The 181,721-nt window shown below is 71.3% G+C and carries 166 protein-coding genes, 5 tRNA genes and 1 pseudogene; 108 read left to right on the forward strand and 64 right to left on the reverse strand.

Going from position 1 to position 181,721, the window contains the following annotated elements:
* On the forward strand, window positions 1-600 hold a 600-nt coding region (locus BIU95_RS16305), incomplete at its 5' end, for a hypothetical protein (RefSeq protein WP_254783403.1).
* Window positions 601-620: 20 nt separating this feature from the next.
* Here the strand turns inward: BIU95_RS16305 and BIU95_RS16310 are convergent.
* Window positions 621-2,063 (reverse strand): MFS transporter, encoded by a 1,443-nt coding sequence (locus tag BIU95_RS16310; protein ID WP_083389424.1) that lies wholly within the window; start codon window positions 2,061-2,063, stop codon window positions 621-623.
* A gap of 102 nt (window positions 2,064-2,165) precedes the next feature.
* Here BIU95_RS16310 and BIU95_RS16315 point away from each other — a divergent pair, with 102 nt between their 5' ends.
* The gene (locus BIU95_RS16315) at window positions 2,166-3,587 is read left to right on the forward strand and encodes an LLM class flavin-dependent oxidoreductase (RefSeq protein ID WP_071252231.1); all 1,422 of its coding nucleotides are present in this window, start codon (window positions 2,166-2,168) and stop codon (window positions 3,585-3,587) included.
* The gene (locus tag BIU95_RS16320; RefSeq protein ID WP_071252234.1) at window positions 3,584-4,852 is read left to right on the forward strand and encodes an acyl-CoA dehydrogenase family protein; all 1,269 of its coding nucleotides are present in this window, start codon (window positions 3,584-3,586) and stop codon (window positions 4,850-4,852) included. The genes BIU95_RS16315 and BIU95_RS16320 overlap by 4 nt, the downstream gene beginning before the upstream one ends.
* A gap of 52 nt (window positions 4,853-4,904) precedes the next feature.
* Here the strand turns inward: BIU95_RS16320 and BIU95_RS16325 are convergent, their stop codons facing one another.
* From BIU95_RS16325 to BIU95_RS17985, 6 genes are all read right to left on the reverse strand, one after another.
* Window positions 4,905-5,249 (reverse strand): metallopeptidase family protein, encoded by a 345-nt coding sequence (locus tag BIU95_RS16325; RefSeq protein ID WP_017886056.1) that lies wholly within the window; start codon window positions 5,247-5,249, stop codon window positions 4,905-4,907.
* Window positions 5,249-7,405: an acyltransferase family protein gene (locus BIU95_RS18855; RefSeq protein ID WP_175470787.1), complete on the reverse strand. Its 2,157-nt coding sequence runs from the start codon at window positions 7,403-7,405 to the stop codon at window positions 5,249-5,251. The genes BIU95_RS16325 and BIU95_RS18855 overlap by 1 nt, the downstream gene beginning before the upstream one ends.
* Window positions 7,406-7,513: 108 nt before the next feature.
* Window positions 7,514-7,589: transfer RNA gene (locus BIU95_RS16335), tRNA-His, on the reverse strand.
* Window positions 7,590-7,664: 75 nt separating this feature from the next.
* Window positions 7,665-8,303 carry an oligoribonuclease gene (orn, locus tag BIU95_RS16340; protein ID WP_017886054.1) on the reverse strand — a complete coding sequence of 213 codons (639 nt, stop codon included), beginning with the start codon at window positions 8,301-8,303 and terminating at the stop codon, window positions 7,665-7,667.
* A gap of 749 nt (window positions 8,304-9,052) precedes the next feature.
* Window positions 9,053-10,294: an MFS transporter gene (locus BIU95_RS16345; RefSeq protein WP_017886053.1), complete on the reverse strand. Its 1,242-nt coding sequence runs from the start codon at window positions 10,292-10,294 to the stop codon at window positions 9,053-9,055.
* Window positions 10,291-10,740, reverse strand: coding sequence for a MarR family winged helix-turn-helix transcriptional regulator (locus tag BIU95_RS17985; protein ID WP_017886052.1), 450 nt, complete (start codon window positions 10,738-10,740; stop codon window positions 10,291-10,293). Before BIU95_RS17985 ends, BIU95_RS16345 begins: the two co-directional genes overlap by 4 nt.
* Window positions 10,741-10,906: 166 nt before the next feature.
* On the opposite strand from BIU95_RS17985, the gene BIU95_RS18450 reads away from it, so the two are divergent.
* Entirely contained in the window at window positions 10,907-11,197 is a 291-nt protein-coding gene (locus BIU95_RS18450) for a hypothetical protein (protein WP_017886051.1), read from the forward strand.
* 29 nt (window positions 11,198-11,226) lie between these two features.
* The gene (locus BIU95_RS16360; RefSeq protein ID WP_017886050.1) at window positions 11,227-11,487 is read left to right on the forward strand and encodes a thioredoxin family protein; all 261 of its coding nucleotides are present in this window, start codon (window positions 11,227-11,229) and stop codon (window positions 11,485-11,487) included.
* Here the strand turns inward: BIU95_RS16360 and BIU95_RS16365 are convergent.
* The 3 genes from BIU95_RS16365 to BIU95_RS16375 all read right to left on the reverse strand — a co-directional run bounded on the left by BIU95_RS16365 (window position 11,431) and on the right by BIU95_RS16375 (window position 14,783).
* The gene (locus BIU95_RS16365) at window positions 11,431-12,984 is read right to left on the reverse strand and encodes a DUF6716 putative glycosyltransferase (RefSeq protein ID WP_175470788.1); all 1,554 of its coding nucleotides are present in this window, start codon (window positions 12,982-12,984) and stop codon (window positions 11,431-11,433) included. The two genes, BIU95_RS16360 and BIU95_RS16365, sit on opposite strands and share 57 nt — an antisense overlap.
* A gap of 138 nt (window positions 12,985-13,122) precedes the next feature.
* Complete coding sequence (locus BIU95_RS16370; protein ID WP_017886049.1) at window positions 13,123-13,995, reverse strand: N-acetylneuraminate synthase family protein; 873 nt, start codon at window positions 13,993-13,995, stop codon at window positions 13,123-13,125.
* Complete coding sequence (locus BIU95_RS16375; RefSeq protein WP_071252240.1) at window positions 13,992-14,783, reverse strand: NTP transferase domain-containing protein; 792 nt, start codon at window positions 14,781-14,783, stop codon at window positions 13,992-13,994. The genes BIU95_RS16370 and BIU95_RS16375 overlap by 4 nt, the downstream gene beginning before the upstream one ends.
* Before the next feature lie 110 nt (window positions 14,784-14,893).
* On the opposite strand from BIU95_RS16375, the gene BIU95_RS16380 reads away from it, so the two are divergent.
* Window positions 14,894-14,966, forward strand: a tRNA-Arg gene (locus tag BIU95_RS16380).
* Between the two features lie 73 nt (window positions 14,967-15,039).
* On the opposite strand, the gene BIU95_RS16385 is transcribed toward BIU95_RS16380, so the two are convergent.
* Both BIU95_RS16385 and BIU95_RS16390 read right to left on the reverse strand, forming a co-directional pair.
* Entirely contained in the window at window positions 15,040-16,344 is a 1,305-nt protein-coding gene (locus tag BIU95_RS16385; protein ID WP_071252242.1) for a hypothetical protein, read from the reverse strand.
* Between the two features lie 89 nt (window positions 16,345-16,433).
* Complete coding sequence (locus BIU95_RS16390) at window positions 16,434-16,700, reverse strand: hypothetical protein (protein ID WP_017886047.1); 267 nt, start codon at window positions 16,698-16,700, stop codon at window positions 16,434-16,436.
* A 150-nt stretch (window positions 16,701-16,850) separates the two neighbouring features.
* Here BIU95_RS16390 and msrA point away from each other — a divergent pair, with 150 nt between their 5' ends.
* The 3 genes from msrA (at window position 16,851) to BIU95_RS16405 (ending at window position 18,422) form a co-directional block, all read left to right on the forward strand.
* On the forward strand, window positions 16,851-17,378 hold the full coding sequence (gene msrA / locus BIU95_RS16395; protein WP_042538560.1) for a peptide-methionine (S)-S-oxide reductase MsrA: 528 nt from the start codon (window positions 16,851-16,853) through the stop codon (window positions 17,376-17,378).
* 37 nt (window positions 17,379-17,415) lie between these two features.
* On the forward strand, window positions 17,416-17,619 hold the full coding sequence (locus BIU95_RS16400) for a hypothetical protein (RefSeq protein ID WP_017886045.1): 204 nt from the start codon (window positions 17,416-17,418) through the stop codon (window positions 17,617-17,619).
* Window positions 17,620-17,738: 119 nt separating this feature from the next.
* The gene (locus tag BIU95_RS16405) at window positions 17,739-18,422 is read left to right on the forward strand and encodes a single-stranded DNA-binding protein (protein ID WP_071252245.1); all 684 of its coding nucleotides are present in this window, start codon (window positions 17,739-17,741) and stop codon (window positions 18,420-18,422) included.
* 73 nt (window positions 18,423-18,495) lie between these two features.
* Here the strand turns inward: BIU95_RS16405 and BIU95_RS16410 are convergent, their stop codons facing one another.
* Window positions 18,496-19,230: a hypothetical protein gene (locus BIU95_RS16410; protein ID WP_017886043.1), complete on the reverse strand. Its 735-nt coding sequence runs from the start codon at window positions 19,228-19,230 to the stop codon at window positions 18,496-18,498.
* Between the two features lie 189 nt (window positions 19,231-19,419).
* Between BIU95_RS16410 and ettA the strand changes: the two genes are divergently transcribed.
* Together ettA and BIU95_RS16420 are read left to right on the forward strand one after the other, a co-directional pair.
* Complete coding sequence (gene ettA, locus BIU95_RS16415) at window positions 19,420-21,105, forward strand: energy-dependent translational throttle protein EttA (protein ID WP_017886042.1); 1,686 nt, start codon at window positions 19,420-19,422, stop codon at window positions 21,103-21,105.
* A gap of 32 nt (window positions 21,106-21,137) precedes the next feature.
* Window positions 21,138-21,590 carry a thioesterase family protein gene (locus BIU95_RS16420; protein ID WP_071252247.1) on the forward strand — a complete coding sequence of 151 codons (453 nt, stop codon included), beginning with the start codon at window positions 21,138-21,140 and terminating at the stop codon, window positions 21,588-21,590.
* Here BIU95_RS16420 and BIU95_RS16425 read toward each other — a convergent pair.
* Window positions 21,577-22,440 (reverse strand): acyl-CoA thioesterase II, encoded by an 864-nt coding sequence (locus BIU95_RS16425; RefSeq protein ID WP_042538556.1) that lies wholly within the window; start codon window positions 22,438-22,440, stop codon window positions 21,577-21,579. The two genes, BIU95_RS16420 and BIU95_RS16425, sit on opposite strands and share 14 nt — an antisense overlap.
* Before the next feature lie 92 nt (window positions 22,441-22,532).
* Between BIU95_RS16425 and BIU95_RS16430 the strand changes: the two genes are divergently transcribed.
* Both BIU95_RS16430 and BIU95_RS16435 read left to right on the forward strand, forming a co-directional pair.
* On the forward strand, window positions 22,533-23,234 hold the full coding sequence (locus BIU95_RS16430) for a hypothetical protein (RefSeq protein WP_031259242.1): 702 nt from the start codon (window positions 22,533-22,535) through the stop codon (window positions 23,232-23,234).
* 77 nt (window positions 23,235-23,311) lie between these two features.
* Complete coding sequence (locus BIU95_RS16435; RefSeq protein ID WP_071252450.1) at window positions 23,312-24,154, forward strand: NAD(P)H-binding protein; 843 nt, start codon at window positions 23,312-23,314, stop codon at window positions 24,152-24,154.
* A gap of 310 nt (window positions 24,155-24,464) precedes the next feature.
* Here the strand turns inward: BIU95_RS16435 and BIU95_RS16440 are convergent, their stop codons facing one another.
* From BIU95_RS16440 to pepN, 3 genes are all read right to left on the reverse strand, one after another.
* Window positions 24,465-24,899, reverse strand: coding sequence for a globin (locus BIU95_RS16440; RefSeq protein ID WP_228499471.1), 435 nt, complete (start codon window positions 24,897-24,899; stop codon window positions 24,465-24,467).
* A 56-nt stretch (window positions 24,900-24,955) separates the two neighbouring features.
* Complete coding sequence (locus tag BIU95_RS16445; RefSeq protein ID WP_017886036.1) at window positions 24,956-26,026, reverse strand: mechanosensitive ion channel family protein; 1,071 nt, start codon at window positions 26,024-26,026, stop codon at window positions 24,956-24,958.
* Between the two features lie 75 nt (window positions 26,027-26,101).
* Window positions 26,102-28,681: an aminopeptidase N gene (pepN, locus tag BIU95_RS16450; protein WP_056071444.1), complete on the reverse strand. Its 2,580-nt coding sequence runs from the start codon at window positions 28,679-28,681 to the stop codon at window positions 26,102-26,104.
* A 120-nt stretch (window positions 28,682-28,801) separates the two neighbouring features.
* Between pepN and BIU95_RS16455 the strand changes: the two genes are divergently transcribed.
* The gene (locus BIU95_RS16455) at window positions 28,802-29,455 is read left to right on the forward strand and encodes a DsbA family protein (RefSeq protein WP_259496435.1); all 654 of its coding nucleotides are present in this window, start codon (window positions 28,802-28,804) and stop codon (window positions 29,453-29,455) included.
* 66 nt (window positions 29,456-29,521) lie between these two features.
* Here BIU95_RS16455 and BIU95_RS16460 read toward each other — a convergent pair whose 3' ends face one another.
* On the reverse strand, window positions 29,522-30,040 hold the full coding sequence (locus BIU95_RS16460; RefSeq protein WP_071252249.1) for a GNAT family N-acetyltransferase: 519 nt from the start codon (window positions 30,038-30,040) through the stop codon (window positions 29,522-29,524).
* Here BIU95_RS16460 and BIU95_RS16465 point away from each other — a divergent pair.
* From BIU95_RS16465 to BIU95_RS16475, 3 genes are read left to right on the forward strand one after another with little or no spacing between them, the layout of a single operon-like run.
* Window positions 30,039-30,680: a helix-turn-helix domain-containing protein gene (locus BIU95_RS16465; RefSeq protein ID WP_083389427.1), complete on the forward strand. Its 642-nt coding sequence runs from the start codon at window positions 30,039-30,041 to the stop codon at window positions 30,678-30,680. The genes BIU95_RS16460 and BIU95_RS16465 overlap by 2 nt on opposite strands.
* Window positions 30,681-30,726: 46 nt before the next feature.
* Window positions 30,727-31,215 (forward strand): ribose-5-phosphate isomerase, encoded by a 489-nt coding sequence (locus BIU95_RS16470; RefSeq protein WP_017886031.1) that lies wholly within the window; start codon window positions 30,727-30,729, stop codon window positions 31,213-31,215.
* A gap of 52 nt (window positions 31,216-31,267) precedes the next feature.
* Complete coding sequence (locus tag BIU95_RS16475) at window positions 31,268-32,197, forward strand: Fpg/Nei family DNA glycosylase (protein ID WP_017886030.1); 930 nt, start codon at window positions 31,268-31,270, stop codon at window positions 32,195-32,197.
* Between the two features lie 36 nt (window positions 32,198-32,233).
* Here the strand turns inward: BIU95_RS16475 and BIU95_RS16480 are convergent, their stop codons facing one another.
* Both BIU95_RS16480 and BIU95_RS16485 read right to left on the reverse strand, forming a co-directional pair.
* Window positions 32,234-33,703, reverse strand: a complete 1,470-nt coding sequence (locus BIU95_RS16480; protein ID WP_056071439.1) for an amidohydrolase — start codon at window positions 33,701-33,703, stop codon at window positions 32,234-32,236.
* Window positions 33,700-34,353, reverse strand: coding sequence for an FMN-binding negative transcriptional regulator (locus BIU95_RS16485; protein WP_071252251.1), 654 nt, complete (start codon window positions 34,351-34,353; stop codon window positions 33,700-33,702). Before BIU95_RS16485 ends, BIU95_RS16480 begins: the two co-directional genes overlap by 4 nt.
* Before the next feature lie 179 nt (window positions 34,354-34,532).
* Here BIU95_RS16485 and BIU95_RS16490 point away from each other — a divergent pair, with 179 nt between their 5' ends.
* The 7 genes from BIU95_RS16490 (at window position 34,533) to BIU95_RS16520 (ending at window position 43,069) form a co-directional block, all read left to right on the forward strand.
* Entirely contained in the window at window positions 34,533-36,119 is a 1,587-nt protein-coding gene (locus BIU95_RS16490; RefSeq protein WP_071252253.1) for an ABC transporter substrate-binding protein, read from the forward strand.
* An 8-nt stretch (window positions 36,120-36,127) separates the two neighbouring features.
* Complete coding sequence (locus BIU95_RS16495) at window positions 36,128-37,522, forward strand: M14 family zinc carboxypeptidase (protein ID WP_071252255.1); 1,395 nt, start codon at window positions 36,128-36,130, stop codon at window positions 37,520-37,522.
* A complete protein-coding gene (locus BIU95_RS16500) occupies window positions 37,522-38,463 on the forward strand; it encodes an ABC transporter permease (protein ID WP_056071426.1) in 942 nt (313 codons plus the stop codon). The genes BIU95_RS16495 and BIU95_RS16500 overlap by 1 nt, the downstream gene beginning before the upstream one ends.
* Entirely contained in the window at window positions 38,460-39,350 is an 891-nt protein-coding gene (locus tag BIU95_RS16505; RefSeq protein WP_042538539.1) for an ABC transporter permease, read from the forward strand. Before BIU95_RS16500 ends, BIU95_RS16505 begins: the two co-directional genes overlap by 4 nt.
* A gap of 70 nt (window positions 39,351-39,420) precedes the next feature.
* Window positions 39,421-40,830 carry a serine hydrolase gene (locus tag BIU95_RS16510; RefSeq protein WP_071252257.1) on the forward strand — a complete coding sequence of 470 codons (1,410 nt, stop codon included), beginning with the start codon at window positions 39,421-39,423 and terminating at the stop codon, window positions 40,828-40,830.
* Window positions 40,827-41,411, forward strand: a complete 585-nt coding sequence (locus BIU95_RS16515; RefSeq protein ID WP_071252260.1) for a GbsR/MarR family transcriptional regulator — start codon at window positions 40,827-40,829, stop codon at window positions 41,409-41,411. Before BIU95_RS16510 ends, BIU95_RS16515 begins: the two co-directional genes overlap by 4 nt.
* The gene (locus BIU95_RS16520; RefSeq protein WP_071252262.1) at window positions 41,408-43,069 is read left to right on the forward strand and encodes an ABC transporter ATP-binding protein; all 1,662 of its coding nucleotides are present in this window, start codon (window positions 41,408-41,410) and stop codon (window positions 43,067-43,069) included. The genes BIU95_RS16515 and BIU95_RS16520 overlap by 4 nt, the downstream gene beginning before the upstream one ends.
* An 18-nt stretch (window positions 43,070-43,087) precedes the next feature.
* Here the strand turns inward: BIU95_RS16520 and BIU95_RS16525 are convergent, their stop codons facing one another.
* Window positions 43,088-43,669 (reverse strand): hypothetical protein, encoded by a 582-nt coding sequence (locus tag BIU95_RS16525; RefSeq protein ID WP_139179879.1) that lies wholly within the window; start codon window positions 43,667-43,669, stop codon window positions 43,088-43,090.
* A gap of 147 nt (window positions 43,670-43,816) precedes the next feature.
* Between BIU95_RS16525 and BIU95_RS16530 the strand changes: the two genes are divergently transcribed.
* Window positions 43,817-44,146, forward strand: coding sequence for a hypothetical protein (locus tag BIU95_RS16530; protein WP_017886019.1), 330 nt, complete (start codon window positions 43,817-43,819; stop codon window positions 44,144-44,146).
* A 101-nt stretch (window positions 44,147-44,247) separates the two neighbouring features.
* Complete coding sequence (locus BIU95_RS18860; RefSeq protein WP_017886018.1) at window positions 44,248-44,400, forward strand: hypothetical protein; 153 nt, start codon at window positions 44,248-44,250, stop codon at window positions 44,398-44,400.
* A gap of 67 nt (window positions 44,401-44,467) precedes the next feature.
* On the opposite strand, the gene BIU95_RS16535 is transcribed toward BIU95_RS18860, so the two are convergent.
* From BIU95_RS16535 to BIU95_RS16545, 3 genes are read right to left on the reverse strand one after another with little or no spacing between them, the layout of a single operon-like run.
* Window positions 44,468-45,325 (reverse strand): DMT family transporter, encoded by an 858-nt coding sequence (locus tag BIU95_RS16535; RefSeq protein WP_071252263.1) that lies wholly within the window; start codon window positions 45,323-45,325, stop codon window positions 44,468-44,470.
* Window positions 45,326-45,338: 13 nt separating this feature from the next.
* Complete coding sequence (locus BIU95_RS16540; protein ID WP_042538529.1) at window positions 45,339-46,001, reverse strand: response regulator transcription factor; 663 nt, start codon at window positions 45,999-46,001, stop codon at window positions 45,339-45,341.
* A gap of 39 nt (window positions 46,002-46,040) precedes the next feature.
* Window positions 46,041-47,624: a sensor histidine kinase gene (locus BIU95_RS16545; protein ID WP_017886015.1), complete on the reverse strand. Its 1,584-nt coding sequence runs from the start codon at window positions 47,622-47,624 to the stop codon at window positions 46,041-46,043.
* A gap of 132 nt (window positions 47,625-47,756) precedes the next feature.
* Between BIU95_RS16545 and BIU95_RS16550 the strand changes: the two genes are divergently transcribed.
* Entirely contained in the window at window positions 47,757-48,587 is an 831-nt protein-coding gene (locus tag BIU95_RS16550) for an AraC family transcriptional regulator (RefSeq protein WP_071252265.1), read from the forward strand.
* 263 nt (window positions 48,588-48,850) lie between these two features.
* Here BIU95_RS16550 and BIU95_RS16555 read toward each other — a convergent pair whose 3' ends face one another.
* Window positions 48,851-49,882, reverse strand: coding sequence for a LacI family DNA-binding transcriptional regulator (locus tag BIU95_RS16555; protein WP_083389429.1), 1,032 nt, complete (start codon window positions 49,880-49,882; stop codon window positions 48,851-48,853).
* Between the two features lie 118 nt (window positions 49,883-50,000).
* Between BIU95_RS16555 and BIU95_RS16560 the strand changes: the two genes are divergently transcribed.
* From BIU95_RS16560 to BIU95_RS16585, 6 genes are all read left to right on the forward strand, one after another.
* Window positions 50,001-51,275 carry a sugar ABC transporter substrate-binding protein gene (locus BIU95_RS16560; RefSeq protein WP_071252269.1) on the forward strand — a complete coding sequence of 425 codons (1,275 nt, stop codon included), beginning with the start codon at window positions 50,001-50,003 and terminating at the stop codon, window positions 51,273-51,275.
* Window positions 51,276-51,308: 33 nt separating this feature from the next.
* On the forward strand, window positions 51,309-52,187 hold the full coding sequence (locus tag BIU95_RS16565; RefSeq protein ID WP_017886011.1) for a carbohydrate ABC transporter permease: 879 nt from the start codon (window positions 51,309-51,311) through the stop codon (window positions 52,185-52,187).
* Window positions 52,184-53,170: a carbohydrate ABC transporter permease gene (locus BIU95_RS16570; RefSeq protein WP_217639457.1), complete on the forward strand. Its 987-nt coding sequence runs from the start codon at window positions 52,184-52,186 to the stop codon at window positions 53,168-53,170. Before BIU95_RS16565 ends, BIU95_RS16570 begins: the two co-directional genes overlap by 4 nt.
* Window positions 53,170-54,531, forward strand: coding sequence for a cellulase family glycosylhydrolase (locus BIU95_RS16575; RefSeq protein WP_071252271.1), 1,362 nt, complete (start codon window positions 53,170-53,172; stop codon window positions 54,529-54,531). The genes BIU95_RS16570 and BIU95_RS16575 overlap by 1 nt, the downstream gene beginning before the upstream one ends.
* Before the next feature lie 14 nt (window positions 54,532-54,545).
* The gene (locus BIU95_RS16580; RefSeq protein WP_071252273.1) at window positions 54,546-57,572 is read left to right on the forward strand and encodes a glycoside hydrolase family 38 C-terminal domain-containing protein; all 3,027 of its coding nucleotides are present in this window, start codon (window positions 54,546-54,548) and stop codon (window positions 57,570-57,572) included.
* Between the two features lie 85 nt (window positions 57,573-57,657).
* Window positions 57,658-58,629 (forward strand): endo-beta-N-acetylglucosaminidase H, encoded by a 972-nt coding sequence (locus BIU95_RS16585; RefSeq protein WP_071252275.1) that lies wholly within the window; start codon window positions 57,658-57,660, stop codon window positions 58,627-58,629.
* 408 nt (window positions 58,630-59,037) lie between these two features.
* Here the strand turns inward: BIU95_RS16585 and BIU95_RS16590 are convergent.
* Window positions 59,038-59,108 (reverse strand) — tRNA-Gly (locus BIU95_RS16590).
* 54 nt (window positions 59,109-59,162) lie between these two features.
* Between BIU95_RS16590 and BIU95_RS16595 the strand changes: the two genes are divergently transcribed.
* From BIU95_RS16595 to BIU95_RS16615, 5 genes are all read left to right on the forward strand, one after another.
* Window positions 59,163-59,438: a hypothetical protein gene (locus BIU95_RS16595; protein ID WP_071252277.1), complete on the forward strand. Its 276-nt coding sequence runs from the start codon at window positions 59,163-59,165 to the stop codon at window positions 59,436-59,438.
* 94 nt (window positions 59,439-59,532) lie between these two features.
* A tRNA-Pro gene (locus tag BIU95_RS16600) sits at window positions 59,533-59,609 on the forward strand.
* Between the two features lie 53 nt (window positions 59,610-59,662).
* Window positions 59,663-60,970, forward strand: coding sequence for a trigger factor (gene tig / locus BIU95_RS16605; protein WP_017886005.1), 1,308 nt, complete (start codon window positions 59,663-59,665; stop codon window positions 60,968-60,970).
* Between the two features lie 167 nt (window positions 60,971-61,137).
* Complete coding sequence (locus tag BIU95_RS16610; RefSeq protein WP_035807635.1) at window positions 61,138-61,767, forward strand: ATP-dependent Clp protease proteolytic subunit; 630 nt, start codon at window positions 61,138-61,140, stop codon at window positions 61,765-61,767.
* Window positions 61,768-61,793: 26 nt separating this feature from the next.
* Complete coding sequence (locus tag BIU95_RS16615) at window positions 61,794-62,453, forward strand: ATP-dependent Clp protease proteolytic subunit (protein ID WP_031259232.1); 660 nt, start codon at window positions 61,794-61,796, stop codon at window positions 62,451-62,453.
* An 80-nt stretch (window positions 62,454-62,533) separates the two neighbouring features.
* On the opposite strand, the gene BIU95_RS18865 is transcribed toward BIU95_RS16615, so the two are convergent.
* Together BIU95_RS18865 and BIU95_RS16625 are read right to left on the reverse strand one after the other, a co-directional pair.
* Window positions 62,534-63,142, reverse strand: coding sequence for a copper resistance CopC family protein (locus BIU95_RS18865; RefSeq protein WP_071252279.1), 609 nt, complete (start codon window positions 63,140-63,142; stop codon window positions 62,534-62,536).
* 50 nt (window positions 63,143-63,192) lie between these two features.
* Window positions 63,193-63,927: a YcnI family protein gene (locus BIU95_RS16625; RefSeq protein WP_071252281.1), complete on the reverse strand. Its 735-nt coding sequence runs from the start codon at window positions 63,925-63,927 to the stop codon at window positions 63,193-63,195.
* Between the two features lie 236 nt (window positions 63,928-64,163).
* On the opposite strand from BIU95_RS16625, the gene clpX reads away from it, so the two are divergent.
* Window positions 64,164-65,444, forward strand: a complete 1,281-nt coding sequence (gene clpX, locus BIU95_RS16630; RefSeq protein ID WP_017886000.1) for an ATP-dependent Clp protease ATP-binding subunit ClpX — start codon at window positions 64,164-64,166, stop codon at window positions 65,442-65,444.
* A gap of 204 nt (window positions 65,445-65,648) precedes the next feature.
* Here clpX and BIU95_RS16635 read toward each other — a convergent pair whose 3' ends face one another.
* Both BIU95_RS16635 and BIU95_RS16640 read right to left on the reverse strand, forming a co-directional pair.
* Window positions 65,649-67,673, reverse strand: a complete 2,025-nt coding sequence (locus tag BIU95_RS16635; protein WP_071252282.1) for a M3 family metallopeptidase — start codon at window positions 67,671-67,673, stop codon at window positions 65,649-65,651.
* Window positions 67,674-67,773: 100 nt separating this feature from the next.
* Window positions 67,774-68,355, reverse strand: coding sequence for a TetR/AcrR family transcriptional regulator (locus BIU95_RS16640; protein ID WP_071252285.1), 582 nt, complete (start codon window positions 68,353-68,355; stop codon window positions 67,774-67,776).
* A 120-nt stretch (window positions 68,356-68,475) separates the two neighbouring features.
* On the opposite strand from BIU95_RS16640, the gene BIU95_RS16645 reads away from it, so the two are divergent.
* Window positions 68,476-69,315 carry an alpha/beta fold hydrolase gene (locus BIU95_RS16645; RefSeq protein ID WP_071252287.1) on the forward strand — a complete coding sequence of 280 codons (840 nt, stop codon included), beginning with the start codon at window positions 68,476-68,478 and terminating at the stop codon, window positions 69,313-69,315.
* A gap of 132 nt (window positions 69,316-69,447) precedes the next feature.
* Here the strand turns inward: BIU95_RS16645 and BIU95_RS16650 are convergent, their stop codons facing one another.
* Both BIU95_RS16650 and valS read right to left on the reverse strand, forming a co-directional pair.
* Window positions 69,448-69,699, reverse strand: a complete 252-nt coding sequence (locus tag BIU95_RS16650; protein ID WP_042538506.1) for a hypothetical protein — start codon at window positions 69,697-69,699, stop codon at window positions 69,448-69,450.
* A 64-nt stretch (window positions 69,700-69,763) separates the two neighbouring features.
* Entirely contained in the window at window positions 69,764-72,358 is a 2,595-nt protein-coding gene (valS, locus tag BIU95_RS16655; RefSeq protein WP_071252289.1) for a valine--tRNA ligase, read from the reverse strand.
* Window positions 72,359-72,705: 347 nt separating this feature from the next.
* Here valS and proP point away from each other — a divergent pair, with 347 nt between their 5' ends.
* Window positions 72,706-74,211, forward strand: a complete 1,506-nt coding sequence (gene proP, locus BIU95_RS16660) for a glycine betaine/L-proline transporter ProP (protein ID WP_254783406.1) — start codon at window positions 72,706-72,708, stop codon at window positions 74,209-74,211.
* A gap of 149 nt (window positions 74,212-74,360) precedes the next feature.
* Here the strand turns inward: proP and BIU95_RS16665 are convergent, their stop codons facing one another.
* From BIU95_RS16665 to BIU95_RS16680, 4 genes are read right to left on the reverse strand one after another with little or no spacing between them, the layout of a single operon-like run.
* Window positions 74,361-76,118: an ABC transporter ATP-binding protein gene (locus tag BIU95_RS16665; RefSeq protein WP_071252292.1), complete on the reverse strand. Its 1,758-nt coding sequence runs from the start codon at window positions 76,116-76,118 to the stop codon at window positions 74,361-74,363.
* A complete protein-coding gene (locus tag BIU95_RS19200) occupies window positions 76,115-77,014 on the reverse strand; it encodes an ABC transporter permease (protein ID WP_083389432.1) in 900 nt (299 codons plus the stop codon). Before BIU95_RS19200 ends, BIU95_RS16665 begins: the two co-directional genes overlap by 4 nt.
* Entirely contained in the window at window positions 77,011-78,006 is a 996-nt protein-coding gene (locus BIU95_RS16675) for an ABC transporter permease (protein WP_071252294.1), read from the reverse strand. The genes BIU95_RS19200 and BIU95_RS16675 overlap by 4 nt, the downstream gene beginning before the upstream one ends.
* Before the next feature lie 5 nt (window positions 78,007-78,011).
* Complete coding sequence (locus BIU95_RS16680; protein WP_071252296.1) at window positions 78,012-79,631, reverse strand: ABC transporter substrate-binding protein; 1,620 nt, start codon at window positions 79,629-79,631, stop codon at window positions 78,012-78,014.
* A gap of 32 nt (window positions 79,632-79,663) precedes the next feature.
* Between BIU95_RS16680 and BIU95_RS16685 the strand changes: the two genes are divergently transcribed.
* Window positions 79,664-80,263 (forward strand): TetR family transcriptional regulator, encoded by a 600-nt coding sequence (locus tag BIU95_RS16685; protein WP_017885989.1) that lies wholly within the window; start codon window positions 79,664-79,666, stop codon window positions 80,261-80,263.
* A gap of 375 nt (window positions 80,264-80,638) precedes the next feature.
* Here BIU95_RS16685 and BIU95_RS16690 read toward each other — a convergent pair whose 3' ends face one another.
* Window positions 80,639-81,661: a cation diffusion facilitator family transporter gene (locus tag BIU95_RS16690; RefSeq protein ID WP_071252298.1), complete on the reverse strand. Its 1,023-nt coding sequence runs from the start codon at window positions 81,659-81,661 to the stop codon at window positions 80,639-80,641.
* 244 nt (window positions 81,662-81,905) lie between these two features.
* Here BIU95_RS16690 and ileS point away from each other — a divergent pair, with 244 nt between their 5' ends.
* The 5 genes from ileS to BIU95_RS16715 are packed head-to-tail and all read left to right on the forward strand — an operon-like array spanning window position 81,906 to window position 88,444.
* A complete protein-coding gene (gene ileS, locus BIU95_RS16695; protein WP_071252299.1) occupies window positions 81,906-85,163 on the forward strand; it encodes an isoleucine--tRNA ligase in 3,258 nt (1,085 codons plus the stop codon).
* Window positions 85,160-86,713: a folylpolyglutamate synthase/dihydrofolate synthase family protein gene (locus BIU95_RS16700; RefSeq protein WP_175470790.1), complete on the forward strand. Its 1,554-nt coding sequence runs from the start codon at window positions 85,160-85,162 to the stop codon at window positions 86,711-86,713. The genes ileS and BIU95_RS16700 overlap by 4 nt, the downstream gene beginning before the upstream one ends.
* Window positions 86,710-87,126, forward strand: coding sequence for a DUF4233 domain-containing protein (locus tag BIU95_RS16705; RefSeq protein ID WP_042538495.1), 417 nt, complete (start codon window positions 86,710-86,712; stop codon window positions 87,124-87,126). Before BIU95_RS16700 ends, BIU95_RS16705 begins: the two co-directional genes overlap by 4 nt.
* Before the next feature lie 35 nt (window positions 87,127-87,161).
* The gene (ndk, locus tag BIU95_RS16710) at window positions 87,162-87,581 is read left to right on the forward strand and encodes a nucleoside-diphosphate kinase (protein WP_017885984.1); all 420 of its coding nucleotides are present in this window, start codon (window positions 87,162-87,164) and stop codon (window positions 87,579-87,581) included.
* Between the two features lie 14 nt (window positions 87,582-87,595).
* A complete protein-coding gene (locus BIU95_RS16715; protein WP_017885983.1) occupies window positions 87,596-88,444 on the forward strand; it encodes a thioredoxin domain-containing protein in 849 nt (282 codons plus the stop codon).
* A gap of 203 nt (window positions 88,445-88,647) precedes the next feature.
* On the opposite strand, the pseudogene BIU95_RS19250 reads toward BIU95_RS16715, so the two are convergent.
* Together BIU95_RS19250 and BIU95_RS16725 are read right to left on the reverse strand one after the other, a co-directional pair.
* Window positions 88,648-89,376 (reverse strand): annotated as a pseudogene (locus BIU95_RS19250) (DsbA family protein); the annotation flags it as partial.
* Between the two features lie 31 nt (window positions 89,377-89,407).
* The gene (locus BIU95_RS16725; protein WP_042538492.1) at window positions 89,408-90,010 is read right to left on the reverse strand and encodes a vitamin K epoxide reductase family protein; all 603 of its coding nucleotides are present in this window, start codon (window positions 90,008-90,010) and stop codon (window positions 89,408-89,410) included.
* Between the two features lie 347 nt (window positions 90,011-90,357).
* Here BIU95_RS16725 and BIU95_RS16730 point away from each other — a divergent pair, with 347 nt between their 5' ends.
* Together BIU95_RS16730 and BIU95_RS18875 are read left to right on the forward strand one after the other, a co-directional pair.
* Window positions 90,358-93,330 (forward strand): Rne/Rng family ribonuclease, encoded by a 2,973-nt coding sequence (locus tag BIU95_RS16730; protein WP_071252302.1) that lies wholly within the window; start codon window positions 90,358-90,360, stop codon window positions 93,328-93,330.
* A gap of 1 nt (window position 93,331) precedes the next feature.
* A complete protein-coding gene (locus BIU95_RS18875; protein WP_071252305.1) occupies window positions 93,332-94,243 on the forward strand; it encodes a hypothetical protein in 912 nt (303 codons plus the stop codon).
* 84 nt (window positions 94,244-94,327) lie between these two features.
* On the opposite strand, the gene BIU95_RS16740 is transcribed toward BIU95_RS18875, so the two are convergent.
* A complete protein-coding gene (locus BIU95_RS16740) occupies window positions 94,328-94,600 on the reverse strand; it encodes a DUF4031 domain-containing protein (RefSeq protein ID WP_017885978.1) in 273 nt (90 codons plus the stop codon).
* A 179-nt stretch (window positions 94,601-94,779) separates the two neighbouring features.
* Between BIU95_RS16740 and rplU the strand changes: the two genes are divergently transcribed.
* The 15 genes from rplU to BIU95_RS16815 all read left to right on the forward strand — a co-directional run bounded on the left by rplU (window position 94,780) and on the right by BIU95_RS16815 (window position 111,465).
* Window positions 94,780-95,088, forward strand: a complete 309-nt coding sequence (gene rplU / locus BIU95_RS16745) for a 50S ribosomal protein L21 (protein WP_027464715.1) — start codon at window positions 94,780-94,782, stop codon at window positions 95,086-95,088.
* Between the two features lie 12 nt (window positions 95,089-95,100).
* Window positions 95,101-95,352, forward strand: coding sequence for a 50S ribosomal protein L27 (rpmA, locus tag BIU95_RS16750; protein WP_017885976.1), 252 nt, complete (start codon window positions 95,101-95,103; stop codon window positions 95,350-95,352).
* Between the two features lie 104 nt (window positions 95,353-95,456).
* Window positions 95,457-97,034: a GTPase ObgE gene (obgE, locus tag BIU95_RS16755; RefSeq protein ID WP_071252307.1), complete on the forward strand. Its 1,578-nt coding sequence runs from the start codon at window positions 95,457-95,459 to the stop codon at window positions 97,032-97,034.
* Between the two features lie 7 nt (window positions 97,035-97,041).
* Window positions 97,042-97,860, forward strand: a complete 819-nt coding sequence (gene proB, locus BIU95_RS16760; protein ID WP_082046875.1) for a glutamate 5-kinase — start codon at window positions 97,042-97,044, stop codon at window positions 97,858-97,860.
* 797 nt (window positions 97,861-98,657) lie between these two features.
* Window positions 98,658-99,923 (forward strand): glutamate-5-semialdehyde dehydrogenase, encoded by a 1,266-nt coding sequence (locus BIU95_RS16765; RefSeq protein WP_071252308.1) that lies wholly within the window; start codon window positions 98,658-98,660, stop codon window positions 99,921-99,923.
* Between the two features lie 40 nt (window positions 99,924-99,963).
* Entirely contained in the window at window positions 99,964-100,164 is a 201-nt protein-coding gene (locus BIU95_RS16770; RefSeq protein WP_017885971.1) for a hypothetical protein, read from the forward strand.
* A gap of 11 nt (window positions 100,165-100,175) precedes the next feature.
* Complete coding sequence (nadD, locus tag BIU95_RS16775) at window positions 100,176-100,775, forward strand: nicotinate-nucleotide adenylyltransferase (protein WP_082046874.1); 600 nt, start codon at window positions 100,176-100,178, stop codon at window positions 100,773-100,775.
* The gene (locus tag BIU95_RS16780; RefSeq protein ID WP_139179882.1) at window positions 100,772-102,289 is read left to right on the forward strand and encodes a hypothetical protein; all 1,518 of its coding nucleotides are present in this window, start codon (window positions 100,772-100,774) and stop codon (window positions 102,287-102,289) included. The genes nadD and BIU95_RS16780 overlap by 4 nt, the downstream gene beginning before the upstream one ends.
* A 132-nt stretch (window positions 102,290-102,421) precedes the next feature.
* The gene (rsfS, locus tag BIU95_RS16785; RefSeq protein ID WP_017885969.1) at window positions 102,422-102,796 is read left to right on the forward strand and encodes a ribosome silencing factor; all 375 of its coding nucleotides are present in this window, start codon (window positions 102,422-102,424) and stop codon (window positions 102,794-102,796) included.
* Window positions 102,797-102,904: 108 nt separating this feature from the next.
* A tRNA-Ala gene (locus BIU95_RS16790) sits at window positions 102,905-102,977 on the forward strand.
* Between the two features lie 82 nt (window positions 102,978-103,059).
* Window positions 103,060-103,983 carry an aldose 1-epimerase family protein gene (locus BIU95_RS16795; RefSeq protein WP_071252312.1) on the forward strand — a complete coding sequence of 308 codons (924 nt, stop codon included), beginning with the start codon at window positions 103,060-103,062 and terminating at the stop codon, window positions 103,981-103,983.
* Window positions 103,962-105,479, forward strand: a complete 1,518-nt coding sequence (locus tag BIU95_RS16800; RefSeq protein ID WP_071252314.1) for an anthranilate synthase component I family protein — start codon at window positions 103,962-103,964, stop codon at window positions 105,477-105,479. The genes BIU95_RS16795 and BIU95_RS16800 overlap by 22 nt, the downstream gene beginning before the upstream one ends.
* 73 nt (window positions 105,480-105,552) lie before the next feature.
* Window positions 105,553-106,392 (forward strand): hypothetical protein, encoded by an 840-nt coding sequence (locus BIU95_RS16805; protein WP_231564060.1) that lies wholly within the window; start codon window positions 105,553-105,555, stop codon window positions 106,390-106,392.
* Window positions 106,389-108,017, forward strand: a complete 1,629-nt coding sequence (locus BIU95_RS16810) for a DNA polymerase Y family protein (protein WP_082509671.1) — start codon at window positions 106,389-106,391, stop codon at window positions 108,015-108,017. Before BIU95_RS16805 ends, BIU95_RS16810 begins: the two co-directional genes overlap by 4 nt.
* Before the next feature lie 37 nt (window positions 108,018-108,054).
* Window positions 108,055-111,465: an error-prone DNA polymerase gene (locus BIU95_RS16815; protein WP_042538478.1), complete on the forward strand. Its 3,411-nt coding sequence runs from the start codon at window positions 108,055-108,057 to the stop codon at window positions 111,463-111,465.
* 82 nt (window positions 111,466-111,547) lie between these two features.
* Here BIU95_RS16815 and BIU95_RS16820 read toward each other — a convergent pair whose 3' ends face one another.
* Window positions 111,548-113,059, reverse strand: a complete 1,512-nt coding sequence (locus tag BIU95_RS16820) for a cell wall metabolism sensor histidine kinase WalK (protein ID WP_017885963.1) — start codon at window positions 113,057-113,059, stop codon at window positions 111,548-111,550.
* Entirely contained in the window at window positions 113,056-113,733 is a 678-nt protein-coding gene (locus BIU95_RS16825; RefSeq protein WP_017885962.1) for a response regulator transcription factor, read from the reverse strand. The genes BIU95_RS16820 and BIU95_RS16825 overlap by 4 nt, the downstream gene beginning before the upstream one ends.
* Before the next feature lie 170 nt (window positions 113,734-113,903).
* Between BIU95_RS16825 and BIU95_RS16830 the strand changes: the two genes are divergently transcribed.
* Window positions 113,904-114,236 (forward strand): hypothetical protein, encoded by a 333-nt coding sequence (locus BIU95_RS16830; RefSeq protein ID WP_071252316.1) that lies wholly within the window; start codon window positions 113,904-113,906, stop codon window positions 114,234-114,236.
* A 67-nt stretch (window positions 114,237-114,303) separates the two neighbouring features.
* Here the strand turns inward: BIU95_RS16830 and BIU95_RS16835 are convergent, their stop codons facing one another.
* On the reverse strand, window positions 114,304-115,398 hold the full coding sequence (locus tag BIU95_RS16835; protein WP_083389450.1) for an aromatic acid exporter family protein: 1,095 nt from the start codon (window positions 115,396-115,398) through the stop codon (window positions 114,304-114,306).
* Between the two features lie 80 nt (window positions 115,399-115,478).
* On the opposite strand from BIU95_RS16835, the gene BIU95_RS16840 reads away from it, so the two are divergent.
* Window positions 115,479-116,723: an aminoglycoside phosphotransferase family protein gene (locus BIU95_RS16840; protein WP_071252320.1), complete on the forward strand. Its 1,245-nt coding sequence runs from the start codon at window positions 115,479-115,481 to the stop codon at window positions 116,721-116,723.
* A gap of 531 nt (window positions 116,724-117,254) precedes the next feature.
* Window positions 117,255-119,381 carry a DEAD/DEAH box helicase gene (locus tag BIU95_RS16845; protein ID WP_042538474.1) on the forward strand — a complete coding sequence of 709 codons (2,127 nt, stop codon included), beginning with the start codon at window positions 117,255-117,257 and terminating at the stop codon, window positions 119,379-119,381.
* Between the two features lie 101 nt (window positions 119,382-119,482).
* Here the strand turns inward: BIU95_RS16845 and BIU95_RS16850 are convergent, their stop codons facing one another.
* On the reverse strand, window positions 119,483-119,755 hold the full coding sequence (locus BIU95_RS16850) for a mycoredoxin (protein ID WP_027464730.1): 273 nt from the start codon (window positions 119,753-119,755) through the stop codon (window positions 119,483-119,485).
* Window positions 119,756-119,813: 58 nt separating this feature from the next.
* On the opposite strand from BIU95_RS16850, the gene BIU95_RS16855 reads away from it, so the two are divergent.
* A complete protein-coding gene (locus BIU95_RS16855; protein ID WP_071252323.1) occupies window positions 119,814-121,343 on the forward strand; it encodes a CYTH domain-containing protein in 1,530 nt (509 codons plus the stop codon).
* A gap of 105 nt (window positions 121,344-121,448) precedes the next feature.
* Here the strand turns inward: BIU95_RS16855 and BIU95_RS16860 are convergent, their stop codons facing one another.
* Both BIU95_RS16860 and BIU95_RS16865 read right to left on the reverse strand, forming a co-directional pair.
* Window positions 121,449-123,620 carry a S9 family peptidase gene (locus BIU95_RS16860; RefSeq protein ID WP_071252326.1) on the reverse strand — a complete coding sequence of 724 codons (2,172 nt, stop codon included), beginning with the start codon at window positions 123,618-123,620 and terminating at the stop codon, window positions 121,449-121,451.
* A gap of 29 nt (window positions 123,621-123,649) precedes the next feature.
* Window positions 123,650-124,759 carry a Fic family protein gene (locus BIU95_RS16865; protein WP_175470791.1) on the reverse strand — a complete coding sequence of 370 codons (1,110 nt, stop codon included), beginning with the start codon at window positions 124,757-124,759 and terminating at the stop codon, window positions 123,650-123,652.
* Between the two features lie 170 nt (window positions 124,760-124,929).
* Here BIU95_RS16865 and BIU95_RS16870 point away from each other — a divergent pair, with 170 nt between their 5' ends.
* Complete coding sequence (locus BIU95_RS16870) at window positions 124,930-126,129, forward strand: amidohydrolase (protein ID WP_071252331.1); 1,200 nt, start codon at window positions 124,930-124,932, stop codon at window positions 126,127-126,129.
* Between the two features lie 219 nt (window positions 126,130-126,348).
* On the opposite strand, the gene BIU95_RS16875 is transcribed toward BIU95_RS16870, so the two are convergent.
* The gene (locus tag BIU95_RS16875; protein ID WP_071252333.1) at window positions 126,349-127,239 is read right to left on the reverse strand and encodes an aminodeoxychorismate lyase; all 891 of its coding nucleotides are present in this window, start codon (window positions 127,237-127,239) and stop codon (window positions 126,349-126,351) included.
* A 19-nt stretch (window positions 127,240-127,258) separates the two neighbouring features.
* Complete coding sequence (locus tag BIU95_RS16880; protein WP_071252335.1) at window positions 127,259-127,609, reverse strand: tryptophan synthase subunit alpha; 351 nt, start codon at window positions 127,607-127,609, stop codon at window positions 127,259-127,261.
* A gap of 64 nt (window positions 127,610-127,673) precedes the next feature.
* Between BIU95_RS16880 and BIU95_RS16885 the strand changes: the two genes are divergently transcribed.
* A complete protein-coding gene (locus BIU95_RS16885) occupies window positions 127,674-128,183 on the forward strand; it encodes an 8-oxo-dGTP diphosphatase (RefSeq protein WP_159557739.1) in 510 nt (169 codons plus the stop codon).
* Between the two features lie 52 nt (window positions 128,184-128,235).
* Here BIU95_RS16885 and BIU95_RS16890 read toward each other — a convergent pair whose 3' ends face one another.
* From BIU95_RS16890 to BIU95_RS16900, 3 genes are read right to left on the reverse strand one after another with little or no spacing between them, the layout of a single operon-like run.
* The gene (locus BIU95_RS16890) at window positions 128,236-128,523 is read right to left on the reverse strand and encodes a hypothetical protein (protein WP_071252337.1); all 288 of its coding nucleotides are present in this window, start codon (window positions 128,521-128,523) and stop codon (window positions 128,236-128,238) included.
* 17 nt (window positions 128,524-128,540) lie between these two features.
* Window positions 128,541-130,022 (reverse strand): ABC transporter permease, encoded by a 1,482-nt coding sequence (locus tag BIU95_RS16895; RefSeq protein WP_071252339.1) that lies wholly within the window; start codon window positions 130,020-130,022, stop codon window positions 128,541-128,543.
* Window positions 130,023-130,074: 52 nt separating this feature from the next.
* A complete protein-coding gene (locus BIU95_RS16900; RefSeq protein ID WP_017885948.1) occupies window positions 130,075-131,763 on the reverse strand; it encodes a sodium:proton antiporter in 1,689 nt (562 codons plus the stop codon).
* A gap of 115 nt (window positions 131,764-131,878) precedes the next feature.
* On the opposite strand from BIU95_RS16900, the gene BIU95_RS16905 reads away from it, so the two are divergent.
* The 3 genes from BIU95_RS16905 to BIU95_RS16915 all read left to right on the forward strand — a co-directional run bounded on the left by BIU95_RS16905 (window position 131,879) and on the right by BIU95_RS16915 (window position 135,191).
* The gene (locus tag BIU95_RS16905) at window positions 131,879-133,135 is read left to right on the forward strand and encodes an inorganic phosphate transporter (protein ID WP_071252340.1); all 1,257 of its coding nucleotides are present in this window, start codon (window positions 131,879-131,881) and stop codon (window positions 133,133-133,135) included.
* The gene (locus BIU95_RS16910) at window positions 133,135-133,431 is read left to right on the forward strand and encodes a hypothetical protein (protein WP_017885946.1); all 297 of its coding nucleotides are present in this window, start codon (window positions 133,135-133,137) and stop codon (window positions 133,429-133,431) included. Before BIU95_RS16905 ends, BIU95_RS16910 begins: the two co-directional genes overlap by 1 nt.
* Window positions 133,432-133,709: 278 nt before the next feature.
* Complete coding sequence (locus tag BIU95_RS16915) at window positions 133,710-135,191, forward strand: aspartate ammonia-lyase (protein ID WP_071252342.1); 1,482 nt, start codon at window positions 133,710-133,712, stop codon at window positions 135,189-135,191.
* A 38-nt stretch (window positions 135,192-135,229) separates the two neighbouring features.
* Here the strand turns inward: BIU95_RS16915 and BIU95_RS16920 are convergent, their stop codons facing one another.
* Both BIU95_RS16920 and BIU95_RS16925 read right to left on the reverse strand, forming a co-directional pair.
* On the reverse strand, window positions 135,230-136,321 hold the full coding sequence (locus BIU95_RS16920) for a YihY/virulence factor BrkB family protein (RefSeq protein WP_071252344.1): 1,092 nt from the start codon (window positions 136,319-136,321) through the stop codon (window positions 135,230-135,232).
* A gap of 180 nt (window positions 136,322-136,501) precedes the next feature.
* Window positions 136,502-137,821, reverse strand: coding sequence for an MFS transporter (locus BIU95_RS16925; RefSeq protein WP_083389438.1), 1,320 nt, complete (start codon window positions 137,819-137,821; stop codon window positions 136,502-136,504).
* A gap of 69 nt (window positions 137,822-137,890) precedes the next feature.
* On the opposite strand from BIU95_RS16925, the gene BIU95_RS16930 reads away from it, so the two are divergent.
* From BIU95_RS16930 to BIU95_RS16940, 3 genes are all read left to right on the forward strand, one after another.
* Window positions 137,891-138,262 carry an FKBP-type peptidyl-prolyl cis-trans isomerase gene (locus BIU95_RS16930; RefSeq protein ID WP_017885942.1) on the forward strand — a complete coding sequence of 124 codons (372 nt, stop codon included), beginning with the start codon at window positions 137,891-137,893 and terminating at the stop codon, window positions 138,260-138,262.
* Complete coding sequence (locus tag BIU95_RS16935; RefSeq protein ID WP_071252346.1) at window positions 138,262-139,098, forward strand: aldo/keto reductase; 837 nt, start codon at window positions 138,262-138,264, stop codon at window positions 139,096-139,098. Before BIU95_RS16930 ends, BIU95_RS16935 begins: the two co-directional genes overlap by 1 nt.
* A gap of 155 nt (window positions 139,099-139,253) precedes the next feature.
* Window positions 139,254-141,497, forward strand: a complete 2,244-nt coding sequence (locus BIU95_RS16940) for an AAA family ATPase (protein WP_017885940.1) — start codon at window positions 139,254-139,256, stop codon at window positions 141,495-141,497.
* 67 nt (window positions 141,498-141,564) lie between these two features.
* Here BIU95_RS16940 and BIU95_RS16945 read toward each other — a convergent pair whose 3' ends face one another.
* From BIU95_RS16945 to BIU95_RS16955, 3 genes are read right to left on the reverse strand one after another with little or no spacing between them, the layout of a single operon-like run.
* Window positions 141,565-141,834, reverse strand: a complete 270-nt coding sequence (locus BIU95_RS16945; RefSeq protein WP_071252348.1) for a protealysin inhibitor emfourin — start codon at window positions 141,832-141,834, stop codon at window positions 141,565-141,567.
* A gap of 29 nt (window positions 141,835-141,863) precedes the next feature.
* Window positions 141,864-142,913, reverse strand: coding sequence for a M4 family metallopeptidase (locus BIU95_RS16950; RefSeq protein WP_071252350.1), 1,050 nt, complete (start codon window positions 142,911-142,913; stop codon window positions 141,864-141,866).
* Window positions 142,914-142,973: 60 nt separating this feature from the next.
* On the reverse strand, window positions 142,974-144,050 hold the full coding sequence (locus tag BIU95_RS16955; RefSeq protein ID WP_017885937.1) for a glycoside hydrolase family 6 protein: 1,077 nt from the start codon (window positions 144,048-144,050) through the stop codon (window positions 142,974-142,976).
* Window positions 144,051-144,233: 183 nt separating this feature from the next.
* On the opposite strand from BIU95_RS16955, the gene BIU95_RS16960 reads away from it, so the two are divergent.
* The 3 genes from BIU95_RS16960 (at window position 144,234) to BIU95_RS16970 (ending at window position 145,993) form a co-directional block, all read left to right on the forward strand.
* The gene (locus BIU95_RS16960) at window positions 144,234-144,683 is read left to right on the forward strand and encodes a VanZ family protein (RefSeq protein WP_017885936.1); all 450 of its coding nucleotides are present in this window, start codon (window positions 144,234-144,236) and stop codon (window positions 144,681-144,683) included.
* A 100-nt stretch (window positions 144,684-144,783) separates the two neighbouring features.
* A complete protein-coding gene (gene rpsO / locus BIU95_RS16965) occupies window positions 144,784-145,053 on the forward strand; it encodes a 30S ribosomal protein S15 (RefSeq protein WP_017885935.1) in 270 nt (89 codons plus the stop codon).
* Between the two features lie 322 nt (window positions 145,054-145,375).
* A complete protein-coding gene (locus BIU95_RS16970) occupies window positions 145,376-145,993 on the forward strand; it encodes a CE1759 family FMN reductase (RefSeq protein ID WP_017885934.1) in 618 nt (205 codons plus the stop codon).
* 179 nt (window positions 145,994-146,172) lie between these two features.
* Here the strand turns inward: BIU95_RS16970 and BIU95_RS16975 are convergent, their stop codons facing one another.
* The gene (locus BIU95_RS16975; protein WP_031259200.1) at window positions 146,173-147,375 is read right to left on the reverse strand and encodes a hypothetical protein; all 1,203 of its coding nucleotides are present in this window, start codon (window positions 147,373-147,375) and stop codon (window positions 146,173-146,175) included.
* 281 nt (window positions 147,376-147,656) lie between these two features.
* Here BIU95_RS16975 and BIU95_RS16980 point away from each other — a divergent pair, with 281 nt between their 5' ends.
* The gene (locus BIU95_RS16980) at window positions 147,657-149,936 is read left to right on the forward strand and encodes a polyribonucleotide nucleotidyltransferase (RefSeq protein WP_071252352.1); all 2,280 of its coding nucleotides are present in this window, start codon (window positions 147,657-147,659) and stop codon (window positions 149,934-149,936) included.
* A 125-nt stretch (window positions 149,937-150,061) separates the two neighbouring features.
* Here BIU95_RS16980 and BIU95_RS16985 read toward each other — a convergent pair whose 3' ends face one another.
* Complete coding sequence (locus BIU95_RS16985) at window positions 150,062-150,589, reverse strand: YbhB/YbcL family Raf kinase inhibitor-like protein (protein WP_042538454.1); 528 nt, start codon at window positions 150,587-150,589, stop codon at window positions 150,062-150,064.
* A 280-nt stretch (window positions 150,590-150,869) separates the two neighbouring features.
* A complete protein-coding gene (locus tag BIU95_RS16990; protein ID WP_042538453.1) occupies window positions 150,870-151,517 on the reverse strand; it encodes a TetR/AcrR family transcriptional regulator in 648 nt (215 codons plus the stop codon).
* 251 nt (window positions 151,518-151,768) lie between these two features.
* Here BIU95_RS16990 and BIU95_RS16995 point away from each other — a divergent pair, with 251 nt between their 5' ends.
* Both BIU95_RS16995 and BIU95_RS17000 read left to right on the forward strand, forming a co-directional pair.
* Window positions 151,769-153,103 carry a pitrilysin family protein gene (locus tag BIU95_RS16995; protein ID WP_071252354.1) on the forward strand — a complete coding sequence of 445 codons (1,335 nt, stop codon included), beginning with the start codon at window positions 151,769-151,771 and terminating at the stop codon, window positions 153,101-153,103.
* Window positions 153,104-153,111: 8 nt separating this feature from the next.
* On the forward strand, window positions 153,112-153,714 hold the full coding sequence (locus BIU95_RS17000) for a histidine phosphatase family protein (protein ID WP_017885928.1): 603 nt from the start codon (window positions 153,112-153,114) through the stop codon (window positions 153,712-153,714).
* Window positions 153,715-153,763: 49 nt separating this feature from the next.
* On the opposite strand, the gene BIU95_RS17005 is transcribed toward BIU95_RS17000, so the two are convergent.
* On the reverse strand, window positions 153,764-154,285 hold the full coding sequence (locus BIU95_RS17005; RefSeq protein ID WP_042538451.1) for a GNAT family N-acetyltransferase: 522 nt from the start codon (window positions 154,283-154,285) through the stop codon (window positions 153,764-153,766).
* Between the two features lie 23 nt (window positions 154,286-154,308).
* Here BIU95_RS17005 and BIU95_RS17010 point away from each other — a divergent pair, with 23 nt between their 5' ends.
* Both BIU95_RS17010 and BIU95_RS17015 read left to right on the forward strand, forming a co-directional pair.
* Entirely contained in the window at window positions 154,309-155,055 is a 747-nt protein-coding gene (locus tag BIU95_RS17010) for a 4-hydroxy-tetrahydrodipicolinate reductase (protein ID WP_071252462.1), read from the forward strand.
* Window positions 155,056-155,069: 14 nt separating this feature from the next.
* On the forward strand, window positions 155,070-155,534 hold the full coding sequence (locus tag BIU95_RS17015) for a tetratricopeptide repeat protein (RefSeq protein ID WP_017885925.1): 465 nt from the start codon (window positions 155,070-155,072) through the stop codon (window positions 155,532-155,534).
* 19 nt (window positions 155,535-155,553) lie between these two features.
* Here BIU95_RS17015 and BIU95_RS17020 read toward each other — a convergent pair whose 3' ends face one another.
* Entirely contained in the window at window positions 155,554-156,468 is a 915-nt protein-coding gene (locus BIU95_RS17020) for a TIGR01777 family oxidoreductase (protein ID WP_042538449.1), read from the reverse strand.
* Between the two features lie 38 nt (window positions 156,469-156,506).
* Here BIU95_RS17020 and BIU95_RS17025 point away from each other — a divergent pair, with 38 nt between their 5' ends.
* From BIU95_RS17025 to dapF, 14 genes are all read left to right on the forward strand, one after another.
* Entirely contained in the window at window positions 156,507-157,337 is an 831-nt protein-coding gene (locus BIU95_RS17025; RefSeq protein WP_042538447.1) for a thymidylate synthase, read from the forward strand.
* Window positions 157,337-157,837, forward strand: a complete 501-nt coding sequence (locus tag BIU95_RS17030) for a dihydrofolate reductase (RefSeq protein WP_071252357.1) — start codon at window positions 157,337-157,339, stop codon at window positions 157,835-157,837. The genes BIU95_RS17025 and BIU95_RS17030 overlap by 1 nt, the downstream gene beginning before the upstream one ends.
* Before the next feature lie 125 nt (window positions 157,838-157,962).
* Window positions 157,963-158,940 carry a 4-hydroxy-tetrahydrodipicolinate synthase gene (dapA, locus tag BIU95_RS17035; protein ID WP_017885921.1) on the forward strand — a complete coding sequence of 326 codons (978 nt, stop codon included), beginning with the start codon at window positions 157,963-157,965 and terminating at the stop codon, window positions 158,938-158,940.
* Window positions 158,941-158,989: 49 nt separating this feature from the next.
* Window positions 158,990-160,666 carry a ribonuclease J gene (locus BIU95_RS17040; protein WP_017885920.1) on the forward strand — a complete coding sequence of 559 codons (1,677 nt, stop codon included), beginning with the start codon at window positions 158,990-158,992 and terminating at the stop codon, window positions 160,664-160,666.
* 96 nt (window positions 160,667-160,762) lie between these two features.
* Window positions 160,763-163,681, forward strand: coding sequence for a DNA translocase FtsK (locus tag BIU95_RS17045; RefSeq protein WP_071252359.1), 2,919 nt, complete (start codon window positions 160,763-160,765; stop codon window positions 163,679-163,681).
* Window positions 163,682-163,686: 5 nt separating this feature from the next.
* Window positions 163,687-164,331, forward strand: a complete 645-nt coding sequence (gene pgsA / locus BIU95_RS17050; protein ID WP_031259193.1) for a CDP-diacylglycerol--glycerol-3-phosphate 3-phosphatidyltransferase — start codon at window positions 163,687-163,689, stop codon at window positions 164,329-164,331.
* A complete protein-coding gene (locus BIU95_RS17055; protein ID WP_071252361.1) occupies window positions 164,328-164,855 on the forward strand; it encodes a CinA family protein in 528 nt (175 codons plus the stop codon). Before pgsA ends, BIU95_RS17055 begins: the two co-directional genes overlap by 4 nt.
* Before the next feature lie 154 nt (window positions 164,856-165,009).
* On the forward strand, window positions 165,010-165,318 hold the full coding sequence (locus BIU95_RS17060) for a helix-turn-helix domain-containing protein (protein WP_027464765.1): 309 nt from the start codon (window positions 165,010-165,012) through the stop codon (window positions 165,316-165,318).
* An 86-nt stretch (window positions 165,319-165,404) separates the two neighbouring features.
* Window positions 165,405-165,629, forward strand: coding sequence for a DUF3046 domain-containing protein (locus tag BIU95_RS17065; protein ID WP_017885915.1), 225 nt, complete (start codon window positions 165,405-165,407; stop codon window positions 165,627-165,629).
* Window positions 165,630-165,901: 272 nt separating this feature from the next.
* On the forward strand, window positions 165,902-166,963 hold the full coding sequence (recA, locus tag BIU95_RS17070) for a recombinase RecA (RefSeq protein ID WP_017885914.1): 1,062 nt from the start codon (window positions 165,902-165,904) through the stop codon (window positions 166,961-166,963).
* Entirely contained in the window at window positions 166,960-167,874 is a 915-nt protein-coding gene (locus tag BIU95_RS17075; protein ID WP_017885913.1) for a regulatory protein RecX, read from the forward strand. Before recA ends, BIU95_RS17075 begins: the two co-directional genes overlap by 4 nt.
* A 26-nt stretch (window positions 167,875-167,900) precedes the next feature.
* Window positions 167,901-169,397, forward strand: a complete 1,497-nt coding sequence (gene miaB, locus BIU95_RS17080) for a tRNA (N6-isopentenyl adenosine(37)-C2)-methylthiotransferase MiaB (protein WP_017885912.1) — start codon at window positions 167,901-167,903, stop codon at window positions 169,395-169,397.
* A complete protein-coding gene (miaA, locus tag BIU95_RS17085; RefSeq protein ID WP_254783408.1) occupies window positions 169,384-170,379 on the forward strand; it encodes a tRNA (adenosine(37)-N6)-dimethylallyltransferase MiaA in 996 nt (331 codons plus the stop codon). Before miaB ends, miaA begins: the two co-directional genes overlap by 14 nt.
* Window positions 170,376-171,266 carry a diaminopimelate epimerase gene (gene dapF / locus BIU95_RS17090; protein WP_042538440.1) on the forward strand — a complete coding sequence of 297 codons (891 nt, stop codon included), beginning with the start codon at window positions 170,376-170,378 and terminating at the stop codon, window positions 171,264-171,266. The genes miaA and dapF overlap by 4 nt, the downstream gene beginning before the upstream one ends.
* A 41-nt stretch (window positions 171,267-171,307) precedes the next feature.
* Here dapF and BIU95_RS17095 read toward each other — a convergent pair whose 3' ends face one another.
* Window positions 171,308-171,919 carry a class I SAM-dependent methyltransferase gene (locus tag BIU95_RS17095; protein WP_071252363.1) on the reverse strand — a complete coding sequence of 204 codons (612 nt, stop codon included), beginning with the start codon at window positions 171,917-171,919 and terminating at the stop codon, window positions 171,308-171,310.
* Between the two features lie 61 nt (window positions 171,920-171,980).
* Here BIU95_RS17095 and hflX point away from each other — a divergent pair, with 61 nt between their 5' ends.
* Window positions 171,981-173,522 carry a GTPase HflX gene (gene hflX / locus BIU95_RS17100; RefSeq protein WP_056071260.1) on the forward strand — a complete coding sequence of 514 codons (1,542 nt, stop codon included), beginning with the start codon at window positions 171,981-171,983 and terminating at the stop codon, window positions 173,520-173,522.
* Window positions 173,523-173,731: 209 nt separating this feature from the next.
* On the opposite strand, the gene lexA is transcribed toward hflX, so the two are convergent.
* Window positions 173,732-174,376, reverse strand: a complete 645-nt coding sequence (gene lexA / locus BIU95_RS17105) for a transcriptional repressor LexA (RefSeq protein WP_017885907.1) — start codon at window positions 174,374-174,376, stop codon at window positions 173,732-173,734.
* 236 nt (window positions 174,377-174,612) lie between these two features.
* Between lexA and BIU95_RS17110 the strand changes: the two genes are divergently transcribed.
* The 9 genes from BIU95_RS17110 to scpB all read left to right on the forward strand — a co-directional run bounded on the left by BIU95_RS17110 (window position 174,613) and on the right by scpB (window position 181,469).
* Window positions 174,613-174,990 carry a LysM peptidoglycan-binding domain-containing protein gene (locus tag BIU95_RS17110; RefSeq protein ID WP_017885906.1) on the forward strand — a complete coding sequence of 126 codons (378 nt, stop codon included), beginning with the start codon at window positions 174,613-174,615 and terminating at the stop codon, window positions 174,988-174,990.
* 64 nt (window positions 174,991-175,054) lie between these two features.
* A complete protein-coding gene (locus BIU95_RS17115) occupies window positions 175,055-176,161 on the forward strand; it encodes a histidinol-phosphate transaminase (RefSeq protein WP_071252365.1) in 1,107 nt (368 codons plus the stop codon).
* A complete protein-coding gene (hisB, locus tag BIU95_RS17120; protein WP_027464776.1) occupies window positions 176,158-176,760 on the forward strand; it encodes an imidazoleglycerol-phosphate dehydratase HisB in 603 nt (200 codons plus the stop codon). The genes BIU95_RS17115 and hisB overlap by 4 nt, the downstream gene beginning before the upstream one ends.
* The gene (gene hisH, locus BIU95_RS17125) at window positions 176,757-177,395 is read left to right on the forward strand and encodes an imidazole glycerol phosphate synthase subunit HisH (protein ID WP_042538434.1); all 639 of its coding nucleotides are present in this window, start codon (window positions 176,757-176,759) and stop codon (window positions 177,393-177,395) included. The genes hisB and hisH overlap by 4 nt, the downstream gene beginning before the upstream one ends.
* Before the next feature lie 97 nt (window positions 177,396-177,492).
* Window positions 177,493-178,239 carry a bifunctional 1-(5-phosphoribosyl)-5-((5-phosphoribosylamino)methylideneamino)imidazole-4-carboxamide isomerase/phosphoribosylanthranilate isomerase PriA gene (gene priA, locus BIU95_RS17130; RefSeq protein WP_042538431.1) on the forward strand — a complete coding sequence of 249 codons (747 nt, stop codon included), beginning with the start codon at window positions 177,493-177,495 and terminating at the stop codon, window positions 178,237-178,239.
* 4 nt (window positions 178,240-178,243) lie between these two features.
* A complete protein-coding gene (locus tag BIU95_RS17135) occupies window positions 178,244-179,059 on the forward strand; it encodes an SseB family protein (protein WP_017885901.1) in 816 nt (271 codons plus the stop codon).
* A 59-nt stretch (window positions 179,060-179,118) separates the two neighbouring features.
* Window positions 179,119-179,994 carry a ParA family protein gene (locus BIU95_RS17140; RefSeq protein ID WP_017885900.1) on the forward strand — a complete coding sequence of 292 codons (876 nt, stop codon included), beginning with the start codon at window positions 179,119-179,121 and terminating at the stop codon, window positions 179,992-179,994.
* A complete protein-coding gene (locus BIU95_RS17145; RefSeq protein ID WP_017885899.1) occupies window positions 179,978-180,781 on the forward strand; it encodes a ScpA family protein in 804 nt (267 codons plus the stop codon). The genes BIU95_RS17140 and BIU95_RS17145 overlap by 17 nt, the downstream gene beginning before the upstream one ends.
* A complete protein-coding gene (gene scpB / locus BIU95_RS17150; RefSeq protein ID WP_175470792.1) occupies window positions 180,771-181,469 on the forward strand; it encodes an SMC-Scp complex subunit ScpB in 699 nt (232 codons plus the stop codon). Before BIU95_RS17145 ends, scpB begins: the two co-directional genes overlap by 11 nt.
* 49 nt (window positions 181,470-181,518) lie before the next feature.
* Here scpB and BIU95_RS18995 read toward each other — a convergent pair.
* Window positions 181,519-181,721: hypothetical protein (locus BIU95_RS18995; RefSeq protein ID WP_217639458.1), on the reverse strand; the 203-nt coding region annotated here is incomplete at its 5' end.

The following is a 181,721-nucleotide window of genomic DNA, read 5'->3' on the forward strand; positions in this document are numbered from 1 at the left end:
ACGGGCGGGGCCGGCACGACCGGCACGACCGGCACGACGGGCGGGGCCGGCACGACCGGCGCGACCGGCGCGACCGCGGGGGACCTCGCCCCGGGCCTCGCTGCTGCTGCCGCCGGTGTCGCCGCCGCCACGGGCCACCGTGCCGTCGTGCTCATCGACGGCCGGTCCGGCACGGGCAAGACGACCCTCGGCGCGCAGGTCGCGGAACAGCTCGGAGCGCAGCTCGTGCACCTGGACGACCTCTACCCGGGCTGGGACGGCCTGCGAGCGGCTTCGGACGCCCTGGTGACCGACGTGCTCGGAGCGCCGAGCGGCTACCGACGGTGGGACTGGGACGCCGACGGACCCGCGGAGTGGACGTCGGTGGACCCCGACCTGCCGATCGTGGTGGAGGGCTGCGGGGCGTTGTCGCGGGCGTCGGCACCGCTGGCGTCGCTGCGTGTGTGGCTCGAGGCCGACGACGCCGTGCGCTGGGACCGGGCGATCGGACGCGACGGCGAGGTCTTCGCACGCGAGTGGGACCGCTGGGCCGCGCAGGAGCAGGCCTTCATCGCCGCCGAGGACCCGGCCGCCCTGGCCGACGTGGTCCTGCGGACGTAGCGCCCTGCGGCGGCCGCGAGTCACGCGTCCTCGGACAGTTCTCGGGCTACGGAAGGCGAGAACTGTCCGTCAAGCCGAGACTCGGCCCGCGCCGGCGCCGGCCCGCGCCCGCGCCGCCCCGCCTGCGCCGCCCGCCGCGCCGCCGCCGCCCGCGGATCCACCGCGAACACCGCCGCGACGATCGTCAGCACCGCGTACACCCCGAGGTACCCGCACAGGATCCACGGCGAGCCACCGCCCAACTGCACGAACACCGCGGCCAGCAGCGGCGTCAGCCCCACCGAGAAGATCGACCCGATCTGGTAGCCGAGCGACATCCCCGAGTACCGCCGCCCGGTCGGGAACTGCTCCGCGAACCACGCCGCCTGCGGGCCGTAGATGCTGTCGTGGAACACGCACATCCCGATCAGCGCCACGAGCGGCAGCAGCACGAGGGGCCCGGCGTCGAGGAACGCGAAGAACGGCCAGATGAGCACCGCGATGCCCACAGCCGACCAGATCGTGAGCACCCGCCGCCCGACCCGGTCGGACAGCCACCCCCAGAACGGCGTCGACACGAGCGACACCGCCGAGATCACGAGCACGGCCTGCAGCCCCGCGTCCGAACCCGACGGCCCCCGCACGTTGCCGAGGTAGGTCAGTGCGTACGTCGTCAGGATCGAGTACAGCGCCGGTTGCACGAGTCGCAGGCCCGCCGTCACCAGGATCGACCGCGGGTGCTGCCGGATCGCCTGCCACACCGGGAACCGTTCGACCCCACCCGAGGCACGCAGCTCCTGGAACACCGGGGCGTCCTGCACGCCGAGCCGGATGACGAGCCCGACCGCGACGATCACGGCGGAGAACAGGAACGGCAGCCGCCAGCCCCAGGCCAGGAACGCCTCGGTGCCGAGCAGCGACCGCACGAGCGTGAAGACCCCGGTCGCCAGGAGCATCCCACCGGCCGACCCCATCTGCGTGAACGCCCCGAACAGCCCGCGGTGCCGTTCGGGCGCGTGCTCGACGGACAGCAGCGCCGAGCCGCCCCACTCGGCTCCGGCAGCGACACCCTGCAGCAGCCGCAGGAACACGAGCGCCACGACGGCGCCGACCCCGATGGTCGCGGCGGACGGGATCACCCCGATCAGCGTGGACGCGATGCCCATCAGCACCAGCGATGCGACGAGCAGCTTCTTCCGCCCGATCCGGTCGCCCAGGTGCCCGGCGACCACCCCGCCGAGCGGCCGCGCCACGAACCCGACGCCGTAGGTCGCGAACGACGCGATCACCCCGACCGCGGGTGTGACGGACGGGAAGAACGTCGGTGCGAACACCAGCGCCGAGGCCGTCGCGTAGAGGTAGAAGTCGTAGTACTCGACGGTCGTCCCGATGAACGACGCGAGCGCGACCCGACGACGGGTCGCGCTGGTCGACGGTGCGGCGGGACGGCCGGGAGGCGCGGTGACGGTGGTCTGGCTCGGCATGCCTCAGGAGCATGGTCGCGTCCACTGCGCCGGGGAACACCACGCGTAACGTGAGGTCACGTCGCTGTCGGCGGGCGGTGCCCGCCGACCACGATGGGTCGCATGAGCGATGCACCGAACCGCCCGCTGCGCTTCGCGGCCTTCGTCATGAACACGACGTCGCACATCCAGCACGGCCTGTGGCGGCACCCCGACGCTCGGCAGGCCGACTTCGACGACGTGACGCTCTGGACCGACCTGGCGAGGACCCTCGAGCGCGGCAAGTTCGACGCGATGTTCTTCGCCGACGTCGTCGGCACCTACGGCCCCGGTCGCGGCGACTACTCGACCAACCTGCGCGAGGGGCTGCAGATCCCCTCGAACGACCCCTCGGTGCTGCTCTCCGCGCTCGCCGTGTCGACCGAGCACCTCGGGTTGGCGTTCACCTCGAGCGTCATCCAGGCGCACCCGTTCGACTTCGCCCGCAAGGTCTCCACGCTCGACCACATCACCCGGGGCCGGATCGGCTGGAACGTCGTCACGAGCGCCCTCGACAGCGCCGCCCGGAACTTCGGCGCCGACCGGCTCGAGGAGCACGACGAGCGCTACGTCTGGGCCGAGGAGTACCTCGAGGTCTGCGCGAAGCTCTGGGAGGGATCCTGGGACGACGGCGCCGTCCTGAAGGACCCCGTCCGCGGCTACGCCGACCCCGACAGGGTGCACCGCATCGACCACCACGGCGCCCGCTACGACGTGCAGGGTCCGCACCTGTCGGCACCGTCACCGCAGCGGACGCCGGTGCTGTTCCAGGCGGGGTCCTCGCCCGCCGGCCGAGCCTTCGCGGCCCGGAACGCCGAGGCCCAGTTCATCCTGACCTCGAATCGTGACGCCACCGAACAGCTCATCCGGGAGACCCGCGACCTGTCCGCGGCCGCCGGCCGGCGGCGCGACGACATCGCGTTCTTCCTCGGCCTGACCTTCGTCACCGGCTCGACCGAGGCCGAGGCGAAGGCCAAGGAAGCGGAGATCGACGAGTACCTGGCCGCCGACGGGTTCCTGGTGCACTCGAACCTCGGCTTCGACGCGGACACCGGCGAGCCCCTCGACCCGGACACGCCGCTGTCCGAGGTCCGCACCCACGCCGGGCAGTCGCACCTGCAGTGGCTCCGCGAGGCCGCCGGGGACCGCGAACCCACCATCGCGGACCTCGCCCGGTTGTCCGCGAAGCTCCGCGCCCGGGTCGTCGGGACGCCGGAGCAGATCGCCGACGAGCTCGCCGACTGGCAGCGGGTGGGCGTCGACGGCGTCAACGTCATCAACTGGACGCTGCCCGGCTCGTATGAAGAGTTCGTCGACCACATCGCGCCGACCCTGCAGGAGCGCGGACTGATGCAGTCCGAGTACCGCGAGGGGACCCTGCGCGAGAAGCTCTCCGGCCACGCACAGCTGCCGGACTCGCACCCGGCCCGGCAGTGGCGCGGGGCGTTCTCCGGTGGCGCGAGCGGCGTCGCGGACGCAGCCCGTGCGGTGGAGGTGCCCGCATGACGGACGCGACGACGACCGACGGGCGCACGCCGGGCCTCCCGGCCGACCGTCTGTCGACCCTGCGCGAACGCTTCGCGCCCGTGTTCGCGACGATCCGCGACGGCGCGGTCGAGCGTGAGCTGGCGTCCGGGACGCCGGGCGACCGGCCGCTGCCGCACGCCGAGGTCCGGGCGCTCGCCGACGCGGGGTTCGGGCGGTTGCGCGTGCCGGAGGACCGCGGTGGGTTCGGCGTGACGCTGGTGGAACTCGCGCACCTGGTGGCGGACCTGGCGGCGGCGGACTCGAACATCGCGCACCTGTGGCGGGGACACTTCGGGTACACCGAACTGGTGCTGTTGCGGCCGCACTCCGCGTCGCGCGACGAGTGGCTCCAGCGCATCGTCGGCGGCGCGATCATCGGGAACGCGACCTCGGAGCGGACCGGGACGACGCTGGCCGACATCTCGACCACGGTGACGCCGTCCGGGCCCGGGGCGGCGCGACTCGACGGCACGAAGTTCTACTCGACCGGCACGCTCTACGCGGACTGGATCTACCTGGCGGCGGACCGTGACGGGGAGCGCGTGACGTTCGCCGTCGACGCCTCCGCGCCGGGCGTGACGAGCATCGACGACTGGGACGGTTTCGGGCAGCGGTTGACCGCGTCCGGCACGACCGTGTTCGACGGGGTGTCGGTCGACCCGTCGGTGGTGTCGGCGTACCGGGACGCCCCGCTGTCGCACATCCAGGCCTTCTACCAGCTGTACCTGCTGGCGGTCCTCGCCGGGATCGGGCAGGCGGTGTCCGACGACGCCGTGGCCTTCGTGCGACCACGGACCCGCACGTACATCCACGCCAACGCGGCCGTGCCGGGCCAGGACCCGCAGGTGCTCGCGGTGCTCGGGCGACTGTCGGCCGGCGCGTTCACCGCCCGGTCGCTCGTCGCCGCCGCCGCCGGGCTGCTCGACGGGGTCGTCGCGACGAACGAACCCGGGGCCGGTGTCGACCGCGTGCTGCTCGACGCGGCCGAGAACGCCGTGTACCAGGCGCAGGTCGAGATCGGGCCGCGGGTGCTGCGGTCGGCGTCCGAGCTGTTCGAGGTCGGCGGGGCGTCAGCGACCGACCGGACGCGTGCGCTCGACCGGCACTGGCGGAACGCGCGGGTGGTGGCGTCGCACAACCCAGCTGTCTACAAGGAGCGGCTCGTGGGGGAGTACGCGCTGCACGGGCGGGGGCCGGTGGGGGCGTGGGAGAAGTACCACGAGGTGGGGCCGACGCGGTTCTGAGGCGCGGGTGCGGGTGCGGTGCGGGTGCGGTGCGCGGGCGCGTCGCTGGCCGCTACGCCCAGCCGAGCTCGTGCAGCCGCTCGTCGTCGATGCCGTAGAAGTGCCCGATCTCGTGCACGAGGGTGGTGTGCACCTCGTCCTTGAGCTCCTCGACGGTGTCGCACTCGGCCAGGTGCTGCTTCCGGAACACCACGATGCGGTCGGGCAGCTCGCCGAAGCCGTACTGCCCGCGCTCGGTGGCTGCGATGCCGTCGTAGACACCGAAGAGCTCTTCGCCGTTCTCCGGTTCGTCCTCGACGACGAACACCACGTTGTCGAGCCCGTCGACCATCTCGTCGGGGAGCAGGTCGAGTTCGTCGGTCACGAGTTGCTCGAAGGCCTCGGCGGACATCTCCATCACGGGGTCGATGGTCGCACACCCGGCAGGATGTCCTCCTTCCGGAGCAGGTCGAGCAGCGCCGGCGCCGATGCCTGTGAAGCCTCCGGTGTGACGTGGACCGGATCGAAGCGGGTGAGGACGTTCCCGATGAGCAGCGGGCAGGTACCGAACGAGCACCAGAGGGGGGTCGTGTCGAGCACCGTGGTCTCGTCGACGTCGTCGAGCAGGGTGGTCAGGGAACGCATCTGGGCGCGGGCTGTCGCATCGCCTTCTCGGCAGTCCTGTGGCCCCCGGGTGCCGGCGACACAGCCGGTCGGCGCGTACCCCGGCGGGGTGGCGGGTACGACGACGACGCGGCCGACGTGCGGTCGGGCAGCCTCGATGATCCCCTTGACGCCGGATTCGTAGGACTCTCGCGTGATCCCTTCGAGGCTCGGGTCTTCCTTGTCCCAGAACCGGTTCGTCACGACCAGGACGTCCGGGGTCGTCCGTTCGACCTCGGCGAGCACCTCCGCGTTGTGGGCGGCGCAGGTGTCGACGTCCGAGGTGAGCGCCGTCGTGGAGAAGGGGCAGCCGATCTGTGCGCCGTTCCGGACCTGCACATCGGCGTCGGGGGCTTCTGCGAGCGCTCTCCACCCCGGCGCCGAGAACGCACCGGTGGAGTCGCCAGTGAGCATCACGGACGTCCCCGGAGCGGCGCCCCACGTGCACGAGTCCGCGCGCCAATCGGCACCGATCACGGAGCACCCGAGGGTGGGCGCCCAACTCGAGGTCTTCGTCAGGGAGTCTGCGTAGCCAGGGGCGCTGATCGCCTCGGCACTCGGCGTCAGGTCGTCCGGCCACGATCGCGCGCCCAGCCCTGCTGCGATGGCGTCGGCGCGGGCTTGCAGCGCCGGGAACGAGTCGTCGGCGGCGAGGTCGGTGTCGTCCCCGGCGGCGGGCGCGGCAGCGGGAACCGGTGGGAGCGGCCGGAGCCGCTCGGCGGTTCCCGAGACGGTGACGAGGGTGAGCACGGTCAGCGCGGCCAGCGCGCCGACCTGCAGCCGCAGACGGTGTTCCTGCAGCGTGGCGCGGAGGCCGCGGTGCCGGAAGGCGGTCTCCACCGTTGCGTAGCTCGCGATCGACGTCAGCAGTGCGAGGACGACCGCGATGCCGACGGGGAGCGATGTGAAGAGGGGCAGCAGGACGATGAACGGCCAGTGCCAGAGGTAGAGCGAGTAGCTCACCGTCCCGAGTCCGACGAGGGGACGCCAGCGCAGCGGTGCCGCTGCCCAGGCCGTGCGGGTGGGTGCGGGACCAGAGCTGGAGCGGGAGCTGGCGCCGGCTCCGGTTCCGGCTTCGGCTCCGGCGACCAGGATGAGCGCGGTACCGAGCGTCGGGACGAGTGCGAGCGGTGCCGGCATGCCGAGGCTCTCCCGCCCGAGCAGGACGGACGCGGCGATCGCGCCGAGTCCGATGACGACCATGCACTCCGCGACCCACGGGCGGACCGACCGGGCACGGTGCACAGCGATCGCGGCGAGGACACCCACGCCGAGCTCCCATGCACGCGTCGCCGTCGAGAAGTACGCGGAGGCAGGGTCGACCGCAGCAGCGACGAAGGCCCACGCGAGAGAGCACACCGTGAGGCCGCCGATCACGACGGTTGCACGTGCCGAGCGCCCGACGGTTCGATCGTCTCGGCGTGCGCGACGCCCGAGCAGGAGCAGCAGGAGGACCGGGAGCACCAGGTAGAACTGTTCCTCGACCGCGAGGGACCAGAAGTGCTGGAACGGTGAGGCGGCTGCCGTCGCCGCGAAGTAGTCGGTGCCCGCTGCTGCCAACCGCCAGTTCTGCACGGCGAGCACGGAGGCGACGGCATCGGCGGCGACCGAAGCGAACCTGCTCGTCGGCAGGAGGACCCAGGCCGCAGCCGTGGTCACGAGGATCACGAGGAGGGATGCCGGCGCGAGCCTGCGCACGCGGCGGGCGGCGAAGGCCCGGAGGCGGATCCGTCCGGTCCGCCCGTGTTCACGCAGCAGCCCTGCGGTGATGACGAACCCGGAGATCACGAAGAAGACGTCGACGCCGAGGAACCCACCGCTCGGCCAACGGAACGCATGGTCGAGGACGACCACGGCGACGGCGATCCCACGGAGGCCCTGGATGTCTGGTCGAAAGGATCGGGTCTGCACTGATCTACAATATACAGAAGTACATATTTTACACAAGACCCGAACATGTTCGCGGAACGACGAAGGCCCCGGTCCAACGGACCGGGGCCTTCGTCTGTTCTTCAGTACTGGGGTGAATAACGGGTCTCGAACCCGCGACCTCCTAGACCACAACCAGGCGCTCTACCAACTGAGCTATATCCACCATGTTCGAACCGGCGGACCGGCGCGACCACTCAATAGTAGTACATGCGGGACGGGGTGCGGACCACCCGTGTCGCTACTCGGCCGTGGGCTGCGCCAGCCGCGACTCCCACTTCGCCACGACGTCGGCCTGCACGGCGCGCACGTCGTCGGTGCTCGGGCCGGGCTCGGCGACGAAGCCGGCGCGGCGGTAGTACTCGAGCTCGCGGATCGACTCGAGGATGTCCGCGAGGGCACGGTGCCCACCGTGCTTCTCCGGCGCGTTGAAGTACACGCGCGGGAACCAGCGGCGGCAGAGTTCCTTGATGCTGGACACGTCGACGCTGCGGTAGTGCAGGTGTCCGTCGACGCGCGGCATGTACTTCGACAGGAACGCCCGGTCGGTGCCGATCGTGTTGCCGGCCAGGGGCGCGGAGCCCTCGGCGGGGACGTGCTCGAGGATGTACTCGAGCACCTGGTACTCGGCGTCCGCCAGGCTCACGCCGTTCGGGATCTCCTCGATGAGGCCCGAGGTGACGTGCATGTTCGTCACGAACTCGTTCATGTTGTCGAGCGCCGACTGGTCCGGCTTGATGACGATGTCGAACCCGGGGTGCACGGGCTCGAGGTCGAAGTCGGTGATGACCACGGCCACCTCGACGAGTTCGTCGACCTCGAGGTCGAGGCCGGTCATCTCGCAGTCGATCCAGACGAGGCGGTCATTCGCGGTTGCCATGTCCTCGATCCTATTCCCGCCCTGCGTGCCTCCCGTACGGGCCGCGGGCGGGGGGGGGGCGTGCGTGCCCGTGCCCGTGCCCGCATCGGCCCGTTCCGTGGGTCGGATCCGCGAACGGGCGAAATGCCCGGGTCGCCCTCCGGACGCACCCGGGTATTTCGCCCGCTCGTCCGGGACACGAAGCGCAGGCGGTGCACGCGACCGGCTGGAGGACCGTCACGACCCCGGCAGGCCGCCCCGCGCCTCCAGTCAGCTCGTTCCACCCGTCTGCCGCGGCGTTCCCGCTCGGACTTGCGCCCCCACCGCGAGCGGGCGAAATGCCGGGCCCACTGGGCGGACGCACCCGGATGTTCCGCCCGCTCGGCCGCGACGCGAGCCGACAGCACTGCCGGCGACCGCCTGGAGGCCCGTGGCGACCCCGGCGGGCTGCGTCGCGCCTCCAGGCGGTTCGTTCCACCCCGCCTGCCGCGGCGTTCCCGCCGGCCGCTCGAGTCCTCCGCGAGTGGGCGAAATGCCCGGGTCGCCCTGCGGGCGAACCCGGGCATTTCGCCCGCTCAGGTGGAGAGGGGAGTGAGTGCACGGGTGTACGGGGGAGCGGGCACGCAGATGCACGAACGGGCGAAATGCCGGAGTGCCCACGGGGGACACCCGGGCATTTCGCCCGCTCGCGGAGAAGCGGGAGAAGCGGGGCAGGCGGGAGAATCGGGGCGAGCGGGGAGCGTCCGCGTGGCGGTGGACCCGCCCCGCCCCTAGACCATCTCGCCGGCGGTGATCGCCTCGGCCTCGACGCGCTCGGGCTCGGCACCGTCGTCGACGCGGCGCAGGACCTTGGTGGTGCAGAGGATCACGACGAAGGCGACCGCGACGGACGCACCCGCGAAGACGTACGCCGCCGAGGGGGAGTACGCGTCGGCGAGCAGGGTCGCGACGGGCGGGGCGATGGCACCGCCGATGAAGCGGACGGCGGAGTAGGCGCTCGAGGCGACCGAGCGGGGGAGGTCGGTGGCCTCCATGACGCACTCGGTCAACACGGTGTTCAGGACACCGAGCACGAGGCCGCCGATGACGACGCAGATGATCAGGCCCACCTGCGACCGGACGACGAGCGCGGCGGCGAACAGGTCGAGTGCGAGCAAGGGCAGCGCGATCTTCAGCACGGTCGTCCTGCGGAGCCGGGCGGTGAGCATCGGGGCGACCCACACCGACGTGATGGCGAGGCCGACACCCCAGCCGAAGAACGTGAACCCGATGCCGAGCGCGCCGAAGCCGAGCGGGAACGGCGTGTACGCCAGCAGGACGAAGAAGCCGATGTTGTAGAACAGCGCGGTCGCGGCGAGTGCGGCGAGCGCGGGACGACCGAGAGCGCGGAACGGTGCGGAGAGCTTGGTGGGTGTGGGCTTCTCGAGACTGCCGGTCTTGAGCAGGGCGACGATGGCGATGAACGCGACGGCCATCAAGGTGGTCACGCCGAAGAACGGGCCGCGCCAGCTCACCGAGCCGAGCAGGCCTCCGACGAGAGGGCCGACGGCGATGCCGAGGCCGAGCGCTGCCTCGTACAGGATGATCGCCGAGGCGGTGCCGCCCGACGCTGCCCCGACGATGGTCGCGAGCGCGGTGGAGATGAAGAGCGCGTTGCCGAGACCCCACCCGGCGCGGAAGTCGATGATGCTCCACACGCTGTTCGACGTCGCGGCGAGGACCGAGAAGACCACGATCAGGGCGAGTCCGATGAGCAGGGTGCGCTTCGCGCCGATGCGGCTCGAGACCCAGCTCGTGAAGAACATCGCGACACCGGTGACGGCGAGGTAGCTCGTGAAGAGCAGCTCGGTCTGCGCCGGGGTCGCCTTCAGGGACGCGGCGATCGCGGGGAGGATCGGGTCGACGAGGCCGATGCCCATGAACGCGACGACGCAGGCGAAGGCGATCGCCCAGACCGCGGACGACTGCTTGAGGATGGAGCCGGACCGGCCGGCGGGTGCGTGGGCGTTCACGCGGGGATCTCCGTTCCGTTGGGGGTTGTCCGGGTGCGCTGGGCGATCAGGTCCGCCGCGTGGTGCAGGACGTCCCAGTCGTCGTCGGTCAGGTCGGCGAACAACGGGCCGACCGTGCTGGTGAGGGTGGAACGCCAGGCCGCGAGCCGGTCGCGCCCGGCGTCGGTGAGTTCGACGAGCTGCCCGCGGGAGTCGCCGGGGTCGACGCTGCGGCTGACCAGACCGTCGGCGAGCATGCCAGCGACGAGCCGGGTCATCGTGGGCTGCGCCACGCGCGACGCGGTGGCCAGCTCGCCGAGCCGCAGGGGCTCGTCGGTCTCGAGGATGCCGAGTGTGCGCCAGACGGCGGTGGAGGACGTGTTGCCCGTCGACTGGACGGCGCGGCGGATCAGGCGGTTGACGGAGACGAGGAGGGTCTCGATCGTCTGCTCGCGCGGTGTTTCCATAGCGGAACTATATAGCGATGCTATGCATTCCGCAACGGCGGCGACCGGGGCGCAACCGGCGAAGACCGCCGTGCAACGTGCGAGGGCCGCCGCGCAACGGGCGAGGACCGCCGCGCAAGGACGGGCTGAACAGACTGCCCCAGCCGCCGCCTGGTAGAAGGGATGCATGAGCGACATCACCATCCACGAAGGCGACGAGTACACCGCGATCTTCCACGGCGGCCCCTTCGACGGCACGACCGACACCCGCACCGCCACGAGCGACGCGCTGGACGACGAGGTCACGGTGTTCGCCGACGTCGAGGGCCTGCAGACGGCCTTCACCTACCGCGCCACCAAGTCCCGCCAGGTGCTCGACCAGATCTCGGTCGAGTTCACCTACGAGCCGAGCGAGTCCGACCCCGTGGACGACCTGCAGGACCGCGGCGACCGCAGCGGTGAGTTCGACCGGGAGTAGAACCCCCACCCGCCGCGTTGCAGGACCACATGCAGCTCGATCTCTGGACGTCCGCCTTCTGTGCGCCGTGCGCCGCCGCCCGCCGGGTGTCGGCCGAGGCCTCGGCGCTCGTCCCCGGGCTCACCGTGACCGAACACGACGTGGCGGCGCACCCCGACGACGCGGAAGACCTCGGTGTCCGGTCCACGCCCACGATCATCGTGCGGCAGGACGACGGCACCGAGGTCTTCCGTTCACCCGGCGTCCCGACCCGGGACCAGCTCCTGCTCGCGGTGGCCAAGGCGCTCTGACCGAGCCGCTGCCGCGGCCGTCCCAGCGGCGGCCCCCGACGCGGGCGCAGCGACGCGCCCTCCTGCGCGCTGCGACGTCGGCGCCGAAACCACGACGGGCTCCGGCGGATCGATCAGTGCCCGCATGCGCCGCGCCAGGCGCTTCGCACTCCGGATCGGCGCCCCGATGCCCAGCGCGACCAGCCCGAGCGGGCTTCGATCGGCCCCACCGAGGGCGTTCTTCCGCTCCCACGCACGTCGCAGCGCCCCACCACGGCTCCGCCGAGCCGGTGCCCGGTCCACCAGCCTCCCGGCGTCCCGTCGGGCCATGAGGTCCACCAGTCGGCGCTGCCAGTCGTCCTCGGCGGCCGGGTGGAAGTAGTTGTCCCGCATCCACTCCGGCCGGACGGCCCCGAACCGGCCGTCGACCAGGTCGACGGCGTCCCCCTCGAGGCCACTCCCCACGAACACCTCGTTGATCAGGTGCCGCCCGATCCCGAAGTCGGTGAGCGTGAGCGCGGGGACACCCCGGGCCGCAGCCTCGAGGACGGCCGTCGAACTGATCGTCACGAGTGCCACCGCGCGGTCGAGGTGGTCGGCCATCGGGCCGCTCTCCACCACCAGGTTGGCCGGGGCGTCCGCCGGCACCAGGTCCGGGTACGGGTGCTCCTCGCGGTGCGTCTGGTGCTCGCCGGCCGCGGCGCGGGTCTTGATGACGACGCGCCACTCCGGGTGCGCGCGGGCCGTGTCGACGAGCCAGCGCACGACGAGGGCTCGGTCGGCCCGCTCGAGCGGCACACTCGGCTGCGCCGCGAAGACGACGGAGTCGCGGACGGGCGCGCCCGTCGCGCCCGTCGCGCCGGTCGCGCCGGCACCCCGGGCGAACGGCAGTGTGGCGAGTGCGAAGTGCGGCTCGACCCCGCCCTCGCGCGCCAGTTCCTCGTACGCGCGCACCTCGCGGTGGCTGTGCAGCACGAACAGGTCGGCCCGGGCGCGGAAGAAGATGCCCTTCCACTTCGCGGGGAACGAGATCCCCGGCAGCCCGGACACCAGCACCGGCCGGTCCGGGATCCGCCGGTGCACCTCGTCGATCACGAGTTCGGCCACGGGCCCGATCAAGGACACCAGGACGGCGTCCGGCGGGTCCTGTCGGAGCTCCTCGACGGCGGCGTCGACGTCCTTCGGTACGGGCGGTTCGCGGTGCAGGTGGGCGAGTCGTCGGTCCAACCCGCGGAACGCCGAACGCAGCTGCTTCGGACTGGCCGACCGCGGGGTCGCCACGGTGCGCAGCTCCAGGTCCCAGTCGGCGGGCGCGGTCGCCAGCAGGTGGGCGCCCCACTTCGCGAACGAGTCGGTGTCGACCAGGCCGACCACGCGTCGGACGCGTGGTGACGCGGCGGACGGGAGGCGCGCCTCCCGTCCGCCGGTCGACCCACCGCCGTCAGCCGGCACGTCCAGGGCGCGGGTCCCGTCGACCGGGCCGGTCACGTGCGCGGTGCTCACGTGCGCTCCGCTCACGCGCCGACGCGACGCAGCTTCGCGAGCGGTGCCTGCTCGCCGGCGCCCGGATGGGGACTGCATGCGCTCACGCGCCGACGCGACGCAGCTTCGCGAGCGGTGCCTGCTCGCCGGTGCCCGGATGGCGACTGCATGCGCTCACGCGCCGACACGACGCAGCTTCGCGAGCGGTGCCTGCTCGCCGGGGAAGATGCGCTTGACGCCGTCGCCGAGGGCGGTCTCGATGATGCGGATATCACGGGCGAGCGTCTTCAGACCGTGCGGCTCGAGGGACGCGGCGTGGTCGGAGCCCCACATCGTGCGGTCCAGCGTGATGTGCCGTTCGACGGCCGTGGCGCCGAGGGCGACCGCGGCGATCGAGATCTGCAGGCCGGGCTCGTGGCCGGAGTAGCCGACGGGGACGCCCGCGTACCGGTGGGCGAGCGTGTCGATCATGCGGAGGTTCGCCTCCTCGGCGGGCAGCGGGTAGGTCGACGTCGCGTGCATGAGGACGAGGCGGTCGGTGCCGAGGGTCTCGACGGCGGCGTCGATCTGCTCGAGCGTGGACATGCCGGTCGACAGGATGACGGGCTTGCCGGTCGCGGCGACCGCGGCGAGCATCCCGAGGTCCGTCACCGACGCCGACGCGATCTTGTAGGCGACGACGTTGAGGTCCTCGAGGAAGTCCACCGACGGCTCGTCCCACGGCGACGCGAACCAGTCGAGACCGCGGAGGGTCGCGTGGTCACCGATCTCGATGTACTGGTCGCGGTCGAACTCGACGCGGTAGCGGTACTCCAGGTAGGTCATGTCGCCCCACGGGGTGCTGCGCGGGGTGTTCTTCATGTGCTCCGGCGTGGAGATCGCGGGGGTGCGCTTCTGGAACTTGACGGCCTGCAGGCCGGCGTCGGCAGCGACGTCGATGAGCTGCTTCGCGATGTCGACGTCGCCGTTGTGGTTGAGGCCGATCTCGCCGATGAGGTAGGCGGGGTGGCCCGCGCCGATCGTGGACGTACCGATGGTGACGGTCATGGTGCTCCGTTCGGTGCGGGGGTGGCCCGCGTCGGGGATGGGTCTCGGGTCGTGGTGGGTGCGGGGGCAGGGGCGCCGACGCGTGCGTGGCCGTGGCCGGGGGCTTCGTTCCGCGCGCCGGCGAGGGCTTCGGCGAGGGCCAGGTCGGCCTCGTCGTCGATGTCGATCGCGCCGGCACCGTCGACGACGGCCAGCTCGACGCGGCCGTGGAACCGGTGCCGGTGCTCGAGGAACCCCGACGTCCGCATCACGTAGAACGCGCCGGTCTCGCGGAACTCCGGCTCACGGTCCTGGCGGCGCGGTCTGGTCGCAGCGTCGTGGTTGACCGCGACCGCGGTGCCGTCCGGCGCGGTCCGCCACAGGAACGCGTGCGACGCTGCGGCCGCGAACACCGCGTCGGCGTGCCCGTCGACCACGCGCGCGACGGCGGCGTCGAGGTCGGCCGGGTCGATGAACGGCGAGGTCGCCTGCAGGAAGACGAGGACCTCGGGCAGTGGCGTGCTGATCGCGTCGAGGACGTGCAGCAGCGCGGACTCGGACGATGCCTCGTCACCGGCGAGCTCGGCCGGACGGCGGACCACGGCGGCACCGGAGGCGACCGCCTCTGCGGCGATCGCGTCGCCGTCGGTCGTGACGACCACCTCGTCGATGCTCGCGGCCAGCCGAGCCGACTCGACCGCACGACGGACCAGCGAACGACCCGCGACGGTGCGGAGGTTCTTGCCGGGGATCCCCTTCGACCCGGCACGCGCGGGCACGACGGCGAGGACGGAACCGGTGGTGCGCATGCTCCGGACGCTACGAAGCGCGGGTGTCCCGGAGGGGAACGGAGAGCAGACGGCGGCCGACCGTTGGGCAACCGCCGGATCTGGTCACGGCGCTACAATCGACGCTGCTTGCCTCCGTAGCTCAGTGGATAGAGCAGGTGGTTTCTACCCACCGTGCCGCGGGTTCGATTCCTGCCGGGGGCACCGAAGACGAACAGGGCCGCCATCCTGTGCGGATGGCGGCCCTGTTCTCGTCGCTGTGGCGTCGTGGCGGCTGTTACTCGTCGTCGTCCGCGGCGCGGCGCCGGAGTTCGGCGGCGCTGATCGGCTGCGTGTACGGCGCTTCCGATGTCTCGTTCGCGTCGGCCGGTTCGGCGGGGGCCTGGCCCAGACGCGTCGGGACGGACGTGGTGTTCGTCGTTCCGGGGGTCTCGACCCGGGGAGCCGACGCCGGCGGGACGTCGTTCGCCGGTGTGCGGTTGACGTGCGCCTCGGCTGCCGTGGGCGTCGCGACGGCGCGGTCGGCAGAGGACGGGCGGTCGTTCCGCGGTGCGCGGTCGGTGTCGCCGAACGCACGGGTGGCGCTCGCGCCGCCGAAGGCACGGGTGGCGCTGGCGTCGTCCACGGCCTCGGTGTCGTCCGTGCCGCGACCCGGGGTGGAGCGTGCGGGTGAGGTCGGGGTGCCGAGCGCCGGGCGCACCGGCGGCGCAGCCTCGTCGTCGCCGTAGACACGGGTGGTGTTCTCGCCGAAGGAGCGCGTGGCGTTCGGGTCGGTGCTCCCGCGGTTCTGGTTCGCGCCGGCACCGCGGTTCACCGAGAACGACGGGGTCGTCCCACCGGTGGATCCGGCGGCTGCGGTTCCGGGCGCAGCCGCACCGGCAGCGGGCGAACCAGCAGCGGGTGCGGTGGCTGCCGGGACCGAAGGCGCTGATGCGGGGCGCTGCGCCGGACGCAGCGAGGTCGTCGTCGGGGTGGCGCGCTCGACCGGAGCAGCCGGGGCCGGGCCCTGCGCCTGGGTGCGCGGGGCCTCGCCCTGGTCGGCGTTCCAGTCCTGCTGGCGCTTGATCAGGTCGGCGTCGGGGTCCGGAGACTCGAACTTCCAGCGCTCGAGGTCGGCCTTGAAGAGCTTGCGCGCACGGCTCGGACGTGCCTGCCAGTCGAGCAGGCGGTCACGGAACTCGGCGAGGGACTGGTCCGCCTGGAAGCTGAACGTCGACGAGTTCTTCTTGATGTCGGCGATCTCGTGCTGGGCCCAGTTGGCGGCCAGCGGCGCACCCTGCACGGCGAGCAGGCGCAGCCGGATGTCGGCGTCCTCGGCCAGGTGGTCGGAATAGGCGCGCTCGTCGTGTCCGAGGGATCCCCACGCGGCAGCCTTGCGCGCAGCCGTCAGGATCGCGGCCACGGCCGCGTTCTTCGATTCCCGCTCCTGCAGCGCCACGACCCGCTTGGTCGCGCTGCGCCCGATGAGCGCCGCGATGACACCAGCCACGACGATCGCGACGAAGGGGATCACAGCGCCCGAGAGCACCCGCCACCCCGTGTCGGACGAAGTCCAGTCGGTCAGGTCGTTCCACCAGTCCATGTGCGCACCATACTCACGGGACGATCAGGCGTCGGGGAGGTCGGACGGCGTTCCGCGCATCCCAGCGCAGATGATTCCAATGTGGAACATCATGACCAGCGCAGGGTGTCCACGGCGTCGTCGGCGGACCAGACGCTCGGCAGCTCGACGAACCGGCGCTCGGTCGCGACGTACCGGCGCGCACGGTAGGCGGTGTCGCCGGCGACGTCGATGCGGTCGACGTAGCCGACGATCTCACCGTTGGCCCGGGTCACGCGGCTCAGGTCGTCGCGGACGTCGAGGATGCGGTAGTCGCCCCGGGCGCGGGCCAGCGGGACGGTGCGGATCCGCAGTGCGGGTTCGGTGATGGTCTGCATCGCTGGCCTCCTGGTCGGTGTGGTGCCGACGCTACGGGGGACCACCGACACGCCGAGGGGTGCCGTCCGATCTGGGGAACAGGGTCTCCGCGCACACTGTTGTGGAGGAACGAGTGGGCCGCACGCGTGGCCCGGAGAGAGGGTGTCGTCATGACCACGTTCGTGCTCGCAGGTGGATGTTTCTGGTGTCTCGACGCCGTGTACCGCACGCTCCAGGGTGTGCAGGACGTGGTGTCGGGCTACATCGGCGGACAGGTCGACGACCCGTCCTACGAACTGGTGTGCACCGGGACGACGGGGCACGCCGAGGCGGTCGCGGTGACGTTCGACGAGTCGGTGATCCCAGCCGAGGTGATCCTCGACGTCTTCTTCACGCTGCACGACCCCCGTCAGCTGAACCGGCAGGGCGCCGACGTCGGCACGCAGTACCGCTCGGCGATGTTCCCGGCCGACGACGCGCAGCGCGAGCTGTTCGAGCGCGCGATCGAGCGGGCGTCGGACATCTGGGACGGCGGGGTCGTCACCACCATCGAGCCGCTCTCGACGTTCTTCACGGCAGAGGAGTACCACCAGGACTTCTTCGCGAAGAACCCCGGGCAGGGTTACTGCCTCGCGGTCGCGCTGCCCAAGGTGAACAAGGTCCGGAAGGCCTACAGTCAGTACATCCTGGCGTCCTGACCCCGGGGCGGCAGGGCCACGAGGAGGTGGTTCGAACATGACGGACAACACGGGAACCTGGGTCGCCATCGGTCCGGCCGGAGCAGTGGGCAGCATCCACCGCGCGGCGGACGGCTTCGAGGTCGAGCTCTACGGACGCCGACGGGCGGGCGGGCCCTACCCGTCCCTCGAGTCCGCGAAGGGCGCGGTCCACGCCGCGCTCGGACCGTTGGCCGCCCGGCCCGAGTTCCGAGCGCACTGAGCGGGTCCGGACAGGAGGCCCGGGGGACTCGTCCTCCACAGGTCGCCTGATCGGGTCCACACGCCACAGATCCAGCCCGGGGCTGCTGAGGCAGCCCCGGGCTCCGTGACGATCGACCCATGAACGACATCATCACCGTCTGCGGAATCGTCGCCACCGAGCCCCGGCACCTCGTCACCGAGACCGGCATCGCCATCACGAGTCTCCGGCTCGCGTCACCCTCGCGTCGTTGGGACCGGGCCACCTCGGCCTGGGTCAACGGTGCGACCAACTGGTACACCGTCACCGCGTTCCGGTCGCTCGCGTCGAACGTGTTCAAGTCCCTGAAGAAGGGCGATCGGATCGTCGTCGCCGGCCGGGTTCGCATCCGCACGTGGGAACGCGACGGTCGTGGCGGGACCTCGGTCGAGATCGACGCCGACGGCATCGGCCACGACCTGGCGTGGGGGATCAGCAACTGGCTGCGGGTTCCGCGGCAGGTCGGCGACGCCGCATCGGGTCACGGTGGACTGCGTGGGGTGGACCCCCGCACCGGCGAGGTCCGTGACCCCGCTGTGGGTCACGGCGCCGCGGACGGACCCGACCGCGGGGAGCACACCGCAGAGCCCCACGAACACGCACCGTCGACCGACCCGGGGTCGGACGACGACGCCGATGCGCTGCACGGCGCACCGACCCTCGGGGACGGCACGGAGCCAGCGGGGCCGTCCGAACACGTCCTCGAGCAGGACGCCGCGCCCTGGGACCCTGCGCCACACCTCGACGACCACGCCGACCGCACCGACCACGACGAAGCGGCCTGACCCGGCAGCCGATCGGAGTCGGTGCGCCGGGTCAGGCCGCTTGTTCCGCGTGCGGTTCACCGCCTCGCGTCGGTCACCACTTCTGGGCGATCATCCCGATGCCGGAGACCTGGTCGGTGTCCCAGTTGCCACCGCGGGGCAGCCCGGTCACACGGCCGTCGATCTTGAAGCTCGCACCCTGCACCCGCGGGCTGTTGGTCTGCGTGGCCTTCAGGCCGTGGAACGAGAAGCCCGTGTTCCACTTGCCGTTCAGCCCGGTGTTCGACTTGCGGTCGCCGACCGTGATGCGGGTGTTCTGCACCGTCGAGTGCACGACGTCACCGTTCAGACGGGCGTTGGCCTCGGCGTTGAAGAACAGCCGTCCGTCCAGGTTGAGCTTCAGGTTGGCGACGGTCTTGTGGTTCACGATCATCGTCGCGACGTCGTTCTTGTACCAGCGCATGCCGATCGGGGTGAGCTTGTTCGTCGCCGGGCCGAGGTAGCCGTACGTGAACTTGCCGTTCTGTACGCGCTCCCAGATGTACCGCGGCTTGCCCTTGCTCACGGTGGAGCCCTTGTCCGACTGGATCCCGAAGGCGTAGGCGTTGTTGTGGGCGTCGTGCACGTTGATGTACGACGAGTAGCCGGTCCCCGAGCCGTTCGCGCTGATGCTCGCGGTGTACAGCAGGTACGGGGCGCCCTTCGGCAGGGCCACGGCGGATGCCGGCGACACCGGTGCGATGAGTCCGACGGTGAGTGCGATCGCTCCGACGAAGGGGAGCGCGAGGCGGCGGAGCCGCGACGGGGTCGTTGTCGTGTGCGTGGTCATGGTCCTCGTCCTGTCCGTGGTCCTGATCCTGGTCCTCGTCGTGGTGGGCGACGGGCCCCAGGTTGCTGGGTGAGGCAAAGCTACGTCGTCCGTGACGCGAACAACAGGCCGGTTCGTACAGGTGCGGGAAGCGGCGATCCGGCGTCGGGCGAGCGCTGCTCCGACGGTGTCACTACACTTGGGGCCGATATGGCTGAGTACATCTACCAGATGGTCCGCGCCCGCAAGGCGGTCGGCGACAAGCTGATCCTCGACGACGTCACGATGTCGTTCCTCCCCGGTGCCAAGATCGGCGTCGTCGGACCGAACGGTGCTGGCAAGTCGACGATCCTGAAGATCATGGCGGGTCTCGACCAGCCGTCCAACGGTGAAGCGAAGCTCACGCCCGGCTTCACGGTCGGCATCCTCATGCAGGAGCCGGAGCTCGACGAGACGAAGACCGTGCTCGAGAACGTGCAGGAAGGCGTGGGCGAGATCCACGGCAAGCTCGCGCGCTTCAACGAGATCTCGGCGCTCATGGCCGAGCCGGACGCCGACTTCGACGCGCTCCTGGCCGAGATGGGCACGCTGCAGGAAGACATCGACGCCGCCGACGCGTGGGACCTCGACTCCCAGCTCGACCAGGCGATGGCCGCGCTGCAGTGCCCCCCGGGGGACGAGCTCGTCACGCACCTGTCCGGTGGTGAGAAGCGCCGCGTCGCGCTCTGCAAGCTCCTGCTCCAGAAGCCCGACCTGCTCCTGCTCGACGAGCCCACCAACCACCTCGACGCCGAGAGCGTGCTCTGGCTCGAGCAGCACCTGCAGCAGTACCACGGTGCCGTCCTCGCCGTGACCCACGACCGGTACTTCCTCGACCACGTCGCCGAGTGGATCGCCGAGGTCGACCGCGGTCGCCTGTACCCGTACGAGGGCAACTACTCGACCTACCTCGAGAAGAAGCGCGCCCGCCTCGAGGTCCAGGGCAAGAAGGACGCCAAGCTCGCGAAGCGCCTGTCCTCGGAACTCGACTGGGTCCGGAGCAACACCAAGGGCCGCCAGGCGAAGTCCAAGGCCCGTCTCGCTCGCTACGAAGAGATGGTCACCGAGGCCGAGCGCACCCGCAAGCTCGACTTCGAGGAGATCGTGATCCCGGTCGGCCCGCGTCTGGGCTCGCAGGTCATCGACGCCGAGCACCTGCGCAAGCAGTTCGGTGAGCGCGTCATCATCGGCGACCTGTCGTTCACGCTGCCCCGCAACGGCATCGTCGGCGTCATCGGCCCGAACGGTGTCGGCAAGACCACGCTCTTCAAGACGATCGTCGGCCTCGAACCGCTCGACGGCGGCACGCTGAAGATCGGCGACACGGTCGACATCTCGTACGTCGACCAGAGCCGTGGTGGCATCGACCCGAACAAGAACCTGTGGGAGGTCGTGTCCGACGGACTCGACTACATCCAGGTCGGCAAGACCGAGATCCCGTCCCGCGCCTACGTGTCGCAGTTCGGCTTCAAGGGGCCGGACCAGCAGAAGCGCGCCGGCATCCTGTCCGGTGGTGAGCGCAACCGTCTGAACCTCGCGCTGACGCTCAAGCAGGGCGGCAACCTGCTGCTCCTCGACGAACCGACCAACGACCTGGACGTCGAGACGCTCGGCAGCCTCGAGAACGCCCTGCTCGAGTACCCCGGTTGCGCCGTGGTCATCACGCACGACCGGTGGTTCCTCGACCGCATCGCCACGCACATCCTGGCGTGGGAAGGCCTGAACGAGGACGGCACGCCGAACTGGTACTGGTTCGAAGGCAACTTCGAGGCGTACGAGGAGAACAAGATCGAGCGCCTCGGCGCCGATGCCGCGAAGCCCGGGCGCGCGACGTACCGCAAGCTCACCCGCGACTGACCCGCGTGGCGAGACTGCACGCTCCCATCCGCATGCGGTGGAGCGACATCGATGCCTACGGCCACGTCAACAACTCCGCGATGCTGCGCCTCCTCGAAGAGGCGCGCATCGTGGGGTTCTGGGGTGCCGACCCCGGTGAGGACCCCGACGGCGCCCTGCCCGAGCCGATCATCGACGGTCGGCCCGGTTCGGGCACCATGACGATCATCGCCGGGCAACGCCTCGAGTACCTGGCATCGATCCCGTACCTCCGTCAGCCGCTCGACATCCAGATGTGGATCGGGCGGGTGGGCGGTGCGAGCATCGACGTCTCGTACGAGGTCTGGTCGCCCGTGGGACGGGCCCCCGCGGTCCTGTACACCCGGGCCACGACCGCACTCGTGATGGTCGACGCGGCGACGAACCGTCCGCGTCGGCTGACCGACCCCGAGCGTGCCGCGTGCGAGCGCTACCTCGAAGACCCGGTGCAGTTCAGCCGCCCGTAGGCACCCGCATCATGCCCTCCTGGGCGACGGTGGCCAGCAGCTGACCGTCGCGGGAGAACATCCGCCCCAACGCGAGTCCCCGTCCGCCCTGCGCGCTCGGGGACTCCTGCGTGTACAGGATCCACTCGTCCGCGCGACCGTCGCGGTGCCACCACATCGCGTGGTCGAGGCTGGCGCTCTTCACACCGGGGGTGCCCCAGGCGACGCCGTGCCGCCGCATGATCGGCTCGAGGATGGACATGTCGCTGGCGTAGCCGAGCACCGCACGGTGCAGCGCCGGGTCCTCGGGCAGGTCGCCCTGCACCCGGAACCAGACCGCCTGGTGCGGCACGTGCTCGCCCTGCACGTCGACGAACACCGGACCCTCGACGTGCCGCAGGTCGATGGACCGTGCGGCCCACGCCCGTGCGACGGGGTGGTCGATGGCGGACAGGATCGACGCGGCCGACGGCAGGGACTCCGGGTCCGGGGTGTCCACCGGGTACGGGTCCTGGTGTTCGAGACCGGTGTCCGGCACCTGGAACGACGCGATCATCGAGAAGATCGGGACGCCGCGCTGGTACGCCTGCACGCGGCGGGTCGCGAACGAACGACCGTCGTGGATGCGCTCGACGGCGAAGGTGATCGGCACGTCGACGTCGCCCGGCCGCAGGAAGTACCCGTGCATCGAGTGGACGTCGCGACCGTCGATCGTGGTCTGCGCGGCGACGATGCACTGGGCCAGGACCTGCCCGCCGAACACCCGTCCGCCGGGGGACCAGTGGCTGGCACCGGTCAGGATCGTCTCGCCCGTGCTCGCGCCGGTGTCCTCGAGTCGCAGGGTCCGCAGGAAGTCGGGTTCGCCGTTCACGCTGTGCAGTCTACGAACGGCTGCCCGGCCTCGATGCAGGGTCACCACGCCCAGGCGGTGCGACGTCGACGGCCGGTAGGATCGTGGACGACATGGGCAACTCGTTCACGCTTCCCGACGCCGCCTCACTCGGTGACCTCCGCACGTACCTCGGACGTGCCGCTCGGATCGAGGACGGCTCGGTCCGGCTCATCGCCGACTCGGGCGTCCTGGCCGTCTACACGGCGATCCTCTACCCGCTCGGGTTGCTCGACGAACTGCCGACGGTGCTCGGCCTCCGCACGTTCTCGCTCACCGAGCCCGCCTCGATCGACACCGTGGTGCCGCTGCAGTCGCTGCTCGAGCGTCTCCGCCTGCTGGCAGAGACGCAGGACGCCGAGCACGCCGAGGGCGCGGACCCGACGCGGGCCACCCCGATCGAGGTCGAGCTGCCGCACGAGGTCCACACGGTCACGTGGGCGGCCATCTCGCCGCCCCGCGGGGGCTGGGTCCCGCTGCCGGACGTCTCGCCCGAACTCCTCCGCCGGGCCACCCGTGACGGCATCGCCGAGGTCGCGGACGCCGTGCCGTCCAACTCGGGCGAGGCCATCGTCCGGCGGATCCGTGCCGAGGTCTGGGGCAGACCGGTCCCCGGCGTCGAGCACCTGCCGGCTGGTGCGGGGTTCGCCGGCGAGAGCCTCGGCTTCCTCGGGCACGACCCGGTGCGCCTGTTCGAGACCGGTCCGTGGAGCCGTCTCACGACGTCGCGCGGCCACGTGCTCGTGAAGCGGCGCGCCTGGACCCTGAGCTCGTAACGACGACGACGAAGAAGACGGCGAGGACGATGACCGCCGCGGACCACGCCGCCCGGCCGCCGTGGTTGGCTGGCCGCATGCACGTCTTCCTCACCGGTGCGTCCGGCTACATCGGCTCCTCCGTCCTCCGCTCCCTGGTCGCCCGCGGCGACGAGGTCACCGCACTCGTCCGGTCCGACGAGAAGGCCCAGCACGTCCGTGACGCCGGTGGCCGAGCCCTGGTCGGTGACGTCACCGACACCGAGGTCGTCGAACGGCTGCTGCACGAGAGCGACGGCGTGGTCCACACGGCATCGGCCCCGGACGTCGACCCGGACTTCATCCGCACCGCGATCGCTGCACTGGCCGGCACCCCCAAGCCGTTCGTGCACACCGGCGGGATCTTCACCTTCGGCGACTCGACGGACATCTCGGAGCAGTCGCCGATCGACCCGCCGGCGCTGACCGCGTGGCGCGGTCCGAACGAGGCCCTGCTGCGCGCCAGCGACGTCCGGAGCACCATCGTCGCGCCCGGCATCGTGTACGGACGCGGCGCCGGCATCCCGGCGATGTTCGTCGGCGACGGCGAGCAGCCGGTGCGGCTGGTCGGGGATGGCTCCCAGCGGTGGACGACGGTGCACGTGGACGACCTCGGCGAGCTCTACGTCCTCGCGCTGCACCGCGGCGAGCTCGACGGGTACATCGTCGCGGCGACCGGGGACAACCCGACCGTGCGCGAGCTCGCCGAGGCCGGGGCCCACGGTGCACCGGTCGTCGCCGAGAGCGTCGATGCGAGCCGCGAACGGCTCGGGCAGGACTTCGCCGACGCGCTGCTGCTGCACCAGGAGGCGTCCGGCGCACACGCCCGGTCGGCCCACGGCTGGCGGCCGTCACGGCCGTCGCTGGTCGACGACCTCGCCTCCGGCTCGTACGTGCGCTGACCGCGCTGAGACACGCTGGCCGAAGACGCCGGCGTCCCGCGGGCACGCCGCCGGTTCCGCGAGACGCCGCCGTATTCGGAGGCGCGGAACGCACATGGCGGCGTCGGACGGACACGCCGGCGTCTCGCCAGCACGAGAACGCGGGAACCGCCGGACGGGAGGCCCGTGGCGACGCCGCCACGGGCCTCCCGTCCGGCGCTCGTGACGATCACTGCACGCCGGCGTCCGCGGAAGACGCCGCGGGAGCGTCGAGACGCCGCCGGATCCGGCGGCGTCTCGACGACACGACGGCGTCCGCGCCGGACGCGCGTCAGTCGAAGGTGTTCGTCATCGCGTGGGCAGCGCGGTCGAGGTAGCCCCAGAGCTCGGCTTCGTCCAGGGGAGCGAGCTCGAGCGACTCGACCGCCTCGTGCATGTGGTGGAGCCAGCGCTCCCGCGCCTCGGACGTGATGCGGAACGGGTTGTGGCGCATCCGCAGACGGGGGTGCCCGCGCTGCTCGCTGTACGTGCCCGGCCCGCCCCAGTACTGCTGCAGGAAGGCGGACAGGCGCCAGATCGCGCCCTCGAGGTCGTCGGCCGGGTACATCGGCCAGATGACCTCGTCCTGCTGCACGCCCTCGTAGAAGCGCCGGACGAGCCGGTCGAAGGTGGGGGCACCGCCGATCCGCTCGTACAGCGACCCGGTGGCCGAGGTGCCGTGCTCACCGACGCGCAGGGTGATCGGCTGCGCGGGGACGCCGGGCATGCCGAGCGAACCGCGTGCTCCTGGCCCACCCGGGCCGGTCGGGGGTGTGAGGTCGGTCATCGGGGGTCCTTCCCGCTGTCGGGCTCGTCGTCCGTGCGGATCGGCTGCCCGAGGATGTTGCGCTTGGTGCGCCGCGGCTTCGTGGGCGCAGCCATCGGCTGGGTGCGGACGGTGCGCAGCCCGTTGATCGAGGTGGCGTTCTCCCAGCCCTCGGGCATGATCATCGCCATCGCGGGCAGGGTGATGCCGAGTTCGTCGACGGCGTGCTTCAGTCGGGTGCGGAGCTCCCGGCCGACGACGTCGAGCTCGGAGGCGCGGGTCTTCACGACCAGGCGGAAGACCATCCCGGCGTCGGTGATCGACTGCAGGCCCCAGATCTCCGGCTTCTCGACGATCCGCTGGCGCCAGCGCGGCTCCTGCGACATCGTCACGGCGGCCTTGAGCAGGGCGTCCTGCACGGCGTCGATGTCGGTGTCGTACGGCACGGTGATGTCGACGAGCACCCGTGACCAGCCCTGGGAAAGGTTGCCGACGCGCAGGATCTGCCCGTTCGGGACGAACCAGAGGATGCCGTTCACGTCGCGGATCTGCATGACGCGCAGCCCGACGTTCTCGACGACGCCGGTGGCCTGCCCGGTGTCGACGACGTCACCGACGCCGGCCTGGTCCTCGAGGATCATGAAGATGCCGGACAACAGGTCCTTCACGATGGACTGGGCGCCGACGGCGAGGCCGGCCGCGACGAGGGACGCACCGCCGACGATGCCGACCGCGGCACCCTTCCACAACGCCGTGGCGATGACCACGAGCGCGATCACGACGACGACCACGGTGGCCAGGTTCTCGAGGACACTGCCGAGCGTCCGGGTCCGTTGCACGACACGCGCGGTCTGCACGGGGGAGGCGATGAGGGCCTGGGTGTCGGCCGCCCCCTGACGCTTCTTGACGCCGTTCACGATCCGGTCGACGACCTGCTTGATCATGCGACGGAGGATCAGCCGGAGGACGATCGCCGCGAGGATCGTGATGACGATCGTGATCGGTGCTTGCCAGGCGTCGACGAACTGGAGGAACGCGTTGGACGCCCACTTCGGGACGTCGGTGGTGTCTGCTGCAGCCAGGTTCATATCCGGTCGATGCTAAGCGGCGGGGCCTCGGCGTCCCTGGAGGAACACCAAGACCCCGCCGGATCAGCGCAGGGTTCAGGCGTCCGCGGCCTGGACCCGGAGCGCCCGCTCGGTGCCCGCGAGGCTCTCGGACACGATGCGGCGCAGCGCCGGCGTCTCCGGGTGCTCCGCGAGCCACGCGGCGGCGGCGTCACGGAGCTCGGCCGACGCGAGCGGCGCCGGGTAGAGGCCCGAGACGATGGTGTCCGCCATGTGGTAGCTGCGTTCGGCCCAGATGCGCGTGAGCACCTCGAAGTACTTCGGCACGAGGCCCTCGAGCAGGACCGGGCTGTTCACGTGCTGGAACCCGACCGTGGTCTGCCGCACGATCGCGTTCGGCAGCTCGGACGAGTCGACCAGCGACGAGAACGCCGCCAGCTTGCCCTCGGCCGTCGGGATCGTCGCCCGGGCGCGGGCCGCGGCCTGCTCGCCGGACGCGGTCTTGTCCGCAGCGAGCTCGGCGTCGATCTCGGTGCTGCCCGCGGCGCCCGCGAGCACGAGGCCCTCGAGCAGCTCCCAGCGCAGGTCGGTGTCGATCTCGAGGCCCTGCAGCGTGACCGAACCGTCGCGCAGTCCCTGCAGGGTCGCGACGTGCTCGGGCGTGGACGGGATCTGCGCGAAGAACTTCACGAACTGGAACTGCGCGTCCGAACCGGCTTCGGCCGAGGACGCGAGCTGCCAGAGCGTGTCGCCGACGGTGCGGACCGTGGCCTCGACCGAGCCCGGCGCCACGTAGTTGCGTGCGGTGAGCAGCAGCTGCGAGAGCGTCGTGCGGATGGTGGTCGACTCGGTCTCGGTCGCGATGTTGCCGAGCACCAGGCGGACGTAGTCGCTGGCGGGGGACTCGGCGTCGCGCGTGGCGTCCCACACGGAACCCCAGACGATCGAGCGGGCGAGCGGGTTCGCGATGGACGCGAGGTGCTCGATCGCGGTGCGCCGGGAGTGCTCGTCGAGACGGATCTTGGCGTAGGCCAGGTCGTCGTCGTTCAGGAGCACGAGGTCGCCGCGGTGCACGCCGACGAGCTCGGGCACGTCGGTGCGGGCGCCGTCGACGTCGATCTCGACGCGCTGGACCCGCTCGAGCTTGCCGCCGGCGGATGCCGTGTCCGCGCCGAACGGTGCGGACTCGTCGTTCCGGAACGCGTAGACGCCGATGGCCAGACGGTGCGGACGCAGCGTCGGGTAGTCGGCGGGGGCTTCCTGCAGGACCGTGAACGACGTGATGACGCCGGACTCGTCGGTCTCGATCTCGGGGCGCAGGGTGTTGACGCCCGCGGTCTCGAGCCAGAGCTTCGACCACTCGGTGAGTTCACGGCCGCTCGTCGCCTCGAGCTCGACGAGCAGGTCGCGCAGCTCGGTGTTCGAGTGGTGGTGCTTCTTGAAGTAGGCGGAGACACCGGCGAAGAACGCGTCGATGCCGACCCACGCGACGAGCTGCTTGAGGACCGAGCCGCCCTTCGCGTAGGTGATGCCGTCGAAGTTGACCTGGACGTCTTCGAGGTCGTTGATCGTCGCGACGATCGGGTGCGTCGAGGGGAGCTGGTCCTGGCGGTAGGCCCAGGACTTCTCCATCGCCTGGAACGTGGTCCAGGCCTCGGTCCACTCGGTGGCCTCTGCCGTGGCGATCGTCGACGCCCACTCGGCGAAGGACTCGTTGAGCCACAGGTCGTTCCACCACTTCATGGTGACCAGGTCGCCGAACCACATGTGGGCGAGCTCGTGCAGGATCGTGACGACCCGGCGCTCCTTGATGGCGTCGGTGACCTTCGACCGGAACACGTAGGTCTCGGTGAAGGTGACGGCCCCGGCGTTCTCCATCGCGCCGGCGTTGAACTCCGGCACGAACAGCTGGTCGTACTTGTCGAAGGGGTAGGCGACGTCGAACTTCTCCTCGAAGTACGCGAAGCCCTTCTTCGTGGTCTCGAACACGTACTCGGGGTCGAGGTACGCGGCGAGCGACTTGCGCGCGAACACGCCGAGCGGGATCGTCCGGCCGTCGCGGCTGGTCAGCTCGTCGCGCACGACCTCGTACGGGCCGGCGACGAGCGCGGTGATGTAGCTCGAGATGCGCGCGGTGGGCGGGAACGCCCACGTCGCGACGTCGCCGTCGACGTGCGGCTCCGGCGTGGGGGAGTTCGAGACGACCTGCCACCGCGACGGCGCCGTCACGGTGAAGGAGAACTCGGCCTTCAGGTCGGGCTGCTCGAACACCGCGAACATGCGGCGCGAGTCGGGGACCTCGAACTGGGAGTACAGGTACACCTCGTCGTCCACCGGGTCGACGAAGCGGTGCAGGCCTTCGCCGGTGTTCGTGTACAGCGCGTCGCTGACGACCACGAGCTCGTTCTGCTCCTGCAGGTCGTCGAGCTGGATGCGGACGCCGTCGTTCACCGCGGCGACGTCGAGCGCCGTGCCGTTCAGCGTGATCGAGTGCACGGTCTTCGTGATGGCGTCGATGAAGGTCGATGCGCCGGCGGTGGCGGTGAAGCGCACCCGCGTGGTGCTGCCGAAGCTCTCTGCACCGCGGGTCAGGTCGAGCTCGACGTCGTACGTCTGCACGGCGACGACGGCCGCGCGCTCCTGGGCTTCGATTCGGGTGAGGTTCTCTCCGGGCACGCAACGCTCCATCTTCGCTGGGGACGCGGACGATCGGTGTCCGCGTACGGGGCCCCGGACGGCGTCGTGCGCCGGCGGGACGATGGGCTCCAGCCTAGCGACGCCGCGTACGCTCGGATCGTGACCGAGACGACTGTGGACAACCCGACCGACCCCACCACCGAGCGCACCGCCGTGGAGTTCTGGTTCGACCCGAACTGCCCCTGGGCCTGGATGACGAGCCGCTGGGTGGGTGAGGTCGCCGAGCACCGCGACCTCGACGTGACGTGGAAGGTGATGAGCCTGTTCGTCCTCAACGAGGACCAGGACGTGCCGGACAGCTACAAGGAGCGCCTGCACGCCGGCCAGGTCTACCCGCGCATCGTCGCGGCGGCGAAGCTCCGGCTCGGCCAGGACGTCGTGAAGCCGCTGTACGACGCCCTCGGCGAGCACATCCACCACCGCCAGGAGTCCGACCCCGAGCAGGTCGTCCCCGCCGTGCTCGCGGAGCTCGGCCTGGACGCCGACCTGCTCGAGTACGCCTGGACCGACGAGGTCGACGCCGCCGTGCGCGCCAGCCACCAGGACGGCATCGACCGTGTCGGGCAGGACGTCGGCACGCCGGTCATCGCCGTCGAGGGCACCGCGTTCTTCGGACCGGTCATCTCCCCGGCCCCCAAGGGCCAGGAGGCGCTCGACCTGTGGGACGGCGTCGTCGCCGTCGCGAAGGTCCCCGCGTTCTTCGAGCTCAAGCGCTCGCGCACCGTCGGCCCGATCTTCGACACCACCGACTGATCCGGCGCTGACCGGCGGGGGACGGGTGGCCGGGAGGCCCGTGGTGCGCCCGCCCCGCCCGTCGCGTCAGATGAGCGGCAGCCGCATGAGCGTCAGGTCGAGCCAGCGGTCGAACTTGCGTCCCACCTCGGGCACGACCGCGACCGTGGCGAAGCCCAGGCGTTCGTGCAGGGCGATCGACCCCGTGTTGGTGCTGCAGATCCCGGCCATCATCACGTGTCGGCCCTCGGCGGTGGCCCGCGCGACCAACTCGGCCATCAACGTCGTCGCGATGCCCCGGCCGCGGAACGCCTCGACCACGTAGACGCTGTGCTCGACGGTCTGCCGGTACCCGTCCGGCTGCCGCCACTGCGAGTACGTCGCGTAGCCAGCCACGACCCCGTCGACCTCGGCCACGACCACCGGGTACCCGCCGCCCTGCCGCTCGGCGAGCCACCCGTCGAAGTACGGACGCGGGTGCGGGATGTCCTGCCAGATGGCGGTGGAGTGCAGGACGGCATCGACGTGCAGGGCGTGCACGACGTCGAGGTCGGCCGGGGTGCAGTCGCGGATCACGACCCCGTTCGTCGCATATGCTGTCGTCATGTCTCACATCGTAGACGACGCGCATGCCGATCCCGCAACCGGCGCCGACGACACCTCGGTCGCCGAGCAGCGGGCGCTCGGCGAACGGCTCCAGCGCCTCCGCAGCGAGCGCAGGTGGAGCCTCACCGAGCTCGCCGAGGAGTCCGGCGTCTCCCGCGCGATGATCAACCGCGTCGAGCGCGGGGTCTCCAGCCCCACCGCGACGATCCTCGGTCGCCTGTCCGGCGCCTTCGGCCTGACGATCTCGCAGCTCCTCGACGATGCCCTGGAGCACGAGGTGCCCAGGGCGACGGACCCCGACGAGGCGCGTGGGGTGCAACGCGGCGCGACCGCCGATTCCTGGACCGATCCCGACACCGGGTACCGCCGCCGTCCGGTCTCGAGCGCAGCGTTCCCCGCCGACGTCACCGAGGTGCGCCTCCCGGCCGGCCGCGAAGTGGCCTACCCGGCGTCCGCCTACGCGTTCCTGCGGCACTGCATCTGGGTCGTCGACGGCGTGCTCGAGGTCGTCGTCGGCGGTGAGCCGACGCGGCTGGCGGCGGGGGACCGGATCGAGCTCGGCGACCCCGCCGACGTCGTCTACCGCAACCCGGGCGAGGACCCCACCCGGTACCTCGTCGTGGTGGTCCGCGCACCGTAGTCCGTGGTGGTCCAGGCCCCGGAGCCGCAGGAATAGGATCGGTTCCATGCGCATCCACCTCGGAACGGACCACGCCGGCCTCGAGTTCAACAAGACCCTCGCAACCCATCTGACCGACGCCGGGCACGAGGTGGTGGACCACGGTCCGACCGAGTACGACGCGCTCGACGACTACCCCTCGTTCTGCATCAACGCCGCGCACGCCGTGGTGCAGGACCAGCGCGACGGTGTCCAGGCCCTCGGTGTCGTCTTCGGCGGTTCCGGCAACGGCGAGCAGATCGCCGCCAACAAGGTCGAGGGCATCCGGGCCGCGCTCGTCTGGAACGAGTCGACCGCGCTGCTCGCCCGTCAGCACAACGACGCCAACGTCATCTCCATCGGCGCGCGCCAGCACACCGAGGACGAGGCGATCCGGTTCGTCGACCTGTTCATCGCCGAGCCGTTCTCGGGCGAGGAGCGCCACGCCCGCCGCATCGCCCAGCTCGCCGAGTACGAGACCACCGGGCTGATCGCCGGTCGCCAGATCGACGCGTAGGGCTCGGACCCACGGTCCAGCAACACCGAGCAGCACCGAGTAGACAAGACCAATGCCCGAGGGTCACTCCGTCCACCGCATCGCCAACCAGTTCACCCGGCACTTCGTCGGCAAGCGCTGCGAGGTGTCGAGTCCCCAGGGCCGCTTCGCCGCCGGGGCCGCGCAGCTCGACGGCAAGCGCCTGATCGCCGCCCGGGCGGTCGCGAAGCAGATGTTCCTGGAGTTCGAGGACGACCTGTTCCTCCGCGTCCACCTCGGCCTGTACGGCGCGTGGGACTTCGCGGGCGTGATCTCCACCGCCGAGGCGCTGTCCGACGACGACGACCGCGAAGAGTCGCTCAGCTCGATCGGCGCACCGCGGCTCGCCCGCTACCGGATGGCCGAGCAGGAGAAGGCGGAGGACCCGATCGAGTCGTTCCCGCCGGACCCGGTCGGCCAGGTGCGCGTGCGGATCCTCACCGAGGACACCGTCGCCGACCTGCGCGGCCCGACCGCGTGCGTCGTGGAGACCCCGGCCGAGGTGCAGCGCGCGCTCGACAAGCTCGGCCCCGACCCGATGAACGACGACGGGCCCGAGGCCGAGAAGACCTTCGTCGACAACGTCCGGAAGCGCAACGTCGCGATCGGGCAGCTGCTCATGGACCAGTCCGTGGTGGCCGGCATCGGCAACATCTACCGCGCCGAACTGCTGTTCCGGCAGCGCATCGATCCGTACAAGCCGGGCAAGAAGATCACCGTCAAGCAGGCCAAGGCGCTCTGGGCGGACTGGTCGAAGCTGCTGCACGACGGCGTCCGCGACGGTCTGATGATGACGATGGACGACCTGTCCGAGGCTGACCACAAGAAGGCCCTGCGCTCCCGCAAGGACCGCCACTGGGTCTACCACCGTCAGGGCGAGCCCTGCCGGGTGTGCGGCACCGAGATCCGGATGGCCGACATGGCCGGCCGGAAGCTCTACTGGTGCCCGAAGGACCAGAAGTAGCCCACGGAACACGGACGCACCCGCCCGTCCTCCTGCTCACAGCTCCCGGTACGTGAACCGCCCGGCGACGGCCGTCCCGAGCACCCGCATGCCGCGCAGAGCGGCGGACGATGCCGCCAGCGGGTCGGACTCGACGAACACCAGGTCCGCCACGTCGCCGACGGACACCCCGACCCGCCCGTCGGTCGACCCCTGCCACGCGACGAGCGACGAGAGCCGTTCGGCCGGGTGCCACGGATCGCGGCCGTCGCGGTCCCGCCCGACGGCCGCCGCCATCGAGACCCACGGGTCGAGCGGCGCCACCGGGGCGTCCGACCCGAGCAGCAGGCGCGCTCCGGCCCGTGCGAGCGAGGCGAAGGCGAACGCCCGGTCGGTGTACCCGGCCCAGTGCCGGTCGGCGATGTCCCGGTCGTCCATGGCGTGTTCGGGCTGCACCGACGCGGCGACCCCGAGCCGGGCGAACCGGTCGACGTCGGTGTCGACGAGCAACTGCGCGTGCTCGATCGTGCCGCGGGTCCCGACGGTCTCGAAGACGTCGAGGGCCAGGGCGTTCGCCCGGTCGCCGATCGCGTGGATCGCGGGGACGAGTCCGGCGTCGACGGCACGCCGGGTGATCGCGACGAGGTCCTCGAACGGCCAGGCGAGCACGCCGGAGCCGTCGGTCATCGCGGCGGTCCGCGTGCCGAGCGACCCGTCCGTGACCACCTTGAACGGTCCCATCGTGAGCAGCCCACGGGTGCCCTCGACCACGTCGCCGGTGCGCAGCCCCCGGGCGATGGCCTCGTCGAGCTCGGCCGGGTACACCCCGGACGCGACCCGGATCGCGTCGGTGCCGGCGTGGATCCGGCGGCGCCAGCGGTCGAGCCCGAAGCGCATCTCGAGGTCGACCACGCCCGTCACCCCGCGGGCCGCCGCTGCTTCGGCAGCGTCCGCCACGGACGCGTCGAGCGCATCGTCCGGCACCTGCGACAACGCACCGGTCACGTCGAACGCGTCCTGCTCGCGCAGGACCCCGTCCTCGCCCGCCTCGAGCGGGCGGCCGACAGCGGCGGAGAAGTGCGCGAGCGCGAGGGCGTTGCACCACACCGCGTGCAGGTCCGCGCTGATGACGACGGTCGGGAGGCTCGGTGCGGCACGGTCGAGCAGCTCGCGTCGCGCAGGGCGCGGCCACGTCCCGTCGCGGTAGCCGTGTCCGACCAGGACGCGGTCCGTCACGCCCGCCCGCGCGACGGCGGCGAGCAGGTCGGCGGTCGCCTCGGCGGAGTCGCAGCCGGTGACGTCGACACGGCGGCGGACGAGCGCCCACTGGTCGAAGTGCGTGTGGTGGTCGCGCAGGCCCGGACCGAGCCAGGCGCCGCCGGCCTCGACCACGTCGGTGTCGACGCTCGAGGGGTCGAGCGTGCCGGTCGGGGCGATCTCGGTGACGCGACCGTCGACGATGCGGACGTCGGCAGGGGCCCCGGAGGTGCCCACACGCCGGACGGCGCGCAGCAGGATCTCGCTCATCGAGCCTCCCGGTCGTCAGCGCGCGCAGCGTGCGCTCGTGCCATCTCGTCGGCGAGCGCCGGCGACGCGTAGGGGCCGTCGCCCCGCAGGCCGGCGACGATGCGGTCGATCACCTCGGGGGCCTTGTTCTGCGACAGCTTGGCGCGGGCGTCGAACCGGGTGACGCGGATCCGGATGCCGACGGTGCCCTTCGCGATCCGGCGGGCGGTCTCCTCGTCGACCTGCAACGACACGGGCGAGGGCATGACGTGCTCGAAGTGGTCGACGAGTTCGCCGAGCACCCGGAAGTTCTCGTCGTCGGACAGGATCTCGGGGGTGCCCCAGACGTGGGCGGTGACGTGGTTCCAGGTGGGCACGAACTGTTCCGGCGGGTACCAGGCGGGGGAGACGTAGCCGTGCGGGCCCTGGAACACGACGAGGACCTCGTGCTGTCCGAGTCCGTGCGCGACCTCGTCGGGTCGGCCGACGTGGGACACCAGGACGAGGGCGTCCGGGTCGTCGTCGGGGCCGGGGGTCTCGAGCAGCACCGGGTAGTGCGAGGCGACCAGTCCGTCCGCGGTGTGCGACACGATCGTCGCCCACGGGTTCCCGGTGATGAGGCGTCGGACCTCGTCGACGTCGGTCAGCAGGAAGTGCGGTGTGTGGCGCATCCTCCGAGCGTGGCACAACGAGCCGGGTCCTGCGACGGGCGTGGTTTCGCTGGTGTTTCTGCGCGGTAAAACTCTCAGAGCGCATTGAAAGAAGTCTTGTGGTCGGGATTCGAACCGTCCTAGCTTTCCCACCACGACGACCGGGCAGGGATCCGGCCGCACCCGATCGAGGAGAGATCATGCGACGCAGGACGATCGCCGCGCTGGCCGCGGCGGCAACCTTGGCCCTGGTGGCGACCGGCTGCTCGGCGGGCGGCACGGCCGACGACGACGCTCCCTCGAGCCTGGTGTACGCGACCGGCGAGCCCGACCACCTGACCCCGGGCCGGCAGACCGTGGCCTTCGACCAGGTGATGAGCGTCTTCGCACCGCTGACCCAGACCGACGCCGACGGCGACCTGCACGACGTCGCGGCGAAGAGCGTCGAGAGCGACGACGCCACCACGTGGACGATCACGCTGCGGGACGGCTGGACGTTCCAGAACGGCGAGCCCGTCACGCCGGAGAGCTACGTGAAGGCCTGGAACCACGTCGCCTACGGCCCGAACGCGTGGGAGAACAGCGGCCAGCTCGCCGGGATCGTCGGGTACTCCGACCTCAACCCGGCGAAGGGCACCCCGAAGACCAAGGAGATGTCGGGGCTCAAGGTCACCGGCAAGGACACCTTCACGGTCACGCTCACCCACGCGGACAGCCAGTTCCCGCTGCAGCTCAGCCAGGCCCAGACCGCGTTCTACCCGATGCCCGAGGCCGCCTACGACGACCTGAAGGCGTACGACGAGAAGCCGATCGGCAACGGCCCGTACGAGATGACGAAGGCATGGAAGGCGGACCAGGAGTTCACCGTCACGGCCTGGAAGGACTACGAGGGCACGAAGCCCGCCACCGACGAGGTGACCTTCCGCAGCTACTCCGACATGAACACCGCGTACACCGACGTCCTTGCCGGCAACGCCGACGTGCTGTTCCTGCCGACGGACAAGATGACGAGCGCGAAGGCCGACTTCGGCGACCGCCTGCACTCCTTCGACGCCCCCGGCATCGACTACCTCGGCTTCCCGCTGTGGGACGACCGGTACTCCGACCCCGACGTGCGCCGCGCGATCTCGATGTCGATCGACCGTGACCAGGTGAACGACGCCATCTACGGCGGTCTGTACGAACCGGCCACCGCACTGACCCCGCCGTCGATGTCCGGCACCGAGGAGGGCATCTGCGGCGACGCCTGCGAGTTCGACCCGGCGGCGGCGAAGAAGCTCCTCGCCGGTGCCGGCGGGTTCGACGGCACCATGACGCTCGTCTACCCGGGCGGTTCCGGCCTCGACTCCCTGTACGAGGCGTACGCCAACCAGATCCGGCAGAACCTGGGCATCGACGCCGAGGCGAAGGCCACCACCGACTGGGCGTCGTACTACTCGGAGCTCACGGACAAGAAGGTCGCCGGCCCGCACTTCGGGCACTGGGGCGCGCTCTACATCAGCCAGCAGAACACGCTCCGCGCGCTGTTCACCACGGCCGGCGGGTGCTCCCCGTGCACCGGGTACTACCAGTCCGACGACGTCGACTCGCTGCTCGCGAAGGCCGACTCCGCCGGGTCCCAGGACGAGGCGAACGGGTACTACACGAAGACGCAGCAGGCCGTCCTCGAGGACTTCCCGATCGTCCCGACCTTCTTCGACAAGTACTCGTACGTCACGAGCGACAAGATCGCGAAGCTGCCGGCGGTGGCGGGCAGCCCCGTGATCGCGCAGATCGCCGTGAAGTAGGGCGGAGCATGGAGCAGCACACCGTCCTCGACCTGGTCCGCGACGTCCCCGACCACGACGGCTTCCCGCTCGTCGACGACCTGCACGCCCGGTTCGCCGCGCTCGCCGTGGCGCACCCCGACCGGGTCACGGTCACCCGGATCGGCACGAGCCGCCTCGGCGAACCCCTGCACAGCTACCGCATCGGCACCGGGTCGCACGCGGCCGTCGTGGTCGGCGGGGTGCACCCGAACGAGCCGATCGGTTCGTGGACGGCGCTGCACCTCGCCGAGACGGCCCTCGGTGACGAGCGGGTGCAGGCGCTCGACGTCACCTGGTACATCGTCCCGACGATCGACCCGGACGGCATGCGGCTCAACGAGGCGTGGTTCCACGACCCGCACGACCGGGTGTTCTACTCGCGCCACTTCTACCGGCCAGCCCCGGACAGCCAGGTCGAGTGGACGTTCCCGAACAGCTACAGGTCCGTGTACTTCGACCAGGTGCTGCCCGAGACGCTCGCGTTCATGCGGCTCATCGACGACACCGAGCCGGAGCTGCTCGTGAGCCTGCACAACGGCGAGATGGGCGGCGTCTACTACTACCTGTCCGAGGACCTGCCCGACGTCGTCGACACCCTGCACGCGGTGCCGGCCGCCCTCGGGCTGCCGCTCGACACCGGGGAGCCGGAGTCCCCGTACCTGCGGGAGCTCGCACCGGCGGTGTTCGCGATGGATGGCATCGAGACGGCGTACGCCTACCTCGAGGAGCTCGGTGTCGACCCGGGTGAGCACATCCACGGCGGGTCGAGCGCGGCGTGGGCGATGCGGCACGGGGCCCTCTGCATGGTGGCCGAGCTGCCGTACTGGAGCCACCCCGACGCCGACGACCAGACCGCGACCGACGAGTCGTACGCCGACCTGCTGCGCCGGTGCGCGGACGAGCTCGGCGCCTCGGGTGCGGAACTGCAGGCGTTCCTCGACGAGGCGTCGCCGATGCTCTCGATCCCGTCGCCGTTCGTCGAGGCCTCCCGGGCGTTCGTGCCGATGCTCGCCGGGATGGCGGACACCGACCGCCGCCGCGCCGAACGGGAACCGGCCGACCGGACGGCCACCGTCGCGGAGCGCTTCGGCTGCGAGGACCTGGTCCGCTGCTTCCGCCTGCGCTACGGCGGCATGCTCCTGCGCGCCGTCGAGGCGGAGACGACCGCCGGCACGGCGTCCGCGCCGCTCCGGCGGCTCCGCGACCGCCTGGCCGAGCGGTACGCGCACTGGCAGGCGGACGCGTCGACGGGTGCCGAGCCGATCCCGGTGGGGAAGCTCGTGGGCGTGCAGTACGGGGCGATCCTCGCCTGCGCGAGCCACGTGGCGGACCCGAGCCGTGCCTCCCGTCCGGTGTCGGCGGCCGTGTCGGGAGGCGCGTGATGCGTCCGACGCTCGCCGTCGGTCGCCGGCTCGGCGGCCTGGTCATCGTGTTCCTCGGGGTGACCTTCCTCATCTACGCGATGACGTTCGCGCTGCCCGGCGACCCGATCAAGGCCCTCGGCGGCGAGCGCCCCCTGACCGACTCGGTCGTGCGGGCGCTGCGGGCGGAGTACCACCTGGACCAGCCGCTGTGGCTGCAGTACGTGCAGTACCTGGGCGGCCTGTTCCGGGGTGACTTCGGCACCGACTTCAACGGGCAGTCCGTCGGCGAGCAGATGGCCTCGCGCTGGCCGGTGACGATCACGCTGGCGCTCAGCGCGTGGGCGCTCGAGATCGTCCTGGGCATCGGACTCGGCGTGGTCTCGGCGCTCAAGCGCGGCACGGTGCTCGACAAGACGGTGCTCGTCGGCACCATCGTCGTCGGGGCGGTCCCCGTGTTCGTGCTCGGCGTGGCCCTGCAGCTGGTGTTCTCGGTGCGGCTGGACTGGTTCCCGGTCGCGGGCGTCACCGCCGGGTGGCCGACCGCGTACGTCCTGCCGGCGTTCGTGATCGCCCTGTTCGGCCTGGCCGCGGTGTCCCGGCTCACCCGGACGTCGATGATCGAGACGCTCGACGCCGACTACGTGCGGACGGCCCGCGCGAAGGGGCTCGCGCCGGGCCGGATCGTCGGTGTGCACGTGCTGCGGAACTCGCTCATCCCCACCGCCACCTACCTGGCGACCGACCTCGGGTACCTGATGGGCGGCACCGTCATCATCGAGGGCATCTTCAACCTGCCGGGCGTCGGGAACCTGCTGTTCCAGGGCATCCGCTCGCACGAGGGCGCCGTCGTCGTCGGCATCTCGACCGCCCTCATCCTGGTGTTCCTCGTCACGAGCGTGCTCGTCGACCTGCTGCACGCCGCCCTCGACCCGCGCGTCCGGACAGGAGCCTCCCGATGACCACCGAAGCCCTCGGCGCCACCGTCGAACCCGTCGTCGGGGTCCGGCGTCGGCCACTGCTCGCCGCCGCACGGACGCCGGGGTTCTGGGTGCCCGCGTCGGTGCTCGTGGTGGTCCTGCTCATCGCGGCGTTCCCGCAGCTGTTCGCCGGACTGTTCGGCCACGGCGACCCGCGGGTGTGCGACCTCGGCCGGAGCGGGGCGTCAGCGACCGCCGGGCACCCGTTCGGCTTCGACCTGCAGGGCTGCGACGTGTACGCGAACGTCATCTGGGGCACCCGGTCGTCGATCGCCGTCGCGGTGCTCACGACCCTGCTCGCCGGCATGGTCGCGGTCGTCGTCGGGACCGTCGCGGGCATGGTCGGCGGGTGGGTCGACGCCGTCCTCGCCCGGCTCACCGACGTGTTCCTCGGGTTCCCGTTCCTGCTCGGCGCCGTCGTCGTGCTGAACAGCGTGGGGGAGCGGTCGGTGCTCACCGTGTCGCTCGTGCTCGCCCTGTTCGGGTGGCCGACGATGGCGCGGCTCGTGCGGTCGAGCGTCCGCAGCGTCCGGGGCGCCGAGTTCGTGCTCGCCGCCCGGACGATGGGGCTGTCGACGTGGCGGATCACCACCCGGTACGTGCTGCCGTCGTCGATCTCGCCGCTGCTCGTGCTCGCCACCATCACCGTCGGCGGGGTCATCGTGTCCGAGTCGTCGCTGACCTACCTCGGCATCGGGCTGGAGCGTCCGGCGATCTCGTGGGGGCTGCAGCTGTCCGCGGCGACGTCGCAGTTCCTCCGGGCCCCGCACATGCTCATCGCGCCGGCGGCGTTCCTCGCCGTGACCGTGCTCGCCGTCATCGCGCTCGGCGACACGCTGCGCGCCGCGCTCGACCCACGTCGGCGCTGACGTGCGTCGCGGCGGACGCCGCAGCGATCGACGCGCCAGACTCGAACCACCGCCCCTCGAAAGGACCACCGTGACCGACACCCTCTCCGCCTACCGGAAGACCCTGCCCTACATCCGTGAGTGGGTGTCGTACAAGGTGTGGCAGCTGCGGGTGCCCGGCGTGCAGGTCGCCGTCGGCTTCGGCGGCGAGGTCCTGTTCGACGAGGCCTGGGGCTACGCCGACGTCGAGGCCGGGCGCCGCCTGACCACCACCGACCTGTTCCGCATCGCCTCGCACTCGAAGACGTTCACCGCGACGGCCGTGCTGCAGCTCGCCGAGCGCGGGTCGCTCCGCCTCGACGACGCCGTCGGCACGTACGTCCCGGCGCTGGTCGACGGTGGCTCCCCGCTCGCCGACGCCACCCTGCGCGAGCTGATGGAGATGGGGGCCGGCGTCATCCGCGACGGACACGACGGCGACTACTGGTCCCTGCTCCGCCCGTTCCCCGACGGGCAGGAACTCCTGGCGCTCGTGCTCGACCGGGGCCAGAAGGTACCGACCGGCTCGTCGTTCAACTACTCGAACCTCGGCTACTCCCTGCTCGGCCTCGTCATCGCCGCGGTGTCCGGGCAGTCGTACAACGACTTCGTGCGCGAGTCGATCACCGAACCCCTGGGCCTGCGGAACACCGGCCCCGACTGGGACCCCGCACGCGCCGACGACTTCGTGGTCGGGTACACCGGGTTCCACACCGCGCGGCACCGGCAGCGCATCGACCACGTCGACACCCGCGCGATGGCCGCCGCCACCGGGTTCCACGGCACCGCGTCCGACCTGGTCCGCTACTTCTCGCAGCACGTGATCGGGCAGGGCACCCTGCTCGACGACCACTCCAAGCGCCTCGCACAGCGGAAGGCCTGGAGCGCCACCGACGACCCCGCGGCCCGCGGCTACGGCGCCGGGTTCATCGTCGACCGGATCGGCGGACGCGAGATCCGCGGCCACTCCGGCGGGTTCCCCGGCCACATCACCCAGTCGATGTTCGACCCGGCGTCCGGGCTCGTCGTGTCCGTGCTGACCAGCGCCGCCGCCGGACCCGCGACGGTCATCGCCACCGCGGTCATCGCCATGCTCGACGCCGCGGCCGACACCGACGCCCCGGGGACCCCGGTGCCCGACGACGTCGACACCACCACGTTCACCGGACGCTTCGCGAACCCGTGGGGCGTCACCGACGTCGCCCGGATCGGTGACCGGCTCGTCGAGGTCGACCCGTCCGGCCCGGAGCCGATGGACACACCCACCCGGCTCGAGGTCGTCGACGCCGACACCCTGCGGATGACCCACGGCAACCGCTTCGGCTCCGTCGACGAGGACATCACCTACACCCGCGACGAGGACGGCACCGTACGGGCGATCCGTGGCGGTGGCGGCATGTCCCAGGAGCCGTGGTCGATCCCGGACGAGCGACCCGAGGTGGCCGCCGGGCTGGCCTCGTGACCGACGACCGGGGCCAGCCCGGCGGCACCGACGGCGCCGGCACCGACGCCGACGACGACCGGCTGCTCGGACCGGAGCGCCAGGCCTTCGTCGAGGAGTTCGCCCTGATGCTCAACGACGGCGCGGGCATGCCCCTCACCGACGCCCGGGTGCTCGGCTACCTGATGATGACCCGCGCACCGCACTCGTCGTCGTCCGACCTGCAGGCAGCGCTCGGTGCCAGCTCGGGGTCGGTGTCGATGGCCACCCGACGGCTCGTCGACTCCGGCTTCGTGAAGCGCCACATCGTCCCCGGCGAGCGCAGCCACTACTTCCGTGCCGAGGCCGACGTCTGGGGCTCCTGGCTCGCCAGCGAACGGAAGTACCTCGACCGGCAGCGCGACATCATCGGCCGCGGGCTCGCCGTCGTCGAGGGGGCCGGCCGCACCGGCACGGGCGACGTGGACGCCGAGGTCCGCGAACGTCTGCTCAACGGCCGCGACTACATGCAGTGGCTGCAGGGCTACCACCGCAAGATGCTCGAGGAGTGGGAGGCCTTCAAGGCCGCCCGCGACGACACCGACCCCCCGGAGACCCCATGAGCGGCACCACCGACGTCCTGACCGTCGAGCACCTCACCGTCACCTTCGACGTCGACGGCGAGGTCGTCCGTGCCGTCGACGACGCCTCGTTCACCGTCGCCCGGGGCGAGGTCGTCGCCGTCGTGGGGGAGTCCGGCTCCGGCAAGAGCATGACGGCGATGACCGCGATGGGCATCGCCCCCGACGGCGCCCGTGCCTCGGGGAGCATCCGGCTCGGCGACCTCGAGGTCATCGGCGCCGACGAGCGCACCCTCCGGTCGGTCCGGGGCCGCAGCGTGTCGATGGTCTTCCAGGACCCGTCCGCGGCCCTGAACCCGGTGTTCACCATCGGGTTCCAGCTCGCCGAGGCGGTCCGACGCACCCACGGCCCGCACGACCGCGCCGCCGTCCGGGAACGCTCGCTCGAGCTGCTCCGCGCCGTGGAGGTCCCCGAACCCGAACGCCGCCTGGGCCAGTACCCGCACGAACTCTCCGGCGGGCAGGCCCAGCGCGTGATGATCGCGATGGCGCTCGCCGCGGGCCCGGACCTGCTCATCGCGGACGAGCCGACGACCGCCCTCGACGTCACCGTGCAGGCCGAGGTGCTCGACGTCCTCCGCGCGCTGCGTGAACGCACCGGCACCGCGATCCTGCTCATCACCCACGACATGGGTGTCGTCGCGGACCTCGCCGACCGCGTGGTCGTGATGCGCCGCGGCCGCGTCGTCGAGACCGGCACCGCCGAGGCGGTCTTCGCCGCACCGTCCGCCGAGTACACGCGGGAACTCCTCGCTGCGGTCCCGCGCATGGGCACCGGGTCCGGTCTGGAGGCCCGGCTCGGCTCCGCCACGGAGCCCCCGGCCGCCGTCCTGGACGTCCGGCACCTCGTGGTCGAGTACGGCGGCGCCCTGCGGGGCCGGTTCCGTGCCGTCGACGACGTGTCGTTCACCGTCGGCCGTGGCGAGATCGTCGGCCTGGTGGGGGAGTCCGGCAGCGGCAAGACCACCATCGGCCGGGCCGCGGTCGGCCTCGCGCCGATCACCTCGGGCTCGGTGGTCATCGAGGGCACCGACGTCGCCGGCGCACGACGAGCCGCCCGACGGCAGATGCGCCAGCACGTCGGCGTGGTGTTCCAGAACCCGCTCCGGTCGCTCAACCCCCGGTACACCGTCGGGCAGACCGTCGCCGAGCCGCTCCGCCAGATCCTCCGGCTGCCGGCGGTGCAGGTCGAGGAACGGGTCGAGCGGCTCCTCGCCGACGTCGGTCTCGACGGCGTGTACGCCGAGCGCTACCCGCACGAACTCTCCGGCGGCCAACGGCAACGCGTCGCGATCGCCCGCGCGGTGGCGCTCGACCCCGCGCTCCTGATCGCCGACGAGCCGACGAGCGCACTCGACGTGTCGGTGCAGGCCCGCGTGCTCGACGTGTTCCGCGAGCTGCAGGAGCGCCTCGGGTTCGCGTGCCTGTTCGTCACCCACGACCTGGCCGTGGTCGACACGCTGTGCGACCGGGTCGTCGTGCTGCACGGGGGCCGGGTCGCCGAACAGGGAACGCGCGACGCCGTCCTGCGCTCGCCGCAGGACCCGTACACACGACGGCTCATCCAGGCTGCCCCGGTGCCGGACCCCGGGGAGCAGGCACGACGGCGTTCCGAGCGTCTGGCTGCCCGCGTGGGCTGAGGCGGGCGGGAGTCCGGGTCAGCGCACCTCGGCCGAGGCCCACAGCACGCCGACGCCGCGGCCCACCGGGCGCAGCAGCGGCACGGCGACGAGCACCGCGGCGGCCAGGTACGCGACGGTCTGCAGCAGGCCCGGGACCGCGAAGGCCACGCCGAGGGACTCCTGCGGGAGTGCCGTGAGGAGCACGGTGTTCGACAGCAGCGCGGTGACGAACCACGCCGCGGCCGCCACCGTGACGATCCAGCCGAAGGCCCGCTGCGCACCCGGTTCGCTCCGGACCGTGACGACGCCGAAGGCCACGAGCGCCGCCTGCGCGACGACGAGGAACACGTCGATCAACAGTCCGGGAACCAGCGACACGAGCGCGAACGCGAGCACGGACACCGCGAACGTGAGCGCCCGGCGGTCCCGAGCACGCACCGCGGCGACGAGCACGACGACGCCGGCGATGCCCCCGACGACCGTGGCGCCGAGGAGCAGCCCGCGGGGCAGGTCCCAGGGCGCCAACCAGACCGTCCCGACCAGTCCGGCCGCTCCGAACACCAGCGCCGCCACCACCGCGGCCGCCGACACCACCCGTACCCCCGTGCTGCTCTGCATGCCCGCACCCTATGCCCCGGGGCGGCGCCAGCGGAACACGTTCCCCGCGGTTCGGCGCCCCTTGCGACACGCCCGTCGGGCACCGGGTCGTCGTCCAGACGGCGCGGTCGACTTGACGGCTGTTCGAACACACGTTCGAATACCGTCGTGGGACGGCGTCGCGAGAACCGGTGGCAGCCCCCGGAACACCCGGAGGTCGAGCGTCCGCGCGCCTACTCCCTGTCCGAGGACGCCCGCGGCGACGACGTCTGCCACGCCGTCACCCCGAAGCCGGTCTGGGCGTGGATCCAGTTCCCGACCTTCCACGTTCGGGTGAAGGCCTTCGCGAAGAGCTGGACCCGCGACGCCGTGCTCGTGGAGTGGGCGCAGTTCGGGCAGCAGGCCGAGGCGTGGGTGTGGCGTTCCGCGGTGAAGCACCGCACGCTCCGTGCCGACCGGGACAGCGCGAACCGGAGTCCGCAGAACGCACTGCGTTGACTTCCGCCCACACCCCGAGGATGGTTTAGCGAACACGGGTTCAGCAAGTAACTCACTGATCGAGGCATTCGGTCCGGACCCGTGCTCACGAAGGAGGCACCATGAAGAACGCAGCGGTGCCGTCCTGGGTCGCCCACGTGCTCACCCCGCCCGAGGTCATCAGCGCCTACGTCGAGCGTCGGATCAACGATCCGGCCCTGCTGTCGGGTGAGCAGTCGGAACCCACGTACGCAGACTTCCTGCGCGACGAGTAGACGGACTTCTCAGGAGGCCCGGATCACGCACCGCCGTCGGCGGACGTGATCCGGGCCTCCTCTTCGTTCACCCCACCGGTCCGCCACGTCGGCGACGCGCCGACAGCGTCACGCCGACGCTCGCGGCGGTGACGCACGCCAGGGCGACCGTCTCGAGCACCGACAGCCCCTCGGCCAGCACCACCAGGCCGGCCAGGGCGGCGATCGCCGGGCCGAGGCTCTGCAGCACCCCGAAGACCCGTGTCGGCATCCGGCGGAGCGCGAGCATCTCGAGGGCGTACGGCAGCACGCTGGACAGCACGGCGACGGCACCGAAGACGAGCAGGAGCGCCGGTTCGCGCACGACACCGTCGACCGCGGACCGGAGCCCGAACGGCAACGACACGAGCATCGCGACCACCATCGACACGACGAGCCCGTCGACGCCGGGGATCGCGGCGCCGACGTGCCGGTTCATCACGATGTAGCCCGCCCAGCAGCCGGCCGCGAGGACCGCCCAGACGACCCCGCCCACCTCGGTCGCCGCGGTCGGGCCGACGCCGAGCAGCACGACCCCCGCGAGCGCCAGCACGGCCCACAGGGCATCACGCCAGCGCCGGGTGTGCACGAGCGACAGGGCGAGCGGCCCGAGGAACTCGATCGTCACGGCGACACCGATCGGGATGCTCGCGAACGACAGGTAGATGAAGACGTTCATGCCGCCGAGCGCCAGGCCGAGGCCGACCGCACCGAGCCACTGCGCCCGCGTCCAGTGCCGGACGCGTGGACGGACCACCAGGGCGAGGACGACGGCACCGATGACGAGCCGGAGCGTGGCGGCCCCGACCGCACCGACCTCGTCGAAGTGGGTCTTCGCGATCGCGGCGCCGAGTTGGACGGACACCATCGCGGTGAGGGCCAGCAGGGGCGCGGGGACCCGGTTCATCACAGGGCTCGGCTCATCCGAGGTAGGCGAGGACGGCGAGGACACGGCGGTGGTCCTCTCCGGTGTCCTCGAGCGCGAGCTTGCCGAAGATGCTCGACACGTGCTTCTCGACGGCGCCGGTGCCGATCACCAGGGCGCGGGCGATCGCGGCGTTCGTGCGGCCCTCGGCCATCAGCCCGAGCACGTCACGCTCGCGCGGGGTGAGCGCGGCGAGCGGGTCGCGGCGGCGGCTCATCAGCTGCGTGACGACCTCGGGGTCGAGCACGGTGCCTCCGGCGGCGATGCGGCGGACGGCGTCGTCGATCTCCTCGAGCCGGGTGACACGGTCCTTGAGCAGGTAGCCGATGCCGGTCGCGCCGGCGGCCAGGACGTCCTCGGCGTAGGTGGCCTCGACGTACTGGGAGAGCAGGAGCACGCCCGTCCGTGGAGCGATCCGGCGGGTCTCGACGGCAGCGCGGACCCCTTCGTCGGTGAAGGTCGGCGGCATCCGCACGTCCATCACCACGACGTCCGGCGCACCGTCGGGCAGGGTCGCCAGGAAGGCCCGGGCGTCGGAGTACTGCCCGATGACGTCGATGCCGGCCTCGTCGAGCACGCGGGCCAGGCCCTCGCGCAGCAGGACGGCGTCGTCGACGACGACGGCCCGGATGCGTGCTGCATCCGGGCCGTCTGTCATGCCGACCAGCCTAGTGGGAGCGCGGGCGCCCCCGTGGGGTCACGACCGCTGGTTCGCCGCCGTCGGCACGCCGTTCAGGGCTCCGAGGGGGATCCGGGCGGTGGCCTCGGTCGGGCCGCCCTCGGGGCTCGAGACGACCAGGTCGCCGTCGAGGGCCCGCATGCGGCCGATCAGGCCCTCGATCCCGTGGCCCTGCTGCGGTCGTGCGCCACCCCGGCCGTCGTCGGTGACGCTGACCGTCAGGTACCAGAGACCCGAGGCGTCGACGACCAGGCCGAGGTACACCCCGGCGGTGGTGGCGCCGGCGTGCTTCATCGTGTTCGTCAGGAGTTCGCTCACCGTGAAGTACACGTTGCGCTGGATCTCCGTGGCGAGCTCCAGGCCCTCGGGCAGCCGGACGTCCAGGCCCACCGGGATCGGGGTGCGGGCGACCAGTGCCTCGAGCGCCGCGACGAGTCCGCGGTCGAGCAGGATCGGCGGGGCGAAGCCGCGGGACAGTGCGCGCAGTTCGTCGAGGGCGTCCTGGGCGTGCTCGGATGCCTCACCGATGAGCTGCTTGGCCTTCTCGGGGTCCTTCTCGAAGGCGCGCTCGGCGGCGGACAGGTCCATGCGGAGCCGCACCAGCCGCTGCTGTGGGCCGTCGTGCAGGTCGCGCTCGATCTGGCGGAGCGCCTGCCCCTCGGCGGTGACGGCACCGGCACGGGAGGCCTGCAGGCCGGCGACGCGCTGCTCGAGCTGCTCGGCCCGGAAGCCACCCAGCAGGCCGAAGTCGACCCAGTAGTGCGCGAGGACGGACCCGCGGGCCCAGAGCGGGAAGAGCACGACCGAAGCGGTCATCGACAGCAGGCCGAGGGCACCGACGCCGGTCACGAACCCGACGCTGTCCGTGAAGTAGCCGACCCGGACGTTGTTCGCGAAGTACAGTCCGCCCACGACGATCGGCCAGGCGAAGCCGACGAGCAGCAGTGCACCGGTCCCGACGGTCGCGACCGCGACGAGCGGGTAGACGACCGCGGCGTGCAGCAGGTAGAGCCAGTAGTGCGGGTTGGCCACTGCCGAGCCGGTGCGGGTCCACCAGTTCTGCTGCCAGCGGGGCGTCCAGTCCACCGGGCGGATCGGGCGTCGGTCGGCCCAGCTCATGCGGAGCTTCTCGAACTGTCCGAGCCACCGCGCCACGAACAGCGCGATGAAGAACATGAGCAGGACGAACGGGTTGAACAGGTCGCGGAAGCCGCCGCCGAAGACCGCCGCCGGGAACGCGAAGTACAGCGTGCAGAGCAGTACGGCGGTGAGTGCCATGTAGCCGAAGTCCCGCGGCAGGCGCCTCCACGCGTCGCGGTAGAACTGTCCAGCGGTCATGCCGGACCCACGACCCGAGCCGGGGTCGCCGACCGGGCCGGACCCGACGCGCGGGGTGGCGCTCCACGACGCCGGCGGGGACTGCCGGGCACCCTGAGTGTCCCCGGTGTCGTGCTGGTGCTGGCGCGGGTACTGGGGCATCGGCTTGGTGGCTCCAGGGGGCACGGACTCGCCCAGTGGGACGGTCTGGGCCTGGTCGGGCGAAGGCGTGACGTCGTCCAGCGGGACGGTTCGCGCCTGGTCGAGGCGGTCGGTGTCGGTCATGCATCCAGCCTCGCGATCGCGGAGCCGTTCCCCCATCCTGCCCTCTCCCCACCCCGGGTGGGGTTATCCCCCCTCTTCCACAGGTTGCCCGCTCCACGTCCGCGCGTCCTGCCCGTGGATCACGCTCGTCGGATGGGTGATGCGCTCCGAGCACTGATCGACGCCGTCGGGCTCCAGGTCGGGCCGGGCGCCGAGGTCCGCTCCGACGACGAGGCATGGACGCTCGACGTCGAACCGACGGGCACGCACGTCTGGGTGGCGACGCGGTCCCGCTCCGTCTGGATCCGGCGCGGAGACGACATCGCGATCGTCGACGCCAGCACCGCTGCCCTCGTCGAAGCGCACGCGACGATCACGATCAGCACGGGCCCTGAGCGCTCCGCCCCACCCCACGTCGCCGAGACGTCCGCGTTCCCGCACGAGGCGCTCTTCGCGCTCACCGGTGTCCTCGTCGGCACCGCAACGCTCGGCCCGCTCGCCGACGAGGTCCTCGCGCTCCCACCCGTCGCGACGACCGGCCCGCCCGGCGCTCCCTCGACCGACGTCGGCCTCGCGCTGCGCCACGTCGGGCACCTCGACGGCGGCAGGTGGCACGGCGCGCAGCAGCAGGCCCTCGCCCGGCTCGTCGTCACGACGGTGCTCCGCGACAACCCGCCCCCGATGCTCGGCGACAACGGTCTCGCGCGGATCCTCGACCGCCTGTTCGATCCGGCCGGTCCGTCATCTCCGCAGGCCCTCCTCGCCGACATCGACATGTCGGAGCGCACCCTCGAGCGCCGGTGCGTCGCAGCGACGGGATGCTCGCCCGCGCAGCTCGGCCGCTGGTACCGCAGTCTCGCCGTCCGGAGCGCACTCGCGCGGGGCGACCGCCCGTCCGACGTCGCGACCCGCTTCGGCTTCAGCACGACGTCGTCCATGCGGCGGGCACTCGAGCGGGTCCGGCCCCCGACGAACCGCCGGTGACCGTTGCCCGCGGGAGAAGGAGGTTCCGCTCCGCATCGATGTCGGTTCTGGTTCACGATCCTCGGGTTTCGTGAACCAGAACCGTCACGGCGCGGAGAAGACCACGTCGTCCCGCGTCGGCGCAGTGCAGTGCGGTGCGTGCGCGCCAGGTGCAGGCAGCCGCGCCGCGCTTCGGGAGCGGCGGCGGGCGCGGCGGCGGCGGGAGCGGGTCAGGTGGGGCGCGGCGGCGGGAGCGGGTCGTCGGCGCCGACGTCCGGTGCGGGTCAGGCGGGGGCGCGGCCGGTGGACTCGCGGACGCTCAGGGTGAGCGAGGGACCCGGGCGTGAGGGGAGCGGGGCGCTGGCGTCGATCTGCGCGCGCAGCAGGGTCGCCGCACGCTGTCCGAGCTCGACGGTGTCGCGGGTGAGCGAGGTGATCGCCGGGCGGACGAGCCGGATCATCGCCGAGTCGTCGAAGGACACGATCGAGACGTCCCCGGGCACCGCGACGCCCATCTCGCTCGCGACGCCCAGCCCGGCGACGGCGAGCACGTCGTTGTCGTAGACGATCGCGGTCGGTCGGACGCTCCGGGACAGCAGGGTGCGGGTGGCGCTCGCGCCGGCCTCGGCCGAGTAGTCGGTCGGTACGGACACCGTGTCGTCGAGCCCTTCGTCTGCGGCGAAGGCGCGCAGCCGGTCCATGCGCATCGCGGTGTGCTCGAACTCCGGCCGCCCGGCGACGTGGGCGATGCGCCGGTGCCCGAGCGCGTGCAGGTACCGCAGGACGGTGTCGGTGGCGTCCGAGTCGTCGATCCAGACCGTGGGGGCGGCGCCGTCGGGGGAAGGGTGCGAGCCGACGACGACGGTGGGCATGCCGAGGTCGGCGAGCAGGGCGAGCCGGGCATCGTCGCGACGGGGGTCGATCACGATCACGCCGTCGACACGGTGGCCCCGCCACCAGTCCCGGTAGGTCTCGAGTTCCTCCTCGGCGTCGCGCGCGACGAGCAGGTTCATGCCGACGTGGGTGCCGGCGAGGCCGAGTTGGATACCGGAGATCAGGTCGCCGAAGAACGACTCGGTGCCCAGGGTCCGGGCCGGGCGGTTCAGCACGAACCCGATGGAACCGGCCTTCGCGCCGCCGAGCGCCCGGGCCGCGGTGTGCGGTTGCCAGTCGAGCTCGCGGGCGATCTCGCGCACGCGGCGACGGGTCTCGTCGGAGACGCCGGGGCGGTCGTTCAACGCGAACGACACCGCGCTGATGGACACGCCGGCCCGCGCGGCGATGTCGGCGATCGTCGTTCGACGCTTGGTGGCCACGGGGTTGACTATAGCGCTTTAGTCATCCACAGTGGCTGCCACACACGGGTTCGGTGACTGCTGCTGAACCGGTTCAGTTATGACGAGGGAGTCAGACGCCATGAGGACCACCACACGCATGACGAGGGGCCGCGCCACCGCGCTGCTCGCGACGGCCGCCGCCACGGCGCTCGTCCTGACCGGCTGCTCGAGCGGCGGGAACGCGGCCGACAACGGCGGCGGCGAGATCAGCGGCACCATCACCCTGCAGACCTGGGCGCTCACGCCCACCTACACGGGGTACCTCAACGGGGTCATCAAGGACTTCGAGCAGGCTCACCCGGACGCGAAGGTCAAGCTGCAGGACCAGCCGGGCGACGGGTACGCCGACAAGGTGCTCAGCCAGGCCTCGTCGAACAGCCTGCCCGACGTGATCAACCTGCCGCCGGACATCGCCCTGCCGCTCGCGAAGCGCGGGTTCCTGCAGGACGTCGCGAAGGACGACTCGAAGCTCGCCAGCACGTACGTCGCCGGCGCGGTGGACTCGTACGAGTACAAGGGAGTGGACGGCACGTTCGGGTACCCCTGGTACCTCAACACCGACGTGAACTACTGGAACTCGACGATGTTCGCCAAGTGCGGCCTCGACGCGAAGAACCCGCCGAAGACCACCGACGAGCTGTTCACGCAGGCGAAGACCATGCACGACAACTGCCCGACCGACTACCTGATGAGCCGGAAGCCCGGCCTCGGCGACTTCACGCTCGCCGGCGTCAAGGTGCTCAACGCCGACGGCACGAAGTTCACCTTCGCCGACTCGTCGAAGGCCGCCGACCTGATCGACCGCTACAAGGACGCGTACCAGGACGGCTACATGCCCTCCAACGTGCTGAACAGCGACTACCTCGGCAACTCCACCCTGTTCACGCAGGCCAAGGTCGCCTGGACGACCGGTGGCGCCACCTCGCTCGCCGACTTCGAGAAGAACAATCCGTCGCTCAAGGGCAAGGTCACCGTCAGCCCCGCACTCGACACCCCGCCGCTCTACGTGCAGGGCCTGTCGGTGTCGAGCAAGTCGAAGCACCTCGCCACCGCCGAGGCCTTCGCGAAGTTCATGACGAACGCGAAGAACCAGGAGGCGTTCGCCCACAAGGTCAACATCTTCCCGTCCACCACGTCGTCGCAGTCCGACCCGTACTTCTCGAAGGACGACGGCACCGTGAACGGCGAGGCCCGGGTCCTGGCGAACGAGGCCCTGAAGTCGGCGAAGGTCATCAACCCGGTCGAGGCGAACTCCGCGATGACGGACTTCCTCGACCAGCAGATCGCGCTCGCGATGAAGGGGCAGGTGGCGCCGAAGCAGGCGCTCGAGACCGCCCAGACCAAGATGAACAGCCTGCTGGCCAACGGCTGATCCGGCCCCGACGAAGGAAGAGGGAGGATCGCCATGCGCGCCAACCGCTGGTACACACCCTGGTTGCTCGTCCTGCCGGCACTGATCTGGCTCGTCGCGTTCAGCCTGTGGCCATCGATCAACACGGTCCGGTTGTCGTTCACGAACGCCAGCCCGCTCGGCGGCGTCAGCCAGTGGGTGGGGGTCAAGAACTTCGAGACCCTGCTCGCCGACCCGCAGGTGTGGGAGGCGCTGCTCAACAGCGTCATCTACATGGCGGTGTGCCTGCCGCTGCTGACGGTCCTTCCGCTCCTCATCGCGGTGCTCGTGCAGCAGAAGCTGCCCGGGATCGCGTTCTTCCGCACCGCGTTCTACACGCCGGTCATCGCGTCCGCGGTGGTCGTCGGGCTCATCTGGACGTGGATCCTCGACGACCGCGGTGTCATCAACGAGATGGCGCAGGCCCTCGGCGTCGTGCAGGGCAGCGTCCCGTTCCTGACCGACCGGTGGCTGCTGCTCCTCAGCGCCATCAGCCTGACGGTGTGGAAGGGGCTCGGCTACTACATGATCATCTTCCTGGCTGCCCTCGGGAACGTCGGCAAGGACCTGCACGAGGCCGCCGCCCTCGACGGCGCCGGCGCGGTCCGACGTTTCTGGTCGGTCACGATGCCCGGGGTCCGCGGCACCATGACGCTCGTCGGGATCCTGGTGTGCGTCTCTGCGCTCCGGGTGTTCAGCGAGCTCTACATCCTCACCAACGGCACCGGCGGACCCGGCGGGCAGGACAACTCGCTCGTCATGCTCATCCAGCAGTACGCCCGCGGCTTCACCGGCAACCTCGGCTACGCGTCCGCACTGAGCCTCCTGCTCTTCGTCGTGACGCTCGTGCCGATGCTCGCCCTCGCCCGGATGAACAGCAAGGCGGACAAGTGACGAACACGACCAGCACGACCGAACCCGTCATCGGCGGCGCGCAGGGCGCCGCCAGCCCGACGCCGGACGTGACCGGCGCGACGGGCGCTGGACGGGCCTCCAGGCGGAACGGACGAGGCGGACGCGACGGACGCAAGCGGCGCCGCGCGGTCTGGGGCGTCATGTCCACCCGCGAGAAGGTCGTCCGCTACGTCCTGCTCATCGTGGTGCTCTTCATCACGATCGGCCCGTTCCTGTGGCAGCTGTCCACGTCGCTCAAGGGCGCCGGTGAGGACATCTACACGGCGAACCCGTCGTTCATCCCGTCCGAACCGACCATCGATAACTACCTGAAGGTCGCAGCCGCGATCCCGGTGTGGCGGTACATCGGCAACTCGCTGCTCGTCGCCGCGATCGACGTGCTCGGCAACATCGTGTTCGCGACCCTGGCCGGCTTCGCCCTCGCCCGTCTGCAGTGGCGGCACCGGAAGCTCGTGCTCGGCCTGTTCCTCGGCACCCTGGTGCTGCCCGGCGAAGCGACGATCATCTCGCAGTTCGTCACCGTGAAGGACCTCGGCCTCGCCGACAACCTGGTCGGCGTCGCCCTGCCCGGCATGATCGCGGCGCTCAACGTCCTGCTGATGTTCAACGCGTTCCGGCAGATCCCCGAGGAGATCGACCAGGCCGCGGTGATGGACGGTGCGAACGCCCTGCAGCGGCTGCGCTACATCTCGCTGCCCGCCGTGCAGGGGACGATCGCCGTCATCGCGATCTTCTCGTTCATCGGGGCGTGGGACGACTTCCTGTGGCCGCTCATCGTGCTGCAGTCGCCCGAGAACCTCACCCTGACCGTCGGGTTGCAGTACCTGCAGGGCACGTTCGCCACCGACCAGCGGATGATCGCGGCCGGCACCATGATCGCGTTCATCCCGATCGCCGTGATCTTCGCCGTCCTGCAGCGCTTCTTCTTCAAGGGCGTCGAAGAGGGCGGTGTGAAGGGCTGATGCGGTTCGGGGTCAACTACACGCCCGCGGTCGGCTGGTTCCACTCGTGGCTGGACTTCTCGCCGTCGGACACCGCCAGGGACCTCGAGGCCATCGCGTCGCTCGGCGCCGACCACGTGCGGATCTTCCCGCTCTGGCCGGTCGTCCAGCCCAACCGGACCCTCATCCGGCAGCAGGCCCTCGACGACGTCGCGACGGTCGTCGACCTCGCCGGCTCGTTCGGGCTCGACGTCAACGTGGACGCCCTGCAGGGGCACCTGTCGAGCTTCGACTTCGTGCCGTCGTGGCTGGACAGCTGGCACCGCCGCAACATGTTCACCGACCCGGACGTGGTCGCCTCGACCGCCGCGTACGTCCGGGCGCTCGCCGGAGCGGTCGCCGACAAGCCGAACCTGCTCGGCATCACCATCGGCAACGAGGTCAACCAGTTCGCGCACGCGCCGCACCCCGCCCCGCACGCCGTCACGGCGGAGCAGGGGCACGCGTGGGCGGCGGCGATGGTCGCGGCGGCGCGAGCGGGGCTGGCATCTGGTCTGGAGGCGCGGCTCGGCGCCGCCTCGTCGGTCCCGTCCGGCACCGGGTCGCGCCCTGGGCCGCTGGTCACCGTCGCGCAGTACGACGCGGCCTGGTACGACGACGCCCAGCCCTTCGGCCCCGAGCACGCGGCGGACCACGGCGACGCAACGGTCACGCACTCGTGGGTGTTCAACGGCTCGGCGGCCCTGCACGGCGCCCTCGGGCCCGGGTCGGTGCGGCACGGGGAGTACCTGCTCCAGCTCGCCGCGGCCTGGAACCGCGACGCCGCCCGGCCGAACTGGCTGCAGGAGGTCGGCGCCCCCACCAACGTCGTCGACCCCGCCGACGCCGCCGCGTTCACCGAGCAGACCATCCGGCACGTCCTCGACGCGCAGCACGTGCTCGGGGTGACGTGGTGGTGCTCCCACGACGTCGCGCGGTCCCTCGCCGACTTCCCCGAGCTCGAGTACGACCTCGGGCTGTTCACGAACGACGGACGCCTGAAGCCCGTCGGCGAGGCGTTCGCCGCCCTCGCCCGTGCCGAGCACACCCGCGACGCCCCCGCAGCACCGCCGGCCACCGCACTCGTCCTCGACGACGTGCTGACCGACGGCACCGACCACCACGGCACCCGCGCCGACTGCGCCCCCGGCGGGCGGTTCGCCGCCGCCTGGCTCGCGCTGGCCGAGGCCGCGCCGGACGGCCGCGGCCCCCAGGTCGTCCTGCGCTCCCGACTGTCCGACACGGCACTGCTGGCCGACCGTGGCATCGACCGCTGCGTCGACGTGCCGTCTGACCTCGACACCACCACCGTCCGCGTCGCCCACCCCGCGACCACGCCCTGACCCCGGAAGGCCCCATGCACGACGACATCCCCCTCACCACCGGACGAGCCCGACGGGTGCTCGACGAGCGGATCACCCCCGCGGTGCACGCCACGGCGACGCCGCTCGACGTCGCCTGGCACGAGCTCCCCGGTGAGCCGATCGCCCCCGCCGAGGGACCCGCGCTCACGTTCGAGCCCTACGAGGTCGGCACCCCGTGGGGCGCGGCCTGGGGCACGACGTGGTTCCGGCTGACCGGGACCGTGCCGACCGAGTGGGCCGGGCGCCGGGTGGAGGCCGTGATCGACCTCGGCTTCGACAAGAACATGCCCGGGTTCCAGTGCGAGGGGCTCGTGTACCTGGCCGACGGCACCCCCGTGAAGTCGATCAACCCGCGCAACCAGTGGGTCCTGGTCACCGAACGGGCCGAGGGTGGCGAGACCGTCGAACTGTTCGTCGAGGCCGCGTCGAACCCCGTCCTGCTCGACTACCACCCCTTCCTGCCGACGCAGGAGGGCGACGTGCAGACCTCGTCCTCGAAGCGCCTCTACGCCACCCGCCGGATCGAGCTCGCCGTCTTCGAGTCCGAGGTGCACGAACTCGCCCTCGACATCGACGTCCTGCTCGAACTGCAGGCCGAGCTGCCCGCCGGACCCCGACGCATGCGGATCCTGCAGGCCCTCGACGACGCCCTCGACGCGCTCGACCTGCAGCACATCCCGGAGACCGCGTCCGACGCCCGCGCGGCGCTCGCCGACGTGCTCGCCGCTCCCGCCGAGGCCTCGGCGCACACCATCTCCGCCGTCGGGCACGCCCACATCGACTCAGCCTGGCTCTGGCCCGTGCGCGAGACCATCCGCAAGGTCGCCCGCACCACGTCGACCATGACCGAGCTCATCGACCAGACCGACGACTTCCTGTACGGCATGTCGAGCGCGCAGCAGTACGCGTGGATCAAGGAGCACCGCCCCGAGGTCTACGCCCGCGTCAAGGCTGCGGTCGAGGCCGGCCGGTTCCTGCCGATCGGCGGCATGTGGGTCGAGTCCGACACCGTGATGCCGACCGGCGAGAGCATCGTCCGCCAGTTCTCGCAGGGCCAGCGGTTCTTCGAGCGCGAGTTCGGCATCCGACCCAAGGGCGTCTGGCTGCCGGACAGCTTCGGGTACTCGCCGGCGCTGCCGCAGCTCATGCGCCGCGCGGGCTTCGAGTGGTTCTTCACGCAGAAGATCTCGTGGAACCAGGTGAACAAGTTCCCGCACCACACGTTCCTGTGGGAGGGCATCGACGGGTCACGGGTGTTCTCGCACTTCCCGTCGATGGACACCTACAACTCGCGGCTGTCCGGCAGCGAGGTCGCGAAGGCCTCCCGCCAGTTCCGTGAGAACCGGCTCGCCACCGGCTCGATCGCCCCCGTCGGCTGGGGCGACGGCGGTGGTGGCACCACCCGCGAGATGACCGGCACCGCCGCACGGTTGGCCGACCTCGAGGGCAGCGCGAAGGTCCGCTGGGAGCACCCCGACACGTTCTTCGACCGGGCGAAGTCCGAGCTGCCCGACCCGCCCGTGTGGGTGGGGGAGTTGTACCTCGAGCTGCACCGCGCCACACTGACCAGCCAGCACGGCACGAAGCAGGGCAACCGCCGGTGCGAGCAGCTGCTCATCGAGGCCGAGCTCTGGGCCGCGACCGCAGCCGCCCGCACCGACTTCACCTACCCGTACGACGAACTCGATGCCCTGTGGCAGCAGGTCCTGCTCCAGCAGTTCCACGACATCCTGCCGGGCACCTCGATCGCATGGGTGCACCGCGAAGCGGTCGAGCGCTACGCCGAAACGGCCGCGGCGCTGACCGCGATCATCGACCGGGCGCTCTCGGCGCTCGCCGGCGCCGGGGACGCGGCCGTCGTCGTGAACCCGGCCCCGTTCCTCCAGGCCGGTGCGCCCGCGCAGGGCGCCGTCGTGGCGACCGACGTGGCGGCGGCGACCGCCGTGTCCCTGACCGAGCAGGACGGCGGGTACGTGCTGGTGAACGACCTGGTGCGGGTCGTCGTCGACGCGCAGGGGCTCGTGACGAGCGCCGTCGACCTGGCGAGCGGGCGCGAGGCGATCGCGGCCGGCCAGGCGGCGAACCTGCTGCAGCTGCACCAGGACTTCCCGAACATGTGGGACGCATGGGACGTCGACCGGTACTACCGCAACCGCGTCGAGGACCTCGTGTCGACCACCGGGCTGACCGCGTCGGTCGACGAGTCCGGGATCGCACGGGTCGTCGTGTCCCGGGCGTTCGGTGACTCGACGGTGACGCAGGAGATCGTCCTGGCGCCGGGGTCCCGCACCCTGGAGTTCGATCAGGTGACCGACTGGCACGAGACCGAGAAGTTCCTCAAGGTGGCGTTCCCGCTCGACGTCCGCGCCGAGCACACCGTCGCCGAGACGCAGTTCGGTGCGCAGAAGCGGGTGACGCACACGAACACCTCGTGGGAGGCCGCCAAGTTCGAGACCTCGATGCACCGCTACGTGCTCGTGTCCGAACCGGGCTTCGGGGTCGCGCTCGTGAACGACTCGATCCACGGCTTCGACACCACGCGCGACGCCGTCGACGGGCACGTCACCACCACCGTGCGGCTGTCGCTGCTGCGGGCACCCCGGTTCCCGGACCCCGAGACCGACCAGGGCGTGCAGACGCACCGCTACGGCATCGTCATCGGCACCGACCAGCTCGGCGCCACGTCGGCCGGCGTGCGGATGAACGCGGGCGCGCGGACGATCACCGGGGCGCACGGCTTCGACCCGCTGGTGCAGGTCTCCGGCGACGTCGTGCTGTCGAGCGTCAAGCTCGCCGACGACCGGTCCGGTGACCTGGTCGTGCGCGTCTACGAGCCGTCCGGGCAGCGGGGGACCGGGGGCATCGCGGTGTCCGAGGCCGACGGGGCTGCGTTCGGGCCGGCTGCCGAGGTGACGCTGCTCGAAGAGCCGCTTGCCTCGGGCGCGGCGGTCGACGCTTCCTCGTTCGCCGTCGACGCCTACGAGGTCCGCACCTTCCGGTTCCCGCGCACGCGCGCCTGAGACTCCGCCGCCGGGACTTCGGGTGTCCCGGCGGCGGCCCCCGGTCGGCGACCGCCGACCGGTTCGTCACTCGCTGAGGAGTGTCATGAAGCAGTCCACCAAGTTCAGCATCGCGACCGCACTGGTCGCCATGCTCGCGGCACCACTGGTGCCCGCCGCAGCATCCGCGGCGCCCTCCTCGTCCGGATCGAGCCACGGGCACGGCCACGGTGCGTCCCACGGCGGCGGCCACGGTCACGGTCACGGGCACCACACTGCGCCCACCAAGCCGGGGCCGACGAGCATCGCCTACGTCGAGGTGAACAACGACGAGCTCGCCAACGTCGGCCGGTACACGCTGGAGAACGGCGCGAACGCGTTCGACGTGGCGATCATCTTCGCCGCGAACATCAACTACGAGGACGGCAAGGCGGTCCTGTACAACAACGAGAACGTGCAGCGGACCCTCGACCAGGCCGCCACGCAGATCCGACCGCTGCAGGCCAAGGGCATCAAGGTCACGCTCTCGGTGCTCGGCAACCACCAGGGCGCCGGACTGGCGAACTTCCCGACGAAGGCCGCGGCACGGGACTTCGCAGCGCAGGTCTCGGCGACGGTGAAGAAGTACGGACTCGACGGCGTCGACCTGGACGACGAGTACTCGGACTACGGCGTGAACGGCACCCCGCAGCCGAACCAGCAGTCCATCGGCTGGCTCATCAGCGCCCTGCGTGCGGACATGCCGGGCAAGATCATCTCGTTCTACGACATCGGCCCGTCGTCCGACGCCCTGAAGACCGCGAGCCCGTCGATCGGCAAGCAGCTCGACTACGCCTGGAACCCGTACTACGGCACCTACACGGCGCCGACGATCCCGGGCCTGCCGAAGTCGAAGCTGTCCGCCGCCGCGGTCGACATCCAGAACACCCCGCAGGCCACCGCGGTGTCGCTCGCACAGCGCACGAAGGCCGACGGGTACGGCGTCTTCATGACGTACAACCTGCCGGGAGGCGACGAGTCCGCGTACGTCTCCTCCTTCACCAAGGTGCTCTACGGACAGGACGCGTCGTACCGCTGACGCGTCGTACCGCTGACGCGTCCGCCGTCCGGGTCCCGCTGTTCCGGGGGAGGCCCCAGTTCGTCCTCGCCCGTGACGGTTCCGGTTCGCTGACCTCGGGGATCGTGAACCGGAACCGTCATCCACCGAGAACGAACCCCGGCCCGGCGCGCTCGACGCCGCGGCCGTACGATGCTGTTCCCACGATGCCCACCCACGTGATGATCGGTACCCGACGACGGGTACGTGGCGCGCGCTGGCTTGTGGTCTGGCGGGTTCTGGATGGTGGCGAGATGCACGGTGCGCACGTGTCCACACCGTGCGGAGTTGATCGCTCGGTGCGCCGGAACGACATCGCACAGAACGACCCACCGCGCACGGGCCGAACAACACCGCACCGTGCGGCGACGGCAGGAAGGGGACGAAGAGAGGGGATGACGGGAATCGAACCCGCGTAGCCAGTTTGGAAGACTGGGGCTCTACCATTGAGCTACATCCCCGCGCCTGCGCACCAGGCGCAGCCCGACCATCGTAGCGGACGAACGAGCACCGACATGCCGACGCGCGTCATCCCGAAGCCGGACGCCGGCGCCGAACGCACGATCCGCCGGTCGCGGGTGGTCTCGTACGTGCTGGTGCTCCTCGCCGCCGCGGTCCTGTCCCTGCGCCCCGACCTGTTCGGCGACCCGCAGTCGCAGCCCGCGCACGCACTGCTGCACGTCTGGCGGATCGTCGTCGGGCTGCTGCTCGCGGTGGCCGCCCTGGGGGTCCAGGTGGTCGTCGGGATCCGGTGGCGGCGGGGTCTCCGACGCGCCGCGGAGGACGACTGAGCAACCCCCGGGAACAGTGCGCCGTCGGACCGCTAGACTCACCGGGGTCGCATGCGCCCCTCGGTGTGTGCGGCTGATCCCTGGCACGAACCAACGGGGCGTAGCTCAGCTTGGTAGAGCGCCCGCTTTGGGAGCGGGAGGTCGCAGGTTCAAATCCTGTCGCCCCGACCAGGTCCTCCGAGCACCACCGACCACACGAACGTCAACCAACAGGAGAACATCCCTTGGCCACCAGCACCGTCGACAAGGTGAGCGACACCCGCGTCAAGCTCACCGTGAACGTGACGCCGGACGATCTCAAGCCGAGCATCGACCACGCCTACAAGCACATCGCCGAGCAGATCAACATCCCCGGCTTCCGCAAGGGCAAGGTCCCGCCCGCGATCGTCGACCAGCGTGTCGGCCGCGGCGAGGTCCTGAACCACGCCGTCGGTGACGCCATCGACAACTTCTACCGCCAGGCGGTCGAAGAGCAGGAGCTGCGCATCCTCGGCCGTGCCGAGGCCGACGTCGCCGAGCTGCCGAACGTCGCGGACTTCACCGGCGACCTCGTCCTCACCTTCGAGGTCGACGTCCGCCCCGAGTTCGACCTGCCGGACTACTCCTCGTACGAGCTCACCGTCGACGCCGTCGAGGTGTCGGACGACGAGATCGAAGAGGAGCTGCAGAACCTGCGCACCCGCTTCGGCACGCTCGTGACGGTGGACCGTCCGGCGAAGACCGGCGACTTCGCGCAGATCGACCTCACCGCCAGCATCGGCGACGACGAGGTCGACTCGGCCACCGGCGTCTCCTACGAGATCGGCTCCGGCGACCTGCTCGAGGGCATCGACGAGGCGCTCGAGTCCCTGACCGCCGGCGAGTCGACGAACTTCGAGTCGAAGCTCGTCGGTGGCGACCGCGAGGGCGAGACCGCCCAGATCGCCGTCACCGTCACCGCCGTCAAGGAGCGCGAGCTCCCCGAGGCCGACGACGAGTTCGCCCAGATCGCCAGCCAGTTCGACACCATCGACGAGCTCAAGGCGGACCTGAAGGAGCAGATCGCGAAGTCCAAGACCTTCGGTCAGGGCGCCGCGGCTCGCGACAAGCTCGTCGAGAAGCTCACCGAGGACGTCAACATCCCGATCTCGGAGCAGCTCATCGCCGACGAGGTGCACCGTCACCTCGAGCAGGAGAACCGCCTCGAGGACGAGGAGCACCGCAAGGAGGTCTCCGAGTCCAGCGAGACCGCCTTCCGCTCGCAGATCCTCCTCGACGCGATCGCCGAGAAGGAAGAGATCCAGGTCTCGCAGGAGGAACTGACCCAGTACCTCATCCAGGCCGCCGCGCAGTACGGCATGGAGCCGGCCGAGTTCATCAAGGTCATCGACCAGAACGGCCAGATCCCCGGCATGGTCGGCGAGGTCGCCCGCTCGAAGGCGGTCGCGACCGTCCTGTCCAAGGTGACCGTCAAGGACACCAACGGCGACGCCGTCGACCTGTCCGCCTTCACGGCGGGCGTCGCGCAGGAGCCGGCAGGGGACGCCGAGTAACGATCTCGACGCCACCAGTACGACAGACGGGAGGCGCGGTGCCAGCTGGCACCGCGCCTCCCGTCCGTATTTCCGCACCACCGCATTGCTGTCGGCGAACAGACGAGAACTGGTGCGTTGCACCCGATAAGTTCGACAACAAGCGACAACTGAACGGGAGCTTTTCCATGGCCGAAGCAACACTGAACCCCAGTGTTTTTGACCGCCTTCTGAGAGACCGGATCGTGTGGCTCGGCTCCGAGGTCCGCGACGACAACTCGAACGAGATCGCAGCCAAGCTGCTGCTGCTCGCCGCCGAGGACCCTGAGAAGGACATCTACCTCTACATCAACTCGCCCGGTGGTTCGATCACCGCCGGCATGGCGATCTACGACACGATGCAGTTCGTCCCGAACGACATCGTCACCGTGGGCATCGGCCTCGCCGCGTCGATGGGACAGTTCCTGCTGTCCTCCGGCACGCCCGGCAAGCGCTACATCACGCCGAACGCGCGCGTGCTGCTCCACCAGCCGTCCGGCGGCTTCGGCGGCACCGCTGCCGACATCCAGACGCAGGCCAAGGTCATCCTCGACATGAAGCAGCGCATGGCGGAGCTCACGGCCGAGCAGACCGGCAAGTCGGTCGAGCAGATCCTCAAGGACAACGACCGCGACAACTGGTTCACGGCCCAGGAAGCGCTCGAGTACGGCTTCGTCGACCACCTCCGCGCCTCGAGCGCCGAGGTCATCGGCGGTGGTGGCACCGTCGGCGACGGCGAGACGCCCACCAGCGCAGCCGAGCCCGACGCCCAGTCCTGATCACCACCGAAGAAAAGGAAACGAGAATGCATCTCCCCATGCTCGGTGGCGCGCAGAACGTCCCGGCTCCGTCCAATCGGTACATCCTGCCGAGCTTCGAAGAGCGCACGGCCTACGGCTACAAGCGCCAGGACCCGTACGCCAAGCTCTTCGAGGACCGCATCGTGTTCCTCGGCGTGCAGGTCGACGACGCGTCGGCTGACGACGTCATGGCCCAGCTGCTCGTGCTCGAGTCGATGGACCCCGACCGCGACATCGTGATGTACATCAACTCGCCCGGTGGCTCGTTCACCGCGATGACGGCGATCTACGACACGATGCAGTACATCCGTCCGCAGATCCAGACGGTCTGCCTCGGCCAGGCTGCCTCGGCTGCGTCGGTGCTGCTCGCCGGTGGCACCCCCGGCAAGCGCCTCGCGCTGCCGAACGCCCGTGTGCTGATCCACCAGCCCGCGACCCAGCAGGGTGGCGGTCAGGCGTCCGACATCGAGATCCAGGCGGCGGAGATCCTCCGCATGCGCACCTGGCTCGAGGAGACGCTGTCGAAGCACTCCAACAAGACGCCGGCGGAGATCAACCACGACATCGAGCGCGACAAGATCATGTCCGCGCAGGAAGCCGTGGAGTACGGCCTGATCGACCAGGTCCTCACCAGCCGCAAGAACCTGCCGGCGCTCGTCAAGTAGCTCCAGCAGGAACGACGAAGGCCCCGCACCGATCGGAGCGGGGCCTTCGTCGTGCGACGGGGCTGGTCGTTGCGTCGTGTCTAGTCGTCGGTGTCGTCGGACTCCGGGGCCGGCTTGCGGCGCAGGAGCAGCAACACCGCGACGACCACGCCGACGAGCACGATGCCACCGGCGCCGATCCAGATCGCGTCGGACGCCGCCGAGTCGCTCGACCCCGAGGCCGTACCGGTCGTGGTGTCCGATCCGCCGTCGTCGTCACCCGCGGTGGCGCAGGTCGGGGGTTTCGCCGCGCCCGGTGCCGGGGTGAAGCCCGACGGTGCCTTCCACGTGAAGGGGTACTCGTCGGACACGGTGTGGCCGTCGGCGGAGACGATCTGCCACTCGACGGTGTACTTGCCGGAGTCGCCGAGTGCGGCGGCCGTGGTCATCGACGGCCCCTCGACGTCGACGCAGCCGTCCTCGTAGTACCGGCCGTCGGGCCCGACGATGCGGAACGCGAAGCCCGACCCCGATCCGCCGATGTCGAGCAGCTTGTCGTTCGTCGTGATGTCGAAGTCCTCGGGCAGCTCGGTGAGCGTGCCGCGGACCTCCGGGTCGGACGAGATCAGGTAGTTGTGCGCGCTGGCGGGACCGGCGAGCCCGAGGACCGCACCACCGGCGATCGCGACGGCCGCGGCGGTCCCGGCCACGAGCCTCCGGGCAGAGGACCGCTGGCGGGACCGACGCGGGCCGCGCTGCGTCACTTGGTGGAGCTCCGACGACGCGTGCCGGCGACGGCGACGACCAGGGCGACGGCGCCGAGCACCAGGCCGCCGAGGCCGAGGAAGCGACCGATCAGGTCGGGGTCGCTCGAGGCGGTCGTGCTGGCAGCCTCGGTCGTCGGGGTCGCGGCGATCGGGTCGCCGTCGTCGTCCGTCGGCTCGGCGGCGGTCAGGGTGATCGAGGGCGCCGGGTGCTCGGGCTCGGCTTCGCCGGCCTGCTGCTCCTGGTTCCACTCGACGCTGCCCTTCTCGCAGGTCTGGATCGCGGGGAACTCGACCAGGTCGCCGGCCTTGCCGTCCGGCAGCGAGAACGAGAGCGCGAAGGTGTCGCGCTCGTCGGCGGGCAGCGGGGTCTTCGCGGTGTACGTGACGCTCGTGACGCGCTCGGCGGCCGTCTCGGCGTGGTCCTCGTCGGAGGCCGAAGCCGAGGCCGACGGGTCGGTGTAGGGCTCGGTCGCCTTCGTGATCTTCCAGTTCGGGTTCACGGTGGGCGTGACCTCGATGACGGACTCCGGCACCTGGAACTCGATCTTCGTGGTGGGGGAGCCGTCGCAGCCGTGCGGGACCGAGAAGGTCGCCGTGGTGTACGAGTCCGCGGCGGTCGACGTCGCCGTCGCGGACACGTGCGCGCTGGCCGCCGTGGCACTGCCGAGGACGATGACGGCTGCGACGCCGAGGGTGACGGCGCCGCCGGCGGCGAGACGCTTCTGCATGGGGTTCCTTCCGGGGTGGTTCTGCGCGTGTTGTTCTACAAGTTGTAGAGAAGTCCGGATCACCGTAGCAGGCTCGCACGCCCTGGGCGAACGCGCTGCGCGATTGCGGAGGGGCATCGCGGTCGGTGTCACCGGTTGCGGTTAGGCTCGTGTCCACGACGAGGTGCCCACCAGCAGCGGTGCACCAGCGGTGGTGCGACAGCGCGGCCGGCATGTCCAATCAGGGAGGCACGGGAATGGCACGCATCGGAGAGAGCGGCGATCTCCTCAAGTGCTCGTTCTGCGGCAAGAGCCAGAAGCAGGTCCAGCAGCTCATCGCCGGACCGGGCGTCTACATCTGCGACGAGTGCGTCGAGCTCTGCAACGAGATCATCGAGGAACGTCTGGCCGAAGCCGGCGAGGACACCTCGAGCGGGGACTTCGAACTGCCCAAGCCGCGGGAGATCTTCGACTTCCTGCAGGAGTACGTCATCGGACAGGACCCGGCGAAGCGCGCCCTCGCCGTGGCCGTCTACAACCACTACAAGCGCATCCGCGCGCAGGGACAGATCACCGCCGCCGAAGACCGCGACGACATCGAGATCGCCAAGTCGAACATCCTGCTCATCGGCCCGACCGGCTGTGGCAAGACGTACCTGGCGCAGACCCTGGCCAAGCGCCTCAACGTGCCGTTCGCCGTCGCCGACGCCACCGCCCTGACCGAGGCCGGCTACGTCGGTGAAGACGTCGAGAACATCCTCCTCAAGCTGATCCAGGCCGCCGACTACGACGTGAAGCGTGCCGAGACCGGCATCATCTACATCGACGAGGTCGACAAGATCGCCCGCAAGGCCGAGAACCCGTCGATCACCCGCGACGTCTCCGGCGAAGGCGTGCAGCAGGCGCTGCTCAAGATCCTCGAGGGGACGGTCGCCTCGGTCCCGCCGCAGGGCGGTCGCAAGCACCCGCACCAGGAGTTCATCCAGATCGACACGACGAACGTGCTGTTCATCGTGGCCGGTGCCTTCGCCGGGCTCGAGGACATCGTGTCCTCGCGCGTCGGCAAGCGCGGGATCGGCTTCGGAGCGCCCCTGCACAGTGCGACCGACCACCAGGACCTGTACTCCGAGGTCCTGCCGGAAGACCTGCACAAGTTCGGCCTGATCCCCGAGTTCATCGGTCGTCTTCCCGTCGTCACCACGGTGTCGCAGCTCGACCAGGCGGCGCTCATGCAGATCCTGACCGAGCCGAAGAACGCGCTGGTCAAGCAGTACCAGCGGATGTTCCAGATCGACGGCGTCGAGCTCGAGTTCGACCAGGGCGCGCTCGAGGCCATCGCGGACCTCGCGGTGCTGCGCCAGACGGGTGCTCGCGGGCTCCGCGCGATCCTCGAAGAGGTCCTCGGCCCGGTGATGTTCGACGTCCCGTCCGACGACGACGTCGCCCGCGTGGTCATCACCCGCGAGTCCGTGCTCGAGAACGCCGCCCCGACGATCGTGCCGCGGCCCCGGGCCAAGCGCGTCGAGAAGTCGGCGTAGCGCTCCGTTCGCAACGAAGCCCCGCACCGGATCGGTGCGGGGCTTCGTCGTGGTCTGCCGGTCGGCGCGGCCCGCGGATCGACGTCTGGTGCTTCCCATGACGGCTGCGACGGAAAGCGAGATCGGGCGTACCTGGTCGGGAGTTCCGACCGGGTACGCCCGATTCGTCGCGGTACGCCCGGAAGCGCCCGGTCCCGCAGCGCCCTACTCGAGCCCGCGGCGCCGCAGCAGCGGGCCGACCTCGGCGTCGCGGCCGCGGAAGTCCCGGTACGCCTCGAGCGGGTCCTTCGCGCCGCCGACCCCGAGCAGTCGTTCCGCGAAGCGTCGACCGGCCGCACGGTCCAGCCCGCCGTTGTCGCGGAACCACTCCACCGTGTCGGCGTCGAGCACCTCGGACCAGATGTACCCGTAGTAGCCGGCGTCGTACCCACCCGAGAACGTGTGGGCGAAGTACGTCGAGGAGTACCGCGGTGGCACGGCCTCGACGGCGATGCCGGCGGCTGCCAAGGCGTCCCGCTCGAACGCCTCGACGTCCGTCACCGCGGCCGCCTCGGCAGCCGACAGTCGGTGCCACGCCTGGTCGAGCAGTGCGGCGGCCAGGTACTCGGTCGTGCCGAATCCCTCGTTGAACCCCTCGGACTCGCTGAGCCCCAGGACCAGCTCGGGCGGCAGGGGAGCCCCGGTCTCGTGGTGCTTCGCGTAGTTCGCCAGCACCGACGGCCACGACACCCACATCTCGTTCACCTGGCTCGGGAACTCGACGAAGTCCCGCTCGACGTTGGTGCCGGAGAACCGCGGGTAGGTGGTGCGGGCGATGAGGCCGTGCAGGGCGTGCCCGAACTCGTGGAAGAGCGTCTGCACCTCGTCCTGGATGAGCAGCGTGGGGGAGCCGGCAGCGGGCTTCGCGACGTTGAGGTTGTTCACCACGACGGGCAGGGTGCCGAGGAGCTCGGACTGCTCGACGACCGGGTTCATCCACGCGCCGCCGCGCTTGCCATCGCGTGTGTACAGGTCGAGCAGGTACAGGCCGACGGGCTCGTCGTCGTCGCCGGTGACCTCGAAGACCCGGACCTCGTCGTTGTAGCCGTGCAGGTCCGGGCGCTCCGTGAAGGTCAGGCCGTACAGGGCGCCGGCGGCGTGGAAGACGCCGTCGTGCAGGACCCGGTCCGCCTCGAAGTACGGGCGGAGTGCGGTGCTGTCCGCGGCGAACTGCTCCCCGCGCAGGATCTCGGTCGCGTACGCCCAGTCCCACGACTCGACGTCGAAGCCGACCGTGCGGGAACGGACGGCCCGTTCGTCGTCGGCGTTCCGGGCGGCGGCACCGACGAGCGAGGACAGCAGGCCGTCGACGGCCTCGGGGGTCTTGGCGGTCTCGTCGGCGGTGACGACGGCGGCGTGGTTCGGGAACCCGAGCAGCTCGGCGCGTTCGGCACGGAGCCGGACGATCCGGAGCAGCACGTCGCGGTTGTCGTACTGGTTGCCCCGACGACCGCGGGCGAGTGAGGCCCGCATGATCCGCTCGCGCAGGGCACGGTTCGCCAGCGACGACAGCCACGGGTGTCCGGTGTACAGCGGCAGCGTGATGAGCCAGCCGTCCAGGCCACGGTCGGCGGCGGCTCCGGCAGCGGCGGACTTCGCGCCGTCGTCGAGCCCCTCGAGCTCGTCCTCGCTCGTCACGTGCACGGCGGAGTCGTTGGTGTCCTCGAGCAGGTTCCGCTCGAAGGTCGTCGTGAGGGTTGAGAGTTCCTGGTTGATCGCGGTCAGACGCTCCTTGCCCGCGTCGTCGAGCCCGGCGCCCGCCAGGGTCATCTCGGCGTGGGTCCGCTCGACCAGGCGGAGCGCTTCGCCCTCCAGACCCGCGGCGGAAGCGCCGTCGAGCACCTCCTGCACCCGGGCGTACAGGCGTGCGTCGAGCGTGATCGCGTCGCGGTGGGCGGCGAGGAGCGGTGAGATCTCGGCCTCGAGGTCGTGCAGCTCCGGGGTCGAGTCGGCCGACGACAGCGTGAAGAACACGTGGCTGACGCGGGCCAGCAGCTGCCCGGACCGCTCGAGTGCGATCAGGGTGTTCTCGACCGTCGGGGCGTGGGGGTCGGTGGCGATGGCCTCGACCTCGGCGCGCTGCTCGGCCATGCCGGCTTCGAACGCCGGTCGGTAGTGCTCGAGTCGCACGTCGCCGAAGGGCGGCAGGGCGTAGGGGAGGGTGCTCGGGACGTCGAACGGGGTTGCCATGGCAACCACCCTACGGACGTCGCGCCGCAACGGGGCGGACGGGAGGCCCGTGGCGGGCTGGCCCCGTGCCTCCCGTCCGCCGTGTCGGTGCGGTCGCGTGTCAGCGCATCGCGGCGTCGATCAGGGTCACCGCGGCGCGGCGCGCGTGCGCGGCGGGCACCGTGGTGCCCGCGATGGCGGCGGTGGTCTGCGCGCCCTCGGCGAGCAGCGCGAGCTGGGCGGCGAGTTCCTCGGCGTGCTCGGGGTCGGCGACGACCTCGGTGGTGAGCTGCTGCACGAACCGCTGGAACGAGTCCTTGTGCTCGCGCGCGATCTCGGCGACCGCGGGCGAGGTCGCGCCGAGTTCACCGAAGGCGTTGATGAACCCGCAGCCGCGGAAGGTGTCGTCGCCGAACCACGACTCCAGGAAGTCGTAGACCGCGAGCAGCTTGTCGCGCGGGCTGGCGGCGGCCTCGACCGCACCGTGCACGCCCTGCTCCCACATGTCGTGCCGACCGGCGAGCACCGCGGCGATGAGCTGCTCCTTGCCGGGGAACGCCGCGTAGAGCTTCTTCAGCGAGACGCCTGCGCCCGTGCGGATCTCGTCCATCCCCACCGACTGGATCCCGCGCGTGTAGAACAGCTCGTCGGCGACCTCGACGATGTGCGCTCGGACGTCCGGTTCGACGGCGCTGGCGGCCATGTGTACCCCATTCCCTGAGTGTTCACCGTTCTCGAGTTGCGGCGGGAACGGGCGTTCTCTACTGTAGTCCACATCGGCAGAGAACGATCGTTCTCTGCGAAGTTCAGGGAAGGAACGACCATGGGTGCCATCACCGTCGGAACCGAGAACAGCGTCGACATCGAGCTCCACTACGAGGACAAGGGCCAGGGGCAGCCGATCGTGCTGATCCACGGCTTCCCCCTCGACGGCAACTCGTGGGAGGGGCAGGTCCCGATGCTCCTCGAGGCCGGCTACCGCGTCATCACGTACGACCGCCGTGGCTTCGGCCAGTCCTCGCAGCCGTCCACCGGCTACGACTACGACACCTTCGCCGACGACCTGCACACCGTCCTCGAGACCCTCGACCTGCGCGACGTGATCCTGGTCGGCTTCTCGATGGGCACCGGCGAGATCGCCCGCTACATCGGCCGACACGGTGAGGACCGGATCGCCAAGGTCGCGTTCCTCGCCTCGCTCGAGCCGTTCCTCGCCATCACCGACGACAACCCCGACGGCGCCGGCCCGATGTCGTTCTTCGAGGGCATCGCCGCCGACGTGACGAAGGACCGCTACGCCTACTTCACGAACTTCTACCAGGACTTCTTCAACCTGTCGGAGAACCTCGGCACCCGCATCTCCGAGGAGCAGGTGCGGAACGCCTGGAACGTCGCGGCCGGTTCCGGTTCGATCGCGTCCGCGGCGGCACCCCTGACCTGGCCGACCGACTTCCGCCAGGACATCCCGAAGGTCACCGTCCCCGCCCTGATCGTGCACGGCACGTCGGACAACATCCTCCCGATCGACGCCACCGGCCGACGCTTCACGAAGGCCCTGCCCGCTGCGGAGTACGTCGAGATCGAGGGCGCCCCGCACGGCCTGCTCACCACGCACACCGCCGAGGTGAACGAGGTCCTCGCCACCTGGCTCGCCGAGTCCTGATCCCTCGGCGATCACGCGGGCGCTCCCCGGTGGGGGCGCCCGCATCGTGAGCAGAAATGGTCGGGTCCCCGGTGGGGACCCGACCATTTCCGCTCACCAAGCGAACCGCGGGCCGCGCAGCACGCGGCCGCGCTAGTCCTCTTCGCCCGCGTCGTCGGGGTTCGTGACCTGGGCGTGCCCGGCGTCGTCGAGGTGGATCGAGGTGCCGTCGTCGAGCTCGACGATCGGCTTGCCCTCCAGGAACGTCAGGGTCCACCCCCACGTCGCCGTGTCGACGGACTCCGCCGCCAGCTCGTCCTCGACGCCCCGCACGGCGACGACCATCGCCTCGGGCAGTCGCGCAGGCGGCTCCCCACCCACGTTCCAGCGTGTGCCCAACTGCATCCGTGCTCCTGTCCGGTGGTGGACGGGCCGGGTCGCCGAGGCGACCCGACCCGGATGACCGACGTTACGCCTGCTGCTCCGCGAGCTCGATCTCGGTGACGGCGAGCTCGTCGCCGTCGACGAACGACAGGTTCTCGATGCGGCCGACGGCCGCCAGGTCGACCGCCGCGCGCTCGATGAGCATCCGCGTCTCGGCCGGTGCCGCGACGACGGCACGCGTCACGGGCGTCTTCTGGGACGCCTTCGCTGCCGTCTTCGCACCGCGGATCCCGATGAGCGCCTGTCCGACGGCCGCGAGCAGCCCGGTGGGGGCCGCGTCGGTGGGCAGGTCGGCAGCGGTCGGCCAGGAGGCCCGGTGCACGCTGGTGTCGTGGGTCCAGGCCCACACCTCTTCCGTCGCGTACGGCAGGAACGGTGCCAGCAGTCGGAGCAGCACGTCGATGGCGCCGCGCAGCGCCAGCACCGCGCTCGCCTGCGTCTCGTGCGTCGCGTCGGACGCGGTGCCGTAGGCGCGCTCCTTCACGAGCTCGAGGTAGTCGTCGCAGAACGTCCAGAAGAAGCGCTCGGTGATCTCGAGGGCACGGGCGTGGTCGAACCCGTCGAACGCGGCGGTGGCCTGCTCGACGACCGCGCCGAGCTCGGCGAGCATGTCGACGTCGAGGGCCTCGGTGACGCTCGTGGCGCCCTCGGGCAGCGGGAAGCCGTAGACGAACTTCGCCGCGTTGAGCACCTTGATCGCCAGACGACGACCGACCTTGATCTGCTTCGGGTTCTGCGGGTCGAACGCCGCGTCGGTGCCGAGCTTGGACGAGGCCGCCCAGTAGCGGACCGCGTCGGCACCGTGCTGCTCGAGGATGGACAGCGGCGTGACGACGTTGCCCTTCGACTTCGACATCTTCTTGCGGTCGGGGTCGACGATGAAGCCGGAGATGCTGGCGTGCTTCCACGGCACCACGTCGGCCTCGAGCTGGCTGCGGAGCACGGTCGTGAACAGCCACGTCCGGATGATGTCCTGCGCCTGCGGGCGGACGTCGTACGGGTACACCAGGTCGTAGAGCGCCGGGTCGGTCTCCCACTTGCCCGCGAGCTGCGGGGTCAGCGACGAGGTCGCCCAGGTGTCCATGACGTCGAGCTCACCCTGGAACCCGCCGGCGACGCCGCGCTGGTCCTCGGTGAAGCCGGGGGCGGGCTCGGAGGCCGGGTCGACGGGCAGCTGCGCCTCGGTCGGCACGATCGGCTGGTCGAACACCGGGTTCCCGTCGGCGTCGAGCGGGTACCAGACCGGCAGCGGCACGCCGAAGAAGCGCTGGCGCGAGATGAGCCAGTCACCGGACAGGCCACCGACCCAGTTGTCGTAGCGGACGCGCATGAAGTCCGGGTGGAACGCGATCTCCTCGCCGCGCTGGCGGAGCGTGCTCTTCAGCTGCTCGTCGCGCGCACCGTTGACGATGTACCACTGGCGGGTCGACACGATCTCGAGGGGCTTGTCGCCCTTCTCGAAGAACTTCACCGGGTGCTGGATGGTCTTGACGTCACCGATCAGCTCGCCCGACTCGGTGAGCGCGTCGACGACGACCTTCTTGGCCGAGAACACGGTCTTGCCGGCCATCTCGGCGTAGAGCTCCTGGCCCTTCGCGGACTCGATCCAGGCGGGCTCGTCGGAGCGCACGCGGCCGTCGAAGCCGATGATCGCGCGGTTCGGCAGCTGCAGCTCGCGCCACCACACGACGTCGGTGGTGTCACCGAAGGTGCAGACCATCGCGATGCCGGCGCCCTTGTCCTTCTGCGCCAGGTGGTGTGCGAGCACCGGGACCTCGACGTCGAACAGGGGGGAGCGGACCGTGGTGCCGAAGAGGTCCTGGAACCGCTCGTCGTCCGGGTGTGCCACCAGGGCGACGCAGGCCGGCAGGAGCTCCGGGCGGGTGGTCTGGATGACGACGTCGTCCCCACCGTCGGTGCGGTGGAAGGCGATGCCGTGGTACGCGCCGGGCATCTCCTTGTCCTCGAGCTCGGCCTGCGCGACCGCGGTGCGGAACGTGACGTCCCACAGGGTCGGGGCGTCGGCCTGGTAGGCCTCGCCGCGCTCGAGGTTGCGCAGGAAGGCGCGCTGGGCGCTCGCTCGTGAGGTGTCGTCGATGGTGCGGTACGACTGGGTCCAGTCGACCGACAGGCCGAGCGTGCGGAAGAGCTCCTCGAACTGCTGCTCGTCCTGCACGGTCAAGCGGTCGCACAGCTCGATGAAGTTGCGGCGCGACACGGGCAGCTGGTCGGCGGCCTTCGAGGACTTGCCGTCACCGCCCTCGAACGGCGGCGTGAAGTCGGGGTCGTACGGCAGGGTCGGGTCGCAGCGGACGCCGTAGTAGTTCTGCACGCGACGCTCGGTCGGCAGGCCGTTGTCGTCCCAGCCCATCGGGTAGAAGACGTGCTTGCCGCGCATCCGCTCGAACCGGGCCTTGAGGTCGGTGTGCGTGTACGAGAACACGTGCCCGATGTGCAGCGAACCGGAGGCGGTCGGCGGCGGGGTGTCGATCGACCAGACGGCGTCGCGGTGACCGGCGGCGTCGCGGTCGAAGCGGTACGTGCCGTCCTGCTCCCAGACGGGCCCCCAGACCTGCTCCAGTCCGTCGACGCTGGGCTTCTCGGGCATGGGTTTGGTCATGGTGCGCCTTCCGTCCGTGTGTGCGGCACCGAGTCCGTGATGAGGTGCCTGAGTGTTGCGCGCCTGACGCGCGGTGCCCCAATCGTAGCGGCCGCGCACGCGTCCTGAGCCGGGCAGCGGGGCGTCCGCGGCCCGCTGCCGACCGGGACTTACCACACCGACCTGTCGGACACGCCAAGAGCCTGCTAGTCTGTCGGAGTTTGTCCGGCGAACGCAGGGTTCGCAGGAGCTGCAACGTCGCCGTCCGCCGGACGCCCGAAGGAAGCACCGCACCCCGGAGGAACGACTTGGCACCGAACAACGCACCCCAACCGCACGGCGATCGGCCGTTGCGCACGAAGGGCGCCGTGAAGCGCGCTCGTCGCGATCTCACGAAGGACGACGTCACCGTCGTCGAGGAGTCGCTGCTCAAGCGTGCCGTCGCGGCTGCCGCGCTCGGCAACGCCATGGAGTGGTTCGACTTCGGCATCTTCGCGTACCTGACGGTCACCATCTCGCAGGTGTTCCTGCCGCAGGGCGACCCGGCCGCGAACATCGTCGCCACGTTCGGCTTCTTCGCCGCCGCGTTCATCGTGCGCCCGATCGGCGGTGCCGTGTTCGGCCCGATCGGCGACAAGATCGGCCGACAGAAGGTCCTCGCGCTGACGATGATCCTGATGGCCGCCGGCACGCTCATGATCGGCCTGATCCCGTCGTACGACACGATCGGCTTCTGGGCTCCCGTCCTGCTGCTCGTCGCCCGCTTCGTGCAGGGCTTCTCGACCGGTGGTGAGTACGGCGGCGCCGCGACCTTCATCGCCGAGTACTCGCCCGACAAGCGCCGCGGGTTCATGGGCTCGTGGCTCGAGTTCGGCACGCTCGCCGGCTACGTGCTCGGCGCCTCGATCGTCACCGGCCTGCAGTTCGGCCTGTCCGAGGACGCCCTGCTCAGCTGGGGCTGGCGCATCCCGTTCATCGTCGCGGGCCCGCTCGGCCTGATCGGTCTCTACCTGCGCCTCAAGCTGGAAGAGACCCCGGCGTTCCAGAAGCAGCAGGAGCAGGCCGCCGAGCGCGAGGGGCAGAAGACCCCGTTCCTCAAGCTCTTCGCCGAGAACTGGCGCTCGCTCATCATCTGCATCGGCCTGGTCCTGGTCTTCAACGTGACCGACTACATGCTGCTCTCGTACATGCCGACCTACCTCGAGCAGAACCTCGGCCAGAACGCCACGTTCGGCCTGATCCTCATCGTCATCGTCATGCTGCTCATGATGGTCGTCATCACCTTCGGCGGTCGCCTGTCCGACAAGTTCGGGCGCCGTCCGGTGCTCGCCGCCGGCTGCATCGGCTTCATCCTGCTGTCCTGGCCGGCCCTGAAACTCGTCCAGACCGGCACCGGCGTCGGCGTGTTCGCCGGCCTGCTGATCCTCGGCGTCGTGCTCGTCACGTTCACCTCGACCATGCCGTCGACGCTGCCCGCGCTGTTCCCGACGATCATCCGCTACGGCGCCCTGGCGATCGCGTTCAACGTGTCGGTGTCGCTCTTCGGTGGGACCACCCCGCTCGCGACCGCCGCGCTCATCAACGCCGCGAAGGACGCCGGGTACGGCTGGGCCGAGGACATCCCCGCGTTCTACCTGATGCTCGCCGCCGTCATCGGCCTGATCGCGGTGTACTTCACCAAGGAGACCGCCGCGAGCCCGCTGATGGGCTCCGGTCCGACGGTCGGGTCCGAGGACGAGGTCGCCGGCGTGATCGAGGACTACAACGACCCGACGTCGGAGCTCGCGCAGTCCGACTGGGCGAAGGAGTTCTCGACGAGCGAGATCCCGATCATCTCGGCCGAGGCCGCATCGAAGGAGCCCTCCGGCTCCTGAGGACCCAGCCGCCCCGCGGCAACCCGGCCAGGAGGCCCGGCGCACGTTCCGTCTCGGAACGCGCGCCGGGCCTCCTGGCCGTTCCGAGCCGTTGGCGACGTCACGCGCGCAGTGACAGTCCGCGGGCGCGGCACCGTGTGGACCGTCGCTCAGCCCGTGGAGTCGGCCGCGGTCCCCGTGGCTGGATCCGCGGCGGGACCCGCTGCCAGCCGCTCCGCGGCGTGCAGCAGCCGCGCGGTCACCGGGTGGGCGGGGCGCGCGAAGACCTCGGCGGCGGGGCCGTGCTCGACGACCGCGCCGGCGTGCACCACGAGCACGTCGTCCGCCATCCGCCGGACCGCCCGCAGGTCGTGCGACACGAACACCATCGCCACCCCGGTCTCGTCGCGGAGCCGTTCGAGCAACCGGAGCACGGCGTGCTGCACCGTGGCGTCGAGGGCGGTCACCGGCTCGTCGAGCACGATCACCTCGGGGCTGGTCGCCAGCGCGCGGGCGATCGCGAGCCGCTGCCGTTGCCCGCCGGACAGGGTGCGGGGGGAGCGGGACCGCAGCACGGGGTCGAGGTCGACCTGTCGCAGTGCTGCGTCGACCCGTTCGCCGAGCACTCCGCGCGCCCGCCGTTCGTCACCGCGTGAGAACGCGTCCGCGAGGACCCGTTCGACGTTCCACCGTTCGTCGAACGTCGCGCCGGGGTCCTGCACGACGGCCGCGAGCCGGTGCCGTCGGGGGCGTCGCTCTCGCTCGGGCAGCGGGACCCAGGGTTCGCCGTCGAGCGTGACCGTGCCGGCGTCGGGCGTCTCGAGGCCGAGGAGCATCCGCGCCAGCGTCGTCTTGCCCGAGCCCGAGGCGCCGATCACCCCGAGCACCCGGCCCCGCTCGAGCCCGAACGACACGTCATCCACCGCGAGCAGCCCGCCGTACCCCCGCGAGAGCCCCTGCGCCGCGAGCACGTCCCTCGCACCGTGCGAGGATTCGCGCTCGGTGTCGCGGTTGCCGATCGGCGCACGGTGCGGAGTCGTGCGGTCGGTGCGAGGTCGGCCGCTCGGTGCATCGTCAGAGGACTGCACGGAGCCATCGACCTCGCACCGCCCGGCAAGATCGGCACCGTGCGGTGGCGCCGGCTCCGCCGCGGCAGCACCGGCAGCACCGGCAGCGCGCACCAGCGCCCGTGTCGCGGGGTGCTGCGGCGCCGCGAAGACCCCGGTGACCGCACCCTGCTCGACGATCCGGCCCTCGTGCACGACGGCGACCCGGTCGGCCCACCCCGCGACGAGCCCCAGGTCGTGCGTGATGACGAGCAGTCCGGCGCCCCGCCTCTGCGCTGCCCGCAACTGCTCCATCACGGTGACGGCGACCCCGGCGTCGAGCGCCGTCGTCGGTTCGTCGGCGACCAGCAGCCCGGGGGACCCGACGGTGGCCGCGGCGATGAGGGCACGCTGTCGCATCCCACCGGACAGTGTCCCGGCGAGCCGGCCGTCGGTCGCGGTGTCCGGGTCGAGGCCCACCGCGGCCAGGGCAGCACGCACGGCGTCGACGCGCTCGGCCGCACGCATCTCGGTGTGCAGGCGGAGGCTGTCGGCGACCTCGCGCCCGACGGGACGCAGCGGGTCCAACGCGCCCAGCGCCTCCTGGCCGACGTAGCCGATGCGCGATCCCCGCAGCCGGCGCCACCGCCGGTCCGTGTACCCGCCGACGTCGACACCGTCGACCGTGAACGTTTCGGCGTGCACGGCGGCGCCGGGCGCGGACAGGCCGAGCACGGCGCGTGCGGTGACGGTCTTGCCCGAGCCGGAGGCGCCGACCAGGGCGACGCACTCACCGGCGTCGACGCGCAGGTCGACACCGTGCACGATCGGGGTGCCGCCGATCGCGACGGTGAGTCCGCGGACGTCGAGGACGGCGCTCACCGCGCGGCCCCGCTCCGTCGGATCGCCCGGCCGAGCACGGTGACGGCCGTCGCGAGCACGACGATCGCGAGTCCGGGGAAGGTGCTCATCCACGGCGCGGTCTGCAGGTAGGTGCGACCGTCGGCGAGCATCGCGCCCCACTCCGGCGCGGGTGGGGGCGTGCCGACACCGAGGTAGCTCAGCGCCGATGCCCACACGACCGCCTGCCCGACCCCGAGCGTGGCGACGGCGACGACGGGCCAGAGCGCCGTCGGCAGCACGTGCCGGACGACGGTGCGCGCGGGGGAGCGGCCGAGCAGCACGGCGGTCTCGACCACCTGCGAACCGCGGGCCGTCCGGACCAGGCCCCGCACGATCCGGGCGTAGCCCGGAGCGGTCGCGAACCCGACGGCGAGCACCGCCGGCACCGGACCCGGACCGGTCACGGCGATGACGACCAGCGCGACGAGCAGCAGCGGCAGGGCGAACGCGACCTCGGTGACACGGCCGATGACGGCGTCGAGCAGACGGCCGAGCCGTCCGGCCCCGGCGCCGAGCCCGGCGACGACACCGAGCAGGACGCCCGCTCCGCCGCCGATCAGGGTGGCGACGACGCCGACGACGAGCGAGGCGCGGGTCCCCGCGACCACCCGTGCCAGGACGTCGCGGCCGGACTCGTCGGTGCCGAACGGGTGTGCGCCGCTCGGGGCGGTCAGTGCCTGGGTCGGGTGCACCGCGAGCGGATCGCCGCCGCCCAGCAGCGCTGGCGAGGCCGCCGCGACGACGGCGACCAGGACGACCACCGCCGCGGCGGTGCCGCCGACGCCGAGCGTCCCCCCACGGACGCGCTCGGTGCCGACGGCGGTCTGGTGGGCGGACGCACCGGTCTGGAGGCCCGGGTCGGCGATCCCGCTCACCGCGCGCCCGCCGGACGGCCGGGCCCACGGCGTCGCGCGGTGCCGGGGCGCGCGGTCGCGTTTCGTGCGGTGCTGCGCGGGTCGACCACACGCTCGACCAGATCGGCGACGGCCAGCACGACCACGTACGCGGCCGCCGAGACCATCGCGATGCCGGCGACGAGGGGCATGTCCCGCTGGGTGACGGCGGTGACCAGCGCGCGGCCGATGCCGGGCAGGGCGAACACGGACTCGACGACCACGGCCCCGGAGACGAGCGATCCGAAGGCCCACGCGGACAGTGCGATCCCGGGCAGGGCGGCGTGCCGGAGCAGATGCCGTCCGAACAGTCCGAGGCGGGTCTCGCCCCGGCCCCGGGCGGCGAGCGCGAAGGCCGAGCGCTGCGCGTCCACCACGCCGTCGCGCACGGTCTCGGCCAGGTACCCGGCGACCGGCACGGCCACGGTCAGCACCGGCAGCACCCAGCCGCGTGCGGTGCCGTCACTGACCGCCGGCACCCACCCCAGGGACGAGGCGAACACCACGATGAGCACGCTGCCGAGCCAGAAGTGCGGCATCACGCTCGCGGTGACGCTGAGGGCGCTGGTGAGCCCGGCGGCGATGCGGCCGCGCTGCGTCGAGGCCCACGCGGCGGCGATCGCCAGCACCCAGGCGACGACGAGCCCGGCGACCGCGAGCGTCAGCGTGACGGGCAGCTGCTGGCCGAGGAGCGTCGCGACCGGGGTGCGGAACGCGTAGGAGTCACCGAGCTGCCCGGTCGCGAGGCGGCCGAGGAACACCGCGTACTGCACCAGGACCGGCTGGTCGAGGCCGTACTCGTGGCGGACCTGGGCGACGGCCTCGGCCGAGGCCTGCGATCCCGGGCCACCGAGGATCGCGAGCGCCGGGTCACCGGGGATGAGCCGGATCGCGACGAAGACGATCGTCGCGACGGCCCAGAGCACGCCGATGCCCCCGGCGAGCCGCCGGACGGCCCACCAGACCCACCGCATCCGTGTCAGCGGTCGATCCAGGCGGTGCCGAACCAGGGCGTCGAGACCGGGGTGGTCCGGATGCCGTGCACGGCCGAGCGCACCAGGAAGTGGTTCTGCTGGTCGTACAGGGGGAGCACGGTGTCGCTCGCCAGGATCGCCTTCTGCGCCTGCTCGTACAGGTCGGCGCGCTCGTCGGCGTCCGAGGTGCGGGCGGCCTGCTCGAGCAGCCGGTCGAGCGCGGGGTCGTCGAGCTGGGCCAGGTTCGCGAAGTAGCCCGACGGTGCCGGTTCGATGCTCGCGCTGTCGTACAGGATCCGCAGGACGTCGGGGCCGACCTTCGTGTACGGGGCGCTCACGACGTCGTACTCGTTCGCGGCCAGGGCGGCGTACCAGCTGGACAGGTCGAGCTCGTCGAGCACGACCTTGAACCCGACGGCCTTCTCGGACGCCTGGATCTGCTGGAACAGGCTGCGCTCGGCCGGCACCGACTGGTTCGTCGAGACGGGGAACGTCACGGTGAGCTGCTGGCCGTCCTTCTCGCGGATGCCGTCCGAGCCGACCTTCCACCCGGCGTCGTCGAGCAGCTGCTTCGCCTTCGACGGCGAGTAGTCGAAGCGGCTCTTGTCGGAGTACGCGAGCGGCTCAGCGCTCGAGAGCACCGAGTACGAGCGCTTCGCGGTGCCGAGGAACAGCGACTGCAGGCCCGGGTCGATCTCGGCGCCGGCGATGAAGGCCTGGCGGACTGCCTGGTCGCGGAACACGCCGTGCCCGGAGTTCAGTTCGAGCCGGTTCGAGGCGCCGGGGCGGGGGGCGTCGAGGTCGCGGATCGCGCCCTTCGCCGACGCGGCCTTGAGCTGGTCGGGCTGGGCGTTGTCGATCACGTCGACCTGGCCGGACTGCAGCGCGGCGTAGCGCGAGGTCGAGTCCGGCAGGAACCGCCACGTGATGCCCGACAGGCGCGGCTTCGTCTTGCCCCAGTAGTCGGTGTTCTTCGTCAGAGTGACGCGGTCGCCGTGCTTCCAGCCGGTGACCCGGAACGGGCCGGTGCCGACGGGGGACTCACAGTTCGTCGCCTGCTTCCGTTCGAGCGCCTTCGGGGACTCCATACCGACCCAGGGCTGCGAGAGGGACTCGAGCAGCGCACTGTCCGGCCGGCTCAGCGAGAGCGTCACGGTGTGGTCGTCGGTGGCGGTCGCCTTCGTGATGGACTGCAGCGCCAGGTACCCGGTGCTCGAGGCGGTGGCCGGGTCCTGCACGTGCTCGATGTTCGCCACGACGGCGGCGGCGTCGAACGGGGTGCCGTCGGTGAAGGTGACGTCGTCGCGCAGGGTGAGCGTCAGGGTCTTCCCGTCGTCACCCGTGGTCCACTTCGTCGCGAGTTCCGGCGTCGGCTTGCCGTCCTCGAGCCCGACGAGCTCCTCGATGTACTGCGTCGCCAGGAGCGCCTGCGGGTAGTTGCCGCCGACGTGCGGGTCGAGGCAGGTCGGTTCGGCGTCACCGGAGGCGTAGGTGAGCGTGCCGCCCGCGACCGGGGTGCTGCTCCCGGTGCTCGTGCCCGGTCCGCTGCAGGCAGCCAGGACGAGCAGGACCGCCGAGGCGCCCGCGACTGCGGTGAGGGTTTTCTGTACTGAGTCCAAGATCATGGCGGACCGAGTCTAACGGTTTACTGGGGCCCATGGACGAACCGATCCGCCGCGGTGGCCGCCCCCGACGCTCGAGCGCCGAGGTCCTCGCGGACGCCGCTGCCGAGCTGTTCCTCGAGCAGGGGTACGGGCGCACCACGGTCGACCAGATCGCCGCCCGCGCCGGGGTCAGCCGCGCGACGTTCTTCAACTACTTCCCGGCGAAGGCCGACGTGATGTGGCTCGAACTCGACGCCGCCGTCGCCGGGCTGCCCGGGTACCTCGCAGCGTCCACCGAGTCGAGTGCCGTACGGGCCGTCGAACAGGCGCTCCTCGACGCCGCTCGCGCCCACGACCCCGAGCGGGTGCCGTGGGCGGTCGCGCAGGCCGAGGTCATGGGCATCGGGCCCGAGCTGGTGGCCGGCGTCGCGGTCCGGGTGACGGCGCAGCACGAGGCCGTCGCCGCCTTCGTCGCGGGCCGCACGGGGGAGCAGCCGCGAGCGCTCTGGCCGCAGACGGTGTCCGGTGCGATGCTCGGGGCCGCCGCCGCCGCGTTCGGGGTGTGGGTCACCGACGGGGTCGGGCGACGAGCGCTCGTCGAGTACGTCGCGGCGGCGCTCACACCGGTGGTCGCGGGCCTCGACGCTCGCTGACACGCCGGCGTCTTCCGCCCCCGGACACGCCGTCGTCTTCGTGCGACGCCGCCTCGTCGCCGAGACGCCGCCGATTCCGGCGGCGTCTCGAGCACATGGCGGCGTCTTGCTGACACACCGGCGTCTTCCCCCCGCGTGTGCGGCGGTGCACGCGACGGCAAGACGGACGGGAGGCCCGTGGCGGCCCGGCACCGCGCCTCCCGTCCGCCGCGCGGTCGCTCACGGAACACGCCGTCGTCTTTCTACGACGCCGCCTCACCGGCGAGACGCCGCCGAATCCGGCGGCGTCTCGAGCACATGGCGGCGTCTTGCCGACACACCGGCGTCTCGCGACCCGAGCCCTGCCGCCACGCCGCCCCGCGACCGCGCTGACGCTCACTCCGTGCGCAGGGTCCCCGCGCCACCGGCCGCCACGTCCGACGCGGTGCCGTCCCGCACGACCTCGGGGACAGCGCCGTCGGTCGGCACCAGGGACTCGTCGCCCGGGTAGCTCAGGGTGAGGACGGCCTCCTCGATGTACTGGCTGTCCTCGAGTGACTGCTCGACGTCGCGCAACCGCACCGCGACGTGCTCCTCGGTCTCGTTGCCGGTCAGGTCGACGGCCGCGACGAGGTACACCCGCGACGGCCCCACGAACTCCAGGTGCAGGTAGGTGACGCGCTCGACCTGCGACCGGCCCAGCAGCTCGACGAGCACCGCGTTCTCGAGCTCCGGCGACGTGCTCTCGCCGAGCAGGAACCGGCGGTTGCGGTCGATCAGGACGATCGCCACGACACCGAGCAGCACACCGATCGCGATGGAGCCGAGTGCGTCGAAGACCGCCAGCCCGGTGACCTGGTGCAGGAACACCCCGAGGAACGCCACGACCAGGCCGATCAGCGCCGCCGCGTCCTCGGCGAACACCGCACGGAGCGTCGGGTTCGACGACTGCAGCACGTGCCGCAGCACCGGGACCTTCCGCTTCGTCGCGGCACCGTGCGCCTGTCGGTACGCCTGCAGGAAGCTCGTGCCCTCGAGCACGAACGCGAGCCCGAGCACGACGTAGTTGAGGACGACGTCCTCGGCCGGCCCGGTCTCCCCGAACTCCGAGATGCCGTGGTAGATCGAGACGATCGCACCGGCCGTGAACAGGCCGAACGCGGCGAACATCGACCAGATGTACGTCTCGCGTCCGTACCCGAGCGGGTGCGCGGTGTCCCGCTTCTTGCCGCCCCGGCGTTCGGCGACGAGCAGGAACACCTCGTTGCCGGTGTCCGCCCACGAGTGCGCCGCCTCGGCCACCATCGACGCCGAACCCGACACGAGCGAGGCGATCGTCTTCGCGATCGCGACGAGCAGGTTCGCCCCGAACGCGATCAGGACGGTGACGAGTGACTCGGGGCGATCTTCTGCGGGCATCGCTCAAGCATGCTCCCGTCCGGTAAAGTCGTGTTCCACGAGCATCGATCCGGCCATCACCGGGGAGCTTCCGGAAGAACACGGGGCGCACCAGCGCCTCCGTCAGTAGAACCGGGCGGGTTCGGGACCGTCACCATCCCCGACACAGAGTGGTCGCACAGCGGACGTTGGGCGGCAAACGAGGTGGTACCGCGGAGCCTGGCTCCGTCCTCGTGGAGATCGAGCGAACCCACAAGGAGTCCCGGTGCCGTACCCGTTGAACGCCGATGCCGATGGCGTCGTCCCCTCGCCGAGCTTCCCCGCCGTCGAGCGGGGCATCCTCGCCTTCTGGAAGCGTGACGACACGTTCCAGGCGTCCATCGACGCGCGCCAGGGCTGCCCGGAGTGGACCTTCTACGACGGCCCGCCCTTCGCCAACGGCCTGCCGCACTACGGGCACCTGCTGACCGGGTACGCCAAGGACGTCTTCCCGCGCTACCAGACCATGCGCGGCAAGCAGGTGCACCGCCGCTTCGGCTGGGACACCCACGGCCTGCCCGCCGAGCTCGAGGCGATGCGCCAGCTCGGCATCACCGAGAAGCACGAGATCGACGCCATGGGCATCGACGTCTTCAACGCCGCCGCCAAGAAGTCGGTGCTGCAGTACACCGACGAGTGGCAGGAGTACGTCACCCGCCAGGCGCGCTGGGTCGACTTCGAGGACGACTACAAGACCCTCGACGTCACCTTCATGGAGAGCGTGCTCTGGGCGTGGAAGCAGCTCTGGGACAAGGGCCTGGCGTACGAGGGCTTCCGGGTCCTGCCGTACTGCTGGAACGACCAGACGCCGCTGTCCAACCACGAGCTGCGCATGGACGACGACGTCTACAAGATGCGCCAGGACCAGTCCGTCACCGTCTCGTTCCCGCTGCACGGCGACCGCGCTTCCGCGCTCGACCTGACCGGTGTGCGGGCGCTCGCCTGGACGACGACCCCCTGGACCCTCCCGACGAACGCCGCCCTGGCGGTCGGTCCGGAGATCGCGTACGCGGTCGTCCCGGCCGGGCCTGGAGGCGCGGCTGACGGTGCCGACGCCGGTTCCGTCTCCTACCTGCTCGCGTCCGACACCGTGGCCGCGCACGCGAAGGAGCTCGGCTACGCCTCGGGTGACGAGGCGCTCGCCGCCGTCGCGCGCACGCTGACGGGCGCCGAGCTCGACGGCGTCGAGTACGAGCGGCTGTTCGACCACCTGGCCGATGCCGAGGGCTACGAGAACGCGTGGCGCATCCTGGTCGCCGAGTACGTCGAGACCGGTGAGGGCACCGGCATCGTGCACCAGGCACCGGCCTACGGTGCCGACGACCAAGAGGTCTGCGCCGCCGCCGGCATCCCCGTCGTGCTGTCCCTCGACGAGGGCGGCGTCTTCACGTCGCAGTTCGGCGAGGTCGCCGGCATGCTCTGGTCGGACGCGAACAAGCCGCTGACCAAGGCCGTCCGCGACGCCGGGCGACTGCTCCGCCAGGCGTCCTACGAGCACAGCTACCCGCACTGCTGGCGGTGCCGGAAGCCCCTCATCTACAAGGCCGTCTCGTCGTGGTTCGTCCGCGTCACCGAGCTCCGCGACCGCATGGGCCAGCTCAACCAGGACATCAACTGGGTGCCGGACAACGTCAAGGACGGCCAGTTCGGCAAGTGGGTCGGCAACGCCATCGACTGGTCGGTCTCGCGCAACCGCTACTTCGGCACGCCGATCCCGGTGTGGCAGTCCGACGACCCCGAGTACCCGCGCACCGACGTGTACGGCTCGCTCGCCGACATCGAGCGCGACTTCGGTCGCCTGCCGGTGAACGCCGAGGGCGAAGTCGACCTGCACCGCCCGTTCATCGACGACCTGACGCGGCCGAACCCCGACGACCCCACGGGCACCTCGACGATGCGCCGGATCACCGACGTGTTCGACGTGTGGTTCGACTCCGGGTCGATGCCGTACGCCCAGGTGCACTACCCGTTCGAGAACCGTGAGTGGTTCGAGTCGCACAGCCCGGCCGACTTCATCGTCGAGTACATCGGGCAGACGCGCGGCTGGTTCTACGTCATGCACGTGCTCTCCACCGCGCTGTTCGACCGACCCGCCTTCCAGAACGTCATCAGCCACGGCATCGTCCTCGGCTCGGACGGCCAGAAGATGTCGAAGTCGCTCCGGAACTACCCGGACGTCTCCGAGGTCTTCGACCGCGACGGCGCCGACGCCATGCGCTGGTTCCTGATGTCCTCGTCGGTGATCCGCGGCGGCAACCTCGTCGTCACCGAAGAGGGGATCCGGCAGGGCGTCCGCGAGTTCATGCTGCCGCTGTGGTCGACCTACTACTTCTTCACCCTGTACGCGAACGCCTCCGGGGAGTCGGGCTACCAGGCCACCCGGAGCACCGCGAGCACCGACGTGCTCGACCGGTACCTGCTCGCGAAGACCCGGGTGCTCGTCACCGACGTCACCGCGCACCTCGACGCGCTCGACACCCCGCTGGCGGCCCAGGCCGTCCGTGACTTCGCCGACGTGCTCACGAACTGGTACGTCCGTCGCTCGCGCGACAAGTTCTGGACCGGGGCCGACGCGGCCGCCGGCGCCGAGACCCGCGCGGCGTTCGACACGCTGTACACCGTGCTCGAGACCCTGACCCGGGTCGCCGCCCCGCTCGCGCCGCTCGTCACCGAGGAGATCTGGAAGGGCCTGACCGGCGGGCGCAGCGTCCACCTGACGGACTTCCCGGACCCCGACGAGTTCCCCGCCGACGACGCCCTGGTCGATGCGATGGACCGCGTGCGCGACGTCGCCTCGAAGGGCCTGGCGCTCCGCAAGGCCACGGGCAAGCGCGTCCGCCTGCCCCTCGCCACGCTGACCCTGGTGGTGCCGGACCCGGCTGCGGTCGAACCGTTCGCCGACATCCTGCGTGACGAGCTCAACGTCAAGCGCGTGGTGCTCGAGGCGCAGGCCGAGGAGTCCCTGGCACAGTACGGCATCGAGCGGAAGCTCACCGTGAACGCCCGCGTCGCCGGCCCCCGCATCGGCAAGCAGGTGCAGCAGGTCATCCCGGCCGCCAAGAAGGGCGACTGGACCGCCACCGACTCCGGCGTGACCGTCGGCGGCATCGACCTGATCGAGGGCGAGTACTCGCTCGACCTCACCGTCGCCGACACCTCGGTGGCCGTGGCGTTCCTCGACGAGGGTGGCTTCGTGGTGCTCGACACCGTGACCACGCCCGAGCTCGAGGCCGAGGGGCTCGCCCGCGACGTCGTCCGCGCCGTCCAGCAGGCCCGCCGCGACGCCGACTTCGACGTCAGCGACCGCATCGCCCTGACCCTGCGGGTGGACGACACCGCCGACGGCGCGGTCCGTGCACACCAGGACCTCATCGCCGGTGAGACCCTGGCGACGAGCGTCGAGATCGTGCCCCTCGGGGCGAGTGACACCACCACCGACGTCGGTGACGGTGCGAAGGTTTCCGTGGAGGTGGCACGCGCATGAGCGACGACGACCAGTACGACGACCACGAGGCGAACGAGGAGTTCGTCGGACACGACGAGTTCGACGGCCGCGACGAAGACGGCATCCGGATCCCGGTCGGCCCGGCCGGTGACGGCCCTGCCGACGCCGTGCCCTACGGGGGTGACGACGACGAGGTCCGCCGTGTCGAGGCCGCCCTGTACGCCCGGATCGGTGAACAGGCCCCCGAGCGACGGCTGACCGCAACGCGCCGTGCCGTCGAGCTGCTCGGCGACCCGCACCTGGCGTACCCCGTGATCCACGTGACCGGGACGAACGGCAAGACGTCGACGGCGCGCACCATCGAGAGCATCGTCCGTGCCCACGGTCTGCGCACCGGCCTGATGACGAGCCCGCACCTGGTGTCCATCCGGGAGCGCATCGTGATCGACGGCCAGCCGATCGCAGCGGACCGGTTCACCTCGAACTGGGACGACATCGCCCCGGTGCTCGAGATCACCGACCGGGAGCTCGCCGACAAGGGCGAACTCCCGCTGACCTTCTTCGAGGCGCTCACCGTGCTCGCCCTGGCGTGCTTCGCCGAGGCGCCGGTGGACGTCGCCGTGATCGAGGTCGGCATGGGCGGCGAGTGGGACTCCACCAACGTCGTGCAGAGCCAGGTGTCGGTGTTCACGCCGATCGCCATCGACCACGCGAAGCAGCTCGGCGCCACCGTCGCCGAGATCGCCCGCACCAAGTCGGGCATCGTCAAGCCGTCGTCCGCCGTGGTGTCGAGCCGGCAGGTCCCCGAGGCCCTCGCCGAACTCGAGCGCGCCGCCGAGCTCACCGAGTCCACCCTGGCCGTCGAGGGCACGGGCCCCTTCGAGCCGGTCACTGACCGTCGCGGAGCGGCGGGCAGTCCGAGCTTGCAGGGAGGGTTCCGCGTCGTCGACGTCACCCCGGCCGTGGGCGGACAGCTCATCACCGTGCAGGGCATCGCCGGTCGCTACGACGACCTGTTCCTGCCGCTGTTCGGCCGGCACCAGGCCGAGAACGCCGCCGTGGCGATCGCGGCGGTCGAGTCGTTCCTCGGCCGTGGGGCCCAGGCCCTCGACGAGGACGTCCTGTCCGAGGGCATCGCCGGCACGACCAGCCCCGGTCGACTGCAGCCGATCGCCACGGACCCGACCGTCGTCGTCGACGCCGCGCACAACCCGCACGGTGCGAAGGCCCTGGCCGAGGCACTGCCGGTCGCGTTCCCGTCGGAGCACGTCGTCGGCGTCGTCGGGATCCTCGGCGACAAGGACGCCCGCGGGTTCGTCCGCGCGCTCAAGGACACCGTCGCCACCTTCGTGGTCACGCAGCCGCCGGGGGAGCGTGCGCTCGACGCCGATGCCTTCGCCAAGGTGGTCGTGGACGAGATCGGCGCGGACCGCGTCGTCGTCGAGCCGTCCCTGGCGTCCGCCCTGCAGCAGGCACGCGACCTGGCCGACGAGGCGGACGCCGAGGACGCCCTCGTGCTCGTCGCGGGCTCCATCGTGATGGTGGGCGCGGTCATGGACCTCGTGCACCGCGAAGGCGAGACGAAGTGACGGACGCACCAGGGGCCTCCCGGCCGGGCCGCGCACCGCGCACCCGGAAGCCGCGCCGCGAACGCGGAGCGCAGGAGAGCCTGCTCTCGATCACGCTCCTGCTCGAGGCGATCATGTTCTTCTTCCCCACGCTCGTCGTGTTCGGCAAGGGCACGCTGCCGCCCGCAGCGGCCTTCGGCGGCGGCGTCGGCGCGATCATCGTCCTCGCAGCTGCCTCACGTCTGACGGGCAAGCGGGCCGGTGTATGGTTCGGGTGGCTGCTGCAGGCGGCCATCCTCGCCACCGGGTTCATCGAACCGTTCATGTTCGCGGTCGCCGTGGTGTTCCTGGCGCTGTGGGTCTTCTGCTTCGTCAAGGGCGGTCAGCTGGACCGTCAGAACGCCGCGCGCCGAGCGGCCATGGGCGAGGACTGACCACCACATTCGACCCCGAACACAGGGAGTACTGCGTGTCCGACTTCGAAGAGACCCTCGTCCTCGTCAAGCCCGACGGTGTGGCCCGCCAGCTCACCGGTGAGATCCTCCGCCGGATCGAGGCGAAGGGCTACGAGCTCGTCGACCTGAAGATGCTCACGGCGCCGCGCGACCTGCTCGACGCACACTACGAGGAGCACCAGGGCAAGCCGTTCTTCGAGCCGCTCGTCGAGTTCATGCAGTCTGGTCCGGTCGTCGCCGTGCGCGTCGCCGGCAACGGTGCGATCGCGGGCTTCCGCTCGCTCGCCGGCACCACCGACCCCACGTCGGCTGCGCCCGGCACCATCCGTGGTGACCTGGGCCGTGACTGGGGCCTCAAGGTGCAGCAGAACCTGGTCCACGGTTCGGACAGCCCCGAGTCGGCCGCGCGCGAGCTCGCGCTCTGGTTCGCCTGAGCGGCGGGGACGACATGACGAACAACGACCGACCCACCAAGAACGAGCGGCGTCAGCACGCGCGCGAGGTCGCACGCCAGCGTGCCGACGCCGAGAAGCGCCGCAAGCGCCGCAACAAGTGGTTCCTGCAGGGCGGCATCGGCCTGGGAATCGTGGCGATCGCCGCGATCATCACCATCGTCGTGGTGAACGTGAACAACGCACCGGTGCTGTCCGCCGCCGGGCCGAAGAACATGGCCACCGGCGCGATCCAGTTCACCGGCAAGGACGGCAAGGTCACCCCCGTGACCACGCCGGCCGTGGCCGCGACGGGTTCGGCGTCGCCGGCCCCCACGGCGAACAGTGACGGTGCCGTCGCGGTCACCGAGTACGTCGACTGGGCCTGCCCCGTCTGCAAGCAGTTCGAGGGCGCCTACGCCGACCAGATCCTCGACAAGGTGAAATCGGGCGACGCGACGCTGGCGATCCAGCCGGTGTCGATCCTCGACCGCAGCTACCCGGGCTCCCGGTACGCCAGCCGTGCTGCGAACGCCGCCATGTGCGTGGCGAACTACGACCCGGACAAGTTCCTCGACGTGCAGACGCAGTTCTTCGACAACCAGCCGGCCGAGGGCACGAAGGGCCTGACCAACTCCGAGATCGCGAAGCTCGTCAAGGCGGGCGGCGCGACGGGTTCGGACCTGTCCCAGTGCCTGTCGACCGAGCGGTTCAAGGGCTGGGTGACGAAGTCGACGCAGGCCGTCACCTCGAACGAGGCACTCGCGGGTCCGCAGGGGTTCGGCACGCCGACGGTCGTGGTCGACGGCAAGCGCCTCGACGACCTGAGCACGGTCATCACCGCGATCGACGCCGCGGCGAAGTAACACCTCGGCACGACGAACGGCCCCCGCTCCCGATGGGAAGCGGGGGCCGTTCCACGTTGCTCCTCGGGCTCGGACGCGCGGTCGTGCCGCCGGACGAACGACGCGAACGCCTCGGGGTCAGCGAGGGACGTCGAGCCGTCCGGGTCGTACTGCTCGCCGTCGACGAGGATCGTGGGCGTGCTCGTGATCCCGTCGAGCGTCGAGTTCGGCACCGGGTCCTGCACCGCCCGGTTCGTGGCGTCGGCGACCCACCCGGCGAAGCGCTGCCCGGTGATGCACGAGGCGACCTCGGGGGCCCTCGCCCCGGCTCCGCGGGCGAGGGACGCCAACTCGTCGTTGGTCAGCCCGCGGGTGTTCTCGGACGGCTGGTGCCCGGAGAGCGACGCGTTGTAGGCCAGGAACGCGTCCGGGTCGTGGTCGGCGACGCAGGCAGCAGCCGCCGCAGAGCGGGTGGAGTACCGCGAGCCGAGCGACAGCCGGTCGAGCAGCCCGAGCGGGTGCAGCTCGAGGGTGGCGGTCCCGTCCTCGACCCACTGCCGGATCTGGGGCATCTGGGCCGTCTCGAACTGGTTGCAGTACGGGCACATGTAGTCCGCGTAGACCACGATGGCGGTCTTCGAGCCGTCCTGGTCGGTCGGTGTCGGCGTCCCGCCGGCGGGGACCGCGCGCGTCTCGACGGGCACGATCCTGCCGTGCACACCGGTCAGCAGGACACCGTCGCTCGCCGCGTTGCGTGGGCCGGGACCCGCGGGCTGCACCGATCCCGCCACCAGGACGACGACCACCGCGACGACCGCGAGCCCACCGATGACGGCTCCGCTGATGCCCAGCGTGCGGAGGCGACGGCGGCGCGACTGCTCCTTCGCCCGTGTCGCCCGCGCGCGTTCCCGTACGGCGTCCCGACGCGCCCTGCTGGTCTCCTGCTCGCTCATCGATCCCGAGCGTAGAGGCAGTCCGGACGGCTCAGAAGACGGTCAGGACCGCCGGGAACATGATGATGATCGTGACGATGATGACCAGGTAGTTGGCCAGCGGGAACGTCCAGCAGAAGGGCAGGAGCGTGCGCCCGACGCGCTGTGCTCCGGCGCCGAAGCGTCCCTGCGCCATGTTCCAGATCGTGAAGACCCAGAACATCGGGATCGTCATCGACCAGACGAGCATGCACCACGGGCACAGGGCGCCGATGACGAAGACGGTCTGCGTGAACAGCCAGGTCACGAACACCCACGCCAGGAACACGCCGGCGTTGAACGCGATCCAGAACCAGCGCGAGCCGTTCCGGAACCCGGCCAGCATCAGCACCGCGACGGCGATCGGGGCGACGAACCCCATGACGCCGAGCAGCGGGTTCGGGAACCCGAACAGGTGGCCCTGCCAGCTGGCCATCACGTCGGAGCAGTTGATGAACGGATTGACGTCACAGCTCAGGACGGCCTTGGGGTTCTCGTACTTCGCGAACTCGTCGAGGACGAGCCGGAACGCTGCGTACAGGCCGACGAGCCCGGTCACGAGCAGGAAGACCGCCATCGCGATCGGACGACGGGGGGCAGGTGCAGACGCGGTCACGCGGTCATCATCGCACGCGGGTTCCGGTGCTTTCCGGGTGTGGCATGCGATAATGCCTGGAGGTCGTGCGGCCAACCGCACACCGAAGAGAGCTTTCCGAGCGACGCCCCACCGGGCAGACCTCGGACGATCAGGTGCGGTGAGAGCGCACTGTGGTCGGGCAGCGTCACTCCGACGACGAGCCGACCCGGGCCGGGTGCCCGGACCGGAACGGGCGCGGACGCAACGAGAAGTTGACGCGGACCGGTCACGAGACAGCGAGCGCGGGGGCGTCGACGCCGCCCGCCACGACACAGAATTCCCGCCACCCGAAAGGGTGCGAGTGGGGCCGAGGAGTGCACCAGTCCATGGTGGAGCAGAACAACGACAACACGACCAACGACGAGAACGCGCCGAAGCGCCGGAGCCGCCTGTTCGGCGGTCGCCGCGCCCGGTCGTCCGGCCAGGAGGCCCGTGGGAGCGCCGAGCAGGCACCCCACGCCGACGAGACCCTCGCGCTGACGGGCGGCGCTGACGCCCGTCCCGCGGCCAGCGTCGCGTCGCCCGGTTCGCCGGACTCTCCCGATTCGCCGGACTCGCCCGACTCCCCGGCATCGCCGGCGTCGCCCGTCGAGCCGACCGACACCGGGGCGGTCTCCGTCGCGGTCGAGGCCGTCGCCGACAGCGGTGCCGAGCCGCACGACGTGAGCACGCTGACCGGTGACCTGCCGGTCGTGACGGGCGACCAGTCGGGCACCGTGACCGACGGGGCGGACGCGGACCGCGCCTCCCGTCCGACCGAGGCCGAGGCGAGCGACGACGCGGCACCAGCCGACGAGCCGTTCGTGCCGAAGGCCACGAGCACGCTCAGCCTGATCTTCCACGCCCCGGTGCTGCCGGAACTGCCGCAGCGCGCGCCCCGGTTCGAGCGCGATCGTGACCGCGATCGCGATCGCGATCGTGACCGCGACCGCGACGAGGACGACCGCTACGACCGCGAAGACCGCTTCGACCGCGATCGCGACCGTGACGACCGCGACGACCAGGGCGGTTCCCGCCGTCGCTCGCGTCGCCGTGGCTCGAGCGCCGACCGCGAGGCCCGCGAGCCGCGCGACCACCAGGAGCCGCGCCGTCGTGAGCCGGAGCTCATCACCGAGCCGCAGCGCATCAAGGGTTCGACCCGTCTCGAGGCGAAGAAGCAGCGTCGTCGCGACGGTCGCGACGCCGGACGCCGCCGCCAGGTGGTCAGCGAGGACGAGTTCCTCGCCCGCCGCGAGAGCGTCGACCGCCAGATGATCGTCCGCTCCAGCTCGTCGACGATCGAGATCGGTGTGCTCGAGGACGGCATCCTCGCCGAGCACTACATCACCAAGTCCGAGAACGTGTCGCTCATCGGCAACGTCTACCTCGGCAAGGTGCAGAACGTCCTGCCCTCGATGGAGGCCGCGTTCGTCGACATCGGCCGCGGCCGGAACGCCGTGCTCTACGCCGGCGAGGTCGACTGGAACTCGGTCGACACCAGCCACGGTCGCCGCATCGAGGCAGCCCTCAAGCCGGGCGACAAGGTCCTGGTGCAGGTCACGAAGGACCCGGTCGGCCACAAGGGCGCCCGTCTGACCAGCCAGGTCTCGCTGCCCGGTCGCTACCTGGTCTACGTGCCGAACGGCTCGATGAACGGGATCTCACGCAAGCTGCCGGACACCGAGCGTGCCCGCCTGAAGAAGATCCTGAAGGAGGTCCTGCCGGAGCACGCGGGCGTCATCGTGCGCACCGCTGCCGAGGGAGCGACCGAGGAGCAGCTCACCCGCGACGTGCAGCGCCTGACCAGCCAGTGGGAGGCCATCCAGAAGAAGGTCGCCGGTGGCCAGGCCCCGGTGATGCTGCACTCGGAGCCCGACCTGCTCATCAAGATCGTCCGCGACGTCTTCAACGAGGACTTCACGAAGCTGATCATCGACGGCGAGGCCGCCGGCGGCACCATCGACGAGTACCTGACGGCCGTCGCCCCGGACCTGAAGGACCGCGTCGTCCGCTACGACGGCCCCGACTCCTTCGAGGAGTTCCGCCTCAACGAGCAGATCGACAAGGCGCTCGACCGCAAGGTCTGGCTGCCCTCCGGTGGTTCGCTCGTCATCGACCGCACCGAGGCCATGACGGTCGTCGACGTCAACACCGGCAAGTTCGTCGGTTCCGGCGGCAACCTCGAAGAGACGGTCACGAAGAACAACCTCGAGGCCGCCGAGGAGATCGTCCGGCAGCTGCGCCTGCGTGACATCGGCGGCATCATCGTCGTCGACTTCATCGACATGGTGCTCGAGGAGAACCGCGACCTCGTGCTCCGCCGTCTGGTCGAGTGCCTGAGCCGCGACCGCACGAAGCACCAGGTCGCCGAGATCACCTCGCTCGGCCTGGTGCAGATGACCCGCAAGAAGATCGGTGTCGGTCTGCGCGAGTCGCTCGACGAGGTCAACGCCAAGATCAACGACAACAACGCCGACCCGGGTCCGAGCAAGGGCCGTCGCAAGGGTCGTGGCGGGAACGGCAACGAGAACGGCCGCTCCGGCAACGGCGGCAACGGCACCGGGAACTCCGGTTCGTCGGGGTCCTCGTCGAACGGTGGGTCGAGCCAGGCGCACCAGATCACCGACGACGTGAAGAACGCGTTGTCCCGGATCGCCGCCTCGACCCTGTCGCACGACGAGCAGGAGGCCGCGGCCGCCGCGACCGAAGCCGAGGCGCCGTCCTCGGCGGACGCATCGACCAGCACGGACAGTGCGGGCGGCGAGCAGCCCACCGGTTCGAAGCGCCGTCGTCGGGGCCGTGGTGGGCGCGGGGGAGACCAGCAGACCGCTGCCGCCCCGGAGACCCCGGAGACCCCGGAGGCCCCCGAGGCCACCGAGGCGCCGGAGGCGCCCGCCGCCGAGCCCGTCGTCGAACCCGAGGCGCGCGCGCCGAAGGCCAGTGCGACGAAGGGCAGCGCCCCGAAGGCCGCCGCGCCGTCCGTCACCGAGCCCGAGGTCGCGAGCGCACCGAAGGCGAAGGCCCCGGCCCGTCGTCGCGTGAGCTCGAGTGCCACGGTGACCCCGACCGACAACTCGGTGGCGATCCTGGACATCCCGATCGCCGCAGCGCCCAAGCGCGAGCCCCGCGCGGTCGCCCCGGACGCCGAGTCCCTGCTCGACTCGGTGCTCCAGGCCCTCCCTGAGCCGAAGCAGCCCGGACAGGGGCGCTCGCGTTCCCGCCGGGTCTCGTCGCCGAGCATCAGTGCGCCGGCCACGCCGACGGAGGAGCCGGTCGACGACGCCGACGGCTCCGACGGCGCTGTGATCCTGGGGAGCTGACGTGACGAACCCGGGCGACCCGCAGCAGCAGCGTGGGTACTACGGTGCGGGCTGGTCCCAGCCCGCACCGCCCGGCCCGGGTGGTCAGCAGCCGGGTGGGCAGCAGCCGCGTGGTCCGGTGCCGCAGTACGGTCGCCAGCCCGGTGCGGGTGCGCCGTACGCCCCGCCGCGACCGCCCCGTGCCCCTGCCGACCCGCGGCGGGCCTTCGCGCCCGGTGCCTCGGTGACGAACACGGCCGGGGCGCTCATCGCGGTCGTCGCCCTGGTGCTCGTCGAGTTCGTGTCCGGGCTCTTCGGTCTGCTCGGCACCTCGCTCGTGGTCAGCCCGTTCCAGCACTACGGCGCGGGGACGAACCTGCTCGGCAGCTTCACGACCAGTGTGTTCGTGGCGCCGTTCCCGTACTACGCCGGGGCGTTCCTGGCCCTGGCCTTCCTGACGCCGATCGACCGCCGCAGCCCGCTGCCGAGGCTCCTGCTCCGCGTCGTGCTCGCCGGCGCCGCGGGCACGGTGGCCCTGATGCTGGTCGGCGTCTTCACCGGGTCCTTCGGCGCGGCCACCGCCGGCGGCTCCAAGCTCGTCATCGACGTGCTCACGCGTCCGCTGCAGAACGGGCTGCCGTTCACCGTGATGCTCCTGGCGACCGCCACGGCCGCCTGGCTCTGGCTCGGTCGCCCGCGCCGCGGCCCTGGCTCGTCGACGACCCCGGGCAGGCCGGGCACCGTCCGACCCGCCGACGCGGTCCCACCGTCGACGATCCAGCAGCAGCCACAGCAGCAGCCGCCCGCACCCTACGGGCAGGGACGCGTCCAGCCCGACCCGCACGGCCAGTACGGCGGGCAGTACGGCGCCGGACCGCGCTCCGACCAGCAGCAGCCCCCGGCGAACCCCTGGGGCGGCCCAGCGCCCCGCTGAGCCCGCTCGCGGGCCCTGTGAGCCGGCTGCGCACCGTGCGAGGTGCGGGCCGGGCAGACCCGCACCGCGCCTCCCGGCGGGCGCTCAGAGGCCGCGCTTGTCCCGCTGCGCCACGCGCAGCCCACTGCGGATCAACCGCAGCACGAGCTCGCGACCGGTGACGGCCGAGGCGCCGGCGGCCACCAGTTCGTCGTACCGCGAGAGCGGGACGTCGTAGTGGTCGTGGTCGAACGCGCGGGGCGGCACGCCGGCCCGCGCAGCGAACGCGTGGAGTTCCGCGTAGGATTCATCACTGACGAGGTGCGACCACAGTGTGTCGTGGGCGGGCCACGTCGGTGGGTCGATCAACACGGTCACCGTGCAATCGTACGGGTGTCGCCGTTTGACCGGACCCAGGGTGATCGAGTATTCTCGGTCCCTGGTGTCAGCGGGCCGTTCTGCCTGCGTCGCCGATCGGGCCCGGCCTTCCGGGAGCCGCTCGTGCAGAAGTGGGCACCCGAGACTTCCCTCAAGCAGAGTTACGTAAGGATTTCCACGTGGTTTACGCAGTAGTGCGCGCCGGCGGCCGTCAGGAGAAGGTCGAGGTCGGCACCATCCTGACCATCGACCGTGCCAAGGCGGACGACAAGGGCAACATCGACCTCGCCCCCGTGCTCCTCGTGGACGGTGACAAGATCACGTCGGCGGCTTCCGAGCTCGCGAACGTGACCGTCACCGCCGAGGTGCTCGACGACCTCCGTGGTCCCAAGGTCATCATCCAGAAGTTCAAGAACAAGACCGGGTACAAGAAGCGCCAGGGTTTCCGCGCTGAGCTGACCCGCGTCAAGATCACCAAGATCGCGTAAGGGAGTCAACTCATGGCACACAAGAAGGGTGCGAGTTCTACTCGCAACGGTCGTGACTCGAACGCACAGCGCCTCGGCGTGAAGCGCTTCGGTGGCGAGGTCGTCAACGCCGGCGAGATCATCGTCCGCCAGCGCGGCACCCACTTCCACCCCGGCGCCAACGTCGGCCGTGGTGGCGACGACACGCTGTTCGCCCTCTCGTCCGGTTCGGTCGAGTTCGGCACCAAGGGTGGCCGCAAGGTCATCAACATCGTCAACGCGTAGTCGTTCGAACGACTGCAGCTGGAGGGGCGGGCCGAGTGCCCGCCCCTCCTTCGCTTTTCCCGCCGACGATCCCGTCGGCACAACGAAACACCTGGAGTGGACCCATGGCGACCTTCGTCGACCGCGTGACCCTGCACCTCAGCGCGGGGCACGGCGGCAACGGCTGCGTGTCGGTCCGCCGTGAGAAGTTCAAGCCCCTGGCCGGGCCCGACGGCGGCAACGGCGGTGACGGCGGCGACATCGTGCTCGTGGCTGACCCGCAGGTGACGACGCTGCTCGGCTACCACCGTTCCCCGCACCGCTCGTCGAAGAACGGCCAGCCCGGCATGGGCGATCACCGCAGCGGTGTCAGCGGCGAGGTCCTCGAGCTCCCGATGCCCGTCGGCACCGTGGTGTACGACGAGTCCGGCGAAGTGATCGCCGACCTCACCGAGCCCGGCATGCGCGTCGTCGTGGCCCCCGGCGGGCAGGGTGGCCTCGGCAACGCGGCGCTCTCCACCACCAAGCGCAAGGCCCCCGGCTTCGCGCTGCTCGGCACCGAGGGCTGGGCGGGGGACATCAGCCTCGAGCTGAAGACCATCGCCGACGTCGCCCTCGTCGGGTTCCCGAGCGCCGGCAAGTCCTCGCTGATCGCGGCGGTCTCGGCCGCCAAGCCGAAGATCGCGGACTACCCGTTCACCACCCTCACCCCGAACCTGGGCGTCGTCGAATCCGGCGACACCCGCTTCACCGTCGCCGACGTCCCCGGTCTGATCGAGGGCGCGTCCGAGGGCAAAGGCCTCGGCCTGGAGTTCCTGCGGCACGTCGAGCGGTGCGAGGCGCTGCTCCACGTGATCGACTGCGCCACGCTCGACCCGGGCCGCGACCCGATCAGCGACCTCGACGTCATCCTCGGCGAACTCGAGCGCTACCCGGTCCCCGAGGGCCAGGTGCCGCTGCTCGAGCGCCCGCAGCTCATCGCCCTGAACAAGATCGACGTGCCCGAGGCGCAGGAGCTCGCCGAGTTCGTCACCGCCGAGCTCGAGGGCCGCGGCTACCGCGTCTTCCCGATCTCCACGGCGTCCCGCAAGGGCCTCCGCGAGCTGACGTTCGCCCTGGCAGACGTGGTCGAGCAGGCCCGCGCCGCCCGTGCGGCCGAGCCGGTGCCGGAGCGCATCGTCCTGCGCCCCCGCTCGGTCAACGAGAAGCCCTTCACCGTGCGCGCCGAGGGCGGCGAGGAGCACCGCTTCTACCGTGTCCGCGGCGCCAAGCCGGAGCGCTGGGTCCAGCAGACCGACTTCACCAACGAAGAGGCGATCGGCTACCTGGCCGACCGGCTCGCGAAGCTCGGCGTCGAGGACGGTCTGTTCAAGGCCGGAGCCGTCGCCGGGTCGACGGTCGTCATCGGTGGCGACGGCGGCATGGTGTTCGACTGGGAGCCCACGCTCACATCGACCGCGGAGCTCATCACGAGTGCCCGTGGCACCGACGCCCGCATCGGTGCGACCTCGCGTCCGACCCGCAACGAGCGGCGCGAGGAGTACTTCGAGCGGATGGACGCCAAGGCCGCCGCCCGTGCCGAGCTCGAGCAGGAGCGCGTCTCCGGGCTCTGGGTGGACGACGACGTCGTGACCAGTGACCAGCTCGGCACCGGCGACCACTTCGACGGCGACCAGGTCGAGACCAGCGACCAGAAGGACTGACCGCGGCATGACCGACACGACCGCCCGCACCGACCTCGGACCCGTCACCCGGCGCGAGGACATCCCGCGTGCGCGGCGGATCGTGGTCAAGGTCGGCTCGTCGTCGGTCAGCGGTGACGCCGCCGGGCAGATCGGCCCGCTGGTGGACGCCCTGGCGGCGGCCTACGGGCGGGGCACCGAGGTGGTGCTCGTGTCGTCCGGTGCGATCGCGACCGGGTTCCCGTTCCTCGGGCTCCAGGGGCGGCCGGACGACCTGGCCACGCAGCAGGCGGCGGCGGCCACCGGGCAGAACGTCCTGATGTTCCGGTACCAGAAGGAACTCGACCGGCACGGTGTCGTCGCGGCGCAGATCCTGCTCACGGCGGGCGACCTGCAGAACCCCACGCACCGGGTGAACGCCCAGCGCGCCATCGACCGGTTGCTCGCGCTGCGAGTGCTGCCGATCGTGAACGAGAACGACACCGTCGCTACCCACGAGATCCGCTTCGGCGACAACGACCGGCTCGCGGCCCTGGTGGCTCGGCTGCTCGGTGCCGATGCCCTGGTGCTGCTCTCCGATGTCGAGGCGCTCTACACGGCACCCCCGGAGCAGCCCGGTGCGACCCGCATCGACGAGGTGCCGTTCGGCGACGAGCTGGCCGGGGTCACCTTCGGGTCGATCGGCACGGCCGGCGTCGGTACCGGGGGAGCGGGGACCAAGGTCGCCGCTGCGCGGCTCGCGGCCGAGGCGGGCACCGCGGTGCTCGTGACCGACACAGCGCTGGTGGACCGCGCCCTCGCGGGCGAACACGTCGGCACCTGGTTCCACGCCGCGCCGCGCCCCTGAGGCCGGGCCGGGCCGCGCGACTGGCAGGGACTGGTCACGACTCCCCGTTGTGACGTCGTCGACTGGTCGGGGACCGTCGGCGCGGGCGTCGCGGAGCGACGGTCTGCGACCGCTCGGCGGGCGGGGGACGACGTGTCGTGACCGGCGGGTCCAGGCAGTCGACGGGGTGGACGCGACCGCCTGGAGGGCCGGTGCGGGTGTCGGGACCGGTGGCGGGCCTCCGGGCGGTCACGACTCCCCGTCGGGTCACCGGCGCGTGGTCGGGAGCCGTCGTTGCGGTCACCGCTGGGCGACGGTCTGTGACCACTCGGAGGGCGGGGGACGACGTGTCGTGACCGGTCGGCGGGGTGGACGCGACCGCCTGGAGGGCCGGTGCGGGTGTCGGGACCGGTGGCGGTCCTCCAGGCGGTCACGGCTCCCCGTCGGGACGGCGCCGACTGGTCGGGGACCGTCGGCGCGGGCGTCGCGGAGCGACGTTCTGCGACCGCTCGGCGGGCGGGGGACGACGTGTCGTGACCGGCGGGTCCAGGCAGTCGGCGGGGTGGACGCGACCGCCTGGAGGGCCGGTGCGGGTGTCGGGACCGGTGGCGGGCCTCCGGGCGGTCACGACTCCCCGTCGGGTCACCGGCGTGTGGTCGGGAACCGTCGTTGCGGTCGCCGCTGGGCGACGGTCTGCGACCGCTCGGCGAACGGGGGACGACGTGTCGTGACCGACCGGAACGGCGGACCGGGCCTGGAGGCGCGGTGAGCGTCCGGCAGGCCCGTCACGACCCCGGTGGCGGACCTACAATCGGTCCATGTCGTCGATCGCGCCCGCCCCGACCCTGACCGACAAGCTCGTGGCGGCACGCGCCGCCTCGTCGGCGCTCGCGACCGCCACGACCGCGGTCAAGGACGCGGCCCTCGCGGCGATCGCCTCGGCGGTGCGTGCAGCGACGGACGAGATCGTCGCCGCCAACCACGACGACCTCGTCGCGGGTGAGGACGGCGGCCTGTCGTCGGGGCTGCTCGACCGGCTGCGGCTCGACCCGGTCCGGATCGAGGCCCTGGCTGCCGCGGTCGAGCACGTCGTCGGGCTCACCGACCCCGTGGGGGAGCACGTGCGCGGGTCGCAGCTGCCGAACGGGCTCCAGCTCACCCAGGTGCGTGTGCCGTTCGGTGTCGTCGGGGCCATCTACGAGGCACGCCCGAACGTCACCGTCGACATCGCTTCGCTCGCACTCAAGTCGGGCAACGCCGTCGTGCTCCGCGGTGGATCGGCGGCCCAGCACACGAACGCCGTGCTCGTCGCCCGGATCCAGGACGCGGTCGAGTCGGTCGGACTGCCCCGCGACCTGGTGCAGACCATCGACGAGTTCGGCCGCGCCGGCGCCACCGAGCTCATGCGTGCCCGCGGGCTGGTCGACGTGCTGATCCCACGGGGGAGCGCCGCGCTCATCCAGACCGTCGTCACCGAGTCGCAGGTGCCCGTCATCGAGACCGGGGCAGGCGTCGTGCACGTGTTCCTCGACGCGTCCGCGCCGGAGCAGCGTGCGGTCGACATCGTGCTGAACAGCAAGGTGCAGCGACCGAGCGTGTGCAACGCCCTCGAGACCCTGCTGGTGCACGAGGCGGCGGCCGAGCGACTCCTGCCGGTGCTGGCCGACCGGCTGCGGGCATCCGGCGTCACGCTGCGCGGCGACGACGCCACCCGGGCGATCGTGCCCGGGGTGCTCCGAGCCACCGATGCCGACTGGGCGACCGAGTCGATGGACCTCGACCTGTCGATCCGCGTCGTGCCCCACGTCGACGCGGCGATGGCGCACATCGCCCGGTGGTCCACGCACCACACGGAGTCGATCGTCACGAACGACGTCGACACCGCCGAGCGGTTCCTGGCGAGCGTCGACTCGGCGGTGGTGATGGTGAACGCCTCCACTCGGTTCACCGACGGCGGTGCGTTCGGCTTCGGGGCCGAGGTCGGCATCTCGACGCAGAAGCTGCACGCGCGCGGTCCGATGGGGCTGCCGGAGCTCACGAGCACGAAGTGGATCGTGCGCGGCTCCGGGCAGATCCGCGGCTAGACTGAACGGCGTCTTTCCCCGACCGAACGGAGCACGAACGATGACCCTCCTCGCAGAAGCTGCTGAGCACGCCTCCGGGGCGCCCGCGTTCGTGTTCCCCATGGTCGGCGCCCTCTTCTTCATCTTCCTCGGCTTCGTGACCTGGAGCTTCCGCGACGTGGCGTACCGTCACTCCCAGAAGTTCGAGGCCACCCGCCACAACGAGTCGGGTGTCGACGAGTTCGGTCACACCAAGATCTGACCGACCACTCGATGCTCGAGACCACCGGACGGCCACGCATCGGCGTGATGGGTGGCACGTTCGACCCCATCCACCACGGGCACCTGGTCGCGGCGTCCGAGGTGGCGCGGGCGTTCGACCTCGACGAGGTCGTCTTCGTCCCCACCGGGCAGCCGTACATGAAGTCCGACGTCACCGACGCCGAGCACCGGTACCTGATGACCGTCATCGCCACCGCGTCGAACCCGATGTTCACCGTCAGCCGCGTGGACATCGACCGTCCGGGGCCGACGTACACCGTCGACACGCTGCAGGACCTGCACGAACAACGACCGGATGCCCAGCTCGTCTTCATCTCGGGCGCAGACGCCGTTCAGCAGATCGTCGACTGGAAAGACCATGATGGACTCTGGGACCTGGCACACTTCGTCGCCGTGACGCGTCCGGGACACGCCTTGAGCATCACCGGATTGCCCGAGCGGGACGTAAGCTTGCTCGAGGTCCCTGCACTGGCCATATCGTCGACGGATTGCCGTGACCGGGTTCGACGGGGTTCCCCCGTCTGGTACTTGGTTCCCGACGGTGTCGTCCAGTACATCTCCAAGCACCATCTGTATCGGAGCGTTGCATGAGTTCGTCCGACGCGCAGCCGCCCCTGTCGCGGCGCCAGGCGCGCGAGCGGGAGCGTGCCGCCGCGGCCGGTTCGCAGCCCGCGACGCCGCCCCCGACCGTCGCCACGCCCGCGGCCGAGACCCCCGAGTCCCGTCGTCGCCCCGGGTCGCACGTTGCCCCCGCACCAGGCGGCCCTGCCCAGTCGTCCACGCCGGGTTCGGCGCAGGATGCCCCGGGCTCCGCGCCGTCCGTCCCGGTGTCGGCGCCCGCGGCCGGTGTGCCGCCGTTCCCGCCGGCGTCCGCGACCGAGATCGTCCCCGGCAGCGGTGGACTCACCCGTCGGCAGATCCGGCAGCTCCGCGCCGCCGAGCGCCAGGCGGTCCTGCCGGTCCCGCTGCAGAACCCCACGCCGCAGTCCTCCGACCGCACCGTCGAGGACGTCATCGGCTCGGTCGACACGATCGACCCCGCCGCGGCGCAGCAGAGCACTCCGGATGCCGAGGCCGAGCGCGACGAGCAGTCCGTTGCGCCGACGGTCCTCGACCAGGCCGCGGTCGCGCAAGCCACCGAGGCCGACGGGTCCCCGGACGCGATCGAGGCCCTCGACGAGGCCGCTGCGCATGCCGAGGAGCCCCGCCGCCACCGCTCGACGTGGTCGCCGCCCGCCGACTCCGACTCGGACGGCACCCACTCGGACGGCACCGAATCGGACGCCACCGACTCGGACGCCACCGACCCGGACGCCACCGCACCCGAGGCGTCGGTCCTCGACGCCCCGGCGGACGACGCGACCGACGATGCCCAGGCCGACGAGACGCCCGCCGACGCTCCGGCCGGGTCGGCCGACACCGCGCCCGGGTCGCGGCCCGCCGTCACGCCCGTCCCGATCCCGACGAACGCCGCAGCAGCGACCCCCGCGGTGTTCCCGCTCTCGCTCGACGCCGAGGACGACGACACGAACGAGGTCCCGCTGCCCGGCGCCGTGACCGAGGCCCCGAAGGCCCCCGCCGCGTTCCAGCGGCCCACCGAGCCGAAGCCGGTGACCACGGCCTTCGCGCCGCCCGCCGGCCACTGGTCGCAGCAGGCGCACGACTCGAACGACTCCGAGGTGCACGACGCCGAGACCGGCACCCGCCGCGTCGCCGTGACGAACACCAACGCGATCATCCTGCCGAACTCGGCCCTGGCCGACCCGACGGGTGCCCTCAACGCGACGGGCGAGGTGATCCTCACCGGATCGATCGACCTGCCGGCGTCGCTGTCGTCGACCGGGTCGCACCGTCCGATCGACGGGGCCGAGGTCGACCGCCTGCTCGAGCAGCAGGACGAGCAGCCCGAGACCGACGCCAGTCCGGTGCGGGCGAGCCGTGCGGTGTCCAGTCACACCTCGACCCGTCAGGTCGTGCTCGCCGCCGCCAAGCCGAAGGAGTCGCGAACGCCGCTCATCCTCGGTGTCGCGCTCGGCTCGGTCGGCATCGCCGCAGCGGCGGTCATCGTCGTCGCCCTCGTCACCACCCATGCGTTCGGCGGCTGACCGCTGCCGTCCCCGACGACCGTTCTCCACCACCCCGCCGACCCCGGCCTGGCCGCTGTCGGCGGGGTGGCTTATGATCGTGACCCATCAAGCGAACCGGCTGTCCGTCGGTTCGACGACCGGAAGGAATCCGTGACCGCCTCCACTCGCGCACTGGAACTCGCGCAGGCCGCAGCACTCGCGGCTGACGCCAAGCAGGCCGAGGACCTCGTCGCTCTCGACGTGACCGGGCCGTTGCAGCTCACGGACGTGTTCCTGCTCGCAACCGGTCGGAACGAGCGCAACGTGCAGTCCATCGCCGATGCCGTCGAGGAGCGCCTCCTCGAGCTCGGTGCCAAGACGCTCCGCCGCGAAGGCCGTGCCGAGGGCCGCTGGGTCCTCATCGACTTCGGCGACGTCATCGTGCACGTCTTCCACGACGAAGACCGCCAGTACTACTCGCTCGAGCGTCTCTGGGCCGACTGCCCGACCATCCCGCTCGAGCTCCCGGTGGACCACACCGCCTGATCAGCGACGCGCCCGGGTGGCGGCTTCGATTTCGTTGCCCGGCGTTCGCATGGTGTACGCTTCTATGGTGCCTCCGGGGAACCGGTTGGTGCAGAAGCAACACGATCTGGGTCTGTGGCGCAGCTGGTAGCGCACCTGCATGGCATGCAGGGGGTCAGGGGTTCGAGTCCCCTCAGATCCACCCGAAACCCCCGTCGTTCCTCGGAACGGCGGGGGTTTTCTCGTGCGCCGATCGCCACCCGGTGGCCCGATACGCTGAGCGCATGAGCAACGACGCGCCGCTGTCCGGGTCCCCACTGACGATCGCCTCCGCCGGCTACACGGCCGACATCGCCACGGTCGGAGCGACGCTGCGGACCCTGCGGCACGAGGGTCGTGACCTGGTCGTGCCGTTCGACGCCGACCAGGTCCGTCCGGTCTTCCGCGGCGCCGTCCTGGCTCCGTGGCCGAACCGGATCGTCGACGGCGAGTACTCCTTCGGCGGCGTCGACCACGAGCTGGCCCTCACCGAGCCGGCACGGCACCACGCCCTGCACGGACTCGTCGCGTGGACCGACTTCCGGGTGCAGGAGCAGGCGGACGACCGGGTCGTGCTCGCCACGACCGTGCAGGCGCAGGAAGGCTACCCGTACCGCGTCGAGGTCACCGTGGAGTACCGGCTCGACGCCGAGGGGCTGCACACGACGATCACCGGGACGAACACCGGGGCCCAGGCCGCGCCGTGGGGCACCGGCCCGCACCCGTACCTCGTGGCGGGTGCCGGCACCGTCGACGACTGGACCCTGACGCTCCCCGCCGCCCAGGTGCTCGAGGTGACGCCGGACCGGCTCATCCCGACCGACCTGGTCCCCGTCCACGACGAGTTCGACCTGCGCACGCCCACGCTGATCGGCGACCGGTTCATCGACCACGCCTTCACCGGGTTCGACCGCGACGCCGGCGGACTCGCCACGATCGCCGTCACGGCGGCGGACGGTCACGGGGTCCGTGCGACCTTCGGGCCGGAGTGCGGATGGGCCCAGGTGCACACCGCTGACCACGTCGTGCCCGAGTACCACCGCGCGGGTCTCGCCGTCGAGCCGATGACGTGCGCGCCCGACGCCTTCAACGACGGCGAGGACCGCGGCCTCGTGGTGCTCGCCCCCGGTGCCTCGCACGCCGCCGCATGGACGATCGCCGCGGTCTGACCGACCCCGACCCCGGCGTCCGCGTCGAGGTCCGCCGACTCGACCCCGTCCCCGACCTGGCGGCCCTGGCGGCGCGGGTCTCGGGGGACCTGGTGTGGCTCGACTCCGGGCTGCCGGACGGTGCCCCCGCCACGGCCCGGCCCCGGGCGCGCTGGTCCGTGCTGGCCTGGACGGACGGGCCGTTCGCCGCTCGGTTCCGACACCAGGACCGCCGTGCGCACCTGACGGTCGCCGCGCCGGCCGAGGGGTGGTTCGGGCGGGTTCGTTCCGAGGGCCGTCCGGCCTTCGCGGTGCTCGCGGACCTGCTCGGCCGCACGCCCCGTCTGTCCGAGCCGCTCGACGGGTGCGGGTTCGCGCTCGGGTGGGTCGGGTTCCTCGGGTACGAGCTCGGCCGCGAGTCCGACGGCCCGGACCGCACCGCCGACGGGCACGCCGACGCTGACCTGCGGTTCGTCGACCGTGCCCTCGTCGTCGACCACACCGGTGACGCGTGGGCGCTGGCGCTCGTCGCCGACGCCGAACCGGAGGCCAGTGCGCACAACCGTGCGTGGCTCGAAGACGTGACCGCCCGCATGCCGTCGGCCGACGTCGGCGACGCGGCCACGGGCCTCCCGGCCGGGGTGTCCGCGGCGACCGGACGCGTGTCGCGCGCCGCCTACGAGCAAGCGGTCGACGTGTGCCGTGCGGAGATCCGCGAGGGGAACGCGTTCCAGGTCTGCCTCACCACCGCCTTCGCGGTCGGCCAGGAGGCCCGTGGCGGCCCCGGTACGGACCCGCACCTGGACGAGTACCTGCGGATGCGGGCGTCGGACCCCGTGCCGTTCGGCGCGTACCTGCGGCTCGGCCCGCTGCGCGTGGCGAGCCGGTCGCCGGAACGGTTCCTGCGGATCGACGCGGCCGGAGCGGTGCTCGCGGAGCCGATCAAGGGCACCCGACGGCGACTCGCCGACGCGGCGGCGGACGCGGCTGCGCGGGACGACCTGGCGACGAGCCCGAAGGACCGCGCCGAGAACGTGATGATCGTCGACCTGCTGCGGAACGACCTGCTGCGGACGGCGGTGCCCGGGTCGGTGCACGTCGAGCGGTTGTGCGAGGTCGAGACGTACGCCAGCGTGCACCAGCTGGTGTCGACGATCGGGGCGGTGCTGCCGCCGGGGGCGTCACGGGCCGACGTGGTGCACGCGGCGTTCCCACCGGGGTCGATGACGGGTGCGCCGAAGCGCAGCGCCACGGCGATCGCGGACCGGCTCGAGGGGGCTCCGCGCGGGGTGTACTCCGGCGCGATCGGGTACTTCTCGGCGAGCGGGGCGGTCGACCTGTCGGTGGCGATCCGTAGCCTCGTGACCGTGCTCGACGCGTCGGGGGCGGTGTGTTCCCGGACGCTGGGAGCCGGGGGAGCGGTGACGTGGTCCTCGGTGGCAGCGGACGAGGCGGACGAGGTCGAGACGAAGACGCGGTCGGTGCTCGGTGCAGTGGGGGCGGCCGTCGGCTGGTGACCTGCCGCGTTTCGAACACGTGTTCGACACGGACTGTCCACAGATGTCGGACGCGATTGACATCATCGAACACATGTTCGAATATGAGGGCATGCAGACGGCGGCGGCACTCCGGTCGCCCACCCCGGACCGGGGCGGGCGGAGCGGTGCTGCACGTGGCGGCAGCGGTGCGGCCGGTGGCGGTGTGCGTCGCGGGTCCGATCACCTGGGCGACGCGCGGGCCGCGCTCGACCGCATCACGTCCCTGCGGTCCCGGGTGGCCGACATGGAGTCCACCCGGGTCGACACCGCCGGGCTCCCCACCGCCCCGGCGCTCGAACCCCTGCTGCCCGGCGGCGCGATCCGGGTCGGTGGCACCTACGCCGTCCCCGAGTCGGTGCTGCTCGCGATCACGATGCTGCAGGCGGCCTCGGCGGCCGGCGCGTGGTGCGCGGTCGTCGGGGTGCCGTCCTTCGGGATCGAAGCCGCCGCAGCCGCGGGGATCGACCTGGAGCGGCTCGTGCTCGTCCCCGATCCGGGCGACCAGTGGCTCGCCGTGACGGCGGCGATGGCCGACGTCGCGCAGATCGTCCTCACCCGACCGCTCGGCCGGGTCGTGCCGGGCGACGTGGCACGGCTCTCGGCCCGACTGCGACAGCGTGGTGGGGCGCTCGTCGCGCTCGGGTCCTGGCCCGGAGCGGACGTCACGCTGCGGGTCACGTCGTCGACGTGGAGCGGCATCGGACAGGGCCACGGCCACCTGACGGAGCGCCGGGCCACCGTGACCGCGACCGGGCGTGCCGGTGCGGTGCGTCCGGCGACCGCAGAGCTCCTCCTGCCCGCGGCCGACGGCGCGGTCCGGGCCGCGACGCCCGTGCCGACGGTGGGCTCCGGGGACACCCGTGTGCTGCGGCCCGTGGCGGTGGCGTCGTGATCGCCCCGGGGCGCGTCCGGACCGACGCGATCACCCGTGGGGCAGCACTGCCCGAACCACCCCCGACCCGGACCATCGTGCTCTGGTGCCCGGACTGGCCGGTCATCGCGGCTGCTCGGGCCGGTGGGACCCCGCCGGAGCAGCCCCTCGCCCTGACCGCGAAGGGGCTCGTGTTCGCGAGTTCGGCGTCCGCGCGAGAACAGGGCGTCGTGCGGGGACTCCGCGTGCGGGAGGCGCAGGCGCGGTGCCCCGAGCTCCTCGTGCAGCCCTACGACGACGCCCTCGACCACCGCGCGTTCGAGCCCGTCATCCGTGCGGTCGAGGCAGCGGTCCCCGGGGTGGAGGTGCTGCGGCCGGGCACCCTCGCGCTCCGCGCCCGCGGGCCGGCCCGGTACTACGGCGGTGAGCGAGCGGCGGCGGCGACCCTGGCCGGCATCGCGGCCGACCACGGCGCCCCCGCGGTGCGGGCCGGGGTGGCCGACACCCCGTTCGCGGCGGACCAGGCAGCCCGGGCGCGCCCGGTGCGTCCCGGTGAACGCGTGCGGCTCGTGCCCGTCGGGGGATCGGCGGACTTCCTCGCGCACCTGCCGCTCGGCGTGCTCGGCGACCCCGACCTCGCGACGGTGCTCGACCGGCTCGGCATCACCACGCTCGGCGACTTCGCGGCACTCGGCGACGAGCAGGTCCGCGACCGCTTCGGTGTGGCCGGAGCGTTCCTGCACCGGTTGGCCGCGGGCCGAGACCCGCGCGAGATCGCGGCGCGGGAGATCCCACCGGAACTCCGGGTCGAGGCGTCGTTCGAACCCCCGCTTGACCGTGCCGACCAGATCGCGTTCGCGTTCCGACGCTCCGCCGACGACTTCGCCGAGCGACTCCGGGCCGCGGGGCTCGTGGCGACGACCATCCGGGTGGGGATCGTCGACGAGCGTGACATCCTGCTCGAACGGACCTGGGCACACCCGCGCTGGTTCGACGCCGCCGACGTGGTCGACCGGGTGCGGTGGCAGCTCGCCGGCGGGGTGGACCCCAGCGGGCTCGAGGCACCGGTCACCTCGGTCGTGCTCGAGCCGGTCGCCGTCGACGACATGGCGAACCACGAGCGCGGGCTGTGGGGCTCCGGCCCGGACGAACGCGTGCACCACGGCCTCGCCCGGATCCAGGGCATGGTCGGCCACGACGGTGTGGTGAGTCCGCGCGTCGGCGGTGGCCGCACCCTGTCCGAGCGCGTGGTGCTCGTGCCGTGGGGCGACGCACCCGCGGGTGGTGAGCGCGCCCTGGCGACCGTCCGCGACCGTCCGTGGCCCGGCAAGCTCCCCGGTCCGCCGCCCGCCACCGTGCTCGAGCGCCCCCGACCGGTCGACGTGGTCGCTGCCGGTGGTGCGAGCGTCGACGTCGACGAGCGCGGCGTGCTGTCCGGCGCTCCCGAACGGTTCCGTGCCGAGGGCGACCGGGGCGGCGGCTTCTCTGCCGTGACGGCCTGGGCGGGTCCGTGGCCACTCGTCGTCCGGTGGTGGGAGTCCGGCGGCCGACGCCTGCACCGGCTGCAGCTCGTCGACGCCGAGGGGCGTGCCTGGTACCTGGTGCTCGCGGACCACCGCTGGTGGGCGGAGGCGATCGCGACGTGACCCCGACCCCCACCACCACCAACAGGAGCGTGTCCTGATGGGCTACAGCAACCCACCCGTCCCGTGGTCGCAGTTCGAGCGCGCGCTGTCCGACAAACGGAGCCCGGGCACCGCGCACGACGGCGACGGCGGCGACAGCCCGGCGTGGTCGCGGAAGCGCGAGCCGTACGTCCCGTCGCCGATCGACACCGACGGCGGCCCGGTCGTGCCGTACGCCGAACTGCACGCGCACTCGGCCTTCAGCTTCCTCGACGGCGCCAGTCAGCCCGAGCACCTGTTCGAAGAAGCCGCCCGGCTCCGGCTGCACGCCCTCGCGCTCACCGACCACGACGGCTTCTACGGGGCAGCCCGGATGGCCGAGGTCGCCGAGTCCTACCCGCAGGTGGGCACCGTCTTCGGCACCGAGCTGTCCCTGGGGCTGACCGAACCGCAGAACGGTGTGCCCGACCCCGAGGGCTCGCACCTGCTCCTGCTCGCCGACGGGCAGGACGGCTACCACCGCTTGGCCGGCGCGGTCACGAGCGCGCACCTGGCCGCCGGATCCGAGAAGGGCAGCCCGCAGTACGACCTCGACGACCTCGCCGCACGCGCGGACGGCCATTGGCGTGTCCTGACCGGGTGCCGGAAGGGCACCGTGCGGCAGGCCCTCGAGCAGGGTGGGGAATCCGCCGCCGACACCGCGCTCCGGGTGCTGCTCGACCGGTTCGGCAGCCGCAACGTCGTGGTGGAGCTGCTCGACCACGGCGACCCGCTCGACAGCGCCCGCAACGACGCCCTGGCCGCCCTGGCCACGAAGCACGCACTGCCCCTGGTCGCCACCGGCAACGTGCACTACGCCACCCCGGACCGGTTCCCGGTGGCCACCGCGCTCGCGGCGGTCCGTGCTCGCCGCAGCCTCGACGAGATCGACGGCTGGCTGCCCGCAGCCGACACCGCCCACCTGCGCTCCGGCGCCGAGATGGCCAGACGGTTCGGGCGCTACCCCGGCGCGGTCGAACGGACCGTGGAGCTCGCCGACGAACTCGGGTTCCGGCTGAAGACGGTCAAGCCCGGGCTGCCCGACCTCGACGTCCCGGATGGACACACCGCGATGTCGTGGCTGCGCGAACTCACCTGGACCGGTGCCCGGCGGTTCTACCCGGGCAGCGCCGACGGCGTCGAGCCCCGCAAGCGGGAGCGCATCGAACGCGAACTGTCCGTGATCGAGGAGAAGAACTTCCCCGGGTACTTCCTGATCGTGCGCGACATGGTGCAGTACGCCCGCGGCCGGGGCATCCTCTGTCAGGGGCGGGGTTCGGCGGCGAACTCGGCGGTCTGCTACCTGCTCGAGATCACCGCGGTGGACTCGATCCGCTACGGGCTGCCGTTCGAGCGGTTCCTGTCGGCGATGCGCGACGAGGAGCCCGACATCGACGTCGACTTCGACTCGGACCGCCGCGAAGAGGTGATCCAGTACGTCTACGCCAAGTACGGCCGGCACAACGCCGCCCAGGTCGCGAACGTGATCACCTACCGGCCCAAGGGCGCGGTGCGCGACATGGCGAAGGCGCTCGGCCACAGCCCCGGACAGCAGGACGCCTGGTCGAAGCAGGTCGAACGGTGGGGTTCGGTGACCGAGAGCCAGGACCACGACATCCCACCGGCGGTCGTCGGACTCGCGAGCGACGTCCTCGGGTTCCCGCGGCACCTCGGCATCCACTCCGGCGGCATGGTGCTGACCGACCGCCCGGTGGGCGAGGTCGTGCCGATCGAACACGCCCGGATGGACGGCCGCACCGTGCTCCAGTGGGACAAGGACGACTGCGCCTACATGGGACTCGTGAAGTTCGACATGCTCGGGCTCGGCATGCTCGCCGCGTTGCAGTACTCGTTCGACCTGGCGGCAGAGCACTGCGGTGAGCGCTGGGAGATGCACTCCATCCCGAAGGAGGAACAGGGTGTCTACGACCAGCTCTGCCGCGCGGACACGATCGGGGTGTTCCAGGTGGAGTCCCGCGCGCAGATGGGCACCCTGCCCCGACTGCTCCCACGGCGGTTCTACGACCTGGTGATCGAGGTCGCACTCGTCCGCCCCGGGCCGATCCAGGGCGGCGCAGTGCACCCGTACATCCGACGGCGCACCGGCGAGGAACCGATCACCTACATGCACCCGGCGCTCGAACCCGTGCTCGAACGCACCCTCGGGGTCCCGCTGTTCCAGGAACAACTCATGCAGATGGCGATCGCGGTCGGCAACTGCTCCGGGGACGACGCCGACCTGCTGCGGCGGGCGATGGGGTCGAAGCGCGGACACGAGAAGATCGACCGGCTGCGGGACAAGCTCTACGCGGGGATGGCGGACAACGGCATCCACGGCGCCGACGCCGACGCGATCTACGCGAAGATCCAGGCCTTCGCGAACTTCGGCTTCGCGGAGAGCCACTCGATCAGCTTCGCCCTCATCGTCTACGCGAGCGCGTGGATGCGGCTGCACTACCCGGGGGCGTTCCTGGCAGCGCTGCTCCGGGCGCAGCCGATGGGGTTCTACTCACCGCAGACCCTGGTCGCCGACGCCCGGCGGCACGGTGTCCGCGTGCTGCGACCGGACATCCTGCGGTCCGGGGTGGACGCCACGCTCGAACCGCTGCCGGACGGGGACGCCCCGGTCGGTGCCGACGCCTGCCTGGCTGCCGAGCAGCCCCCGGTACTGCCGTTCGACAAGGCGCTCCCCGACGACACAGCGAGCCACCGTCGCGACGGTGCCTTCGCCGTGCGGCTCGGGCTCGCCGAGGTCGCGTCGCTCAGCCGGAAGAGCGCCGAGAAGATCGTCGCCGAGCGGGACACCAATGGCCCCTTCCGCGACATGTCGGACCTGGCCCGCCGGGTCGGACTCACGACGCCGCAGCTCGAGGCCCTCGCTGCCGCCGACGCCTTCGCCCCGTTCGACATCGACCGCCGCGGTGCGATGTGGTCGGCTGCGCAGGCCGCGGCCGAGCGTCCGGACCAGCTGCCGGACACGCAGGTGTTCGTGCAGCCGCCGTTGTTCGGTCAGATGACGAGCGGGGACGTGCTCATCGCGGACATGTGGTCGACGGGCATGACGACCGACGACCACCCCGTCCGGCACGTGCGCGACCGGCTCGCAGCCCGCCGGGTGCTCAGCGTGCAGGACACCGCGACCGCCGAGACCGGACGACGGGTCGAGGTCGGCGGGATCGTGACGCACCGGCAGCGTCCGGCGACCGCGTCCGGCATCACGTTCCTGAACGTCGAGGACGAGACCGGGCTGGTCAACGTCATCTGCAGCGTCGGGGTGTGGGGGCGCTACCGCCGGGTGGCGCGGGAGTCCCCGGCGGTGATCGTCCGGGGCATCCTCGAGCGGTCACCCGACGGCGTGGTCAACCTGGTGGCGGACCGCATCGAGCACCTGTCGCTGTCCGTCCGCACCCGGTCGCGCGACTTCCAGTGAGCGGTCCTGCGCCGGTGATCGGTCGTGCTCGGGTGAGCGGTCCTGCTCGGGTGAGCGGTACTGCTCGGGTGAGCGGTCGAGCTCAGCGCACCTCGGGCAGGGTGATCGTGACCTCGAGCCCACCGGCGGGCACGTTGCGGAGCGACGCCGTGCCCCCGGCGCGTTCCGCCACCGCGCGGACGATCGCGAGTCCCAGACCGGAGCCGCCCGGCAGGGCGCCGGCGCCCGTGGAGGGGTCGGGGTTCGGGCGGGACGTCCGTGCCTCGTCCGGACGCGTGAACCGGTCGAAGGCCACGGGGATGAACGACTCGGGTACACCGGGGCCGTCGTCGGTGATCTGCAGCACGCCCTGGCCGCCGGTGCTCCGCCAGGACACGAAGATGCCGCCACCGCGGGGGAGTGCGGCCACGGCGTTGCCCGCGATGTTCGTGACGAGCTGGGCCATCCCACCCGTGTCGATCCGGTAGCGCGGTTCCACGGTGCCGCCGCCGATGCCCGGGCCGGACCCGCCGACGGCGACCGGCGGCTCCAGGTCGAAGTCGACGGTGACGTCCTTCGCCGACGCGATGAGCCGGACGCGGTCGACCGCTGCCATCACCTCGTCGCCGAGGTCCGACCAGGCGGTCTCCGGCCGTCGGTCGCCGTCCTGTTCACGTTGCTCAGACTCCTCGATCCGCGACAGTGCGAGCAGGTCGTTGGCGAGCCGGGACAACCGCGCGACGCTGTGCTTGGCGCGTTCGATGTGGGCGGCGAGGGCGGCGGCGTCGTTGCCGTCGAGCGAGGCGAGGTCGAGCTGGGTCGTCAGGATGGCCAGGGGCGTCCGGAGCTCGTGGCTGGCGTCCGACACCATCTGGCGTTCACGCTCGGTCGCCTGCCGGGTCCGGGCCAGGAAGGCGTTAAGCGTCGTCGCCAGGGATGCCAGCTCGTCCCGGGCGGGGCCCACCGGCAGTTCGGCGCGCTCCGGGGCGACGGAGAGCCGTTCGGCCTCGCGGCGCATCCGGTTCACCGGACGCAACGCGGTGGTCGCGAGCACCCAGGACGCCACGCCGAAGGCGAGCAGGATCGCCAGGCCGGTCAACGACAGGGTCGTCGTGAGGTCGTCGACGACGATGGCCTCGGCCTGCGAGTTACGGGCGGCGACGACCGTCCACCGGCCGGCCTCGTTGACGGGGTGCTCCACGACGACGCGGTACTCCGAGCCGGATGCCGTGATGATCGAGGTGCCGGCAGGGGTGGACCGCAGACTGCCGAGCGCCTGCTCGACGCGGTCCGGCATCGTCGAGAGCACGATCTCGCCGGACGGGGACACGACGGCGACGAGCTGCGCGTTGCCCGGTGACGACAGGTCGGGATCGCTGTCGACCTCGAGCGTGGCGACGTAGGGGTCGGCATCGGCGTCGAGCAGCGTGCGGGTCGCACTCGCGACGACGCTCACCACCTGGAACCGCATCACCAGGACGAGCAGCAGGATCACGATCGCCGCGATCGCCGTCGAACCGATCGTGATCCGGGCACGCAGCGACAGCAGACGCAGCGGCCGGATCGGACCACCGCGTCGGTGGTCCGATCGTGGGGCGTCGTCGGCCCCGCTCACGCCCCGAGCAGATCCAGGCGGTACCCGCGACCGCGGACCGTGGCGATGGCGACGGTGGCCTCGTGCGCGGTGAGCTTCTTGCGGAGGTACGAGATGTACTGCTCGACCACGTTCGGGTCGACGTGCTGCGAACCGTCCCAGACCTCTTCGAGGATCTTCGGGCGGTCGACGACACTGCCGGCGGACCGGGCGAGCAGGCGGAGCAGGGCGAACTCCGTGGGGCTCACGGCGACGCGCTGGCCCTTGATCGAGATGCGGCGTGCCTCGGAGTCGATGGAGACGTCGCCGACCTCGATCGTGCGGGGAGCCCCGGCGGACTCACGACGGCCGAGCGCACGCAGCCGGGCGGTGAGCTCGGCGAAGGCGAAGGGCTTGGTGAGGTAGTCGTCCGCACCGGCGTCGAGCCCGAACACACGGTCGTCCACGGCGTCGCGCGCCGTCACGAGCAGGATCCGCACGGGGTCCTCGCGCTCACGGATCCGCCGGGCGAGCTCGAAGCCGGACATGCCGGGCATCATCACGTCCACGACCGCAAGGTCGAACGCCTGCTCGCCGAGCGCGATGAGCGCCTCGACACCGTTCTCGACCGCCGTCACGCGGTACCCCTCGGCCGCGAGTCCGCGCTCCATCAGGGCCCGCATCTCGTCGTCGTCCTCGACCACCAACAGCCGCATAGTGGACCTCCTCGGACCCATCGTGGCATCGAACCGTCGCCGAGGGCCGTTCTCAGGCCGAACTCGCTGAATCTCGTCACAGGACAGGGCGGAACGGTCTGTCCCACGTTCTAGGGACGTGAGCGTCGCTTGCTTCGTTGCTAGGCTCCGGCAGCGGACAGCGCGACCCGATGCGCCGCCCGCACTGGGGGATCATGAACGACTCGATCGACCACCCGGCAATCGTGCGCCTGCGCGCCGAACTGGACGCCGCGTGGAAGGGGATCGGCGCGCTCGCACAGCTGGAGGACGTACCGCGCGACCGCGTGGTCGCAGAGCTGCGGACGGCGGTGCCGGACGTGGCGAGCCGTGCCGCACGCGAGGTCGGCATCGAGGCCGTCGTCGCCGAGATCAACCGGTACGCCGACACCGGGGTCCCCGGTGCGACCGACGTCGTGCCGACCGAGGTGATCTGGTCCGACGTGGTGCGGACGGCGTCGGAGGCGGCTTGCGCGGCACGCTGAGGTGGACCCGGCACAACGCCTGCGCGGCACGCTGAGGTGGACCCAGCACCGCGCGAACGCGACGCGCCTAGTCGTCCTCGCCGAGCAGTTCCCCGCGCACCCGTCGGATGTCCTCGAGCAGCGCCCCGATGAGCACCCAGTGCCGGGAGTTCGGACGCACCACCTCGAGCGGCGCGGTGAGTGCCGGCTCCGAGGCCTCCGCCCACGGCTCGGCGTCCGGTCCGGGCGCAGCAGCGTCCGCCCCACCGGCCCCGGGTGCCGGGTCGAGCCGCGTCGACTCGACCCGCGCACTGAGCGCCCGCACGTCCGCCCCGATCCGCGCCACCTCGGTCGCGATGCCGTGCACCACCGGATCGTCCCGCAGGTCCGGGGCGGTGTTGTCGCGGATCGCCCGGGTCATGCCGGTGACCCGGGTCACCAGGATGCGCAGGTGGTCGGTGACCACCACGTCGCGGTCGAGGATCGTCCGGTGCCGGCCGCTGCGCGGGTTCATCGTCAGGGACTCGCGGGCCGACCCCAGGGACGCCTCGGCCTTGGCGTGCTGCTGCCGGAGGGCCCGGGCCGCGACGAGGGCCTCGTCCCAGCGTGCGCGGTCCCACCCCTCGGTCAGGCCGATCGCGATCCGCTCGAACGCCACCGCGGTGTCGCGGGCGAGCCGGGCGACGGCGAGGTGCGCCGGCTCGAGCAGGACGGGCGGCACGATGAGCGCGTTCACGACCAGGGCGACGATCGCACCGATCACGGTCTCGAGGATCCGGTCGGCGGAGTAGTTCGGCGTCACGACCCCGGCGGTGAGCACGAGCATCCCGCTGATCCCCACCTGGGTGGCCGACGTCGGGGTGAGCCGGAGCGCCCACGCGATCAGGATCGCGAGCACGATGACGAGCAGCACCACGAACACGCCGTCGCCGAGCAGCAGGTGGAACCCGGTGGCCAGCACGACGCCGATGACGACGCCCGCGCTCCGCTCGAGCCCCTTCACGAACGACTGGTTGATGCTCGGCTGCACCACGAGCAGGGCCGCGATGGCCGCGAAGGTGGGGAACGGCCCCTGGATCACCAGACGGCAGAGGAGCACGGCCGCCACCACCGCGACGGCGGTCTTCACGACCTGCAGGAACGGCGTGCGACTGGAGCTGCGGAGACGCGCGACCGGGTTCACACCGACCACGGTAGCCACCGGCCGCGCGCCGAGCCGTGCACGAACGCGACGAAACCCGTGCGACGCGGTTGACTGATGTCGTGTGGCCCAACCATGAGCGCGTCATCCCGCAGGCCTTCGCCGGCTCCGGGACCTCCGTGGTGGCCGCGCGGGCGCACTCCGTCGAACCGTCGGGCAACGGCTACCTGTACGGCTACGAGGTCGACACACTGGACCGCAACGGCCAACGCGCCACGGTCCTGACCTACGTCGACACCGGCGGCACCCACGACCAGAACAGCGCCATCGTCACGGACCCGGCGACGGGCGAACCGGTGTCGGTCTGGGCGTACCCGAACGATCCAGGCCTGCCGGTGCTGCCGCAGGTCACCTACCGCGACGCCGTCGCCGAGCTGCTGACCACCCTCGGCATGCCCGTCACCGACCCGGTGCTCACCGTCGCCGCGTACCGGCCCGGCAAACGTGCGGTGGTGCGCGTCGACGCCCCCGAGCGCACCCTGTTCCTGAAGATCGTCCGTCCGCACCGGGTCGCGCCGATCGTGCAGTCGCACGAGCAGTTCGTCGCGGCCGGCCTGCCGGTGCCGCGCGTGCTGTCCAGCCGTGGCGACGGCCTGCTCGTGCTCGAGCGCATCCGCGGCGTGCCGGCCGGCAGCCGCATCCGCGACATCGCCGACGACCCGCGCTTCGTGGCGTCGCTCGCGGCGTTGAGCGGCCGCGTCGCCACCGTGCCGATGACCCAGCAGGCCCGTGCCGACGCGATGGACCACGCCGACTGGCACCGTCGCACGCTCATCGCCGCCCTGCCGCGCGACGCCGAGGAGATCGACCACCTGTACGACGCCATCGGCCGCCGTTCCATCGGTTGGTCGAGCTCGACCAAGCAGGTCGTGCACGGCGACCTGCACCTGGAGCAGGTGTTCGTCGACGAGGACGAGCCGTGGCGCATCTCGGGCCTGCTCGACATCGACACCGCGGGCTGGGGGTTCCCGGTCCGTGACGTCGGAGCCGTCGTCGCCCACCTCGTGGTGACCGGGCTGTGGCACCGGTCCCGAGGCGACGCGGAGCGCGGCGCCGCCGCCGAGCGCCTCGCCGACGCGATCGCCCGCGACTGGGTCGCGCGCAACCCGCGCGAGACCGACCGCATCGGGCCCGCCATCGGCGCGCAGCTGCTCGCCCACGCCGGCGGCCAGGCAACCACCGGTTCCGCCAACGGGATCCAGACCGCCCAGCAGCTCCTCGCAGCGACGCAGGCCGCCCTGGCGGACGCGGCCCCGAGCCTCCCGACCGGCGCGTCGACCCGCCCGCGGTCCGCACCGCAGGCCTGACGGCTCGCGGCCCCGTCGCCAAAGCGACAGATCTGCGTGGAAGGTTGGCGGGAACTGTCGCTTTCGCGGGGTGGTCGGCGTGGGGGCCCGGGATCGGACGGGAGGCGCGGGTCGGGCCCGCAACGGGCCTCCCGTCCGCCGTCGCGACGCGCGCGGGCAACGCGGCGGTCGCCTCCGTCGGTGGTCCGGGAGTAAACTGAGCGCGCACGCACCGTGTTCCCGCGTGCCGCGTCGATTCCGGACGCAGCCGTCGATCACTTGATCGACGCGGGGACCGGGCCGTGAGCGCCCCGAGGGGGCACCACGTGCGTGTGACGACGCCGGATCCCGGCGCGGACCGTCCGAACCTGCTCCCGGCAGGTGCTCGTGTGGAACGGCTCGCGGGAGTCCACCGGACGTCCCGATGCGGGGACCGGCGATGCGGTGGGCCACGGTGGCCCGCGGCCGAACCGGAGCCGCGCCAGGCCCCGGTGCAGGACTTCCCGCCCCACGGGCGGATCGCCCCGACGTGTGGGCGGAACAGGAGGAGCGTTGGCTCGATCAGGCACCCGGCGTGCTGCCGGCGGGACGCGGACCGCGTCACGTCGCACCAGGCCGCTGGACAACGACGGCGTCATCCCCGTCCTCGCCCGCGCTGTGCGCGAGGTCGAGGCCGCGGCGCAGCGCGGACCACTCAAGGCGTCGAACCGGACGAAGTTCCAGGCGGTCGCCCTGCTGATGCGCGAAGAGCGCGCGCGGGTGAAGGCCGACACGGAGCTCACCGACGCGCAGCGCGCCGAACAGCTCAAGCGGCTCGACGGCGTGGCCACGATCCTGGCGAAGACGGCGGCGCGGGACACCAGCGTCATCCAGCTCCTCGCCGAAGAGGTGCAGGTGCCCGAGGCGACGCGCGCGGTCAAGCGCGACATGATGATCGCCGGTGGCGTCGAGCTGCAGCCGGAGGACCTCGTCATCGCGTCCGAGCCCGCCGCGGTGGTCGAGACCCCGGTGCGTGCCGTCGTGCCGCAGTCCGTCGTCCAGCGCCAGCTCGCGAACCCGTTCATGCCTCCGGACTTCGCCCTCGCCGACCAGCCCGTCGCGCACCCGCGCCGCCTGGCGAACTGGGAACTGTTCGGACCGCTGTTCAAGTCGTTCGAGTACGGCGCGGGCGGGGGAGCGGCGACGATGCCGCTGCCGGAGCCCCCGACGCTGCACTCGCGCTCGGGCACCACGCTCATGAAGCACCAGGCGGAGCTCATCACCGCCGCAGCGCAGGGGCACCGTACCTTCCTGCTCGCCGACGAGCCCGGCCTCGGCAAGACCGCGCAGTCGCTGCTCGCCGCCGACGCCGCGAACGCGTTCCCGCTGCTCGTCGTCGTGCCGAACGTCGTCAAGACGAACTGGGCACGTGAGGCTGAGCGCTGGGTGCCGAACCGCCGCGCCACGGTGATCCACGGGGACGGCAACGACCTCGACGGGTTCGCCGACATCGTCATCGTGAACTACGAGATCCTCGACCGGCACGCCGGGTGGCTCGGCAACTTCGGGTTCAAGGGGATGGTCGTCGACGAGGCGCACTTCATCAAGAACAAGGACTCGCAGCGCGCCCGGTTCGTGCTGCAGATCGCCGAGCGCATCCGGCAGCGCACCGCCACCCCGCTGCTCATGGCGCTGACCGGTACCCCGCTCATCAACTCGGTCGAGGACTTCCGTACCATCTGGGAGTACCTCGGCTGGATCGACGACAAGAAGCCGCGCGCCAAGCTCATGAACGAGCTCGAGGAGATCGGCCTGACCCCGGCCGACCCCGGGTTCTTCGTCGAGGCCCGCCGCGCCGTCATCGACCAGGGCATCGTCCGACGCCGCAAGGTCGACGTCGCCGCGGACATCCCCGCACGCCGGATCGCCGACATCCCCGTCGAGCTCGACGGCGACGAGGGCCGCTCCATCCGCGACGCCGAGCGCGAGCTCACCGCGAAGCTCGTCCGCCGGTACCACCAGGCGCTCGACGCCCGCACCGGGCAGGACCCGGTCGTCGGCATCGACCACAAGCTGGTCCGCCAGGTCGCGCGCTGGGAGCTCGAGGACCAGGACGCCTCGTCGACCGGCGAGAACGTGTTCTCGATGGTCCGCCGCATCGGCCGGGCCAAGGCCCAGCTCGCGGCCGACTACGCCGCGCAGCTCGCCTCGAACGTCGGCAAGGTCGTGTTCTTCGCGAAGCACCTCGACGTGATGGACCAGGCGGAAGAGGTGTTCGCCCGTCGTGGGCTGCGCACCGCCACGATCCGCGGCGACCAGACCCCCACGCAGCGCACGGCCGAGATCGACTCGTTCGTGAACGACCCCGACGTCGCCGTCATCGTCTGCTCGCTGACCGCGGCCGGCGTCGGCCTGAACCTGCAGGTGTCGTCGAACGTCGTGCTCGCCGAGCTGTCGTGGACGAGCGCCGAGCAGACCCAGGCGATCGACCGTGTGCACCGCATCGGGCAGGAAGAGCCCGTCACCGCGTGGCGCATCATCGCCGCGCAGACGATCGACACCAAGATCGCCGAGCTCATCGACTCGAAGGCGTCCCTGGCCGCCCGTGCGCTCGACGGTTCGGACGAAGCGGTCGTCGACTCCGGCGACATCCAGCTCGACGCGATGGCCGCGCTGCTGACCGAGGCGCTCGGCGGCTAGCGCAGGCGCGTCCGGACAGCAAAACACCGGTGTTTGCACTCTGAACCGCGTCATGCGCGTGTTCGGAGCGTGAACACCGGTGTTTTGCGAAGCGCCGCCGCTCAGATGCGGGACTGCACCTCGGCCAGGGACGGGTTCGTCGCCGTCGTCCCGTCGGGGAACACCAGCGTCGGCACCGTCTGGTTGCCGCCGTTGACCTCGGCGACGAGTTCCGCGGTACCGGGGGTCTGCTCGATGTCGACCTCGGTGAAGGGGACCCCGGCCTTCGACATCTGGTTCTTCAGCCGGGCGCAGTAGCCGCACCACGTGGTGGTGAACATCGTGACGCCGCCGGCTTCGGGCGTGAACTGCTCGCGGGTGATCGTGTCGCTCATCCCTGCAGGCTAACCCCGGGTGCGGGGAATCCGCGCAGTGCCTGGTAGACAAGACCGTGTGAGCCACACGCACCTCGAGATCGAGCGCACCTACGACCTGCCCGAGGGCGGTGCCCTGCCCGACCTCGTCGGCGCGGGCGGCATCCTCCGCACCGAGCACCAGGAGCCGTTCGAACTGGACGCGACCTACTGGGACACCGAGCGGTACGACCTGGTGGCCGCGCGGGTGACGGTCCGCCGTCGCACCGGTGGCCCCGACGCCGGTTGGCACATCAAGCGCTCCGAGTCGGACACGGTCCGCCACGAGCAGCAGTTCCCCCTGGCCGACGACGCCGACACGGTGCCCGACGAGGTCCTCGCCGCACTCTTCACCGAGCGTCGCGGCCGCGGGCTGCGTCCGGTCGTCCGGATCACCACCACCCGGACCGTCACTCGACTGCTCGACGAGGACGGCGACCAGATCGCCGAGCTCGCCGACGACCAGGTCACCGCCCAGCGCCTCGACGACGACGCCCCGGAGACCCCGCGCACCTGGCGTGAGGTCGAGGTCGAGACCGTCGACGGCGTCGACCCGCAGATCGCCCACGAGCTGTTCGCGGCCCTCGACGGACGCTTCGCGGCCGTCGGCGCCGGCCCCGCCGCAGTCGCGTCCAAGCTGGCACGCGGGCTGGCAGGAGCACCGGCACCGCGCCTCCAGACCGAGGAGAAGCCGGCCAAGGGCACGACCGCACGCATCCTGGCGAAGCGGGTGCGCAAGCTGCGCATCGCGCTGCTCGGCCAGGAGGCCCGGCTCCGCTCCGGCGACACGGCCGACCTCCGGCAAGCGGCCGACACCACCCTCGAGATCGCCGCGATCCTGGGCGCCTACCGCCCGGCGTTCCGCGACGGCGAGGCCGTCGACCGCGCCGCCGAGGCGGCGGACGGCCTGGCGGGCGTCACCGCCCGTGCGGCGCTGGCCGAGTACCTGATCGACCGGCTGCCGCGGGCGTCGTCGCCGGCGCAGGACGACCTGGTCGACGCGTTGACCCGTGAGCGGATCCTGGCCTCGACCCGTGAGCGTCGCGACCAGGCGGTGCGCGACGTCGTCGCGTTCCTGCACGGCGAGCCGTTCCTCGAGCTGCTCGACGCCCTCGACGACGCAGCCGAGCGTCCGGTGCCGACCGCGTGGTCGCTCCGCTCGCCGAAGCAGGTCGCCCAGGACGTCGGCGCCGACGTGAAGCCGCGCGTGCGCGAGCTCGTCCGGGCCGCCGTCGCCGACGACACCTCGGACACCGCCGCCGAGCGGGAGGCCGCCGACCGGAGCACCACCGAGGCCGCGTGGCAGGAGACGATGCGGGCCCGGATGGCGATGGACGTGCTCGGCGACGACGCGTTCCCACACGCGCTGTGGAAGCGGATCGGTACCGCCGCCGACGTGCTGACGGAGCGGGTGCGGTCGCTGCACGCCCTCGACATCCTGCGGGCGAACGCGGCGATCGCGGAGCGTGGCGGTGAGGGCACGTTCGGGTACGGGGTGCTCGCGGGGGACCGGGTGCGCCTGGCCGAGGAGTCCTACGACGAGGCGGTGCACGCGCTCAACCGCGTGTGAGCGGAGTGCGCGCGTTGCGTGCGCCGCTGTTCGCTTGGTGAGCAGAAGAGGTCGGGTCCCGCGTTCGGACCCGACCTCTTCTGCTCACGAAGTGCGCGGCGCTGCTCAGCCCGCGGCGATCGGGGTGGCGGTCGCCGCGGCGGGCGTCTCGTCGGCGAGCCCGAGCACGTCGAGCAGCCAGGCGAGTTCGAACGCCCGCTCCTTCCACGACGCGTACCGACCGCTGACACCACCGTGGCCGGCGGACATCTCGGTCTTCAGCAGCACGGGCGCGCCGACCTCGCGGAGCTTCGCGGTCCACTTCGCGGGCTCGACGTAGAGCACACGGGTGTCGTTGATCGAGGTCACGGCGAGGATCTGCGGGTACTGGACGTCGTCGCGGACGTTCTCGTACGGGGTGTACTCGCTCATGTAGCGGTAGACCTCGGCGTCGTGCAGCGGGTCGCCCCACTCGTCCCACTCGATGACGGTGAGGGGCAGGTCCGGGTCGAGGATGCTCGTCAGCGCGTCGACGAACGGCACGGCCGCCAGGATGCCGGCGAACCGTTCGGGTGCGAGGTTCGCGACCGCGCCCATCAGGAGCCCACCCGCACTGCCGCCCTCGGCCACGAGCCGGTCGGCGCTCGTCCGGCCGGACTCGATCAGGTGCTCGGCGACCGCGACGAAGTCGCTGAAGGTGTTCTTCTTCGTCAGGGTCTTGCCGTTCTCGTACCAGTGCCGGCCGAGTTCACCGCCACCACGGACGTGCGCGACCGCGAAGACGACACCGCGGTCGAGCATCGACAGGCGCATGACGCTGAAGCCGGGGTCGATCGAGTGTTCGTACGAGCCGTAGCCGTACAGGTGCAGCGGCGACGGCGAGTCCTGGTCGACGGCGTCACGGCGCCAGACGAGCGAGATCGGCACGCGGGTGCCGTCGGCCGCGGTGGCCCAGTCGCGTTCCTGCACGTAGTCGGCCGGGTCGTAGCCACCGAGCACGGGCTGGCGCTTCAGGACGGTGACCTCGCCGGTGGCCAGGTCGAGGTCGCTGACCTCGGAGGGGGTGACGAACGACGTGTACCCGATGCGGAGTGTCGGCTGCTCCCACTCCGGGTTGCCGCCGAGCCCCGCGGAGAACAGGGCTTCGTCGAAGGGGACCTCGTGCGCGTCGCCGTAGCCGTCGCCCTCGATCGGGATGATCGCGACGCGGGGGAGCGCCTCGGACCGGTACTCCAGCGCGAGGTGCCCGGCGAAGGCGTCGACCGACTCGATGCGGCGCTCGGTGTGGTGTGCCACGACGACGCGGCGGTCACGCTCGGACGTCGGGTCGTCGGCGGGGACGTCGACGAGCTCGAAGTTCTCGGCGCCGTCGTTGTGCAGCACCAGGAACCGGTCGCTGCCGCCGACGATGGCGTGCTCGATCTCGTACTCGACGCCCTCGCGGCGGGGCCAGACGACCTGGAACTCACCGGTCGGGTCCGCAGCATCGAGGACGTGCGCCTCGGACGTGATCTTCGAGCCGAGCTCGATGACGATGTACTGCGACGAGCGGGTGACGCCGACGCCGACCCAGTAGCGGTCGTCGGGTTCCTCGAACACCAGGACGTCCTCGGACGCCGCGGTGCCGACCGTGTGCCGCCAGATCTTGTCCGGACGCCAGGACTCGTCGACCGTGGGGTAGAAGACGTAGCGGCCCGCCGGGTCGAACGTGGCGCCGGCCCCGGTGTTCGGGATGGCGTCGCCGAGGTCGGTCCCCGAAGCCAGGTCGCGCACGTGCAGGGTGTACCGCTCGTCGCCCTCGACGTCGATGCCGTACACCAGGCGGGTGCCGTCGTCGCTGATGTCGTAGGTGCCGAGGGAGAAGAACTCGTGGCCGTCGGCCAGGGCGTTGCCGTCCAGCACCACCTGCTCACCGGGCAGGGTCGACTCGCCCTCGACCACGGCGGGCGGCGTCCAGTCGTCAGGGCCGGCGACGGGCACGCGGCAGTGCACGCCGTACTGGCTGCCCTCGGCGGTGCGGGTGAAGTACCACCAGTCGCCCATGCGCACCGGTACCGAGAGGTCGGTCTCCTGCACGCGGCTCTTCACCTCGGCGAAGATGCGGTCCCGCAGCGGCGCGAGGTGCGCGGTCGCGGCGTCGGTGTGGGCGTTCTCGGCTTCGAGGTACGCCAGGGTGTCGGGGGATTCCTTGTCCCGCAGCCACTCGTAGTCGTCGACGAAGTCGATGCCGTGGTGGGTCCGTGTCACGGGCCGCTTGGCGGCGCTGGGCGGGGTGGATGCGGTGTGCTCGTTGCTCACCGTCCCACCCTATTCGCCCGTACCCCCGGTCAGGCCGCGGTCCGCTCGTGGCCGCCCACAGCGGCGTGCACCCGCTGCTCGAACGCCTCGAGCTCGGCGACCACGGCGGGTGCCACCCAGGCGCGGTCAGGGCGGCGACGGGTGACCGGACGGAGCACGCCCGCCAGCACCAGGTCGAGCGTGACGCGCTCGACCTGGTCGGCGGTGAGCAGGGTTCCCAGGTGCGCTTCGGTCAGGACGGGGTCGTCGGCGAGCGCACGGCCGACGACGGCGTGCGGGCCCGTGGCGCAGGGACCGGCGGACCGGTCGGCGTCGTGCTCGGCGAGCAGCAGGGCGCCGAGCGTCGCCTCGTCGCGGACCGTCCCGATCGCCAGGGCCAGATCGGCCACGAACCCGGTGACCTGGCCGTCGCGGTACCGCTCCAGGTGCCGGAAGTACCGCGGTCGGTCCGCCGCGAGTGCGGTGGCCACGGGCGCGGTCACCGTCGTCGTGACCCCGCGGCGCCGCAGCACGGCCCCGATCAGCGCCCGCCCGGTCCGACCGTTGCCGTCGGTGAAGGGGTGGATCGACTCGAACTGCGCGTGCGCGATGGCCGCCTGGGCGATCGGGTGCAGGTCCACACGGTGCACGAACGCGAGCAGGTCGGCCATCAGCGGTGCCACGAGCTCCGGCGGCGGTGGGACGTACCGGGCGTCGCGGGGTGTGGCGCCGCCACCGATCCAGTTCTGCACGTCGCGGTACCGGCCTGCGGACCGTCCGTCGACCGGGTCGTCGCGCATCAGCAGACGGTGCGCCTCGAGCAGGGACGACTCCGTGACGATGCCCGAGTCCGCCGCGGAGACCAGGTGCTCGACGGCGCCGCCGGCCCGGACCACCGCGGTGGCACCCGGGTTCGCCCGGATGCCGACGAGCGCGCGCGCCAGGTCGTCGATCGAGGCGGGCTCGTCCTCGATCCGCGACGACGCCACGGCTTCGGTCCGGCCGAGCACGGACCCGAGCGGTGCGAGCCGGGAGCCGTGGTGGACGTCGAGGGTGCGCAGGGCCGTGGCGCTCCGGTCGAGCAGTGCGACGGTGTCGTCGTCGGGTGTCCACCGAGCCCTGGCGATGGACGGGGGCACCGACACCCGCACGGTGGTCACCAGCCGGTCGTCACGGCACCCGCGGACTGCGCTGCGCAAGGGTCGTTCGGCGCTGTGGTGCGTGGGCCAGGTCTCGCTCCGGTGTGCCATCCCGCGACGGTAGGGCCGCCGGGACGTCCGGCGCCAGGAATCGGTATTTCGCCCGCACGCCCCCGCGTACCGTTGGTGCCATGAGCAACTCCTTCGCGATCACCGGTGCCCACGTCGTCCCCGTCTCCGCCCCCGCCTTCGACGGCGGCGCGGTCATCGTCGAGGACGGCCGGATCACCGCGGTCGGGCCCGACGTCACCCCGCCCGACGGCATGACGGTCATCGACGCCGCGGGTTCGTGGCTCGTCCCCGGGTTCGTCGAGGCGCACGGCCACGTCGGCATCCACGAAGAAGCCAACGGCGAGGCCGGCAACGACACGAACGAGATGACCGCCCCGAACATGGCGGGCGTCCGCGCGATCGACGCGATCGACATCGACGACGAGGGCTTCCGGGACGCGCTCGCCGGCGGGATCACGAGCATCGTCGTCAAGCCCGGCTCGGGCAACCCGATCGGCGGCCAGAGCGTCGCCATCAAGACCTGGGGCGGCCGGACGATCGACGAGCAGCTCATCTCCGACTCGGTGAGCGTGAAGAGCGCCCTCGGTGAGAACCCGAAGCGGGTCTACGGCGGCAAGGGCCAGACCCCCTCCACCCGGCTCGGTGTCGCCAAGATCATCCGTGACGCCTTCGTCGACGCGCAGAACTACAAGGCCGCCCGCGATGCCGCCGCCGCGAAGGACGAGCCGTTCGCCCGCGACCTGACGAAGGAGACGCTCGTCCGGGTGCTCGACGGCGAACTCGTCTGGGACCAGCACACCCACCGCCACGACGACATCGCCACCGCCATCCGCCTGTCCGAGGAGTTCGGCTACCGGCTCGTCGTGAACCACGGCACCGAGGCGCACAAGATCGCCGACGTGCTGGCCGCGAAGGACATCCCGGTCATCTACGGCCCGCTCTTCACCAGCCGCTCGAAGGTCGAACTCCGCGACCGCGGCATCCCGAACCTCGCCACCATCGCGGCGGCCGGGGTCCGGGTCGCCATCACGACGGACGCGCCGGTCGTGCCGATCAACATGCTCGTCGACCAGGCGACCGCCGCCGTGAAGGAGGGCCTGCCTGCCCAGACCGCACTCGAGGCGCTCACGGTCAACCCGGCCGAGTTCCTGGGCTTCGGCGACCGTGTCGGTCGCCTGGCCGAGGGCTACGACGCCGACCTCGTGCTCTGGGACGGCGACCCGCTCGACGCGACCAGCCGCGCGACGCGCGTCTGGATCGACGGCGAGACCGTCTTCGCGTGGGCCAACGGGGCCGGCGTCACCACGCCGCGCTGGTAGCGGCCACGAGACGCCGGCGTCTCGCGTGACGCGGTGGGCTCAGCCACAGGCGGACGGGAGGCCCGTGGCGAGCCCGCCACGGGCCTCCCGTCCGTCAGGTGTCCGGTCGCGAGTCGCCGTCGTTTCGGCACGACGCCGTCACACCCGCGAGACGCCGCCCAATTCCGCGGCGCCTCGCGGACACGACGGCGTCTTCCGGGTCGAGCGGTCAGACCGTGCTCAGACCTCGCGCGCCAGCAGGAAGTCGTTGATGCGAGTCGTCAGGTCCGCGTCGATCGCGCGGGCGTCGCCGTTCACCGAACGGATCGGCGCCGCCTGCCGCACGCTCGACACGAGCCAGAGCGCGTCCGCGGCTGCCAGATCGGCGAGGGTGACGAGTTCGTAGGCGGTCTCGACGCCCTCCTGCTCAGCGAAGCGGAACACGTCGGCCTGCGTCGTGCCCGCCAGGATCCCGATGTCGGTGCGGGGCGTGACCAGCCGGTCGCCGACCTTCATGATCAGGTTCGCGCGCGTGCCCTCGAGCACGTAGCCGTCGCTCGAGACGAACAGGGCGTCGTCGGCGCCGCGGCGGACCGCCTCGCGCAGGGCGGCCATGTTGACGCCGTACGACAGCGTCTTCGCGCCCTGCAGCAGCCACGGCGAGGTGCGCTCGACGTCGTGCCGGTAGCCGCGGTCCAGGACGACGACGGAGATCCCCTCGATGCGGGCGGCCGTGGAGTCGCCAGACGGCGCGGCGTAGACCCAGCCGGTCGGACGGTCGGTGCCCTCGACGCCGCGGGTCAGGACGGTCTTGGCGAAGGCCTCGCGCACCGGGTCGAGGCGCGCGCAGACGGCCTCGATGGCCTGGCGCCACGCCTCGGGGTCGGGGGCGGGCAGGTCGAGCATCGCGGCGGAGCGACCGAAACGGGCGAGGTGCGCCTCGAGGGCCTGGGGCCGACCGTCGATCACCGTGATCGTCTCGAACACGCCGTCGCCGCGCGTGACGCCGAGGTCCTGCACCTGCACGTGCTCCTCGAGCGGCTTCGCCCAGGTGAAGGCGTCGGCCGCGGGGTCGTGCGGCGCGGCGTCGCGGGAGGGCTGGTTGAGGACGGCGAGCACGGTTTCGGTCATGCGTCCATCCAACCGCAGCTCAGCCCGCTTCGGGCAGGGCGCCGAGCAGCTTCCACACGGCGGGCGTCAGCTCGGGGTGCTGCAGCGCGATCCGGCGCAGCCGGTGGTACTCCTCACCCAGCCGGGTGCCCTGCCCGGACGCCGGGTGGCTCGACCACTGCGCGTGCCGCTTGCTGATCGCTTCGTCCAGGTCGACGGCGTCCGCGCGCAGGATCAGCACGACCTGCTCGTCGACGGTCGGGAGCGTCGGCATGAACTCCCACGGGTCCTCGCCCTGACGGCTCCGGTGCTCGACGAGCATCGAGATCTCCTCAGCGGCCTCGGCGCGCAGCACTTCGAGGCTGCGCCCGGTCCTGCGGGGCTCAGCCATGGTGCCCCCGCAGCACGCCTGCCATGGGAAGAGCGTACGACACTCCATCGGTCACACTGGACGCGTGACCCTTCGCGACGAGAGCAAGTCCCAGCATCCCCGGGTGGTGGTCGTGTACCTGCTGCGCGACGGCGAGGCAGGGCCCGAGGTGCTGCTGGGGGAGAAGCGCCGCGGCCTCGGCACCGGCCGTCTGGTCGGCCCCGGCGGCAAGCGCGAGTCCGGCGAGACGGCGGTCGAGACCGCCGTGCGCGAGGTGCGTGAAGAGGTCGGCCTGCGGCTCGACGCGGTCGACCTGGAGGCCCGTGGCACGTTGGACTACCGGTTCCCGTACCGACCGTCCTGGTCCCAGGTCTCGGACGTCTTCGTCTGCCGCCGCTGGCAGGGAGACCCGTCGGGCTCGGACGAACTGGAGCCGCGGTGGATCCCGGTCGACGCCGTGCCCTACGACGCGATGTGGGACGACGCCCGGTACTGGTTGCCGGGGGTGCTCGCTGGCGGCAACGTCCGGGCGCGGTTCACGTTCGCCGAGGACGACGCGACGGTGTCCGGGTTCACCGGCACGGGTGTGGCCTAGTTCTTCCGCTGGGGCGGGTCTCGCTCAGGGCGTCTGCTGGGTGCGCGTGCCGCTAGCGCGTCTGCTGCGTGCGGGTGCTGCCGGTCCGGGCCTCTTCGGCGGCGGCCATGACGTCGGCGTCGCCGCTCCGGCCGCCCAGAGGCCGCACGAAGAAGTCGATGACACCGACGACGATCGCACCGATCATCGAGAACATCGCCCACCCGACGAACAGCCCGGCGGTGCCGCGCCCGTCGGCTGGGGCGAGCAGGACGCTCGCGGCGTAGAAGCCCAGCGTCAGCACGAGGAACACGACGACGACGGTGACGAGGACGCGGTGCCAGGTGATTCGGGGGTTCATGCCCCTCAGGATACGCGTCAGCGGTCGGCGTGCTTGCCGTGCGGAGCCGCCGCCGGTCGCGGCTCCTTCCGGTTCGCGGGGCGCTGCACGGCGATGCGACCGGTCGGGGTCGCGCCCGGTTCGAGGCCGTCGCGCGCGCCGGTGAAGACGTCGCCAGCGGTGCGTTCGTCCTCCCAGTCGTCGTCCCGCAGCACGCTCAGGGTGCCGGTCTCGGTGGAGGTCAGCCCGTGGCGCTCCAGCTCGGCATCGCGCTGCCCGCCGAGGAACTCGCGGTTGGCCGTGTTCGCGTCCTGGAACATCGTCGTGCGGCCGGTGACGATCGCGCGGATCCGTTTGCGCTCCCACCACTGCTTGCCGAAGTACATGAGCACGAGGCCGGCCGCCGCGTAGCACGCCATCGTGATCAGGCCTCGGGCCGGACCGGGGCCGACGCCGTAGACCTGGTGCTTGATCATGTCGACCATGCTCGAGCCGACCACGACGTTGTTGAGCCAGGCGAACGGCTCGGGCATGAACCACTTCGGGTAGGCGCCGCCGGACGACGGCATGGACAGGAAGACGAAGCAGATCATCGCCGGGGCGGCGATGAAGCGGCCGACGAAGTAGCTCAGACCGTTCACCGCCAGGCCGATCGCCACGATCCAGCCCCAGGCGATGAGCACCAGCTGGATCCAGTGGCCGTGGATGGCACCGAGCACCGGGCCGGCGAGGGTGTTCGTGATGAGCGAGATGACCAGGCCGCCGACCGCGATGACCGTCATGCGGGTGCGGTGCCGGAGCGGGCCGCCCATGATGCCGATGAACATCGCGACCATGTAGCCGCCGATGCACCACGCGAGCATCACGTACATCGCCACGGTGCCGTACTCGTCCCACGCCGGCAGGGGCGCGAGCTCGGTCACCTTCGGCGTCGCGACGCCCAGGCCGGTGAGCACCGCGCTGAGGGTGGCCGGCACGAGGCTCGCGACCTGGAACTGGTGCGCGCTCGCCTTGAAGAACTCGTTCGCGGCCGGGTCGTACGCGACCGCCATCGAGCCGTCGACCACGTCGCGCTTCGCCTGGGCGAGCGAGTCGTAGGAGTGGAACACGAACTCGCCCGGCAACGCCCGCTGCACGGCCTGCACGAAGGACGGGTCGCTGCCGATCAGGGCGATCGGCACGTCGTGCGGGTGCGGGGCGTGGAACGCGAACACGTAGCACAGGCAGAACCCGACGATGAAGAACAGTGGCATCCACAGCTGCAGGCCGATGAGCTGGAGCGACGGGTGCAGTGTCGAGTACCAGCGGCGGTACGCGCTGTACTGCTGCGGGGCGGGGACGGGGGCCTGCCGCCGGGGTGCTGACCGGCTGGCGTGTCCCGCGACCTTGGCACCGCGACGCGGCTTCGTCCCCTGGGCGGACGGCCGGCTCCCGCGCGACTTCGAGGGCGTCGGACGCGAACCGCCGGGGCGCTCCGGTCCGTCGTCGTTCCTGGGGACGTCGTTCCGCGGCGTGCTCACTCGGCGCTCTGCTCCTGCTCTCGATCGGAGCGCCAGGATACGCCCGAGGTGCTCAGGAGCGACTGCGCGATGCCTGCGCCGAGTCCATCGCGAGCTCCTCGGCGTCGAGGGTCACGAGCACGCGGCGCATGACCTCCTCGTCGAGGTTCCCCTTCTCCCGCTCCTCGAGCACGATCTCGCGGCGGCGGTCGAGCAGCTCGCGCCGGATGTCCTGGATCTGCGAGCCGCGCAGGCGCAGCGCGACGTTCCGCTCCTCGTCCTCTTCTTCCTCGGCGTCCTGGCGGAAGGTCTCGGCCTGACGCTCGAGTCGTGCCTTCAGCCGGTTCACCACCGAGTCGACGGCGTCCGAGCCGTACTGCTTCGCCCACGCCGGACGTCGCTTCTCGAGCAGCTCGATCGCGGCCTCGGTGGTGCGCTGGTTGAGCCGCATCTCGCTGCGCACGTCCTCTTCGCCCTCGGCCGGGTCCTGCACCTTGAGCGCGCGGATGACGAAGGGCAGCGTGAGCCCCTGCAACAGCAGGGTGCCGACGGTGACGAAGAAGGCGATGATGAAGATCGTGTCCTGCGCCGGGATCTGCGTCGGGCTCGCGACGACGGAGACCGCAGCCGCCAGGGTCACCACGCCACGCATGCCCGTCCACGAGATGACGGTGAGCTCCCGCCAGTTGAGCTTCGGCTCCGCGGAACCGCGCATCCACCGCAGTGAGGGGTGCCCGCGGGACAGCTTGATCCGCAGCGGCCGGAGCCACTTCCCGTTGAACCGGTTGCGCACGTACGACTCGAACACGAACAGCGGCCGCACCAGGATCACCACCGCGAGCACGACGGCCGCCGCGGTGAGCGTCTGCCCGAGGCTGCGCTCGCTCTCGACCAGGTCCTGCACGACGGTGTTGAGCTGCAGGCCGATGAGCGCGAACACGAAGCCCTCGAGGATGACGTCGATGCTCGTCCAGAGCGGACGCTCCTGCAGGCGGGTGGCGTAGCCCTCCTTCGGCGAGTTGTAGCCGATGTACAGGCCGGCCGTGACGACCGCGATGACGCCGGAGCCGGACAGGTCCTCGGCGAGGATGTACGCGACGAACGGCAGCAGGATGCTCATGATCGTCTCGACCACGGGGTCGTTGATGCGCATCCGGATCCAGTGCACGACGACGCCGAGCACGATGCCGACGACCAGGCCGACGCCGATCGCGAGCCCGAAGATGCCGAGGTCCTGCCAGACCGTCAGCGACGTGCCGGCGATGATGAGCGTGAACACGCGCACCAGGGTCAGCGAGGCCGCGTCGTTGATGAGGCTCTCGCCGGACAGCACGGTCATGACACGCCGGGGGAGTCCGAGCTTCCGGCCGATCGCGGCGGCGGACACCGCGTCCGGCGGGGCGACGATCGCGCCGAGCAGGATCGCCGCAGGCAGCGTCATGTCCGGGATGAGCAGGTACGCCACTCCGCCGACGACCAGGGCCGTCACGATCACCAGGAAGATGCCGAGTCGTCGGATCTGCTTGATCGAGCCGCGGAAGCTCTGCCACGACACGTCGAGCGCGGCGGAGTAGAGCAGCGGCGGCAGGATCACCGTGAGGATGACCTCGGAGTCGATCTCCATCGGGGGCAGCCCGGGCAGGAACGACGCCGCCAGGGCGACCGCTGTGACGAGCAGGGGAGCGGGGAGCCCCTTGGCGCGGGCGAACCCGGTCACCGCGAGCGATCCGATCAACAGGATGAGGAGCTCAGCGGTGTCCATGGACCCATTCTTCCATCGGCATGGTTCCGAACCTGAACGAGTGTGAAGCGACGGTGAACAACAGGTTGCCGATCAGGTTTGCTCGAAGGGCCGACGCCTGGGACACTTGCCCGCGGTGGACATCACACTCATAGTCGTCCTGGTCATCGCGTTGGCCCTCTTCTTCGACTTCACAAACGGTTTTCACGACACCGCCAACGCGATGGCGACCCCGATCGCGACCGGCGCCATGAAGCCCAAGGTGGCGGTCACCGTCGCTGCGGTGCTCAACTTGGTCGGTGCGTTCCTCAGCACCGCCGTGGCGACGTCGATCTCGCACGGGCTGATCAACGAGGGCCCCGGTGGCGTCGCGATCAGCCCCGAGATGATCTTCGCGGGCTTGATCGGGGCAGTCGTCTGGAACATGATCACGTGGCTCCGCGGGCTGCCGTCGTCGTCGTCGCACGCGTTGTTCGGCGGGCTGATCGGTGCCGCGATCGTCGGTGCCGGGTTCCAGTCGGTCAACTACGTCGCGCTGCTGACGGTCGTGATCATCCCGGCGTTCGCCTCGCCCGTGATCGCGGCGCTCGTGTCGTTCCTGTCGACGCGCATCGCGTACCGGATCACCAAGCGGCCGGTGTTCCCGAACGAGCGCGGCGGGTTCCGGATCGGGCAGGTCTTCACCAGCTCGATGGTGTCCCTGGCGCACGGCACCAACGACGCGCAGAAGACGATGGGAGTCATCACGCTGACCCTCATCGCCTCGGGCGCGCAGTCGTCGAACCAGGGCGTGCAGTTCTGGGTCATCGTGGCCTGTGCCCTCGCCATCGCGCTCGGTACCTACACGGGTGGCTGGCGCATCATCCGCACGCTCGGCTCGGGCATCACCGAGATCCGGGCGACCCAGGGCTTCGCGGCCGAGGCCTCGACCGCGGCGACGATCCTCGCCTCCAGCCACCTCGGCTTCGCGCTGTCCACCACGCAGGTGTCCTCGGGTTCCATCATCGGTGCCGGTCTCGGCCGCCGGGGCTCGAAGATCCAGTGGTCGACCGCCGGCAAGATCGTCATCGCCTGGTTCATCACCCTGCCTGCCGCTGCTGCGGTCGGTGCCGTCGCCTCCGGGATCGCCCGTCTCGGCGTCATCGGGCTCGTGATCGACGCCGTGGTCGGTGCCGCCGTCATCCTCGGCCTGTACCTCTGGTCGCTCCGCAAGCCGCACGAGCAGGCCTCGGCCATCGAGGTCGACGTCGCCGCGAACGCGGTCCTGACCCGCAAGGAGCTGCGCGACATGCAGCGCAAGAAGCGCGCCGACGCGGTCGCCGAGCGTCGCGCCGAACTGAGCCGCGAGCGCACGCTCCGTCGCATGGCGGCCCGCAAGGGAGGCCGTCGCTGATGGGCATCGACTGGTTCGCGTTCCTCACCGTGGCGCTCGTCGCCGTGGTCTCGTCGTGCTTCGTCGTCGCCGTGTACTCGGTCGGCCTCCGTCTCTGGAGTGCCGCCGACACCCGCGCCGGCAAGTTCACCGTGAAGGACGACGGCACGATCGGTCCGGCCACCGCGGGCTTCCCGAACCCGGCCGGCGCCTCGACGGCTACACGTGCACTCCGTGCCGCTGCCGTCGCGTGCTTCGTCGTGTGCGGCGCCGTCGTGCTCTACGGCATCTACCTCATCGTTCCGCAGTTCCACTGACGGGCGCGCTCACCGAGTGAGCAGAAGACGCCGGGTCGCCCTTCGCGACCCGGCGTCTTCTGCTCACTCGTCGTGTGTTCGCCGCGACCGGGGGCCGGACGGGAGGCCCGTGGCGGCCTGGCGCCGCGCCTCCCGTCCGCCCCGGGCGAGCGGGCGGAATGCCGGCGTGCGATACCGAGGCGACCGCGGCATTCCGCCCGCTCGCGCAGGAACGCGCCGCTCTGCACCGTCCCGGCGCGTTCCCGGACCGGCTGGACGGACCGGACTAGCCTCGACGTGTGACCGGCAACGAGGAGGCACCTGTGACGACGACGCGGACCGAGAGCGACTCGCTGGGATCACGGGAGGTCCCGAACGACGCCTACTGGGGCATCAACACGTTGCGGGCGCTGGAGAACTTCCCGATCACCTCCGTGCCGATCGCCGTGTACCCGGACCTCATCGAGGCGCTCGTCACCGTGAAGCAGGCGGCGGCGCGGGCGAACCGGGCGATCGGTGTCCTCGACGAGGAGCACGCCGACGCGATCGACCGCGCGGCGCAGGAAGTGCGCGACGGGGCGCTCCGCGAGCAGTTCGTCGTCGACGTCGTGCAGGGCGGCGCGGGCACGAGCACGAACATGAACACGAACGAGGTGCTCGCCAACCGGGCACTCGAACTCCTGGGCCGTGCGCGGGGCGACTACGCGTACCTGCACCCGATCGACCACGTGAACCGCAGCCAGTCGACGAACGACACCTACCCGACGAGCATCAAGATCGCGATGATCTTCGGCGTCCGGCGGCTGATCGTGCAGCTCGAGGAACTCTCCGCCGCGTTCGCCGAGCGGGGCCGCGCCTTCGCCGACGTGCTCAAGGTCGGCCGGACGCAGCTGCAGGACGCCGTGCCGATGACCCTCGGGCAGGAGTTCACCGGCTTCTCGCACACCATCCAGGAGGACGCGGAGATGCTCCGCAAGGTGATGCCGTTGCTCGCCGAGATGAACCTCGGCGCGACGGCCATCGGCACGGGGATCACCGCGGACCCGCTCTACCGCGACGAGGTCCGCCGGCAGCTGCAGGAGGCGAGCGGGATCGACGTCGTCACCGCCCCCGACCTCATCGAGGCGACGAGCGACGCCGGCGCTTTCATGACCCTGTCCGGCACGGTCAAGCGCAGCGCCGCGAAGCTCTCGAAGATCTGCAACGACCTGCGGCTGCTGTCGTCCGGCCCGCAGGCGGGCCTCGGCGAGATCACCCTGCCCGCTCGCCAGGCCGGTTCGTCGATCATGCCGGGCAAGGTGAACCCGGTGATCCCCGAGGTCGTGAACCAGATCGCCTACGCGGTCGCCGGAGCCGACACCACGGTGACCATGGCGGCGGAGAGCGGCCAGCTCCAGCTCAACGCCTTCGAGCCGATCATCGCCCACTCGATCCTGCAGTCCCTGCAGTGGATGTCCCGTGGCTGTGCGACCCTCCGTGAGCACTGCGTCGTCGGCATCGAGGCGAACGAGGCGAAGCTCGCCGCCCAGGTCGACACGAACGTCGGCGTCGTCACCGCGCTGACGCCGTACATCGGGTACGCGGCCGCGGCGTCGATCGCGCACACGGCGTTGACCACTTCGACGCCGATCTCGACGCTCGTCGTGGCCGCGGGCCTGATGGACGAGGACCAGGTCATGCGGGTGCTCAGCCCGGCACGGCTGTCGGGGATCGAGCTGGCGACCGGCGCCATCCCGATCGTCACCGAGGAGATGCTGGACGCCGAGGCGCGCAAGCGCTGACGCGGGGCGTCCGCGGCAACAAGCGCGCACGCCACCCGTCAGGGCAGAGGCCGCTCGCCCACCCGCACCTGCTGCGCCATCGCCCGCAGCTGCTCCTCGCCCGGGGTCAGCTCGGCGTCCTCGTCCTCGGCCACCCGAGCGGCTTCGGCCTCGGCCCTGACGTGCTGCGCTGCAGCGATGTCCTGGTCCCGCCAGCGCGCGAGCGTGAAGTTCCGGGTGACGTCCCGCAGCGGCAGCCGGATCGACTCGTCCGCTTCGATGCCGGCCATCAGCTGCCGCATCCGGATCACCTCGGAGTCGAGCTCCCCGCCGACCACGAGCACGAAGTTCGAGATGTAGAGGTACACGAGCAGCAGGATCGCGCCGCCGAGCCACCCGTAGGCACGGTTCCCGCCGCCGAGGGTCTCCACGTAGAGCGCGAACCCGAGGGTGGCGATGGCCCAGGTCACGATCGCGAACGCGGCACCGGCCGACACCCACCGCAGCTGCGGGGTCTTCACGTTCGGCGTCGCGTAGTACAGCACCGCCACCATCACGACCAGGTCGACCGCGAGCACCGGCCACTTCGCCACGTTCCACACGTCGTCGATCCAGGGCGCCCACCCGAGCTGCCGGATGACGGCCTCGGAGATCGTCGGGGTGCCGAGCAGGATGACGATCGCGACGGCACCGCCGACCATGACGAGCAGCGTGACGAGGAGCATCATGCTGCGGAACTTCCAGATCCGCCGACCCTCCTCGACCTCGTACGCGGTGTTCATCGCCCGCCCGAACGCCGTCGCGTAGCCGGACAGCGACCAGAGCGTCAGCACGACGCCGATCGTGAACCCGAGCCACGGGTTGTCCAGGGTCAGCAGCTGCCGGAGCGGGCCCTCGAGGTGCGACGCGGTCTCGGGCCGGACGATGAACCCGAGGACCTCGACGATGTCGGTCAGGCTGTCGCCCTTGCGGTCCACGATGGACAGGGCCGACACCACCGCCAGCGCGGTCGGGAAGACGGTCAGCAGGGCGAAGAACGTCAGCGACGCGGCCGCGTCGACGACGCGGTGCCGGATGACGGAGTGGTAGGTGCGCCGGACGACGGCGCGGACTCCCGTCCGCTGGAGATCGCGCGATGCGCTGTCCGGCATGTGTCGTACGGTACCCGACACGTGACTGCCTGGAGGCCCGTGGCGGGCCCGCCCCGCGCCTCCCGACCGCCTGTTGGTCGCGCTGGTGCGCCTGCAAGACACCGGTGTTCACGCTCCGCACCGTGGAACGCGGGTGTTCGAAGTGCGAACACCGGTGTTATGCGCACCAGGACCGACCGGTCAGTTGGCGTGGGGCTGCAGGGCGTCGTAGCGGCGGAACGACGGGACCATGCGCAGGAGCAACGCGACGAGGCCGATGATCAGCACGCCGCCGAAGACCGGCGGGTACGCGATGCCGGCCGCGACGACCAGGCCGGCGTACAGGTCGCCGAGCCTCGGACCGCCCGTGACCACCACGATGAAGATGCCCTGCAGCCGACCACGCATGCCGTCCGGCGACGCTGCCTGCAGGATCGTGTTCCGGAACACCGAGCTGACGTTGTCTGCGCCGCCGGCCATCGCCAGGAACAGCGCCGCGAGCCCGAGCGCGGGCAGGATCTCGACCCCGAACGCCTCACCCGAGCGACCGCCCAGGACGTGCGCCAGCGCGATCACCACACCGAACGCCGCGATCGCCCCGCCGTACGCCGTGATGGCCCAGCCGACGGCCTCACCCTGGCGTCGGACGTGCCCGAGCGGCCCGGAGAACACGCTCGACAGCAGCGCTCCGATCGCGTACGCGGCGGTCAGGGTGCCGACCGTGATCGACCCGCCGCCGATGACGAGCGCGCCGATCGCGGGGAACAGCACGCGCGGCTGCCCGAACGTCATCGCGATGATGTCGAGCACGAAGGTCATCGTGATGTTGCGCGACCGCCGCAGGAACCTCGCACCCTCGATGAGCGAGCCGAGCCCCGGCCGCAGCGCGTCGTGGTCGGCAGCCATCCGCGGCAGCGTGAACACCCCGAGGAACGCGAACGTGAACAGCACGACGTCGATCGTGTACGTCGGCGCGAACCCGACGGTCGCGATGAGCACGCCGGCGATCGCCGGTCCCACGGTGACCTGGAACCCCGACGCGATCCCGCCCAGGGCGCTCGCCGCGGGCAGCAGGTCGGTGCCGACGAGCCGCGGGACGATGGCCGAGCGGGACGCGTTGCTGACGGTGGCGGCGACGGCGTTCACCGTGGCGAGCACGTAGAGCAAGAGGACGCTGTGCAGGTCGAGCCAGGCGTGGGTGGCGATCAGGGCGACCGCGACCCACGCGATGATCGAGGACACGAGCGCGACGAGGCGCCGGTCGAAGGCATCCGCGAGCATCCCGCCGTACAGACCCGCGACGATCATCGGTACGAGCGCGATGACACCCACCAGGGCCACGGCGAAGGTCGAGCGGGTGATCTCGTAGACCTCGAGCCCGACGGCCACGGTCGTCATCTGGGTGCCGATGCCGGCGATCGCGGTGCCCGCCCAGAGCCGGGCGAAGGCGGGGGAGCGGCGGAGCGGGGTCAGGTCGGCGAGCAGACGGCGGCGCGGCGGTGCGGGAGTCGATGGTGTCACGGTGGAACCATTCTGCGGGCTGGACGCTCGTTGCGCGTGCCCGGTGCGCCCTCTGGTTGACTGATCGGCATGACTGACCTGAACAGCAAGCCCGAGTTCGACGCCCCCGAGGGCCCCGCCCCCACCGAGCTCGTCGTCACCGACATCGTCGAGGGCTCCGGCGAGGAAGCGTCCGCCGGCTCGACCGTCAAGGTCCACTACGCCGGCGTCGAGTACGAGACCGGCGAGGAGTTCGACAGCTCCTGGAACCGCGGCGAGCCCATCGACTTCCCGCTCGCGGCGCTGGTGCGCGGCTGGCAGGAGGGCATCCCCGGCATGAAGGTCGGCGGCCGCCGCAAGCTCGTCGTCCCGCCGGAGCTCGCCTACGGCCCCGCCGGTGGGGGCCACTTCCTGTCCGGCAAGACCCTCATCTTCGTGATCGACCTGCTCGGGGTCCGCTGATGCAGGTCGGTGCCCCGACGATCGAGCTGAACGACGGCCACCGGTTCCCGGAGCTCGGCCTCGGCACCTACGGGCTGAACGGCGACGAGGGTGCGGCCGCGGTCGGCACCGCGATCGCGGGCGGTTACCGGCTGCTCGACACGGCGCTGAACTACGGCAACGAGGACGCCGTCGGCAAGGCCGTCCGCGAGTCCGAGGTGGCGCGCGAGGACCTCGTCGTCACATCGAAGCTCCCCGGCCGCCACCACGGCTACGACGAGGCGCACCGCTCGATCGACGAGACCCTCGGCAACCTGGGGCTCGACCACGTCGACCTGTACCTGATCCACTGGCCGAACCCGTCGGTGGACAAGTTCGTCGACACCTGGAAGGCGTTCGTCGACCTGCGCGACAGCGGCAAGGTGCGCTCGATCGGCGTCTCGAACTTCACGCCGGAGCACCTCCGCCGCATCGTCGACGCCACTGGGGTCGCCCCGGCCGTCAACCAGGTCGAGCTGCACCCGTACTTCCCCCAGGCGGAACTGCGGAAGGTGCACCAGGAGCTCGGCATCGTGACCGAGAGCTGGAGCCCGCTCGCGAAGCGGTCGGAACTGCTCACCGAGCAGCCGATCGTCGACGCTGCCGCCGCACACGGGGTGGCCCCCGGCCAGGTCGTCCTGCGCTGGCACGTCCAGCTCGGTGCCGTGCCGGTGCCGAAGTCGGGCGACGCCGCCCGCCAGAAGGAGAACCTCGACGTCTTCGGCTTCGAGCTGACCGACGACGAGGTGCAGGCGATCTCCGCGCTCGAGCGCGGCCGCCTGTGGGACGGTGACCCGGACACGCACGAAGAGATGTAGACGGGTCGCGGACGCGCGGACGCGCGGACGCGCGGACGCGCGGACGCGCGGACGTCCGGACCGGAGGCGCGGTGCCAGCTGGCACCGCGCCTCCAGTCATCCGTGTCGGTGCGCCGGGACTACACTGGACACCCCTCTTTCCCGAAGGGTTGTGTGTGTCCGAACCGACCGAGATCGACCGTGAGCGCGGCTACGTCGACGGCCTCTTCCGTCGTCTCGACGAGCTGACCGCCGAGGCCGAACAGCGCCTCGCCGAGACCCGCCGACAGGCGGTCGGCGGGAACCACCAGAGCCGCAGCGAGCGCGACGCGTACGCCCGGCTCTACGAGGACACCGTCGCGACGCTCGAGCGGGTGGGGGACCGTCTGGTCTTCGGCCGGCTCGAGGTCGCCGAGCCCGACAACCCGGACGACACCTTCCGGTACATCGGCCGCGTGGGGCTGCGCGACGCCGAGCACCGGCCGCTCCTGCTCGACTGGCGCGTCCCCGGTGCCAGTGCTTTCTACCAGGCCACCGCGGCGCACCCGATGGGAATGCGCTCCCGCCGGCACCTGTCCCTGCAGGGTCGTCGGGTGGTCGGCGTCGAGGACGAGGTGTTCGACGCCTCGCTCTACGACGACGAGCGCACCCACCTGCAGGGCGAGGGCGCGCTGCTCGCCGCGGTCACCGCCGAGCGCACGGGCCGGATGACCGACATCGTCGCGACGATCCAGGGCGAGCAGGACCGCATCATCCGCTCCCCGCTCGAGGGCGTGCTCATCGTGCAGGGCGGTCCCGGCACCGGCAAGACCGCCGTGGCGCTGCACCGCGCCGCCTACCTGCTCTACTCGTACCGCGAGCGGCTACGGGGCTCCGGTGTGCTCATGGTCGGACCGTCCCCGGCGTTCCTGACGTACATCGAGCAGGTGCTCCCGTCGCTCGGCGAGACCGGCGTCGTGATGGCCTCACTCGGCTCGCTCTACCCGGGCGTGCACGCGACGACGCACGACACCCGCGACGTCGCCGCCGTGAAGGGCGCCGCCCAGATGGCGTCGCTGCTGCGCCGGGCGGTGCGCTCGCGCCAGGTCGTACCGACCGAGTCGGTCACGCTCGACATCGAGGGCGAGCGGCTCGTCGTGTCGCCGCAGCTCGTCGCCGACGCCATGAAGCGCGCGCAGGACCGCGGCAAGCCGCACAACGCCGCCCGTGTCACGTTCAACAAGATCGCCCTCGACGCGATGACGCGCCTGCTCGCCGAGCAGCTGCGGGAGCGCGGCACCACGGTGGACGAAGCCGACGAGAAGGTCCTGCGCGAGGACATCCGGAGCTCGTACGACGCCCGTGTCCTGCTCAACACCGCGTGGCTGCCGCTGCCGCCGGAGAAGTTCCTCGAGGACCTCTACGCCCGGCCGAACTGGCTCGCCTCGCTCACCCCCGACTGGACCCCGGAGCGCCGGGCCCTGCTGCAGCGCGCCCGCGGGACGGCCTGGACCGTCGAGGACGTCCCCCTGCTCGACGAGGCCGCCGAACTGCTCGGCCCGTTCGACCCGACCGGCGGCGCCGCCAAGCGCGCCGCGAAGGCCAGCCGGAACCGCGACATCGAGAACGCCCGCCAGGCGATCGAGAACATGGGCGTCGAGGGCATCGTCAGTGCCGAGCAGGTCGCCGGCTCGTTCGCCGAGGGCGGCGACCCCCGCTCCACCGCGGAGCGCGCCGCGGACGACCGCGAGTGGACGTACGGCCACATCGTCGTCGACGAGGCGCAGGAGCTCTCGCCGATGCAGTGGCGCGTGCTCGCCCGCCGCAACCCGCTGCGCTCGTTCACGATCGTCGGCGACATGGCGCAGGGTTCCTCGCCGGGTGCCGCGCGCACGTGGGACGACGTCATCGGGGCGCTCGCGCGTCGCCGACGCGGCCGTGCGCCGCAGGTGCCGCTCGACCACCGCATCGAGCAGCTGACGGTCAACTACCGCACCCCGCGCTCCATCGTCGAGGCCGCCGGGGCCTTCGCGGACAGTGCCGGGCTGACGGTCACCCGCAACGAGGCCGTGCGCGACGGCGACCCCGTCGAGCGTGTCCGCGTCGCGCGGGCCGACCTGCTCGACACCGTCGTTGCCGTCGCCGACGCCGAGCGTGTCCGGATCGGGTCCGGCACCATCGGTGTCATCGTCCCCGAGTCCCAGGTCGACACCGTCCGGCAGCGGCTCGCCCGCACCGAGGCGGACGTCCGGGGGCTCGCCTCGCCGACCGCCGGGTCGCTCACGGTGCTGACCGGCGCGGACGCCAAGGGCCTGGAGTTCGACGGCGTGCTGCTCGTCGACCCGGACGGCGTGGGTGCCGACGCGGCCCGTGCCGCCGCAGCGGTCTACGTCGCGATGACGCGCCCGACGCGTCGCCTGACGGTCATCGACGTCGACTGACGCGGGCGGTGGCGTCCCCGCGGGGCGGACAGGAGGCGCGGTGCGGGTCCGCCACGCGCCTCCCGGCTCAGGTCGGGTCGCCCTCGGACCGCACCCGCTCGACCAGGTCGGCCCACGGTCCGTCCAGGCGGCGGCCGGGGATGGTCACAGTGGTGCGCTCGACGGTGATCGTCCAGCTGAAGTCGTCGGGGACGGGCGCAGCGGTCGGCGCCGGGGTGCGCCGCAGCGCGTCGACCACGTCGGACCACATCGCGGGGTCGCTGCTCGCGTCGGTGTCGACCCGCCAGCGCCGTGTGGTACCGGCGAAGCCCCCGGAGCGGCGGACCTCGATGCGCATGTCCCCGACGCTACGCCCGGGACGGGTGCTCAGTCGAGCACGCCCACCCGCTGCCAGGCCTGACGGACCGCGATGTGCTCGGTGGAGCCGTCCCCGAACCGTCGTACAGCAGCGTCGACGGTGACGGTGGCGAAGCCCGCGAAGTCGATCGAGGCGGTCACCTCGGGCGAGGTCAGGGCGTCCCACCAGACGGCGCCGGCTCCCTGCCACGCGGGCCCACCGATGGCGGTGGCCGCCAGGAAGAACGCGTGGTTCGGGATGCCCGAGTTGGTGTGCACCCCGCCGGCGTCGTCGGTGGTGACGACGAACCCGGCCATGGTCGCCGGTTGCGGGTCCTTGCCGAGCACCGGATCGTCGTAGGCGGTTCCTGGCGCCCGCATCGAGCGGAGCGCGTCGCCCTGCACGGCGTCGGTGAACAGCCCCTCGCCGATGAGCCAGCTGGCCTGCTCGGGCGTCTGACCCGCCGCGTACTGGGCGACGAGGGAACCGAACACGTCGCTGATCGACTCGTTCAGGGCCCCCGACTGCCCCTGGTAGGTCAGGTCGGCGGTGTACTGCGTGACACCGTGCGCGAGTTCGTGGCCGATGACGTCGAGGGCGATGGTGAAGCGGCGGAACACCTCGTCGTCGCCGTCGCCGAACACCATCCTGCTGCCGTCCCAGTAGGCGTTGTCGTAGTCCTGGCCGTAGTGCACGGTGGCGTCGAGGGGGAGCCCGGCGCCGTCGATGGACACCCGGTCGAACACCTCGAGCCAGAAGGCGTGCGTGGCGCCGAGGCCCGCGTACGCCTCGTCGACCGCGGTGTCGCCGGTGTCGGCGTCGCCCTCGTGCCGGACGAGGGTGCCGGGCAGCGTCGTGGTGCCGTGCGCGTCGGTGATGGTGCGCTGCGGGGAGCGGTCGATGGTGCCGCTGAGGCTGCGCGGCGCGACCAGGTGCTCGTGCTTCGGCGCCTGCACGGTGTCGAGCGAGGCCAGCGCGGTGCGTGCCGCCGAGGCCGCACGGGGGAACGCGTCGGCGTCGGCGACGGCGCGGAGCAGGTAGGGCGGGACGACGGAGCGGATGCGGTCGGTCGCGGTCATGCGCTCATGCAACCACCGGGCACCGACAGCCCTGCGCTGCCGGTTGCCGGGTGGTGGCCGTCAGTCGCGCTTGCGGTGCTCGACGAGGGCGAGCGCGTACGACTCCCACCACTGGCCGGCGGCGGGGCCACCGTTGCAGGTGCCGTCGCTGAGCCCCGGCGTCTTGACCCAGAGCAGCGCGTCGAGCCGGGTGCTCCCGCCGGTGACGTGCGGCTCCTGGCCGAGGCCCGCGCCCTCGGGGTTGCACCAGGTGCCCCGCCACCCCTGCCCGTTGCGGGAGACGTCGATGACGAAGTGCGGGTCGCCACCGACCGCGTCGGCGAGCTCGTCGGCGTACGCGCGCTCCTGGTCGACCCGGTAGAAGTTCGACACGTTCGTGAAGAAGCCCTGCACCTCGTCGATGCCGGCCTGCCGCAGCCAGTCCGCCATGGTCGCGGTCGGCACGCGGTTCTCGTTGCCGCCGTCCAGGTACACGGTGAGCCCGTGGCCGGTCAGTGCGTCGACGGCCTTCCGCAGCAGGGGCAGACGTTCGTCGCGCAGCCGTTCGCAGTTCTGGATCTGCGCGATCGAGTCGGGTTCGACGAGCACGACGGCGTGCGAGCCGGCCATCGCACGGACGGCGGACCGGACCCACGGCAGGTAGGCGTCGTCCTCGGTGCCGCCCTTCGAGTAGCTGCCGCAGTCGCGGTCGGGGATGCTGTACAGGACGAACACCGGGGTGCCGCCACGTTCCTTCGCGGTGGCGACCACGGACCGGATGGTCGACCGGGTCTCGGAGCGCGAGGTGTTCGTCAGCCAGGTCGCGATCGGCTGGTCGGCGATGACCGCGATCTGCTCGGCGGTCTGGGCGTCGCCCTCGGCCCGGGCCTGGCGCTCGCGGATGCCGGCCTGGTTCACCGCGGTCGGCTGGCGCGCGAGTCCGCCGGGGAACGCCTCGGCCGCGGACTTCCGCTCGGACACGGCTCGCCCGCTCGGGGTACGGTCGCCGTCCGGCGGGCCACCGTTCCAGGGGCCGACGACCACGAGCGTCGTCACGACCGCGGCGACGACGACGGCCGCCGCGGCGATCCACCCCCACTGCCGCAGTCCGCCGGTGCGGTTGCGGAGGGGGGTGCTGGGTGCCTCGTGCTCCGGCATGCTGCGGTGCTCCCTGATCTGCCCGTGCGGTGTCGGTGGTGCGGGCAGCGGTCGTGCCCGGACCCATGCTGACAGGTGCGGGGGAGTCCTGACCAGGGCCGAGCCGCGATCGCCCAGGAGTCGCACCGCCCGCTGACAGGAGCGCTCCAGCGACCGTGCAGGACCGTGCTCCACACTGTGCGGATGTTCCGTCGACTCCTCCTCCTCGCCCTGACCGCGGGCTACGCCTGGGTGATCTGGCGGATGACGCTGACCCCGCAGGTCTTCACCTCGGCCCAGAACTCGCTCGTGCTGCACGCGATCGCGTGGGTGCAGCAGCTGCCGCACGGTGCCTGGTTCACGTACGAGCGCACCGAGTTCCTCGCCAACATCGCGATGTTCGTGCCGGTCGGCATGCTCGCCGCGCTGTGGCTGCCCCGTCGCTGGTGGATCCTCGGCGCGCTCGTCGCGGTGGCACTGTCCACGGGCATCGAGTTCGCCCAGGCCACGTACCTGCCGTACCGCGTCGCGGACCCGCGCGACGTGCTGTCGAACGGCCTCGGCGGGCTGCTCGGCGCGACCCTGGTCGGACTCGTCCGCAGCCTGCTGCCGGACCGTCGGCGCCGACGTCGCCTGCAGCCCAGGACCGCGTAGGACTCTGGTAGTCTTGGGCGGTTGCCGTCGAACGGCCGCGGACAAAGAGCGCTCGTGCATCAGGCACGGGCACCGCGCAACGGACAGGAAGGGGATCACCATGGCACTTGACGCACAGGTCAAGCAGGAGATCATCGAAGAGTACGCGACCCACCCGGGCGACACCGGATCCCCCGAGGTCCAGGTCGCCGTTCTGACGCGTCGTATCAACGACCTGAACGAGCACCTCAAGGAGCACAAGCACGACCACCACTCGCGTCGTGGCCTGCTGCTCATGGTCGGTCAGCGTCGTCGTCTCCTCGGTTACCTCTCCGACGTCGACATCGCCCGCTACCGCACGCTCATCGAGCGCCTCGGCCTGCGTCGCTAGTCGACCGGACACACGCTTGACCGAACACCCCGGTCCTCTCCACGAGGACCGGGGTGTTCTTCGTTCCCGGGGCGGGCGTCGCGCGCCGGGGTTCGCTCCGTCGGCGCTCCCGCTCGGACCGGTCACGACACGTCGCACGCGCTCGTCCCGCGGTCACGACTCGTCGTATCCCGCGGTCTGACTCGACACTTCGTGACCGATCGGCGGTCAGCGCGCGGGCAGTCGTGACCGATCGGCCGCCGGTCGGACGACGGGAATGGTTGCGAGGGGAGCTCGGTTGGATGCTATGTTCATGCAAACGCATCGAAAGTCGGGAAGCATCATGACCACCATCGCCGTCGTCTCCGCCGGACTCTCCGAGCCCAGCTCCACCCGCCTGCTCGCCGACCGTCTGGGCGAGGCGGCCGTGTCCTCGCTCGTCGCCGAGGGCACCCCCGCACACGTCGTGCACGTGGAGCTCCGGCCGCTCGCGCACGAGATCACCGACGCGATGCTGACCGGGTTCGCCGCACCCGCACTCTCCGCCGCGATGGCCGCCGTGGTCGAGGCCGATGCCGTCGTGTTCGTCACGCCGATCTTCACCGCGGGCGTCAGCGGACTCGCCAAGTCCTTCCTCGACGTGCTCGACAAGGACTCGATGGCCGACATGCCCGTCCTGCTCGGTGCCACCGGCGGGACCTCGCGGCACTCCCTGGCGATCGACCACGCGCTGCGACCCGTCTTCGCGTACCTGCGTGCGGCGATCGTCCCCACCGGGGTGTTCGCCGCGACCGACGACTGGGGGACCGATGGCGACTCGGCCGCCCTGGACGGTCGCATCCGCCGGGCCGGAGCCGACCTGGCCTGGGCGATCCGGGCCTCCAGGCGGGCGCCGCAGGAAGCCGACGCGCTCCCCGCGACCCCGGACTTCGCGAGCCTGCTCGGCGGCCTCGGCCACTGAACAGGTGCAGAGACGCCGTCGTGTCGTCGAGACGCCGCCGAATCCGGCGGCGTCTCGTGCGTTCGGCGGCGTCTCAGCAAGACGACGGCGTCTCAGCAAGACGACGGCGTCTCAGTGAGACTGCGGCGTCTCAGCAAGACGACGGCGTCAAGCAGCGCTGCAACCGACCTGCCCGGCGATCAGTACCAGTGCGGGTTGACACTCATCTCGTGCCCCCACGCCCCGCAGGGTGACCCGTAGGCGCTCTTGATGTAGGCGAGGCCCCAGTTGATCTGCGTCGCGGCGTTCGTCCGCCAATCGGCACCGGCCACCGCCATCTTCTCGGCAGGGAGTGACTGGGGGATGCCGTAGGCGCCGCTCGAGGCGTTCAGGGCGTTCGCCCGCCACCCGGACTCCTGCGTCCACAGGGACACCAGGCACGAGAACTGGTCGTCGCCCCATCCGTAGGACGCCAGGGCCCCGCGCGCGTAGGCCTGGGCGCCGGCCGGGTCGACGACGACGCCGCCGGTGCTCGGGTACGACGTGCCGGAACCGCCGCCGGGGGCGCTGCCGCCACTGCTGCCGGGGGTCGGCGTGTTCGCTGCCTCGGCCGCCGCCGCTGCTGCCCGCTTGCGCTGCTGCTCCGCCTTCTGTGCGGCGACCCGCTGGCCGAGCTCGTACCCGGCTTCCTGCTTCGCAGTGCTGTCCTTGAGTGACGCGAGCTGCGCGTACAGCTCGTCGCTGTGCTGTTCCGTCGACTCGACGGCGGCGTCCGCCACCTGTTCCGCCGACTTCGCCGCGGCCGATCGTTCCTCGGCTGCCTGCGCACGCGTCGCACGTTCCGTCTCGGCCCGCTCGGCCTGCTCGTGCAGCGACGAGGCGGTGCCGGCAGCGACGGACGCGTCGTCCATCACGCCGGACCAGGTCTCCGACAGCTGGTCGAGCGCACCGAGCTGGTAGAGCAGCTGGTCCGGGTTCTTCGCGGTCGCGATCCGGGTGGTCATCTGGTTCGTGCTGCCGTCGCGGTACAGGTTCGCGGCCAGCTGGCCGGCCCGCTGCTGGGCCCGCTCCGCCGTCTGGCTCGCGTGCTGCGCCTGGGCCTGGAGGCTCGTGGCGGCCTGGGTGGCCGACGCCAGCTCCGTCTCGGCCGCGTCCGCCTTCGACGAGGCCACCAGGGCGGCCTGCGACTTCGCAGCTGCTTCGTCCTGCGCCGACTGCAGCGCGGCCTGCACCTTCTGCACCTCGGCCCGCTTCGCGGTCTCGTTGCCCTTGGCGCGCTGGACGTCCTGCCAGGTGGGGTACTCGGTGGCGTTGGCGGGCACAGCGGTCAGGGTCGGGGCGACGAGCGCGCCGACGACCACGGCGGCCGCGACGAGCACGCCCCGTGAGGGGGTGAGACGCATGTCGGCAGGCTACCGATGTTCACCAGGAGTCCAGCGAGCCGCGCCGCCGACAGCCTGAGGACTGGTAAAGTCCATCGTGTCCGAGGACTCATTCCCCGGACGTCACACACAACACTGCGCAGGCCGGGCACGGAGCTGGTCATCGGTGGTGGCTCGCGGGCCGGAACGGTTTCCCGAGTGCTTCTACTGCTGGCCAGACATGCGTCCGGAACGATCGGCGCGCACGCACCATCGAGTGCCGTCGCCACGGCCTGCCGGAAACACATCAAGGAGGCGCCCTTTTGGAGGGTCCCGAGATCAAGTTCGCCGAAGCCGTCATCGACAACGGCAAGTACGGCAAGCGCACCGTCCGGTTCGAGACCGGTCGGCTCGCTCAGCAGGCCCAGGGCGCGGTCGCCGCGTACCTGGACGAGGAAACGATGCTCCTCTCGGCCACCAGCGCCGGCAAGCACCCGCGTGAAGGATTCGACTTCTTCCCGCTGACCGTCGACGTCGAGGAGCGTTCCTACGCCGCCGGCAAGATCCCCGGTTCGTTCTTCCGTCGCGAAGGCCGTCCGTCGACCGAGGCCATCCTCGTCTGCCGTCTGATCGACCGGCCGCTGCGTCCGTCGTTCGTCGACGGCCTGCGCAACGAGGTCCAGATCGTCATCACCGTCCTGAGCATCGCTCCGGACGAGTTCTACGACGCGCTGGCCATCAACGCCGCGTCCGCGTCGACGCAGATCTCCGGTCTGCCGTTCTCCGGCCCGATCGCCGGTGTGCGCCTCGCGCTCATCGGTGACCAGTGGGTCGCGTTCCCGAAGGCCTCGCAGCTCGCCGACGCCGTGTTCGACCTGACCGTCGCCGGCCGTGTCGTCACGGACGAGGCGGGCAACGAGGACGTCGCGATCATGATGGTCGAGGCGGAAGCCACCGAGCACGCCTGGGACCTCATCCAGGGCGGCGCCACCAAGCCCGACGAGGCCATCGTCGCCCAGGGTCTCGAGGCGGCCAAGCCGTTCCTCAAGTCCCTCGTCGACGCCCAGGCCAAGCTCGCCGCGCAGTCGGCCAAGGAGATCCAGGACTTCCCGGTCTTCCCGCCGTACGCGCCCGAGGTCTACTCGGCCGTTGAGGCCCTCGCGCTCTCCGAGCTCGGTGACGTCTACAAGATCGCCGCCAAGACCGAGCGCCAGGACGCCGACGACGCGCTCAAGTCGCGCATCAAGGAGGCCATCGCGTCGAAGGTGTCCGCGGGTGAGCTGCCCGAGGTCGCCAACTCGCAGGTCAGCGCGGCCTACAAGTCGGTCACGAAGAAGGTCGTCCGCGGCCGCATCCTGACCGAGCAGATCCGCATGGACGGCCGCGGCCTCGCCGACATCCGTCCGCTCGACGCCGAGGTCGCCGTGATCCCGCGCGTCCACGGTTCGGCGATCTTCCAGCGCGGCGAGACGCAGATCCTCGGCGTCACCACGCTGAACATGCTCAAGATGGAGCAGCAGATCGACTCGCTGTCGCCCGTCACGAAGAAGCGCTACCTGCACCACTACAACTTCCCGCCCTACTCGACCGGTGAGACCGGCCGTGTGGGTTCGCCGAAGCGTCGCGAGATCGGGCACGGCTTCCTCGCCGAGCGCGCACTCGTGCCGGTGCTGCCGTCGCGTGACGAGTTCCCCTACGCCATCCGCCAGGTCTCCGAGGCGCTCAGCTCCAACGGCTCGACCTCGATGGGTTCCGTCTGCGCCTCGACCCTGTCGCTGCTCAACGCCGGTGTGCCCCTCAAGGCCCCGGTCGCCGGCATCGCGATGGGCCTGGTCTCCGACACCGTCGACGGCCAGACCCGCTACGCGGCCCTGACCGACATCCTCGGTGCCGAAGACGCGCTCGGCGACATGGACTTCAAGGTCGCCGGTACCTCGGAGTTCGTCACCGCGATCCAGCTCGACACCAAGCTCGACGGCATCCCGTCGACGGTGCTCGACGCGGCGCTCAAGCAGGCCAAGGAGGCCCGCTCGGCCATCCTCGGTGTGCTGAACGAGGCGATCGACGCCCCCGACGAGATGGCGGACACCGCTCCTCGCGTGATCTCGGTGCAGATCCCCGTCGACAAGATCGGCGAGCTGATCGGCCCGAAGGGCAAGACGATCAACGGGATCCAGGACACCACCGGTGCCGACATCTCGATCGAGGACAACGGCACCGTCTACATCGGCGCCGTCGACGGTCCGTCGGCCGAGGCCGCTCGTGCCCAGGTCAACGCGATCGCGAACCCGACCAACCCGGAGATCGGGGACCAGTTCCTCGGCACCGTCGTGAAGATCGCCACCTTCGGCGCCTTCGTGTCGCTGCTCCCGGGCCGTGACGGTCTGCTCCACGTCTCCGAGGTGCGCAAGCTCGCCGGTGGCAAGCGTGTGGAGAACGTCGAAGACGTGCTCGGCGTCGGCCAGAAGGTCCTGGTCGAGGTCACCAAGGTGGACGACCGCGGCAAGCTGTCGCTCGCGCCGGTCGTGGCCGACGAGACCGAGGGTGACTCCACCTCGGCTGAGACGGTCCGCGCCCACGCCGAGGACCCGGCCGAGGGCTGATCCTCTCTCGCGTCCTGACGCACGAACGGCCGCCGTCCCTTCCGGGGCGGCGGCCGTTCGCCGTTGCGGGGCGTGCGTGCGGTGGGCGCGAAAGCTCGCGGCGCGGTGCGCGGTGCGCGTACCCCTCAGGCTGCGGGGGTCTCCTGCGTGCCCATGAGCTGCGCGCGACCGAGCAGGTGCCCACGGAGCATGAAGCCGACGACCGCGGGGGTCGCGTCGGCCGGCGCCTCGAGCACGGGGACGTCGAGGGCACTCAGCGTGAAGAAGTACCGGTGCGCGCCGTGACCCGCGGGCGGTGCAGCGCCGAGGAACGTGTCCGTGCCGAACTCGTTGCGGCGGCGGAGGGCCTCGGCGGGCAGCAGGGCGTCGTCGGTGCCGGCACCGGCGGGGAGCGAGGTCGCCGAGCCCGGGATGTCGGTCAGGCTCCAGTGCCAGAAGCCGGAGCCGGTCGGGGCGTCGGGGTCGTACACGGTCAGGACGAAGCTCTTCGTGCCCTCGGGTGCGTCCGACCACTCGAGCGCGGGGGAGCGGTCCTCGCCACCGGCGTCGGAGCCGCGCGCCGAGGTGGGCAGCGCACCGCCGTCGGCGAAGTCGGGGCTCGTCAGGGTGAAGGACAGGACATCGGGCAGGTTCCAGTTGGGGTCGTTGGCCATGCCCCCAGCCAACACCCGCCGGCCGGGCCTGCGCTCGGGACGCGCGTGGGGCTGTGGGAGTTCGCACAGACGGCCTGGAGGCGCGGTGCGGTGCCGCCACGGGCCTCCCGTCCGCCCCGCGGTCGCCTCGACCGCGCTGCGGAAGCGACAGATCTGCGTCCCGCGGGTGCGTCCGTGCCGCGAAGCCGACAGATTGCCGCGAACTGTTCGCGGTGATCTGTCGCTTTCGCGACAGCGACAGCGACAGCCGACAGCGACAGCGCTGGCGACGAGTCGGGTGTCAGACCGCGAGCACCCGGTCGACCACGCGGTTCAGCGCCGCGGTGGCAGCGATCGCGTCGCCGGCGTAGGCCCCGGCCATCGCACCGTCACGCGCGAGCATGAGCTCGTCGGCGCCGTCGCCGGGCAGGGGGTGCCCGGCGTCGTGCAGCAGGGTCGCGAGGCGCTCGGTGTACCAGTCGCGGTGCACGGCGACGACCTCGCGGACCGGGTCGCGCGGGTCGTGGTACTCGGCGGCGGCGTGCAGGAACGCACAGCCGCGGAAGGCCGGGTCGTTGACGTCGTCGGCCAGCGCGGCGACCCACGCTCGGACAGCCCGCTCGGGGGAGCCGGCGTCGGTGATGAGCTGCTCCATCCGCTCCTGCACGCGCTCGTGCTGGGTCCGGATGTAGGCGAGGATCAGGTTGTCCTTCGACCCGTAGTGCTTGTAGAACGTCGCCTTCGTGACGCTCGCCTCGGAGATGAGGCGGTCGACGCCGACGCTGTGGATGCCCTCTTCGTAGAACAGCCGCGTGGCGGTCTCGAGGACACGGACCTTCGCGCCGCCGGAGCGGGGAGTCGGGGGGACGCTCGACCCGTCCGGCGACGCGAGGTTCGTGCTCGGGCCGGGGAGACGCTGGACGGCCGGTTGGGGGGAATCGACCGTCACAGCGTGTACTCCTCGGACTCATCGGCTCCGCGACCGGAGTGGGGGGACTCGGTGGTCGCGCAGGACTGATGTCCCGAGCCGCCGGATCGGAACTTAGGGGGGCTTTCGATCCGGCGTGGCCAACTGTAGCACAAGGAGGACAGACAGACGAGTCGGTCTGTCCGCACTTCCTGTACCCCACTTCGAGTGGCACGTGGCCCGGACCGGGAAACTGGGCGGCACGCGTCGGCGGATCAGTAGGCTCGTCTGCGATGAACCAGCCAGTGCCACTGCCGCTCGGGGCCCCGGACACGTCGTTCCTGACGTCCGGTGGGGCCTTCGTCCGTCGCACCGTGTTGCCGTCGGGCGTCCGTGTGCTCACCGAGGCGGTGCCGGGCGCCGCGTCGACGAGCATCGGGTTCTGGGTCGGCGTCGGTTCACGTGACGAGCGCGACGGTCAGTTCGGCTCGACGCACTTCCTCGAACACCTGCTCTTCAAGGGCACCGAGACACGGTCGGCGCTCGACATCGCCATCGCGTTCGACTCGGTCGGCGGTGAGCACAACGCCGCGACGGCCAAGGAGTACACCTGCTACTACGCACGGGTCCGGGACACCGACGTCCCGATGGCCGTGAACGTCATCGGTGACATGGTCACCGGGTCGGTGCTCGAGCACGAGGCCTTCGCCGTGGAGCGCGGTGTCATCCTCGAAGAACTCGCGATGGCCGCCGACGACCCGGCCGACGTCGCGGGCGAAGCGTTCTTCGCCGCGGCGTTCGGCGGGCACCCCCTCGGCCGTCCGATCGGCGGCACCCCGGACAGCATCCGTGCGGTCCAGCGCGACGAGGTGCTGGCGCACTACCGCGAGCACTACGCGCCCAACGGCATCGTCGTCACCGCCGCCGGTGCCGTCGACCACGACCGGTTCTGCGAGCTCGTCGCCGGCGTCTTCCACGACGCTCCCGACGCCGCGCCGCTGCCGCGCCGCACGCCCCAGACGGTTGCCGACCCGGTCGAGCCGAAGCTGTCCGTGGTGCACCGCCCGACCGAGCAGGTCAGCATGCTCCGCGGCTCGCAGGGTCTCGACCTGCGCGACGACCGCCGGCCCTCGCTCAGCGTCCTGAACGCCGTGCTCGGCGGCGGCATGAGCTCGCGCCTGTTCCAAGAGGTCCGCGAGCGCCGCGGTCTGGCCTACGCGGTGTCGTCGTTCGCTCCCGCCTACCTGGACAACGGTGCCTTCGGCGTCTACGCCGGCTGCGCGCCGGACAACGTCGCCGGTGTCGTCGACATCGTCGACGCGGAGTTCCGCCGGATGGTCGACCACGGCATCACCGACGACGAACTGCGGCGGGCGAAGGGGCAGATCGAGGGTGCGCTGACGCTCTCGCTCGAGGACTCCGACGCACGCATGACGCGTCTCGGCCGTTCCGAGCTCGGCACGGGGGAGTACACCGACCTGTCGACCGCGCTCGAACGCGTGGACGGCGTCACCACCGGCGGCGTGCTCGAACTCGCGCGCGACCTGCTCACCCGGCCGACGATCACCTCGGTGGTCGGCGCCGTGCAGCGGGACGAACTCGCCGCGGCCATCGGGATCGGCAGCTGAGCACGGACATGTCGCACTACCTGTACCTCGTCCGCCACGGCGAACACCAGGACGCCGAACACGGCCTGCGGGACGGCAAGCTCTCCGAACGCGGCAAGCGTCAGGCGACCCTGGTCGCCGACCGTCTCGGCGGCGTGCCATTCGACGGCGTGTACCACTCGCCGCTCGAGGCCCCGAGCGAGACCGCCGCGTTCCTGTCGCAGCGTCTGCCGTCGATCCAGCCGGAACCCTCGACGCTGCTGTTCGACTGCATCCCCTCGGGCCCGACGCCGGACATGCCGCACGCCTACCAGGGCTGGTACGGCGGCATCACCGAAGAGGAGATCGTCGCCGGGCAAGCCCAGATGGGCGACGCCGTGTCGGAGTGGTTCACCCCGGCGCGCGAAGACCGGCACGACCTGCTCATCACGCACAACGCCGTGATCGGCTGGTTCGTGCGTGAAGCGTTCCAGGCGCCCGAGTGGCGCTGGATGGGCACCAACGTCGCGCACACCGCGCTCACGATCATCCGGATCCGCTCGGCGAAGCCGGCCGAGGTCGTCACGCTGAACGACCTGGCCCACCTGCCGGTGGAGCTGCGCACCGGGCTGCCGGTCGACCAGCCCGTCTAGCGGCCGCCGGTCCGGTTCGCGGTGGCGCGGCCGGGAGGCCCGTGGCGGCTCAGGCGTCCGGCCCGCGGCCCGTCCGGGTCGGGGCCACCGCCTTGCGGTACCAGGCGGTCGCGTTCGGGTTGTCGTTGAACGGCTCGACGCGTTCGTAGCCGCGGCTGCGGTACAGGGCGGCCGCGGCGACGAGTGAGTCGTTCGTGTCGAGGACGATGCTCGTCGCGCCGAGGTCGGCACCGGCCCGCTCGAGCAGGTCCATCACGGCCGTCGCGACCCCCTTGCCGCGCCCGGCCGGTGTCACGAAGACGTGCTTGACCTCGAACCGGACGTCGACGGCGCCGGCTGCGTCCACCCCGTCCGCGATCCGCCGGAGCCCCCCGCACCCGATCGCGACGCCGTCGTCGTCCGCCAGTGCGAAGACACCGTTCGGCGGCGTGAACTCGGCCGCGGGGGTGCGCTTCCGTGCGTAGGTGCCCTGCGCGCTCGGGAACGTCGCCTCGCGCTCGTCCAGGTACGCGTCGAGCAGGACGTCGACCTCGGGCAGATCGGCCGGCACGGTCCTGACCTCGACTGACATGCGTCGATCCTAGGATGGACCGCATGGTCACTCCCGTCGCCGTCGTCGGCGCCACCGGTCGTCTCGGGGGCCTCGTGGCCGCCGTCGTCGAGGAACTCCCGGAGTTCGAGCTCGTCGCCCGTCTGTCCTCGAAGGACGGCGCCCACCAGGCACCCCCGTCCGTCTTCGGCGGCGCGGCCCTGGTGGTCGACGTGACGGTGCCGTCGCTCAGCCCCGCGATCGTGGAGAACGCGCTGTCGAGCGGCGCGAACGTGCTCGTCGGTACCTCCGGCTGGTCGCTCGACCGCATCGCGAAGCTCCGCACCGGGCTGCAGGAACGCCCGGAGCAGGGGGTGCTCGTCGTCCCGAACTTCTCGATCGGCTCGGTGCTCGGTACCCACCTGGCGACGATCGCGGCGCCGTGGTTCCCGGCTGCCGAGATCGTCGAGACCCACCACGCCGGCAAGATCGACTCACCCTCGGGCACCGCGGTGCGCACGGCGGAGCTGATGGCCGACGCCCGGCGCGATGTCGGGCCGGTGGACGCTCCACACGTCGACCAGCGCGCCCGTGGTCAGCAGGTCGCCAGTGTGCCCATCCACTCGCTCCGGCTGCCCGGGGTGAAGGCCGTGCAGGACGTCGTGCTGAGCGGCCCCGGCGAGACACTGACGATCCGGCACGACACCAACGACGACGTCGCCTACGTGGCGGGCATCCGTGCGGCGCTCGCGAACGTGGTGTCGGCGCGAGGGCTCACCGTGGGCCTCGGCAGCGTCCTCGGCATCGGCTGAGGGCCGTGGGTCGCATGGAGCGGGCCGGACGCACGATCCGCTCGCCGTTCTGGGGTGCAGCACTGATGGCAGTGCTGCTCGCCCTGTACATCGTGCTCGTCGGACAGCGTGCCGTGGCGTTCATCGCCACCGGCATCCCGATCGGCATCGGCATCGGTGTCGCACTGTTCGTCGTCGCCGCGATCGGTGCGCTCCTGCTCGTCCTGGAGTTCCGCTTCGGCATCCGCATCACGCGGCTCGGCGCACGGCTCGAGGCCGAGGGCGGCACACCGGACGACGTCGTCCCCGTGCGGCCGTCGGGTCGTCCGATCCGCGACGCCGCCGACGAGCTGTTCCCGCGGTACCGCGACGCGGTCGAGCAGGACCCGGCCGACTGGCGCGCCTGGTACCGGCTCGGTGTGGTCTACGACGCCGCGGGCGACCGCAAACGTGCCCGGTCGGCGATGCGCACCGCCCTGGCGCGCGCCGCCGACCGCTGACCCCCGGTCTGCCGTCCGATCAGAAGACGGCGTCGATCGCGTCCGCCGCCTGCGTGTACCGGAACGTGTAGCCGGACTCGAGCAACTTCGTGGGGACCATCCGCTGGCTCGACAGGAGCATGTCGTCCGCGGCGTCCCGCAGCGCCAGGCGCAGGGCGAACTCGGGGATCCGGAACAGGTAGGGGCGGTGCAGCACCTCGGCGACGTGCTTCGTGATGCGGTCGGCGACGACCGGCTCCGGGCCCGCCAGGTTGACCGGGCCGGAGACGTCCGGCGCCGCGGTCGCCAGGTGCACGATCGCGCCGACCTCGTCCTCGAGGGCGATCCAGGGCCAGTGCTGGCCGCCGGTGCCGAGTCGGCTGCCGACGCCGAGCTTGGTCAGCGGGACGAGGGGTGCGAGCGCGCCGCCGCCCTTGCCGATCACGATGCCGGTCCGGAGCGTGATGACCCGGACCCCCGCGGGGGCGGCGTTCGCGGCCGACTCCCACGCGGTGCAGACGTCGGCGAGGAACCCCGTGCCCGGGGCGGCGTCGTCGGGCAGCACGTCGGCCGGACGGTCGCCGTACACGCCCGAGGCCGAGCCCGACAGGAACAGCGCCGGGGGAGTGGTCGCGTGCCGCATCGCCTCGACCAGGGTGTCGGTGGCGTCGATGCGTGAGCTGCGGATCTCCTTGCGGTACGCGTCGGTCCACGGCAGCTTGCCGATGTTCGCGCCGGCCAGGTTGATCACGACGTCGGCGCCGTCGAGGATCGCCGGGTCGAGCGGACGTCGCCCCGGTGCCCAGCGGAACTCGGTCGCGGTGCGGGCTTCCCGGCGCACGAGCGTGGTGACGTGGTGCCCCGCCTCGCGCAGGGCGCGGACGAGTGGGGTCCCGATGAAGCCGGACGAGCCGGCCACCAGGATCGAGAGCGGTTGTTCCGTCGTGTCGGGCATACCGGCAACGCTACTCACACCGACGTAGGCTTCTGTGTGTGACCGACAGCGAGACCGTACAGCCCGACGCTTCCGTCCCGACCCCCTACGAGGACCTGCTCCGCCGGGTCCTGACCGAGGGCTCGCCGAAGGGCGACCGCACCGGCACGGGGACCCGCAGCCTGTTCGGCGCACAGCTCCGCTACGACCTGTCGAAGGGTTTCCCGCTCGTCACCACGAAGCGCGTGCACTTCAAGTCGATCGCGTACGAGCTCCTCTGGTTCCTGCGCGGCGAGGGCAACGCGACCTGGCTGCAGGAGCACGGTGTCCGGATCTGGAACGAGTGGGCGGACGCCGACGGCGACCTCGGCCCGGTGTACGGCGTGCAGTGGCGATCCTGGCCCACCCCCTCGGGTGAGCACGTCGACCAGATCGCCCAGGTCATCGAGCAGATCAGGACGAACCCGGACAGCCGTCGGCTCATCGTCTCGGCGTGGAACGTCGCCGACGTGCCGGACATGGCGCTCGCCCCGTGCCACGCGTTCTTCCAGTTCTACGTCAACGACGGCAAGCTCTCGTGCCAGCTCTACCAGCGGAGCGCCGACATGTTCCTCGGGGTCCCGTTCAACATCGCCTCGTACGCGCTGCTGACCCACATGATCGCGGCGCAGACCGGGCTCGAGGTCGGTGACTTCGTCTGGACCGGCGGCGACTGCCACGTCTACGACAACCACGTCGAACAGGTCGAGGAGCAGCTGTCCCGCACGGCGTACCCGATGCCGACGCTCGAGCTCGCCCCGCGCGACTCGATCGACGACTACGAGTACGAGGACTTCACCGTCGTCGGCTACGAGCACCACCCGGCGATCAAGGCCGCGGTCGCCGTCTGATGATCGGCATGGTCTGGGCCCGCTCGACCACCGGCGTCATCGGTGCCGACGGGGGCATGCCCTGGCACGTGCCCGAGGACCTGGCGCACTTCAAGCGGGTCACCGGGGACGCGACCGTGCTCATGGGGCGGCGCACGTGGGAGTCCCTGCCCGAGCGGTTCCGGCCCCTGCCCGGTCGGCGCAACGTGGTGCTCACCCGTGACACGACGTGGACCGCCGACGGTGCCGAGGTGGTGCACGACCTGCAGGCCGCGCTCGAAGGCGACGACGGCACCGACGAGACCGTCTGGGTCGTCGGCGGCGGCCAGGTCTACGCCGCGGCGCTCGACCGTGCCGATGTCGTCTCCGAGACCGTGATCGACGTCGACGTCCCCGGCGACACCGTCGCACCGACGCTCGACGAGACTGCCGGTTGGACGCTCACCGACGAGGGCCCGTGGCAGGAGTCCCGCAACGGCGGCACCCGCTACCGGTTCCTGGAGTGGCAGCGCCGCGCCTGAGCGCCCCCACGCGCCGGGCGTGACCGGCGGGACGGACGTGATCCGGGCCTCCCGGCCGCGCCGCAGGCAGGCGACCGTCCACACGGACGGCGGCCTCCGCGCGCATCCCCGGTACGCTGGTGCCCGTGTCCCCGCGTGAGAATCCCTTCGGTCAGGTCCTCGTCGCCCTCGTGACCCCGTTCACGGCCGACGGTGAGGTCGACTGGCCCGGCGTCGAGCAGCACATCGACGACTGCATCACCGCCGGCGCCGACGGCATCGTCGTCACCGGCACGACCGGCGAGACGTCGACGCTCACCGACCCGGAGAAGCTCCGGCTGGTCGAGGTCGGCAAGTCCGTGGCCGCCGGCCGCGCGAAGATCATCACGGGTGGTGGCTCGAACGAGACCGCGCACGCCATCCACCTGTACAAGCAGAGCGAGAAGGCCGGCGCGGACGGCGTGATGATCGTCACGCCGTACTACAACAAGCCGACACAGTCGGGTGTCCTCACCCACTTCCGGATGATCGCGGACGCCACCGACCTGCCGGTGATCCTGTACGACATCCCGGGCCGCACCGGCATCCCGATCACCTACGACACGATCCTTCGCGCGTCGAAGCACCCGAACATCCTCGCCGTGAAGGACGCCAAGGGCGACTTCGCCGAGGTCTCGCGCGTGCTGAACAACACCGACCTCATGTACTTCTCCGGTGACGACACGAACGTGCTCCCGCACCTGTCGATCGGTGCCACCGGCCTGATCGGCGTGACGGCGAACATCACGAGCGCGCCGTACCGCACCATCGTCGACGCCGTGAACCGGGGCGACCTGGCCACCGCGACGGCCGAGCACAAGCGACTCGAGCCGCTCGTCCGCGCCGTGATGACGCACGTTCCCGGTACCGTGGCCGCCAAGTACATCCTGCACGGGCTCGGCCGCATCGGCAGCCCGCGCGTCCGACTGCCGCTCGTCGGCCCCGAGGACTCCGAGGCGTACGCCATCGAGACCTCACTCGAAGCCGTGCGCGACGTGCCCGGCGCCGACTTCTCGAACTTCCGCCCCGACCGCAACGCGGCGGCCGGCGGTGCACTACCGAAGGTGCCAGGCACCACCCGCTAGCGAACACCGCGGCGCGCAGCACGCACGTCGCCCGAATCCGTAGGACCGAATGCCCACACAAGTCTCCACACCGCAGCCGCTCGAGAACGGCACCCTCCGCGTGATCCCCATCGGGGGCCTCGGCGAGATCGGTCGCAACATGACCGTCTACGAGTACGAGGGCAAGCTGCTCATCGTCGACGCCGGCGTGCTGTTCCCCGAGGAGCACCAGCCCGGTGTCGACCTGATCCTGCCGGACTTCACGCCGATCCGTGACCGCCTCGACGACGTCCTCGGTGTCGTGCTCACGCACGGCCACGAAGACCACATCGGTGCGGTCCCGTACCTGCTGAAGCTCCGCGACGACATCCCGCTGATCGGCTCCACGCTGACCCTCGCGCTCGTCGAGGCGAAGCTCAAGGAACACCGGATCAAGCCGTACACGCTCGTCGTGGCCGAGGACCAGACCGAGCAGATCGGCCCGTTCCACCTCGAGTTCGTCGCCGTGAACCACTCCATCCCGGACGCCCTCGCCGTCGCGATCACGACCCCCGCCGGTCGTGTCCTGCACACGGGTGACTTCAAGATGGACCAGCTCCCGCTGGACGACCGGATCACCGACCTCCGCGCGTTCGCCCGTCTGGGCGAGGCCGGCGTCGACCTGTTCCTGCCGGACTCCACGAACGCCGACGTGCCGGGCTTCACCGCTCCGGAGCGCGACATCGGCCCGGTGCTCGAGAACATCATCATGCGCGCCCGCAAGAAGGTCGTCGTGGCGAGCTTCTCGTCCCACGTGCACCGCGTGCAGCAGGTCCTCGACGCCGCCGCGGCCGCGAACCGCAAGGTCGCGTTCATGGGCCGCTCGATGATCCGCAACATGACGATCGCCGCCGACCTCGGTTACCTGCGGGTGCCGGAGAACGTGCTCATCGACACGAAGAAGGCGAAGAACGTCCCCGACGACCAGATCGTCTACATGTCGACCGGGTCGCAGGGTGAGCCGATGGCCGTCCTGGCCCGCATGGCGAACCTCGAGCACCAGATCGAGATCGGCGAGGGCGACACCGTCATCCTCGCGTCGTCGCTCATCCCGGGCAACGAGAACGCCGTGTACCGCGTGATCGACGGGCTGACCAAGCTCGGCGCGAAGGTCGTGCACAAGGGCAACGCCAAGGTGCACGTCTCCGGACACGCCTCGGCCGGCGAACTGCTCTACTGCTACAACATCCTGCGACCGCGCAACGTGCTCCCCGTCCACGGCGAGCACCGTCACCTGTACGCGAACGCCGACCTGGCGATCCAGACGGGCGTCCCGCCGCGCAACGTGATCCTCGGTCAGGACGGCATCGTCGTCGACCTGAAGGACGGCGTCGCGACGGTCGCCGGCCAGCTCGACATCGGCTACGTCTACGTCGACGGCTCCACCGTCGGCGAGATCACCGACGCCGACCTGAAGGACCGCCGTGTCCTGGCCGAAGAGGGCTTCATCTCGGTCTTCTGCGCGGTGGACTTCACCACCGGGCAGTGCGTGATCGGCCCCGAGATCCAGTCGCGTGGCTTCGCCGAGGACGACTCCGTCTTCGACGACGTGCGTCCGCAGATCGCCAAGGCGATCTCCGAGGCCGCAGCCAACGGCACGCGCGACTCGCACGCCTTCGCGCAGGTCGTCCGTCGCACGGTCGGTCGTTGGGTGAACACGAAGCACCGTCGTCGTCCGATGATCGTCCCGGTGGTCATCGAGGCGTAGCCTCCGTCCCCGCCCTGGAGGCCCGTCCAGCGTCCGTCACGGACGCTGCGGCGGGCCTTCCTGCGTTTGTCCTGGGCGGGCGTTAGGGTTCTGCCCATGGCCGGAGGCACCAAGTCGACCACGCGCTCGCGCGCGTCCACGTCGTCCCGTGGCAACGGGACGCGCGGTTCGTCGCGCACCCAGGCCACGACGAAGAAGCTGCCGCAGGCCGCACCCACGCCGGTGTTCCGCGAGCAGAACCCGCTCGTGACCTTCTGGCTCGCGATGGCGCACGGCGTCGGCGCGATGTTCCGGCTGCTCGGCAAGGAGACCCTCGAGAAGGACCAGCGGCGCGACGGGTTCCCGTTCCTGCTGTTCCTGCTGGCCATCGCCGGCGGGGTCGTCGAGTGGCTCAACCCGACCAACAGCGTCTCCGTCGCACTCGACGCGTACACGTTCGGCGGGCTGTTCGGCCGCCTGGCATTCGCCCTGCCGGTCATCATGATCGTGTTCGCCGGGTGGCTGTTCCGGCACCCGGCCTCGGTGCACGACAACACCCGGATCGGCATCGGTCTGGGCATCCTGATCGTCTCCATCGCCTCGCTCTGCCACGTCTTCGGCGGCCGACCGAGCGCGGCCGACGGCATGCCCGCGCTCGCTGCCGCCGGTGGGGTGCTCGGCTGGGTGGTCATCGGCTGGCTCGTCACGATCGCGACCGCGTGGGTGGCCGTGCCCGTGGCGATCGTGCTGCTCGTGCTCTCGCTCTTCATCATCACCAAGACGCCGCCGAACAAGCTCGGTCGCCGGCTGCACGAGCTCTACGCCTACCTGTTCGGTGCCCCGGCGCCCGCTGCCGAGCCGGACGCGGACACTGCCGCCGCCGTGGCAGAGCCCGTCGCCCGCACTCGCACCTCGAAGCGCGGCAAGAAGGGCGACGCCGACTTCCAGCTGTTCGACGACCTCGGGTTCGGTGACGAGCAGGCCGCTGCCGACGCCGAAGCCGGCGGCGACAACGTGCCGTGGTGGCGCCGCAACAAGTCCGGACGCGAAGAGGACCCGGCGTACGACAGCCCGGTGCTCCCGCCGGCCACCGGTGTCGCGCCCGCTGCCGCTGCCGTCGCGACCGCTGCTCCCGTCGTGAGCCCGAACGCCGGGGCCGCCGCAGGGCTCGTCGACCTCACGCCGGCCGAGCCCGCGTCGGTCAACCTCAACGACTCCGTCGAGCAGGACCTGCAGGACGCCGAGCAGGCCCTGCGCGCGTTCGGCACCGACGTCCCCGCGCGCCCGCAGCCGACCGCCGACATCCGTCCCGCGGTGCCCGAGGTGCTGTCCGAGCCCGAGGTCGTCGACGAACCTGAGGACATCGACGCCGCCGCCGAGCTGAGCGCGGCCGCCGCCGGGTCCGACGACGACCCGTCGAAGCCGTACCGACTGCCGGCCGCCACCACCCTGAGCTCCGGCACGCCCTCGGTCGCGCGCAGCCAGGCGAACGACGACATCGTCGCCGCCATCACCGGGGTGCTCACCGAGTTCAAGGTCGACGCGAAGGTCACCGGGTTCTCCCGCGGGCCGACGGTCACCCGGTACGAGATCGAGCTCGGCCCGGGCGTCAAGGTCGAGCGCGTCACGGCCCTGTCGAAGAACCTGTCGTACGCGGTCGCCTCGAACGAGGTCCGCATCCTGTCGCCGATCCCGGGCAAGAGCGCGATCGGCGTCGAGATCCCGAACACCGACCGCGAGATCGTCTCGCTCGGCGACGTGCTGCGCTCGAACGCCGCGCGCAAGTCGAAGCACCCGATGACGATCGGCGTCGGCAAGGACGTCGAGGGCGGCTTCGTCGTCGCGAACCTGGCGAAGATGCCGCACCTGCTCGTCGCCGGCTCCACCGGTTCCGGCAAGTCGGTGTTCATCAACTCGATGATCACGTCGCTGCTGATGCGCGCGAAGCCGTCCGAGGTCCGCATGGTCCTGGTCGACCCGAAGCGCGTCGAGCTCTCGATCTACGCCGGCGTCCCGCACCTCATCACCCCCATCATCACGAACCCCAAGAAGGCAGCCGAAGCGCTGCAGTGGGTCGTGAAGGAGATGGACATGCGGTACGACGACCTGGCGTCGTTCGGGTTCCGCCACGTCGACGACTTCAACAAGGCGATCGAGAACAACGAGATCGTCCTGCCGGCGGGCAGCGAGCGGAAGCTCAAGCCGTACCCGTACCTGCTGGTGGTCGTCGACGAGCTCGCCGACCTGATGCTCGTGGCACCGCGTGACGTCGAGGAATCGATCGTCCGCATCACCCAGCTCGCCCGCGCCGCCGGCATCCACCTGGTGCTCGCGACGCAGCGGCCCTCGGTCGACGTCATCACCGGCCTGATCAAGGCGAACGTGCCGTCGCGCATCGCCTTCGCGGTGACGAGCGTCACGGACTCCCGCGTCATCCTCGACCAGCCCGGCGCCGACAAGCTGATCGGTCAGGGCGACGCGCTCTTCCTGCCGATGGGTTCGTCGAAGTCGCTCCGCGTGCAGGGCGCCTGGGTGCAGGAGGGCGAGGTCGCCGAGGTCGTCCAGCACGTCACGCGGCAGGCCCAGCCCGAGTACCGCCAGGACGTCCAGGCCGTGGTCGAGCGCAAGGAGATCGACGCCGACATCGGCGACGACCTCGAACTGCTGCTCGCGGCCGTCGAACAGGTCGTGTCGACCCAGTTCGGTTCGACGTCGATGCTGCAGCGCAAGCTCCGCGTCGGCTTCGCCAAGGCCGGTCGCCTGATGGACCTGATGGAGTCGCGCGACATCGTCGGACCGTCCGAGGGCTCGAAGGCCCGCGACGTCCTGGTGACCGCCGACCAGTTGCCCGCGGTGCTCGCGAAGCTCCGCGGCGAGGAGCCGCCCGCCGCGGCCGCTCCGGCAGCGCCGGCACCGACGCCGTCCGGCGACGGTGACCGGTACGGTGCCGACCCCGTCGGGGACATGACCCGCGGGTACGATGAAGTCCACGACGAGCCCGATGAGGACGCGTGGGGACTGACGGGCAGGGAGTGACGGCGATGACCGCCTCGGACAGCACGAACACCACGCACGGCGCACGGTTCCCGTGGCGCGGGCGGCTCTTGCGCAAGGGCCCCGGCCCGGCGTCGACCGCGAACGTCGCGAACATCATCACGGTGGTGCGCATCCTGATGGCGCCGCTGTTCTTCGTCCTGCTGCTCACCGACGCCGGGAACGACGGGCCCCTGCGCATCTGGGCCGCGGTCGTCTTCGTCGTGGCGATCGTCACGGACAGCGCCGACGGCATCATCGCCCGTCGGCAGAACCTGGTCACGGACTTCGGCAAGCTCGTCGACCCGATCGCCGACAAGGTGCTCATCGGGGGTGCGCTCGTCGCGCTGTCCATCCTGCAGGAACTGCCCTGGTACGTGACCGTGCTGATCTTGGTGCGGGAGATCGGCATCACGGTCTTCCGGTTCGCAGTGCTCTCCGACCGGGTGATCCCGGCCAGCCGCGGAGGCAAGATCAAGACCGTGCTGCAGGCCGTCGCGCTGACGGCCGCGCTGTTCCCGTGGTGGAACCTGGTCGGTGACTGGGCGCACTGGGTCAACGGCATCCTCATGACCGCCGCGTTCCTGGCAACGGTCCTGAGCGGGATCGACTACCTCTGGCAGGCATGGAAGCACAACCGCACCACCGCATGACCGGGCCCGACCCCTCGACCGAGGCCGCGCCCGTCGAGCCGGTCGCACCGGGTCTCATCGCCGAACTGACGGCGCGGGGCGAGACGCTCGCCGTGGCGGAGTCGCTGACCGGCGGACTCGTCGTCGCGACCCTCGTCGACGTGCCCGGGGCGAGCGCCGTCGTCCGCGGTGGCGTCGTGGCGTACGCGACGCCCGTGAAGCACTCCGTGCTCGGGGTCTCGGCGGACCTGCTCGAGGCCGAGGGCGCCGTGCACCCGGAGGTCGCCCGGCAGATGGCCGCCGGTGTCCGGATCGCGCTGTCCGTCGACGGGGAGCCCGCAACGTGGGGGATCAGCACGACGGGTGTCGCCGGCCCGGACCCGCAGGACGGCAAGCCCGTCGGCACCGTGTACGTGGGGATCGCCTCCGCCGCGGGCGCCGAGGCCTTCGAGCTGCACCTCGACGGTGACCGGGGAGCAATCCGTCACGCCACCGTCTCCGAACTCCTTGCACGGATGTCGTCCGAGATCCGGGGCCGGGAATAGGTCCCGTTTCCACTGGGTTACATCTCACGAAATCTCCAGCAGTACGGCAGCCAGCCTGGCTAACATGCTGCAACCGGCAACGCTATTGTTGCTGAACCCGAACTCGTTCCACCGGACCGAGCGGGCGCGGAGACGACAGAGAGGAGGAGTTCTCATGGTTCTCGTTCGTCAGGAAATCGGCGATGTGCTCCGGGACTTCCGCTTGCAGAAGGGCCGGACCCTCCGTCAGGTCGCGTCCAAGGCCAGTGTCGCGCTCGGGTACCTCAGTGAGGTCGAGCGTGGGCAGAAGGAAGCCAGCTCGGAGATCCTCGCGTCCGTCGCGGATGCTCTGGACACGCCCATCTCGACCATCATGCGCGAAGTGGGCGACCGCCTCGCGATCGTCGAGGGGCTGACCCCCGTCCCCGACACGCTCCCGGACGACCTCGTCGCCGAGTTCGACAACGACCTCGCGGTGCGCTGACCGCACTGCACCGAACGCCCTCGCCGGTCCTTCCCGGCGGGGGCGTTCTGCGTTCCGGCCCGCGACGACGCGCTTAGGCTGGTCGGATGCGCGTGAGTGAGTTCTGGCGAGCCGTCGACCAGGTGTTCGGCGAGGCCTACGGGTCCGTGGTCACCCGTGACGTCGTGCTCGAGGGGCTGGGCGGTCGCTCGGCCGTGGACGCCCTTGCCGCCGGCATCGACGCCCGCCGGGTGTGGGATGCCCTGTGCGACTCGCAGGACGTCCCGATGGACCGTCGGCACGGCAAGGGCCTGGCCGAACCCCAGGACTGAGCGCGGTCCTGCGGGTCCGGCACCCGAAACTGTGTTCGGCGTGTTGCTCGAACGCGTGTTCGATCGGTGGTAACTTCCTCCACAGCGGCGTCGCCCGGATGCTCCATCCACAGATCGCGTGACCGTCGGCAGTGATGTCGGTGGCTCGCCATAGGTTGATGGACATCGGGAACAGCCCGAAGCCTTGTCGCAGAACCATCGGCCTTGCACCATCGGCCGGCGTGGACGCGACAGCCTACAGGCGGCCGAACACGAGCACGAAGGAGCACCCCATGCCATCACCGGCAGACCGCGAAAAGGCCCTCGAGACCGCACTCGCACAGATCGACAGGCAGTTCGGCAAGGGTGCGATCATGCGCCTCGGTTCGGACGAACGCGCCCCCGTCAACGTCATCCAGACCGGGTCGGTGGCGCTGGACGTCGCGCTCGGCATCGGTGGCCTGCCCCGCGGCCGCATCGTCGAGATCTACGGCCCGGAGTCGTCGGGTAAGACGACCCTCACCATCCACGCCATCGCCAACGCCCAGCGCGCCGGTGGCATCGCGGCCTTCATCGACGCCGAGCACGCGCTCGACCCCGAGTACGCCAAGAAGCTCGGTGTCGACATCGACGCCCTGCTCGTGTCGCAGCCCGACACCGCCGAGCAGGCGCTCGAGATCGCGGACATGCTGGTCCGCTCCGGCTCCATCGACCTCATCGTCATCGACTCCGTCGCGGCCCTCGTGCCCCGTGCCGAGATCGAGGGCGAGATGGGTGACTCGCACGTCGGTCTGCAGGCCCGCCTCATGTCGCAGGCGCTGCGGAAGCTCGCCGGTGGCCTGAACCAGACGCAGACCACGATGATCTTCATCAACCAGCTGCGCGAGAAGATCGGCGTGTTCTTCGGTTCGCCGGAGACCACCTCGGGCGGTAAGGCGCTGAAGTTCTACGCGTCCGTCCGCCTCGACATCCGTCGCATCGAGACACTCAAGAGCGGTACCGACGCGGTGGGCAACCGAACGCGCGTCAAGGTCGTCAAGAACAAGATGGCGCCGCCCTTCAAGCAGGCCGAGTTCGACATCCTGTACGGCGTCGGCATCTCGCGCGAAGGCTCGCTGCTCGACTTCGGTGTCGACCACGGCATCGTCAAGAAGTCGGGCGCCTGGTACACGTACGACGGCGACCAGCTCGGGCAGGGCAAGGAGAACTCGCGTTCCTTCCTGATCCAGAACCCCGAGATCGCTGCCGACATCGAAGGCAAGATCCTCGCCAAGCTCGGCGTCGGCGGTTCCAAGGCCGAGGATGCCCCGGTCGAGTCGATCGCGCCGAAGCTCGCGGAGCGCAAGGGCGCGTGAGCACCGACCACGACGACGACGGCCTCGCACCGGTCACCGACCTGTTCGGTGCGAGGTCGCGTCGTCGCGCTCCCGTCACACCGGTGACGCCCGCGATCCCCGCACCGCCGGTGTCACCGGACGAACCACGGGACGTCGACGGGTGGGCAGTGCCCGAGTCCGGCGACGCTCGGCCGGACGAGATCCCGGCACCCTTCGACGCCGATTCGCCGGTGCCCCTGCGCGGTGCCCGGGGTCCGGCAGCATGGGTGTCGCCCGTGATCGGTGACGGCAGCGGGCGCTCGACCCGTGCCGAGCAGGACGGCTACGACTCCGAGACCGCCGACGCCACCACCGCGTCGGTGTTCTCCATCGCCGGCGGCGAGGAGATCGACCCGGCCGACGCACCCCGTCCGCTCGACGAACAGCGCGCGGACGCCGAACGGCTCAGCCTCCGTGCCCTCGGTCGCAAGGGCGTGAGCGAGTCCGAGATGCGGACCCTGCTGCTGCAGCAGGACCTCGACACCGACGTGGTCGAGCACGAGATCGAACGGTTGACCCGTGTCGGGCTCCTGGACGACGTCGCCCTCGCCACCGACCTGGTCGACCGGCTGCACGCGCGCAAGGGCCTCGGCCGCCAGGGGGTCGTCACCGAACTCCGACGCCGGGGGATCGACCAGGTGGCGATCGACACCGCACTCGACGAAGCCGCCGACGACGAGGACGACGAGTTCCTCCGCGCGCAGGAACTCGCCGACAAGCGAGCGCCGCAGATGCGCGGCCTCGACCGGGCCACCGCGGAACGTCGGCTGTCCGGCTTCCTGATGCGCAAGGGCTACAGCTCCGGCGTCGTCCGGATCGCTGTCGCACGCGCACTCGACGGCGGCGGCAGACGGCCGCCTTCCGGCCGCGGGACCGTGCGGTTCGAGTAGCCGCTCCGACCTACACTGGGACGACCATGGACACCGTCGCAGCGCGCCCCCGCACCTACGAAGTCCGCACCTACGGGTGCCAGATGAACGTGCACGACTCCGAGCGGTTGAGCGGGTCGTTGCAGGCCGCGGGCTACACCGCGGCGGACGGCGAACAGGCCGACGTCGTCGTCATCAACACCTGTGCGGTGCGCGAGAACGCGGACAACCGGCTGTACGGCAACCTCGGACAACTCGCGGGCATCAAGCGCGATCACCCCGGCATGCAGATCGCCGTCGGCGGGTGCCTGGCGCAGAAGGACAAGAACGTCATCCTCGAGAAGGCGCCGTGGGTCGACGTGGTCTTCGGCACGCACAACATGGGATCGCTGCCGACCCTGCTCGAGCGGGCGCGGCACAACGACGAGGCGCAGATCGAGATCCTCGAGGCACTCGACGTCTTCCCGTCGACGCTGCCCACCAAGCGCGACTCGACGCACAGCGGCTGGGTCTCGATCTCGGTCGGTTGCAACAACACCTGCACGTTCTGCATCGTCCCCTCGCTGCGTGGCAAGGAGAAGGACCGCCGCCCCGGTGACGTCCTGGCCGAGATCCAGGCGCTCGTCGACGACGGTGCGATCGAGGTCACCCTGCTCGGGCAGAACGTGAACTCCTACGGCGTCGAGTTCGGCGACCGGCAGGCGTTCGGCAAGCTGCTGCGGGCCACCGGTGGCATCCAGGGGCTGGAGCGCGTGCGTTTCACCAGCCCGCACCCGGCAGCGTTCACCGACGACGTCATCGACGCGATGGCCGAGACCCCGAACGTGATGCCCCAGCTGCACATGCCGCTGCAGTCGGGCTCCGACCGGGTGCTCAAAGCCATGCGCCGGAGCTACCGCAGCGAGCGGTTCCTCGGCATCCTCGACCGCGTCCGCGCGAAGATCCCGCACGCGGCGATCTCCACCGACATCATCGTCGGCTTCCCCGGCGAGACCGACGCCGACTTCGAGGACACCCTGCGCGTCGTCGAGCAGGCACGGTTCGCCTCGGCGTTCACGTTCCAGTACTCGATCCGCCCCGGCACGCCCGCGGCGACGATGGACGACCAGCTGCCGAAGCACATCGTGCAGGAGCGGTACGAGCGACTCGTCGCCCTGCAGGAACGCATCACGGCGGAAGAGAACGCACAGCAGGTCGGCCGGAGCGTCGAGGTGCTCGTCGCCTCGGGTGAAGGCCGCAAGGACGACGCCACCCGCCGGCTCTCCGGTCGTGCGGAGGACTCCCGGCTCGTGCACTTCACGGTGCCCGCCGGGTCCGATGTCCCGCGCCCCGGCGACGTCGTCACCGTCGACATCACCCGGGCGGCACCGCACTTCCTGCTCGCCGACGACGACGCCCCGCTGCGCATCCGACGAACCCGGGCCGGAGATGCCTGGGACCGCGCGCAGGCCGAGAGCTGCGGCGTGCCGACCCCGGCCGGCGCCGCAGCCGACGGCCCACGTCCGGTCTCGCTCGGGCTGCCCACGCTCCGTGTCGGACGCTGAGCCCACCGCTGGCGTGCCGTCGAGCGGCTCGACGCTCGGGTCCGGTACCGGTACCGGCGTCGAGGCCGACCTGATCGCGGTCGTCGGAGCCACGGGCACGGGGAAGTCCGACCTCGGCATCGCGATCGCCGAGCGCCTGCGTGCCACCGGTCGCAACGCGGAGATCATCAACGCGGACGCCATGCAGCTGTACCGCGGCATGGACATCGGCACCGCGAAGCTCCCGCCGGCCGAGCGGCACGGCATCCCGCACCACCAGCTCGACGTGCTCGACGTCACCGATGAGGCGAGCGTCGCCGCCTACCAGGTGGCTGCACGCACCGACGTCGACCGGATCCAGGCCGACGGTGGCGTGGCCGTCCTGGTCGGGGGCAGCGGGCTCTACGTCTCCGCGGTGCTGTTCGACCTGGCGTTCCCGGGCACCGACCCCGAGCTCCGTGCGCAGCTGGAGCGCGAGCACGACGCGCTCGGCCCGGGCATCCTGCTCGAACGGCTCCGTGCCCTCGACGCGGCGGCCGCCGCGACGATCGACGCACGCAACCCACGGCGGTTGATCCGTGCACTCGAGATCGCGAGCCGATCCGAGGTCGTGACCCCGAGCCTCCCGGCCGCGCCCCGCGCCTGGCGACCGTCCCGCATCCTGCACCTGCGACGCGACCGGGAGCAGCTCGTGTCGGCGCTGCACGAGCGCGCGGCGCGGATGTTCGACGCCGGACTCGTCGACGAGGTCGCGGCGCTCCGCGGGCTGGGACTCGAGCAGGGCCGGACCGCGCGTGGCGCCATCGGGTACTCGCAGGCGCTCGAGGTGCTCGCCGGCACGTCGACCCGCGAGCAGGCCGTCGAGGCGACGGGCATCGCGACCCGCAAGTACGCCCGCCGGCAGGTGTCGTGGTTCCGCCGGTACGCCGACGCCGAGACGCTCGACGTCACCGGGGCCGACCGCGGTGACCTGACGGAACTGGCCCGTAGGATCGTGCCGTGACCGAGTTGCACTTCACCAAGGGCCAGGGGACCGGCAACGACTTCGTCCTGTTCGCCGACCCCGACGCCACCGTCGACCTGACCCCCGAGCGGATCCGTGCCATCGCGGACCGACGCTTCGGCGTGGGCGGGGACGGCGTGATCCGCGCGGTGCGGTCCGAAGCGATCCCCGAGGGCCGCGCGCTCGTCGCCGTCGAACCCGAGGCGACGTGGTTCATGGACTACCACAACGCCGACGGCACGGTCGCCGAGATGTGCGGCAACGGCATCCGCGTGTTCGCCCGGTACCTGACCGAGTCCGGCCTGGTCGAACTGGCGCCCGGCGAGACGCTGACGGTCGGCAGCCGCAAGGGGCTGGTCGACATCCAGCGCACCACGAACGGGTTCGCGGCCGACCTCGGCCGCTGGGGCCTGGGCATCGAGGGCGGCGGATCCGACGACGTGCTCGTCCGGGCGAAGAACCTCGATGGGGCGCGCCCCGGCATCGGCATCGACGTGGGCAACCCGCACGTGGTCGTCGCCGTCGAGACCGAGGACGAACTGGCCGACCTCGACCTGACGTTCCTGCCGGTGCTCGAACCGGCGCCCGAGCACGGTGCGAACGTCGAGTTCGTGCTGCCCGGCGACCCGCTCATCAAGGACGGCGTCGGCGAGATCACGATGCGGGTGCACGAGCGGGGGAGCGGTGAGACCCTGTCGTGCGGCACCGGTGCCGTGGCGGCTGCCCTCGCCACGCGCTACTGGGTCGGTGCGGGGGCGCCGGACACCTGGCGCGTGCGGGTACCGGGCGGGCTGCTCACGGTGCGGATGACGGCGACCGAGGACGGCGAGCACGTGTCGCTGTCCGGGCCCGCCGAGCTCGTGTTCTCCGGCGACCTGACGGTCTGACGGTCTGACGCGCTGCGCGGCGCGGGCGCGTCGCGCGCGCCCTACGCGCTGTGCTGCACCCGGAGGACGCGGAAGCCCTTGGCCGTCGACTCGCGCGTGACTGCGAAGCCCGGACCGAGGGCGCCGACGAGCCACTTCTGCAGGGAGTCACCCCCGAGGTCCTTCGACACGACGAGCCAGGCATCGCCCCCGACCTCGAGCCGGGGCAGCCACGTCAGCAGGATCTGGTGCAGCTCGTCCTTGCCGACCCGGATCGGCGGGTTCGACCAGATCGTCCGGAACCGCAGGTCTGCCGGCACGTCGTCGGGCAGCGCGATCGTGACGTTCGTCGCTCCGGCCGTCGCTGCGTTGGCCCGGGCGAGTCCCAGCACCCGCTCGTTGACGTCGACGCCCCAGACGTGGGCGTCGGGGGACTGCAGCGCCATGGTGATCGCGATCGGCCCCCAGCCGCAGCCGATGTCGAGCAGCGCTCCGTCAGCAGCGGGTGCCGGCACCGAACCGAGCAGGACCTTCGTGCCGCGGTCGACGCCGTCGGGACTGAAGACCCCCGCCGCGGTCGACAGGGTGAGGGGCTGACCGGCGAGCGTGACGTCCACCTGGCGGGGCCGGACGTCGCTCTCGGGGTTGGCCGAGAAGTAGTGGTCGTTCGCCATGGATGAACCGTACCGGCAACCGAGTGTGTCGACGGGCCTGCGGAGGTAGCCTGTGCACAGGATGACGGATACCCATCAGCAGAACCACCAGACCAACGACGACAGCGCAGACGGTGTCGTCGAGAGGGTGTTGCGCAACGCAGACCACCGTGCAGCATCGTCCATCTTCGCGCCCGCCCAGGCGATCCAGACGCGGTCGACCGACGATCGCAGCTGGACGGGCGACGGCGACCAGTACGACCGTGAGGACCGTGCGGCGCTGCGCCGTGTCGCCGGCCTCTCCACCGAACTCGAGGACGTCACCGAGGTCGAGTACCGCCAGCTGCGGCTCGAGCAGGTCGTCCTGATCGGCGTGTACCCCCAGGGCGACGCGCAGGACGCCGAGAACTCCCTCCGCGAGCTCGCGGCACTCGCCGAGACCGCGGGTGCCGTGGTGCTCGACGGGCTCCTCCAGCGCCGGCCGAACCCGGACCCGGCCACCTATCTGGGCAAGGGCAAAGCCCAGGAGCTCGCGATGGTCGTCAAGGCCACCGGCGCCGACACCGTCATCGCCGACACCGAACTGGCACCCTCGCAGCGTCGTGCGCTCGAGGACGTCGTGAAGGTGAAGGTCATCGACCGCACGGCCGTGATCCTCGACATCTTCAGCCAGCACGCGAAGACCCGCGAGGGGAAGGCGCAGGTCGAACTCGCCCAGCTGCAGTACCTGCTGCCTCGACTGCGCGGTTGGGGTGACTCGATGTCCCGGCAGGCCGGTGGCCAGGTCTCCGGAGGCGCTGGCATGGGCTCTCGTGGCCCCGGTGAGACGAAGATGGAGCTCGACCGCCGCAAGATCCACACGCGGATGGCGAAGCTCCGCCGGCAGATCGCCGGGTTCACCCCGGCCCGTGAGGCCAAGCGTGCTGAGCGCAACCGCAACGAGGTGCCGAGCGTCGCGATCGCGGGCTACACCAACGCCGGCAAGTCGTCACTGCTCAACCGACTGACGAGCGCGGGTGTGCTCGTGCAGAACCAGCTGTTCGCGACGCTGGACGCGACGGTCCGCCGGACCGAGAGCACCAAGGGCCGCGAGTACACGTTCGCCGACACCGTCGGCTTCGTGCGCAACCTGCCGCACCAGCTGGTCGAGGCCTTCCGCTCCACCCTCGAAGAGGTCGGCGACGCCGACGTCATCGTGCACGTGGTCGACGGCTCGCACCCCGACCCCGGGGCGCAGCTGTCCACCGTGCGCGAGGTCATCGGTGACGTCGGTGCGGGCGACATCCCGGAGGTCGTCGTGTTCAACAAGGCCGACCTGATCGACGACGCGCAGCGCCTCGTGCTCATCGGGCTCGTGCCGGACGCGGTGTTCGTTTCGGCGCGCACCGGTGAGGGCATCCCAGAGCTCCTCAGCGTCATCGAGGACCGCCTGCCCGAGCCCGACGTGGACCTGACGATCGTGGTGCCGTACGACCGCGGTGACCTGGTGTCGTCGCTGCACGACACCGGCTCGGTCGAGTCCGTCGACTACGTCGAGGACGGCACGCGCCTGCGGGTGCGCGTCTTCCAACGGCAGGTCACCGAGCTCGAGCCCTACGTGGTCACGCCCGTCCCGACCGTCTGACCCCCGGCTCTGACTGGCGCTGGCAGCCGGCTGGCGCTGGTGAGCGCCGCCGCGCGGCCTGGAGGCCCGTCACAGGTCCGTCAGACGCCGTCGTGTCACCGAGACACCCCGGAACACACGAAACGCCGCCGAATCCGGCGGCGTTTCGTCGTGCAGGGTGCGTCGTACGGTGACGACGGCGTCTCGCGCTGGCGCAGAGCGAGCAGCGGTCAGAGGGAGCGGAGGACCGCGACGACCTTGCCGAGCACCGAGGCCGCGTCGCCGAGGATCGGCTCGAAGGCGGAGTTCCGAGGCAGCAGCCACGTGTGGCCGTCGCGCTGGCGGAAGACCTTGACGGTCGCCTCTTCGTCGAGCATGGCCGCGACGATGTCCCCGTTCTCGGCGGTCTGCTGCGACCGGACGACGACCCAGTCGCCGTCGCAGATCGCGGCGTCGATCATCGACTCACCGACGACCTTGAGCATGAAGAGCTCGCCGGTGCCGACGAGCTGGCGGGGGAGCGGGATGATCTCGTCGACGTGCTGCTCGGCGGTGATCGGGACACCGGCGGCGATCCGGCCGACGAGCGGCACGAGCGTCGTGGCGTCGATGTCCGGGCCGCCGACGTCGGAGGTCGGCTCGTCAACCAGGACCTCGAGCGCACGCGGACGGTTCGGGTCGCGGCGGATCCAGCCACCGAGCTCGAGCTGGCCGAGCTGGTGGGAGACGCTGGAGAGCGAGGAGAGCCCGGCGGCGTCGCCGATCTCGCGCATGCTCGGCGGGTAGCCCCGCGAGGCGATCGACGCACGGATCGCGTCGAAGATCGCCTGCTGCTTCGGCGTCAGCGGCTTCTGGCCCCGCAGTTCGTCCACCACGTCGTCTCGCTTTCGTCGGTGCCGGTCCGGCCGCGGCGGGAATGTCGGTGGTCCCCGTCAGGCTTGTCCCAGTCGATCGAAACAGTATCCGACCGGCCAGGGCCGGACAAACACCTGTTCGAGCGTGTCGCAAGAAAACCCCGCAGAAATCCTCTCCCAGGACTTGTGCGTCGTCTGATTCGAAACTATGTTCGGTACAGGACTTCGGTTCCACCGAACGGGAAGGCAAGAACGACATGAGCACCATCGCCATCGCTGACATCCAGCGCACCGCGGCGCCCGCCGTGCGTACCCGCCTGCGTCTGACGCGTCGCGGCCGCATCGTCTTCACGACGCTCGCCGCGATCCCGCTCCTCGTCGTCGTCGCCCTCGGCGTGCTGAACGGCGGACAGGCCTCGGCCGGTGACGCCACCGCGGGTGGTGCCCGCACCCACTTCGAGACCGTGACGGTCCAGCCGGGCGAGACGCTCTGGCAGCTCGCCGAGCAGACCGCCCCCGACTCCGACCCGCGCGACTTCGTGCAGGACGTCGTCAGCCTCAACGCGCTCGACGGTTCGGCGCTGCAGGCCGGCGAAGAGCTCTCCATCCCCACCAAGTACACCGACGGCGAGTAGTCACTCGGGCAGCCCCGTCCAGACGGCTGGTCGTCGCACGGTGACAGCGGCCTACGATGGATCGGTGGCATTCACGCTCGAAGACCTCCCGATCCGAGACGACCTGCGCGGGCAGAGCCCCTACGGCGCCCCGCAGAAGCACGTCCGCGTGCAGCTGAACGTCAACGAGAACACGCATCCCGTTCCGGACGACGTCGCCGCTGACATCGTCGAGTCGATCCGGCAGGCCCTGCTGACGGTCAACCGGTACCCGGATCGCGAGTTCACCGAGCTCCGCCAGTCCCTGGCGGACTACCTCGGGCACGACCTGAGCGCCGAGCAGCTCTGGGCGGCGAACGGGTCGAACGAGGTGTTGCAGCAGCTCCTGCAGGCGTTCGGCGGGCCCGGTCGCTCGGTCCTCGGGTTCCCGCCCACCTACTCGATGCACTCGATCCTCGCGTCGGGTACCGGCACCACGTGGATCCCGGCCCAGCGGGACGACGAGTTCCGCATCTCGCCCGAGACCGTCGTCGCAGCCATCCGCGACCACAAGCCCGACATCGTGTTCCTGTGCGGGCCGAACAACCCGACGGGCACCCCGCTCGACATCGAGACGATCGCGGCCGCCTACGACGCGACCGACGGCATCGTGATGGTGGACGAGGCCTACGCCGAGTTCATGCCGTCCGACGCTCCGAGCGCGCTCACGCTGCTGCCCGGACGTGAGCGCCTGGTGGTGTCCCGCACGATGAGCAAGGCGTTCGCGTTCGCCGGTGCCCGGGTCGGGTACATGGCCGCGCACCCCGCCGTCGTCGACGCCGTCCGGTTGGTCCGGCTGCCGTACCACCTGTCCGCGCTGACGCAGGCGGCAGCGATCGCGGCACTCCGGCACGCCCCTGAGATGCTGGCGATGGTCGACGACATCAAGGCGCAGCGCGACCGCATGGTCACCGAGCTGCGGGCCATGGGATACCGGACCTACGAGACCTGGTCGAACTTCGTCCTGTTCGGCGGAGTCGCCGACCCGAACGCTGCGTTCGAGGCGCTGCTCGAGCGCGACGTCATCGTGCGCGACCTCGGGATCCCGAACCACCTGCGGGTGAGTGCGGGGACCGAAGCCGAGACGACCGCGTTCCTCGACGCCATGCGGCAGGTCGCCGCCGAGCAGCCGCCGGTTAGGGTTGACGCATGACCGCCCGCACCGCCTCGATCAGCCGTTCGACGAGCGAATCGAGTGTCGAACTCGAGCTCGACCTGGACGGCACCGGGACCTCGTCGATCTCGACCTCCGTCCCGTTCTTCGACCACATGCTGACCGCGTTCAGCAAGCACTCCCTGATCGACCTGCGCGTGCGCTCCACGGGTGACACCGACATCGACGTGCACCACACGGTCGAGGACACCGGCATCGTGCTCGGACAGGCGATCAAGCAGGCCCTCGGCGACCGGTCCGGCATCGGCCGGTACGGCGATGCCCTGGTCCCGTTGGACGAAGCGCTGGCCCAGGCCGTCGTCGACGTCTCCGGGCGTCCGTTCCTGGTGCACTCCGGCGAGCCCGCGGGCTTCGAGTTCCACCGCATCGGCGGGCACTTCACCGGCTCGATGGTCCGCCACGTGTTCGAGGCGATCACGTTCAACGCCGGGATCACCGTCCACGTCCGCGTGCTCGAGGGCCGCGACCCCCACCACATCGCCGAAGCCGAGTTCAAGGCGTTCGCCCGGGCCATGCGCAAGGCGGTCGAGCTGGACCCGCGCGTCGACGGCATCCCGTCCACGAAGGGCGCCCTGTGACCGCCACCAAGCCGAACGTCGTCGTCCTCGACTACGGGTCGGGCAACGTCCACTCCGCCGCCAAGGCGCTCGAGCGCGCCGGGGCTGACGTCACCCTGACGTCGGACAAGCAGGCGGCGCTCAAGGCTGACGGCTTGCTCGTCCCCGGTGTCGGGGCGTTCGCGGCCGTGATCGACCAGCTCGAGGGCGTGCAGGGCGGCGAGATCGTCGACCACCGCCTGGCAGGCGGGCGCCCGGTGCTCGGCATCTGCGTCGGCATGCAGGTCCTGTTCTCGCGGGGCATCGAGCGTGGTGCCGACGTCGAAGGGCTCGGCCAGTGGCCCGGCACCGTGCAGGAGATCCAGGCCGAGGTGCTCCCGCACATGGGCTGGAACACCGTGCAGGCGCCCGAGGACTCCGTGCTGTTCGACGGCCTGCACGACGAGCGCTTCTACTTCGTGCACTCCTACGGCGTGACCGACTTCCCGCTCGAGGCGTACGGGCCGTTCCGTGCGCCCCGCCTGACCTGGGCCGAGCACGGGCAGCCGTTCATCGCCGCGGTCGAGAACGGGCCGCTCACCGCCACGCAGTTCCACCCCGAGAAGTCCGGCGAGCCGGGCATCCGCCTGCTCTCCAACTGGGTCCGCTCGCTCTGAACCCGGCCTGCACCGGGCGCGACGGCCGTGCCGGACGCGCCCCGGGCCTCCCGGCTGTCCGCAGCCCCTTCTCCACCGCAACGAAACCGACAGGACCATGACCGACCTCACCGACACCCCGCCCCTCGTCCTGCTGCCGGCCGTCGACGTCGTCGACGGACAGGCCGTGCGACTCACCCAGGGCGAGGCGGGCAGCGAGACCGGCTACGGCGACCCCGTCGCCGCTGCCCGCACCTGGCGTGACCAGGGCGCGGAGTGGATCCACCTCGTCGACCTCGACGCCGCCTTCGGCCGTGGCGACAACCGCCGGGTGATCGCGCACGCGATCCGCGAGGTCGAGGGGGTCTCCGTCGAACTCTCCGGCGGCATCCGCGACGACGCCTCGCTCGAAGCGGCCCTGGCGACCGGTGCGGCGCGCGTGAACCTCGGCACCGCAGCGCTCGAGAACCCCGACTGGGCCGCGCGGGTGATCGGTGAGTACGGCGAGCAGATCGCCGTCGGGCTGGACGTCCGCGGCACCACGCTGTCGAGCCGCGGCTGGACCGAGGATGCCGGTGACCTGTGGGAGGTGCTCGACCGCCTCGAAGCCGCCGGGTGCGCCCGCTACGTGGTGACCGACGTCACGAAGGACGGCACGCTGCAGGGCCCGAACGTCGAACTGCTCCGCCAGGTGTGCGACCGGACCGACCAGCCCGTGGTGGCCTCGGGCGGGATCTCCACCCTCGACGACCTCCGGGCGCTCCGCGAACTCGTGCCGTACGGGCTCGAAGGCGCGATCATCGGCAAGGCGCTGTACTCCGGGGCGTTCACGCTGCCGGCCGCTCTCGACATCGCCTCGGAGTAACGCCGTGGCGGGCATCTCGAACGGTCGTGGCACCGGGCCGGAGACCGACGACGCGCACACCCCGGGTGGGGCGGCGGACTCGGCGGGGTTCTCGTGGGAAGGCCGCACGTTCGACCACCACGACACCGCCTTCGCGGACGACGACGGACTCGCCGACCCCGCGGTGGTCGCGGCCATCGGCTCACTCGCCGACGGTGCGTCCCAGGCCGCGATCGTCGATGCGCTCCGCTCCGCCCGCCTGCTCATCCCGCTCATCGCCGAGGCCGGCGACGTGGGGGAGACCGACGCGGGCAAGCTCGTCGACAAGACCCAGGAACTCTCGATCGTGACGGTCGCCGGCCCCGACGGTCGCAGCGTGATGCCCGCGTTCACCTCGGTCGACGCCGTGCACGCGTGGGACCCGGACGCGCGCCCCGTGCCGGTGGAGTCCCGCCGCGTGGCGATGGCCGCGGCGAGTGAGGACACCCAGCTCGTCGTGCTCGACCCGAAGTCGCCGACCGAGTTCGTGCTGCGTCGTCCGGCGGTGTGGGCACTCGGGCAGGACCTGCCCTGGACCCCGTGCTTCGAGGACCCCGAGGTGGCCCGTGCCTTCGCGGCCTCGGTCGAAGGGGAGCCCAGCGTGGCCCGTGTCGAACTCGCGCCGGGCGACCCGGTCGGCCGGTTCGCCGGACCGGAGCTGACGGTGGGCCTGGCGCTGCACCCGGGGCTCGACCGCGAGCAGGTCGGCGAGCTCGTCGGCCGGCTGCAGCAGCGGTGGTCGGCCGACCCCGTGATCGCGGAGCGGGTCGACAGCATGCGCGTCGCCCTGCGCGCTGCCTGACGAGCAGCAGTGCGGCGGTGCGACCCGGCCCACCCCGACGTCGCCGGTACGATGACGGGGTGAGCCCGAACCCGACGACCAACCCCACCGGCGCGACCACCCACGGTCCGACGGGGCGTCCCGTCCGGGACTTCCCCGTGCCCGAGGAGCTCGACAGCACCGGACCCGCCCGCATCATCGCGCTCTGCAACCAGAAGGGCGGCGTCGGCAAGACCACGACCGCCATCAACCTGGGCGCCGCGCTCGCGGAGTACGGCCGCAAGGTGCTCGCCGTGGACTTCGACCCGCAGGGTGCGCTGTCCGCCGGCCTCGGTGTCCGCACCCACGACATCCACACCGTCTACGACCTGCTCATGGGTGCCGTGAAGGACCCGAACCAGGTCATCCAGCCGACGAACACCCCCGGCCTCGACGTCATCCCGGCGAACATCGACCTGTCCGCGGCCGAGGTGCACCTGGTCAACGAGGTCGCCCGCGAGCAGATCCTGGCGAGCGTGCTGCGCAAGGTCGCGAACGACTACGACGTGATCCTGGTCGACTGCCAGCCGTCGCTCGGCCTGCTCACCGTGAACGCCCTGACCGCTGCGCACGGCGTGCTCATCCCGCTCGAGTGCGAGTTCTTCGCGCTGCGCGGTGTCGCGCTGCTCATCGAGACGATCGACAAGGTGCGCGACCGCCTGAACCCGGCGCTCAAGCTCGACGGCATCCTGGCGACCATGTACGACTCGCGCACGCTGCACTCGCGCGAGGTCATGGAGCGGGTCGTCGACACCTTCGACGACCGCGTGCTCGACACCGTCATCGGCCGCACCGTGAAGTTCCCGGACGCCACGGTGTCCGCACGACCGATCACGCAGACCGCGCCGGACCACCCTGCCGCCCACGCCTACCGGCAGCTCGCACGAGAGCTCGTCCAGCGTGGCGCCGTCGCCTGAGCCGGGGTTCCGGGTCCGGCTCACCAACTTCGACGGACCGTTCGACCTCCTGCTGTCGCTCATCACGAAGCACGAGCTCGACATCACCGAGGTCTCGCTCGGTGCCGTGACGGGGGAGTTCATCCAGTACGTCCGGCAGGCCGAGTCCGCCGACGAGCTCGACGAGGCCAGCGAGTTCCTGGTCGTCGCGGCGACCCTGCTCGACCTGAAGATCGTCGGGCTGCTGCCGCAGGGTGAGCTCGTGGACGCCGAGGACGTCGCCCTGCTCGAAGCCCGCGACCTGCTGTTCGCCCGACTGCTGCAGTACCGGGCGTTCAAGCAGGCCGCCGACTGGTTCGGGGAGCGGTGGGGCATCGAGTCGCGCCGGCACGTCCGCAGCGTCCGGCTCGAGGAGCGGTTCCGCGCGCGGACGCCGGAGCTCGTCTGGACCCTGTCCGTGCAGGACTTCGCCGCCCTCGCCACGCTCGCCTTCGCCCCGCGGGAGATCCCGACCGTCGGCCTGGACCACCTGCACGCGCCGCTCATCAGCATCCGTGAGCAGGCCGCGATCGTCGTCTCGATCCTCCGCACCCGTGATGGTGAGGGTGTCTCGTTCCGCGAACTGGTCGCGGGCGTCGACCAGACCGGTATCGTGGTGGCTCGCTTCCTCGCGATCCTCGAGCTGTACCGGAACGCGTCGATCTCGTTCGAGCAGCTCGAGCCGCTCGGGGAGCTGACACTGCGGTGGACCGCCGAGGACTGGTCCGACGAGAGCCTCGCGAACCTGGGAGCCGACTATGACGGATGACGTGCACGACACGTCCAGCGCCGAACCCGGCGGCGCCGACGAGATGGCCGACGCCCGCGCGATCGAGCACGAGATCCACGACCACGCCGAACGCGCTGCGTCGCCGGCCCACCCCGCCATCCCGCTCGACCGCCAGCTCGAGGCCATCCTGATGATCGCCGACGAGCCCCAGTCGCTCGTCGCGCTCGGTGCCGCCGTCGGTTCGCCCGTCCCCGCCGTGCGCCAGGCGATCGAACGCCTGGTCGCGGACTTCGACGGTGTCGACGGCACGATCCGCCGTGGCTTCGAACTGCGCGAGGTCGGGGGCGGCTGGCGCTTCTACGTCCGCGCCGACCTGGACCCCGTGGTCGAGCAGTTCGTCGAGGCCGAGCGCCCCTCGCGGCTGTCGCAGGCCGCACTCGAGACCCTGGCGGTCGTCGCCTACAAGCAGCCGATCACCCGATCGCAGATCGCTGCGATCCGCGCCGTCAACGTCGACGGCGTCGTCCGGACCCTGGTGGCACGCGGCCTCATCGAGGAGTCGTTCACCGACGCCGAGACCGGCGCCATCAACTACGTCACGTCCGACCTGCTCCTGCAGCAGCTCGGCATCAACTCGCTCGACGAGCTGCCGCTCATCTCGCCCCTCCTGGACGACGGTGCGGACGGCTTCGAGCAGAACGAAAGGATCCCCGATGGCAGGGTTTGACGACCGGGGGCGCGGCGCGCCCCGAGACCGAGACGACCGCAACGGACGCTCAGGAGGCCCAGATCGCTCCGGCCGCCCGGCCGGCGGACGCGGCGGGGCCGGCTCCGGTGCCGGTGGCCGCTCCGGCGGGTACGGTCGCGACGACCGTGGGGGCGCACGCCCGCCGCGGGACGACGACCGTCGTGGCGGGTACCCGTCGCGTGACGACCGTGGCGGCGACCGTGGTGGGTATCGCGGGGCTTCGGCTCCGCG

Origin of the sequence: Curtobacterium sp. MCBA15_007 (assembly GCF_001864905.1) — a bacterium.
Classification (GTDB): Bacteria; Actinomycetota; Actinomycetes; order Actinomycetales; family Microbacteriaceae; genus Curtobacterium; species Curtobacterium poinsettiae.

Coding starts and splice junctions, on each gene's coding strand:
- BIU95_RS16310 (WP_083389424.1), bottom strand. CDS start 2,063: ATGCCGAGCCAGACCACCGTCACCGCGCCTCCCGGCCGTCCCGCCGCA.
- BIU95_RS16315 (WP_071252231.1), top strand. CDS start 2,166: ATGAGCGATGCACCGAACCGCCCGCTGCGCTTCGCGGCCTTCGTCATG.
- BIU95_RS16320 (WP_071252234.1), top strand. CDS start 3,584: ATGACGGACGCGACGACGACCGACGGGCGCACGCCGGGCCTCCCGGCC.
- BIU95_RS16325 (WP_017886056.1), bottom strand. CDS start 5,249: ATGGAGATGTCCGCCGAGGCCTTCGAGCAACTCGTGACCGACGAACTC.
- orn (WP_017886054.1), bottom strand. CDS start 8,303: ATGGCAACCGCGAATGACCGCCTCGTCTGGATCGACTGCGAGATGACC.
- BIU95_RS17985 (WP_017886052.1), bottom strand. CDS start 10,740: ATGGAAACACCGCGCGAGCAGACGATCGAGACCCTCCTCGTCTCCGTC.
- BIU95_RS18450 (WP_017886051.1), top strand. CDS start 10,907: ATGAGCGACATCACCATCCACGAAGGCGACGAGTACACCGCGATCTTC.
- BIU95_RS16360 (WP_017886050.1), top strand. CDS start 11,227: ATGCAGCTCGATCTCTGGACGTCCGCCTTCTGTGCGCCGTGCGCCGCC.
- BIU95_RS16370 (WP_017886049.1), bottom strand. CDS start 13,995: ATGACCGTCACCATCGGTACGTCCACGATCGGCGCGGGCCACCCCGCC.
- BIU95_RS16375 (WP_071252240.1), bottom strand. CDS start 14,783: ATGCGCACCACCGGTTCCGTCCTCGCCGTCGTGCCCGCGCGTGCCGGG.
- BIU95_RS16385 (WP_071252242.1), bottom strand. CDS start 16,344: ATGGACTGGTGGAACGACCTGACCGACTGGACTTCGTCCGACACGGGG.
- BIU95_RS16390 (WP_017886047.1), bottom strand. CDS start 16,700: ATGCAGACCATCACCGAACCCGCACTGCGGATCCGCACCGTCCCGCTG.
- msrA (WP_042538560.1), top strand. CDS start 16,851: ATGACCACGTTCGTGCTCGCAGGTGGATGTTTCTGGTGTCTCGACGCC.
- BIU95_RS16400 (WP_017886045.1), top strand. CDS start 17,416: ATGACGGACAACACGGGAACCTGGGTCGCCATCGGTCCGGCCGGAGCA.
- BIU95_RS16405 (WP_071252245.1), top strand. CDS start 17,739: ATGAACGACATCATCACCGTCTGCGGAATCGTCGCCACCGAGCCCCGG.
- BIU95_RS16410 (WP_017886043.1), bottom strand. CDS start 19,230: ATGACCACGCACACGACAACGACCCCGTCGCGGCTCCGCCGCCTCGCG.
- ettA (WP_017886042.1), top strand. CDS start 19,420: ATGGCTGAGTACATCTACCAGATGGTCCGCGCCCGCAAGGCGGTCGGC.
- BIU95_RS16420 (WP_071252247.1), top strand. CDS start 21,138: ATGCGGTGGAGCGACATCGATGCCTACGGCCACGTCAACAACTCCGCG.
- BIU95_RS16430 (WP_031259242.1), top strand. CDS start 22,533: ATGGGCAACTCGTTCACGCTTCCCGACGCCGCCTCACTCGGTGACCTC.
- BIU95_RS16435 (WP_071252450.1), top strand. CDS start 23,312: ATGCACGTCTTCCTCACCGGTGCGTCCGGCTACATCGGCTCCTCCGTC.
- BIU95_RS16440 (WP_228499471.1), bottom strand. CDS start 24,899: ATGCCCGGCGTCCCCGCGCAGCCGATCACCCTGCGCGTCGGTGAGCAC.
- BIU95_RS16445 (WP_017886036.1), bottom strand. CDS start 26,026: ATGAACCTGGCTGCAGCAGACACCACCGACGTCCCGAAGTGGGCGTCC.
- BIU95_RS16465 (WP_083389427.1), top strand. CDS start 30,039: ATGTCTCACATCGTAGACGACGCGCATGCCGATCCCGCAACCGGCGCC.
- BIU95_RS16460 (WP_071252249.1), bottom strand. CDS start 30,040: ATGACGACAGCATATGCGACGAACGGGGTCGTGATCCGCGACTGCACC.
- BIU95_RS16470 (WP_017886031.1), top strand. CDS start 30,727: ATGCGCATCCACCTCGGAACGGACCACGCCGGCCTCGAGTTCAACAAG.
- BIU95_RS16475 (WP_017886030.1), top strand. CDS start 31,268: ATGCCCGAGGGTCACTCCGTCCACCGCATCGCCAACCAGTTCACCCGG.
- BIU95_RS16480 (WP_056071439.1), bottom strand. CDS start 33,703: ATGAGCGAGATCCTGCTGCGCGCCGTCCGGCGTGTGGGCACCTCCGGG.
- BIU95_RS16485 (WP_071252251.1), bottom strand. CDS start 34,353: ATGCGCCACACACCGCACTTCCTGCTGACCGACGTCGACGAGGTCCGA.
- BIU95_RS16490 (WP_071252253.1), top strand. CDS start 34,533: ATGCGACGCAGGACGATCGCCGCGCTGGCCGCGGCGGCAACCTTGGCC.
- BIU95_RS16495 (WP_071252255.1), top strand. CDS start 36,128: ATGGAGCAGCACACCGTCCTCGACCTGGTCCGCGACGTCCCCGACCAC.
- BIU95_RS16500 (WP_056071426.1), top strand. CDS start 37,522: ATGCGTCCGACGCTCGCCGTCGGTCGCCGGCTCGGCGGCCTGGTCATC.
- BIU95_RS16505 (WP_042538539.1), top strand. CDS start 38,460: ATGACCACCGAAGCCCTCGGCGCCACCGTCGAACCCGTCGTCGGGGTC.
- BIU95_RS16520 (WP_071252262.1), top strand. CDS start 41,408: ATGAGCGGCACCACCGACGTCCTGACCGTCGAGCACCTCACCGTCACC.
- BIU95_RS16525 (WP_139179879.1), bottom strand. CDS start 43,669: ATGCAGAGCAGCACGGGGGTACGGGTGGTGTCGGCGGCCGCGGTGGTG.
- BIU95_RS18860 (WP_017886018.1), top strand. CDS start 44,248: ATGAAGAACGCAGCGGTGCCGTCCTGGGTCGCCCACGTGCTCACCCCG.
- BIU95_RS16535 (WP_071252263.1), bottom strand. CDS start 45,325: ATGAACCGGGTCCCCGCGCCCCTGCTGGCCCTCACCGCGATGGTGTCC.
- BIU95_RS16540 (WP_042538529.1), bottom strand. CDS start 46,001: ATGACAGACGGCCCGGATGCAGCACGCATCCGGGCCGTCGTCGTCGAC.
- BIU95_RS16545 (WP_017886015.1), bottom strand. CDS start 47,624: ATGACCGACACCGACCGCCTCGACCAGGCGCGAACCGTCCCGCTGGAC.
- BIU95_RS16550 (WP_071252265.1), top strand. CDS start 47,757: ATGGGTGATGCGCTCCGAGCACTGATCGACGCCGTCGGGCTCCAGGTC.
- BIU95_RS16560 (WP_071252269.1), top strand. CDS start 50,001: ATGACGAGGGGCCGCGCCACCGCGCTGCTCGCGACGGCCGCCGCCACG.
- BIU95_RS16565 (WP_017886011.1), top strand. CDS start 51,309: ATGCGCGCCAACCGCTGGTACACACCCTGGTTGCTCGTCCTGCCGGCA.
- BIU95_RS16575 (WP_071252271.1), top strand. CDS start 53,170: ATGCGGTTCGGGGTCAACTACACGCCCGCGGTCGGCTGGTTCCACTCG.
- BIU95_RS16580 (WP_071252273.1), top strand. CDS start 54,546: ATGCACGACGACATCCCCCTCACCACCGGACGAGCCCGACGGGTGCTC.
- BIU95_RS16585 (WP_071252275.1), top strand. CDS start 57,658: ATGAAGCAGTCCACCAAGTTCAGCATCGCGACCGCACTGGTCGCCATG.
- BIU95_RS16595 (WP_071252277.1), top strand. CDS start 59,163: ATGCCGACGCGCGTCATCCCGAAGCCGGACGCCGGCGCCGAACGCACG.
- BIU95_RS16610 (WP_035807635.1), top strand. CDS start 61,138: ATGGCCGAAGCAACACTGAACCCCAGTGTTTTTGACCGCCTTCTGAGA.
- BIU95_RS16615 (WP_031259232.1), top strand. CDS start 61,794: ATGCATCTCCCCATGCTCGGTGGCGCGCAGAACGTCCCGGCTCCGTCC.
- BIU95_RS16625 (WP_071252281.1), bottom strand. CDS start 63,927: ATGCAGAAGCGTCTCGCCGCCGGCGGCGCCGTCACCCTCGGCGTCGCA.
- clpX (WP_017886000.1), top strand. CDS start 64,164: ATGGCACGCATCGGAGAGAGCGGCGATCTCCTCAAGTGCTCGTTCTGC.
- BIU95_RS16635 (WP_071252282.1), bottom strand. CDS start 67,673: ATGGCAACCCCGTTCGACGTCCCGAGCACCCTCCCCTACGCCCTGCCG.
- BIU95_RS16640 (WP_071252285.1), bottom strand. CDS start 68,355: ATGGCCGCCAGCGCCGTCGAACCGGACGTCCGAGCGCACATCGTCGAG.
- BIU95_RS16645 (WP_071252287.1), top strand. CDS start 68,476: ATGGGTGCCATCACCGTCGGAACCGAGAACAGCGTCGACATCGAGCTC.
- BIU95_RS16650 (WP_042538506.1), bottom strand. CDS start 69,699: ATGCAGTTGGGCACACGCTGGAACGTGGGTGGGGAGCCGCCTGCGCGA.
- valS (WP_071252289.1), bottom strand. CDS start 72,358: ATGACCAAACCCATGCCCGAGAAGCCCAGCGTCGACGGACTGGAGCAG.
- BIU95_RS16675 (WP_071252294.1), bottom strand. CDS start 78,006: ATGCGGTGGGTCTGGTGGGCCGTCCGGCGGCTCGCCGGGGGCATCGGC.
- BIU95_RS16680 (WP_071252296.1), bottom strand. CDS start 79,631: ATGATCTTGGACTCAGTACAGAAAACCCTCACCGCAGTCGCGGGCGCC.
- BIU95_RS16685 (WP_017885989.1), top strand. CDS start 79,664: ATGGACGAACCGATCCGCCGCGGTGGCCGCCCCCGACGCTCGAGCGCC.
- BIU95_RS16690 (WP_071252298.1), bottom strand. CDS start 81,661: ATGCCCGCAGAAGATCGCCCCGAGTCACTCGTCACCGTCCTGATCGCG.
- BIU95_RS16700 (WP_175470790.1), top strand. CDS start 85,160: ATGAGCGACGACGACCAGTACGACGACCACGAGGCGAACGAGGAGTTC.
- BIU95_RS16715 (WP_017885983.1), top strand. CDS start 87,596: ATGACGAACAACGACCGACCCACCAAGAACGAGCGGCGTCAGCACGCG.
- BIU95_RS16730 (WP_071252302.1), top strand. CDS start 90,358: ATGGTGGAGCAGAACAACGACAACACGACCAACGACGAGAACGCGCCG.
- rpmA (WP_017885976.1), top strand. CDS start 95,101: ATGGCACACAAGAAGGGTGCGAGTTCTACTCGCAACGGTCGTGACTCG.
- obgE (WP_071252307.1), top strand. CDS start 95,457: ATGGCGACCTTCGTCGACCGCGTGACCCTGCACCTCAGCGCGGGGCAC.
- proB (WP_082046875.1), top strand. CDS start 97,042: ATGACCGACACGACCGCCCGCACCGACCTCGGACCCGTCACCCGGCGC.
- BIU95_RS16765 (WP_071252308.1), top strand. CDS start 98,658: ATGTCGTCGATCGCGCCCGCCCCGACCCTGACCGACAAGCTCGTGGCG.
- BIU95_RS16770 (WP_017885971.1), top strand. CDS start 99,964: ATGACCCTCCTCGCAGAAGCTGCTGAGCACGCCTCCGGGGCGCCCGCG.
- nadD (WP_082046874.1), top strand. CDS start 100,176: ATGCTCGAGACCACCGGACGGCCACGCATCGGCGTGATGGGTGGCACG.
- BIU95_RS16780 (WP_139179882.1), top strand. CDS start 100,772: ATGAGTTCGTCCGACGCGCAGCCGCCCCTGTCGCGGCGCCAGGCGCGC.
- BIU95_RS16795 (WP_071252312.1), top strand. CDS start 103,060: ATGAGCAACGACGCGCCGCTGTCCGGGTCCCCACTGACGATCGCCTCC.
- BIU95_RS16800 (WP_071252314.1), top strand. CDS start 103,962: ATGGACGATCGCCGCGGTCTGACCGACCCCGACCCCGGCGTCCGCGTC.
- BIU95_RS16805 (WP_231564060.1), top strand. CDS start 105,553: ATGTTCGAATATGAGGGCATGCAGACGGCGGCGGCACTCCGGTCGCCC.
- BIU95_RS16815 (WP_042538478.1), top strand. CDS start 108,055: ATGGGCTACAGCAACCCACCCGTCCCGTGGTCGCAGTTCGAGCGCGCG.
- BIU95_RS16825 (WP_017885962.1), bottom strand. CDS start 113,733: ATGCGGCTGTTGGTGGTCGAGGACGACGACGAGATGCGGGCCCTGATG.
- BIU95_RS16830 (WP_071252316.1), top strand. CDS start 113,904: ATGCGCCGCCCGCACTGGGGGATCATGAACGACTCGATCGACCACCCG.
- BIU95_RS16850 (WP_027464730.1), bottom strand. CDS start 119,755: ATGAGCGACACGATCACCCGCGAGCAGTTCACGCCCGAAGCCGGCGGC.
- BIU95_RS16870 (WP_071252331.1), top strand. CDS start 124,930: ATGAGCAACTCCTTCGCGATCACCGGTGCCCACGTCGTCCCCGTCTCC.
- BIU95_RS16875 (WP_071252333.1), bottom strand. CDS start 127,239: ATGACCGAAACCGTGCTCGCCGTCCTCAACCAGCCCTCCCGCGACGCC.
- BIU95_RS16880 (WP_071252335.1), bottom strand. CDS start 127,609: ATGGCTGAGCCCCGCAGGACCGGGCGCAGCCTCGAAGTGCTGCGCGCC.
- BIU95_RS16890 (WP_071252337.1), bottom strand. CDS start 128,523: ATGAACCCCCGAATCACCTGGCACCGCGTCCTCGTCACCGTCGTCGTC.
- BIU95_RS16900 (WP_017885948.1), bottom strand. CDS start 131,763: ATGGACACCGCTGAGCTCCTCATCCTGTTGATCGGATCGCTCGCGGTG.
- BIU95_RS16910 (WP_017885946.1), top strand. CDS start 133,135: ATGGGCATCGACTGGTTCGCGTTCCTCACCGTGGCGCTCGTCGCCGTG.
- BIU95_RS16920 (WP_071252344.1), bottom strand. CDS start 136,321: ATGCCGGACAGCGCATCGCGCGATCTCCAGCGGACGGGAGTCCGCGCC.
- BIU95_RS16930 (WP_017885942.1), top strand. CDS start 137,891: ATGACTGACCTGAACAGCAAGCCCGAGTTCGACGCCCCCGAGGGCCCC.
- BIU95_RS16935 (WP_071252346.1), top strand. CDS start 138,262: ATGCAGGTCGGTGCCCCGACGATCGAGCTGAACGACGGCCACCGGTTC.
- BIU95_RS16945 (WP_071252348.1), bottom strand. CDS start 141,834: ATGCGCATCGAGGTCCGCCGCTCCGGGGGCTTCGCCGGTACCACACGG.
- BIU95_RS16950 (WP_071252350.1), bottom strand. CDS start 142,913: ATGACCGCGACCGACCGCATCCGCTCCGTCGTCCCGCCCTACCTGCTC.
- BIU95_RS16955 (WP_017885937.1), bottom strand. CDS start 144,050: ATGCCGGAGCACGAGGCACCCAGCACCCCCCTCCGCAACCGCACCGGC.
- BIU95_RS16960 (WP_017885936.1), top strand. CDS start 144,234: ATGTTCCGTCGACTCCTCCTCCTCGCCCTGACCGCGGGCTACGCCTGG.
- rpsO (WP_017885935.1), top strand. CDS start 144,784: ATGGCACTTGACGCACAGGTCAAGCAGGAGATCATCGAAGAGTACGCG.
- BIU95_RS16970 (WP_017885934.1), top strand. CDS start 145,376: ATGACCACCATCGCCGTCGTCTCCGCCGGACTCTCCGAGCCCAGCTCC.
- BIU95_RS16975 (WP_031259200.1), bottom strand. CDS start 147,375: ATGCGTCTCACCCCCTCACGGGGCGTGCTCGTCGCGGCCGCCGTGGTC.
- BIU95_RS16985 (WP_042538454.1), bottom strand. CDS start 150,589: ATGGCCAACGACCCCAACTGGAACCTGCCCGATGTCCTGTCCTTCACC.
- BIU95_RS16995 (WP_071252354.1), top strand. CDS start 151,769: ATGAACCAGCCAGTGCCACTGCCGCTCGGGGCCCCGGACACGTCGTTC.
- BIU95_RS17000 (WP_017885928.1), top strand. CDS start 153,112: ATGTCGCACTACCTGTACCTCGTCCGCCACGGCGAACACCAGGACGCC.
- BIU95_RS17005 (WP_042538451.1), bottom strand. CDS start 154,285: ATGTCAGTCGAGGTCAGGACCGTGCCGGCCGATCTGCCCGAGGTCGAC.
- BIU95_RS17010 (WP_071252462.1), top strand. CDS start 154,309: ATGGTCACTCCCGTCGCCGTCGTCGGCGCCACCGGTCGTCTCGGGGGC.
- BIU95_RS17015 (WP_017885925.1), top strand. CDS start 155,070: ATGGAGCGGGCCGGACGCACGATCCGCTCGCCGTTCTGGGGTGCAGCA.
- BIU95_RS17020 (WP_042538449.1), bottom strand. CDS start 156,468: ATGCCCGACACGACGGAACAACCGCTCTCGATCCTGGTGGCCGGCTCG.
- BIU95_RS17030 (WP_071252357.1), top strand. CDS start 157,337: ATGATCGGCATGGTCTGGGCCCGCTCGACCACCGGCGTCATCGGTGCC.
- BIU95_RS17040 (WP_017885920.1), top strand. CDS start 158,990: ATGCCCACACAAGTCTCCACACCGCAGCCGCTCGAGAACGGCACCCTC.
- BIU95_RS17045 (WP_071252359.1), top strand. CDS start 160,763: ATGGCCGGAGGCACCAAGTCGACCACGCGCTCGCGCGCGTCCACGTCG.
- pgsA (WP_031259193.1), top strand. CDS start 163,687: ATGACCGCCTCGGACAGCACGAACACCACGCACGGCGCACGGTTCCCG.
- BIU95_RS17055 (WP_071252361.1), top strand. CDS start 164,328: ATGACCGGGCCCGACCCCTCGACCGAGGCCGCGCCCGTCGAGCCGGTC.
- BIU95_RS17060 (WP_027464765.1), top strand. CDS start 165,010: ATGGTTCTCGTTCGTCAGGAAATCGGCGATGTGCTCCGGGACTTCCGC.
- BIU95_RS17065 (WP_017885915.1), top strand. CDS start 165,405: ATGCGCGTGAGTGAGTTCTGGCGAGCCGTCGACCAGGTGTTCGGCGAG.
- recA (WP_017885914.1), top strand. CDS start 165,902: ATGCCATCACCGGCAGACCGCGAAAAGGCCCTCGAGACCGCACTCGCA.
- miaB (WP_017885912.1), top strand. CDS start 167,901: ATGGACACCGTCGCAGCGCGCCCCCGCACCTACGAAGTCCGCACCTAC.
- BIU95_RS17095 (WP_071252363.1), bottom strand. CDS start 171,919: ATGGCGAACGACCACTACTTCTCGGCCAACCCCGAGAGCGACGTCCGG.
- hflX (WP_056071260.1), top strand. CDS start 171,981: ATGACGGATACCCATCAGCAGAACCACCAGACCAACGACGACAGCGCA.
- BIU95_RS17110 (WP_017885906.1), top strand. CDS start 174,613: ATGAGCACCATCGCCATCGCTGACATCCAGCGCACCGCGGCGCCCGCC.
- hisB (WP_027464776.1), top strand. CDS start 176,158: ATGACCGCCCGCACCGCCTCGATCAGCCGTTCGACGAGCGAATCGAGT.
- priA (WP_042538431.1), top strand. CDS start 177,493: ATGACCGACCTCACCGACACCCCGCCCCTCGTCCTGCTGCCGGCCGTC.
- scpB (WP_175470792.1), top strand. CDS start 180,771: ATGACGGATGACGTGCACGACACGTCCAGCGCCGAACCCGGCGGCGCC.